Genomic DNA, 230686 nt, shown 5'->3' on the forward strand with positions numbered 1-230686 from the left:
AAACTTTACAAAAAAATTAGCGACCTAACAAACCGACAGCTTCAACGATTTTGATTAAGCCTTCTGCTGCTACATCGTTGATAATTTTGCCTTGTTTATTGAAGTAATAAAAATTCATTATGCGTGTTGCGAATTTATTCCCCGTAGGGGCTTTACCCATAAAATCACCCAAGTGAGTGCCTGTGCATAGCCATTGCACCACAACGATATTGCCTTCTTCGACCATTGCTTCGGCTTGCCATTGAACATCAGGGAAGCTTTGGAGGAACAAATGAACAATCGCCAGATAACCTTTTCCGCCAACCATTGGTTCAGGAGACATTGGTGTATAAAATGGGGCATCGTCAGCTACTAACTCACACATTAATGCTTCATCAGCAGTGTTAATGGCAGTTTGAAAACGTTGCATTTGCTCTTTTTGAAAACTCATAATTTCTCCTATGAAATAGTGTCTTTTGAGTTGTGAGAAATTATATCTTATGTAAGATAAATTTATAATAATCTATTTTCTTTAAACACTTTGAAGAAAAACTTATAAATTAAAGCAGGTTATAAGTTATAGAAGTTTTACATTCCCTGTTACTTAAGGAAAAAAATATGATCACGTTACACTATCTAAAACAATCTTGTTCACACCGTATTGTATGGCTACTTGAAGCCTTAGGCGTGGATTACGAACTAAAAATTTATGACCGCTTAGAAGGAACCGGCTTCGCACCGGCAGAACTGAAAGCACAACATCCGCTTGGCAAAGCTCCTGTATTGCAAGACGGCGATTTAGTGTTAGCGGAAGGTAATGCGATTATCCAACACTTACTTGATCGTTATGATACTGAAAACCGTTTCACCCCAGCACACAAAACCGATGCTTATTCTAATTACGTTTACTGGTTAGCGATTTCAGCCTCAATGTTCTCCGCGAATTTGTTAGCGTTAGTCTCAAAGAAAGGTGATTTAGGCGATTTCGCCCAATACACTAATGCGCAAGTTGGTTTATATTTCAATCACGTAGAAAAATCGTTAGAAGGCAAAACTTGGATCGTGGGCGAACAACTCACCGGTGCAGATTTTGCATTAAGCTTCCCTCTACAATGGGGCTTAAACTATATGAACAAAGCGGATTACCCAAATATCACTCGTTACCTCGAACAAATCGAAACCCACCCAGCTTATCTCAAAGCGAATGAGAAAACAGATGGTGGCTTGGATTTGAGTCGATTCTAAAATACAAGCGGTCGTAAATTGTTGGGAGTTTACGGCCTTTTAGGAATTAAAATGGAGAACGTAATGATTCAATGATTTGTCTATCCATTAAACTAACATAATAATGACCATGGCTATCCTGCTCGCTATGGCAAATTTTACATAGTGCAATTAAATTATCTTTTCGGTTGTCTTGCTTTACACCATTTTTATGATGTACATCTAATAGATGCTTATGAGATGTTAAATTTACTCCACATTGCTCACAACAATACTGGTGGCTTTCACGATATTGTCGAGAAATATTTTCCCAGTCTTGATGATAGCCAGCTTTATCCTGATTAATTGCTTTGGGTAAATTGCGAAAATGGGAGTCATATTTTTCAAAAAAACCAACTAAATTAAATGTGTTGTATGGATAATATCCTAATTGGCGTAAGCAATTCTTACAAGCATGCAACGCAACTTCAGCTTCTCGCCCATAAGCATCAAAAATAGTAAATATTCCTTCAGTATTATTCGTTGCGTGGTAGCGTTGGAATCGCCCTCTTTGTCGCATATTTTCCAAAGTACTACAATCTGTTAAATGATATTTATTTCCTTGGCTTGAATCTTCTATTGTTCTATCAAAAGTAGAGCCATAGCTATGGTCAGGTATAAATAGCAGAACGTGCCAGCCGTTATAAGTAAATACACCAAATTTTACCTCAACATCTTCAATATTTGATACTTCAAAACCAGATCGAGAATTGATTTGAACTTCAAAATCTGTTTTTATCGCTTGGTTGGTTGGTAATAAGGAAATAGGTGTGATTTTCTCCACCCCCATTTTCTTTACTGCTGTAAATAAGGCTCTAAAATCTACTGACAATTTCATTATTTTACCTCAGAAAGTTTTCTTAATTGTTCTTCAGCGTTAGTGATAATTCTAAAAGTTACTCGCTTAGAAGCCTCTTTATCTTCGATACCTTGGGTATTTTTAATGGTTTTAGATGATGATAATCCTACGGCAGATAAATTGCTTTTTATCCAATCGCGGTATTGAGCAATGTTTTCTAGTTGATATAAATAAATTAACACTGAGCGAGTTCTATCTTGGGAAAGTTGCATATTTAAGAAATAAGCCATATCATCACTTGATTTATGATCCCATTCAGTGCTGGTATGCCCTTCAATCCGAATTTCGCTAATTGATGTTTTATAATTATCAACCACTTTCATATACCGAGGGAAAAAATCATCTAAAATTTTCTTAAATGGTGCATTGAGATCAGAACGCCCTGTTTCAAATAGAACTTCTGGATCAGTAAAAATAAAAGTTAGTGTATCTTTATCAATTTTTGCCTTCCAGTCTTTCAGTTTAGGAGAGAATTCTGTTTGCAATGCCTGATAGATTTTTTCTTGATTATCTTGGTAATTATCGGCAACACGCTTGGCGTTTAAGATAAAACTCACCGCAATAAAGAGAAATAAAATCATTAAACCAGACATTAAATCGGAAACAGGTAACCATTGAGAATCTTCAGATTCTTGTTGCTGTAATTTCAATTTAGAAAAATCAATCTGCATTAGAATCTACCTCGATTATTTTGCTGAACTACTTTTGCCATTTGTTCTGTTAAACGGACATAGTCATCAGTAAACTTATTAGCAATTGCGGCAAGGGCTCCTCCCATTTCTTTCATTACTCGATTTATTTCTTCTTGCATTGACTTATCAATTAAATCTAATTGTTTCTGTACACTTTCAGCAGTAGATTTCAAGGCATTTTCACTTTCTTTTTCGAGTGAAAGCATTAGCTTACGGTTTTCTGAAACTTGCGACTTAATCATTTCTTCAACAGAATGGTTAAATGCTTCATGAATACGCTTTACATTATTGTTGAATTCATGATTCCAACGACTCGCAAATTGCGTAATTTGCTCAAATAATTGTTTTTGATATGCTGTTAATTCTTTATTTTGTGTTGAAATTAAATTAGCTGTTTCGCCTAGTTTCTGCGAAGTTTCTGTTATTGATTGTCCTAATTTATCCGACGTATTTGCAATATGTTGTTGTAATTTTTCCCCACTCTCTTTTAAACCTTGAGTTAAATCTGAATTTGCTTTGTTTACATTCTCCAACATTGCTGAAATTTGTTTCTGAACTTCTGGAATTGCTTCGACAGCTTTGTCACGCAACTGTGCAAAGCTCTTTAAATGCCCATCGAGCTGATCAATTTGTTGTTGATTAGAACGAATTATCATATCTAATTTTTCCATCGTAGTTGGAATAGACTGAGTTGAATTTTCAATATTTGAAATTGCAGTTTCTGTGGTTGTTAAAGATTGTATTCCTGAATTATACAAAGAGATCATTTCATTTAATTGATTTTTGTAATTCTCTTGCCATTCAACCAAATTAATAACAGCTAAATTTAATTGTTTAAAATTCTCACCAAATTGTTCAGTTAAATTATTATTGAAGTCTTGGATTACTTTTTTTAGAGCATCAATAACTGCTTCCGTAGCAGATTTAGACATCATATCCGCAAAGTCTTGTAATTTAATCCATAACTTATTTTCAAAATTTGAGAATATTTGTTTTTGATCGTTAAATGAATTTAGAATTTTTTCTAAATTTTCTGCCATTGGAGTAAACGTTTTTTGCAATGCTTTTTGTTGATCGGATAAGTCACTTCTTAACAATTTGAGTTGCCCAAGTAAGCTACCGTCTGACTCACTACCTAACATTTTTACCATTGCTTGCAAATTATCGGCTAATACATCTGATTTTTCTGTTTGCAATTTTAAGTATTCTGTTTGCTTGAATAGCGTATTAACAATACTCTCAATATCCATTGAATTATTTTCATCACTTTTCTTATTCTTTTTCTTAAATAGAGTAAAGATTACTTTGAGGGAAATAGAGAGCGTAACCCCGATTACACTAGTTAAAAAAGCTGTTTTCATTCCTGATAGTAATTCAGTAATACTGTTATCAATATTCTCAATATCAAAATTTAGTAACCCTGACACAATCCCTGTGAAGGTTCCTAATATCCCCAATGAAGTTAAAAGTGTTGGGGCGTAATCAAGAATTCTAGAACGGAAACTTTCTCTAATATTAGGTAATGCAAAGAATAAAAAAAGATTAAAAGTAGTAATACCAAGCATTAGATAGAAAAAGTAGTTAGTAATACTTTCTGCAGGAAGGCTTTTTAAATAATTTTCAATAAAGGTGATCATAATATGCTCCTAAGGTAAGGTTCGTATTATAACTTAAACTTTATAATTATTAGGAAAGTTTTATTTATAAATTACAATAATCTCCCAAAAGTTTCCCATCACAACTTTCAAATCAAATAACAGCTCATTTGCCAATCCTGTTGCGGAAAATACCATTTGTGGCACGGCAAAATGAAATAAGCTGAAATGTGGGTAAAGGATAAGGGCGACAGTTTTCACGGTGTTTTCATCTCTTTTTCAAAGCGAAACATTTCATCAAGCTGTGAATTTTGTGCGTTTTTTTGCAAATTTGGCGAATGTGGATCAGGATTTTTCTCGTGATAAAATTCCATAATTTTGAAACCGCATTTATTCACATAAAAATGAATATTGCGTTTTTCAAAATACGGTGTGTGCGTTTCCCATATTTTGGTTTGTGGATAATGTCGTTCAATCGCTTGCCATGCAGCTAGCCCGAAGCCTTTGCTAGGCTCATTGGCGGTAACGAAAAACAGATCTAAACAATTACGTTGAGTCTGTTCATCAATTCTCACCACCGCACCGGCTACTGGTTGTCCTTGATATTCAATCTGTAAACTCTGTGCATTATCGGCTTTCATTGTAGCTTCAATTTCTTCTCGACTAATAATTTCTTCATTTTCCGCAAGTTCATCTAACATGGCTTGCTTAAAAGCCCATTGTAATGAGCTGATAAACCATTCTCTCTTTTCTTCTGCTAACGGTTTCAGTTCTAACATTTTCGATCCTAGTTTTAAGATAGATTGCATTCTATTTTACAATAAAAAAACGGTCGCAAAACTTTCTCGTTTTTCGACCGCTTGTAAATTGAAATTTGCGTTAGAACATTGAACGACCGCTTGCCGTTTTTTCTGGTACGGCTTGGATTACGTCCCAGTGTTCTACGATTTTGCCGTTTTCGTCGAAGCGGAAAATATCCACCACCGCTTCGCCTTTATCCTGCGGATTTAACGTGCTATGAACGTGCAACATCACTAAGTCACCTTCTGCCACCACACGTTTGATTTCAGCACGTGATTGCGGATGTTCTTTTAAGAACGGCGCGAATGCGTCCACAAACGCTTTGCCACCGTCCGCTACGGTCAGGTTGTGCTGTAAATATTCTTTGCCGATGTATTTGTCTGTACCTTCTTGTACTTTGTGTTGGTTGAACACTAACTCGTAAAACTCAAGAGCATTTTTCTTATTTTGCTCCGGTGTGGTGTGTGCCATTGCCGCTGTTGTGGCTAAAAGTGCGGTTGAAATTACTGCAGTTTTAAGTAATTTTTTCATATTGATTTTCCTTTGCTTGAAGAGTTTCAAATAATCTGTTGCCATTATATTGAAATAAAAAATGGGAAAAAGGCTGGTTTCTGATATAATTGTTTTAAAAATTGAAACAATAAGGGTGAAAAGTGGATAGAATTACTGCAATTCAAGTGTTTTTAATGGTGGCGGAAACCGGCAGTTTTACTGCAACGGCAGAACGATTGGATCTTTCACGCCCGAAAGTTACCCGTGCAGTCGCCCTTATGGAAGAATGGTTTAATGCCCGACTTTTGCAACGCACCACTCGCCACGTTTCACTGACCGATGCAGGCGAACAAGCGGTCGAATATTGCAAAAAAATGACGGAATTAACCTCGGCTATCGAGCAGGATTTTTTAACTAAGCAAGGGGAATTACGAGGCTCGTTGAAAATTGCCTCGAACGCAGCATTTGGTAGCACCCATTTGCTCAATGCGATTCGCACTTTTTTAGCCAAACATCCGAAGCTGAATATTCAGCTGATTTTGGCGGATAACACGGTAAATTTAGTTGAAGAGGGAATCGATCTTGCCGTCCGTTTTACGAACAATCCCGATCCAAATGCTGTGGCTCGCCCATTATTCACTTGCCATTCTTTATTAGTGGCAACGCCTGCTTATTTGACTCAGCACGGCACAATTCACTCACCGCAAGAATTAGCCAATCATCGTTATTTAGCACACGCAAATGTAAACCGAAAAGAGTGGACATTTATCAAAGGCGGGCAAGAAACCGTGTTGGAACTGACCAGCCAACTCACCATCAACGACACAGGGGCATTACTTAATTTCACCTTAGCAGACGGTGGCATCGCAATGTTGCCGAAGTATTTTATTGAACAACAGCTCAAAAATAATCAACTACAAATTGTGCTACCCGACTGGCAAATGCCGACTTATCAAGTGTACGCCGTCTATCCCTCCCGCCGCCAACTCCCCCAAACCGTCCGCAGCTTTGTGGATTTTTTAGTGGAAGAGTTTGAGGGGAAGGGGAATTGGTAGGGAAAGGAAGAATACTTTATAAAGTTTTATAGTAGAAGATGGACAGGGTTAGTTATAGTTCAAAAAGTTTCAATTATACTTTAAACTTTTTAGATAATTGCCAAAAGTTTCATTTATAAATTAAATGGGTAAGTGTGTTGAGTTGTAAGTGATAGAAAATAAACAAGCGGTTAAAATTCGCCAACTTTTTCGGTATTATGTAGCAGTTGCACAAAATCCAAAACGCAATCTTAACCGCAATAAAATTTACGATGCTCTTAACGCCAAAAACAGGGTTAAGAGCATTTCTTTGACCTAATTCTAGTCGATTTTCTCACTGATTACACAACATTTCCTTATTACAAGCGTAGCCAACCCGCTCAACCTTGCTTCAGGTAAGCTTTTCAAATGCATTTTGTTCTATTTAATGAAAATGCCCGTGATGAATTACGCAGCAAGTAAACGTTCTTCGTAAGCCATACGTTCGTTTAATGCTTTAAAATAGCTTTGAGAAATTTCTTCAGGGCTAAATGCGGTCATGCCAATAAGCTCTTGTGTGCGATGATTTCCTTGCCAATAACCCACCCATTCCCTTAATGGTAATACCCATAAGCAACGTTTGAGAATATCACTAAACAGTTCGCCATTAGACTTTTGGTTACCAAAATACCATCTTCTAGCCAATCAGCCCCTGTTTTAACTTCTGTTCCCCTATGTAACACAAACATCTCATTTGTTTTTTTATTCTTAACAATAGTTCCTGAATAGCCATTAGATGTGTTTGGTTTATGGGCGATTATGTCATAAATATCAGTAAATTTTTTTGCTTGTTCTGTTGAAAGTTCAATATCTGTTAGATTTCTCTGAATGATATTACTATTACTAATATCCGTAATTTTTGCGTATGCTACTGTAGCTAATAATGCTAAATTGTCATTAGACATAATCTAACCTCACTAATTATTTAAATAATCATTCATTAAATCTGAACCTTCCGAAATATCATTTTCATTACACTCAAACCTTTCAGGCACTCCTGAAATAGGAGTCATGAAATATCCTGCAATTAAATGATACTTCACTATAACCTGTTTAAGGTTATGATCGTATAGTACAAAGGTATTATGACCAAATATCTTTTTTGGGGTTATATATACATATATATTTAAGTAAGGGTATTTACTATTCACCTCACTTAAAAAATGTTTATTCCTATCAAAATACATTATTGGCTGATATAACCCTTTATTTTTTATAAAAAAAGGCTCCTCCTCTGGCTCACCTTCAACAGTTGGATAATACACCCATTCAATACCTTTTAGCGACTCATTAACACCCGATAGATTTCTCCATTCTTCTGGTGTTAAAAATACCTCTACTTCTTTACCCTCCCACATTTTACAACGAATAGGGGTAGCTATGAGTGCTATTATCATTTGATGAAATGCAAATAAGAATAACCCTAGAGAGATATAACAGAATCTATGTTTTAAAAAATGCTGTTTTAGCTTACTCATCACAAAACCTTACCATCATTTTTATTCTAAACCCTAAATATAGGGTAATAAAAAGTGTCATTATTGTATTTATAACACACGAAATGCGCTTAATAAATAGCCAATTATTAAATTTGTGATCTGCTACATAATACCGAACTTTTTGCAAAATTTAACCGCTTGTAAATGTTACTCTCTCGCTAAAATCTTTTGGATTTCCGCCATAATTTCTTGGTCTTGTTCGAGAGCGATACGATACATTTCTTCGTTTTTGAAACGCTCGATTTTCGGGTCGTACACTTCTGACATAAGTTTCACGCTATGGCGATCTTTGCCGAAGTACATATTGCCGATTTCATGTACTTTGTCTGCATCTAAGCCGAGTTCTCGTAATGCTTGTTTACCGGTACGTAATGCACCGTCAAAGGTTTCTCGCACTTCAATATCCGCTCCGGATTGTACCAAGTCGTAAACGTGATAACGGTCATAAGCACGAGAGATAATTTTAATATGTGGGTTCACGCTGCGTGCGTATTTCACAATTTCTAACGCTTGTTGCGGATTATCAATCGCCACAATCAGCATTTGTGCGGTTTGAATGCCTGCCGCTTTAAGTAAATCAGGGTGAGCACCATTGCCGTAATAACTTTTTACGCCACGTTTTTTCATTGCAGCGATAAGTTTTGGATTCAGTTCAATAATAGTCGGGTGGTAACCTGTCATTTGCAATAAATGATTGACCACTTGTCCGAAACGACCTAAGCCAACTAAGATAATCGGATTCTGTTCTTCAATATGATCATGCGGTTTAATTTCATCAATTTTTTGCAAACGAGGTGCAATAAATTTCTGACTTACAATAATCATTAACGGTGTGAAGACCATCGATAGCACCACAATTGCTGTCATATTGGCGTGTACTGTGTCATCAATCACTTTTTGGGCGTGTGCTGCCGCAAACAACACAAATGCAAATTCACCGCCTTGTGCCATTACGATTGCACGGTCGTGAGCATCTAAATTATTACTGCCGGAAAGGCGAGCCACTAAGAAAATCACACCGCCTTTAATTAGCATCATCAAGGCTACTCCGGAGAGAATCAGCCCTAAGTTATCCCACACTACATTTAAGTCGAGCGACATTCCGACCGCAAGGAAAAATAAGCCGAGTAATAAGCCTTTAAATGGGTCGATATCCACTTCTAATTGGTGGCGGAAGCTGGAAGTGGAAAGCAATACGCCGGCAGCAAATGCCCCCATTGCCGCAGAAAGTCCACTCACTTCCATTAAAAGTGCCGAACCCAGTACCACGAAAAGTGCTACGGCGGTCATCATTTCTCGGATTTTGGTACGTGCCAACATTTTAAAGAATGGATTTAGCACCTTGGTTCCGATAATAAATAAGAAAACCATCGCAAACACGGCAATCGCAATTTTTTGCCAAATTGGCGTACTGGTCGTTTCTGAATGAATTGGTGATAAAAAGGTAACGACAGCAAGTAGTGGCACAATCAACATATCTTCAAATAACAGAATAGAAACCATTTTGCGGCCTCGCTCGGAAGTCATTTCCCCTCGTTCGCTTAATACTTGCATCACAATCGCTGTGGAAGTCAACACGAAACCTGCCGCACTAATAAATGCCACTTGCCACGAATAGCCGAATGCCATCACTAAACCTGTAAGTGCAATCGCTGCACCCACTACCTGAAAGCTGCCTAAGCCGAAAATATATTTGCGTAAGCCCCATAAATGTGCCGGTTGCATTTCCAATCCGACTAAAAACAGAAACATGACTACGCCGAGTTCGGCAACATGCAAAATGGTATGCGGATCGCTAAATAAGCCGAAGCCGAAAGGTCCAATAACTAAACCGCCGGCTAAATAACCTAATACTGAACCTAAACCGATACGTTTAAAAATCGGTACGGCAATAATTGCCGCACCAAGCAAAGCCACTACGCTCGTTAGCTGGCTTGCCCCTTCTGCTGCCATATAACCTCCAAAATTTAGTGTGAAAAACAGTTATAAAAATAACATAAAATATATAAAGGTTTGATAAGAATTGAAAAGTTAGAAAAAGATCAGCTTATCAGCTGGTCTTTGAGAAAAGCTAAAAGCACTTTGGATGAATTATATAATTATTTGTTTAACATCAAATAAAAAAGATCTTAACTTACTTTTTTCTTCTATACTCATGCTTATCTTCTTTATTTAAGGACATAAACTATGAAAACTATTAATGTTGCAATTGCCGGAAGCGGTTATTCCAGCCGTTTGTTTCATGTTCCTTTTCTCAAAAATGATGAACGTTTTTGTATTCAAAAGGTGTATGAAAGAACAACCGAACGTGCAAAGGAATGGTTGCCAAATGTGGATATTGTGCATGAATATCAAGAATTACTTACGCCGAACATTGATTTGATTGTGATTACTACGCCAAATCAGACACATTATGAAATGGTAAAAAGTGCCTTATTAGCCGGTAAACACGTACTGGTTGAAAAACCGTTAGTGGCAAGTTCTATGGAAGCATTAGAACTTGAAATGTTAGCTAGACAGCAAAATGTGATGCTGTATGTCTATCAAAATCGCCGTTGGGACAGTCATATTGCTACGGCAAAAGACATTTTAGATAAAAATTTAGTCGGCGAAGTCGTAGATTGCGAGATTCGTTTAGATCGTTATGCAAAAGGTAAAAATCCAAAGGTTTGGAAAGAGGTCGGTGATCGTGGAACAGGATTAGTCTATGACTTAGGCGTACATTTAATTGATCAATCGGTTTATTTATTTGGCAAACCACAAGCGGTATTTGCTGATATTCGTTATCAGCATGACGAAGCCTTAGTAGATGATAACTTTGATATACATCTCTATTACGAAAACGGTTTAAAGGTTGCACTGCAAGCCTCTAAATATGCACGCGAACCAAACCCTGCTCTAGTTTTACACGGTAAAAACGGTTCTTATGTAAAAAAAGGGGTAGATATTCAAGAATCTCTTTTAGATAAAGGTGTACAACCAGTTGGAAATTGGAATGAGGAATCGGAAGCAGAATGGGGCATATTACATACGGAAATTGACGGTGAAGTAATCCGTAAGCCTTATCCGAATATTCAAATGAGCTATCAAAACCTGTTTGATGATTTATACCATGTGATTACTACAGGCGATGATCCAATCGTAAAATTAGCGGAAGTGACTTTAGTTTTACAGATTATCGAAGCGGCATTTGAAAGTGCGAGCAAAGGACAAAAAATTAACTTATAAGTCGATATGAGTTTAACAAGCGGTTGGATTTGCAGAAAATTTTGCAGATTCGACCGCTTTTTTGTAAGGTTTAATTATATATTGCGACTTATAAAAACCTTTTTTAATTTTGATTAGATTTTAGGATATTTTATGGAGCATATTACAGTAGAAAACTTAGTGATTGGTTTTGGTAAAGCGGGTAAAACCTTAGCGGCAGATTTAGCTAAAGCGGGGCAATCGGTAATTTTGGTGGAACAGAGTGAAGTAATGTATGGCGGCACTTGTATCAATATCGGTTGTATTCCTTCTAAAAATTTATTGGTAGAGGGGCAGAAAGGGCAAAATGTGTCTGATAAAGTCGCCGTGTTTAATCAATCAATGGAAGCAAAAAACGGCTTAATCGGTAAATTACGAGCAGCAAACTTTGCGAAATTAGATAGCCTTGAAAACGTGCGTATTATTACCGCTAAAGCGAGTTTTAAAGACGAACATAGCGTGTTATTAAACGGTCGTGACGGTGAGTTTGAAGTACGTGCCGATAAAATTTTTATCAATACCGGTGCAAGTTCAAATCGTTTAGCGATTGAAGGAGCGGATGGTACGAGAATTTATGACAGTACCGGTATTCTTTCTCTAACTGAGCGTTCGGATCGTCTGGTGATTGTCGGCGGCGGTTATATTTCATTAGAATTTGCCTTTATGTATCAAGCATTTGGTAGCCAAGTTACTATTTTAGAGAACGGTGATACTTTCTTGGCTCGTGAAGATCGTGATATGGCGGAAGCGATGCTGGATGTACTGAATCGTAAAGGTATCCAAGTGTATTTAGGTGTACAAACGGAACGTTTTGTGGAAAATGCGGATTCGACTACCGTAGTTACCAATCAAGGAGAATTTGTTGCCGATGCAGTATTAGTTGCGATCGGTCGCCGTGCCAATACGCAAGGTTTAGCACTTGAAAATGCCGGTATTAAGCTAAATGAGCGAGGTGCAATCATTACCGATGAACATTTACGTGTTGCAGGTAAATCACATATTTGGGCGATGGGTGATGTTGCCGGTTCTGCCCAGTTTACCTATATTTCATTAGACGATTACCGCATTGTGCGTGACCAGTTATTTGCAGAAGGCAAGCGTAGCCGTGATGATCGTGCGGTATTCCCGACTGCTGTATTTACCGAGCCGCCGTTTGCACATATCGGTTTAACCGAAAGTGCGGCACAAAAATCGGGACGCAATATCATTGTGAAGAAAATGAAAGCCGAAATGATTCCAAAAGCGAAAGTATTGGGTCAAACAGACGGTTTGTTGAAAGCCATTATTGATGCGGATACGGATGAAATTTTGGGTGTAACGTTATTCTGTGCGGAAGCGCATGAAATTATCAATCTGTTTAAAATGGCGATGGACTACAAAATTCCGGCAAGCTATGTCAAAAATCAGATCTTTACCCACCCGACCATTATTGAAGGCTTAAACGATTTGTTTGCTTAGTTGGTGAAGAAAGTAAGCCCTCATTTGTAACATAATTTATATGTTGTTATAAAAAATCTGTACTTTATAATTCGTTTGCTTATTAAGCTTAACCATTAAAGTGCAGTTTGTTTTTTATTCAGTTGCGGTAAAAAACTCAATCACCGCTTTAATTCGTCCTACTTTTTGGCTATGCTGCATAAAGTAAAGATATAACGCTCCGAAACTTTGCCAATGTTTTTCTAATACGGGTAAAAATTCCGTTTTATCAGGCTGAATTTCCATTAATGGTTCAAAAAAACGTCCGATTCCCACCCCTTGCAAAATAGCAGATTTCGCAACCACCAAGCTATTAACGAGCATCGGCATTGGCATTTCTATACGAATATTTTCCCCTTTATCTTGCAATGTTAATGGCATAACACGGTTACTGGTTGCAAAGCGAAAACCAATCAGTTTATGTTGTTGTAATGCATTGAGTGTTTTAGGTAATCCATATTTCTGCTGATACGTTTTTGAAGCGTAAATGCCTAAACGAAACGGCTCGGTCAGCTTTTTGGCAACCATTTGCTCTTCAACCTGATTACCAAAACGAAATCCCAAATCAAAGCCTTGTTTTAGAATATCCACTGTGCCGTCATTGATTGAAATTTCTAGCTGAATATCAGGAAATTGCTCGGCAAATTCTCCTAATCTCGGTTCGATCAACAGCCAATAAGCGATATGTGGCACGGTCATACGAACCAACCCTTTTGGTTTCTCACTCAAATCTTGCACGGTTTCCACCGCAGTTGAAAGTGATTGCAACGCATTTTGAGTGCTGTCAATTAAACGGTGTCCTGCTTCGGTTAATTCCATTTTTCGAGTTGTGCGATTAAGTAAAGGCAAACCAATATGGTTTTCAAGCAATTTCATAGACTGACTTACTGAAGGGGAGGTCATTTGCAATCTCCGTGCTGCTCCTGCGATAGATCCTTCAGCAATAATAGTATGGAAAATAGTAAGTGCGTTATAGATTGAGCTATTCATTGTGTGGTTTTATCTAAGAATGAATTAAGTATTCATCATCTTATCATTAAAAATCATTAAGTTAAAATAGCCACACTTTTAACGAATAAAGGACAACAAAATGTATATCATCAACATTGCTGTAAATAATAATGTAACCGCAGAACAACAAGAAAAACTTTTTGCTGAGCACGTAGAATGGTTTAAAAAATACTTCCAAACAGGCAAATTTTTAATGCTTGGGCCATTCAAAGATCAAGCCAATGCTGGGGTAATTTTCGCTAGCACTGACAGCCGTGCAGAGTTGGATCAAATGTTAGCGGAAGATTGTTACTACCCAAACTTAGCCAGCTATGAAATTCGTGAATTTGAGCCAAAATTGATTGCCGCAAATATCACCGAATTTGTAGAAAAATAAGGAGAAAGTAATGAAAAATATATTGATCGTGTCGGGGCATCCTGATTTAAAAACATCTATCGCCAACCAAATAATTTTAGACGAAACGGCAAAATTATTGCCGAATGCGGAAATCCGAAAATTAGATCAACTCTTTAAAAATGGTACGTTTGATATTGCTGCTGAGCAAGCCGCAGTACTCAATGCCGATATTATCGTGTTCCAATTCCCATTCTCGTGGTTTAGTTTTTCTGGCGTAATGAAATTATGGCTAGATGAGGTGTTTGAACACGGTTTCGCTCACGGTTCAACCGCCAAATTGGCGGGCAAAAAATTGATTATCTCCACCACCACAGGGGCGCCATCAACACTTTATCAAAAAGACGGCTTTTTTGAGCATACCGTGGAAGATTTTGCCCTTCAGTTTGAAATGATGGCAAAACTCTGCAACCTTGATTATGCAGGTTTTATCTACACTAACGGCATTGGCTACACCAGCCGTGAAAACCAAGAAAAAATTGATGCCCAAAAACAAGAAGCAAAAAAACACGCAGAGCGTTTAGTTACGTTGATTAAGCGGTTATAACAAGCGGTCAAATTTGAATCAAAATAAAAATCTGACCATTTTCCTTGCCAACGACAATCCTTGCCGCTGACATTCAATCTGCTATTGAAAAAACACAAGGAGTAATACAAATGACACTTTCCGCTCGCCAATTCAGTTTGGCACAAATCGGCGCACTCACAGCCAAGGGTGATCTTGAAAACTTAAAAATTGCTGTGAATACGGCTTTAGATAACGGTTTAACCGTTAATGAAATTCAAGATGCAATGGTGCAACTTTATGCTTATACAGGTTTTCCTCGTAGCTTAAATGCGTTGGGTGTTTTATCACAAACGGTAAAAGCCCGTCAGGAAAAAGGGATAAAGACAGAGCGAGGTAAAACAGCAACATTATTACCTACGAATACGGATATGCTAGCTTTGGGAACAGAAACTCAGACAGCATTAGTAGGGCAAAAGGTGGATCTTTCTGCCCTTTCGCCTGACATTGATCGCTACCTGAAAACCCATTTGTTCGGCGATATTTTTGCTAGTGATTTGCTTACTTGGCAAGAACGAGAAATCGTCACTGTGGCAGCATTTAACCAACTTTCAGGCGTGGAAAGCCAGCTCAACGCTCATATTGGCATTAGTAAGAAAAATGGCGTGACTGATGAGCAAATTGCCACAATCCAAAATGTGCTTGTCCCAATGCTCAGCCAATTCCCGATCGGGCAATCCAATGATGCTTACGCCCAATACTTCTCAGGCAAAAGCTATCTCGCCCCAATTTCCACCGAGCAAGTGAAAATCTATAACGTCACCTTTGAGCCTACGGTTCGCAACAACTGGCATATTCACCACGCCACCAAAGATGGTGGGCAAATGCTGATTGTTACTGCAGGACGAGGCTATTACCAAGAATGGGGCAAACCGGCTCGAGAACTCAAAGCTGGAGATGTGGTAAATATTCCTGCCAACGTCAAACATTGGCACGGAGCAGCAAAAGATTCTTGGTTCCAACATTTAGCCGTAGAAGTGGACGGCGAAAACACCAGCAATGAATGGCTAGAACCTGTTTCTGATAAAGATTACGGTAAATTGAAATAGTCAATTTTCCACAACAAGCGATTGAATTTTGCAAATTTTTTGCAGAATTTGACCGCTGCCTTATTGTTCTAATTAAGTATCGTATAACGGCTTAAAAATGATTTAGCATCAAGGCATAAATACAAGGAGAAAAAATGAAACGAATTTTAACCGCACTTTTATTGGGAGTAGCAACGATGGCACAAGCTGGATACCGAATGAGCCTATTTGAACTCACGGTCAAACCAGAACAACAGCAAGCGATTGATGCGGTGGGCAAGCACAATCTTGGCACGTCAATTCAAACCGAAACTGGCATGTTGGCAATGTTCCATACCGTGAAAAAAGATGAGCCAAGCAAAAATGTGATTTTGGAAATTTACCAAGATGAAGCTGCTTATCAAACACATATCAATGCGCCACATTTTAAACAGTTTGTTGAAGTTGCTAAAACTGCAGTAACTGATCGTAAAGTCGAGCCACTAAATTCGCAAATTTTATTGGAAAAACAACCGCTTGCAACATTTGAAAACGGTGATTATCTCATTAACTTAGCTGAAGTGAGCGTGAACTCCGCACAAAATGAAGACTTTAAAGCGATTGTTTTAGATGAGATGAAACAATCAATGGCAAAAGAAAACGGCGTGATTTTAATGTACGCAGCTACACTCAAAGACCAACCGAATGAGTGGCGCTTTTTTGAAATCTATGCGAATGAAACCGCTTACCAACAGCACCGTAACACACCGCACTTTCAAGCCTATTTAAACCGCACTCAGCTAATGTTGGAACGTAAAAATGTTAAGACTTTAGTCGGTAAAACATTAGTTAGTAAAGGTCTGTTTAAGTAAAAATTGACAATTTTTGTTTTCCGAAAATAGTCGTTAAAGTGCTTGATCTCCGTACCCAACTCGCCTACATTTATAAATCTTTGTATATAAATAGTACAAATGGTAAAAAAATGGGGAAATTTAACCGCTTGCAATAAATAATTATTGAATAATTTTGCATATTTATGCAAAATATCCCTATTCAGATGTACAGGACATCTTTTAAGAAGATTAAAGAAGCGAAAAGGAACACAATATGGCACTTTGGGGTGGACGTTTTAAACAAGAAGCTGATGCAAAATTCAAATTTTTTAATGACTCATTACGTTTTGACTATCGTTTAGCATTACAAGACATTGATGGCTCAATCGGTTGGGCGAAAGCAATTACTTCGGTTGGCATTTTAACCGAGCAGGAACACCAACAATTAGTGGTGGCGTTAAAAGAATTACGTGCGGAAATTGAGCCGAATATTGCAATTATTTTACGTGATGATGCGGAAGATATTCATAGCTGGGTTGAATCAAAACTGATCGAAAAAGTCGGTGATTTAGGTAAAAAACTCCACACCGGTCGTAGCCGTAATGACCAAGTGGCGGTGGATATGAAAATGTGGTGTAAAGTACAAGCGGTCGTCTTACAAGAGCGTATCCGCAATTTACAACACAAATTGGTCGAAACCGCCGAAGCCAATCAAAATGCGGTCATGCCGGGCTACACCCATTTACAACGTGCACAGCCGATTACTTTTGCTCATTGGTGTATGGCGTATTATGAAATGTTAGAACGTGATTTCAGCCGTTTAACCGATGCTTATAAACGGATGCACACTTGCCCGTTAGGTTCAGGCGCATTAGCCGGCACGGCGTATTCAATCGATCGTGATGCACTGGCGCAGGATCTCGGTTTTGCGATTGGCACACGTAATAGCTTGGATTCGGTTTCGGATCGTGATCATGTATTAGAACTGCTTTCAACAGCTTCGATCAGTATGGTGCATTTATCACGTTTTGCGGAAGATCTCATTTTCTTCAATAGTGGTGAATCGGCGTTCTTGGAATTATCGGATCGTGTTACTTCAGGTTCTTCATTAATGCCGCAAAAGAAAAATCCGGATGCGTGTGAGCTAATTCGTGGTAAATCAGGTCGTGTTTTCGGTGCATTATCAGGCTTGCTCACCACCTTAAAAGGCTTACCGCTTGCATATAATAAAGATATGCAAGAAGACAAAGAAGGCATTTTTGATGCGATGGAAACTTGGCAGGCTTGCTTAGAGATCGGGGCATTAGTGCTGGAAGATATTAATGTGAATGTGGAACGTACCCGTGAAGCGGCACAACAAGGTTATTCAAATGCAACTGAACTTGCGGACTACTTAGTGGCGAAAGGTATTCCGTTCCGTGAAGCACATCATATCGTGGGTGAAGCGGTAGTTTATGCGATCAGCAAACGTGAACCGTTAGAAGCATTAAGCGTGGCGGAATTTAAACAGTTCCACCCAGTAATTGATGAAGATGTTTACCCGATTCTTTCGTTAGAATCCTGTTTAGAAAAACGTAGTGCGAAAGGCGGGGTAAATCCGGAACGTGTACGTGAAGCGATTGAAGCGGCTAAAGTAAATTTAGGTGCTTAATTGAATTGATATTTGGATAAGAACAAGCGGTCTGATTTGGTAAAATTCTTGCAAAATCAGACCGCTTGTTTATTTGTAGCCCACGCACGGCAATTCTCTTTTATTCTGTGTATTCAGTGTTTTCCGTGGTTCAGAATAATATCTAAATTCGGCTACCGTGTTCCACTTTAACGTGGCTGGCGTGGTCGATTTCTTGGTTATTGTAATCGGATTTAAAGCCTTTTAAATAAACACGAATATGATTTTCTCGGGCGGTAATATTGGCGAAATCTTCAATTAATTCCAATACGTCCGAAGCGATATAAGAGGTGCGAGAGGCATCAATAATCACTTTGGAATTCGGGCGAATATTTTTTAAGGTCTTTTTAATTGCCGCTTTATTTAAGAAAGAAACCTCTTCGGAAAGTTGCATTTTGATGTAGCTTGCGTCTTCTAATTCTTCACGGCTTAAGTAGTAAGCTCGTTTCATATTACCTTGTAATAAAAAGATAATACTAATTACCAAACCCAATCCGACACCTTTGAGTAAATCAAATGCCACTACAGCTGCAGCCGTTGCGACAAATGGGATAAATTGATAAATCCCTTTATGCCAAAAGTGTTTAAAAATCGTTGGACGAGCTAATTTGTAGCCGACCAAAATTAATACTGCAGATAAAGTGGCTAATGGAATTCGATTTAAAATTGTTGGAATTGCTAAAACACACACCAACAGTAAAATACCGTGAATAATACTCGAGAGCTTATGAGTTGCACCGGCATTAGCATTGGCGGATGAACGTACAATTACTGCCGTAATCGGTAAGCCGCCTAATACGGAAGAAACGATATTGCCGACTCCTTGGGCACGTAATTCCTGATTGGTGTCAGTAATACGGCGTTTGCTGTCTAAACGGTCAGCGGCTTCAATTGATAATAAGGTTTCAATTGAGGCTACAATCGCCATTGTCGCTCCAGTTACCCATACGATAGATGAACTAAAACCGGCAAAATTCGGAAAACGGATCAGATCACGCATTTCAGCCCAAGATTGCGGAATAGGTAATTGCACTAACTGTGAGCGAGGAATTGCTAGCGAGCTATCCATACTAATAAATATTTGATTAAGGCAAATACTGATAATAACGGCGATCAATGCTGAAGGAAGCAGTTTAATTTTTTTTAGCATGGGAGAAGAATCCCAGCCTAACATTAGTAATAGTGAAAGTAAGGCAATGCTGAATGAGCCTAAATGTATGTTAACAAATGACTGACCGATTTCTTGGAAAAATTGCTTATTTCCCAAGGCATACGGCAGTTGCGAGAAAATAATTAAAATACCGATACCGGCTAACATCCCTTCAATGACTGCTACCGGAATATAGTTAGTAATACTGCCGGCTCTGACAAAACCGAGGATAAGCTGAAAAATACCGGCAATCATACCGGCACATAAAAATAGTTCAAACGAACCTAATTGAGTTACCGCAGCGAGTACGATAGCAACTAAACCTGCAGCTGGTCCGGCAACACTAATATGAGAGGTACTTAATGCACCGATAACAATGCCGCCAATGATGCCTGATACAATACCGGAAAGCGGAGGTGCGCCGGAAGCAAGAGCAATACCTAGACATAGTGGTAACGCAACGAGAAAAACAACAAGGCCTGAGGCAAAATTTTGTTTAAGTAAATGTATTTTATTTTTTTCGGAAGTCATCTTGAGTACCAATTTTTAGTATGTCATGTTATCGGCTAAATATTGTGCCAATAAGTAAATATTCTACGCTTTTTATTCTGATAATCTTTGGCTTATATCAGAGATTTGAAGAATTATTTTACGCTTTATCCTAAATTCTTGAAAAAAAGACCGCTTGTATAAAAATTTTTGTCAAAATGGCGAGTTAAGATTGCAAAACAGGCATTACATCTTTAAACTTCCGAGTAATTTTTTGTAATTTTTTAATCAAGAGCATCGTTATGACCGAATCAACAACGCCTAAGCAAGAAAATCAAGACATTCACTCGTTAGGACAAAAGCTAAGAGCTGCACGTGAGTCTTTACATTTAAGCATTGAGGATGTGGCGAAAAAAACCAATCTGAAAAAGTCCCATATTGAATCTTTAGAGAACGATATTTTTATTCTGCAGAATGTTGCCCCAACTTTTGTGCGTGGTTATGTGCGTAATTACTTACGTTTCTTGCATTTACCAGAAGAATTGGTATCAAGTGTCAATTATGGTGAAGTGATCATTCCTAAAGAGGCAGTAAAAACATCTTCAGCAAAAGTCGTACAAAAATCACAAACACAATGGGTTAAATATTTAACGATTCTTGTATTACTCGGTGCGATAGGTATGACATTACTATGGTGGTGGCAGGATTATCAAAAAGAGCAAGAAACTAGAGAGCATATCGTTAGCACTACTGCAATGCCGTTAGAAAACAATACGACAACAGTACAAACTCCTCCAGCTACTGAACCAGTCGTAAATAATAGTGTTCAACCGGTTACAACAGCTGTACAGCCTGTAGAAGCACCAAAAACTGAGACTACTCCAGTGGTTCCGACAACTGAAAATACAGCAGCGGTAACAACAGAACAGCCAATAGCCACAGCTACAGAAACGCAAGCTGAGAATGTCAATGTATTACAACAGTCTTCAGCAGAAAATGCAACAGAAGCCCAACCGGCAGCAGTAAGCAATGACGAGTTAAGAATTGAAATTACCGGTAAAGAAAGCTGGATTACGGTAAAAGGTGCAAAAAACAAGAAAAGCCTAGCGGAGAAATTATATGCTAATGGCGAAGTGCTTACTTTTAATGGTAATGAACAATACCGTTTAACCATTGGTGCGCCGGCAAATGTGAAACTTTACTATAAAGGTCAAGAAGTACCATTAAAAATTGATGGTCGTGTTGCCCGTATTAAATTACCTTTAGCACAATAAGGATTGGAAATGTCAGCTCATCAATCTCCAATTAAACGTCGTGAATCGAAAAAGATTTGGGTCGGTAATGTTGCAGTCGGCGGTGATGCACCGATTTCCGTGCAATCGATGACAAATACTCGTACAACAGACGTAGAAGCAACGGTGGCTCAAATTCAAGCACTTGAACGTGTTGGTGCCGATATCGTCCGTGTTTCGGTACCGACAATGGATGCGGCGGAAGCCTTTAAAGTCATTAAACAACAGGTAAATGTCCCACTTGTAGCAGATATTCATTTTGATTATCGTATTGCATTAAAAGTGGCGGAATATGGTGTCGATTGTTTACGTATCAACCCGGGTAATATTGGTAATGAAGAGCGTATCCGTGCTGTGGTTGACTGTGCGAAAGATAAAAATATTCCAATTAGAATCGGTGTAAATGCCGGCTCACTTGAGCGTGATTTACAAGAGAAATACGGTGAGCCGACTCCACAAGCGTTATTAGAATCGGCATTACGTCACGTAGATATTTTAGATCGTTTTAACTTTGAGAATTTCAAGGTAAGTGTAAAAGCCTCCGATGTGTTTCTAGCGGTTGAATCTTACCGTCTTTTAGCAAAACAAATTGTCCAGCCATTGCATTTAGGTATTACTGAAGCAGGTGGTGCAAGAGCCGGTTCGGTTAAATCTGCAATTGGTTTAGGATTACTGCTTTCAGAGGGTATCGGCGATACATTACGTATTTCACTTGCCGCGGATCCAGTGGAAGAAGTTAAAGTCGGTTTCGATATTTTAAAATCGTTACGTATTCGTTCTCGCGGTATCAACTTTATCGCTTGCCCGACTTGCTCACGCCAGGAAATTGATGTGATTGCAACGGTAAATGCGTTAGAACAACGTTTGGAAGATATCTTAACACCGATGGATGTATCGATTATCGGCTGTGTGGTAAATGGCCCGGGTGAAGCACTTGTATCAGATCTCGGTGTGACCGGTTCTAATAAAATGAGTGGCTTCTATCTTGATGGCGTTCGCCAAAAAGAGCGTTTTGATAATGAAAAACTCATTGACCAATTAGAAGCAAAAATTCGAGCAAGAGTTGCCGAGCAACATAATCGAATTCAAATCGAACAAATTTAAGTTTAGTCACCACGGGTTATATGAATTTTACGGAAATTGTAGAAAATAAGCGGTCAATTTTCTGCAAAAATTTACTTGCCGTATTTATTTGTATTGTCCGTGGTTTTAGCGTAATAAAAGGAAAATAAAGTGGCTAAAAATATTCAAGCAATCCGTGGGATGAACGATTGCTCCCCAACAGAATCACCATTATGGCAGTGGATTGAAAATAAAGTACGTAATGTATTAGCCGGTTATGGCTATTCTGAAGTGCGTATGCCAATTGTAGAAAGTACACCGCTTTTCGCACGTGCGATTGGCGAAGTAACGGATGTGGTTTCAAAAGAAATGTACACCTTCTGGGATAATGACGAACAATTAACACTTCGTCCGGAAGGAACGGCTGGTTGTGTGCGTGCAGCGATTGAACGTGGCTGGATCTACAATAATGAACAACGTTTATGGTATATGGGACCAATGTTCCGTCACGAGCGTCCACAAAAAGGTCGTTATCGCCAATTTCACCAAGCAGGTGTAGAAATTTTCGGTATTCCAAATCCGGAAATTGATGCGGAATTAATTATTCTTACGGCACGTTTATGGAAAGAATTAGGTATCGATCAACACGTTTCTTTACAACTAAACTCAATCGGTTCGCTTGAAGCTCGTGCGAATTATCGTTCGGCATTGGTAAAATTCTTGGAAAATTATACCGCTTTAATGAATGATGAAGAAAAGGAACGTTTAGTAAAAAACCCGTTACGTATTCTTGATACTAAAAATCAAGCGTTACAAGAAGTCCTCAATGATGCACCGAGATTATTAGATTACTTAGATGATGACAGCCGTGAACATTTCACACAACTTTGTAGTTTATTAGATGCAATGGGCATTGCTTATGAAGTAAATCCAAAGCTGGTACGTGGTTTAGATTACTACAATAAAACTGTATTTGAATGGGTAACTTCAGCATTAGGTTCGCAAGGTACGGTCTGTGGTGGCGGTCGCTATGACGGCTTAGTTGAACAGCTTGGTGGTCATGCAACGCAAGGCGTTGGCTTTGCAATGGGTTTAGAGCGTTTAGTGCTACTTGTTCAAGAAGTGAATAAAGAGATTAGCTTACCGAAAGCCGTTGATGTGTATGTAGTTTATTCAGGCGAAGGTGCTACTTTAAATGCGTTCCAAATTGCTGAGCAAATCCGTAGCGAATTACCGCAATTACGCGTGATGACACATTGTTCCGGCGGTAACTTTAAAAAACAATTTAAACGTGCGGATAAAGTAGAAGCACAAATTGCGTTAGTTATCGGTGAAAGCGAAGTGGCTGAGCAAAAAGTGGTGGTAAAAGATCTGCAAAGCGGTGCAGAACAGGTTACTATTGCACAAGCGGATTTAATTTCAGAACTGACAAAACGTTTTTAAATTAGGAAAAATGAATGAGTAACGAATATTTAAATAAAACGGAAGAACAGCAGTTTGAAGAAGCAAAAAGCTGGTTTAAAGAAAACGGCACACCAATTGTTGTAGCGGTTTTTATTGCTTGTGCAGCAACTTTCGGTTGGAATTTTTGGAAAAATCATCAGTTAGAAACAGCACAACAAACTTCAGTAGCTTACCAAAATGTTATGGAAAGTTATTTGCAAGATCCGACTAAAAATGCACCGCTTGTAGAAAAGTTTATTAGTGAAAATAAAGACTCAAGCTATGCGGTATTTAGTCAATTAGAATCCGCTAAACAAGCGGTTGAAAAAGCTGATTTTGCGACGGCAAAAGTGATTTTACAAAATACGATGACTTCAACCTCTGATGCCACTTTACAGACATTGATTCGTTTCCGTTTGGCTATGATTGATTATCAGCTAAAAGGTTATGATGATGCACTTGCAACATTAGGTCAAATAACAGATCCGGTATGGGAACAACGCAAGCTAATGTTAACCGGCGATATTTTGGTGGCTAAAGGCGATAAGACATCTGCAAAAGGTGTTTATGAAAAAGCGAAAAGTATAGCATCAAGTCAAGATAAATTACTGATTGATGTGCGTTTAAATAATCTATAACGAATAGGGCTGTAAAACAGCCCTATTTTTTTATATAAACACTGATGTTGTAATTTATATTTTACATAAATGCTTATTTTAACTTAGAATAAAGCAGTTTTTATTATATATGGAGGATGTATGATGAATACACAAACCGTTTCAAATTTTTTTAAACAAGAGCTTTCCGGCTGGAAACCTTTTGAAGTGATTTGGCTTGTTGTTTTTATTGCTGCCCAAGTTTGGGCTTATGTACAAGCACCAGATTCTATTTTGGCAATGATTTCAGGGATTGCCGGCATTATCTGTGTTGTATTGGTCAGTAAGGGAAAAGTGAGTAACTATTTATTTGGTTTAATTTTTGCTTACACCTACTTTTATGTCGCGTGGGGAAATAATTTTATCGGTGAAATGAATAGCGTGCTTTATGTATATTTGCCGGCACAATTTATCGGTTACTTCGTATGGCAAGCGAATATGCAAAAAGATAGTCAAGGTGGCGGTGCAGTTATTGCGAAATCTTTAACTGTCAAAGGGTGGATTGTATTATTGGCAACAATTGGTATTGGTACTTTTCTCTTTATTCAAGCACTTAAAGCGGCAGGCGGTAGTTCAACCGGTTTAGATGGTGTGACCACTATCACCACCGTAGCAGCACAGTTACTGATGATTTTACGTTATCGTGAACAATGGCTGTTGTGGATTGTGCTTAATATGTTATCTATCGCTTTATGGGCGGAAACACCAGCGATGTATTTAATGTACGCTGCATATTTGCTTAACTCGCTTTATGGCTTTTATAACTGGACGCAATTAGAGAAAAATGCTCATCGCTAATATTCTTAGCTAGCTAATAACAAGCGGTCTAATTTGCAAAATATTTTACAAATTAGACCGCTTTATTTTTACTATGAGCCTAAAAGCAAATTATGATTTTTCTCTTGCTACGGCACGGTAGCCAATATCTCGGCGATAGAAACGACCTTGCCATTGAATTTGTTCGGCAAGTTTTAATGCTTTTTGCTGGGCTTCAAATACTGAGTTACCTAATGCTGTTGCACATAAAACACGGCCACCATTTGTCACTAATTTGCCATCTTTTTGCTCAACACCGGCAAGAAAGACTTTCTGTGATTGTTGTGCTTGAGTAGGAATACCGCTGATTTCATCGCCTTTACGATAATCGCCCGGGTAGCCTTCAGCAGCTAATACGATACCTAATGCAGCTTGTTCACACCATTTCGATTTAACCGTATCAAGTTTTTCGTCACAAGCCGCTAAACAAAGTTGTACAAGATCTGATTCTAAACGCATCATAATTGGTTGTGTTTCCGGATCACCGAAACGACAGTTAAACTCAATCACTTTCGGTTGTCCGTTCGGCATAATCATTAAGCCGGCATAAAGGAAACCGGTATACGGATTCCCTTCCGCTGCCATACCTTGCACGGTTGGGTAGATCACTTCTTGCATCACACGATTGTGAATTTCCTGTGTGACAACAGGTGCCGGTGAATAAGCACCCATACCACCGGTATTTAAGCCTTGATCACCTTCACCGACACGCTTGTGATCTTGACTAGTTGCCATTGGCTCAACGTTTTTACCGTCTACCATCACGATAAAACTGGCTTCTTCACCGTCTAAAAATTCTTCGATAACTACACGGCTACCGGCTTCGCCGAATGCGTTGCCCGATAGCATATCTTTGACCGCTTCTTCTGCTTCTTCAAGCGTCATCGCAACAATTACACCTTTACCAGCAGCCAAACCGTCCGCTTTGATCACAATTGGTGCACCTTTTTGTTTTAAATAAGCAAGTGCTGGCTCAACCTCGGTAAAATTTTGATATTCAGCAGTTGGAATTTGATGACGAGCTAAGAAATCCTTAGTAAATGCTTTCGAGCCTTCTAACTGTGCTGCAGCTTGAGTTGGACCAAAGATTTTTAACCCATTTGCACGAAATGTATCAACAACCCCAATAACGAGAGGAGCTTCAGGACCAACAATGGTTAGTCCAATTGCATTTTCTTTAGCAAATTGCACTAAGGCGGTCAAATCTGTGGCAGAAATTTCAACATTCTCAATCCCTTCTTCAAGCGCGGTGCCTGCATTACCTGGTGCGACAAACACCTTTTTGACTAAAGGCGATTGACGTACTTTCCAAGCTAAAGCGTGTTCACGACCACCGTTACCGATAATTAATACATTCATTTGGATTCCTTATAAATTAACAAAAGCAAACGTTTGCGTATTGTACTAGAATATTGAAAAATACTGAACTATATATTCGTCTTTTTATCAGGTAAAACCTATTTTTGTATTAATGTGATTAATCACATTCTTACATTGGCTTGATTAACGATAAATTCTGCTTGCAAAAACAACAAATTTACGTATAATTGCGATGCTCAGTCACATCTGTTTTTAATCCTTGCTTCCACAAGCTGGTGACTGGCTAAAGTTGGAGGCTGCTAACCCGTAAGGATAGTCAATGCGTCACTACGAAATCGTTTTTATGGTTCACCCGGACCAAAGCGAACAAGTACCAGCAATGATTGAGCGTTACACAGCATCTGTAAAAGAAGCTGGCGGTCAAGTTCATCGCTTAGAAGATTGGGGTCGTCGTCAATTAGCATACCCAATCAACAAACTTCACAAAGCACACTACGTGTTAATGAATGTAGAAGCACCTCAAAGTGTAATCGACGAGTTAGAAACTAACTTCCGTTATAACGATGCAGTTCTTCGTAACTTAATCGTTCACACTAAAGCGGCAGTAACTGAAGCGTCACCAATGGTGAAAGCGAAAGAAAGCAAAGTTGCTGAAGCGGTAGCTGAAGTTGAATCAGAGGAAGTTGGCGAGTAATTCGCCGATTGATAATTGTTTAATTTTAAGTGGCTCTGTTGCTTCAATAATTAAACAAAGCCGAAATCCATTAGGGGTTCCGAGTTATCGTTTTTGGCTTGAGCATCGTTCAACCCAAATCGAAGCAAATTTAGAACGTCAAGCGTGGTGTAAAATCCAAGTGATTTTAAACGGCAATCAATTTAGTTTAATAACCCAACAAATAAAGCTCGGCGATAAAATTAGAGTTCATGGATTTATCCATACTCACAAAGACTATAATGGTTTAAACCAATTAGTCCTTCATGCCGAACATATTGAATTTATAGATCAGGAGAAGCCAAATGGCACGTTATTTCCGTCGTCGTAAGTTCTGCCGTTTCACAGCGGAAAATGTTGTTGAGATCGATTACAAAGATATCGCTACATTAAAGAACTACATTTCTGAAAACGGCAAGATTGTTCCTAGCCGTATCACTGGTACTCGTGCGAAGTATCAACGTCAATTAGCTCGCGCAATCAAACGCGCTCGTTACTTAGCGTTACTTCCATACACTGACAATCATCAGTAATAGAGAGGTCGAGTACAATGCAAGTTATTTTATTAGATAAAGTTGCTCACTTAGGTTCTGTGGGCGATCAAGTAACTGTTAAATCAGGTTTTGCACGTAACTTCTTAATCCCACAAGGTAAAGCAGTTATGGCAACAGCAGCAAATATCGCTCACTTCGAAGCACGTCGTGCTGAATTAGAAGCTAAAGCGGCAGCAGCATTATCAGCAGCACAAGCTCGTGCAGCTAAAATTGCTGAAATCGCAGCAGTATCTGTATCTGCAACAGCAGGTGACGATGGCCGTTTATTCGGTTCTATCTCAGCAAAAGATATCGCTGATGCATTAACAGCAGCAGGCATTGAAGTAGCTAAATCTGAAGTTCGTTTAGGCGAAGGTCCACTTCGTACAACTGGCGAACACGAAGTTAAAGTTCACTTACACCCTGAAGTAAATGCAGTAGTTACAGTAAACGTAGTTGCTGAATAATTTATAAAAGTAATTCTTAAATACCCAGCCAATCGCTGGGTATTTTTTTATCTCGTATTAAACTTTATCTTCAAAAGGGTCTATTAATTCTTATTAAATAGAATTCCTATTTAATATACTTATTTATTTCTCGTATATTAGACGTTTGATAACGTATTCTAATTATACTCAATCAAAACTTATAGATAATGTATTTATTGTCACGGGAACATCCGAAATTATGTAGCAAATGCACAAAGAGGTTAATCTGTTTCAATAATGTAGGGGCAAATTGCATTCACCCGAAAAAATTTATGATGAATATCATAAGGACGAACACAGTTCAGCCCTACAAATAAATTTTTGTGCAACTGCTATATAATGCTGGGAATATCAAATTTTACTGATTAAAAGAATAAAATCTCTAATTATTTATGGGCTTTTAGGAGAAGAATTTAAGTATGAAAAAAGGCTTTAATTTATAATTAAAGCCTTTTGTTAGATTGAACTAAAGTGAGTTAAAGAAAATCACTAAAATAATAATCGGAATCACAAATTTCACGTAATTAAACCAAATTGTGGTAAAGGTTTTCCCTGCACCTAATTCAGCTTTAGCTTCGTCTTTCAGGATAAATCCTACAAAAATTGCACTACCTAATGCGGTGAGAATAAATAATATATTACCGCTGATATAGTCAAATGCATCAAAAATACTTTTATCTATGATTCGGATATTCTGCCAAATATTATCTCCTAAAACTGACGGAATATTTCCGATCAGAAAAATGGTTGCTAATGTTACCGCAATCGCTTTTTTACGGCTCATATTTGTTTTTTCTTGTAAAGCGGTAATAATTACTTCATAAATAGTTAATGAGGTTGTAAGTGCTGCTACAACTAATAAGCTAAAGAAGATAATTGCGAAAACAGTTCCGCCCCACATATTAGAAAATACGATTGGTAGGCTTTGGAATACTAATGTTGGTCCTGAATTTGGTGCAACACCAAAACTAAATAAGGATGGGAAAATCATAAAACCGGCAAGTACAGCTATGAGTGTATTCATAATACCGGTAATCGTTGCTGTTTTAACTAGATTTTCATTCTTATCGAGATAACTTGATAGCGTGATAAGCACGCCAAAGCCTAAACTTAATGCAAAGAATACTTGCCCTAATACAAAAACAAAGAGTTTTGGCGTGATTTTTGAAAAATCAGGCATTAAATAAAAAGAGATACCTTCAGCTGCTCCAGGTAGTGTGACATTACGGATTACCATAACAAGTAAGAAGACAAAAAGTAAGGGCATAAGGTATTTCACGGAACGTTCAATACCATCTACAATGCCTTTAACTAAAATAAAATAGTTAACTAATACAAAAATTGAAGTATAGCCAATAATAGCTAAAGGACTATTTTGGATACTTTCTTTGTAATATGAAGCAGTAGTTTCAACGCTGATCGGACTAGATAGATCTAAAGAACCGCTTACTAAGCTACCGATATAATTGAGTACCCAGCCACCTAATACCATATAGTATGCCAAAATGCCAAAAGCACCGAGCAGCCCCATATAACCTAAGATTTTCCAACCGGAATGAATCGCTTTACCATTTGCAGTCCCTCCAAAGGCATCAATCGCATTTACTTTAATACGACGTCCGATAACATTTTCAACTAATATCATTGGGATACCAATTACGATCATCGCTACACAGAAAAGAAAGACATAAGCACCGCCGCCGTTTTCTCCAACAAGGTAAGGAAAACGCCAAGTCGCTCCAAAACCGACAGTTGCACCGGCAACGGTCATTACATAAGCCAATCTGTTTGACCAAGATTGGCGTTCTACAGGTTTATTTGCCATTATTACTCCTAAGTCAGGCTGTTATCCGCTGATATGTAAGCGGTTAAATTTTTAGAAATGTTTGTAAATTAAGAGAAAAGTGCGAATAGTTCGTTAACTTTGATACGAGAGTTAGCATTTTGTCCGATAGAACGTTGAACTTTAATTTTTTTTATTTTCGCACCTTGGTATATTTTCCGAGTGAAAACCGTATCATGGTTTGAAATGAGTACAGGTATATTATTTTGTTGAGCCTGTTTGGCTAATTGTGCCAATTTCTCTTGTTGAGAAAGGGTAAATCCACCTCCAGCATAGTGTGTAAAATTACTCTCTTGTTGGAGAGGTGCATAAGGTGGATCACAATATACAATATAATTGTCTGGATTCTGATTTAAGTAAGCAAAAACTTGTTCAAAATCAGCACAAATAAATTCGGCTTTCTGTGCTTTTTCCGCAAAAAAGCGTAATTCATTTTCGGGGAAATAATGGGTTTTATAAGCACCGAAAGGTACGTTATATTCGTGTTTTTGGTTATAGCGACAAAGTCCATTAAAACCAAAGCGGTTCAAGTAAAGAAATAGCACAGATCGTTTGAAGGGATCCGATGAAACATTAAATTCCTGACGACGAGCGTAATAGAAATGATCTGTATTGGCTTCTGGGGATAAAAAAAGTGAATGAACCGCTTCAATATAATGCTCCACATTATATTTAACGGTATTAAACAAGTTAACTAAATCAGGATTGATATCCGCAAGTAAATAGCGTTCATAATCTGTATTGAGAAATACGGATCCCGCTCCCACAAAAGGCTCAACGAAACAAGCCCCCTGAATAGGCTTAGGGGGCAAATGTTTACGAATTTCAGCAGCTAGGCGATATTTTCCCCCTGCCCACTTTAAAAAAGCTCTTTTATTATTCATTAAATTAACGCTGAGTAAATCGTTCAATTGCTGCTAGAACTTGTTGCTCCGATGCTTGAGATGTGACATAAGCATTACCTAATGATTTAAGTAGAATCAAGCGTAATTGCCCGTTTAATACTTTTTTATCTCGCCACATATACGGAAGGTATTCTTTAGGTTCCATTGTATCTGGAGATATTGTCGGTAACACCGCTTGTGCAAGTAATTTCTCTAAACGGGCAACATCCTGTTCAGATAAATGACCTAAAATACGAGATAATTCAGCCGCTTCTAACATACCGACAGCAACAGCTTCGCCATGTAACCAATTACCATATCCCATATGAGCTTCAATAGCGTGACCAAACGTATGTCCTAAATTAAGTAAAGCACGATCACCTTTTTCTGTTTCATCGCGTGCCACAACATCTGCTTTAAGTTGGCAACAGCGTTGGATACAAAATTCTAAAGCATCTTTTTGTAAGGATACTAGATTATGAATGTGTTGTTCTAACCATTCAAAGAATTGAATATCAAAAATTGCACCGTATTTGATTACTTCAGCAAGACCAGCACTTACTTCACGCTTAGGCAATGTCTGTAACGTATCCGTATCAATAATCACTGTTGCTGGTTGGTAAAATGCACCAATCATATTTTTACCGAGAGGATGGTTAACAGCCGTTTTACCTCCTACAGAAGAATCTACTTGAGCTAACAAAGTTGTGGGTATTTGAATAAAACGGATGCCTCGTTGATATGAAGCAGCAGCGTAACCGGCAACATCACCGATAACGCCGCCACCTAATGCGATAAGTGTCGTATCCCTATTATGATTTTTTTCTAATAAAGCGGTGAAAATCATATTCAGGGAGTCTAAAGTTTTATATTTTTCTCCATCGGGAATAAGCACGTAGTCAACGTGGCAACCAAGTTTTTCCAGCGTATCCTGAACAGCGGCAAGATAATGTTCGGCAATTGTTGGATTTGATACGATCATTACTTTATCACCCGATTTTAATGGGGCATAACTTTTCGGCTCACTTAATAAACTTGAACCGATAATAATCGGATAACGACGTTCTTTTAATTCAACATTTACTTGTAACATTTCTTACCCCTTGTGATTACTGTAAATTATCAATTAACTCAATAATATGAGTTGCAACAACTTTTGCACTTTGTTCATCGGTTTGTAGTGTAATGTCTGCGATTTCTTCATACAAAGGATTACGAATTTGTGCTAATTCTTCCAATGTTTGACGCGGATTGTCTGTTTGGAGTAACGGACGTTTTTTATCTCTTTGTGTTCTTTCAAATTGTTTATCAACAGTAGTTTCTAAGTAGATAACAATACCTCTAGCTGATAATACATTGCGATTTCCCTTTGATAGAATAGAACCGCCACCAGTGGAAAGCACAATACCTTGATTTTGCGTTAATTCATTGATAATGCGTTCTTCACGCTTACGGAATCCTGCTTCGCCTTCAACATCAAAGATCCAATCAATATCAGCTCCGGCACGTTCTTCTATGACGTTATCAGAATCAATGAACTCCATACCTAGCATTTGTGCAAGCTGACGGCCAATGGTACTTTTACCGGCTCCCATAGGCCCTACAAGGAAAATATTACGTTTTTCTGCCATTTTTATTTCTTCTTAATATTCTAAATTTATACAACTATCAATTTGTGGAAAGAAAACGACCGCTGATGCTTAATTGCTTTATTTTTAGCAATAGCAAGCGGTCTGCTTTACGAAAAATGTTGCAAGCGTGCTTTTTCGGTTGAGTTAAATCGTATTAAATACCACAAATTGCCCAAAGATAATTAGGCAAGATTATCGCAAGAAATCATACCTAATTTCAACCTTATAGGGAAAGAAACCCTAAAATTTTATAAATTATTTTAGAATAATTCAAAGCTCCCTGGAGAATTTAGTAACTCTTTTGGCGGTAATCCTAATCGTTGCTCTAAATGTGGTTTAGAACCAGGTTTTATGTCTGAGCTTGTCTTAGGCTTCGTTGATTGAGGTACTTTATAGGCTTTTTCCACGATATATTTTTTAGTCGGTTCGGTGCCTTTAATAAAGTACTCAGTTAAATTGTTACCAAGAAAACCACTATTGGCGTCAATTTTTACTTCAATAATATTAGGTGGAGTGGCAATAACACGATCCTTTTTATCTGCAAGAGCGACCTTCATATATTTAGTCCAAGCTGGCATTGCCGTTTTTGCACCAGCCTCGCGTCTACCTAAATTTCGTTTATTATCATCAAAACCGACATAAACAGTAGTGACGATATTTGCCCCAAAACCCGCATACCAAGTGACTTTAGCATTATTCGTTGTACCGGTTTTGCCGCCAATATCCTTACGGCTTTTAAATTCATTGGCTAACGCTTTACTGGTTCCGTTCCAGCTCTGTCCTGGCTCACCATAAATCGCACTATTTAACATACTACGCATTAAGAATGCTAATTCACCACTAATGACTCTCGGTGCATATCGTACTTCGGTACTATTCTGAACGGCTTCAGTCATTAAACTTGGCACATTGGCTTTGACAGAAGATTTGATTTCAGGCTCACCTTCACTTTCTGCCGGATTATCATCACTTTCGTTGTTATCTTCAGTATCTTGAGCAGAAATGGCTTGAATTTGTGCTTCATCGTGAATTTTTACGCCATCGAAATAATCCGGCTCAGGATATTTCACGGGTAAATTACATTCTAAACAGGCTATTGCAGGGTTCGCTTTAAATAATTCATTGCCTTGATTATCTAAAATACGCTCTATGATATAAGGTTCAATTAAATATCCGCCATTATCAAAAACGGCATAGCCCCTTGCCATCTCTAATGGCGTGAATGATGCAGCACCTAATGCCAGCGCTTCGGTTGCAACAAATTGATCTCTATTAAATCCGAAACGTTCTAGATATTCAGCAACATAATCTACCCCAGCCATTTGCAATGCTCGGATCGCGACCATATTTTTAGATTTACCTAATGCGACGCGTAAACGTAATGGACCTTCATAGCGGTTATCCGCATTTTTAGGTGTCCATGGTTTTTGTCCTCGTTTAGTGATAGTAATAGGAGAGTCACTTAATGTTGTAGAAAGACTTAAACCTTTATTCATTGCAGCAGCGTAAATAAACGGTTTAATTGACGAACCTACTTGTACGAGAGATTGAGTTGCACGGTTAAAGCGGCTTTGTTCAAAGCTAAAGCCACCGACAATTGCTTCAATTGCACCATTATCGCTATTTAACGAAACTAATGCTGAATTTACTTCCGGAATTTGACCGAGAATCCATTCTTTTCCATTTTTAGCTTTACGAATCCAAATTTGCTCGCCTACGTTAAGTTTAATTTGTCGTCCGAAAACCGCATTAGATTTAGGTAATTCATCTTTATCACCGTTCGGTAATAAAAGGGTATAACTATTTTTGTCGATACCAACAATTACAGCTCCGGTAAAGGGATCCGAATTAGGTAATTTACTGAGATGCTCAATAATTTTTTCATCATCCCAAGCATTTTTACCCTTCCAAAGTTTATCAGCACCACGCCAACCATGACGCATATCATAATTAATTAGGTTTTCTTTTAACGCATCTTGTGCTGCTTTTTGGTCGGTAGAGAGGACAGTCGCATACACTTTAAAACCGTTATTATATGCTGCATCTTCACCATAACGTTTTACCATTTCTTGACGAATCATCTCGGTAACATAATCAGCTCTAAATTCTAAAGCCGTACCGTAGAATGTTGCTTTAACTTCCTCTGCTTTTGCTTGTTCATATTGTTGTTGCGTAATTTTCTTGACTTCCAACATTCGACCTAAGACGACATTACGGCGGTTTTCAGCACGTTTTACCGAATAAAGAGGGTTCATTGTTGAAGGTGCTTTTGGTAAACCGGCTATAATTGCTATCTCTCCCAAGGTTAATTGGTCAAGATTTTTACCAAAATAAGTTTTTGCTGCGGCAGCAACACCATGAGAACGATAACCTAAATAAATTTTATTTAGGTAAAGTTCAAGAATTTCATCTTTGCTCAGCACTTTTTCGATTTCTAGAGCAAGAATAGCTTCTTTTAATTTACGTTCAAGATTACGCTCAGGTGTTAAGAAAAAGTTACGAGCTAATTGCTGAGTTATTGTACTTGCACCCTGAGTATCCCCTTGACTGGAACGCCAAATCGCACGTGCTATTCCTTTGGGATCGATGCCTTTATGTTCATAAAAACGGACATCTTCGGTTGCAATGATTGCATCGATCAATGTTTGAGGAATATCAGCCAATTTAACAGGAATACGACGTTGTTCGCCTACTTCACCAATCAACTTGCCGTCAGCAGTAAAGATTTGCATAGGTTGCTGCAATTCCACCGTTTTTAAACTGGATACATCGGGTAAACTTTCTTTGATATGAATATAAGTAATACCTGCTGCTACACCACCTAGAATCAGCAGTGAAAGTAAAGCACTAAGTATTATTTTTGCGATCTTCATCGAAAAATTCTCTTTTGGTAAATGACGAAATTGAAACTTATCGCCAAGATATAAACACAATTAAAAAGTAAGTATAAGACAAAAATCGTAAAAAAACCGCTTAAAAATTGCATAAAGTCTATTTAAAGGAACAAAATTGTGAAAAATTTCACCAAAATGATGAAAAAAGCAACGGAAAATTGTTTGGTTGGGGTTAGTGAGAATCGGGTTTATCGTTGTTTCTGTTTTGATAATGGTTATAAAAAAACGTGCTATTGGCAAAATAGGGAGGAGAATGAGGTGTTTTTATTACCGAAAGTTCTTGAATTTACATCTAATTCTGCTTTTGTTCGTTCCGTTCCTTTTCAATATATTTGGCGAAAATATCTTTTTTTACCGATAAGTGATGATAAAACGCTAATTTATCGCCAACTTTTACAAGTGCTACAACAAGAATTACCACTTTCGCTTGAAGAGGTTTATTTTGATTACCAGCTTTTTCCTCTTAAAAAGGAGGGATTGATTAAAGTGATTGTTTATGCGTTACGTAAGAGTTATGCCCATACATTGATGATTCGGGCTGATACCATTTTGGATTGTGAGCTTTATTGTTTTGTTCGAGGTTTTAATGCTCTTTCCTCATCCGATTTGGATCAAGAAAATCGAATTTATGCTTTAACGGATAGAACTTTTAGACTTACCGGTAAAGAAATTGAATTTAATACGGATCTTACCTTAGCAAATTGTCGTTTGGAGCAGCTGGAATTAGAAGACTCAATAAAAGATCCTTTTTTATATGTGACTGCATTCGGGGCAAGTTTATGGAATGGAAAGGGATAAATTTAACAGATTATCGAGCAAAGCAATGGAAGCAAAACGTCTATAAACAGGGGCTTTATCTATTTCTGATAGTTATCATTGCAGTCACTTTAGCTATTTACTTGCAGTTAACTGTTTTGCAAATAAATCAGCAAAATAGACCGCTTGTCAATCAAACTAAATATCTTAAGCAAGAATTAGAACATTTAAATGGAAAATTGGTGAGTTCTCGATCTTCTCCTCCTATAAATATAGGACGAACATTTACGGAGGAGCATATTGCTAAATATTTGACGCTTTTACAAGATTTGCCATTGTCGCAAGGTGGTATAGAAGAAGTCATTTTTGAATATAACGAGATACCAATTATGAAAATAGTCGGTATTTTTAGCCACTCGGATCAATTCGAAAGGCTGGAAAAATATCTTTCCGAGCAAAAAGTATTTGGTTTTGAATTAGTTAACTTTCAGATAAATGAGCAACACCAACTTGAATTTAGTTTTAATATTACCTTAAGGGAGTAAATTATGTTTTCACTTAATAGGCTTTATTTATTACCAAATAGTTATACTTTTCGTTTTTTATCTTTGCTGCAAACCTATTTTAGAACGGTTTGTTTAAGTGTATTTATATTAATAGTAAGTTATCCCTCTTATCAATATATTTCCCAATCTTCATATCAGAAAGAATTATTAGCTACAGTACAACAATTATCTCAAGAAACTTCACAAAAGCAGCGACTCTATCAAAGCCTTAGTCAACATCAGAATTATTTGAAAGAGAAAGAACAATACGTGAGCCAACTTAACCAGCAATTGCAAAGCATATTTAATGTTTATCAAGTAAAGCTGGAACAAATGCAATGGAATTTAGAACAGGGAAAGTCCATTTACTTTTCGTTAAATCATCAAGTATCGATTATCTTTAAGCTTATCAAAAAGCTATCGAAATTGAAGCCATTAAAATTTAGAGAAATTCATTTAATCAAATTGGAACAGGAGAAGCAGTTGCAACTACAGGCGAGAGTTATTGTTACGGAGGATAAAGGTGAATAAGTATCTTTTAAGTTTCTTATTTTTCTCATCTGTGAGTAGTGCTGATCCGTTTTACGGTGAACAATTAGGAGATAAAAATTCGGTATTTTCAGCAGAGAAGAGAATTGCAGTTTCTTCCGACAATTTAACCGCTTGTCCAGCACCTTCGCCAAGAAATAATCGCTATTTACCCTCCAAATTAACCCAATTGAAATTTATCGGCGTACTCAAAAAACAAGATAAATATAAAGCGATTTTGATGGATTCGCAAAAGCAGCTGTTTGATCTGCAAGTTAATGATTGGTTAGTCGATGAACATATTCAGATTGTATATATTGATTTAAAATCAATAAGTTATATAGATTGGCAAACAGAGAAAAATTGCCAATCTCCGACTTCTATTACCTTAAAGTTATAGGAGGAAAATATGAAAAGAATGATTTTGTTACTCTTTTTTATGTTTTCATCGGCTTGCGTATATGCTTTTTCTATCTCATTGAGGAATGCACCGACTTCAGAAATCCTGAGTTATTTGGCGGAAGAATACAGCAAAAATATTGTGTTAAGCGACAATATTGAAACGAATACCACGTTAAGAATTGAAAATAGTGATTTTGATAGTGTGTTAAAAAGTATTACTCGAGTAAATAAGCTGACGAGTACGTATGAAAACCAAATCTATTTTATTGGTCATAAAAAAGACGATAAGGATCCTAACAGGGGATTAAATCCGGAATTATTAAAACCTAAATTGATTACTAAGACAATAAAATTAGATTATGCCAAAGCAGCGGAAGTGATTGAATCTTTAACTAAAGGTAGCGGTAATTTTTTATCGGAAAACGGCTATTTACATTTTGATGATCGCAGTAATAGCTTAATTATTAAAGATAGCCCAGAATCGATGAAAAATATTGTGAAATTAATCAAAAATTTAGACAAACCGACCGAACAAATTGCGATTGAAGCAAGGATAGTCACAATAAGTAGTGAAAATTTGCAAGAGCTTGGGGTACGTTGGGGAATGTTTTCTCCGGCAAATGGACATCATAAAGTCGCTGGTTCGCTTGAAGTGAATGGATTACCGGATACTAACCATTTAAATGTCAATTTTCCGGTAAATAACGCTGCTTCTATTGCGTTACAGGTGGCTAAAATTAATGGACGTGTACTTGATTTGGAATTAACCGCTTTAGAACAAGAAAACGATGTAGAAATTATTGCCAGCCCACGTTTACTGACTACCAATAAAAAACCGGCAAGTATTAAACAGGGGACTGAAATTCCATATGTGCTTTATAACCGTAAAGATGAAGTGAAAAATATCGAATTTAAAGAAGCCGTTTTAGGGCTACAAGTCACGCCGCATATTTCAAATGATAAGCAAATTTTGCTTGATTTGGTAGTTACACAAAATTCACCGAATTCAACCAGTTCAACCGTGCATGGTTTAGTTACGATTGATAAACAGGAATTAAATACGCAAGTATTCGCTCAACATGGTGAAACCATTGTACTTGGCGGTATTTTTCAGCATTTAACCGCAAAAGGTGAGGATAGAGTGCCAATTTTAGGCTCAATTCCGGTCATTAAAAAATTATTTAGCCATTCCAGTGATAGGATAAGTAAGCGTGAGTTAGTCATTTTCGTTACACCTTATATTGTTAAAAGTGGAAAACAGAAAATTTCCTCGCATTCTTCACAGAAATTACCGCCAAAATAGGATAAATTGTGTTAAAATCTCTCGCTTAAATCGCAATAAGTTATAGCTTGATTGCGTACGAATTTTTGTGTGGCGGTTTATTTAGATAGATGCCGCCATTTTGCTCTTTATGATAAATGCAGAGGTTTTATGAAAGTTTCTCCACGTCGCCGTGCCAGAGAGTGTGCGGTTCAGGCTCTTTATTCTTGGTATGTTTCGCAAAATAGTGTAGAAGAAGTTGAATTATCATTTGTAACTGATCAAGATATGAATGGTGTTGATTTACCTTATTTCCGTAAATTATTACGTGGTACGGTTTTATATGTAGAAGCGATTGATAGCGAGCTTCGTCCGTTTCTAGATCGTGCGGAAGATGAGGTTGATCCGATTGAACGTACTATCTTACGCCTTTCGGCATACGAATTAAAATATGAACTTGATGTACCTTATAAAGTAGTGATTAATGAAGGTATTGAAGTGGCAAAAGTATTTGGTTCGGACGATAGCCATAAATATATTAACGGTATTTTAGATAAATTAGCACCGGCTTTAGGTCGTAAATAATTGAAGGATAAAAAGAAGGTGAGCGTAAGGTTCGCCTTCTTTTTTGTTATATAACGGAGGGAAAATGACGGAATTTGAAGTCATTGCACAATATTTTAAACGTAACAATATACGTTCGGATGTGGATTTATCCGTAGGCGATGACTGTGCGGTTACCATGTTAAAGCCGGATGAACGTTTAGCAATTACTACCGATACACTTGTATCTGGAACCCATTTTCTTCCGTCTATTTCCGCAGCCGATCTAGCCTATAAAACATTGGCGGTTAATTTAAGTGATTTAGCTGCAATGGGAGCTACGCCTGCATGGGTTTCTTTAGCGTTAACATTACCAAAAGTTGATCTTCAATGGCTTGCTGAGTTTAGCCAAAGTTTATTTTCCGTGTTAGATCGTTATCATATCGATTTGATTGGTGGTGATACTACCAGTGGACCGCTTTCGCTAACACTTACCGCACAAGGGATTTTACCGAAAGATCAAGGATTGTTTCGACATCAAGCCAAAGTCGGTGATTGGATTTTTGTTTCCGGCAGTTTAGGGGATAGTGCAGCCGGTTTATCGCTGTTGTTGAATCATTGCAAAATTTCGGACGAATCCGACCGCTATTTGGTACAACGCCATTTACGACCTACGCCAAGAGTGGAATTAGGATTGGCACTACGAGCCTTTTCCCGTTGTGCGATCGACATTTCGGACGGCTTATTAGCGGATTTAGGTCATATTTTAGAACGTAGTCAAGTTGGTGCTGAGATTGAATTGGAGAACATACCGTTTTCTACACATTTAACTGCTAAATATAGTGAGCAAAAAGCACTCCATTTTGCTTTAACCGGTGGAGAAGATTACGAGTTATGTTTTACCGTATCGGATAACAAGCGGTCGGAAATGGAACAAATTTTACGTTCTCAAGGGATTAAGGTTAGCTGTATCGGTAAAATTACCTCGGCAACAAGCGGTCTGATTTTACGCCAAAATGGCAAACAGGTGCCGTTACCATCTCAAGTCGGTTTTGATCATTTCAAATCATAATAAAAAATAACAATGAAAAATTTTAACTTAAAAAATCCTATTCATTTATTCGCTTGCGGTTTTGGCTCCGGTTTATTAAAGCCAGCACCAGGGACATGGGGTTCACTTGCTGGTGTTTTGATTGCCATTTTATTGTGGAATTTGACTGAGAGTGCTTTATTCTTTATTGGGTTAACTGTTGTGAGCTTTATTGCCGGTTGCCATATTTGCGAAAGAACCAGTCGTGATCTAAACGTGCATGATGACGGTCGTATCGTGTGGGATGAAATCGTGGCAATTTTTCTGATGTTTGCATTTTTACCTGAATATAATTGGCTGGCTTATATACTGACATTTATTTGTTTTCGTTTCTTTGATGTATTAAAACCTTATCCGATTCGTTATTTTGATGAAAAATTAGAAACTGGTTTAGGCATTATGTTTGACGATATTCTTGCTGCAATTTATGCCTTAATTACTTTGCATATTATTTATTGGTTTATTTAGGAGAGTATATGTTAACTATTTTATTGGTTCATCTAGCAGGCTTAGCCAGCCCTGGTCCGGATTTTTTTATGTAGTACGCCAATCCGCAAGTCATTCAACTAAAGCGGGCATTTTAGCGGCAATCGGGATTTCATTAGGAATTATTTTTTGGGCGAGTTTTGCTATTTTCGGTTTGGCTTGGCTGAGTAATACGATTGGTACAGTGTTCCAATTTTTAATTATGGTAATTGGCGGCATATATTTATCTTATATCGGTTCACTTATGGTGAGGGTTACAAAAAATGCAACCTTTACGAATCAGCCAACGAATCTTAGAGAGTTAGATAATTTTACTGAAATTAAAAAAGGTTTATTAATCAATATCTTTAATGCTAAGGCAGGTGTTTATTTTACGAGTGTTGTTTCAGCATTTCTTACTCAATTTACTCAAACTTCTGATCTATTTCTTTTATTATTTTTGTTCGTATTTTCAACGCTAATTTATTTTATATTAGTAGCATTGCTGTTTTCTCGCCGACCGGTACAAGAATTTTATACAAAATATAGCCGCTATATTGATAACGTTGCCGGTGTGATCTTTATTGTATTTGGCGTGATTTTAATTTTTGATGGAATAAAAGGGCTAATAAGCTAACAAAGCTCCAAAGTAAAACAGGCTTACGTTTTTACGTAAGCCTGTTTTTTTCTGATATTAAATGATATGTGTTTGATACCATTGATTTAACACGATACCAGCACTTACCGCTACATTTAGGCCGCTGTTTAACGGATTTTCAAAGGAAAGTTGAACGGTGGTATCTTCTGGATATTCAATATCTTGTGCTGGAATTTCACTTAATACGAATACTGTTTTTGCAGCTAATTTGGTTTTTGCCAGTGATGCCGTTTGTTTATTGCGAGTTAAATGGACGATTTGATAGCCTGCGTTACGTAATTGTGTTAGTGCGATTTGTTTATGTTTGGTTTCGAGTGGACGAACAAATTCTAAACCGCCTTCGGCAACACGAGCCGCAGCACTTGAATTAAGGGTTTCGGCACTTTCGACAATCACTCCGCTTATCCCATAGAACGCACAAGTACGAATAATACCGCCTACGTTTTGTGCATTGTTTACTGCATCCAGCAAGACTAAACAGTCACGTTTACGTGGCACTTGTAAATAGCCTTCTAATGAGAACGGCATCGCTTTTTTCACTAATAAACAGACATCACCGTGATGTTCTGTGCCGGTGACACGTTCCATTTCGGCACGATCCACCACATGATAAGCTTTTTTGTGTTCGGCTAAGTAGCTAAGCATATCGCCTAACTTTTTCGCGCCTTCTACGGTTGCCCATAAACGCACGATCGCATCCGGTCTTTGTTTGAATAGCGTAAGGCAAGCGTTTTCGCCATACACTTTCATTTCTTCCGCACGGTTTTTCTTAATTTTTTCCGGAGCACGAGGAGAAAGTGGGCCGGTTTTTTTCTCTTTAATTGTGCTATTGCTACCTTTTACGCTAATTTGTACATTGCCTTCGCCGCCGGCTTTTTTAGCACTTGTCGGGTAAACCACGTGATGAACTTCTTGGCGATCTTTTCGCTCGAAGCGATTTTTCTCACTACCGAATTTCGGTTTATCAAAACGAGGTTTATCTTCAAAACGGTTTGAAGAACGTTCGTTACGTTGTTCTCGACGGTTTGAATTAGAGTCATCGCTAAAGCGGTTTGATTTAGTTTGGAATTTGTGATCACGACGCTCATCAATGGTTTGAAAGCGAGGTTTGTTTTCATTAAATTTTGGTTTCATTTGATTGTTCCTTAGGGAAAATTTCGGGCTATTATAGTTTATTCACTTAGTAAAATACCGCTTTTTTGCAAAAAATTTTGAGAATCAGACCGCTTGTTATTTCTTTATTTATCGAGTTTATTTATAATCAGTCGTCTTTTTATGTTCTTTAAAATCTGGTGGAATTATGAACCCAATGTTAAACATTGCTATTCGTGCTGCACGAAAAGCAGGCAATATTATTGCTAAAGGCTATGAGCAAGCCGCGAGTGAAATCGAAGTGGCTCAAAAAGGTACAAATGATTACGTAACGGCAATTGATAAAGCGGCGGAAGCGGCGATTATCGAAGTGATCCGTAAATCTTATCCTGATCACGCTATTGTTGGCGAAGAATCAGGTATTTTGGCAGGCGAAAATGAAAATGTGCAATGGGTGATTGATCCATTAGATGGCACAACTAACTTCGTGAAACGCTTACCTCATTTTGCAGTTTCGATTGCGGTACGTGAAAATGGCCGTACCACGGTAGGGGTTGTTTACGATCCAATCCGTAATGAGCTTTTCACTGCTGTACGTGGTGAAGGTGCAAAACTCAATGAATTTCGTTTACGTGTAGAAACAGATCGCCGTGATTTAAACGGTACTGTACTTGCAACCGGTTTCCCTTTCAAAGCGGCCAAACATCGTCCAGCACATCTAAATATGCTCGAAGGCTTAATGAATAACGGCGTGGCGGATTTCCGTCGTACCGGTTCTGCAGCGCTTGATTTAGCTTATGTGGCGGCAAATCGTGTTGACGGTTACTTTGAAATCGGTTTAAAACCGTGGGATTGTGCAGCAGGCGATTTAATTGCGCGTGAAGCGGGTGCAATCGTTACGAATTTCGTTGGTGGAACAGATTACTTAAAATCAGGTAATGTTGTTGCAGGTCAGGCTCGTGTGGTAAAAGAGATCTTAAATACGATTCAGCCGGCATTAACCGAAGATCTTAAAAATTAATTCAAAATTTAAACCAGAGATGATACAGGTAAAGCAAAATAAGCGGTGAAATTCTCCAATTATTTTGTAATATCCGTGTTAATTCTTTCCTTTGTGGTTAAATTAAATAAGAAAACATTATGCAAAACAAATATCCTCTGTTAAGTCAAATCAACTCTCCTGAAGATTTGCGTTTGCTTGCAAAAGAGCAATTACAGCCTGTGGCAGATGAGCTTCGTGCTTATTTACTGGAATCGGTTAGCCAAACAAGCGGTCATTTAGCCTCCGGTTTAGGGGTTGTAGAGCTTACGGTGGCTTTGCATTATGTTTATCAAACACCTTTTGACCAGCTCATTTGGGACGTTGGTCATCAGGCATATCCACATAAAATTCTGACCGGTCGTCGTGACCAAATGCATACCATTCGTCAAAAGAACGGTATCCATCCTTTCCCTTGGCGTGAAGAAAGTCTCTATGATGTGTTAAGTGTTGGTCATTCCTCTACTTCAATTAGTGCTGGTGTCGGTATTGCCGTCGCGGCAGAAAAAGAAAATGCCGGACGAAAAACTGTTTGTGTGATCGGTGATGGGGCTATTACTGCTGGTATGGCATTTGAAGCGATGAATCATGCAGGTGCATTGCATACGGATATGTTAGTCATTTTAAATGACAATGAAATGTCGATTTCCGAGAATGTCGGCGCATTAAATAATCACTTAGCACGAATTTTCTCCGGGTCAATCTATACGACCGTGCGTGACGGCAGTAAAAAAGTCTTGGATAAAGTCCCGACCATTAAAAACTTCATGAAGAAAAGTGAAGAGCATATGAAAGGGGTGATCTCGCCAGAAAGTACCCTGTTTGAAGAGCTTGGTTTTAACTATATTGGTCCGATTGATGGGCATAATATTGATGAATTAGTTAAAACATTAAGCAATATGCGAGATCTAAAAGGTCCGCAGTTCTTACATATTCGTACCAAAAAAGGTAAAGGCTATGAGCCGGCGGAAAATGATCCGATTGGTTATCACGGCGTGCCTAAATTTGACCCGACTTGTGGACAATTGCCGAAATCAAAAACGATTCCGACTTATTCGGATATTTTTGGTAATTGGTTATGCGAAATGGCGGAAAAAGACAGCAAATTAATCGGGATTACACCGGCAATGCGTGAAGGTTCGGGAATGGTTGAATTTTCAAGACGTTTCCCTGAACAATACTTTGATGTTGCAATTGCTGAACAGCATGCGGTGACTTTCGGCGCAGGCTTGGCGATTGCCGGTTATAAACCGGTAGTGGCAATCTATTCAAGCTTCTTGCAACGTGCTTATGACCAATTGATTCACGATGTGGCGATTCAAAATTTACCGGTGATCTTTGCGATTGACCGAGCGGGGATTGTCGGTGCGGACGGGCAAACTCACCAAGGTGCATTTGATGTGAGTTTTATGCGCTGTATCCCGAATATGACGATTATGTGTCCGTCAGACGAGAATGAAATGCGTCAAATGCTTTATACGGCTTATCGTATGAATACACCGGTGGCAGTACGTTACCCAAGAGGTAATGCGAAAGGTGTGGCGTTAGAACCGATGCAAGTACTTGAAGTCGGCAAAGGCAAGCTGATTCAGCAAGGGCAAAAAGTGGCGATTTTAAACTTTGGACCATTGCTAAATGAAGCGCGTATCGTTGCAGAAAAGCATAATTACACGCTGGTAGATATGCGTTTTGTGAAACCGATTGATGAACAATTGTTAGCGGAGTTAGCGGATTCTCATGAGTTATTAGTGACTTTGGAAGAAAATGCGATTCAGGGCGGCGCTGGTAGTGCAGTCAATGAATATTTGCAAAAAATCGGTAAAATTCGACCGCTTATAATGCTTGGTATTCCTGATTTCTTCGTGCCGCAAGCAACTCAGGCGGAAAGCTATGCGGATTTAGGCTTAGATGCAGCAGGCATTGAACAAAAAATTCAAGTAATAGTAAATCAATAAAGAAAAAGCTCATCTTATCAGATGAGCTTTTTTTACTATTTACGGTTATCATTTGCTTGTTGCAATAATATTCTACTTTCTTTTAAGAATTGCTCTGAATAATCGCCAAACCAATGATGAACTTCTTCAAATGCTTGAATAAAACCAGTTCTATCATTGTTTTTAAAGAACTCTAAGCTGGTTGCAAAAGAGTCTTTAAGTGATTCAATTACCGTAAGATTTTCCGGTTTATCCGAAATAATATCTGCATATAAGCCACCGTCTTGAGCGAATAAACGTCCGATCATGGCTAATTCTAAGCGATAAATCGGTGAAGAAAGAGCTAACAGCTGCGAGAGTTTTACCGATTGACGAGATAAATGCAGACCGAAAGTAAAAGTCGAGAAGTGACGCAAAGCTTGAATATAAGTCATCGCATGATCATGCTCGTGTGCATCAATCACTTCAATTTTTGCCCCCCAGATTTTGACTTGCTCAATTAACCATTCATATTTTTCGGAAAAACGCCCGTGACAACAGGCAACCAGTTGTTTTGCCATTGAAGCAATATCCGGTCCAAACATCGGGTGTAAGCCGACAACCGGACCGCTGTGAATTTCTAACATTTTTTCAAGTGGTTGAGCTTTTACTGAGGTCAAATCCGCTAGAATCATATTTTCAGTTAGGAACGGTTGTAAACGCTCAATCGTTTCTAAAGTTTTGTTAATCGGTACACAGACAATCACTAAATCACTACCGCTAAGGATCTGCTCCGCATTGTCCCAATCTTGGCTGCCTAATGTTTCGACTTGATAACCGGATAGTCTAAGAAAACGAGCAAATAATCCGCCTAATTTTCCTTTACCTCCGATAATTACGATTTTATTGATATTAGGATTGGTCGTTTTAAAGCCGTGTTTATTCTCATTTGCATAAGATTCACGCATAATACGTCTTAATACGTCTTCAATCAAATCAGCAGGTACGCCTTGCTTTTCTGCTTCCTCTCGGCGAGCAGCTATCATTGCGGTTTCACGTTCCGGTGCGTATACAGGAATACCGTGTTCCGATTTTACTTTTCCTACTTCGGCGACTAATTTTAAACGTTCGGCAAACAGTTGAATTAGTTGCTGGTCAACTTGGTCGATTTTTTCTCGTAAAGGATTTAATGGGCTCATTGATTGTTCCTTCATTCTGTCAGGAGATCTCTTAAACAAGCGGTCAAATTTGCACAAAATTTTGCAAAATTGACCGCTTATTTAATTTATGTGAATCTTACCAAATTATTTACGGTCGTTATTTCTGTCTTAATTTTTCGGCAAAGTTAGTTAATACTTCTTCTGTTGTTTGCCAGTCGATACAAGCATCGGTAATCGATACGCCGTATTTCATTTCACTAAACGGCTGATCTGATGATTGGTTACCGGCATTTAAGTGGCTTTCGATCATTAAACCGATAATTGAACTGTTACCATTTAATAATTGTTCTAAGGCATTTTCCGCTACTAATGGTTGACGACGATAATCTTTATTAGAATTACCGTGGCTACAGTCAATCATAATCGCTTCCGGCAATCCTGCTTTACGTAATGCTAATTCACATTCTTCCACATATTGCTTTTCAAAGTTTGGCGTTTTACCGCCTCGTAAAATTACATGACCATCTAGGTTACCTTTGGTATGTAATAAGTTTACTTGACCTTTTTGGTTGATACCAATAAAACTATGGCTTTGGGCAGCAGATTGTAACGCATTGATTGCCACCGCTAAACCGCCGTCCGTACCGTTTTTAAAGCCGACTGCCATTGATAAGCCAGAAGCGAGTTCACGATGTGTTTGTGATTCGGTTGTACGAGCACCAATTGCAGACCAACTAAAGAGATCCGCTAAATATTGTGGCGTCATTGGATCCAGAGCTTCAGTTGCAAGTGGTAAACCTAATTCAGCGAGTTCTAAACAAAGTTTGCGTCCGACACGTAAACCGGTTTCAACATCAAAAGTCCCGTCAATTTTCGGATCATTGATTAAGCCTTTCCAACCTACGGTTGTACGTGGTTTTTCAAAATAAACACGCATCACGATATAAAGCTTATCTGAAACGGTGTCGGCTAATACTTTTAGTTTTTTTCCATATTCGATAGCTGCAACCGGATCGTGAATAGAGCAAGGGCCGATAACAATCAGTTTGCGTGGGTCACGTTTATGAATAATATTTGAGATTTCACGACGTGATGTTTCAATTTGTTTACGCAGATGTTCCGGTAATGGAAATTCTGCTTTAAGTTCAGCCGGTGTGAGTAATACTTTTTCGTCAGTAATATTTACATTATGTAAGCTATCTTGGTTAACTACGCTGTTCATTTTTGTTTCCTACGTGCGTAAAAAAAATAATACAGTGCTACTTTACAATTTTACAGCCAGAGTTTCAACTATTTTTTTCTTCACTTCGTCAACAGTAATGCGTTCCATTAATTTTTCGCCTGATTTACTTTTCGCTTTAGTTGCCCAGGGTAACTGATTCCATGGCTTCCCATAATAATCTAAGACAGCTTGATCATAAGCAGAAACAACATTGTGTTGATCATTATAGGGAGCTGTCCGACGAGGGTTATGAATCGCATATAAGCCGATAACTGGTGTACCTTGTGTCGTTGCAATATGTGCCGCACCGGTATCCGCTGAGATAACTAAATCAACTTGTTTAATTAAGGCAGCAAGTTGTTTTAGACTTGTCTTTCCGGCAATATTGATGCAATTCGGTGCAAGTTGTTGAATTTTATTGGCTGTTTCCATTTCATATGCAGAAGGGGAACCGGCAATAATCACATTAATATTCTGAGCAGTAAGCCATTTTGCAATTTCTGCATTAGGTTCTGTACCCCAATCTTTTTCTTTTTTACTGGAACAAGGCGAAATTAAAACATTCTTCTTAGTTTTATCAATAAAAGCGGCACTATAGTCCAGATCAGATTGGCTTAAAGGCAACGACCAGCGAGGAGTTAAATCCGTTACACCAATTGCTTTGGCAAACATCATCTGTCCATCCAATACGTGTGGAGAAGATGTAATTTCCACTTTTTCATCGGTAAAAAGCCATTGCATTTCACGTGCACGATCACGATTAAAACCGATTTTCTTAGCCGCTTTAATGCCTAATGAGATCATAGAAGCACGAAAAGCGGTTTGCATATTTAACAAGAAATCGAACCGCTTGTTAGCCAGCGTTTTCCAAAGTGTAAATATTCCTTTCCAACCAGTTTTTTTATCATAAGGAATCAGTTCAACATTTTCCAAACCTTGCATCAACATTGCTTCGGTTTTGCCGATTATCCAGCTGATTTTTGCATCGGGATATTGACGTTGAATCGCTTGCACGACTGCAAGAGTGTGGCATACGTCACCAATAGCGGAGAGGCGTAAAATACAGATATTAAGCGGTTGTTTTTTCATTAAAATTTACGTATTGAAATAGTAAGTAGGATTAATATAACAAAAAACCCACGCATTAGCGTGGGCTTTTTAAATTGAATTGAGTGATTATTCAACTGTTAAGATACGGCAAGTATTTGTACCGCCTTCTTTTAATTCATCACCATGTGTTAATAACACAACATCGCCGGACATTAAATAACCTTTCTCTTTTAATAATGCAAGTGCTTTTTTCGCTCCGTCAATTGTACGACTTTCTTCATCGTAGAATACCGGTGTAACACCACGGTAAAGTGCAGAAAGATTTAATGCTTTTTGATTACGAGATAATGCATAAATCGGTAAACCTGAGCTGATACGACTCATTAATTTAGCGGTTTCACCTGAGTGAGTTAATGCAATAATTGCAGAAACGCCTTCTAAGTGGTTTGCTGTGTACATTGCTGACATTGCAACTGCTTCATCAATACTTGCAAATTTACCTTCCATACGGTGACGAGAAATATTGATGCTAGGCATTGTTTCAGCACCTAAACATACTTCAGCCATTGATTTAACCGTTTCGATAGGATAATCACCGTTTGCAGTTTCGCCTGAAAGCATTACCGCATCAGTACCATCTAATACTGCGTTTGCAACGTCCATAACTTCAGCACGAGTCGGCATTGGTTTTTTGATCATTGATTCCATCATTTGCGTTGCAGTAATTACTACGCGGTTTAATTTGCGTGCACGACGGATTAAACGTTTTTGTACGCCAACTAATGCTGCATCACCGATTTCAACACCTAAGTCACCACGTGCAACCATTACAACATCAGAACCTAAAATAATATCTTCCATTGCTTCTTCAGTTGCAACGGTTTCAGCACGTTCTACTTTTGCAACAATTTTCGCATTTAAGCCCGCTTCTTGTGCTAATTGACGTGCGTAGTGTAAATCTGCACTTGATTGTGGGAATGATACTGCAAGATAGTCAACACCGATTTTCGCAGCTAATTTGATATCTTCTTTATCTTTGTCGGTTAATGCAGGTGCAGATAAACCACCGCCTAATTTGTTGATACCTTTATTGTTTGATAACGGACCGCCAACAGTAACTTCAGTATGAACTTTTACGCCTTCAACAGAAAGCACTTTTAATTGAACGTTACCGTCATCTAATAAAAGAATATCGCCTGGCACTACATCGTTTGGTAGGTTTTTGTAGTCTAAACCTACTGCATCTTGATGACCTTCACCACGAGGTAAATCTGCATCTAATGTAAATTTATCACCGATATTTAAGAAAATTTTACCGTCTTTAAACGTAGAAACACGAATTTTAGGGCCTTGTAAATCACCTAAGATAGCAACAGTTTTACCTAATCTTGCTGCAATTTCACGTACTTTATTCGCACGTTCAATATGATCTTCCGGAACACCGTGAGAGAAGTTCATACGAACCATATTCGCACCAGCAGCAATAATTTTTTCTAAGTTATTGCCACGGTCTGTAGCAGGTCCCATAGTACAAACAATTTTAGTTCTTCTGAGTTTTCTTGACATTGATAGACTCCGTAATGGTAGATTTATTTGAAAATTAAAAATTCTTTTGTAGACGCTATTGTAACGCCTAAAACGTTGAGTATTATACGCTTAAATCGTGTTAGTTTAAATACAGTAATGAGGTTTTACAGTGAATATTTGGGTTATGCGACATGGCGAAGCCAGTTTTAATGTGTTAACGGATAGTGAACGCCCTTTAACTGAAAATGGGAGGGAAATGGCTCTAGAGCAAGGTATTTGGCTTGCTGAACGGTTAATGGGAACTGATCGAAAATTAGATAAGGTTATAGTAAGTCCATTTATTCGTGCGAAACAAACCTTTGAATATTTGTTACGAGGTGCCGCTAAGGTTGATGTAAATCAAGAGATGTACATAAAACGGCATTTAGAAATTTGGGATGGCATTACCCCTGAGGGTAATCTAGAAAATGTATTGAATTATTTAGATTTTTTACGTGCAGAAGGTGCATCAAATACCTTAATTATTTCCCATTTACCACTTGTATATGATTTAGTTTCAAATTTAACGATGAATCAAGGTTCGGTACATTTTTATCCAGCAGTCATCGCAGAGTTAGAGTGGACGACAAACTTAGGGAAAATTACTTTGGTCAAGAAGCCGTAAGTCTGTTCATTTTGGCAAAAATCTTTAAGAATTTTAAATTTTTTAAAAATTGTCGAATAAATAGACTTCCATATTTAGGAAAAAGTGCGTATCATACGCACCTCAAAATCAGCTTAGGCTGACAAAGATTGATAAAAGAGTACGGTTTTTTAGCCGTACTTTTTATTTGGATTTTCGTCTTGTTAAATGTGTTTTAAATTTAATCACTTATAGGGAAAAGTAATGCGTATTGGACAATATGAATTTAAAAACCGTATTTTCCTTGCGCCTATGGCAGGTATTACCGATCAACCTTTTCGCCGTTTGTGTAGTAAACTTGGAGCTGGTTTAACTTTTTCAGAGATGATGTCCACAAATCCTGATGTATGGCATACCGAAAAATCTCGATTGAGACTTGCTCATCATGAAGAGATTGGCGTGAATGCAGTACAAATCGCAGGATCTGATCCGACTGAAATGGCGATGGCGGCAAAAGTAAATGTCGAGTATGGTGCTCAAATTATTGATATTAATATGGGATGCCCAGCAAAAAAGGTAAACAAAAAAATGGCAGGCTCTGCTTTATTACGTGAACCGGATTTAGTTGCTCGTATTTTAGATGCTGTTGTTAGCGCTGTTGATGTTCCCGTAACATTAAAAATTAGAACGGGTTGGGATCAAGAGAATAGAAATTGCTTAGCGATTGCACAAATTGCGGAAAAAGCTGGTATCTCAGCATTAACTATACATGGTCGTACTCGAGCTTGCTTATTTGAAGGGCAGGCCGAATATGACAGTATTAAAGCAGTAAAGCAAGTAGTGTCTATTCCGGTTATTGCTAATGGCGATATAACTTCTGCAGAAAAAGCAAAATATGTCTTAGATTATACTCATGCTGACGCAGTAATGATTGGTCGAGGCAGTTTTGGTCGCCCTTGGTTGTTTAAGGAAGTTGAACAATTTTTAGAGAATAAGCAACAAGTTGATTTACCACTTATGGAGAAGTGTCAGCTAATGTTTAAGCATATCGAAGAACTTCATCAGTTTTATGGCGAAGAAAAAGGTTATCGGATTGCGAGAAAACACGTTGGTTGGTATGTGGATCAATTAGTGCCGGACTCAAATTTTAGACGTACTTTCAATACATTAGATTCAGCGAAAGAACAATTAATTGTATTGGAAGATTTTATAGAATCGATTCGTTAGAATCTTTATTTTAGTTGGATAGAGGACAATGTTAGAACAACAACCTGTACAAAACCCATTAACGGTATCAATGTTAAATGCTCAAGCTCAACAAGTGAATAAACCACTTCGTGACAATGTGAAAGCAGCATTAAAAAATTATTTATCTCAATTAAACGGTGAAGATCCAACGGAATTATATGAATTAGTATTATCTGAGATTGAACACCCAATGTTGGATATGGTAATGCAATATACTCGTGGTAACCAAACCCGAGCAGCAACAATGTTAGGTATTAACCGTGGTACATTACGTAAAAAATTAAAAAAATACGGTATGGGCTAATCTTTAGGGATTCTTGATAAAAAAACCTCACTAAATAGTGAGGTTTTTTTATTTTCTAATAACAGCGGTTAATTTGCAATATATGGATTTAACCGCTTGATTATTGTTATTGTACTTTAAGTTTTTTACCTACAGTAATTTTATTGTTTTTGATATCGTTTAATTTACTCAATTTTTCCGGTGTCGTGTTATAAACTCGAGCAATAGAGTAGAGCGTTTCATCTTGTTGAACAATATGATATCCGTTTGTAGATTTTTTTGGCTCGGAACGTTTTGAATTTTCATCATCTGTCTGTTTAGATTTATTTCCCTTCTCCTTCGTTCTTTCCTGAGCTGATTTATCTTTAGCAGGTTTTTCTGACTTCTTATCAGGTAATTGCTCTTTCGATTTCTCTTTTTCTTGTTTATCGGATGATTTTACAGTGCTGATTGTATCAGATTTTTGAATTTTATCTTCTTCCTTCACTTCTTGATAAACTATTGTTTTATTACTTCCGCTATGTCTTGAACGGTAATTAACTAGCCCATTATAAATTGCTCGAGCAATTTTACGACGATAAGCTGGATTAGCCAGTTGTTGCTCTTCCGTTGTATTCGATAAAAAGCCGGTTTCCACTAAGATAGAGGTAATATCAGGAGAGCGTAATACACTTAAGCTCGCATGTTGAGGAGCATTTTTCGCCAAGGCAGTAACATTCCCCAAACGGGAAAGGACGCTTTTACCTAACTCATAGCCTGAACGCTGAGAGTGTGAAAACTGGAGATCGAGAACGGTTTGATTGAGATAACGCTCATTATTATTCGATAATACCGAGCCGGCTCCGCCTAATAATTCGGATTGTTTTTCATGATCTTCCAGCCATTTGCCCATTTCATCACTTGCTCTACGATTCGAAAGCACCCAAACTGAAGCCCCCTTTTGGCTAGCTGAATTAGGGGAAGAATCTGCATGGATTGAGATTAAATAATTAGCACGATTCTTTCTCGCAATTTCAGTGCGTTCAGGAAGTTGAATAAAATAATCGCTTTTACGTGTCATGACTGCTTTAAAATTAGGATCGGCATCTAATAATGCCTTTAATTCTTTTGAGATACCTAATGTCACTTCTTTTTCTTTAATGCCTAAAGTTTTACCAATTGCACCAGGGTCTTTACCACCATGTCCGGCATCAATCACAACAACGGTTTTTGCATAACTTGTTAGGCTAATCGTTAAGCCAAATAAACTCATAGTGAGATAATTTACTAACTTTTTCATCTTCTTCCTTTTTATTAAGCGGTCTAATTTTCCTGATATTTTGCTAAAATTTGTTTTCCTGTTTCATTTTGAGGGATAAGAGTAAGATTTCGACCTCTATCAGCATAATCGATTTGAATCAGAACATCCGCATCCGGAATCATCCCTTTTCCCTTACTTGCCCATTCCAGTAAACAGAGCGTTTGTGGGCGGAAATAATCACGAATCCCCATAAATTCTAATTCTTCCGGATCACTTAATCGATATAAATCAAAGTGATAAAGTGAGAATGGTGGTAAATGATATTCTTCTACTAGCGTATAAGTCGGGCTTTTTACATTCCCCTGATGCCCAAAGGTATGCACAATACTACGTGTTAAGGTCGTTTTCCCTGCACCTAATTTCCCATTTAGATAAATAACTAGTGAATGTTCAGCATTTTGTTGTAGGTAGGATTTTATTGTTTGAGCAAATTGTTGTCCAAACGTTAGTATCTGTTCTTCTGTGGGAAAATGAAATGTTACTTCTGACATCTGATTCATTATTTCTCTAAATTGATGAAATGTGTACGATAAAATTTAAGTTCTTCAATAGATTCTCGAATATCATCTAAAGCTAAGTGAGTATTTTTTTTGGTAAATTGTTCAAGTATTTGCGGCTTCCAGCGGCGTGCAAGCTCTTTTAACGTACTCACGTCAAGGTGACGATAGTGGAAGTAATCAGCAAGATCCGGCATATATTTATATAAGAAACGTTTATCTTGCGGTACGCTATTGCCACAAATCGGTGATGCACCTTTTGGCACCCATTGTTTTAAAAAATCTAGCGTTTGTAATTCAACTGCACGTTCGGTTAATTTACTCTGTTTAACACGTTCAATTAAGCCGTTTTCTGTATGCGTTTTAATACACCAATCACTCATTTTATTCAATAATTCATCAGATTGATGTACGGTCAGTACTGGACCTTCGGCAAGAATATTCAGATCTTTATCGGTTACGATAGTTGCCACTTCAATAATTCGTTCTTTTTCCGGATCTAAACCGGTCATTTCCAAATCAATCCAAATTAAATTTTGGCTATCTAATTTACTCATCTTTATTCCTTTTCTTTTAATGCGTTTAAAACCGAGTATGGGACAAATTGTGCGATATTTCCTTGATGTCGATAAATTTCTCTGACCATAGTAGAGGACAAATAACGCCATTGCACGGCAGGTGGAAGAAAAATCGTTTCTAAACCCTCTGCCAATTTTTCGTTAAGTTGTGCTAATTGAATTTCATATTCAATATCATCGCTTCCCCGTATGCCTCGAATTAATGTTTTTGCTTGATATTGTACGGCAAAATCTGCAAGCAATCCGCTAAATCCGACCGCTTGCACGTTACTCAGATGACTACAACTTTGCTGAACTAATTCGGTACGTTCTTCAAGTGAGAAAAGCGGTTGCTTACTTGGATTTTTGGCCACAGCGACAATTACCTTGCCAAATAATTGTGCGGCACGTTCAATAATATTCAAATGTCCATTAGTAATTGGGTCGAAAGTACCAGCATAGATAACGGTATAACTCATTTTCTGTCCTATATTATGTGTCTAAATAAGGCGAAAGTAGATTGATATGGCGTTTTAAAGCACCTTGATTTTCTTTTAACACATCAAAACCTGCTTGGCTAATCTTCTTCCCAACTTCAGTATTACTCATTAAAAAGTTTACAGCTTGTGCTAAATCTTGTTCATTACTTTTGACTTCTACAACGCCATTTACATAATGTAATTTAGCGAAAATTTCTGGAAAATTAAAAGTATGTACACCAGAAATAACAGGAAGTTCAAAAGCAATAGGCTCTAATGGATTATGTCCGCCGTGTTTGACTAAACTTCCACCAACAAAAGCAATTTTAGCCAGTCCATAGAAAAGCATCATTTCTCCCATAGTATCACCTAACAGGACTTGGGTTTTCGGTTTTAGTGGTAAATTACTCGTACGCTTGACATAAATTAGCTCAGATTTATTGAGTAATTCTTGTACTTGTTGGAAGCGTTCAGGATGTCTAGGTACTAAAATAAGTACTAAATCAGGCCATATTTCAAGTAACTTTTTATGTGCTTCTAAAATGATTTTTTCTTCACCCTCATGAGTACTTCCTGCAACCCAAACAGGGCGATTAGCTAGTTTTAATACGTTTCTCACTTTATCTACTTTGCTTCGTAAATCAGGCGTTACTTCTAAATCAAATTTAAGATTACCTGTATTGATTAAATGTTCAGCCGAGAAACCTAAGTTAAGATAACGTTCCGCACTGACTGCATCTTGAGCCATAATAGAAGAAATTTTGGTTAACATATCTTTTAATCCGGCTTTTATCCAACCATAACGTTTTGCAGAACGAGGAGATAGTCTAGCATTAGCAATCACAAATGGAATTTTTTTCAAGTATGATTGATGGATAAGATTTGGCCATAGTTCTGTCTCGATCACAATAATTAATTTAGGATCAATAAATTTAAGAAAGCGATTAACGGCATCAGGCAAATCATAGGGTAAATAGAAATGGGATACGCTACTGCCAAAAGCTGCACGTACACGAGCAGAGCCTGTTGGAGTCACAGTGGTGACAGTAATAGGTAGCTTAGGATATTTGAGCTGAATCGCTTTGATTAATTGTGTAGCAGCAATTACCTCTCCGACAGATGCAGCATGTATAATGATACCTCGAGCTTTTGGTTTAGTATTTATATTATAATACCCATAACGTTCCCAGAGTCTACGGCGGTAAGCTGGTTGTTTATAGCCTCGTTTCCACATCATTAATAAAATAAATGGTTGAATAATGTAACTTAAAATAGTATAGATAATCCGTAACATTATTTAATTCCTGTAAGCGATTGATTTTTCGCTATTTTTTGTAATCCTAAGAAAATGATTGTTGTCACAAAATAAAACATAATTCCAGAATTATGTGAGATAAATGCTTGAGTTAAGAAGTAACTCATCGTGAGTAAAATATGTGAAATGCCTACTACTCCCCATAAGTAAGTTAAGGAACCCGCTGTTGATTGTCGTAAATTGTGCCAAAAGATAATAAGAGGAACGAATAATATCGCCAGTAGTGCTATCAATCCTAATAACCCCCTAGTAGAGGTATCATGAAGGTATTGATTATGTGAATGTCCAAAACTTGCGGCGTATTGAGAGATCTTTCCTTCTTGAAAATGCTGGTTACGCATTGTCTTTACTCCTTCAAGACCCCAGCCAAAAATAGGTTTTTCTTGAATACCAATAATAGCACTTTTCCACATATCAAAACGGGCACCAACTGAGGTACTGGTATTAGAATGATTCAGATAAGCAGAAATATCATCTTGGGCGGACTGATAACGTTGATAAATTGTTTTACTTGCAAATATTCCGCCTGACAGCGTGATAAGTAACACGCCTATCACTAACCATTTCGATAGATTCCTACGATTTAACCAAAAAATAACCATAAGCACTACAGGTACACCAATCCAAGCACCGCGAGCTGTCGTAAGAAAACTTGCAATTATACCTAGTAGACCGGCAATTAAGCCAAGAAATACTAAGCGATATTGTTTATTTGCATAAAAATAAAATACTGTACAGAAGCAAAACACCGCAAGTGACATAGCGATATCACCGGCTTGAATGTGCATCATTTTAGGGAATGCTTTTTCAAGATGTAATCCGACTACCTGAATAATCGCAATCAGTCCAGCTACGCTAGCAGCACTTAAAATTGCATAGATAATCCATAGTTGTTTGACTTGTATTTTGGCGAGTAAAACAAGAATCGGTAGTGATAACAATGCACGGCTAGGTAAATCTAATTCTTTTCCTTTTCCATGATAAATACATAAAGAAATGATAAATAATAGAAAGTAAAACGTAAATGTACCGATTATCCATTTATCCTGTGCCGTAAATTGCCAGTTTTTCTGTTTAATATGAGGAATAGAAAAAATGATTCCGCTAAGTGCTAATAAAATGGGAATAAGCGTATAACTTACTTTAACGTGTAAGATTAAAAGGAAGAATAAACCGATAAGTACAGAGTAAATATGGCTTTGGTAAGACTTAAAACGGATTAACATAGATATTCCCACAAGAAATAATAAGAAAACTGGGTATTATACTGAAAAATGAAGAATATGAGGAAGGGAAAGCTGGATCTTTTATATAAATTAACAAATTATATCTATGTAGACATAAAAAAACCCCTCATCCGGAGGGGGTAAAACTTATTATGGAGTCATACTTCTTTGAGTATTGAACTAAATTATATGTATCCAAGACTCAAGTTCAATAACAAGTATATAACATTTACATACTTCTTATTAATTTTGTGAAGTTGATCACGCTTTATGCGGATTTCTTGTATTAGAGTCTATAAGGTTACGCATTAAAAGTGCATAATCCAAATCGATATCCGCCAGGACGTCTAAAAAGACAAAATGCCCGTCACCAAGCCCTGCGTCCACTGATTCATTTTTACGGTTTAGCATACGCTCAATTTTGAATACGATATTACCTTTCGGTGTCATCATTTCAACCGAATCCCCCACAAGGAATTTATTTTTTACCGCCACTTCTGCCATACCTTCAGCGTTACGTTTACCGGTAAACTCACCGACAAATTGTTGGCGTTCTGAAATTGAGTAGCCATATTCATAGTTTTGGTATTCATCATGCGTATGACGACGTAAGAAACCTTCGGTATAACCACGGTGTGCAAGTGACTCTAGAGTATCCATTAATGACTCATCAAACGGTTTACCTGCCGCTGCATCATCAATTGCCTTACGATAAACTTGAGCGGTACGTGCACAGTAGTAGAATGATTTAGTACGTCCTTCAATTTTAAGTGAATGAACGCCCATTTGGGTTAATCTTTCTACGTGTTGTACAGCACGTAGGTCTTTTGAGTTCATAAAGTAAGTGCCGTGTTCATCTTCAAATGCAGTCATTTGCTCGTCTGGACGGTTTGGCTCGGTGTATAGGAATACTTTATCCGTATGTGAACCTTCACCTAATGTTGGTGCGATATTTTTCACTTCGATTTCCGGCTCATAACGTTGAACAGCAGATTGTGGCACGATATTACCGACTTCATCGGTTGTGCCTTCTTCCATTTTGTATTCCCAACGGCAAGCGTTGGTACAAGTACCTTGGTTTGGGTCACGTTTATTGATATAACCGGACAATAGGCAACGACCTGAATATGCCATACAAAGTGCACCGTGTACGAAAATTTCAAGCTCAATATCCGGTACTTGTTGGCGGATTTCTTCGATTTCTTCCAATGATAATTCACGTGAAAGAATTACTCGAATAAGTCCCATTTGTTTCCAGAATTTTACCGTTGCCCAGTTTACTGCATTCGCTTGTACCGAAAGGTGAATATCGATTTCCGGGAAGTTTTCACGCACTAACATAATTAAACCGGGATCGGACATAATCAGTGCATCTGGTTTCATATCCACCACAACTTTTAAATCTTTGATAAAGGTTTTTAGCTTTGAGTTGTGTGGTGCAATATTTACTACCACATAGAATTTCTTGCCTAAGCTATGTGCTTCATCAATCGCGATTTGTAAGTTAGCGTGGTTAAATTCATTGTTACGGACGCGTAAACTATAGCGAGGTTGACCGGCATAAACGGCATCTGCACCATAAGCAAAAGCGTAACGCATATTTTTTAGGGTACCGGCAGGCGAAAGTAATTCGGGTTTAGGGTATTTTAATTCGGACATAGGTTTATTCTCTTCTGATAACAAGTCAGGACCTCCCACAAGTGGAAGGCATAAAAGTATATATTCTCCAAGAAATATCGCTTTCTAGCAAGCAATAGATAGATTAGAATGTAACTTTTGTTTTAATTTATTTCGTTGAAATGTGGGAAATTTATGAAGAAATTTAAATGGTTAGTTATTGCAACATTTTTGGCATTTTCGAGTATCGCTTTTTCAAAAGGCGTTATGATGGAAATGTTCCAAATGAAAAAACAGTTAAATGTATTGCAAGATGTGGAAACAGTGGAGCAATTCCAAACTTCTATAGCGACATTTTTACAGCAAGCTGAAAAAGCGAAAGAGAAGATGCCGGCTAGTCTGGATGGTGATCAAGAACGTTTTGTCGGTTATCAAGCCGCAATGCAACAAGTAATTGATGTTGCAAAGCAAGCAGATAAGCAAGCTCAGCAAGGGAATTTAGCACAAGCAAAACAGATGCTAGAAGCACTTAATGATATGAAGCAAAAGTATCATTCAGAATATAAGTAAAAATAGGAAGCGGTTGGGTTTTAGTGTTTATAGAAAAATATTAAAATTTGACCGCTTGTTTTTTTATTCTAGCTCATTTTTTGGGAAATTATGGAACATACTTCATCATTGACTAAAGTCTTAGTCGCTACGGCTTCAATCATTGTCATTCTTGCCGGTGTGAAAATGGCGGGAGAAATTATCATTCCGTTTTTACTCTCGCTGTTCATTGCGATTATCTGTTCACCGATTATCAAATTTATGACGAATCGTCATATACCATTAGGCATTGCAATTAGCCTATTATTAGGACTAATTATTTTAGTTTTCTTTTTTATTGCGGGTATGGTGAACGGTGCAATTCAGGAATTTACCGCTTCCATTCCACAATACAAAGTATTACTTACTGAGCGTTTAAATACGGTGTTCGCTTTGATTAAAGCCTATAATTTACCAGTTAGTGTGACTCAAGAAGAGATAATTAGTAAATTTGACCCTAGCGTGGTAATGAATTTTGTCAGTCATTTGTTACTGAGTTTCTCAGGTGTGGTATCGAATATTTTTGTATTGTTTCTCGTCGTTATCTTTATGCTGTTTGAATCGCCAATGGCGAAATATAAATTAGCATTAGCACTAAGCCCTGATGATGATTTATCAAATGAAGAATATTATCTTAATCAAGTTCTAGACGGCGTAATCGGCTATTTAGGGGTGAAAACCGTAGTGAGTGCATTGACCGGCATTTCAATCTGGATTTTACTGGTTATGCTTGATGTTCAATATGCAGTGCTTTGGGCAACACTTGCATTTCTACTTAATTATATTCCTAATATCGGTTCATTCTTGGCAGGGATTCCGATTGTATTACAAGCCCTTTTATTAAATGGTTTCTCGATAGGTATCGGCGTATTGGTTGGTGTAGTCGGTATAAATATGCTGTTTGGTAATGTATTAGAGCCGAGAATGATGGGAAAGCGTTTGGGATTATCAACATTGGTTGTATTTCTTTCCTTATTATTCTGGGGATGGTTGCTCGGTACGGTTGGTATGTTATTATCTGTTCCACTTACAATGGCATTAAAAATTGCTTTGGAGTCCAGTCAATCGACTCGCCGTTATGCAATATTACTGGGAGATGTCTCAGAAATTTCTTTGCCTAACAAGGGTAATGATTAACTAAAGAAGCGACCGTTATTAATAGCGGTCGTTTTTTCATTATATTGTGTAATCTATAATCAAAAAGCAAACGTTTGCGTTAAAATGTATTTTTGAACTATTGACGGCAGTTAAAGAATATGTAGAATCATACATATTCTTTTTTAGAAAAGATATGTTCGGATGAAGGTAGCTGGAGAAGAGTGGTAAGCTCTACCGACGAGGTAAAATCTTTCAGGTGCTAGCAATAGCGAGGACAGTTACTGGACGAACCCTTGGAGAGATCCAATCCAAATTAATGGAAAATGGACGCCGAAGGCGCAAGTACGTAAGTATGAAACGCTCAGGCAAAAGGACAGGGGAGAAAAGTAACACCTATTTTTCTATAGGTGGTTTTTTGTAATTTTTTGGCAAAATTTAACCGCTTATAGTCTGCTTTTCTTTCCTTGTAATTAAATTTTACGAGGAACCAACAATGTCATTTGACGCAATTCTTAATCAAATCAACAGCCTTATTTGGGGTGCTCCGCTTTTAATTTTACTTTCCGGTGTCGGTTTATATTTAACTCTTGTACTCAAAGGTATTCAATTTTCTCAATTAGGTCGTGCTTTTGTCTATATGTTTAAACCTGAAAAGGGGCAGGGACAATCTGGCGATATTTCAGCTTTTGCTGCATTATCTACTGCCTTAGCGGCAACTATCGGTACCGGTAATATTGTCGGTGTGGCAACGGCTATTCACTCAGGCGGACCAGGTGCATTATTCTGGATGTGGCTGATTGCGTTATTCGGTATGGCGACCAAATATGCGGAAGGGTTATTAGCAATTAAATTCCGCGGCCGTGATAAAGACGGTTTTGTTGCCGGGGGCCCAATGTATTATATCGAAATGGGGATGGGTAAAAAGTGGAAATGGTTGGCAAAAGCCTTCGCTTTCTTCGGTGTATTGGTTGCATTATTAGGGATCGGTACATTCCCACAAGTCAATGGTATTACTCACTCATTAGAATCGACCTTTGATGTACCAGTCGTATTCAGTTCAATTATTTTAACCTTGGTTGTGACATCGATCGTATTAGGTGGAGTTAAACGTATCTCTAAAATTGCAACGATTGTCGTACCGTTTATGGCTATTGCTTATGTGATTGCTTCAGTAAGCGTTTTAATTATGAATGCAGAAAAAGTACCGGATGCAATCGTATTAATTGTGCATGCAGCATTTGATCCGGAAGCAGCATTAGGCGGTGCATTCGGTTTCACGGTGATGCAAGCGATTCAATTAGGGGTTGCACGTGGTATTTTCTCGAATGAATCAGGTTTAGGTTCTGCACCGATTGCCGCCGCAGCAGCACAAACTAAAGAGCCGGTGCGTCAAGGTTTAATTTCAATGACGGGTACTTTCTTAGATACAATTATTGTATGTACTATGACCGGTTTAGTTATTGTGTTAACTGGAACTTGGACCGGTGAGGCTAAAGGTGCGGAATTAACCAATTTAGCATTTAACCAGGGGTTGGAAAGTTCGTTCGGTGCAGTGGTTGTGACGATCGGTTTAATTTTCTTCGCATTTACGACGATTTTAGGTTGGTGTTATTACGGTGAGCGTTGCTTCGTTTATTTAACGAATGGTAAAACGCAAGGCATTAAATTCTATCGTTTACTATTTATTTTATTGATTGCATCTGCACCGTTCTTACAATTAAATACAATTTGGACAATTGCGGATATCGTGAATGGCTTAATGGCATTTCCAAATCTGATTGCATTGATCGCATTACGTAAAGTGATTATTGAAGAAACTAAAAATTATTTCTTCCGTTTAAAAAACGGCGAACTTGAATAAGGCTTACGCCGAGTGATTGAAAATCTGTTAAAGTGTAGGGTAAAACCTACACTTTTTTATTTTTATATGAAATTTAGCTATTTTTTAATTTTTTTATCTTTTAATTTATTGTTTACATCGGGTGTTTATGCTGATTCAAATGAACGAATAAGTTGTAAAGTGGTTGGTATTACCGATGGCGATACTTTGACGTGTTTGCATAAACGTACACAGCTTAAAGTTCGTTTATTATATATAGATGCACCGGAATCAGCCCAACCTTACGGCAAGAAAGCGAAACAAGCTTTGGCAAATTTAGTGTTTAAGCAACAAGTGATATTACATAGTAGCGGTTATGATCGCTATCAGCGTGTTTTAGCAGTCGTTTATGACGAACAGAATCGTAATATCAATTTGTTATTAGTCAAAAAAGGTATGGCGTGGGCGTATCGTGAAACGCAACCAATTTATGAGCAGGCGATGCTGAAAGCAAAACAAGCGGAGATAGGTTTATGGCAAGATAAATCTCCTATTGATCCGGCAGAATGGCGAAAGGTACATAGTCATGACAAGCGGTCTGATTGGGGCTGGAATTGGCAAGATATTTGGAAAAAACGACCGCTTGCTAAAGCTGAGGCGATTGATTGTAGTCAGACCTTATATTGTAGCGATTTTAGTGATTACCAAAATGCGAAACGTTATTTTGACCAATGTGGCTCCAAAACAATGGACGGTAATCATGACGGTATTCCTTGTAATAAATTGTATCGAGAGGCGAAGCATTAATGAATATGCAACAAACGGAAGCATTTAGAGCTCAGTTTCCTTTTTTTAAGCAACAAGTCGGATGGACCTATCTAGATTCAGCAGCAACTGCTTTAAAACCTCAAGTATTGATTGATAGCACCACAGAATTTTATGCCTCGGCTGGTTCGGTGCATCGCAGCCAATATGATCTTGCTCAAAGCCAAGCCTATGAACGAGCAAGAGATTTAGTTGCCGCTCGTTTTAATGTAGAATCTCGTAATGCGGTTATTTGGACAAACGGTACAACTCATGCGATTAACTTAGTGGCGTATGGTTTAGAGTATTTAATGCAAGCTGATGATGAGATCATCATATCGGTTGCTGAACATCATGCAAATTTTATTCCGTGGCAACAGTTAGCACTACGTAAGCACGCAAAATTGGTTGTTTTGCCGTTGGATGAAAATTTTCAGATAAATCCGACCACTTTACAGCATGCTATTTCTAAAAGGACTAAAATTGTTGCTTTGAATTTAGTTTCAAATGTTACTGGTGTACGCCAGCCTATTGAGCAACTCATTCCAATTATTCGCCAACATTCAAATGCAAAGATTTTATTAGATTGTGCCCAAGCGGTATGTTGCGAAAAGGTTGATGTGCAACAACTGGGTGCGGATTTTTATACTTTTTCCGCACATAAAATGTATGGTCCGACTGGAGTTGGCGTATTAACTGGAAAATTGCAAAGTTTAGAGCAAATTCAACCGCTATTTTTCGGCGGTAAAATGCTGAATGATGTATCTGAATCCTCGCTTTCCGTTGCTGATTTACCTTATCGCTTAGAAGCTGGGACCCCAAATATTGCTGGGATTATTGGCTTTGGTTCAGTTTTAGCATGGTTGAAACAATGGGATTTTGATGCTTTAAATCAGTCAGTAAGTAACTTGGCAGAAACGGCTTACAAGCGGTTAAAAAATTATAAGAATATTCAAATTTTTTCACAACAAGGCTGTTCTACAATCAGCTTTACTTTCGTGGGGATTCATCATGCCGATATTGCGTCAGTCATGGCAGAGAGTAAGATTGCTTTACGGGCAGGAGAACATTGTGCTAAACCCTATTTAACTTATTTAAAACAAAGCGGTACATTGAGAATTTCCTTAGCTCATTATAATAATAGTGTAGATTTGGAACGATTGTTTAATTCCTTGGATTTAGCCCTAGATATTTTAGTGGATTAGATCAAAAAAAATTTAAATTTTGCTAGAACGAATACCCTAAATAAGGTAATCTTCACGCCAATTTCGATTTATTTTACAATTTTAAATTTATAACAAAAGGTGTCTAAAATGACTAAACAAATCAAAAAAATTGCCGTGCTAACGAGTGGTGGTGATGCACCGGGTATGAACGCTGCGATTCGTGGTGTGGTGCGTGCTGCATTAAACGAAGGCTTAGAAGTATACGGCGTACAAGACGGTTATTACGGTTTATATAATGATAAAGTAATCAAACTTGATCGTCGTTCCGTATCTGAAACGATTAACCGTGGCGGTACATTTTTAGGCTCGGCACGTTTCCCTCAATTTAAAGATCCAGAAGTGCGTAAACAATCGGTAGAAACACTAAAAAAATATGAAATTGATGCGTTAGTGGTTATCGGCGGTGACGGTTCTTATATGGGAGCGAAACTGTTAACTGAAGAATTCGGTTATCCGTGTATCGGTATTCCAGGTACTATTGATAATGATATTGTGGGTACGGATTACACAATTGGTTATCAAACTGCATTAGAAACGGCAGTAGAAGCGATTGACCGTTTACGTGATACATCTACTTCACATCAACGTATTTCTATCGTAGAAATTATGGGTCGTCATTGTGGTGATTTAACTATTAGTGCGGCATTAGCAAGTGGTTGTGAATACATTATCGTGCCAGAAAAAGGTTTAGATAAAGAATCATTAATGCGTAATATTGAAGACGGTTTTAGTAAAGGTAAACGTCACGCAATTATTGCGATTACCGAATTAATGACGGATGTTCAAGCATTAGCCAAAGAAATCGAAGCACGCTTCGGCCATGAAACCCGTGCAACGGTATTGGGTCATATCCAACGTGGTGGTGCACCTTGTCCGTTCGACCGTATTTTAGCATCTCGTATGGGCGTATATGCGGTAGACTTATTATTACAAGGTTTCGGTGGTCGTTGTGTCGGTATTAAAAATGAGAATTTAGTACACCACGATATTATTGATGCAATTAATAATATGCGTCGTCCGTTTAAAGAAGAGCTCTTTGAAGCAGCTAGAAAATTATTCTAATTTTTTCTAGTATACAAAGGCGACTATTTTAGTCGCCTTTTGTTTTAAGTAAGGTATTTTATGCTGAAAGATAAACCGGTTATATCCAATCAACACGGAGCGTTAGTCATGGCATTTGTGCCGTTCTTATATGCCGGCTTTAAAAGCGGTTTTAGTTACCAGCATATTTGGTTTGCTCTTTCTTGGTTATTTCTTTACCTATTCTCTTATCCCTATCTTGCATTATTTAGTAAAAAACCGACTGCTCGTAATAAAAAATGGGCAATGATTTATTTTGTTCTAAGCCTTGGTTTCGCCTTACCGGTGATTATGGATAAGCCGAATATTTTGCAATTTTTACTGATTATTTTACCGCTTGGATTAGTACAGACTTATTATGCAAAGCAAAAAGACGAACGTCATCTTAATAACGATCTTGCTGGTATATTGACCTTTGGTGTGATTGGTATGGCAAGCGGGTATTTAATGAGTATGGAATATGACTGGGCAATCTTGATTCATCCGACTTTATTCTTTGTTGCCACAACCTTTTATGTAAAAAGTATGGTCAGAGAGAGGAAGAATCCGCTATTTATGGAATTGAGCTTAGGCTTGCATTTATTATTAGCAATGATTTATTGGTGGTTGGGGTATCACTGGTTGTATTTTGCCTATTTAATTGGATTTATGCGAGCTGCACTTGTGCCAAGTTTCGGCTTAAACGTCAAACAGATAGGAATGTTAGAATTTATAACTGTATTTATATTCTTTATCTGCTTGATTTACTCGCCATAAACAAAAAGTCTGTAACCATTCAAGGCTACAGACTTTTCATTAATAGTCTAAATCATCTTTATAAAGCTGATAATCCGCTTTTAAGGCTTCGATTAATTCAACAAAATCGTCCGGCAACGGAGCGTGCCATTCCATTAATTCGCCGGTAATCGGATGTTCTAAACGTAGCATAGTTGCGTGTAATGCTTGGCGTTGAAAGCCTCGTAGTACAGCCAAAAATTCTTCGCTAGCGCCTTTGGGCGGACGAGGACGACCGCCATAGAGTTGGTCACCTAATAATGGGTGAGCGATATGTGCCATATGCACACGAATTTGGTGTGTTCGTCCGGTTTCCAAACGCAAACGTAAGCGAGTATAGTTGCGGAAACGTTCCATAATACGATAATGGGTTACCGCCGGTTTACCCATAGGGTGTACTGCCATTGCGGTACGTTTGGTTGGATGGCGAGCCATAGGCTCATCCACTTTACCGCCTTGTGTCATCACACCACTTGCTACCGCTTCATATTCACGCGTAATGCGGCGTTTTTGTAATGCAGTTACCAAATGTGTTTGTGCCGGAATATTTTTTGCCACAACCATTAAACCGGTTGTGTCTTTATCCAAACGATGCACAATACCTGCACGTGGTACTTCAGCAATTGGCGGATAGTAATGTAGTAAGGCATTAAGTACCGTACCGTCCGGATTACCTGCACCCGGGTGAACGACCAAATCTTTCGGTTTGTTAATTACGATAATATCATCATCTTCATATACAATATTTAGCGGAATATCTTGTGGTTCGAAACGAATTTCTTCTTCTATCTCCGCTTGGATTTCTACACTTTCGCCACCGAACACTTTTTCTCGTGCTTTGTTGATGATAATTCCGTTTACTTTTACTAAATCACTCTCAATCCAAACTTTAATACGAGAACGAGAATAGTCAGGAAAGAGTTGAGCAAGAGCTTGGTCAAGACGACAGCCTAATAAATCGGCAGTCACTTCTGCCGTTAATGTCATTTGTTGAGTCATTAAATATAAATTCCAATATTTGTTTGTTGCTTATTTAGCGATGTTCTATAAAATAAGGCTATTTGTATGAACTTAGCAAAATGCCATTGGTCAAACATAACCATTGTACATTAACTTTTCATTGCACACACTTTTTATAGGTAAAATAATATGCGTAAATTTACTTCTCTTGCCTCTTTAGTCTTAGCTGGGCTTTTAGTCGTAGGTTGTTCTAGTGCGAATAAAGAATTAGAAGAATCATCCGCACAGGATCTCTATACTAAAGGGCAAACCTATTTACAAGACGGTGATTATAATTCAGCAATCCGTTACTTAGATGCTGTTGGGACCAAAGGTGGCCAACAAAGTTCATTCGGCGAACAAACGCAATTAAGTTTAATTTATGCAAATTATAAAATCGGTGAATATTACAAAGCATTAGATGCAGCGGAACGTTTTGTACGTGCTTATCCGAACAGTTCAAGTATGGATTATGTTTATTATTTAGCAGGTTTAAGTAATGCACGTTTAGGTGATAACTTTATTCAAGATTTCTTTGGGGTAAATCGTGCCTCTCGTGCATTAGATAGCGTACGTAATGCGTATGGTAGTTTCCAGACAATTGTTCAACATTATCCACAAAGCCAATATGCTCGTGATGCTCAGAATTGGATGGGATATTTGATTAATCGTATGGCAGAACACGAATTAGCAATCGTGAAGTTCTATGATGAGCGAGATGCTTATGTCGCAGTAGTAAATCGCGTAGAAGAAATGATGCGTTTTTATCCGGAAAGTAAGCCAACCTATGAGGCTTTAGCTTATATGCAAAAAGCCTATGATCAAATGGGCGTCAAAGATTCAGCAGAGAAAGTGGCTGGATTAATTGAAGCAAATAAAGATAAAACTTTCCCTGAAATTAATAAGCCTGAATACAGTGAACAATTCTAATTGCTTGATTTTATTGAAAGTTTAGCAAGTTTAGGGGCGTTATTTTTGAATAATGCCCCTTTCCCATTTCATAAGTAAGACGAAAATATGCGAATTTTAGGTATTGAAACTTCCTGTGACGAAACGGGAGTAGCAATTTATGATGAACATAAAGGTTTAATCGCAAACCAACTTTATAGCCAAATCGAAATGCACGCGGATTACGGCGGTGTTGTGCCGGAGCTGGCTTCACGAGATCATATCCGTAAAACATTACCATTGATTCAAGAAGCATTAAAAGAAGCAAATTTAACCGCAGATGATATTGATGGCGTTGCTTATACCGCCGGTCCGGGATTGGTTGGTGCATTATTAGTCGGTTCAACGATCGCTCGTTCACTCGCCTATGCTTGGAACGTGCCGGCGCTTGGTGTACATCATATGGAAGGTCATTTGATGGCGCCGATGTTGGAAGAAAATCCACCGGAATTTCCGTTTGTTGCGTTATTAATTTCTGGTGGACATACGCAACTAGTCAAAGTATATGGCGTTGGACAGTACGAAATTCTTGGCGAGTCAATTGATGATGCGGCAGGCGAAGCCTTCGATAAAACCGGTAAATTACTTGGCTTAGATTATCCGGCTGGTGTGGCGGTATCACAATTAGCTGAGAAAGGTACACCGAATCGTTTTGTTTTCCCTCGTCCAATGACGGACAGACCAGGGCTTGATTTCAGCTTTTCGGGCCTAAAAACCTTTGCCGCAAATACGATTAATGCCCATTTAAATGAGAACGGACAGTTGGACGAACAAACTCGCTGTGATATTGCGCATGCTTTCCAACAAGCAGTGGTGGATACGATTATCATCAAATGCAAACGAGCTTTACAGCAAACCGGTTATAAACGTCTTGTGATGGCTGGCGGTGTGAGTGCGAATAAACAATTACGTGCCGATTTAGCTGAAATGATGAAAAATTTAAAAGGAGAGGTATACTATCCTCGTCCGCAATTTTGTACTGATAATGGTGCAATGATTGCTTACACCGGTTTTCTACGTTTAAAAAACGGCGAAACTACCGATTTGAGTGTGAGTGTTAAACCTCGCTGGCCAATGACTGAATTACCAAAAATCGGGTAAGGTTATGTTAGAAAAAATTGAGCGTTTAATTGTTGAAATAAATAAGCTGCATTTAGCTTTTTCGGAAGATTATTTTGAAACGGGTAAAGTTGCCAAAGTAAACTTAAAACATGCGCTTGCTAAAGTGCCAACAGAGCATATTTTATCTTACCGTTTAAATTTACACGAATCGATCAATGATTATTTATTCCTGCGGATTTATACGATATTCCTTATTTTTATCGAGTAAAAGCCTCGGAATCTATTTTAGATAAAATCAAACGTTTTGAGTCTCGTAGTGAAGGTTATCCAGTTAATAGCATTATGAATGACATTTTTGGTGCGAGGATAATCGTTTCTAGTGAATAAATCGCAGAGATTATGGAACGTTTAGATGAGTGGAAAGATAAATATGGCTTAAAAAATTGGTATTTGAGAGATAAAGAAGAATATCTAGGCATTCATATTTACTTTAAAAATGCCAGTAACTTTTATTATCCTTGGAAACTACAAGTTTGGGATAAAAAAGATTCAGAGAAAAATATCCAAAGCCATATTAAATATAAACGTAATTTTGTAAATAATATTTAGTAACATATTGAGATTAAACGAGGAAAAAAATGAACGTAGCAGAATTTCATCAAAAAGTTGAACAAGTATGGCAACAAATCGAAGAAAAAATTGATGACGAAGGTTTAAGTGTCGATACTGAAATTCAAGGTGCAGTTTGCACTCTTACCTTTGATGATGAATCGCAAATTATCATCAATAAACAAGAAGCAATGTTAGAGCTATGGCTTGCGAGCAAATTAGGTGGTTTCCATTTTGCTTTCCATGATGGCGAATGGGTTACTGCAGAAGGACGATCTTTCTGGACGCACCTTGAAGAAGCCTTTGCTCGTCATGGAGAACAAGTTAGTTTCTAATCAATAAATGAATAGCGGTCGTGTTTGTAAAAATTTTTGCAAATTTGACCGCTTGTCTATTTCTTTTTAGCTTATCTTATTGGAATCACAATGCAATTATCTCAACCTGCCGCCAAAGATGTGTTAAATAATGTCTTCGGTTATCAATCTTTTCGTCATGGACAGCAAGAAGTGATTGATTCGGTATTAGCAGGAAAAGATTGTCTTGTGATTATGACTACCGGTGGTGGTAAGTCGCTTTGTTATCAAGTGCCGGCACTTTGCTTAGATGGCATTACGCTAGTGATTTCTCCACTCATTTCTTTGATGAAAGATCAGGTCGATCAGCTACTAACTAATGGTATCGAAGCCGGCTTTTTAAATTCCAGCCAAACGTTCGAAGAACAGCAACAAGTTGAACAGAAAGCGCTTTCCGGTCAGCTGAAATTACTTTATCTCTCACCGGAAAAGGTGATGACTCAAGGATTTTTTCACTTTATTTCGCTATGCAAAATTAGTTTGATTGCGGTGGATGAAGCCCATTGTGTTTCGCAGTGGGGACATGATTTTCGTCCGGAATATACTTTATTAGGCAATTTGCGTGATACCTTTCCGAATGTGCCGTTGATGGCATTAACGGCAACTGCAGATCCAACGACTCGTCACGATATTCTACAGCACCTCCGCTTAAAAGCACCGCATACTTATTTAGGCAGTTTTGATCGCCCGAATATTCGCTATACAGTGCAAGAAAAATTTAAGCCGATGGAGCAATTAGCAAAATTTATCAGTAAGCAACAGGGCAAGAGCGGTATCGTTTATTGCAACAGCCGTAAAAAAGTTGAAGAAATTACTGAAAAACTGGCAGCGCGTAAGATTTCAGTAATGGGCTATCACGCCGGAATGTCGGTTCAGCAGCGAGAAACGGTTCAGAATGCGTTTCAGCGAGATAATATTCAGGTCGTAGTGGCAACGATTGCTTTTGGAATGGGGATTAATAAATCGAACGTGCGTTTTGTCGTGCATTTCGATTTGCCGCGCAGTATCGAATCTTACTATCAAGAAACCGGGCGTGCAGGACGTGATGATTTACCCTCCGAAGCGGTGTTATTTTATGATCCTGCCGATTATGCGTGGCTACAAAAGGTGTTACTGGAAGAACCGGAAAGTGAACAGCGAGATATAAAACAACATAAATTACAGGCGATTGGCGCTTTTGCCGAATCACAAACTTGTCGCCGTTTAGTATTGCTGAATTACTTTGGTGAATCACGCCAAGAGCCGTGTAAAAATTGTGATATTTGTTTAGATCCACCCCGTAAATATGATGGGACATTGGATGCGCAAAAAGTAATGTCGGTGATTTATCGTACCGGTCAAACTTTTGGTGCACATCATGTGATTGGTGTATTGCGTGGTTTGAATAATCAGAAAATTCGTCAGTTTAATCATGATCAGCTTTCGGTGTACGGCATCGGCAAAGAGCAGAGCCAAGATTATTGGCTAAGTATTATTCGTCAACTGATTCATCTTGGTCTAATTCGTCAAAATATTGTTAATCATTCAGCTCTACAGTTAACTGAAGAAGCTCGTCCGGTATTGCGTTCGGAGAAAAAGCTCGAATTAGCAATGCCTCGTTTAACGTTTTCAGCAACGGCTTATGTACAGAAACAAACTTCGGTTCGTTATGATAAAGACTTATTTGCTCGTTTGCGTTTTCTACGTAAGCAAATTGCCGATAAAGAGAATATCCCACCTTATGTGGTATTCAATGATGCGACTTTGCAAGAAATGGCGGAATTTTTACCGCTTAGCGAGGTGGAAATGTTGGATATTAACGGAGTGGGGGAGCGTAAATTAGAACGTTTCGGTGGTGCATTTTTAAGTTTGATTCGAGAACATTGTAACAATCGCCAATAAGTAGACAAGCGGTAAGAATTTCGCAAAATTTAACCGCTTGTTCAGCTATTAGCCCAGCCACTTTTCTACTAATTCAGCATTAGTTTCTTTGTGCACCCACATACTGTCTAATTCCGGTTGAGGGAATTTTGTGTGGTTATAGCCGACAAATTGGCTAAAATCAAAAGCCGCGTGCGGATAGCCGTTTAGTAATAAAAACGCTTGATAGCCGTTTTCCGACCAACAAATTTCTAAACGACGTGGTTCTGATAAGGTTTTTTCGTCAATATCCGCTTTGCTATAGACAAATAAGCTGTCTACCACAGGATTTTCTGTCTGGTGTAAATCCATCGCATAAAAATAGCCGGTTTCGCCATCATCTTCAAACATCACGACGAGATGTTCGTGTTGTGTAGAATGGGCACCGTTACGGTAGCCTTGACCAATAAGTAATTGGTCAGTTAAAACAGAATATAACATTATCTTTCCCTATTTAATCAAATTGGGTCTGCCAAGTTGTACTTTGGTAAGCTTCAAAACATAAAGCAATTTGTTCTTTGCTATTTTTTTCTTGAGCAAGTACAGGAAGATTTTTCAGAGAGAAATATTGAGAATCAATAGTTTCACTATTCTCTACAAATTCTCCTCCGAGTAATTCACACATAACAAAGGTTTTTAACACACTATAAGGGTAATTCGGGTCATTACGACGATGCTGATTGTGAATTGCAATAATAAATTGCGTTTTTACCGTTAAACCGGCTTCTTCTTTTACTTCTTTTATGGTATTGGAGTTGATAGTTTCAAATACATCAATCCATCCTCCGGGTAATGCCCAACGACCGTCATTTTCTTGTACGAGTAAAATTTGTCCATTTTTAAAAATAGCGGCTCTCGTATCAATTTTAGGTGTTTGATAGCCGGATTCATTACAGAACAGTAATTTCACTTTATCAATAGGAATAGCCGTTTTGTAACTTAACATTTCAGCTGAAATTTCTCGTAAACGCTCATAACGTTCACGATCATAAACGCCTGTTGTATAAGTAATCCCATTTTGTGCGATACTTTGGATTTCTATTGCCCACTTTAGCCATGGCTCGGAAAGTAGAACTTCTTGCATATTTAATTCTCGATGAAGGTATATACAAAAATGCCACAGAAATTTCTGTGGCATTTATTACTAATCAAATAAGATTATGCTTGACCTTTAACTTCTTTTAAACCGTTAAATGGTGCAGGTGTACCTGCTGCCGCTAATGCTTCTTCGATACGGATTAATTGGTTGTATTTAGCAACACGGTCTGAACGGCTCATAGAACCAGTTTTGATTTGACCTGCAGCTGTACCAACCGCTAAATCAGCGATAGTTGCATCTTCAGTTTCACCAGAACGGTGTGAGATAACTGCTGTATAACCAGCATCTTTAGCCATTTTGATTGCAGCTAAAGTTTCAGTTAAAGAACCGATTTGGTTAAATTTGATTAAGATTGAGTTTGCGATACCTTTTTCGATACCTTCTTTTAAGATTTTGGTGTTAGTTACGAATAAGTCGTCACCAACTAATTGGATTTTACCACCTAAAACTTTAGTTTGGTATGCAAAACCTTCCCAGTCAGATTCGTCTTGACCGTCTTCAATTGATTTGATTGGGTATTCGTTACATAAACCTTCTAAGTAGTGAGTAAATTCTTGAGAAGTGAAAGATTTACCTTCACCTTTCATTTCGTATAAACCGTTTTCTTTGTTATAGAACTCAGAAGATGCACAGTCCATTGCTAAAGTTACGTCTTTACCTAAAACATAACCTGCTTTTTCAACTGCTTCTTTGATACATGCTAATGCATCTGCATTTGATGCTAAGTTTGGTGCGAAACCACCTTCATCACCTACTGCAGTATTTAAACCTTTAGCTTTTAATACTTTCGCTAAGTTATGGAATACTTCAGCACCGATACGAAGTGCTTCTTTTAATGTTGATGCACCAACTGGTTGAATCATAAATTCTTGGATATCAACGTTGTTATCAGCGTGTTCACCACCGTTGATGATGTTCATCATTGGTAATGGCATTGAGTATACGCCCGGAGTACCGTTTAATTCAGCGATGTAAGCATATAATGGTAAACCTTTAGATGCTGCTGCAGCTTTAGCTGTTGCTAAAGAAACCGCTAAGATTGCGTTTGCGCCGAATTTAGATTTGTTATCTGTACCGTCTAAATCGATCATGATTTGGTCGATTTCAGCTTGAGCAGAACCGTCTTTACCTAAGATAGCTTGTGCAATTTCGTTGTTTACTGCAGAAACAGCTTTTAATACACCTTTACCTAAGAAACGTGATTTGTCACCGTCACGTAATTCTAATGCTTCACGAGAACCTGTTGACGCACCAGATGGAGCAGCCGCTAAACCAACGAAGCCACCTTCTAAGTGAACTTCCGCTTCAACTGTTGGGTTACCACGTGAGTCGATGATTTCACGACCAATTACTTTAACGATTTTAGCCATTGTTAATATCCTCTAATTGAGAGTTAATGAAAAAAAGAATAATGATATAGTAAAGATATTTTACGCTTTTGTCTTGTAAAAAAATGAGTTAGCTCACAAAATCTCATAGTTCTTTGATCGAATACGGATAAATGAAACTAAAGTAGTTTAATTATACCTGGATTTTGTAAAAAAGATAAATGCCTACCAAGTTTAGGGTAGGGGAAATAATTATTTTTTCACTAAAAATGTCAGCACTTCATAATGTGATGTATGTGGAAACATATCGAATAATTGCACCTTTTGGAGTGAATAATTGCTTAATACTTCAAAATCTTTAGCCATCGTTTGGGCATTACAGCTTGAATAAATGAGATAGGATGAACCTAATTGATTTAAAAATTCTGCAAGCGGTTTACCGATACCACGGCGAGGTGGATTCACAATCACAAGATCCGGTGTTACGCCTTTCTCGTTTAGTGCAAATTGTGCCGAGTCAAGCGAAGCGAATGTCACATTTTTAAGTCGTAATTGCTCGGCGGATTTTGTTGCGCTAGCGATCGCTGAAGCAGAAATTTCAATACCGGTTAAGTGTACATTCTCATTCTTCTCTTGTAACACTTTCGCACAATGTAAACCAAAACCCCCTACACCACAGAAAAGATCCCAAAATTGTTGGATCGGTAAATCTTTTATCCAGTTTTGTGCAGTTGCATAAAGCTGGCTAGCGACATTCGGATTAGTTTGGAAAAAGCCTTGCGGACGAATAAATAATGGAATGCCGTTAAAATTTTCTTCAATCGTGGTTTTTTCGGTGAGGAAAATTTCGGTTTCACCTTCTAAAATTGCAGCGTGTTGCGGCTGGATATTTAAACTGACCACAGAATCTTTCGGCAGCTTAGCTAATAAATTTGGCAATTCACGTTCAACAAGCGGCCGTTTTTGCTCACTTCTTAGCACAAAACGCAACATAACGGATTGGTTATATTGGCTTTGAGTCAGCAGGATATATTTCAACTCGCCTTTCTTTTTTGAGATGTTATAAGGTACAAGCCCGGCTCGGGCAATAAAATCTTTAAGAATCGGGAAAAGTGCTTCAAATTCAGTCGGATAGAGTGGACAATCACACAGATCGATACCACTTTGCGGATCGGTTTGATCTTTTAAAATGCCTAAAACGGGGCGCTCGACACTACCGGAAACCACCATTTTTGCTTTATTGCGAAACTGTTTTTGTGAAGATTGAACAGGCGGTAAGATTTCTGTGAATTTTTGCAAAATAAAAGACGAAATTAACCGCATAAGATCTGCTTCTTTATCGATAAGCTGCATAGAATACGGTTTTTCTAACCATTGGCATGAAACACAATGTTGCTGTTGAAAATGGGGGCAGTTTAGTATCATTTGTACAAAGAATAACGGAAAGTGATATAGGTTTGTTAGGGCATATCATGTTATGCCCTAAGTTGATGCTGACTAACAGTGTTGTGCTTTATATTCCAGCCATTCGTTTTGTAATGCGATTAAGCGTTGTTGTACTTGCTGATAACGAGGACTAGATTCAAGTTCTCTCCAACTTACCGTTTTACGTTTCATTAAGGAAATATGGCGTTCAGTTTGCATTTTAGTCGGTTGATATTGTAAACCGTCTAATACTTGAATCACACCTTCCGGCTCATTACAGAGTAGTAATAAATCACAACCTGCGTGAATTGCTTTCTCCGATCTTTCGACAAAATTGCCCATAAAACCGGCACCTTTCATACCTAAATCATCAGAAAATATCACACCATTAAAATTAAGCTGACTACGTAATACTTGTTTTAACCAATATTCCGAACCGCTTGCCGGTTGGCTATCACATTGCGTATAAATCACGTGAGCGGGCATAATCGCAGACAATTTGCCTTTTGAAATAAGTTGCTTAAACGGCAAAATATCGTGGTTAAAAATTAATTCTTTCGGACGATCATCAAACGGTGTTTCCAGATGCGAATCAGCTAATACGTGTCCGTGACCAGGGAAATGTTTACCGGTCGTCGCCATTCCCATTTCTCTCATGCCATCAATAAAGGCTTCGGCGATCGGCAAAATCATATCCGGATTTTCGCCGAATGAACGATCGCCAATGGCTTTACATTGATGGCCTAAATCCAAGACTGGTGCAAAACTTAAATCAATATCTAAGGCGAACATTTCTGCCGCCATTAACCAACCGGTCTGCTGAGCTAAAGCGGTCGATTCTTGCGGATTTTTTGCAAGTGTATGAAACGCTTGCATTGCCGGCAATTTAGTAAAGCCTTCACGGAAACGTTGCACTCGGCCACCTTCTTGATCAACAGTAATCAATAACGGTTTTTTTACCCGTTGGCGAATCGATTTTACTAAGGCTTCTAACTGAGCTTTATCGTGAAAATTACGGCTAAATAAAATTAAACCGGAGATAAGCGGATGTTCAAGAATTTCCACTTCTTCTTGGCTTAATTCCTTATCTTTAATATCAACAAGTAACATATATGATCCTAATAAAACGCCCTCAAATGAGGGCGTGTAAACTATTGTTGGTGTTTCGCTTGGTTTTTACGCATTTTAATATTAAGCAACTCAACGACAACCGAGAAGCCCATCGCAGTATAAACCGCTGATTTTGGAATATGAATATTAAAGCCTTCACCAACTAATACCACACCGATTAAAATTAAGAATGCTAATGCGAGATTTTTGATCGTCGGATTATTATCCACAAAGTCACCAATCGCTTTAGCTGCTAGCATCATAACGCCAACTGCAATAATAATAGCAATAACCATTACTGGAATATCATCAGCCATTGCAACCGCAGTAATTACAGAGTCTAGTGAGAAGACCACATCAAAAATCGCAATTTGTACTAAGATCATCAAAAAGCTAGCTTTTTTGACTGAATCTTCTTTTTCTTCATGTGATTCGGCAGCGATAGATTCTTTTAATTCCATTGCACTTTTCACAATAAGAAAGATACCACCGAGTAATAGAATTAAATCACGACCAGAAATTGGTATTCCTGCAATTGAGAAAAGCGGATCAACTAATTTCATCATCCAAGCAAGCGAAAGTAATAACAGGATACGAGTTCCCATAGCTAATGCTAAGCCGATAATACGAGCTGATTGGCGTTGATGAATAGGTAAACGTGAAACTAAAATACTGATTACAATAATGTTATCGATACCTAATACGATTTCAAGCCCGGTAAGGGTTAAGAGGGCAACCCACGCTTCGGGGCTAGCAATCCAATCAAACATAAGATGTCCTTCAAAATGAGAGAAAAATTATAAGCTCTTGCCTATATTTAAAAGGTGCTAATCATAGCGATACTTGTCTCAAAATTAAAGGGGAGAGCGTAAAAAATTCTGTAAAATTTCGGCAGTAAATTGTTTACGTAAATAGAAACCTAGCGGTAAAGATTTAACTCGTTCTCCATGCTGATTTATTGCGGTAGTCAATGAACGGCTATTTCTTCCTTTCGGGCGTAATTGCATTACTTCGCCAAGTGTGGCATTAATCTCATTTAAGCACCCGAAGATAATGTATTCCATTAATTCTTCCCAATCATTTTTAAGCTGTTGTTCCTGCTCAAATGAGGGAGTCCATAAAATTGGTTGTCCAATATGACGTTCTGCAACTGGGATTTGTCTTTCTCCCTGTACTGGGATCCATAACACTTTTTGTAATTTATGACGAACGTGTGAAGTTTGCCAAGTAATACCAGTATTTTGCGTCAGCGGTGCTAAACTGACGAAAGTGGTTTCAAGCGGAAAGCCTTTATGATTGATAGGAATGGTTTTTAGTTCTATTCCTAAGTGAGCAAAATCTTGTTCTGGTTTACTGCCGGCTTTTGCACCTAAAGCCGTTTCGATTAATTGTCCAGCCCAGCCTTTATCTCTACGAAGATCAGACGGAACATTAACATTTAATTGTTGTGCGATTTCACCGAGTGTAAAACCTGCAAGCCAGTTAGCTTTTTCGAGCAATTCGGATTCGGAATGTGAGAAAGTAGACAATTGCATAAGGCGATAAAAGAGATTTAGGAGAATAATGTATATCTATTCTCCTAATATAATTGAGATTTACATCCAAGCGTTATTACGAATTACACCAACAGCAATGCCTTCAATTTCGATATATTCAATACGAGGGTCAACAATAATAGGTTCTAATTCATCATTTTCAGGATGAAGATAAATGAGATCGCCTTTTTTCTCTAAACGTTTTACCGTAACTTCATCATCAACACGAGCAACAACAACCTGACCGTTACGAGCAAAATTTGTTTTATGTACTGCAAGTAAATCACCGTCTAAAATACCGATTTTTTCCATCGAATTACCATTTACTTTTAGTAGGTAGTCGGCATTTGGATTAAACATTGCACCGTTTACTGGATAATGGCTTTCAACGTGTTCAATCGCCATAATTGGTGTGCCAGCTGCTACTTTACCAATTAAAGGTAATCCATCATCATTTGCTGCTTCTTCTTCATTGTCAATTAAAATACGAATGCCTCGAGAAGTACCAGAAAGCATTTCAATATAACCTTTACGTGCTAGTGCTTTTAAATGTTCTTCTGCAGCATTAGGCGATTTAAAGCCGATTTCACGTGCAATTTCAACTCGTGTAGGAGGCATTCCGGTTGTTTCGATATGATGTTTGACGAAATCAAAAATTTCTTGCTGACGAGCAGTTAAGTGTTTACGTGACATTTTTTCCTCGCTGTCTTTATATACAGATTTTTTGTTATTATATACAGTAATTTGAAATTTGTAACTAGATAAATTCATAAATATTCCTTAAATTTATGCTAAACTATAAATTGAGTACACTTAGGTGGCGTAAACCATAACAATTCTAAGGATATAAAAATGTCTAGCCTCTTAAATCTTTATCGTAAAGTGTTAAATATCCCACTTTCTTTATTAGTGAAATCTCGTTCTATTCCAACTGATCCTATTAAAGAACTCGGTTTAAATTTAGAGCAACCGATTCTTTATGTATTACCCTACACTTCCCAAACAGATTTATTAATTCTTCAAAAAAACTGTTTAGCCCTTAACTTACCTGATCCATTACAAAATAATGAAGTGAGCGGTCAATTATTGCCTCGTTACGTCTTTTTAGATGAGGGACGACGTTTCTTTAAATCGAAAGGAGCCAAAAGCGAAACAGAATCCATTTTTTATCGTTATTTAGATTTACATCGTACTCTTCAAGATTTAGATGTGCAATTAGTGCCAGCATCTGTGCTTTGGGGAAGATCTCCCGGTAAAGAATCGGAACCTCATTTACGTTTAATGAGTAATTTCCAACGTATTATTTCGATGATTTGGTTTGGACGGGATAACTTTGTACGTTTTTCTCAAGCACTATCATTACGCTATATGGTAGAAGAACACGGTGCTGATGAGGGGATCGCTCAAAAACTTGCTCGTGTTGCTAAAATGCACTTTGCAAAACAACGCTATTCTGCAATGGGGCCTCGTTTGCCTGATCGTCAGGCAATGTTTAATAAAATTATTCAATCGCCTGCTATTGTGTTGGCAATTGAGGAAGAAGCCAAATCTAAAAAGATTTCGCTTGAAAAAGCTCGTCAAGAAGCGGAAAAAATTGTGAATGAAATTGCAGCCGATGTGAGTCATGAAAGTCTACGTGTGGCAGATAGAGTGCTAAGTTGGTTATGGAATAAGCTCTATCAAGGAATCAATGTACAAAACGGTGATAGAGTGCGTAAATTGGCATTAGAAGGGCATGAAATTGTTTATGTTCCGTGTCACCGCAGCCATATGGACTATCTGTTGCTATCTTATTTACTTTATCATCAAGGTTTAGTTCCGCCACATATTGCTGCCGGGATTAATTTAAATTTCTTTCCAGCAGGCCCGATTTTCCGCAGTTGGGGAGCATTTTTTATTCGCCGGACATTCAAAGGAAACCGTCTATATTCAACGATTTTCCGTGAATATTTAGCGGAGCTTTTTTACCGAGGATATTCGGTTGAATATTTTATTGAAGGTGGTCGTTCTCGTACAGGTCGTTTGCTTGAGCCGAAAACTGGTATGATGTCTATGACTTTACAGGCATTGCAACGAGGATTAGCTCGCCCAATTAGTATTGTGCCGGTTTATATTGGTTATGAACACGTATTGGAAGTGGATACTTATGCGAAAGAGTTACGTGGTGCGGAAAAAGAAAAAGAAAATGCTGGTTTAGTATTACGTGTTATTAAAAAATTGAAAAATTTAGGGCAATGTTATGTGAATTTTGCAGAGCCGATTCAAGTGAATAACTATTTAAATCAGCACTTCCCGGAATGGAAAGATGTACATATGGAAGATAGTCGTCCGAAATGGTTAAATGATGCAGTTGATGCGGTAGCTCATCAAGTCATGATTAATATTAATAAAGCTGCTGCAATTAATGCGAAAAATCTGATTGGTTCGGTATTGCTTGCTTCCCGACAACGTGCTTTAGCTCGGGAACAACTCATTGAACAAGTGGAGAGCTATTTACAGTTATTTAAAAATGTTGCCTATTCGTCCGATGTGATTATTCCGACAGAAAGTGCTAATGAAATGCTTGAACACGTACTGACCTTGCCTCGTTCGGGTGTTATTAGTGAGAAAGATAGCTTTGGCGAAATCATTCGCTTGGATCGAGAATCTGCGGTGCTGATGACTTATTATCGTAATAATATTCAACATTTGTTTGTATTACCGTCATTGGTGGCAAGCATTATTTTACATCACGAATCAGTTTCTAAAGATCTGATTATCAAAACGGTAAATCACATTTATCCGTTCTTAAAAGCGGAATTATTCCTACATTTTGGGGAAAATGAAATTCGTGGACAAGTTGAAGCTATTCTTAATGAATTTGCTTCGCAACGTATTGTGAAATATGAAAGTGATGTGTTACAAATCAACCGTCCGCGTGTTAGAACATTACAGCTACACGCAGCCGGAATACGTGAGATTTTGCAACGTTATTACATCAGTTTAAGTATTTTACTGGAGCGCCCAGAAATTAACCGTATTGCTTTAGAGAAAGAAAGTCGTTTGATCGCACAGCGTTTATCTATTTTACATGGTATCAATGCACCAGAATTTTTCGATAAAGCATTATTTTCAACGTTTAGCAGTTGTTTGAAAGAACAAGGTTATTTTGATGCAGATGGAAACTGTATTCTTGAGAAGGCTAAAGAAGCGGAAGACATTTTAAGAGCATTAATTTCCGTTGAAATTCAGCTAACGATTCAAGGTGCAATGGAAAAAGTCGAAGACATTGATACAGCAGAAATAAAAGCGGTAGAAACAGAAAAAACGGAATAGATTTTCTGTGCTTAGATATATAAGCGGTAAGATTTTACAAAATTTTCACAAAATCTTACCGCTTTTATTATATAATTCACGCAAACGTTTGCTTTAACTTTTAGAGGAAGAAAAAATGACCGTAATTGGTACGCCATTAAGACCGAATGCGACAAAAGTAATGATGCTTGGCTCAGGTGAGTTAGGTAAAGAAGTTGTAATTGAACTACAACGTCTAGGCGTAGAAGTGATTGCAGTGGATCGCTATGAAAACGCACCAGCACAACAGGTAGCTCATCGAGCTTATACAATTTCAATGTTGGATGGTAAGGCGTTACGTGCATTAGTGGAACAAGAAAAGCCAGATTTTATAGTGCCAGAAGTTGAAGCGATTGCAACGGAGACACTCGTTGAGTTAGAGCAAGAAGGTTACAATGTTGTACCAACAGCAAAAGCAACGCAGTTAACGATGAACCGTGAAGGTATTCGCCGTTTAGCAGCAGAAGAACTTGGCTTAAAAACCTCGCCTTATCGTTTTGTCGATAATCTGGAAGATTTTAAACAAGCGATTGTCGAGATTGGTATTCCGTGTGTGGTTAAACCGATTATGTCATCGTCCGGTCACGGACAATCAGTGATTAAATCCGAAGATCAGATTCAGCAAGCATGGGATTATTCACAAGAAGGTGGACGTGCTGGTGGCGGACGAGTGATTGTGGAAGGTTTTATCAAATTTGATTATGAAATCACGCAATTGACCGTGCGTCATGTAAACGGCACATCTTTCTTAGCACCAATTGGGCATCGTCAAGAAGATGGTGATTATCGTGAATCTTGGCAGCCGCAAGCGATGTCTGAACTTGCATTAAAACGTGCACAAGAAACCGCAGAGCGAATTACAACCTCATTAGGCGGACGAGGTATTTTCGGTGTGGAATTGTTTGTGTGTGGAGATGAAATTATCTTTAATGAAGTTTCTCCTCGTCCACATGATACAGGAATGGTCACAATGGCGTCACAAGAACTTTCACAGTTCGCTTTACACGCTCGTGCGATTTTAGGTTTACCGATTCCGGAAATTTATCAAATTAGCCCAGCGGCTTCCAAAGCGATTGTCGTAGAAGGTAAATCAAACAATGTAAGCTTCGGCAATATTGATAAAGTGTTAGAAGAAATTGGCACCAATATCCGTTTATTCGGTAAAGGCGAAGTAAACGGCCACCGCCGTTTAGGTGTCATCTTAGCCCGTGATGAGAATACCGAAAAAGCCTTAGCGAAAGCCGAACGTGCTTATGCAAAATTAGCGGTACAGCTTTAATCCCTTCTGTTGAAAATGTCAGTAATGGAATTACTGGTATTTTACTTAATTCCTTTGTAAAGAGAGATATCAAATTTATCTCTCTTTTTTTGTATATTCTACTTAATTATATTTACTTAATATTTTTTGATTTTAAATGACCCCTTGTAATACATTAAATTGAATAAAATCCAGAAATATATTTTGATTTTTTCGACTTATATCGCAAAAATTCTTTCTAAGAGCATTGTGAAATTTTGAACGTGTTATAGTTTACGTAGTGGTAGATTAAAATTTACCACTACGTAAATATTGAATGATTTTACAAGGAGAATTTTATGAAAGCACTTAATAAAATAGAAATTGTTAATGTAAGTGGTGGTCACTGGACTGGTACTATTGCGAGTTTTTTGGGAGGTTATATAGGTTCGAAATATCTAGATAAAGTTACCGAAAAAGTAGAAAAAAATTTAAATGATTTTGGTCATAAACAAGCAGATTCTTTTAGAAAAGAACCATCTATTATTACCGAAAGATTCTCATTTAATGGTGATCTATAATAAACAATAGGCCACTTTTATAGGTGGCCTATATAAAAGAGGTATATATGAAATTCATAGTTGCATTTGTTTTTTTTGTATTTTGTTCAAAGATAATTTACCCAATCGTTCCTTTTTATATTAATGAATATGTGTTTGATGTTTTATGTTTTTTAGTGTTATTGCTTGTAGATTTTTATTTTGGAAAAAAGAATTAAATTAGAGATAAATGTTATAGACTTTCCTCATATCACTGGAGGTAATTTTGCTAAATCTATAGGAAGTTTTATCCTAGGTAATATATCTTCGGAAATTTTTTTGCACCATTTAAAGATAAAGTAATAGATAGTTATAAGCAACAAAATTCTGATATGGTAGAAAAATTTAAGGAGAATCATGACTCATTAAACAAACGTTTTTCATTTAATGGAGATTTATAGCTAATCTTTCAACATCATAAATGAATTTTTAAAAGTTTATAAGTTAAGAATTAAGAATGTATTACTATGACTTTAATATTTTATATTTAAGTAGGGGAATGTATATAAATGTTATTTAAAATGTTTTTTATAGGTATTTTTACCTTTCTTTTCCTAAAGTGGTTTATATATCCATATATACCAGTTGATGTAAATAGAACTATTTTAGATATATTGTTTGGATGTGTTGTATATATAATATTTTATCTTAAGGATAAAAAAGAATAATAAATAGATACATAAAACATGTTCCGACAAGAAGCAATAAATTTTCATAATAAAAAATGGAAAAGTACAGCTGTAATTATTTGTTTATTATCTAATTATTCAGAAAATTATACGTTTTTTAGGTGGGTTTTTATTAATTTATTTTAAGAGATATTATTCTTATCTCTATTTTTCTTTATTCAGCATTTTTATTGAAATATATACTTTCTATTTTTTCGATATAGATCGCAAAAATTTACTTTAAGCATGGTCTTAGATTTTTATAGTGCTATAGTCTTCTTAGTGATAGGTCTGAAATAGACATCACTATATTAATTAATATTTAAAAAGGAGATTTTATGAAAACACTAAGTGTATCAGAAGTAGTTCAGGTATTCGGTGGAAAACAGAGCTTTGTTGGTGGAGGGGGAAAAGGTCGTTGGGGAAGTTATGGCCGTATTACAGGTAAATATACATTTAACCTTACTAAAAATATATCAATATCACCATCAATTACAGTGACTAAATTGCCAATGAAGAAACCTAAAGTAACAGGAGGTGGTATTGGTATCAATATTCGTTATTAATATATTTTATATATTTTTGGTTGTTGGATGCAGTTTTAATAATAATAGAAAAAATATTTCTTATTTATCCATTCAGGATATAGATTATAATAAATGCTATTATAAATCCACATCTGAAAATTATAGAAAAATATCTACTAATGTAGAAAGAGTAATACGTTATAATCGTTGTAAGAGAGAATTGATGTAAATGATGTATTATTCTTATAAGGTTTTTATATTTTTATAGATATAGATGTAAACTTGATTTATATTTATATATTATAAATATTTTATCTACTATATTGTTTTATATGTTCCGTCAAGAAGCAATAAACTTTCATAACAAGAAATGGAAAAGCACAGCTGTAATTATTTCTTCAGTACCGAGTTGGTTAGTTTTTTCTATTTCTTTTGTTCTTACTTTATCATTTGTCTTTTTTATTACTTTTACAGATTATACTCGTCGAACAAATATATTTGGTGAAATTGTTATGCAATCTCATCCAATTATACTTTCAGCTAATAAATCAGGTTATATTTCTGAGAAATATATAGAACCACATCAGAATGTCACAAAGGGACAGCCTCTATTTAAGATTACTTTAGATCGGATTTCTAAAAGTGGCGATACAAGTTTAAACTCTATTCAGTCTTTACAGAAACAAATTCAATCTATCGATACTTCTATTGCTTTATTACAAAAAAATGAGGCAGAAACACTATTCAGTCTTAGAAAGCAAATAGATAATCATCAAAAGATTCATAAAGAAAAAAGTCAATATCTTATTGAAGTAGAGAGAACTTTAAATAAATATATGGATTTAGTAAAAAAATATGAGAAATTATTCAAACAAGGTTATTCGAGTAATGATGAAGTAAATAGTCAACGAGAAAGATATTTTTCTCAAAAGTCACTTTCTGATGAGATAAAAATGGAGTTGATTCAGCAAGAGTCTGCTATTTTACATTTAGAAAATGAAATTGAAACGCAAAAAACGAATTTTAGAAATAATATTATTCGTTATGAATTGCAACAGAATGACTTGCGCATACGTTTATTAGAATTTGAATCTATTTCCGAATTAATCATTAATGCTCCTATGGATGGAGTCGTTGAATCTATTAATGCAACTATCGGACAGGTTATTAAAGAAGGAGATCCCTTATCACAAATTTCACCTTTGAATAAAGGTGAATATCAACTGGTTATGTGGGTACCAAATAGTGCTATCTCGTTTATTAAGTTAAATGATGAAATCAATATACGCTATGAAGCTTTTCCATTTGAGAAATTCGGGCAATTTAAAGGATATATTCGTTCTATTTCCCATTTACCGGCTTCTCTACAAGAACTTAGTTTTTATAAAAACCTACCATTAGAAACAAGCGAGAATATTCCTTTATATAAAATAACAGCAGAATTGCCTGATCAATTAATTACTTATAATGATAAGGATTTACATTTTATGAGTGGAATGAAAGCGGAAGCTACTTTGTTTTTAGAAAAACGTAAATTATATGAATGGATGCTTTTCCCTTTATATCAACTAACTAAAACAATGGAAGAATAATGGAACAGTTGAATTTTAATTTTTTCAGAAAAGTACCTATAACGTTACAGACAGAAACTGCTGAATGCGGATTAGCGTGTTTATCTATGATTCTAGGTTATTATAATCGTAGTAATACTCATTTATTTAATTTGCGTCGTCAGTATGGGGTTTCTTCTCGAGGTGTAAATTTACAAAATCTTATTGATATTTCTCGTCACTTAGGGTTTATAACCCGTCCTTTATCACTTGAATTAGAGGAGGTTAATCAACTACGTTTACCCTGTATTTTACATTGGGACTTTAATCATTTTGTCGTGTTAACTAAAGTGACTGATAAAAGTTTCATTATCCATGATCCGGCGTTTGGCAGAAAAAAATTAAGTAAAGAGCAATTTTCTAATCATTTTACAGGTATTGCTTTAGAGATTTGGACAGAAGTTAAATTTGATAGGCAAAAAAATACGAATGAAATTAGCTTCTACGAAACATTAAAGCATATTGTAGGGATAAAAGGAGCATTAATTAAGATTTTCTCACTTTCAGCGTTGATTGAGTTAATAGGCTTACTTATGCCGATTGGTACTCAGCTAGTTATGGACCATGTTATTCAAGCGAAGGATCAATCCTTACTATTAGTCATTTGTATCGGGTTATGCTTATTTACATTTTTTAGTAGTGCCGTCAGTATGTTTAGGGCTTGGATTTCATTGAAAATGAGCTATTTAATTAACTTTCAATGGACATCAAGTTTCTTTTCTCATTTATTGAAATTACCTTTAGTCTTTTTTGAAAAAAGGCAAGTAGGAGATATTCACTCTCGTTTTGATTCACTTTCTATAATTCAAAAAACACTAACATCAAGTATTGTTGCTACAATTATTGATTCAATAATGGCAATTTGTTTAGTTGTCATGATGATCTTGTATGGTGGTTGGCTATTTGGGGTCGTATTAGGCTTTTCTGTCGTATATTTGACTTTAAGAATGATTACGTATTGGACATATCGTCAGATCTCAGAAGAAAAAATTATTAAAGCTGCAAAATCACATTCACATTTTATGGAAACTTTATATGGCATTACTACGTTAAAGTCGCTTGATTTATTGCAAAAACGGGAAGAGCAGTGGATGTCTTTAAATGCAGACTCATTTAATACAGGAATTAGAATTACAAAGTTAGATATGCTATTTGGGGGAATTCATACTTTTATTTCAACTTTAGAACAGATCTCTATTTTATGGATTGGTGCGAATTTAGTTATTGAAAATATAATGACATTAGGTATGTTTGTCGCATTCAATGCTTATAGAGGTTCATTTTCAGCTAGAATAGCGAATCTTATCAATATTTTCTTTAGTCTAAAAATCTTATCTTTACATCGTGAACGAGTAGCGGATATCGCATTAAATGAGGTTGAAGAAGAAAGTAAAAAGCCTTTTGATATTACTGCGAATGATGCATCTATTTCGGTTAAGGATCTTTGTTTTCAGTATGATCAATTTTCCCAGCCAATATTAACAGATATACAGCTTGATATTAAATCAGGAGAGAGTGTCGCTATTAGTGCGGCATCCGGATTTGGAAAAACGACTTTATTAAAGTTAATGACCGGTTTATTAAAACCAAGTTCGGGAACGATTTATTTTAATAATGTAGATATTTATCAATTTGGTTTAAGTAATTATCGTAAACAAATTGCTTGTGTTCTACAAGATGATAAATTTTTTTCAGGATCTATTTTAGACAATATTGTGAGTTTTGAGGAAAACTATGATCGAGAGTTTGCGATTGAGTGTGCAAAGTTAGCAAATATTCATCAGGAAATTATGGCTATGCCAATGAATTATGAAACCCTCTTGGGCAAATTTGGACAAAATTTATCCGGAGGACAAAAACAACGCTTATTTATTGCCAGAGCTTTATATAAAAGACCTAAAATTTTATTTATGGACGAAGCTACTAGTCATTTGGATGAGGAAAATGAGAAAGTGATTAATCAAGCTATTTCAAATCTTAATATTACTCGAGTAATTATTGCTCATAGAAAATCAACGCTCGAAAGTACGAATAGAATAATCTATCTATAATATTCATTATATAAAGAAAAAGGAGGTGTTTATTAGTAAAGATGATAAACAAGTTTTAAAACTTATGGTAGGAATAGTATCTCTGATACTATGTATTATTTTTAGAGATACTTTTCGACCATTTTTAATTATGTTGATATGTTTTAGCATGGTTAAAATTTGGGATTATATTGATAAATTTAAAAAAGGAGATTCTAAATGAAAACCTTAGATAATCAGTCTATTCAATTTGTTAGCGGTGGTATGGGCTTTGGTTTTATTAAAGCTATTGATTGGCTCGGAAGATATTTTGCTGTTGAAGAGAGTTTTAAAAAACTCCACGATCATATCGAACCATCCAAAGTTATTAGACCATCAGGAATACCAATAGACAGTAAAACAGGTAAGTATGTAACACATTAATTAGCGACAAGGGTACTAGTTAGCACCCTTTGCAGTGAACCACAAAAACTGCGAAACAAAACCATAAAAAGTACGAAAGATTTTAGATATAAAAAAATGCTTTATTCCATCGTTGGATAAAGCATTTTTTATTGTAATGTGAAGAAACTTTCTTTCAATCAGTAGCAATTTTCAATGCAAAAAATTGAAAGGTAAAAGCTATTATTTAATACAATTTTGAATCAAATAACCTGCTGATTTTCCTACAAGGAAAGGGGTATTGATATCCGTGCAACGAATGATTTTAACTTTACCGCCTTTTTCTTGGTAAGTATCAACAAACAGCCCATCTTTACGGCGTACCGTGTAACCGTAAGACGGTTCAAAAACATTTCCTTTTTTACTGTTTTCTTTTTTATCCTTATTGCTTGGGACGTAAGCCAAAACAATACAATTTGACCAAACTTTTTCTAAATTGCCGTCTTTCTCTTGCGATGCTGCACCGATTTTAACAATATCAACGCCAATCAGTTCAGCAAAAATTTCAGGGGTTAAAATACCTGTGCGAGTGTATTTGATACGTTCTAAAAGGTTCGTATTTTCTTTTAATACTTTCCAAACATCAGACGCAATTACGCAAACATTCGGTAAACGCCCAATAGTGGCGGAAATAGCTTCTAAACCTTCATTAATAAATTTCAAAGGGTCTGATTTTGCGTTAGTAAAACGTTGCGTATCGGTAAGTTTAACTACATTTTCAGGGGCGTAGTTATCCGCATTTTGAGCTATTTCAGCAACAGCAACTTCACGCCCTAAAGCGATTACATTTTGCACCACTGAAAGAGCGTATTTCTTGAGTGGATAACTTGCATCATTATCTTCACGATAATCAATAGGGTATTCTACATCGTGTTCTTTCAGTTCAACGTGTAAACTTGTAATATCTTCAGGCATTAAGCGATTTGAATCACCGTGTATTTCTCGAACAGTTGAACCCACTCGAAAAGCTAAACGCCCAAACTGTGGGATTTTGCCCGCTTCTTTTTCAATTTCTACAACAGGCATCAGCACTTCTGAAACTAGCTCATTATTGTGATAACCTTGAGCTAATTCAGTTAAAATAGGGTCTTGAATACGTTTATTTGTTAAACTCATTTTTTATTCTCCTTTTTGATTATGAACAACATCAAATGCTTCTGAATAGCTCAATTTATGAACACTTGCATAAGTGCGGATTTCTTGATCTAACTCAATCATTTCAGGCGGTGTATTTTCAGCATATTTAACAAAATTTTCATTTTGCTTTTCACTTGCTCTTTCTTTCGTTGCAATTTCGCCAAAATAGATGATTTGCGGTTGAGCATTGAAAAAATCTTGCATTTTTTGCAATAGGCTTTCATTTTCGCCAAATTCGATAAAGTCGCCTTGATCATAGCGTTCTGCAAAATTTAGAAGCTCTACAGCGTTCTCTTTTGCTACAGGGGCTAATTTTCCCTTTCTGATAAGTGATTCGGCAAAATGTAGAATTTTTCCTTTTTCATTAATAGCAAGTTGATTTTTTAAGCGTGCATTTTCTGCTTTTAATTTTTCCAGCTCTGAAAGTTCATTATCAGCATAATCAGAAAAATCAACTACGCCTTGTTCATTTTCTGCAAAAATAGGATTTTTCAAGCCTTTCACGGCTGGAGCCATTGCTCCTAAAAAGCCCACGTGTCGTAAATATAACGCCCCTTTTTTTGGGTTATTTTCACTATCTGGCAAATAGAAAGACGCAGAAATTTTTTTATAACGCCCATTTTTTACCATTTCTGAAAAAGCAGGATCGACTTGGTGCAATTCAGCTTTTAATACATCGCTTTCTAAGTGCAAGCCCTTAACCCACGCATAAGCAGGATGATTGTATTCCGGGTGTCCTATCACAACAGGGGCTTCAAATGTATTCACATCATAGGCTTCAACAACTTTCTGTAAGTCTTTTACGGTAATGTTTACTTCTGTGCCATGTGTGTCTTTACGTTTCCCCGCTTTAAAAATTTCAATTAACTGCATTTTTATGACCTTCTTTTGATTTTTTAACAATATGGTAAACCCACTGCACTGAAATCCCGTGTTTTTTAGCTAAATAAGCGTGATTTTTGCCATTGAATTCTTTAGCAATTAAGCGGGCTCTAGCACTTGCTTTATTTGAGCTACCTTTAGGGATATAAATACTACTACCGCCACAATGATGGGAAATTCTTTCCATTAAAAAGGAATACAATTCATCACTATTTTTTATTGCAAAACGTTCAGCCGCTTCTTGTACTGCACCACCTACCCCATAAATAAATTCTCCCCACACAAATTCAGAATTATCTTGCATAGTTCCTCCTTGCAATATACGAACACTCTAAATCAGTTTAAAGCAAACTTCTTTTAAAGTGCTTTAAAGAAAAATAAAACGCTCCACAAAGCATTACATATAAATTAGAAAAAAGAATAGCGTTTAAATACCGTTTAAATGATCGCTAAAACGTTTAAATAAATCTAATCAATAAAACCTACCGCTTTTGATTAAATAGTGCTTAAAATCGCTTTCTGTGCATTTTGTGAAATTGGGGAAAGTGGTAAAGATTTTTCTATTATGTATGTTTTTTCATTTTCTTCTTCGATAAAAAGAAAAAAGCACTAACTTTTTACAGTTAGTGCCTTCTAAAATGATTAAATTTTTCTTATAGCTTAATCTCAAATTATAAACAACGTTCTACTTTTTCTAATCCATCTATTGCCAAATTTAGGATATCAACGTTATTTTTTAATGATAAGGCAAATTTTATAAGCATTTCCGCTTTTATTTCCTTACATTCACTATCATTAGAAATTCCAATATCTAACATAGTTTTTGAAATTCCTTCGATAGCTTGCAAAGAATCTAATCTTGCACTATCAAACATTGTGTAATAATCTTTCATTAGTTGCGGATTGTTTTCTTTTTGGCTTTCTAGAAAATGGCCTAATGCGGTATTGAGTACAAAATAGATGCTACTACTCATTTGCAACCTCCATTTTAGCCCCCATCAGCTTTTCTAATTCATTTAGTTTTTTGGTTTGCATCATTAAATAAACGGATGAAATTTCACTAAATGCATAAATATATTGTGATAAATCGCCCTTATTTAGATTTTCCTTTGATTCCACCCCACAAACAATCATTTCTAATAGTTCGGGAATTAAAGCTACATTAGCATTTAATAAACTCAACTCTTTTAAAGCATCATTAAACATAAATCCCCCTATTGAATATGACAAGCGGTTGAAATTCGCCCGTAATTGACCAAAAGACAAAATTTAGGCAAAAGCAGTCGTTTAGCTTGTTCTAAACTTTTGCATTCAATACGAATTTTTTGACGTGGGAATGTATGGATATTTAGGCTTGTATCGCCTAAATCTTGGCGTGATACGCCTTGAAATAGATAAATCATTTTCGGTATTTCCGTTGAAAATTTTAAAGAAATTACCGCTTGAAGTTTCGAGGCTTGTGGGCGGTAACGTGTAACGGGCTCGAAAACTGCGATCAACGGAACACAGCAAAGGGCGAAACCTTTCCCGCTACACGCCACCATAGAATGACACTCTCGGCTTTCTAGAAGCTCTCGGTGTTCTTGAAATGTGCGTGAGCAACAAACAAAAAACACGCTTTAGGCGTGTTACTGTTCGCCGTTGATAAATCTTCGAGTTTCGAGGCTCGGCAGTCGATTTTGCGACTGCAAGAAAATGATAGCAAAGTTGAAAAAAAGAAAATCAAGTAATTTTTTCGTTTTTTATTTTAGGCATTCGCTCTTCAAACTAGCTACAAGACAACGCCCTGACCTATGAAAGCAGTTTCTGATAAACGTTCGCCCAAAATCTATCGCTAAGCAAGCAGGATAAGGGCAGAAACCGCTTTATCTGATTGAGAAACACAGTTTCTGAAAAAGTTGATTTTAAGAAACTAGTGAGATGAAAACTAAATCAAGCAAAAAACATTATAACGCGTGAAAAATAAGGAATTTACAGCTTTTAATCTGAAGATTAAAACTAGCAGGTTTGAAATGATCTAAGTTTATTTTAGCAAGGCTGGATATAAACTGCTATTGATAGCTTTTAGCTATTAAAAAATCAACTATTATCTTTGCATTCTTAAAAGAAAGTCGCTTTCTTTTAAGTCATCTTAAACGAAAGAGGTTCAAGCTATTCTATCGGCTTTAAGTTCTTTTCAAATGATTTGATAAATTTTTGGTGAATTCATGTAACCCATTGATAAATAAGAGCTTTATTGTGAATTCTTTCTGAATTCAAATGATAAGAACTGAATTCCTTTTCAAATCATTTAGAAAGGAACTTTTTTTAAAGTTTTTACACTCTTTTCATCCTAATAACACCACAAAAAACACCATAACCTATTGATTTTATTATAGTTTAAAAAGTGTAAAAACGAACCCCTTCTTTTTTACACTTAACGCAAGCAACTATAAAAAAGCCCCAAAACCAAAATTCAGCCATTTTTATGGTTAAAAACAGCCAAAAAACGTAAAAGTTAATTTGCTATAAACTCTCTAATGAGTGCTATTTTTTTCTTTATTATTCAAAGACTTATGCTAACTTTTACGGGTAAAACTTCACAGCGTCAAAACGTAATACTTAAAAGGTTGAACTATTACGTTTTGAGCGGTAAAAACCAAATTATTCAGTGAAATCCTTAAACACTCACTGGCGAACGTTTAAAGATTTGTTATTTCCGAGTTTAACTTGGAAATTCCTTTTAAATCAATATGTTACAAGGGAAACGATTTTCCAAGTTAAAGTAATAACTCGGAAACAACCCACGCAAGAAACCGCCTTTAAATGCTTACTTAAACGGTAAATTCCATATTTGTTTAAATTTCGCAGTTTTAGCGGTTATTTTTGGCAAATTCCTAAAGTTTTTCGTTTTTCTTAGTTTTTCTTTTGCCCTTAAAATCACCTTCAAAAAACGCCAAAAAATCCTTATTTTTCAATATGTTGAACAACCTAATTTCACTTAATTCAACCTAATCCCTATTTTCGTAGTTTTTATGGTCTTTTACACCCTTACTTGTAGGCCTCTTTTCAAAAAATCTGTAAAGTCCGACCGCTTGTTTTTCTTACTCAAATTCCAGTTCTACGGCATTTTCGCCAAGTAAGGTTTTGAGTTGGTCGAGCATTTCATCTTTCGGGGTAATTCGCCATTCCACACCGCTTCGCAATAAGGCTCTGCCTTTAGGACTTTGGTAGTAGAAATGTAGCGGTAACGTCCCTTCCTTATTCGGTTCAATGATTTCTCGTAATTCTTTTATAAATTGTGGAGTAAGCTGCTCTTGGCTAACTGCTAAAGCAAGGCTTTTCGCATAGCGGCTACGAGCTTCGTCTAAAGTAGCGATTTCTCGCACCGACATTTTTAGCCCACCACTAAAATCATCGAATTGCACCGAACCGGTAGCGATCACAATACGATCTTTCTCTAAAAGATGACCGTAAGTTTCGAGTGCTTCTGAGAATAGTGTCACATCTAATTTACCGGAACGATCTTCAATGGTTGCAATCCCAAGACGGCTGCCTCGTTTGGTTACGGCGATACGTGAACCCATAATAATACCAGCAACGGTGACGACTTGCCCACGGCGTGTTGGTTGTAGTTCATTTAGACGTATCGGAGCATAGTGAGATAACTCTTTTAAGAATCGCCCGATTGGATGACCGCTTAAATATAAACCGAGTGTGGTGCGTTCGCCTTCTAAAATGGTTTGTTCCGACCATTTCGGCGTATTCGCATAAGCGTTTTGCACTTCTTCCGGCGTTTCAGTTAGCACTCCGAACATATCACTTTGTCCGAGCGCTTCCATTTTGCTATGTTGGTCAGAAGCTTTTAGTGCGTCTTCTAAATTTTTCATCAATGCAGCACGATGCGGGCCTAATTTATCGAAAGCACCCGACATAATTAAGCCTTCAAAGGTACGGCGATTGATTTTTTTCAGATCGACACGTGCGGTCAAATCAAATAAATCTTTGAAGATACCGTCTTTTTCACGTGCTTCTAAAATCGCTTCAACCGGGCCTTCTCCCACACCTTTAATTGCGCCTAAACCGTACACGATCTCGCCTTTTTCATTAACCGAAAAACGGTGTTTACCGCTGTTTACATCAGGCGGAACAACGGTTAAGCCCATATTGATACATTCGTCATAGAAGCCAACGATTTTGTCGGTATTATCCATCTCAGAGGTCATTACCGCCGCCATAAATTCGGCTGGGTAGTGTGCTTTCAACCACAGTGTTTGGTAAGAAACCAACGCATAAGCGGCAGAGTGAGATTTGTTAAAACCATAACCGGCAAATTTTTCCACCAAGTCAAAGATTTTCATCGCAAGATCGCCATCAACACCTTGTTTGATCGCTCCTTTTTCGAAAATTTCACGCTGTGCAGCCATTTCCTCCGGTTTTTTCTTACCCATAGCACGGCGTAATAAGTCTGCACCACCTAAGGTATAGCCGGCAAGTACCTGTGCGATTTGCATTACCTGTTCTTGGTAAACAATAACACCATATGTCGGTTCTAAAATCGGTTTAAGCGATTCGTGCTGATATTGTGCATCAGGGTAAGAAACTTCTTCATGACCATGTTTACGGTCGATAAAGTTTTGTACCATGCCGGATTCAAGCGGGCCAGGACGGAATAATGCTACTAACGCGATAATATCTTCAAAACAGTCGGGCTTCAGTCGTGAAATCAGATCTTTCATTCCTCGTGACTCTAGCTGGAATACCGCCGTTGTTTTCGAAGCGAGTAACAGATCAAACGATTTCTTATCATCCAACGGAATACTTTCGATACGCACCGGCTCTTTGCCTTCTCGGGCTAAGCGTTGATTGATCATCTCCAATGCCCATTTAATAATGGTGAGCGTCCGTAAGCCTAAAAAGTCAAATTTTACTAAACCGGCATATTCCACATCGTTTTTATCGAAGTGAGTCACCGGATGCAGCCCTTCCGAATCGCAATAAAGCGGTGAGAAATCGGTAATAGCGGTTGGGGCGATTACCACACCACCGGCGTGTTTACCGGCATTTCGGGTTACGCCTTCTAATTTACGTGCCATATCAATCAAGTCTTTCACTTCTTCATCGGCTTCGTAAAGTTCCGGCAATTTCGGCTCGGCATCAAACGCTTTAGCCAAGGTCATACCCGGATCGGGTGGAATCAGTTTAGAAATACGATCGACAAAATTATACGGGTGACCTAGTACACGGCCTACGTCTCGAATTACCGCTTTTGCCGCCATCGTACCGAAGGTAATGATCTGCGAAACCGCTTGACGACCGTAAGTATCGGCAACATGTTCAATCACACGATCTCGCCCATCCATACAGAAATCGACATCGAAATCAGGCATTGAAACACGTTCCGGATTTAAGAAACGCTCAAAGAGTAAGTCGAAGGCAAGCGGGTCTAAATCGGTAATTTTTAACGCATACGCTACTAAAGAACCCGCACCGGAACCACGCCCTGGACCAACCGGAATATCGTTATCTTTCGACCACTGAATAAATTCCATTACGATCAGGAAGTAGCCAGGAAGCCCATTTGGTTAATTACGTCCAGCTCGACTTGCAAACGTTCATCATAAATCGACCGCTTGTTTTTACGTTCTTCCGGATCCGGGAACAGAAATTCCAAACGTTCTTCCAAACCTTCACGTGATTTTTTCACTAAAAAATCTTCGGTGGAAAGATCGCCGGTTGGGAAATTCGGTAAGAAATATTCGCCTAAACGTACGGTTACATTGCATCGCATTGCAATTTGTAGCGTATTTTCGACCGCTTGCGGTAAATCGGCAAACAAGGCACACATTTCTTGTTCGCTACGGAAATATTGTTGCGGTGAATATTTTTTCGGGCGTTTCGGATCATCCAGTGTGTAGCTGTCGTGGATTGCCACACGAATTTCGTGTGCATCAAAATCGTCTTCTTTCAAAAACACTACGTCATTTACCGCCACTAACGGTAATTGGTGTTTTTGTGAAAAAGGTACTGCTTGCTGAATATAGCGTTCTTCATCCACACGGCCGGTACGACAGAGCGCGAGGTAGTAATGATTCGGGAAATATTGCTGATAAAAGCCGACTAATTCGTCTGCTTCCGCTTCATTTTCTTTGAGTAATGCTTTCCCAACATCGCTGTTGCGTCCGCCGGAAAGTACAATAATGCCTTCATTTAACTCGGCAAGCCACGCTTTTTCGACTAGCGGAAATTCAACGTAGCCCTGTTGATAAGCTTTTGAAAGTAAAAGAGTAATATTGTGATAACCGGTGTTGTTTTTTGCTAACAAAGTTAATTCAAAGAAGTCTTCACTATCCGGTTCGGGACGCACGAAAATATCCGCACCGATAATCGGTTTTAAACCGGAACCTAACGCTTCGCCATAAAATTTAACCAATCCGCAAAAGTTGCTGAAATCGGTTAATGCCATTGCCACCATATTGTTGGCAACGGCTGTTTTGACTAACGGTTTTACTTTAGCCAAACCGTTAATCATAGAGAAATCACTATGGACTTTAAGATGAACGAAACGTTGTTGAGTCATTACGATATTACGATTGAGATAGAAATAGAAACTTAACCTATGTTAGGTTACACAGCTCAGCTTTTTGAAACTGAAAGATATACGTAGAGAGAGCCACAGAGTGGCTCAGCTGGCTCGAAGAACCTCATAACCACGTACGGCTCGTGCGTGGTAAAAACGGTTAATTTTTTGCAAAATTTTGCAGAAATTTAACCGCTTGTTTTATTTATTAATCACGTTTTTTGGTTAGTAGCCACCAAACGATACTTAAGCAAATTAAGCTTGGTATTAATGCACCGATAGCAACCGGTATCCACGAGAAGACAAGCGTCATATTGCCAAAAACAATGTTGGATACGTAGAACACAAAGCCTGCAATGATACCGATAAATAATTTAGTTCCCATTGCACTACTACGGAGCGGTCCAAAAACAAACGAGATAGCTAGCAACATCATTACCGCCATTGAAATCGGCTGATATACTTTACGCCAAAACGCAATTTGGAAGCGTTTGGAGTCTTGTCCGGTTTCTTTTAAAAAGCCGACATAATCGGATAAACCTGAAATAGATAGTGATTCTGGTTTGAGCGATACAATGCCTAATTTACTTGGCGTGATCGTTGTTTGCCATTCTTTTTTATCTTGTCGCGACTGCTGAACACTATTTTCTGCTAATGTTGAGGTTCGTACTTGTTGTAATGCCCAATTTCCATTATCAAAAGTCGCATCATTCGCCTGAGTTATTGATTTTAATATTTTGTTTTCAAAGTGATAAATCGAAATATTATTGAGCTTACGTTCGTTTTCAATATGACGAATATAAATAAAATCATTACCGTCTTTCGCCCAAAAACCTCCTTTCGTTGCAAGCATTGAGCCACCGCTTTGTGCGATAGAACGCATATTTCGAGCATATTGTTCGGTTTGTGGAATTCCCCATTCGCTAACAAACATCGTTAGGATAATGAGTGGAATCGCGGTTTTCATTACGGCTAATCCGATGCGAAAGCGAGAAAAGCCGGAAGATTGCATTACCACCAATTCACTACGGCTAGCAAGATTGCCTAAGCCTAATAAACCACCGATTAGGACGACAACCGGAATAAATTCTTTAATATCGCTCGGTAACATTAAAAGTGAATAGTAAGTGGCAGTTAAAGCATCATAGGAACCTTTACCGACATCTTTAAATTCTTCTACTAACTTAATGATAAATACTAAACCACTCGACATTAACAACACGGCAAACATCATCACAATAATAGTTTTACCAATATAACGTTCAAGAATATTCATACCAAGTAAATTCATTTACGCCACCGCCTTATGACGACCGAAAGAATAACGAATAGCCGACATCCATTTTGTATCCCAAAAATTCATCACTAATGCCAATGCTAAAAACGCAATAGAAACTAACGGCATTAATAACGTCGCATCTAACTTACCGGAAGCACCGGAAGATTTAAGTGAGCTTTGTAATAAGAAATAAATCAGATACAACAATACCGCCGGAATCACTTTTGCAAAACGACCTTGACGAGGGTTTACACTACTCATTGGTACGGCTAATAATGCCATGAGAGGTACGGCAAAAATGAGTGCAAAACGCCATTGTAATTCGGCTTTTGCTTCATTGGATTTATCTGTCATCAACTTATGAAAATCTGCTCGTTGCACTAATTTTTCATTTGAGTCTACATCTTGATAGCCAAGGTAGGCTTGGTAATTTTCAAAGTGAGATACTCTAAAATCAGCAACATCCGCAGTCCCTTCATAACGGGTGCTATTTTCAAGAGTAAGAATTTGATCGCCGTTTGGTAAACCTTGTAATTGACCGGATTCCGCAACTACTACGGAAGGGCGATTTTTCTTTTGTTGATCCGGTTGGAATACATAAATATCGTTTAATTTATTTTGATCGTTATTAATATTTTCGATAAATAGCACGTAACCACCGGCACTCATAAATTGTCCGGCAGATAAAGCGGAAAAACGAGGATTGGACTTCGCCTCTGCTAACATTTCGCTTTGTTTATTAATCGCCCAAGGGGTAAGCCAAAACACGTTATAAACTGCCAATGCGGTAGTAAAAATTGATAGGAATAGTGCTACCTTGGTTAATAATCCTTGACCAATACCGCATGCACGCATTACGGTAATTTCACTTTCAGCATAAAAGCGTCCAAGGGTGAGTAATAAAGCAACAAATAGGGAAAGTGGCAACATGAATTGCGAAAGTGCCGGCATTCCCAATCCTAATAAACTTAGCACTAAATCAGTCGGCACTTTTCCGCTGACCGCAGAATTGAGAACGCTAATTAGCTGTTGGCTAAAAAACATCAGTAGCAAAATAAATAAAATGGCTAACTGACTTTTAAAAATTTCTTTAGTTAGGTATCGACTTAATATCACAATCTTTCTCACATTTTTGTTGAGCAATATCGCTCAAAAAATTCGTTATAGCGGTCTAATTTGATACAAACTTTGCAAAATAGTTGCAAAAAATAACCGCTGATAAAGTGGTTTATAATACCGTTTTTCAAGGAAAAAATCACGGGACTTGAGGAGAATTTAGCGAATAAAGCTGAACTTTATAAATTGACGTTTTTATCGTATCAGCGAAATAATCGTAATTTTGTATATTACAGAACGATAAACTAATGAATTTGGAGGAATATTTATCTAAAAAGGTAAATTTTTTTAGGTTTGGCTTTATTTCTTGATAAAGTTTGTATTTTTACTATTTTCTACTTGTAATTTTAGGATTAAATCGGTAGTTTTATTTCATTATGATTAAGTCGGAGTCGGCTTAGATTTAACCTCGAAGCACAGGAGCTAATAATGGAATTTAGTGTTAAAAACGGTAGTGTTGAAAAACAGCGTACAGCGTGTTTAGTTGTCGGTGTCTATGAGCCTCGACGTTTATCGGGGGCGGCGGAGCAACTGGATAAATTAAGTGAAGGCTATATTAGTGCTTTATTACGCCGTGGTGATTTAGACGGTAAAGCAGGGCAAACCTTGTTATTGCATAATGTACCAAATGTGCCTGCCGATAGAGTTTTATTAGTCGGTTGCGGAAAAGAAAGAGAATTGACTGAACGTCAATATAAGCAAATTATTCAAAAAATGGTGCAAACCATTAATGAAACCGGCTCAATGGAAGCGGTCTGTTTTTTAACCGAATTACATGTTAAAGCTCGTTCAAGTTATTGGAACGTCCGTTTTGCGATTGAAGCGATTCAAGAGAGTTTATATGCCTATAATGATTTCAAGAGCATTAAACCGGAAGTACGTCGCGAGTTACGCCGTGTGATTTTCAATGTTGCTAATCGTAAAGATTTATTAGAGGCAGAAAGAGCGTTGGAACACGGAAAAGCAATCGCAACTGGTGTCGCGTTTGCAAAAAATGTCGCAAATTGTCCACCTAATGTATGTAATCCGGCTTATCTTGCTGAATTAGCGAAAGGTTTAGCGAGCGAGTATGAAACGATTAAAACCACTGTGATCGATGAAGCGGAAATGGAAAAATTAGGTATGGGCGCTTATTTAGCCGTATCTCGAGGCTCTCATAATCCGGCATATTTATCTGTTATTGAATATCGTAATCATCCGAATCCGGATGCGAAACCAATCGTTTTAGTAGGTAAGGGACTGACATTTGACTCCGGCGGTATTTCAATTAAGCCGTCCGAAGCGATGGATGAAATGAAATACGATATGGGCGGAGCCGCTTCGGTTTACGGTACGATGAAAGCGTTGGCGGAAATGAAATTACCTCTAAATGTCATCGGTGTGTTAGCCGGTTGTGAAAATATGCCGGACGGTAATGCCTATCGACCGGGCGATATTCTGACAACGATGAACGGTTTAACCGTTGAAGTATTGAATACCGATGCGGAAGGCCGATTAGTTTTATGTGATACATTAACTTATGTAGAACGTTTTGAACCGGAATTAGTGATTGATGTGGCGACTTTAACCGGCGCTTGTATGATTGCACTTGGTGCTCACAATAGCGGATTAATGTCGACCAGTAATATGCTGGCAAACGATTTATTAAATGCAGCGGAACAAGCGGATGATAAAGCATGGCGTTTACCGTTAGGCGAAGAATATCAAGAACAGCTTAAATCAAATTTTGCGGATCTCGCTAATATTGGCGGACGTTTAGGCGGAGCGATTACCGCGGGTCAATTCTTATCTAACTTCACCAAAAAATATACTTGGGCACATTTAGATATTGCTGGTACAGCTTGGAAATCCGGTGCGGCAAAAGGCGCAACCGGCAGACCTGTTTCATTATTTAGTCAATTTTTAATTAATAAAGCGAGTAATTAGGTTAAGCGGTTAATTTTACTCAAAAATTTACAAGCCCTCAGGTAGTGATGCCTGAGGGCTTTATTATAAACAAACTTATTCAATACCGACCAATTTGTGAGTTTGTAAACTCAATTGCCATTTGGGTTTATTGGCTCGTTGATTCAAAATACCAAGTTGGGTGATGGTTTCCAATAAATTCATTTTGCCGTCCACTTCGCAAGGAGAAAGGTAGTAATGTTCAGCGGTAATTTGTGTCTCGATTTGTTCACAAAAACCTTGTACATCGCCTTTATCCATCACGATACGAACTTCGTTGGCAAATGGAATACATTCTCTCAAATATTTCTCTTGATACATCAGTTTCGGGCTAGTAGCGATATAATCAATCTGTTTCGGCACGGCTTTTAAGCCGTTTGTTTCAATTGTTAGCCAATAACCTTCTGCTTTAAACACATCGAGCAATACGCTTAAATTGGCATACATAGTAGGCTCACCACCGGTAATGATAATATTCTTAGCGGAATAAGATTTTACTCGTTCAAGAATTTTCGCCATGCTCCATTTTTCGTATTCGTTATAGTTGGTATCGCACCACGGGCAAGCCAGATTACATTTGCCTAAACGCACGAAAATACAGGGTAAGCCAGTATTAAAGCCTTCACCTTGCAGGCTTTCAAAAATTTCGACAATCGGGAAAGCTGTTGTCGTCAAAATAGTATTTGTCATAATTTTTACAAATCTCTCCTAACCCCTCTTTACTAAAGAGGGGAATATCGGGGTTAAGATTTATGCTCTATATTTATTTAGATGGGAATGTTTAACGAGAATATTCACAATATGAGGTTGGTGTTTCCCAAAGACGAATTAAACTGACCGGTAAACCGACTTTTTCCAGCTTTTCAAACATATATTTCGCCATTTCTTCCGCTGTCGTACGGCTTGGAATACCGTAAACTTTAGAGTTTAAATCGATTAACAGTTTGGCAACTTGACTTTCTCTGTCGCTATTTAAATCGTAGATATAGGCATGATCCATCGGGTCTAAGATTTCACGTTTTACCACCGATTTTAAATCGGAATAATCCATCACCATACCTCGTTTCGCTCCCTCGGCAACTAAGTTACCGCTCACTTCCACCTGAAGTTTATAAGTATGTCCGTGTAAGTTTTGGCATTTGCCGTCGTGCCCATCGAGCATATGTGCCATATCGAAACTAAATTCTTTTGCAATTTTAAACATTTTTTGACCGCTTGTTTTAGGTTATGACCTAGCACGAAACCTCGTACTAGGTTAAAGATAAGTCAGCCACGTTGTGGCTAGAATAAGATAATGTTTACTGATTATTTTTTTCAGCAAGGTACTCGTTAAGCCCTTTTTCACGTAATACGCAGCTTGGACAAGTGTGACAACCGCCTTCCACACCTAAATAGCAAGTATGGGTATGCTGTCTGATATAGTCGAACGCACCGAGTTTATCGGCTAATTCCCATGTCTGTTTTTTAGTCAGGTACATCAGTGGCGTACGAATGTTGAAGTTATAATCCATTGCCAGATTTAAGGTGACATTCATTGATTTCACGAACACATCTCGGCAGTCCGGATAGCCGCTAAAGTCGGTTTCACATACACCGGTAAAAATAGTTTGGATACCTTGTCCTTTGGCATAAATAGCGGTGTAGAGTAAAAACAGTGCATTACGACCGTCAACAAAGGTATTCGGCGTATTGCCTTCTTGCTTAATTTCACGTTCTTCCATCATTGCGTTGGATGTGATAGCTTTGATCACGGAAGTATCAATCAGCGTTTGTTTAACGCCGAGATCTTTGGCGATCCAAGCTGCTTTTTCCAGCTCGATTGCGTGGCGTTGTCCATATTGAAAGGTAACCACTTCAACATTTTCCACATCAAATTCTTGAATGGCTTGGAAAAGGCAAGTGGTGGAGTCTTGCCCGCCGGAAAAAATCACGACGGCTTTTGGAGTTGAATTCATTTTGTATCCTTAGTTTTGGTTTCAAAGATAGTCTTTGGCGTGGGAGGTTTTCGAACCACGAGAAAGAATAAGCGGTCTGAATTTGCAAGTTTTTTGCAAAAATAGACCGCCTTTAAGACGATATTATAATGATTTTTGTTGGAATCGCTATTTTCTTTGCAATTCTTTCTAATTTCTTAATATTTGATTCTTCCGCAAACGTTTGCTTGTGCTATAATCCACCTGTTTTTTGTTATCACTCAGTTTGTCGAGGTTAAATTGTGAGCAATACACAACTCAGTTATAAAGATGCCGGCGTTGATATTCACGCAGGTAATGAATTAGTCGAACGTATTAAAGGCGATGTAAAACGTACTCGCCGTCCTGAAGTTATGGGCGGTTTAGGTGGTTTCGGTGCATTATGTGCATTGCCAACTAAATATAAAGAGCCGATTTTAGTGTCAGGTACAGATGGTGTTGGTACTAAATTACGTTTAGCGATTGACCTCAACAAACACGACACCATCGGTCAAGATTTAGTCGCAATGTGTGTAAATGATTTAGTGGTACAAGGTGCAGAACCTTTGTTCTTCTTAGATTATTATGCAACCGGTAAATTAGAAGTTGATGTTGCGGCAGACGTAATTAAAGGTATCGCAGACGGCTGTGAAATCTCAGGTTGTGCTTTAGTTGGCGGTGAAACGGCAGAAATGCCGGGTATGTACCACGAGGGTGACTATGATTTAGCCGGTTTCTGTGTCGGCGTGGTAGAAAAATCTGAGATTATTGACGGTTCTGCTGTAAAAGCCGGAGATACATTAATCGCATTAGGCTCAAGCGGCCCACACTCAAACGGTTATTCATTAATCCGTAAAGTGATTGAAGTTAGCGGTGCAAATCCGGCCACAGATACTTTAGATGGTAAATTATTAAGCGAGCATTTACTCGCACCAACAAAAATCTATGTGAAATCCGTACTTCAATTAATTAAACAGGCCGATGTTCACGCAATCGCTCATTTAACCGGTGGCGGTTTCTGGGAAAATATTCCACGTGTGCTTCCTGCAACCACAAAAGCAGTCATTGATGAAAAATCATGGGAATGGCCGGCGGCATTTAAATGGTTACAAGAAAAAGGCAATATCAGCCGTTATGAAATGTATCGTACTTTCAACTGTGGTGTTGGTATGGTCATCGCTTTACCGGAAAAAGATGTTGAAACTGCATTAGCCGTATTAAAACAAGCAGGCGAAAATGCTTGGGTAATCGGTAAAATTGAAAACTTAGGTGATGGTTCAGAGCAAGTTGAAATTATCTAGTTTACAAAAAAATTAAAAAATCAAACCGCTTGTGGCTTAGGCTGTAAGCGGTTTTTTGCAATCATTTTATCTAGTACATTTATTCTCTAGCTTTTATGATTTAACTTATAAGTGTGTAACCAATCAATAAATTCTTTATCGGTTCGGGTTACATTTAAGCGTAAGTAGGTAGAAAAATCAGAATGTTGAGAGAATAAATATCCCGGAGCTAATAAAAAAACTTCCTTACTTGCTTCTAGTGCCATCTTCGTTGTATCTAGATATGTATTAATCCATAAAAATATCCCAATATTGCTTTCTTTTGGGTATTCAATTCCAATCTCTTCTAATTCTTTTTTTAGATACTCATGTTTTTTAGTTAATTTAATTTTCATTTCCTCAATATGTTTTTTATATTGAGGATGAAGCCAAATTTTATGGATCGCTCTTTCGGTTAATTCTGTACTTGTCATATTAGATAGCATTTTTTGTTTGAGTATGGGCTGCAGAAAATTTTGAGGAACGCATAAAAAACCGACTCTCCAATTTGCTCCAAGTATTTTAGATACTCCTGTAACATAAAAAACGCGTTCTAATTGATCTAAAGAGGCATAGCGTAATGTTTTTCTGGAATCCTCTAAATGGCTGTAAACATCATCCTCTAATAAGTAGGCATTATATTTATGTAGTAAACTTAATACTTTGTACATTATGGATGGTGAAATATTATAAGATGTGGGATTATTTAGAATACTATTTGTAATATATAATTTAGGCTTATACTTTTGAAAGAAACTTTCTAATTGTTCTATATTTGGTCCATTGCTATCTCTCTCTACACTTACCACTTTAATATTTAATTGATGTAGACAGCCTAATAACCAAAACCAACTAGGATCATCAACAATAACATAATCGCCTTCTCTCACGACTTCTCTTAATACTGTCTGTATAGCCGAAGAAACGCCTGGCATTGTAATGACCGTATTTGGGTTTATATTTATACCTATATTATCTAATTGTGTGGAAAATAATTCTCGTAAGGGTTGGTAACCTTGAATATGCCCATATGAATAAATAAAATTATGAGCTTCTTTAGCTGATTTTCTGATTGCATTTGAAATAATCTCTGCATCAATGAGCCACTCATCCGGCAATAATCCACTTCCTGAGGCTTTATTTTTGGGAAGTTCGCTAAATAGATGGCTCATTAGCCAGCCGGTATCATTAACATTATTAATCAAAGTAGGGGCTAAATTTATCTCAGGCAAAGCACATTGCTTTTCACAAACAAAAAATCCTGAGCCGCTTACCGATTTGATATATCCCATTGATACTAATAAATCATATCCTTGAGCTACGGAAAATGTAGATATATCTAATTTTTGAGCTAATTGGCGAATCGAAGGAATTTTTTGCCTAGGTAAATAAATATTTCGTTCAATTTTATCTATTACCCATTCACAAACCTCTTGAACTCTTGTTTTTTTCTTCATGCGTTAATCCATTTGAAATTGTATAGAAAAATCTCCTATACAGTTATTTTTTATATGTACTGATTGTATAGGTCATAAGTTGATTTTATTCAGTATAGTAAACAAGTATCAACAACATCTTAAAGCAATATAGGAACACACTGTATTACTTAAATCAGAAAATCAAATTATAAGAGGATAAAATGAATCGTTATATATTATTTGTATTATTATCAATTTGTTGTTTAGCGTTAGGTGGTATTTTTGTTAAGTTAAGCCAATTCCCGCCAATAACAACAGGAATGTACAGAGTGTTATTTTCTCTACCTATATTTTTTATGCTATCTAAATATAGTAGTAATGAGTATAAAATGTGCTTGTCAGAAAATATTATTGCTATTTTTGCAGGAGCTTTTTTAGCACTAGACCTCATTTTATGGAATATTTCTTTTTCATATACAACGGTAGCAAATGCAAACTTGTTAGCAAATTTAGTTCCATTTACAGTTGTGCCTATTTTATATTTTATTTATAAAGAGAAAGTATCAAAAGATTTTTTAATAGGTGGTGGAGTTATTTTGGTCGGTATTTTTGTATTGATGAGTGGAAAAATTAATCCGATGCCTGAAAATTTCAAGGGTGATGGACTAGCAATATTAACATCTATATTTTATGGGTTGTTTATTGTTACTGTATATAAACTTAGAAGTAAAATTTCTACAATTCACTTAATGAGTTATGCCAGTATAGGATGTCTAATTGTACTCTTGCCTGCATCTTTATTATTAGAAGGAATTTATATTCCCTATACATTTAGTGATTTTTACCCCTTAATTGGTTTAGCATTATTATCCCAAATTTTAGGGCAGGGGGGGCTGAGCTATTGTTTAGGAAAGATTAAGGCGAGTTACGCATCGCTGTTAGTATTAACTCAGCCGATTATTTCTGCGATATATGCTTATTTCATTTTTGATGAAAACCTTTCATTAAAAGAGATTGTTGGTATTTTGGTAGTTCTTATTGGCTTATATATAGCAAATAAGAAAAAGTGATTTGTAAAAAACTAAAGAAATCAAACCGCTTGTGGCTTAGGCTATAAGCGGTTTTTTGTGAAAAATGTGAAGTTCGTCACAAATTTTTATTGATTATATTAAATATAGGAAAAAGTCCTAGATTTTATAGAATTTGTTCTCAGGCTTTTTATACTAAGAAAGCATAGGATTGCACGCATTAATAATTTATGAGTAATGAGGTTCCTATGCTTGATTTTTTAAAAGAGGTGAGAAAACCGACCCTAGACTTACCGGTTGAAGAACGCAGAAAAATGTGGTTTAAGCCGTTTATGCAATCATATCTGGTTGTGTTTGTTGGGTATATGGCAATGTATTTGATTCGTAAGAATTTTAATGTTGCGCAAAATGACTTAATTGAAACATACGGCTTAACTAAAACCCAATTAGGTATGATTGGATTAGGTTTTTCTATTACGTATGGTATCGGTAAAACGGTGGTTTCTTATTATGCGGATGGCAAAAATACTAAACAATTTGTGCCGTTTATGCTGATTCTTTCCGCTATTTGTATGCTTGGCTTTAGTATGAGCTTAGGTGGCGGTAGTGTTGCATTATTCTTAATGATTTCATTTTATGCCTTAAGCGGTTTCTTCCAAAGTACCGGCGGTTCATCAAGTTATTCTACAATTACAAAATGGACCCCAAGTAAAAAACGCGGTACTTACTTAGGCTTTTGGAATTTATCGCATAATGTAGGCGGTGCAGCTGCAGCCGGTGTTGCATTATTCGGTGCGAATGTGTTATTTGACGGACACGTTATCGGTATGTTCGTATTCCCTTCCATTATTGCATTAATTGTCGGTTTTGTCGGTTTACGTTATGGTAATGACTCTCCAGAAGCCTATGGTTTAGGTAAAGCTGAAGAATTATTCGATGAGCCAGAAAGTGAGGAAGATTTAGCAGCAGAAAAAAATAATCTGACAAAATGGCAGATTTTTGTGCAGTTTATTTTGAAAAATAAAGTGATTTGGTTACTTTGCTTTGCGAATATTTTCCTTTACATTGTGCGAATTGGTATCGATCAATGGTCACCGGTATACGCATATCAAGAATTAGGTTTTACCAAAGAAGCGGCAACATCCGGTTTTGTGTTGTTTGAAGTTGGAGCGTTAGTCGGCACATTCTTATGGGGATACTTGTCGGATCTTGCGAATGGTCGTCGTGGTTTAACAGCGATTGTTGCCTTAGTGCTGATTGTATTTATGCTAGAGTTTTATCAATTTGCCACAAACGAATATATGTATCTTTTAGCATTATTTGTGTTAGGCTTCTTAGTGTTTGGTCCTCAGCTTCTTATCGGTGTGGCAGCTGTCGGATTTGTACCGAAAAAAGCCATTGCTGTGGCGGACGGTGTAAAAGGTACATTTGCTTATCTTATCGGTGATAGCTTTGCTAAATTAGGTTTAGGTATGATTGCGGACGGTACGCCAATCTTTGGCTTAACTGGTTGGTCAGGTACATTTGCTGCACTAGATATTTCAGTTATGATCTGTATCGGTTTACTTGCTTTTGTTGCACTTGCGGAAGAACGTAAAATCCGTAGAAATAAAGCAAAAGCGTAAGATATATAAGTCATGAAGGCTATCTGAAAAGATAGCCTTTTTTGTTTTATAATATGCTTAAAATAAGGAGAAAATATGATTAAAGTTGTTTTGATTGATGATCACGTTATCGTCCGTTCCGGATTTTCACAATTATTATCATTAGAACAAGATATTCAAGTCGTGGGGGAATTTTCCTCTTCTCAAGAAGCTCGTCTAAAATTACCCGGTATTAAACCGGATGTATGTATTTTGGATATTTCAATGCCGGATGAAAATGGTATGGAACTCTTAAAAGATATTCCTTCAGCGATTCACTGTATTATGTTAAGTGTGAATGATTCCGCCGTTATTGTCCGTAAAGCATTAGAGTTGGGAGCAAAAGGCTATCTCAGTAAGCGGTGTAATCCTTCTGAGCTTATACAAGCAGTGAGAACAGTTTATGCCGGTGGCGTATATTTAATGCCGGAATTAACTTCTAAGTTAGTGTCAAATAAATTCAGTCTAACTGGGAATTTGACTAAGCGAGAATATGAAATTTGTGAGTTATTGATCTTGGGATTGGATACAAAAGAAATTGCAGAAAAATTATCTTTGAGTGTAAAAACGATTTATGTTCATAGAGATAATGCAATGAGTAAATTAAATGTGAAGAATAATGTAGAACTGGCTAAGTTATTTTATCAGCAAGGGTAAGCAGATGATCGCTGTTTTTAGTGGGATTTTCATATTTTTTAGTTATTTATGTTTATGGGTGATTTCCGATTATTTATTAATAGATCCCATTTTAGCACTGTTATTCTTGCCATTTGCTTTTAGAGTCGGACTGACTTTACACACAAATATACGTTATTGGTGGGTCGGTTATCTTTCCGAATGGATATTTTTATACTTTATTTTTAAATCTTACTCAAATATAAGTATTTTTATCCTTTATATTTTAAGCGTGATTTCTATCCCTATCGTTTGGAGTTGTCAGAAAATTTATGTCGGAAAACAATGGCAGAAGTTTATCGTTCAGGCTTGTTTAACCTTGGTGATTAGCTCATGTAATTTAATTCTTATTGTATTTACACCTTTTCAATTTTCTTCCGTTTTTTTAGTCAGTTTGGTTGGTTGCGTCCTTATGTTACCGGCTTGCACGCTTATTTATGATTATGTCTTTAATAAGTCTTGGATTCCGCTGACCGCGAATCATATTAAAAAACCGATAAGGCTTCGTATGGGATATATCTTTATATATTCTATGCTGTTTATTTTAAATATCATTATTCAATCTTTGATGCCCGGCGAATTTACTCGTTTTGCGATTTTTTGCTTGGCGATTCCAATCGTTTTACTTGCCTTTCACTATGGGTGGCAAGGGGCTTTACTCGGTACGCTATTAAATAGTGTTGCTTTAATTGCAACGACACATAGCTTTTCTTATGTGGAAATTACTGATTTATTATTATTGATACTGATGCAAACCGTTACGGGGATTTTTCTCGGCTTATCAGTACAATATCAGAAAGAGCTAAATAGTTATCTATCCATCGAGTTAGAGAGAAATAAATTATTAACAAAAAAACTTATCAATACGGAAGAAGAAATCCGTAAAGATATCTCTAGGGAATTGCATGATGAAATCGGACAAAATATAACCGCGATTAGAATGCAATCAAGTATCCTAAAAAAATTAGAGTCGTCACCAAATTCACAAAGATGTGCAGATATGATCGAGCATTTATCTTTAAATATTTATGACACGACAAAAAGTATTCTAAATCGTATACGACCTAAATTATTAGATGATCTGGATCTTTATCAGGCGATACAAAATCTGTTTATCGAATTAGATATGGATAAACAAAATATAAGCACGTATTTAGTTTTTGAAAATAAGTTAAAGCACAAGTTAGATCATGTGTTAGAAATTACCATATATAGATTATGCCAAGAAGGTTTGAATAATGCGATGAAGTATTCGCAGGCATCAGAAGTGAGAATCATTATTTTGATTGATAAAGAGATTAAATTATCTATTCATGATAACGGAATAGGATTTGATCCGACAAGTGTTGTTCACGGATTCGGATTAAAAGGTATGAAAGAGAGAGCCGAAATTTTAGACGGAAGTTTTAAAGTTGTATCTAAATCAATAACGGAAAATGAAAGTCAATCAGGTACATCTATTTTTATCACTTTGCCTTTAATCTCATAGGAAAAAGAATGAAAAGCTTAAAAGATATAGATAATTCGTACCGCTATTGGCGTATTCAGTTAATGATAGCGATGTATATTGGTTATGCCGGATTTTATTTAACGCGTAAAACATTTAATTATGTAACTCCCTCTTTAATTAATGATTTACAGATAGATAAAAATGATATTGGATTGATTTCAACCTTATTTTATTTAACCTACGGTATCTCTAAATTTGTATTTGGAATTGTGTCGGATCGGGCTAATCCTCGCTATTTTATGTCGATCGGCTTAATTATCACCGGGATAACAAATATTTTATTTGGATTTAGCAGTTCATTAATTATCCTCACATTATTAGTCATTATAAATGCTTGCTTTCAAGGATGGGGCTGGCCACCGTGTGCTAAGCTATTAATGATGTGGTATTCTCGTAAAGAAAGAGGCGTTTGGTGGTCTATTTGGAATACCGCGCATAATTTCGGGGGGGCATTAGTTCCGCTTATTGTCGGGTTCTTAGCTTTACACTATAGCTGGCGAATCGGCTTTTTTACGGTGGGAGCTTTAGGTGTTTTTATCGGTCTTTTTCTGTTTATTCGTTTAAGAAATACGCCGGAATCAATGGGTTTACCCTCAATCGGCAAGTGGAGAAATGATCAGTTAGAATTAATTCATGAAGAGGAAGAAAAGGCTCTTTCATGGAAATTGATTTTAGGCCGTTATGTTTTTTGTAATAAATATATTTGGCTTTTAGCATTAAGTTATACATTAGTCTATGTTGTTCGTACCGCCATTAATGACTGGGGGAATATCTATCTCACAGAAAAATATCATTATGATTTAATGTCAGCGAACAGCTCAATAACATTATTTGAGATTGGTGGCTTTGTTGGTTCTCTAGCCGCTGGTTGGGGTTCTGATAAACTGTTTTTAAGTAATCGAAGTCCTATGGCATTAATTTTTTCTGTGGGTATCTTTTTCTCAATTACCGCATTATGGCTAATGCCAAAAGAAAATTATTTGCTACAGTCAATATTATTCTTTGCAATCGGTTTCTTTGTCTTTGGACCTCAAATGTTGATTGGCATGGCTGCTGCTGAATGTTCTCATAAACTTTCTCCCGGGGCAGCAACCGGCTTTGTGGGTTTATTTGCTTATTTAGGTGCGGCATTAGCCGGTTATCCTTTGGCACTAGTCTTAGAGAATTTCCAATGGAGTGGCTTTTTTACCGTCGTGGTATGCTGTAGTTTAGGCATCTCTTTACTCTTACTTCCGTTTTTAGTGATAAAACGTGATATTCTTGATTAATTATTAAACATTTATTTATGCGTATTTTTATTCTCATCTATTTTCTTGTGATTAACGCCATTAGCTTCTATCTGATGTATGCTGATAAACAAAAATCTGTTAATAAAGCGTGGCGGATTCCTGAGTCAAATTTATTTTTCCTCTGTTTTGCTGGTGGATTTATCGGAACGTTTCTCGCAATGAAGTATATTCGTCATAAAACTAAACATTGGCAATTTCACGCTGCCGTGATTGTTTCCAGTTTATTTTGGGTAATCGGTTTACCGGCGTGTTACTACTTCCTCATTTTTAATCATTAGAATTTCTAATCCGAAACCTTAATTTATATCCTAGGAGCGATTAGATGAAATGTGATTTAGATCACATTTCTTTTTAGATTAAATCGCTATGATCTCTCTCGGATTTTAATTTTATTATTTTTTATTTTTTGAGGTGAGTATATGAGTAACGTACGTGTTGAAGTGGATTTATTAGGCGAAAGAGAAGTGCCTGCTGATGCTTATTGGGGAATCCACACATTAAGAGCAGTTGAGAATTTTAATATTTCAAACAACACTATTTCCGATGTACCGGAATTTGTTCGTGGTATGGTGATGGTTAAAAAAGCGACTGCCTTAGCAAACGGCGAATTAGGTGCAATTCCGAAAAAAATTGCAAAAGCCATTGTAGAGGCTTGTGACGAAATTTTAGTTAAAGGTCGCTGTATGGATCAGTTCCCATCAGATGTCTATCAAGGTGGGGCGGGTACATCAGTAAATATGAATACCAATGAAGTAGTAGCGAATTTAGCGTTAGAATTGCTTGGATATAAAAAAGGCGAATATAACGTGATTAATCCAATGGATCATGTGAATGCAAGCCAATCAACCAATGATGCGTATCCAACCGGTTTCCGTATTGCGGTCTATAACAGTATTTTACATTTAATTAAAAAAGTACATTACTTACAACAAGGTTTTGAAGCTAAAGCGGAAGAATTTAAAGGCATTTTAAAAATGGGTCGTACCCAATTACAAGATGCCGTACCAATGACAGTTGGTCAAGAATTTAAGGCTTTTGCGGTACTATTGGAAGAAGAAGTGCGTAATCTAAAACGTACTGCTGAATTATTATTAGAAGTCAACTTAGGTGCAACGGCAATCGGTACTGGTTTAAATACCCCAGAAGGCTATTCTCAATTAGTAGTTAAACACTTAGCAGAAGTAACTGGTTTACCATGCGTATTATCAGAGAACTTAATTGAAGCGACTTCAGACTGTGGTGCTTATGTAATGGTTCACGGTGCGTTAAAACGTACAGCGGTTAAACTTTCAAAAGTATGTAACGACTTACGTTTATTGTCATCAGGCCCACGTGCCGGTTTAAATGAAATCAATTTACCAGAATTACAAGCAGGCTCTTCAATTATGCCGGCGAAAGTAAACCCAGTAGTGCCAGAAGTCGTGAACCAAGTTTGCTTTAAAGTAATTGGTAACGATACGACAGTTACCTTTGCAGCAGAAGCGGGTCAATTACAATTAAACGTAATGGAACCGGTAATCGGTCAAGCAATGTTTGAATCTATTGATATTCTTGCTAACGCTTGTGTAAATTTACGTGATAAATGTATTGACGGTATTACTGTTAATAAAGAAATCTGTGAAAACTTCGTGTTTAACTCAATCGGTATCGTGACTTATCTTAATCCGTTTATCGGTCACCATAACGGTGATATCGTGGGTAAAATCTGTGCAACAACCGGCAGAGGCGTGCGTGAAGTGGTATTAGAACGCGGTTTACTCACAGAAGCGCAATTAGATGATATTCTTTCAGTTGAAAACTTAATGAACCCGACTTATAAAGCGGAGAAATTTACTGAAGAAGAGTAATTAAATAAATAGACAAGCGGTTGAATTTGCGAGATTTTCTGTAAATTCAACCGCTTGTTTTTATCTAAATATTTCAATAATTATTGAAATATAAACATAGAATGTTATAATTTTTACTATGAATATCGAACACGCAAGTCAAGTATTTGGTACGCTCAATTCACCGATTAGATTGCAAATTTTTCAGATGCTTGCTGCTCAAGGCAGTAAAGGAATGATTGCTGGAGAATTGGCTAAACAATTGAGTATCGCACCGAATAACCTTTCTTTTCATCTAAAAACATTGGCTACCGCCGGCTTAATTCATAGCCGGCAAGCGGGTAGATTTGTGCATTATTATGCAAATTTAGCACTTATGATGGAGCTGGTGGCTTTTTTAACCACGAATTGTTGTAAAGAAAGCAATGATCCGAATTGCAAATTTTGTGGGTAAAATACCTACAAAATTTTTTACCTTAACATTTCAATAGGTATTGAAATATTGGAGAAAATATGGAAAAAGTGACAATTTATCATAATCCCAAATGTGGTACATCTCGTAATACATTAGCGTTAATCCGCCACTTAGGCATTGAACCAACGATTATTCACTACCTCGAAACACCTCCCGATGAGGTTACACTACGAAACTTAATTTCAGCAATGGGGATTTGTGTGCGAGATCTGATTCGGACGAATGTACCTCCTTATGAAGCATTAAATTTAAGCCGTATGGAATTGAGCGATGACGAACTAATTGCTGCGATGCTTGCTGAACCGATTTTAATAAATCGTCCGATTGTTATCACAAGCAAAGGTGTTCGACTTTGTCGTCCGTCTGAAAAATTCTTGGAAATATCACCGGTTTCATTGGATAAACCTTTTGTTAAAGAAGATGGTGAAATAATTAATAATTTAGAAACAACTTAGAGGTAAGAATTTTTTATGCAACAAACCTTAAAACAACAATGGTTTTCTAATATTCGAGCTGATTCCCTTTCCGGGCTAGTCGTTGCACTAGCTTTAATTCCTGAAGCGATTGCTTTTTCCATTATTGCAGGTGTAGATCCGAAAGTCGGTTTATATGCATCATTTTGTATTGCTGTGGTAATCAGCTTTGCCGGTGGACGACCGGCTATGATCTCGGCAGCTACCGGTGCAATGGCGTTAGTTATGGCATCACTAGTGAAAAGTCACGGTTTAGAATATTTATTGGCTGCCACTATTTTAACTGGGGTGATTCAAATTATTGCTGGGTTATTAAAATTAGGTTCATTAATGCGTTTTGTTGCACGAGCAGTAGTAGTTGGCTTTGTAAACGCACTAGCGATTTTAATTTTTCTTGCCCAATTACCTGAGTTAACCAATGTTACTTGGCATACTTACGTACTGGTTGCGGCGGCATTGGGAATTATCTATCTTTTCCCTTATTTGCCTAAAATCGGCAAAATATTGCCATCACCTCTCGTTGCGATTGTTGTACTGACTATCGTTAGCTATTTTATGGGGCTAGATGTACGTACTATAGGAGATATGGGGGAATTACCGGACAGCCTGCCGGTTTTTTTATTACCGAATATTCCGCTTAATTTAGAAACGTTATTAATCATTTTGCCTTATTCGTTAAGTTTGGCTGCAGTCGGTTTGCTTGAGTCATTAATGACGGCAACCATTGTTGATGAAATGACCGAAACAGAAAGCGATAAAAATAGAGAATGTAAAGGGCAAGGTATTGCCAATATTGCTTGTGGTTTTATGGGCGGTATGGCAGGTTGTGCCATGATTGGTCAATCGGTTATCAATGTAAAATCCGGCGGAAGAACACGACTTTCTACCTTTTTAGCCGGTATTTATTTATTAATTATGGTTGTGTTTTTGGCGGATATTCTAAAAATTATCCCAATGCCAGTATTGGTTGCGGTAATGATTATGGTATCAATCGGTACATTTAACTGGCAATCAATTAGAGATTTAAAAACGCATCCGATAGGCTTTAATGCAGTAATGTTGGTTACGGTATCCGTAGTAGTTTATACCCATAATTTAGCATTAGGCGTTTTTGCCGGCGTATTACTTGCAGCATTGTTCTTTGCCAATAAAATCGGACGTTATATGCTGATTAAACCATTACCGACAGAGAATGATTCTGTGCTTGCATACGGAGTTATCGGACAAGTATTTTTTGCCTCGTCTGATGATTTTATTAATAGTTTTACTTATGACAATCCGGCAGTTAAGCAAGTGAGTATCGATCTCACCCACGCACATTTTTGGGATGTTACGGGAATCGCAGCTTTGGATAAAGTGGTACTTAAATATCGTAAAGTTGGTGTAGAAGTTGAAGTATTCGGTTTAAATGAAGCAAGCCAAACGCTTGTTGATAAATTTGGCGTACATGATAAATCCGAAGATGTCGATATTGTATTTAATCATTAATAAGGGAATAAAATGGGGATCTTTGAGCGTTTTTTAACAATTTGGGTTGCCTTAGCTATTACAGCTGGAGTCGCATTAGGTGTATCATTTCCGCAAGCGGTCGAAAAAGTAGCATTATTGGAAATCGCGCATATTAATTTGCCGGTAGCGGTATTAATTTGGCTGATGATTTACCCGATGATGATTCAAATTGACTGGTCTGCAATCAAAGATGTGGGTAAAAAGCCGAAAGGTTTAGCGATGACAATCGTAGTAAATTGGTTAATTAAGCCGTTTACAATGGCATTAGTCGGCTGGCTATTTTTCCGCTTTTTGTTTGCTTCATGGGTTGAGGCACAAACGGCTCAGGAATATATAGCCGGTATGATTTTACTTGGTGTTGCACCTTGTACCGCAATGGTTTTCGTTTGGTCTCAATTAGTAAAAGGAGACCCGAACTATACTTTGGTGCAAGTATCGGTGAATGACATTATTATGATTTTCGCTTTTGCACCGATCGCAGGTTTTCTATTAGGGGTGAGTGATATTACGATTCCTTGGGAAACATTGTTATATAGCACGTTACTTTATGTGGTACTGCCGTTAATAGCAGGTAGTGTCACTCGCAAAATTTTGCTGAAATCCAACCGCTCTATTTCCCAATTTGGTAACAAATTAAAGCCATTTTCGATGATGGGATTGATCTTAACCGTAGTGTTATTATTTGCATTCCAAGCAGAAACAATCTTAGCCAATCCGCTGATTATTGTTCTGATTGCAATTCCATTATTAGTTCAGACATATGGTATTTTCTTTCTTAGCCATTTACTCTCGAAATGGTTAAATTTACCGAAAGAAATTTCTGCGCCGGCTTGTTTAATCGGTACCAGTAACTTCTTTGAATTAGCGGTGGCTGTTGCGATTTCATTGTTTGGTTTACATTCCGGCGCAGCTTTAGCAACGGTCGTTGGTGTGTTGGTTGAAGTGCCGGTTATGCTGTCGTTAGTCTGGTGGATTAATCGTCATAACGCCTAAAAGAAAAGCGGTCGAGTTTGCAAAATTTCTGCAAATTCGACCGCTTGTTTATGGAAGATTAGCTATTGCTAATGCTTAATTGGTCATTTTGATAGTCCACCACAACAGGGCTATTCGGTAATAATTTGCCGCTTAAGATCTGTTGTGCAAGTGGATTTTCAAGCTCTTGCTGAATTGCACGTTTAAGCGGTCTTGCACCGAATAATGGGTCAAAGCCGGCGTTGCCGATATGGTCTAATGCCGCATCGGTAACTGTTACTACGTAACTGCGTTCCGCAAGGCGAGCGATTAAACGTTGTAACTGAATACGAGCAATCGCACGGATATGTGCTTGACCAAGTGGGTGGAACACCACAGTTTCATCAATACGGTTGATAAATTCAGGACGGAAATGTTGTCCTACCACTGACATTACCACTTCTTTCATTCCAGCATAATCTAATTCCGGATTTTCTTGGATTAAATGTGAACCTAAGTTTGAGGTCATAATCACTACCGTATTGCGGAAATCGACAGTTCTGCCTTGACCATCAGTTAAACGACCGTCATCCAACACTTGAAGTAAGATATTAAACACGTCCGGATGAGCTTTTTCTACCTCATCAAGTAACACAACAGAATATGGACGGCGGCGGACAGCTTCAGTTAAGTAACCGCCTTCTTCGTAACCGACATAGCCCGGAGGTGCGCCGACTAAACGAGAAACGCTATGTTTTTCCATAAATTCCGACATATCGATACGTACCATCGCATCAGGATCATCGAAGAGGAAATTCGCCAAAGTTTTGCAAAGTTCGGTTTTACCAACCCCGGTCGGACCAAGGAATAAGAACGAACCAATCGGACGATTCGGATCTGATAATCCGGCACGGCTACGGCGAATTGCATTTGCCACCGCTTCCACCGCTTCATTTTGCCCGATGACACGACTGTGTAATACTTCTTCCATACGCAACAGTTTTTCTTTCTCGCCTTCCATCATTTTTGAAACCGGAATACCGGTCGCTTTTGAAAGTACTTCTGCAATTTCTTCATCGGTGACTTTGGTACGAAGTAGCTGATTTTCACCACCTTCTTCCTCACATTTAACCGCCTCAGCTAACTGTTTTTCTAATGCCGGAATTTTACCGTATTGTAATTCGGACATTTTCTCGAAGTTACTTTCACGGCGAGCCTGATCCATTTCAATACGGGCATTTTCTAACTCAGTTTTGATATGTTGCGTACCAAGTAGAGCAGATTTTTCCGCTTTCCAAACTTCTTCCAATTCAGAATATTCACGCTCACGAGCGGTCAGTTCTTCATCTAATTTTGCAAGACGTTGGCGACTTGCTTCATCTTCCTCTTTTTGTAACGCTTGGCGTTCCAATTTAAGTTGAATAATACGGCGTTCAAGTTTATCTAACGGCTCAGGTTTAGAATCGATTTCCATACGTAAACTGGATGCCGCTTCATCAATTAAATCAATCGCTTTATCCGGTAATTGGCGATCACTAATATAACGATGTGAAAGTGTTGCTGCCGCTACAATCGCAGGGTCAGTAATTTGTACGTGGTGGTGGATTTCATAACGTTCTTTCAAGCCACGTAAAATTGCAATGGTATCTTCTACAGTTGGTTCATCCACTAATACTTTTTGGAAACGACGTTCAAGTGCCGCATCTTTTTCGATATATTGGCGATACTCATCTAGCGTAGTTGCCCCAACGCAATGTAATTCACCACGAGCAAGAGAAGGTTTGAGTAAGTTACCGGCATCCATTGCACCGTCTGTTTTACCCGCACCTACCATAGTGTGAATTTCATCAATAAATAAGATAACCTGACCTTCTTCTTTGGCTAATTCATTGAGTACCGCTTTTAAACGTTCTTCAAATTCACCACGATATTTTGCACCGGCAATTAATGCACCCATATCGAGGGAAAGTACACGTTTATTTTTTAATCCTTCCGGCACTTCACCGTTGACAATACGTTGTGCTAAACCTTCTACAATAGCGGTTTTACCAACACCCGGTTCACCGATTAATACTGGGTTGTTTTTTGTACGGCGTTGTAAAACTTGTACCGCACGGCGGATTTCTTCATCACGACCGATTACCGGATCTAACTTGCCAGCTTTGGCTCGCTCGGTAAGATCAATCGTATATTTTTGTAATGCTTGTCTGGTTTCTTCTGCGTTTTGATTATTCACGGTTTCTCCTCCTCGAATTTGGCTGATTGCGTTGTTTACTTTCTCTTTAGTTAAGCCAAATTGTTTTAATAATTTGCCTAAATCGCCGTTATCGTCCAGTGCGGCAAGCACGAATAACTCCGATGAAATAAAGCTATCGCCGAATTGTTGTGCCAATTTATCAGATTGATTTAACAGGCGAATTAATTGTTGTGACGGTTGGGTTGTACTGCCGGATACGGTCGGTAAGCGGTTTAAAATTGTCTCTAATTCACTCAAAATACGTTGCGGTTGCACATTGAGTGCGGTAAATAGTGGGGCGATAGAACCGTCTTGTTGTTTAACTAATGCATACAGTAAATGTGCCGGTTCAATGTAGTTATTATCTTTTCCGATAGCTAACGATTGTGCTTCTGCGAGGGCTTCCTGCAGTTTGGTCGTAAATTTTTCGAAATTCATATTTTTACTCCTAAATTTCATTAATCTGTATCGAGCAAGATTTATACTTGCTTCAACATTGTAATAAATGGAGCTAGTCAAGATTATTTCAAGTAAAAATGTGAAAAAGATCACAAAAAATAAATTAGTACCTCGTTGTAGGTATTAAAATGGCGTATATTTGATTCTTGTCAATAAAAGTTAGATAGATTGTTTTTAGAATGTTATTAACGTAACGAATTAGTTACTTTTGTATTTTAAGAAAAGCAACAAGAGGTCAAAAATGAAAAAAACAGTATTAGCAGCAGTATTAGGTAGTGTGTTATTAGCCGGTTCAGCAATGGCGCATCAAGCGGGCGATGTGATTTTCCGTGCCGGTGCGATTACAGTAGATGCTAACTCTAGCTCAACGACAAAAACCGCAGTAGATGTAGATTTAAAAGTAAAAAATAATACTCAATTAGGTTTAACCGGTACTTATATGTTTACGGATAATATCGGTGTAGAACTATTAGCAGCAACACCATTCTCACATAAAATCCATGCAAATGTACCTGCACTTGGTTTAGGTTTAGGTCGTGTAGCTATTGTTAAACAACTTCCGCCAAGTTTATATGCTCAATATTACTTTGGTGATGCAAATTCAACATTCCGCCCGTATGTTGGTGCAGGTCTAAACTACACTCGTTTTTATCACGCTAAATCAACACATTCGGCAGTAACCGATCTTAAAGTGAAAAAACACTCTTTTGGTCCAGTAGCGAATGTGGGTGTAGACGTGAAATTAACTGATAATATTTATTTTAATGCGGCAGCATGGTATACACGCATTAAAACAACAGCGAATTTCAAAGCGTTAAATTTAGATCACGAAGTGAAATTAAAATTAGATCCAGTTGTTTATTTTGCTGGTTTCGGGGTTAGATTCTAGTAGAACGATAATTGGAAACAGAAGGGAGCTTTTAAAGCTCCCTTTTTCGTGGTAAGAAATGATTCAAAAATAACCGCTTGTTAAGCACAAAAATGTAGGATCATTTTGGTGAGTAATTCTCGGGTCGGCTCAATAAATTTCGTTTCTAAAAATTCATCTGGTTGATGAGCTTGCTCAATGGAGCCAGGACCTAAAACGAGAGTCGGGCAGAGTTGCTGAATAAAAGGTGCTTCGGTGCAATAGTTTACCGCATCGCATTTTTCGCCTAACAGCTTTTCAACCACTTGTACCACTTGTGCGGAATGTTCACACTCATAACCAGGAATACCGTCGTGCAGGTGATGAATCTCAATCAGATCACCGTATTGTTCCAACATCGGTCTTAGATTCTCATTGACCATCGCATATAAATCTTCAACCGGCAGATTTGGCAATGGACGCATATCGAATTGCAATTCACAACAGGCACAGATACGGTTAATTGCATCACCGCCGTGGATATTGCCGAAGTTCATTGTTGGATATGGCACTTTAAACAGATCATTATGATATTTTTCACGTAGCTGATTACGCATATTCATTAGATAACCAGTCGCTTGGTGCATTAATTCAATTGCATTAATGCCACGATCCGGATCGCTAGAGTGACCACTTTTTCCGGTAATTCTCACCGCTTCGCCAACATGTCCTTTATGCGCTCGAATCGGTTTTAAGGAAGTCGGTTCACCAATAATCGCACAATCGGGGCGAATATGTGTATTTTGAGCGAAGGTTCTGGCACCAAGCATCGTGGTTTCTTCATCGGCAGTAGCTAAGATACGCAACGGTTTAGTTAATTTACTTAAATCAAGTTGGCTAAGCACATCGACAATAAAAGCAAAAAAGCCTTTCATATCCGCTGTACCTAAACCGTAGAATTTACCGTCTTGTTCGGTTAACGCAAATGGATTAAATGTCCATTTCCCTTCGTCAAATGGCACGGTATCGGTATGACCGGCTAATAATAGACCGCCTTCACCTTCGCCGTAAGTAGCTAATAAATTATATTTATCACGGCTACCTTCCACTCGAATAATCTCTGTTTTAAAACCGAAATCGGCAAGCCAAGTTGCTAGTAATTCGATAAGTTGTTTATTAGATTGATCTTCCGCCGCTTCCAAACTGGAGATAGTTGGAATTGCAATTAAATTGCGGTAACGTTCGATAAATTTTGTGTTTGCCATAATATTTTCTCTTTTTATTTACGTTTTAACATTGCTAGACCGGCGAGGATTTCCCAAATCATAATGGCATAAATGGCAACACGTTCCAGTATTGGCGTTAACATATTCGGCAAAAAGATGGTAATCAAGACGCAAAATATACCAATCAGACCGGCTTGGATACTGAAACGGCGTAGCCAAATAAGTTTCGGTTTTACAATATCAATACCAGCCATCAGAATAGCAAGATTACCAAATAAATAGGTTAAACTTGCTCCTAAATTTTGCAGACCGCCGGCAGTCATTTTGCCTTGTGATGAAGGTATTAAACTCATACCAATCGTAAAGAAAACCGCAAAAATCAGTGCTAATAACCAATATTTACGGCGAGATAGTTGTAGCAGTACAGCAAGATATGCAATGGCAAAACCTAGCCCTTGAAGACTGAATACCGCATTCATCACTTGATATAACGGTGAGAACGTATTGGTTTTGCCATCAATTACTGCCCCAAACGGAAGTAATAATTCCAACACCGTATGGCGAGGGTAAGTAATTAATGATGACTCACTAAATAATGCGGATACAAATTCTGCAAAAATATAGAATACGCCCATAAATGAAAGCAGAGCAGAGAGTAAAATTACGGTAGAACGTGTGCTACCTCGAATAATCGGGTGCATTAAAAATGGATAAAAGGCAACGCCGAATGACCCGTTACTGAAAAATTTTTGTAGTTGATGAGATACGTCAACAATTTTATTTGCAAAAAATTTTAGAAAAGCGACCGCTTGCTTAACCAATGTTGTTTTCATACGAATGCCTAAAATTAATTTGTAAGAAGAGAATAAATTGCACCGATAAAGAGCAGGCTAATAAGTAACAATAAACCTTTTTCTAAAGGATTTAAGTTAAGTTTTTCGCCGTTTTGTTTACGTGAATAGAAAAAGAGCAAAATGCCCGGCACATATAATACCACTGATAACAATAAGTAATCTAACCCTGCGGCATACACAATCCATAAACCATAAATTGATGCCATTGCACCGGTTAATTTAATATACCAAGCTTCATTTTGTTTTATCGCTACTTTGAGTAAATAAGCCCCGACTAAGAAGTAAGGCACTAAAATCATTGTAGTTGATAGCTGAATCAACATACTATAACCTTTGCCGGTAAACAGCACTAAAAGTAAGCTAATTTGAATAGTAATGTTAGTTAACCATAAGCCAGCTATCGGAGTGCCATTGATATTTGTGCGGTTTAATAATTTCGGGAATACTTTGGTTTTTGCCGCTTGGTAAGGGATTTCCGATGAAAACATTGTCCAGCTCATATAAGAAGCCAGTACGGAAATAATTAAGCAAAGTGTAATAATAATCTTACCGCTTGCCCCAATCATATGTTCCATTAAACCTGCCATAGATGGATTCGGCATTTGTGCGATCACTTCACGAGGCAAAATACCGAGTGAAAGCACAGTAATCGCAACATATAACACTAATGTAATCAAAATCCCTAAAATGGTTGCTAAGCCGACATCACTTTTCTTTTTTGCGTGTGCTGAAAGCACCGAAGCCCCTTCAACACCGACAAAGACCCAAAGGGTAATCAACATAGTATTTTTGACTTGCGTTAACGTATTTTTTTCTAGTGTTGCTCCGCTGAAATCTTGTACAAATTGTTCAGGGGAGAAGAACCAAATGGCCAAGCCGATAAACAAGAAGAGCGGTAAAGTTTTAACAATTGTCGCAACTAAATTCACAAAGGCGGCTTCTCGGATACCTCGGGCAATCAGATGATGAATTAACCAAACAATTACCGATGCACCTAAAATCGAAGCAACGGTATTACCTTGTCCAAAAATGGTATAGTTTTCGCTATCAATGAAAGTCCCCACACCTTCAAAAGCCACGACCAAATAGCCAACGCTGCCGATTGCCGTACAAAGCCAATACCCCCAAGCAGCTAATCCACCGACTAAATCCCCAAAACCTTCTCGAGCGTAAGTATATACGCCACCCTCCAATTCCGGTTTAATACGAGATAGAAAAAAGAAAGATAAGCCTAAAAAAATGATACCAATACCGGTAATTAACCAACCGATTAATAATGCTTTCGCACCGGCTACCTCCGCCATATTTTGCGGAAGGCTAAAAATGCCTGAGCCGATCATCGAGCTAAGCACCAAAGCAGTTAATGAAAAAAGACCGATTTTGCCTTTTGACATAAAATGTCCTTCTTATAATTGTTATTCACACAAATTGCATAATTTAGCATAAAAATAAAAAATCCCCTAATGTATAAAACACAAGGGGATGATGAATGTTAGCTCCAATCAACGTTAGTAAAACTATTATAAACCGCCCAAATAAATAAGAGTCCGATTAAGAGTAATAAGATTTTTTCAAATGTTGTTAAATTTAAGGTTTTGCCTTGATGTTGATAGCGTGAGTAAAGGAATAAAGCAATGCCCGGTACATAGAGGAGTACCGATAATAATAAGTAATCTAACCCTGCCGCATAAACAATCCATAAACCGTAAATCGATGCGATAAAACCTGTTAGTTTGATATACCACGCTGAATTTCGTTGGAATGACAGTTTCAATAAATATGCACCGATTAGGAAATAAGGCACAAGGATCATTGAGGTCGAAATCAGCAATAATGCGTTGTAACTTTTACCGGTTAAAAGCACTAAAAATAAACAGAATTGCACCACAAAACCGGTAAGCCAAAGTGAATTAATCGGCACTTCATTCGCATTGAGCTTATCTAAAATTTTCGGGAACGCGCCATTTTTAGCACCACGATAAGGTACTTCCGCTGAATACATTGTCCAGCTGACATAAGAGGCTAATACCGACACAATTAAGCAAAACGTAATTAAAATCTTACCGCTTGAGCCGATCATCGTTTCTAATAAACCTGCCATTGATGGGTTTGACATCTCAGCAATGGTTTCACGTGGTAAAATACCGAGAGAAAGCACGGTAATTGCAATATATAAAACCAATGCGATAAGAATCCCAAGTACGGTAGCTAAACCTACATCACTTTTCTTTTTAGCGTGAGCGGATAACACAGACGCACCTTCCACACCAGTAAATACCCAAAGGGTAATTAACATCGTGTTTTTTACTTGTTCCGACACGCTGTTATTTAATGCCATACCTTGTAAGTCTTGGCTAAAAGTTTCGCCTTTAAAATACCAAATTGCCAAACCGATAAATAATACGAGCGGGAACACTTTTACAAACGTTGCAATCAAGTTTACCGTTGCTGCTTCTTTAACACCGCTAGCCACCAAAGCGTGAACTAACCACACGATAATTGAAGCACCGATAAAAGAAGCCAGCGTATTACCTTGCCCGAAAATAATATTCGATTCAGTATCGGTAAATGAGCCGATTCCCTCAAACGCTACCACTAAATAGCCAACAATCCCGATGGTTGCACACAGCCAATAACCCCAAGCGGAGAGAAAGCCGACTAAATCGCCAAAGCCTTCACGTGCATAAGTATAAATACCACCGTCTAAATCTGGACGCAAACGAGAAATAAAGAAGAAAGAAAGTCCGAGAAAAATAATCCCAATGCCGGTAATGATCCAGCCGAGAATTAACGCTTCACCGCCGGCGACCGCCGCCATATTTTGCGGCAGACTGAAAATTCCAGAACCGATCATCGAACTGAGTACCAGAGCGGTTAAGGAAAGTAACCCAATTTTTTTGTTTGACATAATTGCCCTTATTTTGATGTTGTGCTTGATACAAGCGGTTAAATTTTGCAGGTTTTTTGCAAAAAAATTGCCAATTTTGACCGCTTATTCGGTTATTTTAAATTTTTAGCCAGAGTGTTGATATATTCGATTCCGATACCGCAACAGCCGCCGACAATGGTTGCGCCTTGTGCCGTCCATTTTTTTGCCCACGCAAGATAGGCTTCAGGGTCTAAATCTTTACGCACGTCGTCTAAACCGTCATTAGCGGTTGCATCTTTCGGTTGAGGAGCAAACGCATTTGCATATGCACCGGTTTGGATATGTGTCGCATTTTTGGCTGTTAGAATAGATTGGGTTATTGCTAGTGCTTGTTCAATCACTTCCGGCTAGCAGCAGTTAAATAAAATCGCATCAACGCCTAATTCCACCATTTTTTCAATCGCAAGGGCTACTGGTTCACCAGAGCGTAATTGTGGCTCGGGCGTTGGCTCATCATCAGTTAAAGTAAACGAAACCCAAAGCGGACGGTTATCTTTTGGTAATAACGGCTTAATCGAAGTCGGTTCGATAATCGCACTTTGTGTTTCACATAACCAAATATCAACATAAGGTGCAAGCCCGTCAATAATCGGTTGAGCAATTTCGGCAAAACGATCTGCTTGAATCAAATCAGCACGGTAAGATCCGAACATTGGCGGTAATGAACCGGCAATTTTTGCAGATTTTCCGCTATTTTTAACCGCTTGTTTGGCAAGACGACCGGCAAGATCTGCAAGCATTTTACCGTCCGCACTAAAACGTTGCTCACCGATATGAAACGGTACAACTGCATAGCTGTTGGTTGTAATCACTTCTGCGCCGTTTGCGATAAAATCTTCATGTACTTGTTGCACCGCTGACGGTTTTTCATAAAGCGATAAAGCCGACCATTCCGGCTGTTTAAAAGGTGCGTTTAAACGCATTAACTCACGGCTCATACCGCCGTCTAGGATTGTGATAGACATAATGATGATTCCTGAAAGGTAAAAAGATAATAATGATAAGCGAAATATTTAAGAGGGAAAATCTCTTTTTGAATTAGAAGATAATTCTTGGTTATGAAGGAATATGTTTAGTAGGGGAGAGGTTATAAAAAAAGCGATCAGAAAGTCAATCTGATCGCTTTTGATTATTTAGTATTTAACGTGGATTACCATTCATAACCGATACCAGCACCGACATTGAATGTACCCTGTGTATTGGCACTACCGGATGCTTTGAAAATAACTTTACCATTTTCAGACATACGGCTTACACCCACAGCAACCGAACTTTGTCCATCATAAGAACCGACAGCAGCAGATGTCATCACTTTACCCGGACGAGTGACTTGAGGTAAGTTTGCTATTGCTGTTACACCCGCAACGCCAGCACGTAATTTTTTATTCTCTTTTCTTACGTGGCTTTCTAAACGATCTACACGTTTATTGGTTTCTACAATACTCGCTCTATTCGCTGCGATATTTGCTCTATTGGTTGCAATGTTAGCACTATTGGTTTCAATATTTGCTCTATTGGTCGCAATATTAGCTTTATTTGCAGCAATATTAGCTTTATTGGTTGCAATATTAGCTTTGTTGCTTGCAATCTTCGCTCTATTGTTCTCAATGTTTGCTTTGTTTTTCGCAATGTTCGCTTTATTTTTTGCGATATTCGCTTTATTTGTACCAACATTGGCTTTCACCGCATCAACGTCAGCTTGGTTTGCTTTAGTTGCGACATCTGCTTTTACAGCATCAACGTCAGTTTGGTTTGCTTTCTTAGCAATTTCAGCATTTTGAGCTTTGTTTGCTGCATCAACATCAGTTTGGTTTGCTTTAGTTGCGACATCTGCTTTTACTGCATCAACGTCAGCTTGGTTTGCTTTCTTAGCAATTTCTGCATTTTGAGCATTGTTTGCTGCATCAACATCAGCTTGGTTTGCTTTAGTTGCGACATCTGCTTTTACTGCATCAACGTCAGCTTGGTTTGCTTTCTTAGCAATTTCTGCATTTTGAGCATTGTTTGCTGCATCAACATCAGCTTGGTTTGCTTTAGTTGCGACATCTGCTTTTACTGCATCAACGTCAGCTTGGTTTGCTTTCTTAGCAATTTCTGCATTTTGAGCATTGTTTGCTGCATCAACATCAGCTTGATTTGCTTTAGTTGCTACATCCGCTTTAACAGCATCAACGTCAGCTTGGTTTGCTTTAGTTGCTACATCGGCTTTAACTGCGTCAACGTCAGCTTGGTTGGCTTTGGTTGCTACATCAGCTTTAACTGCGTCAACATCTGCTTGATTTGCTTTCTTAGCAATTTCAGCATCTTGAACTTTGTTTACAGCGTCAACGTCAGCTTTATTAGCTTTGCTATTTAAGTCGGCTTTATCCGCTTTAGCATCTAAGTCAGTTTTATCTGCTTTAGCATCTAAGTCAGTTTTATCTGCTTTAGCATCTAAGTCAGTTTTATCTGCTTTCGCATCTAATGCAGTTTTATCCGCTTTAGTATCTAATTTAGTTGCTACGTCTGCTTTTACAGCATCAACGTCAGCTTGGCTTGCTTTAGTTGCTACGTCTGCTTTTACAGCATCAACATCAGCTTGATTTGCTTTAGTTGCTACATCTGCTTTTACGGCATCAACATCAGCTTGGTTTGCTTTAGTTGCTACATCAGCTTTTACTGCATCAACGTCAGCTTGGTCTGCTTTCTTAGCAATTTCTACATTTTGAGCATGGTTTGCTGCATCAACATCAGCTTGGTTTGCTTTAGTTGCTACATCAGCTTTTACTGCATCAACGTCAGCTTGGCTTGCTTTAGTTGCTACATCTGCTTTTACAGCATCAACATCAGCTTGATTTGCTTTAGTTGCTACATCTGCTTTTACGGCATCAACATCAGCTTGGTTTGCTTTAGTTGCTACATCAGCTTTTACAGCATCAACATCAGCTTGATTTGCTTTAGTTGCTACATCTGCTTTTACAGCATCAACATCAGCCTGATTTGCTTTAGTTGCTACGTCTGCTTTTACGGCATCAACATCAGCTTGGTTTGCTTTAGTTGCCACATCAGCTTTTACAGCATCCACATCAGTCTGATTTGCTTTAGCATCTACAGCTGTAGTTAACGCATTTACTGTTGAGTTTAGTGTATCTACAATTGCTTTATCTGCTTTTGTATCAACCTTATTGGCTAGAGTATCAACAACTGTTTTATCTGCTTTATTATCTAAAGCAGTTTTATCGGCTTTAAGAGCAAGAGCATCGTCAGTTGCTTTTTTGTTTGCTTCAACAGTTGTTTTATCCGCTTTATTAGCTAAATCAGATTTTGATGCTTTAGAGTCAATAACAGCATCTTGAGCATCGTTGTAAGCATCAACATCAGCAAGGTTTTCAGCTAACTCATCAACAGCGGTTTTATCTGCTTTGCCATCAACGGTTTTCGCTAAGGTATCAACAGCGGTTTTATCTGCTTTTTGAGCGATAGCTTCGTCTTGTTTTTCATTATCTTTCGCTAAACCATCTAAACCGGTATTCACTAAAGTAAGTTGAGTATCGACAAAAGATTTATCTGCTTTATTAGTTAACTCAGTTTTATCTGCTTTGTTATCTAAAGCAGTTTTATCGGCTTTAAGAGCAAGAGCATCGTCAGTTGCTTTTTTGTTTGCTTCAACAGTTGCTTTGTCTGCTTTAGCTGTTTTTAATGCGTCAACTTCAGATTGATCAGCTTTTGCTTCAATCATTGCATCTTGAGCATCATTATAAGCATCCACGTCAGCAAGGTTTTCAGCTAATTCATCAACAGCAGTTTTATCCGCTTTGCCATCAACGGTTTTCGTTAAAGTATCTACAGCAGTTTTATCTGCTTTTTGAGCGATAGCTTCGTCTTGTTTTTCATTAGCTTTTGTTAAACCTTCTAAACCGGTATTCACTAAAGTAAGTTGAGTATCAACAAAAGATTTATCTGCTTTATTAGCTAACTCAGTTTTATCTGCTTTGTTATCTAAAGCAGTTTTATCGGCTTTAAGAGCAAGAGCATCGTCAGTTGCTTTTTTGTTTGCTTCAACAGTTGCTTTGTCTGCTTTAAGAGCAAGAGCTGCATCAGTCGCTTTTTTATTTGCATCAACAGTTGCTTTGTCTGCTTTAGCTGTTTTTAATGCGTCAACTTCAGATTGATCAGCTTTTGCTTCAATTATTGCATCTTGAGCATCATTATAAGCATCCACGTCAGCAAGGTTTTCAGCTAACTCATCAACAGCGGTTTTATCCGCTTTGCCATCAACAGTTTTCGCTAAAGTATCTACAGCAGTTTTGTCTGCTTTTTGGTCGATAGCTTCATTTTGTTCTTCATTAGCTTTCGTTAAGCCATCTAGACCAGTAGAAACTAAACCTAATTGCGTGTCCACATAGGTTTTATCCGCTTTGCTATCTAAAGCAGTTTTATCAGCTTTGAGAGCAAGGGCATCTTCAGTCGCTTTTTTGTTTGCTTCAACAGTTGCTTTGTCTGCTTTAGCTGTTTTTAATGCGTCAACTTCAGATTGATCAGCTTTTGCCTCAATCATTGCATCTTGAGCATCGTTGTAATCGGCTACATCAGCAAGATTTTCAGCTAGTTCATCGACTTGAGCTTTATCTGCTTTATTAGATTGTAATGCAGTAACGTTAGCGTTAGTTGCATCTAATGCTGTTTGGTCGGCTTTAGTTGCTAATTTAGTTGCTAGAGCTTTATCTTGTTCAGCATTTTTTCTATTTGTATAACTTTCAGCAGATTGAGCGACTTGTGTTAAAGCATCACTCACTTCTTGTTTATCGGCTTTATCAGATTGCAATGCAGTCACAGCGGCATTAGTTGTATCTAATGAGGTTTGGTCAGCTTTATTGGCTAATGCGGTATCTACGGTAGATTTATCTGCTTTATCAGTTTGTAATGCAGTAACATTAGCGTTAGTTGTATCTAAAGCGGTTTGGTCAGCTTTATTGGCTAATGCGGTATCTACGGCAGATTTATCTGCTTTACTAGTTTGTAATGCAGTAACGTTAGCGTTAGTTGTATCTAATGCAGATTGGTCAGCTTTATTTGCTAATGCAGTATCTACGGCAGATTGATCTGCTTTACCAGTTTGTAATGCGGTGACATTAGCGTTAGTTGTATCTAATGCAGATTGATCAGCTTTATTGGCAAGTGACAAATTATATTTACTAAGTTTGTTAGATTAGCTGATTGAGCAGCTAAGGCTGCAATAGTATTTGAGAGTGAAACTTGCTCTCTTAATTTAGGAGCTACTGTTTTATCTGCTCTTGCTGAGAAATTATTGGCATAAGTAGTTGCATATGATTGAATAAGATTATTCACATCTGTGAAGTCTTGGTTTGTTACAGCGAAAGAAGAAGATGCTCCAGATAAAAGTAAAATGGTTGATAATACTTTTGCTTTAGAGGCAATCGTTTGCTTTGATTTCACTTCTGAATTTGTAGATGATTTTACAACCCCACGAGCTAATTCTGATACTGCTACCCAGCTTTGTGTTGAATGGTTCCAAATCACTTTAAAAATATTATTCATAGGATATTCCTTTAGATGGAGAAAAAATATGGATATTTATATGGCTTTATAAATTATGCTCAATAAATGAAGGCATTATAAGAAGGGGGAATTAATTGTCAATTAATGTGGTTTAGGGGGGGTGGTTAAATTTTAGCCAAAGTTTACAATTTTCTTACATTATTATCTTGGAAATGTGATGAAGATCAAATTATATGATTCGTTGAAGTATAAAAAAGATACAAAAGAAGATTTATGTATATGAATTTTTACATTTTATTTTAATAACTGTTAATTATATATAAGAAGTTATTTGTAATAATTTTGAATTATATCAAATATTAGGATTGATGTTTTTTTGAATAAATGGTTTGACAGGAAAGTAAAAAAGTCTATTATAGCCGTCTAGACGGAAAAACGGCTAACTAGAATCCAGTACAGGCGGTTTAAATTTGTAAGATTTTTGCAATATTTGACCGCTTGTCTAATATATAACGTTATAAATCAATGAGTTAAAAGGTAATTAGAATGGCGATTAATTTATTTACTTCAGAATCAGTATCAGAAGGACATCCGGATAAAATTGCAGACCAAATCTCGGATGCGGTGTTAGATGAAATTTTAAAACAAGACCCGAAAGCACGTGTGGCGTGTGAAACGTATGTAAAAACCGGTATGGCGTTAGTCGGCGGTGAAATCACCACTTCTGCATGGGTGGATATCGAAAACTTAACTCGTCAAGTGATTTGCGACATTGGCTATACTCATTCTGATATGGGCTTTGATGCGCATTCTTGTGCAGTATTAAATGCGATTGGTAAACAATCACCGGATATTAACCAAGGTGTTGACCGTGCCGATCCGTTAGAGCAAGGCGCAGGCGACCAAGGTATTATGTTCGGTTATGCAACCAATGAAACCGATGTATTAATGCCGGCACCGATTACATACGCTCATCGTTTAATGGAACAACAAGCGAAAGTACGTAAATCTGGCAAATTAGATTGGCTGCGTCCGGATGCGAAAAGCCAATTAACTTTTGCTTACGAAAATAATAAAATCGTCGGGATTGATGCGGTGGTACTTTCAACTCAACACGCTGAACACGTTTCACAAAAAGATTTAGTGGAAGGTGTGATGGAAGAAATCATCAAGCCGGTATTACCAAGCGAATGGTTAAGCCAAAACACCAAATACTTTATTAACCCGACTGGTCGTTTCGTGATTGGCGGCCCAATGGGTGACTGTGGTTTAACCGGCCGTAAAATTATCGTAGATACTTACGGTGGTGCGGCTCGTCACGGTGGCGGAGCATTCTCTGGTAAAGACCCATCAAAAGTTGACCGTTCGGCAGCATACGCAGCACGTTATGTAGCAAAAAATATCGTGGCGGCAGGTTTAGCGGATCGTTGTGAAATCCAACTTTCTTATGCAATCGGCGTAGCGGATCCGACATCAATTATGGTGGAAACTTTTGGCACGGGTAAAGTTTCAAATGAAACATTAGTGAAATTAATCTACCAAAACTTTGATTTACGTCCATACGGCTTAATCAAAATGTTAGATTTAATCCGTCCGATTTACCGTGAAACAGCAGCTTACGGTCACTTCGGTCGTGAACACTTCCCATGGGAACAAACAGATAAAGCGGAAGCATTACGTGCTGGTGCAGGTTTATAATTAAGTTAAAATAACTTAGCCATATAGAGCGGTTGAATTTACAGAGAAATTTGTCAATTCAACCGCTTGTTTTTTAATTAGCTATTATTACGCAAACGTTTGCCTAAAAGGACGTAAAAGCGTATAATTCGCCCCAATTTTTTAGTTTGAGGCATTTATGCAAAATTTACGTTATCCTGTTGATTCTAAACCGCCTTTTGGTTTAACCCTTTTACTTGCAGCACAACATCTTTTAGCTGCACTTGGTGGAATTATTGCCGTGCCGCTTGTTATCGGAAATGTATTAAAACTTCCAACACCGGATACCATTGTACTGGTTAATGCGGCGTTATTGGTTTCAGGGATTGTCACGATTATTCAATGCAGAGGGATTGGTCCTATCGGTTTGCGTTTACCGAGCGTAATGGGAACCAGTTTTACTTTTGTGGCGGCGGCGCTTGCAATCGGTTTTAGTGAACATGGTGTTGCCGGTATTATGGGGGCATCGTTAGTCGGTTCATTAGTGATGATTATCGGCAGCTTCTTTATGCCGTATGTACGTAAATTATTCCCACCAGTCGTGACTGGTGTAGTGGTAATGATGATCGGTCTGAGTTTAATTCCTGTCGCAGTAGACTGGTTCGCAGGCGGTCAAAAAGGTGATCCGCATTATGCAGATCCGGCAAATCTTGCGATGGCGACTTTTGTACTTGTATTGGTGGTGATCTTGGTACAATGGGGAAAAGGAATTTTCTCTGCAGCAGCGATTGTAATCGGTATGATGGTTGGTTATGTCGTGGCGTTAGCTCTTGGCTGGATTAATTTTGATGCGGTTAAAAATGCTGAAACTTTTGCCATTCCACAGCCGTTACATTTCGGATTAGCTTTTCCAATTTCAGGTATTATCGGGATGTCGATTGCTTATTTAGTGACGATTGTTGAATCAAGCGGTAACTTTTTAGCATTAGGTAATGCAACACAAACTGAAATTACCGGTAAACATTTACGTGGTGGCGTACTGTGTGACGGTTTAGGTTCTGCGTTTGCAGCAATTATGTCAACGACACCGTTCTCATCATTTGCACAAAATATAGGCGTTATTTCGTTGACCGGTGTGGCAAGCCGTTATGTGGTGACTGTGATGGGGGTACTGCTAGTTTTAGCCGGTGTATTCCCTTGGTTCGGAGCCTTAATTGTGTCAATTCCGAGTCCGGTATTAGGCGGTGCGGGTTTAATGATGTTTGCAATGATTATTGCTGCTGGTATCCAAATGTTGGATAAAGTAGAACGTTCAAAACGTAACGGCTTAATTATTGCGATTTCAATCGGTTGTGGTTTAGCCGTGACGACGCGTCCTGAATTATTAGATAAATTACCAAGCTTCTTTAAAGAAGTATTTGGTTCGGGGATTACGGTCGGTTCCATTTTAGCGTTAGTTTTAAATCTTATTTTACCGGAAGATAAGGAATAAATAATTAGTGCGATTGGCAAAATTTACTTGAAATTGAGTAGATGAAGCCTTATCTTACGAAAAAACTTAACGCCACAGTCTCAAGTGGCGTTTTATTTTAGATTCTCAACAAGGAAACAATTATGACTTTACAAGTTACCGATGCAACTTTTGAACAAGAAGTTTTAAAATCAGATGTACCTGTATTATTAGACTTTTGGGCACCATGGTGTGGTCCTTGCCGTATGGTCGCACCAATTTTAGACGAATTATCAGAAGAGTTTGTAGGTCGTGCGAAAATCGCTAAAGTAAATGTGGATGAGAACCAACAAATCCCAGCACAATTCGGTATTCGTTCAATCCCAACTTTAATCCTTTTCAAAAATGGTGAAGTGGTTGCAACACAAGTTGGTGCATTACCAAAATCACAATTAAGTGCATTTGTTGAACAAGCACTTTAATCTTTAATTTTCTAAATCGGGCGAGTTAATTCTCGCCCTTTTTATTTGCAAAAAAATTGTTAAAAAAGACCGCTATTTGCTATATAAAGCCTAGCAAAATCAAGTACAAATAGGTACAATCGACAAGCTACGTTATTTTTAATAGACGTACAGAAATTTTTTATTTTGGAGAAATTTATGTCGTGGAATGAATCAGGCAACCAGCAAGATCCGTGGGGTAAACCGGGTCAAAAAAAGCCTGAGCAACAAGGGCAAGGTTCGCAACAAGAACCGAATCAACAGAATAATCGCCAAGAGCCGCCGGATTTAGAGGAGGCTTTTAGCTCGTTACTAAAAAAAATGGGTGGTGGTAAAAAAGGAAATCAATCGGGAAATTCGCAAAATTTCGGTAAACTCCTACCGCTTACTGCCATTTTAGCCGCTATTGTTTGGGGTGCATCCGGATTTTATACCGTTCAAGAGGCGGAAAGAGGGGTTGTAACCCGTTTCGGTAAATTACACCAAATCGTAATGCCGGGTTTAAACTGGAAGCCGACTTTTATTGATGAAGTCATTCCGGTGAATATTGAGCGTGTGTCAGAATTAAAAACTGGCGGTTCAATGCTGACGCAAGATGAAAATATGGTTCAGGTTGAAATGACGGTTCAATACCGTGTTGAAGATCCGGCTAAATATAAATTTAGCGTACGTGATGCGGACGATAGCTTAAAACAAGCGACAGACAGTGCATTACGTTATGTGATCGGTCATATGTCAATGGATGATATTTTAACTACCGGTCGTGCAACGGTACGTGAGAAAACTTGGCAAACTCTCCGTGATATTATTAAAACCTATGATATGGGGTTATTAGTTACGGATGTAAACTTCCAATCCGCTCGTCCGCCGGAAGAAGTAAAAGACGCATTTGATGATGCGATCAAAGCACAAGAAGACGAACAGCGTTTAATCCGTGAAGCGGAGGCTTATGCACGTGGTCGTGAACCGATTGCTCGTGGTCAGGCACAACGTATCGTTGAACAAGCAACAGCTTATAAAGATCAAATCGTGTTAGAAGCAAAAGGTGAAGTAGAACGTTTTTCTAAATTGTTACCGGAATATAAAGCCGCACCGAAAGTTATGCGTGAGCGTTTATATATCGAAACCATGGAAAAAGTGATGAAAAACACGCCAAAAGTGATTATGGACGGTAACGGTAATAATTTAAACGTATTGCCAATGGATAAACTGTTGGCTAAACCGGCTGTATCTGAACCGGCGAAACAAGCTACGCCGATTGTTATTCAGCAACCGCAAGTGATGCAACAGCCTGTTCAAACTTCTGTGCCGAATACACAACAAAATGAAGAGCCGGTACGTAAGGGGAGATTTTAAAAATGCGTAAATTCTTATTACCTATTTTATCTCTCATTGCTTTTGCGGTGATTTCTTGTATTACGATAGTACCAGAAGGTTATCGTGGCATTATGTTACGCTTCAACAAAGTACATCGTGATTCAGACCAAAAAGTAGTGGTTTATGCACCAGGCTTACACTTTAAAGCACCATTTATTGATAGCTTAAAAGTATTGGATGCACGTATTCAAATTTTAGATGGTCAAGAAGATCGCTTTGTGACGGTTGAGAAAAAAGACTTATTGGTTGATTCTTACGTGAAATGGCGTATCAGTGATTTCGGGAAGTTTTATACTGCAACTGGTGGCGATACACAACGTGCTTCAGATCTTTTAAAACGTAAAGTTGGCGACCGTTTACGTTCTGAAATCGGTTCTCGAACGATTAAAGATATCGTGTCTGGTTCTCGTGGTGAATTGATGGCAGGTGCACAAAAAGCCGTAAATGACGGCGATGATGGTGCAGAGAAACTTGGTATCGAAGTGGTCGATGTACGTGTAAAACAGATCAACCTACCGAATGAGGTTTCATCTTCAATTTATCAACGTATGCGTGCGGAACGTGCTGCGGTAGCAAGCGAACACCGTTCGCAAGGTGAAGAAAAAGCAGAAATTATTCGTGCTGAAGTTGACAAGAAAGTGGTACTTATTGAAGCTCAAGCGAAGAAAACAGCCGAAACTTTACGCGGTGAAGGCGATGCACAAGCTGCAAAAATTTATGCAGACGCATTTAGTCAAGAGCCAGAGTTTTATAGCTTTGTACGTAGCTTAAAGGCATACGAAAACAGCTTTGCAAAAGATCAAAGCAATATGATGCTACTTAAATCGGACAGTGAGTTTTTCCGCTTTATGAAAGCTCCGACAAAATAATTGTATCTATAAGACCCGATCTATATCGGGTCTTTAACTTTTTTATTTCGCTCTGAAAATAGACTAGTACAAGCGGTAGAATTTAGCTATTTTTTGGTAAATTTCTTAGAATATTTAATCGCTTGTTATTGGTGTGTTTGGAGTGAAGATACCAATTCAATTCAAAACTAACTAAAGAGGCAATTCCTATGGGTAAAAGTGTTGCTATTCTCGGCGCTCAGTGGGGCGATGAAGGGAAAGGTAAAATCGTAGATTTATTAACAGACCGTGTAAAATATGTGGTTCGTTATCAAGGTGGTCACAATGCAGGCCATACCTTAATTATCAATGGTGAAAAAACTGTTCTTCGTCTTATTCCGAGCGGTATTTTACGTGATAATGTCACATGCTTAATTGGTAACGGTGTGGTACTTTCTCCGGATGCGTTAATGAAAGAAATGGGCGAATTAGAAGCACGTGGAATTAACGTTCGTGAGCGTTTAAAAATTTCAGAAGCTTGCCCATTAATTCTTCCTTACCATGTTGCAATGGATCACGCACGTGAAGCAGCATTAGGTAAAAATAAAATCGGTACAACCGGTCGTGGTATCGGTCCGGCATACGAAGATAAAGTGGCTCGCCGTGGTTTGCGTGTCAGCGATTTATTTGACAAAGAAGCGTTTGCTGAAAAATTAAAAGATATTTTGGATTACTACAACTTCCAATTAGTTAATTACTATAAAGTTGAACCGGTAGATTTCCAAAAAACTTTAGACGATGTATTTGCGATTGCTGATGTGATTAAAGGTATGGTGGCGGATGTAACCACTTTACTCCACCAAGCACGCAAAGACGGTGTGAATATCTTATTTGAAGGTGCGCAAGGCACAATGTTAGATATCGACCACGGTACATATCCGTTTGTAACCAGTTCAAATACTACGGCAGGTGGTGTTGCAACCGGTTCAGGTTTTGGTCCTCGTAATCTTGACTATGTATTAGGTATCATCAAAGCATACTGTACTCGTGTGGGTAGCGGCCCGTTCACCACGGAATTATTTGATGAGGTGGGGGCGGAAATTGCGCGTAAAGGTAATGAATTCGGTGCGGTAACCGGTCGTCCTCGTCGTTGCGGTTGGTTTGATGCGGTAGCTGTACGCCGTGCAGTACAAATTAACTCGATTTCAGGCTTCTGTATGACAAAATTAGACGTATTAGACGGCTTTGAAGAGTTAAAAATCTGTACCGCATACAAAATGCCAAACGGTGAGATCGTAGAATATGCACCGATGGCAGCGAAAGATTGGGAAGGTGTTGAGCCGATTTACGAAACAATGCCGGGCTGGTCTGAAAACACCTTCCGTGTAACTAAACGTGAAGAGTTACCACAAGCGGCATTAGATTACATCAAACGTATTGAAGAGCTTGTTGGTGTGCCGGTTGATATTCTGTCAACAGGTCCGGATCGTGTTGAAACAATGATCTTACGTGACCCATTTGCTGCGTAATCTCGTTTAAATTTTTAGTTGTTTTCTTACCACGGAAAACACGGAGTTCACGGAATTTTCTGTGTATTCTGTGCTTTCCGTGGTAATTGTTTTTTGATACTTGTCTGAAAAGCAGTTAAATTTGCAAATTCTTAGCGAAATTTAACCGCTTGTTTGGGCAACTTTTTTCTGTAGTGAAACCGAAAAATGAAATTTATTATTAAACTTTTCCCTGAAATTATGATTAAAAGCGATTCGGTTCGTAAACGCTTTATCAAAATTCTGACTTCAAATATCCGTAATGTGTTATTGCGTGAAACTGAAAATGTGGCAGTGATTCGTAACTGGGACTTTATTGAAGTGCGAGCCAAAGTGGCGGAAGAAGCGCCGATGGTATTGGAATTACTGAAACGTACACCGGGTATTCACCACATTTTAGAAGTGGAAGAAATGCCGTTTACTACGATGCACGATATTTTTGAAAATACATTGGCAAAAGTACGTGATGAATTGGAAGGTAAAACATTCTGTGTACGTGTACGCCGTAAAGGTAAACACGAATTCCGTTCGTTAGATGTCGAAAAATATGTGGGTGGCGGTTTAAATCAACATATTGAATCGGCGCGGGTGAAATTAACCAAGCCGGATGTAACCGTTCGTATTGATATTGACGGCGATAAAATGTTGCTGATCAATGCTCGTCACGAAGGTTTAGGCGGTTATCCGATCGGTACGCAAGAAGATGTGTTATCGCTTATTTCCGGTGGTTTTGATTCGGGCGTATCAAGTTATATGCTGATTCGCCGTGGTTCACGTGTACATTACTGCTTCTTTAATTTAGGCGGTGCGGCACATGAAATTGGTGTAAAACAAATGGCATACCATATTTGGAGCCGTTACAGCACCTCACACAAAGTGCGCTTTGTGGCGATTAATTTTGAAAATGTAGTCGGCGAAATTTTAGAGAAAGTCGATAACGGTCAAATGGGTGTGGTGTTAAAACGTATGATGGTGCGTGCTGCAAGTAAAATTGCCGAGCGTTTCGATATTCAAGCGATCGTGACCGGCGAAGCGCTAGGTCAGGTTTCAAGCCAAACTTTAACCAATTTACGTTTAATCGATAAAGCGTCTGATACATTGGTATTACGTCCGTTAATCACGCACGATAAAGAGCAAATTATCGCCATGGCAAAAGAAATCGGCACCGATGATATTGCGAAATCTATGCCGGAATTTTGTGGTGTAATCTCGAAAAATCCGACCGTGAAAGCGATTGAAAGCAAAATTGTGGAAGAAGAAGGACATTTCAATTTTGAAGTGTTGGAACAAGCGGTCGCAAACGCACAATTCCTTGATATTCGTGAGATTGCTCAACAAACGGAACAAGAGGTTGTGTCGGTTGAAACCACTTCTGAATTAACCGAAAACGATATTATTTTAGATATTCGTAGCCCGGAAGAAACAGATGAAGCTCCGTTTAGTTTAGATGGTGTAGAAGTGAAATTAATGCCGTTCTATAAACTTTCAAGCCTGTTCGCTTCGTTGGATCAATCGAAAAACTACTTACTTTATTGCCAACGTGGAGTAATGAGCAAATTACAAGCGCTTTATCTCAAAGAAAATGGCTTTAGTAATGTAAAAGTGTTCCGATACTAATTATTTTAGCAACTTTAAAAGCGGTCATTTTTTGCAAAAAATTTGTAAAATTTGACCGCTTTTTTTATTAGCTATATTTTCCAATTTGGCAAAACTCATTTAATTTCTCGTTGCTTTTTCATCAAAAATAAATCCATAAAATAGTTCTCAACAAAGCAATCACATATGGAGAACTAAAATGAATCCTAAATACAACCCATTATTTACCCCTTATACGCTCAACAACGGCGTAGAAATCAAAAACCGCCTGACGGTTGCCCCTTTAACCATTTACGATTCTGGCGAAGACGGCGAGATGACGGAAGCAGGTCGCCGTTTTTGGCAAAATCGTTTTGAAGGTTTTGGCTTGTACATTATGCCGTTTACCAACGTTCACCCAAGTGGCATTGGCTTTGAAAGCCCAAATGCTTTTGATGAACGCCACTTACCTACTTTGCGTGAATATGCGGAAATCGCCCACGCACAAGGGACAAAAGCGGTGGTACAGATTGCCCATTCTGGCAGTCGTGCTGAACGTTCGATGACCCAAGGATACGACGTGCTAGCCCCAACTGGCGATCTGTACGGGCGATTCCGTACGATGACAGAACAGGAAGTGTGGGAAATGGTGGATAGTTTCGCTTATGCCGCAGAATTAGTGATGAAAGCAGGCTTTGACGGTGTGGAAATCCACGGTGCAAATGGCTGGCTAATTCAACAATTTATGTCGGCAGCAACTAATCTACGTACGGATTACTGGGGTGGCAGTTTAGAAAAACGAATGCGTTTTCCGCTCGCGATTGTGGATAAAATTGATGAAATGCGTAAAAAATATAACCGCCCTGATTTCATCATTGGCTACCGTTTCTCGCCTGAAGAACCTGGTGAAGACGGCATTACGATGAAAGAAACGCTCGCATTAGTGGACGCATTGTTGGAAAAACCGTTGCAATATCTGCACATTTCATTGTGGGATTTCTACAAAAAAGTTCGCCGTGGGGCGGATACCAACCTTACCCGAGTGCAAGTGGTACACGACCGTATCAACGGACGAATGCCGTTCTTTGCCTCGGGCAATCTCTACACCGCAGATGATATGCTTAACGCCTACCAAACAGGCTGGGTGGAAAGTGTTTCAATCGGTAAAAGCATTATGCTCAGCCCGAATCTCGTGGAGCTGATCCAAACTGGACGAGAAGTAGAAATTGAAAGCACCTTCGACTGGGAAAAAGCAGATTACTACCGCTACACCCCAGCAATGCTACAAGGCACAATGGCTGGCACGGATTTCTTCCCTCCGTCAAAACAAAATGGTGTGAGATATAGAACTAATCATTTTTAACTAAAACGACAAGCGGTCATTTTTGCAAAAATTTTGCAGAATTTGACCGCTTTTTTATTCTCTTATAGTGAATGAAAATAAAAATGAGGCAAGGCGAGGCAACACCGTATCATTGAAATTTTAATTCACTACATATTTTCTAAACTAGCAAAACTGTTTTATTTTTCTTTGGCTTTTTCAGAAAAAATAAACTACTAAAATAACTACAAATTAACCCGTTATGTAAGGAATTAACAATGAAAAATCGTATTTGTAACATTTTAGGTATTGAAAAACCGATTATCCAAGGACCAATGTCTTGGCTGACGGACGCACGTCTTGTGGCAGCGGTGAGTAATGCTGGTGGCTTGGGGTATTAGGACCAAATGCCGGCTTGCATCAAGCAGAATCAACCCCAGAAGGTGCAGCAGAAAAATTGCGTGAAGAGATCCGTAAAACAAAAGCTTTAACGGATAAACCTTTCGGCGTAAACGTGATTATTGACGGTGCATTAAGTGTGTGGACACCGCCACAAGTAGAAGTGATTAAACAAGAAAAAGTGGCTATCGTGGTTTATACTGGCTATGGCGAAGGCGGAATCATTCCTGAATTATTTGCAGATTTAAAAGCAGCTGGCGTGAAAATTGTTTATCGAGATATTAACCCAACGCCTGAAAATACTCGCCGAGCAGAAGCCGCTGGTGCGGATGTTATCGTTGCGACAGGTTTTGACGAAGGCGGTACATTACATGGGCAAGTAATGGGCACATTTTCTATCGTGCCATTGATTGCAGATGCTACTCAAAACGTACCCGTTATGGCAGCAGGTGGCATTGCCGACCACCGTACAGCTAAAGCGGCGTTTGCCTTAGGTGCAGAAGGCTTATTTGTTGGTTCAGCATTTTTAACCACCACCGAAAGCCGTATGCACGATGCAGCTAAAGAAAAAGTCGTTGCGGCAACAGGGCAAGATTTATTGCTATTCCGCACCGTGCCAGATTATTACCGTTCGCTTTCAACCCCACTCGCAGACAAACTCGCCGAAATGGATAAAGCAGGGGCAAGCAAAGAAGAGATTAATGCCTTAATGGGTGGTTTGCGTGGAATGAAATTCGGTATGCTAGACGGCAATTTTGATGAAGGTTATATTTCTGTCGGCAACGGTATCGGCAGCATTCACGCCGTGAAATCTGTAGCAGAAGTTGTTGAAGAATTAATTGGTTGGTTTGAATAATCTATACCGTCTGAAATTTGGGTTTCAGACGGTATTTTTTCCCTCCATATATTTTCCAAATCAGCAAAACTAATTTAACTCCTCATTGCTTTTTCATCAAAAATAAATCCCTATAATTGACCGTACTTAAATTATTTTAGGACAAGAAAATGAAAGAACTTAATATCGCCACTCAATCAGGTACGGTATTGCACGGTGTGCTGTTCCCTGCTGAAACCCAAGTGAAAACGGTGGTTATTGCGATTACAGGTATTCACGGTAACTTTTATTCCAATCCGTTTTATTACAACATTGGCGAAACCTTGAGCAAGGCAGGGGTGGATTTTCTTTATGCACAAACTCGCAATGCGTTCGGCAAAATGCAAGAAGTGAACGCCTTAACCAACGAACCTGAAATTATCGGGTCGTTCAATGAAGATTTTGCAAAAACCATTGAAGATTTGACCGCTTACCTTGATTTTGCCGAACAGCAAGGCTATGAAAATATCGTGTTGGCAGGACATTCGCTTGGGGCGAACAAAGTTATCTATTATTTGAGTGAAACGCAAGATCCACGAGTGAGCAAATTTCTGTTACTCAGCCCAGCTAATGTTACCCATTTAACCAATTTTGTCGGTGAGCCTGAGCGTGCCTACATTCGCCAAATGGTCGAAAAGGGTCAAGGGCAAAAATTACTCCCTTTTGAGCTATTTGGTTGGTTACCCGCCACGGCGGATACCGCCTATCAATGGCTGTATAGCCCGTTGCTGAATAATGTCCACGTGGAAACAGATGGCGATTTTTCTCAAGTGGAAAACATTTCCCATTCGGGAGCTTTGTTAATCGGTACGCTTGACCGTTTTACTTACGGTGATCCAAGTGGTTTTTTACGCAATATCAACGCTCACTTCACAAATAGCCAAGCAAACGAGCTTATTTTTATCGAAAATACAGGGCATACTTATCAGCAAAAAGAACAAGAACTGGCGGATAAAATCCGTGATCTGCTGACAACTTGGGGGATTTAATGCCATTTCTATTTTTAAAGACGAATGTAACGATTTCGCCAGAACAAGAAGTTAAGCTAAAAACCGCTTTCGGCAAGGCGATTGCGTTAGTGCCAAATAAATCGGAGGCGGTGTTGATGATGGAATTGCAAGACAACGCCCGAATGTGGCTTCGTGGCGGTCAGCCACCAATGGCGTTTATCAAGTTGAGCTTGTTCGCCAACCCACAACATTTGGGCTACCCTGAATTGACGGCAATGCTCACGCAACAAGTGGCAGAAATTTTGCCGATTCCGCCAGAAAATGTGTATATCCAATTTGACGACATTCAAGCGTGGGGCGTGAATGGGTTTTATCTTGAGTAACAAAATATGCTGAAAATAACTGTCTTTACCGATCCGATGATGGGGCTTTCCTACGAAAGTGAGCCGTTCTTACGCCAGTTGGAAACCCATTTTCCCAATCAACTTCAATTTGCCTATGTAATGGGCGGTTTGGTGAGAAATGTCGCTGACTGGCTGCTGCCGAATGAAACCCTAGCCGAATATAACGCCCGCCTTGCTCGCATTTACGAGGCAGAACAGGCGATTTCAGGCTTGCCGATTTCAATGCCGAATCTCAATTTGTTTACCGCTGAACGCCCCTCGTCCCTGCCGTTAAATTTGGCATACAAAGCGGCACAGTTGGCGGAGAGTTGCAAAGCGGACGCTTTTTTATACCGCTTGCGATACGCCACCATTGTGGAAGTTCGCCCAACCAATGATTTAAACGAGGTTTTAGAGGTTGTGCGAGCGGTTGGCATTGATGAGTCGCTGTTTTTACGCCATTTTCAAGACGGTTCAGCCCAAGCACAATTAGAGCAGGATTTTGCGTTGAAAGATCGCTTGGACGTGCGTGGTTTGCCTGCCTATCCATTTGAATTTGAAGGGAAAAAGATCTTGGTAAATGGCGTGCTGAATTTTGCTCAATTTACACAAATTATCCGCCAAATTTCAGAGGGCAAATTGCAACCCCAAGCCCCAAAACTCACCCAAGAAACGCTCTCGGCACTACTCGCTAAGCACCCTGTGATTTCGCTCATTGAGTTGCAATATGCTTTCAATGCAAGTGAAGCCGAAGTGCGGTTAATGTTGGCAGATTTTTTGGCAAAGGACGAAGTGAAATGGATGAACAACCCGGCCTTCATTTGCACAAATTTAACCGTTTAACATTGCAACAATAAGCGGTAAAATTCTTGTCAAATTTTGCAAAAGAGAACTTAAAATGGACAGAATCCAAACCTTGCAAGTCTTTACCCACGTGGTAGAAACGGGCAGTTTTTCCAAAGCAGCTGATCAGCTAAATCTGCACGTTTCCGCAGTTTCCAAAGCGGTGAAGTATTTGGAAAATCAGCTTGGTTTACGCCTACTTAACCGCACCACTCGTAGCCTAAAATTAACCGCAGAAGGCGAAGCCTTTTATGAAAAAGCGCAATTTTTATTAGCCGAGTTGGAAGAAACATTTCAGGATTTATCAGGCGTGAGCCAGCAGGCAAAAGGCAAATTACGCATTGAAATGCCGACTGTTGTCGCCCCTTTTGTGATTGCTAAATTGCCCGATTTTCAACGCCTGTATCCAGAAATCCAGCTGGTGATCACTGTAAGCGATCAGTTGAGTAACTTAGTTAATGACGGTTTAGATTGCACCCTTCGCTTAGGCGAGCTGGCTGATGCCAGCTATATCGCCCGCCGTTTAGCCAATGTAGCAATGCAAACTTGTGCATCGCCAAGTTATCTTGCCCAACACGGCACGCCTGAAACTTTGGCAGATTTAGCACAACATCACGTTGTACATTATGTTTCAGGTCAGCAAGGGAAAATTATGCCGTGGAAATTTCTTGAACAGTCAGAGGAAGTAGAACAATTCAAAAATACCCACGCTACACAAGTAAATGACTCAAACGCCCTATTATTTACCGCACTTTCAGGGCTTGGCATTGTACAAATGCCCGATCTGATACTTCGTCCTTATTTAGAACGTGGCGAGCTTGTGCCGATTTTAACAGAGTTACAAACCCCAACCCGTCCGCTTTGGATTATTTATCCCCAACGCCAATTTATTCCAAAACGCCTGGCAGTGTTTATTGAATGGTTAGTGGCATTAGCGTGGAATGTTAAATAAGTAACTAAGACCGTCCGCTTTTGGTACTACTTTTATGAGGCTTATTTTCTTTTTTACATAAAATTTTGCAATAAAAGTGATTATTTTGATTTCTTAAGATTTAATTAAGATTTTCTTGATTTAATGTGTGTCATCGAAAGGGCATTGTGCTTTTCGAACCAAACATAACATTTAACAAGGATCTTAATCTATGAAAAAATTATTTACATTTACCGCTGTTTTGACAGCATCTTTACCGGCAATCGCAGGTTTCCAAGATAATACTCAGGCTATTAATTCTAATCAGGTTACTGTTATTAAAAGTGTGGCTAAAGCGAAAACAGCAAATGAAGATATGCCTGTGCAGCTAACTGGTTATATTACTCGCCAAGTGGATAACGATGAATTTTATTTTAAAGATGCTAGTGGCGAAATTAAAATTGATGTTGAGGATCATGCTTGGAATGGTCAGAATGTGACACCTAAACATAAAATTACTATTGAAGGTAAGGTCGATAGAAATGATGCAGGCAGAGCAGACATTGATGTTTATCGTATCAAAAAACACTAATATCTAAAGAGGATTTTTATATGAAGAAAATAATGACTTTAACAGCAATTTTAACTGCAACGGTATTAACGGCGTGTTCTAAAAATGTTCCGCAAAATCAAGTATTTGGTGAAGCGACAAATACGGTTGCTACGGTGCAACAACTTTCATCTTTAGCAGACGATAGTCGTGTAACTTTAGAAGGAACTTTATTAAGTCGTATTGATGACGATGAATATAAATTCCAAGATAGTACCGGCACCATTAAAGTGGAAATCGACAATCACGTTTGGAATGGCTTAAATGTCACACCTAATGATAAAATTCGTATTCAAGGTAAATTTGATAAAGAAACCTTTGATTCAAGTATCGATGTATATAGCGTTGAAAAAGTACAGTAATTCTATTTAAGCATCTCAAGCGGTCTGTTTTGGCAAGAATTTTGCTAAAATAGACCGCTTTTTGTTTATACAAGGGAAGTGCTATGCGAATTTTATTGATTGAAGACGATAAATTAATCGGTGAAGGTTTAAAATTGGGACTCACTAAGCAAAATTTTGTCGTAGACTGGCTTCAAGACGGTAAATTAGGCTTTGATGCCCTGTTTTCCGCGGAATATGATGCGGTGGTATTAGATCTTTCTTTACCAAAAATGGACGGATTAGCGATTTTAAAAAGCTGGCGGAAAGAGAACCAAGATATTCCTGTTCTGATTTTAACCGCTAGAGATACGCTCGATGAACGAATTTTAGGTTTTAATGCCGGTGCAGATGATTATTTATGTAAGCCTTTTGCTTTAATGGAAGTCGTGGTGAGATTACAGGCGTTAGTTCGTCGCCGTTATCAGCAAAGTTCAGCTGAAATTATTGTTGGAAATTTGCGTCTAGATATGAATACTCATAGTGTTACATTGGGTGAAAATCCTATCATGTTAACCGCTAAAGAATTTCAATTGTTACAACTGTTTGTGAGTAATAAGGATAGAGTGCTAGCTCGTTCAATGATTGAAGAAAAGTTATATAGCTGGGATAGTGATGTAGGAAGTAATACCTTAGAAGTTTATATCCATAATTTGCGTAAAAAATTAGGTAAAAATTGGATTAAAACCGTTCACGGAATTGGTTATCGTTTAGGCTCTGATGAAAATGACTAAGATCTTGAAAACACATAGTTTACGCTATAGGCTGATTGTAACTTTATCTGGCATATCATTTCTGATTTGGGTCATTTCAGCAATGATAGAATGGCGAACTTTACATAAAGAAATCAATGCGTTATTTGATTCCCAACAGGTATTTTTTGCCGAACGTTTGGCTTCGTCTAATATTGCCGAAGGTTTTCATTCTATCCAACAAAAAGCAGATTTCTATCAAGCAGATGTGGATGATGATGCGTTAGCTTTCGCCATTTTTACGGAAAAAGGTGAACAAATCATTAACGACGGTAGGGATGGACAATTTTTTACGTTTCAACCCGTTGATGGTTTTCAAACAATACATTTAGTGGAAGAAGATGATGAATTAACCGGTGAATCCGATGTTGATTTATGGCGAATTTATTGGCTTAAAGATAAGGATATTTATGTCGCTGTCGGTCAAGAAGTTGATTATCGAAATGAGCTAATCAATAAAACGATCCTTTCACAGTCGTGGAGTTGGCTATTTGGTTTTCCGATGACGATTTTAGCTATTTTATGGATTATTCATCGAGAATTTGCTTCGTTGAAACGTTTAGAGCGTGAAATTGCTTTGCGAAAACCAGACGAATTAAAAGTGATTAGTACGGAGAATTTACCCAGTGAAATTATTCCACTTATCAATAATCTCAATCATTATTTTGAGCGGACGCAGACGATGTTTAATCGTGAGCGACGTTTTACTTCAGATGCAGCACATGAATTGCGTAGTCCATTAGCCGGTTTAAGGGTTCAAACCGAAATTGCTCAAATGACAATAGATGATCCGATTGAACATCAAAAGGCATTATCTAATATCACGAATAGTACCGATCGTATTGCTCAATTAATAGAGCAATTATTAACCCTTTCTCGTTTAGAAAATTTAGAGCAGCTCGATAAACTGGAACGGATTCATTGGCGATCTTTAATTGAAAATAGTGTGGTTCAACTTTATTCGCAAGCAGAAGAGAAGCGGTCGGAAATTATTGTGAATTTGCAAAGTGAACCTCAAAACCAGCTGGGAAAACCATTGTTATTAAATCTTATTCTACGTAATTTATTGGATAATGCGATCAGCTATACACAAGTAGGTAGCCATATTTATTTGACGTTAACTACTGAGAATTTAATTGTGGAAGATGATGGGCAAGGCGTCAGTGATGAAGATCTTGTTAAACTAGGGCAACCTTTTTATCGACCGGTTGATCGTCCAGTTCAATCGGATAAAGATGAAAAAGGGAGCGGTTTAGGCATTTCTATTATTAAACGAATTGTTGAATTACATGGTTTTTCAATGCGACTGACACGAAGTAAAATGGGTGGTTTGAAAGTGGAAATCCTGTTTTAGTTTAGATAGAAGCAAAAGACGAAGTGATTAACTTCGTCTTTTTAACATTTATTGAGCAATTAGCGTTTTGATTAAGTCAATGGCTTGTTGAATCTGTGCCGAAGATAATTTTCCTTCTGCAACAAACTGAACCTTTCCATTTTTATCTAGCACGACCACAAAACTGTCTTTTGCTTTAAGCCCCCAAGCATTTTTTACGCTACTGCTTTGATCTAGTACCACTTGGCTATGTGGATTTTCTCGCTTACCGTCTTCCGCACTGCTTTTAACAAATGAACCAGTGGCAACAATAGCATCATCCGCATTAATAATAGATGTTGTTTGATATTTGCTTCGGTCAAAATTTGCCGCTTTAATTGCATTAATTAATGCTTCGTTTTTTTCTTTTGCTGAACTTCTACCTGCGAAATGATGTACAACTCGTACTTTTCCAGCAAGACTATTACTTGACCATGGCTTATAAGAAACCTCTTTACCTTTATTGAGGATTTCCCCATCTTTAGCTACGCTTACTGACGGTAATGCTACATTAAGTTGAACATTATGTGCAAAAGCTGTATTAGCCAAAAATAACCCAGAAATAACTGCTAATTGAGTGATTATTTTCATTCTTTTTTCCTTTAATGAATTGAATTATGAAAAATAGCTACAATATTGCAATACTACTGTAAAAGTAAGCATATCGCATTAAAATTTTCTTCTCGTGAAATGTGTGATTTTATGCTATTTTAACTACTAATTTTCCCATTGATTGGGAATTTTATCTTTTAAATACTAACTTATTGATTTTAAGGAGCTTTTATGCAACAAGGTGGCGGATTAGAAATGATCGTAATTTTAGCGGTTTTCGGTCTTATTTTTTACTTTATGATTTATCGTCCACAAGCGAAACGCCAAAAACAGCAACGTGATTTACTTTCTAACCTTGCAAAAGGCGATGAAGTATTAACAAATGGTGGTTTAATCGGTCGTATTACCAAAGTAAGTGCAGAAAACGGAAATATCGTTATCGCCTTAAACGATACAACTGAAGTTGTTATTTCTCGTAACTATGTTGTTGCGGTATTACCTAAAGGTCAAATGAAAGCCCTTTCTTAATTTTCCTATAATATTAGGGGACTAATTGTGTTAAATCGTTTCCCATTATGGAAGAATCTGATGATTGTCTGTGTGATTCTCATCGGTGGCTTATACGCTCTTCCTAATCTATATGGCGAAGACCCTTCAGTACAAATTTCTGGTACGAGAGGTCAAGCTGCTACGAGCGATACGCTCGCTCAAGTTCAGGGAACTTTGTCATCAATGAATATCACCCCAAAATCAGCCGTTCTTGAGAACGGCTCGATTTTAGTGCGTTTACAAAATGATGATGAACAACTTCCTGCCAAAGAAAAAATTTCCGAAGTATTAGGCGATAAATTTTCTGTTGCATTAAACCTTGCACCGGCAACGCCGAGCTGGTTAACCGATATCGGCGGCAGCCCGATGAAGCGAGGTCTAGACTTACGTGGTGGTGTCCGTTTCTTAATGGAAGTGGATATGAATACGGCGTTGGCTAAACAGCAAGAAAACTTGCAAGATAGTTTACGTTCAGAGTTTCGTAAAGAAAAACTTCAATATAAAGCGGTTAAAAAAGGTGAGAATTTTGCCACTATCGTTGAATTTGCCGATAGCGATACGGCAGATAAAGCATCTCGTTACGTACGCCGTGTACATACGACATTAGAAGCGAATTTCCTAACACCGACAGAAGTTTCATTTAGCCCATCAGAAGCAGGATTAGCGACATCTCGTGATACAGCTATCGAACAAAACTTGTCTATTTTACGCAAACGTGTTGAAGAATTAGGTGTATCAGAACCGACTATTCAACGCCAAGGTGCGGATCGTATCGTGGTTGAATTACCGGGTGTGCAAGATACTGCACGTGCTAAAGAACTTTTAGGGGCAACAGCGACTTTAGAGTTCCGCTTAGTTAATGCGGAAGCGAGTCCTGAATCTGCCGCTCGAGGTATTGTACCTGCCGATTCAGAATTAAAATTCAGCCGTGATGGCGGAGCTGTAGTATTACGCCGTAAACCGTCTTTAGGTGGTGAACATATTATTGATGCGACATCAGGTAAAGATGAACGTGGTTTACCGCAAGTAAGCATTAATCTTGATGCGGAAGGCGGTAATATGATGTCTGAAATCACGAAGAGTGCGGTCGGTAAACCGATGGCGACACTTTATAGCGAGTTTAAAGACTCCGGTCGTAAAGATGCAAATGGTAAAGTGATTTTAGAAAAACACGAAGAAGTGATTAATGTGGCAACCATTAACTCACGTCTTGGTAGCCAATTCCAAATTACTGGTATCAATTCACCGGCTGAAGCACAAAACCTAGCGGTGCTTTTACGTTCAGGTGCATTAATTGCACCAATTGTCATCGTAGAAGAACGTACTATTGGTGCTTCATTAGGTGCGGATAATGTTGCTAAAGGTATGGAAGCCGGGATGTATGGCTTGGTGTTAACCATTTTATTCTGTTTAATTTACTATAAAGTGTTTGGGCTATTTGCTGCGGCAGCATTAACAGTAAATATGGTGTTAACTATCGGTTTGATGTCATTAATTGGTGCAACACTTACTATGCCAGGGATCGCTGGTATTGTACTTGCAGTCGGTATGTCAGTTGATGCGAACGTATTAATTTATGAGCGTATCAAAGAAGAATTACGTAATGGTCGCTCGGTACAACAAGCCATTCACGAAGGTTATAACGGTGCATTTACTTCAATCTTCGACTCAAACTTGACGACGGTATTAACCTCTTTAGTGTTATATGCGGTGGGGACAGGTCCGGTAAAAGGCTTTGCGATTACCCTTGCTTTAGGGGTAATTATCTCAATGTTTACCGCAATTACCGGTACACGTATGCTTGTTAACTGGGTATATGGTGGTAATAAACGTGTGAAAAAACTTTGGATTTAAGGTGGAATAAATGGCAATTATGCAAAAAGAAAAAGATGCGTCAGAAATCAAACTGCCGTATAAGCTCATTCCATTTATGAAATATCGTTATGTCGGTTTCGTATTTTCATTAATCGTTACTGCATTATGTATTTTCTCTATCGTTACCAAAGGCTTTAACTGGGGCTTAGATTTTACCGGTGGTACGGTAATTGAAACGTCATTCTCACAACCTGCCGATTTAGGTAAAGTTCGTGGTTTATTGGAACAAAACGGTTATGGTAATGCGTTAGTACAAACAACCGGTAGCCAAAAAGAGCTAATGATCCGTTTACCAGCCTCTGCCGGTGATATGTCATTAGGTAACAAGATTATGGCTTTGGTACACAAAGATCTTGATGCTGGTGCAACGATTAAAAGCGTGGAATTTGTAGGTCCTAACGTAGGGGAAGAGCTAACTCAAGGTGCAATTTGGGCAACGCTTGCGACACTTGGTATGTTATTGCTTTATGTCGGTACACGTTTTGAAATTCGTTTAGCGATTGGCGGTGTACTCGCGTTATTCCACGATGTGTTAGTGACTATCGGTATTTTCTCATTCTTACAGATTGAGATTGACCTGACTTTCGTCGCGGCAATTCTTTCCGTAGTAGGTTATTCATTGAATGACTCTATCGTTGTATTTGACCGTGTACGTGAGAATTTTAGTAAAATTCGTCGTGTAAGTTCACAAGAAGTGATTGATATTTCATTAAGCCAAACCTTATCTAGAACCTTAATGACCTCTGTGACAACTTTGTTTGTTGTTGCGGCGTTATTTTGGTTCGGCGGTCCGACAATTCACAGCTTCTCACTTGCATTATTAATTGGTATCGGTTTCGGTACATATTCATCAATTTATATTGCGATTGGTGTGGCACTACAACTTGGTTTAAACCGTGAACATATGGTAAAACCAGTAGTAGAAAAAGAAGGTGCGGATCAAGCATTTATTGATCGCTAGTAGATAAATATGAAAAGGGCAGAATTAATAATCTGTCCTTTCTTATATTTGGAGATAAGCCTAAAAATAGGCTAGCAAATTTTGCAACTTGCAACCACAGCATACACGGGCTTCACAGAATTTTTGTGAAGTCCGTTTTTTTAAAGAGATTTGTAAATTTTTAAGAAAATCATACTGCTTATTTATTTGGATTTATGCAAACGTTTGCTTATTAGACCTGAGTTCGGTAAAATTCGCCCCTTAAAATTTTTATTTCGTTATTTGAGGTTTTCATTTTATGTCTTTGTTTAAGTTTGAAGAACGTGGCACTAATGCTCGCCAAGAAATTATTGCGGGTTTAACCACATTCTTAGCGATGGTGTATTCGGTTATTGTTGTGCCGGGTATGTTAAGCCAGGCAGGTTTTCCGGCTGAATCAGTATTTATCGCGACCTGTTTAGTGTCGGGTTTAGGTTCAATTTTAATCGGTCTATGGGCAAATGCACCGATGGCGATAGGCTGTGCAATTTCTTTAACCGCATTTACCGCATTCAGTTTAGTGCTTGGTCAAGGTATCTCGATTCCGGTGGCACTCGGTGCAATTTTCTTAATGGGGATATTATTTACTCTTATTTCGGTAACTGGGATCCGAGCGTGGATTTTACGTAACTTGCCGGCAAGCATTGCACACGGTGCAGGTATCGGTATCGGCTTATTTTTACTATTAATCGCAGCAAACGGCGTGGGCTTAGTGGTTGGTAATCAAGCGGGTTTACCGGTAAAAATGGGTGATTTCACCTCATTCCCAGTCATTATGGCTTTACTTGGCTTAGCCGCAATTATCGGTTTAGAGCGTTTAAAAGTTAAAGGCAGCATTTTATGGGTAATCATTGCGATCACAATCATCGGTTTAGTGTTCGATCCAAACGTAAAATATGCAGGCTTCTTCAAAATGCCGAGCTTTGGTGAAAATTCCCAATTCTTAAATCTTGATGTAATGGGGGCGTTAAATACTGCAATTTTACCCGTGGTATTTGCGTTAGTAATGACGGCAATTTTTGATGCAACCGGTACAATTCGTGCAGTAGCTGGTCAGGCAAATTTATTAGATAAAGACGGTCAAATTATTAACGGCGATAAAGCCTTAACTTCAGACTCACTTGGTTCGGTTTTCTCCGGATTATTCGGTACAGCACCGGCAGCGGTTTATATTGAATCAGCAGCAGGTACGGCGGTAGGTGGTAAAACCGGTTTAACCGCAGTCGTTGTCGGTATCGGTTTCTTATTAATGTTATTTTTCCAACCACTTGCGTTCTTAGTACCGGGTTATGCAACCGCTCCGGCATTAATGTATGTCGGCTTATTAATGTTAAGTAATGTATCAAAACTAGACTTCGATGATTTTGTCGGTGCAATGTCAGGCTTGGTGTGTGCGGTATTTATCGTATTAACTGCTAATATCGTCACCGGTATTATGCTTGGATTTGCGGCGTTAGTGATCGGTCGTATTATTTCGGGCGAATTTAAAAAACTCAACGTAGGTACGGTAATCATTGCGATTGCGTTAGTGGCTTTCTACGCATTTGAATTAGCAATTTAATCCACAAAAAAGATCGCTTGTAAGCCTGTAACAAGGCAAACAAGCGGTCTAATTCTTTTAAAAAATTTGCAAATCAAATTGCTTTAATAATTCTGCGGTTTCAAATACTGGTAATCCCATCACTCCAGTAAAACTGCCTGATAATCGCTCAACAAACACTCCTCCAAATTGTTGAATACCATAAGCACCAGCTTTATCCATCGGCTCACCGGTTGCAATATAAGCATAAATTTCAGCATCACTTAATCTTCTAAAACTCACTTCACTAGTATGCAGACATTCCACTTGCTTGCCTTGATAACTAATGCAAACAGCGGTAAATACTTGGTGTGTTTTGCCCGATAACATTTTTAGCATTGCAAAAGCATCTTGTTCATCTTTCGGTTTACCGAGAATTTTGCCGTCAATTGAAACCGTCGTATCCGCCGTCAGAATTGGGTATTCTGCAAGATTTCTCGCAATTCTAACCGCTTGTGCAGCTTGGTTCTTCTGTTTCGCAATCCGTAAGCAGTATTCATCTGCTTTTTCTCCAATTTGCGGCGATTCATCAATTTCACTCGATAACCGCAGCAAATCCAAGCCTAAATTTTGTAACAATTCCCAGCGACGTGGGCTATTGGAAACAAGATAAATCTGTTTATTTTTCATTAGCGTCTGTCCTTTTCTAAATTTCTTACATAACATTTTATTATATAAAATAGGTATTTATATGCATAAAATGTTAAAAAATCTTTGCATTTAATAGGAGTTAACCATTATTATCCTCAAAAATAGACTACTCTCTATAAGGAACTTATATATGTCAAAATTTCAAATTCATACGATTGAAACTGCACCGGAAGCGGCACAAGAAGCATTAAAAGCGGTAAAACAAGCTAACGGTTTTATTCCAAACTTAATCGGCGTATTAGCCAATGCACCGACGGCACTAGAAACTTATCGTACGGTAGGCGGTATTAATGGTCGTAATAGCTTAACACCTCTTGAGCGTGAAGTTGTACAAATCACAGCAGCGGTGGTGAATGGGTGCGGATTCTGTGTTGCCGGTCATACTAAAATTTCTTTAAAAGCATTAAACGCACCAAAAGAAATTGTTGATCAAATTCGTGCAACCGCACGTATTTCAGATCCTAAATTAGATACCTTGGCACGTTTTACGCTTGCGGTAATGCTACAGAAAGCAAAATTAACGGAAGCACAATTAAATGCGTTTTTTGATGCCGGCTATAACCAACAAAATGCGATTGATGTGATTTTAGGTGTGAGCTTAGCAACATTATGTAACTATGTGAACAATATCGCCGAAACACCAATCAACCCTGAATTACAAGATTTTGCTTAATATATTCATTTTCTTATTTTAGAAAAGCGGTTTGTTTTTGTATAAAAATTCAAAAGCAGACCGCTTTTTTTATTCTTTATATTGCCTTGAAGCAAGCTATTTTTGGGGTGAGTGATAATGTTGAGTGTCTTTATGTGTAATCATAGGCATTTACTTGATGATTAACGCTATTTTTGCATATCTTCAAACCTTAAAAAAGGATAGAATCCTATCGTTCTTATTTTATGAGTAAAGCGTATGAAATCAGAAAAACGATTTTTTAAATGTATTGCGATTGTCGGTAAGCCTCGCCATGATATTGCATTAGAAACGCATTTGGCGGTATATAATTGGCTAAAGGATCGTCGTTATGAGGTGTTAGTCGAAAAAAACATTGCCCATCAACTTAGTTTACCTGACGGAAAGAGTTTAGATGAGATTGGCAAGCAAGCTAATTTGGTTATTGTGATTGGTGGTGACGGCAATATGCTTGGTATGGCACGTCAATTGGCAAAATATAAAGTGCCGTTAATAGGTATTAATCGGGGAAATCTTGGCTTTTTGACAGATATTGCTCCTCATTCTACTTTTGAACAGCTTTATAATTGTATTGAGCGAGGTGAATTTGTGATTGAAGAACGTTTCTTGTTAGAGGCTCGTATTGAACGAAACGGTAAGATTATTGCTTCGAATAATGCCCTCAATGAAGTGGTTGTTCACCCCACTCAAGTGGCTCGTATTATTGAATTTGAAGTTTACATTGACGGAAAATTCGCATTCTCACAACGTTCGGACGGATTAATTATTAGTACACCGACCGGCTCAACCGCCTACTCACTGTCTGCTGGCGGACCGATTTTAACGCCGAATATGAATGCAATTGCACTTGTTCCAATGCACCCTCATACGCTTTCTTCCCGCCCGTTAGTGATTGATGGCGATAGCCAGATTTCATTACGCTTTGCCCAATATAACCAACCAAGCTTAGAGGTGAGTTGTGATGGACAATATGATCTGCCGTTTACACCAGAAGATCGTATTATTGTGACGAAAAGTCCGGATACTTTACATTTATTACATTTAAGTGATTACAACTATTTTACGGTATTAGGTTCAAAATTAGGTTGGTCGAGCAAATTATTTTAGTCTAAAAAAAGACTATCCGAATAGGTAATAAGTGTGTAAAATGCGACTAAATTTTTAAAGCAAACGTTTGCGTAGGCAAAAGTATCGCATTTCTAACTAAACTAAAGAGAGGAAAGCACCAATGTTTAGCACAAATATGAATATCAAAAGTTATGACGCTGAGTTATGGGCGGCGATTGAAGGCGAAAATCGTCGTCAGGAAGAGCATATTGAATTGATTGCATCTGAAAACTATGCGAGTCCGAGAGTAATGGAAGCACAAGGCTCACAATTTACTAATAAATATGCAGAAGGCTATCCGGGTAAGCGTTATTACGGTGGTTGTGAATATGCAGACATTGTTGAGCAATTAGCGATTGATCGTGCAAAACAATTATTCGGTGCGGATTATGTAAACGTACAGCCTCACTCTGGCTCACAAGCTAATGCAGCGGTATATATGGCATTATTACAGCCACACGATACGATTTTAGGTATGAGCCTTGCACATGGCGGACACTTAACACATGGCGCATCAGTAAGTTTCTCCGGTAAAATTTATAATGCGGTACAATACGGGATTACAGATGAAGGTTTAATTGATTATGAAGATGTCCGTCAAAAAGCATTAGAATGTAAACCGAAAATGATCGTTGCAGGTTTTTCGGCTTATTCTCAAGTAATCGATTGGGCTAAAATGCGTGAGATCGCCGATGAAGTGGGGGCTTATTTATTTGTAGATATGGCCCACGTAGCAGGTTTAATTGCTGCTGGCGTTTATCCGAATCCACTTCCACATGCTCACGTTGTGACAACTACCACACATAAAACCTTAGGCGGTCCTCGTGGCGGATTAATTCTTTCTGCTTGTGGAGATGAAGACATTTATAAAAAACTGCAATCAGCGGTATTCCCAGCAGGACAAGGCGGTCCATTAGTACATATTATTGCGGCGAAAGCGGTTTGTTTTAAAGAAGCTCTTGAACCGGAATATAAAATCTATCAGCAAAATGTTGTGAAAAATGCAAAAGCGATGGTGGAAGTATTCAAACAACGCGGTTATGAAGTAATTTCAAATGGTACGGAAAACCATCTTTTCCTGGTGAGCTTTGTTAAACAAGGTTTAACCGGTAAAGCAGCGGATGCAGCATTGGGTCAGGCAAATATCACAGTGAATAAAAACTCGGTGCCAAATGATCCACAAAAGCCGTTTGTTACTTCAGGGATTCGTGTCGGTACGCCTTCAGTGACTCGTCGTGGTTTTAATGAAAATGATGTGCGTGAACTTGCTGGTTGGATGTGTGACGTTTTAGACAGCATCGGCAAAGATAATCATGAACAAGTGATTGCGGAAACGAAAACAAAAGTATTATCAATTTGCCAACGTTTACCGGTATATCCAAAATAAGAATATCATAATCATTTAAAGATCAAGCGGTTAGATTTTTGCAAAATTTTGTAGGAATCTGACCGCTTATTTGCATTTTGTGATAGAATCTAACCGTTTTACTACCCACCCATGGTTAGGGTGATGTAAAACAAATTATCAAAAAGATTCAAATCAGGCCGCTTGTCAGCGGTTTTTATTTTTTAACTAACAAGTCACCTCTCGTATGGGTGACCACTGTAACAAGGATATAAAAATGCCTATTATCACTTTACCAGACGGCTCACAACGCCAATTCGATAATCCCGTTTCTGTAATGGAAGTTGCACAATCAATCGGTGCAGGCTTAGCGAAAGCCACGATTGCCGGTCGTGTAAACGGCGAACGCCGTGACGCGTGTGACATCATTTCTGAAGATAGCTCACTTGAAATTATTACCGCAAAAGATGAAGACGGTTTAGAGATCATTCGTCACTCATGTGCACACTTATTAGGCCATGCGATCAAGCAATTATTCCCGGATGTAAAAATGGCGATTGGCCCAACCATCGACAACGGTTTCTATTATGATGTGGATTTAGATCGCTCGCTCACACAAGAAGATTTAGATGCGATTGAAAAGCGTATGCTTGAGCTGGCTAAAACCAACTATGACGTGGTGAAAAAACGTGTGAGCTGGCAAGAAGCGCGTGATACGTTTGAAAAACGTGGCGAACCGTACAAAATGGCGATTTTAGATGAAAATATCGAACGCACTGCAACGCCAGCGTTATATCACCACGAAGAATATATTGATATGTGCCGTGGTCCACACGTACCAAATATGCGTTTCTGCCACCACTTCAAATTACAAAAAGTTGCAGGTGCATATTGGCGTGGCGACAGTAAAAACAAAATGTTGCAACGTATTTACGGCACAGCTTGGGCAGATAAAAAACAATTAGCGGAATACTTAACCCGTTTAGAAGAAGCTGCAAAACGTGACCACCGCCGTATCGGTAAAGCGTTAGATTTATACCATATGCAAGAAGAAGCACCGGGTATGGTGTTCTGGCACAATGACGGTTGGACGATTTTCCGTGAGCTGGAAACTTTCGTACGTACCAAATTAAAAGAGTACGATTACCAAGAAGTGAAAGGTCCGTTTATGATGGACAGAGTGCTTTGGGAGCGTACTGGCCACTGGCAAAATTATGCGGATTTAATGTTCACTACGCAATCTGAAAATCGTGAATATGCAATTAAACCGATGAACTGCCCGGGTCACGTTCAAATCTTCAATCAAGGTTTAAAATCATACCGTGACTTACCGATCCGTATGGCGGAATTTGGTTCATGTCACCGTAATGAGCCGTCTGGTTCATTGCACGGCTTAATGCGTGTACGTGGTTTTACTCAAGACGATGCACATATTTTCTGTACCGAAGATCAAATTGAAAGCGAAGTAACCAGCTGTATCCGTATGGTTTACGACATTTACAGCACATTCGGTTTTAGCAACATTCAAGTTAAACTTTCAACCCGTCCTGAAAACCGTATCGGTGATGATGCGATGTGGGATCGTGCGGAAGATGGCCTAGCGAAAGCGTTAGTCGCAAACGGTTTAAGCTATGAAATCCAAGAAGGTGAAGGTGCATTCTACGGTCCGAAAATTGAGTTTGCATTACGTGACTGTTTAGATCGTGAGTGGCAATGCGGTACGATCCAATTAGACTTCGCATTACCGGGTCGCTTAGATGCGTCTTATGTGGCGGAAGATAACGGTCGCCGTACACCGGTTATGATTCACCGTGCGATTTTAGGTTCTATCGAACGCTTTATCGGTATCATCACCGAAGAGTATGCAGGCTTCTTCCCAACGTGGCTAGCACCGACTCAAGCGGTGGTCATGAACATTACCGATAGCCAAGCGGACTATGTACAGAAAGTAACGAAAGCGTTATCTGATGCGGGTATCCGTGCGAAATCAGACTTACGTAACGAAAAAGTCGGTTTTAAAGTACGTGAACACACCTTACGTAGAGTACCTTATATGCTTGTGTGCGGCGATAAAGAAATCGAAGCGGGCAAAGTATCGGTGCGTACCCGTAAAGGTGCGGATTTAGGCACATTCACTATTGAAGAATTTGTTGAAATCCTTAAAAACCAAGTGAAAGCTCGTGAACTTAAATTATTAGGCGAAGAGTAATTTCATTATTTGTAAAAGGGCGGTCAAATTTGACCGCTTTTTTTGTGTCTGTTACAAAGATAAAACCCTATTCAAACTATCTTTGTATATGCAGTATTTTCTTTTAGTGTATTATTTTGTTATTTATTGTAAATTTAAGTTTTGTATTTTTAAATAAAATTATTATAATTAAGAATCATTCTTATTAAAAAGGAGATTCAAATATGAAACAAATAAATCAACAAATCTTATTATTCGGCTCAATAACGCTCTTATTTCACACGGGATCTTATGCTTCTGCACCGGAACAATTAGATACGATAGAAGTTATTGGGGTATCAGAAACGAATATTCGAGAGAAAAAAGTCGGGGAAACTAAGATCTCGGAAAAACGTCTTAAAAAGCAACAGGTGGCGGACAGTAAAGATTTAGTTCGTTATGAAACAGGTGTCACCGTCGTCGAAAATGGGCGTTTCGGAAATAGCGGTTTTGCGATTCGTGGTGTGGATGAAAATCGAGTGGGGATAATGATTGACGGTTTACGTCAGGCAGAAACGTTATCTTCGCAAGGATTTAAAGAATTATTTGAAGGATACGGCAATTTTAATAATACGAGAAACGGTATCGAAATAGAAAATACGAAAATGGCAACTATCACCAAAGGAGCGGATTCAATAAAATCGGGGAGCGGTGCATTAGGCGGCTCGGTATTATTTGAAACCAAAGATGCAAGAGATTATTTAATTGATAAAGATTATTATTTGAGCTTGAAAAAAGGCTATCAAAGTATGAATAATCAAGATATGTACTCGATGACGGCGGCAGGCAGATATAAGGGGATTGATGCTTTGGTTGTTCACACTAAGCGTAATGGACACGAAACGGAGAATTTTACTTATAAAAATGAAGATAGTCAGCTTGTAGGGAAAACGAGAGAGAAAACCGATCCTTATCATATTAAGCGTGAAAGTACGCTGGTCAAATTAGCCTATCAACCGAATGAAAATCATCGTATTGGTGTAGTTTATGATTCCTCTAAGCTAGCTTCAAAAGGACAAGATCTATCTTATACATTAAGACCTACACAATATTCCAAAGACGAACGTTATGGCGAACGTTTAACGAATGATAAATCCAACCGAAAAAATATTCAGTTTACTTATGAAAACTTTGTACCGACATCGTTATGGGATTATGCCAAAATCTCATTTTCATCACAAAAAATTACGAATAATGCTCGCACGGATGAATATTGTTTTTCTGCAAAATGTAAGCAAATAGCGAACCCTAAACAGCTCCATTTTGAGAATAAAGATGGTGTTAATATGATTGTTGACGGTAATGGACAAGCAATTAGTGGGAAAGGCGAAGCTAAAGGTTGGTCGACCGAGAGTGTGTATTATGATGCGTCGGGAGATGAACTCAGTTCGCTTGACGATTATAAAGAATATAGAGTTAATAATATTTATATTGATTGCAGTAAGCGAGATTGCTCGAAACCTTACCGTGTATTTTTGAAAAAAGATAAAGAATATGAGGAGAAATATACTTTCGTCGATAGAACGCTCAAAATTGATACGATTAATGGTAAAAAATATGGTTCTGTGGTTCCTCAAACTGGAATGAAATACGGTTGGTTGGCAACAGAGGAAGAACTCTTTTTTGTTTTACCGCATTCTGCAGGATATAGTCGCAATGATTATAACGATAGAGATTTAAATACGGATACACGGCAAATTAATTTAGATTTTGACAAAGCATTTTCTTTATGGGGCTTTGAACATAGTGTTAAATATGGCGGAATTTATAGCCAAGCCAAGAAAAATATGTTGAATAAAGACGGTTATATCGGCGGCAATATACAATGGTGGGCGAATGATTTCTTTTGTGGCGAATCAAATAACGATTATCCGGTCACTTATACGCCTCGTCCGGATCAGTGGGCGACTACCGGTAATTGTACGGGAGAATACCGTAACAAAATAAACGGTCGTTATAGCTATTTACTACCGGTAAAGACTAAAAATCAGGCCTTTTATTTGGGTGATAATATTAAGGTAACGGATTGGCTCGGATTTGATCTGAATTATCGTTATGACAGAGAAAAACAGAAACCGGAGTATGACGATAAAATCCCAGTACCAAAAGGTATGATTGCCGGTATTTTTGTACCATTGCCGGGAAATGCTTATGGTCCTAATGCTGATTGTGGTTATAACACGGAATGTATGTCCCAGAATTTACAACAAAATTTATCTCATCTTTTACAGAATAAGTCTTATAAACATCATTCTTATAGCTTAGGGGTAAATTTAGATCCGACAGATTGGTTACGTTTACAATTTAAATATTCAAATGGATTTAGAGCACCGACGTCAGATGAAATTTATATGACCTTCAAGCATCCGAGTTTTTCGATTAGTCCGAATACACGTTTAAATAAAGAAGTTGCGAAAACGAAAGAAGTTGCTGTGACGTGGTATAAAGATCAAAGTTTTTTAACATTTAATTTATTCCGAACAGATTATAAAGATTTTATTGATTTAGTCTTTATGGGTGAAAAATTCGTTGATGTCGGCAGTGCAATAAAATACCCATTTTACCAAAATCAGAATTTAGATTATGCCCGTGTCCAAGGTTTTGAAATTAATTCCCGTTTTTCATTAGGCGATTTTTATCAAGCATTACAAGGTTTTCATTTAGGATATAAATTGACGCATCAAAAAGGTCGTATAAACGGCCATCGCCCAATGAATGTTATTCAGCCGACAACATCGGTATATTCGTTTGGCTATGCCGGATTAGATGATAAATACGGCGTTGACTTTTTTCTTACGGATGTTGCAGCTAAGAAAGCGACAGATACCTACAATATGTATTGGGAAAATCAGAGTAAAGATTCCGATGTTCTGGTTAAAGGTGAGCGTGTAAAAGACAGTTATATTCCTTGGCGTAATAAACATTACACGGTATTAGATATGATTGCTTATAGTAAGCCTTTGAAAAATCTCACGATCACATTTGGTGTCTATAATATGCTAAATCAGCGGTATATTACTTGGGATTCGGCACGTTCGATTCGCCCATTAGGTACGATTAATAGAATTGATCATAATACCGGTGCCGGTTTTAGAAGATTTTATGCACCAGGTCGAAATTTTCGTTTTACGACAGAGCTAACTTTCTAACGGATAATTTCTGTGATTATTATGCTTAATATTGATTATTTTTTCGTTCGCTATTGCATAACTTGGCAATATCTTTTAGAATCCGGACGTTTGTCCTTTAATTAATTTCAATTGAAGGACTTGAGAGATTTTAATCTTCTGCTTAAGCGGTCGATTTTATAGTAAAACTTACAAGAAGGAATAGTACTATTAAACCTGTAAAACGTGTTCAGTCAAATCGCGCACATCGTCTTAATGATGAAATTCGTGGCGTGAAGGAAGTTCGCCTAACTGATGAAAATGGCGAACAAGTTGGTATCGTATCAATTCAAGATGCTTTGGCGAGAGCGGAAGAAGCTGAATTAGATTTAGTTGAAATCAGCCCTAATGCAGAACCGCCGGTTTGTCGTATTATGAACTACGGTAAGTTCATCTACGAAAAAGAAAAAGCTGCGAAAGAGCAAAAGAAAAAGCAGAAAGTCGTACAAATTAAGGAAATTAAATTCCGTCCAGGTACAGACGATGGCGATTATCAAATTAAGTTACGTAGCATTTTACGTTTCTTAGAAGACGGCGATAAAGTTAAAATTACCGTACGTTTCCGTGGTCGTGAAATGGCTCACCAAGATATCGGTTTAGATGTTTTAGATCGTGTTAAAACAGATACGGCTGAAGTGGCAGTAGTTGAATCTGCACCAGGTAAGCTTGAAGGTCGCCAAGCGGTAATGGTTATTGCACCGAAGAAAAAATAATTTATTCTTGCATAAAACGGGTGGATCCTATAGAATTCGTCCGCTTTCTCTTTTTGTAAAAAGAGAAACAAAAGCGATCTACAGGCACATTTCGCAGCCTGATTCGCTTTTTTAAGCTGAAAAGCTTATGAGCGGTAACGCTCTTTCGAGATAATTAGTGCTTTCCAAGTAAAAATGCGATTAGCGATAATCATATTTTTCGCCTGATTATTGTGTATTATGTAAAACAATGCGGAGTTTATAAAACAATGCCTAAAATTAAAACAGTACGTGGTGCTGCTAAGCGTTTCAAGAAAACAGCTTCAGGCGGTTTCAAACGTAAACAATCTCACTTACGTCATATTTTGACTAAGAAAACCACTAAACGTAAACGTCACTTACGCCACAAATCAATGGTAGCGAAAGCAGACCAAGTATTAGTAGTAGCGTGCTTACCATACGCATAAGCGTTGAGTCAAGTTAAAACGTACTTTAGTGAATTTTAGTTAATTATATACATTAGGAGATTTAATAATGGCTCGTGTAAAACGTGGTGTTATTGCAAGAGCACGCCATAAGAAAGTTCTTAAGGCTGCTAAAGGTTATTATGGTGCACGTTCACGTGTTTATCGCGTTGCGTTCCAAGCTGTAATTAAAGCAGGTCAATATGCTTACCGTGACCGTCGTCAACGTAAACGTCAATTCCGTCAATTATGGATTGCTCGTATCAACGCTGCAGCACGTCAAAACGGTTTATCTTACAGCAAATTCATCAATGGTTTGAAAAAAGCTTCTGTTGAAATCGACCGTAAGATTTTAGCTGACATTGCTGTATTCGACAAAGTTGCATTCGCAGCTTTAGTTGAAAAAGCAAAATCTGCTCTTTAATTCTAAAGAATAGAGATTAGGACGCCTTTGGCGTCCTTTTTTATATGATGCGAAAATTAATCATTATTCGAGGACATTCCGGTTCGGGAAAATCAACATTTGCTAAGCAAAAAATAGTGGAATTTAAGCAGCATTTCCCGAGCGGTAAAGTTTTTCATATTGAAAACGATCAATTTTTATATGAAAACGGCGAATATATTTGGACAAAAGAAAGATTTCAGTCCGCAAAAATGTTAGCTGAACAGAAATTAGCATTAGCTTGGGAATTTGCAAAAAGTCATCCGAAACTTCCCGTATTCATTGTGATCAGTAATGTGAATCTCAGCTTACAAGCGGTCGAAAAGTATCAGCAAATTGCAACTCGATTACATTTGCAAATTGAAAAGTATCGTTTAATGAATTTCTTTAAGAATCAACATTATGTTGATGTTTATACGGTATTGAGTATGTATTTGGCGTTAGAGCAGCAGCCGTTAGTAGACGAAGTTATTGTCAGACCGATTAATAAAATGCCTTATTTTATGCATAGAATTTTAGAAAAAATGCGTAAAAATAGGGATAAAAAATACGAATAAGAGGTCTAATTTGTGCTTATTTTTACAAGAAGGAAGTCGTAATGAAAAAATTAGTGTTACTTATATTACCTTTGCTCGTGACCGCCTGTTCTACTCCGGTACAACAGAGTACAGTGCCGATGGATATGCAAGCAGTTGCGGAATATCAGCAACGTGTAGCAAGTGGAAATACCGTTTCGGAAAAACAAAAGCAACGTGTTGCTCAACAGATTGAACCGGACGAACCGCTTAATCAAAGCGATAAAAGACGTTCTAATACAAAAGTTATTCATCACTATCCGAGAGTGTATCCTTCGGTTGGATATCATTGGGGACATCGTCATCGCCATTCTGGTATTGGTGTTGGCTTAGGTTCAGGCTACTATGACTAAAAAATTGGGCGGAATATATTCCGCTTTATTTTTATCTCCATTCAATAATAGGAAGGTTTTCTTTCTCTTGTTTAGATACTCTAAATTGTTCAGGAAGTATACATTCTTGCTGATTTGGGAAACAGATAAAATTAAAATCAAAACCTGATAATGTTTCTGGTGCATTGAAGTAATTATTTGTTTGATAGCGGTTAGAAATAAACCAATAACAATCGTAATCGATAGCAGTTAAGTAGTCATATAGTACCTCAAAACTATGCAAATGGGCTTCAATAAAGATAATTGGTCTATGCTTTTCAATGGTTTGTTTCGCACCATTTAAGACATTGAGTTCAAATCCTTCGGCATCTATTTTTAGCAGTCTTAGATGATCTAACTGTTGAATTTCATTGTGTTGGTCAATAGGAATAATTGAAATCGTTTCTTGAGAAATATTTCCCGTAAAATCGCCTTCAGTGCTAAAACCTTTATCAATAGAAAAACTACCGTAATTCCACGCAGTATTATAATTTGAACTCTGAATTTGAGTTTGATATGCGTAATGACTTATACCCATCGGATAACAATAGACATTAGTCAAACTATTCAAATTTATATTGCAGCATAAGGTTTGAAAAATAATTCGTTGAGGTTCAAAGCAGAATAACTTTCCGTTTGGTATCATTTTGGCAATAGGTATTGCGTGCATTCCAATATTTGCACCAACTTCAATGACATTATGCTGGGGAGAATTTAGAATTTTTTGGAACAGAATAACTTCTGCTTCTGACCATTCTCCATAGCTCTTAGCATATTGGCTGATAAAATCGCCTTCGATAAGGTTAAATAGTCCGTGTTTTAATTGATGGAGTGAAGTTCTCATTTGTTGTTTTAATCAGAAAAAGTTAATATATTATAATCTATGAGAAGATGTCTCTTCTTACTAAAGATCTTTGCGGAAAGACACCATTAATTGGTCGATTTTAAAATTCTCGGTATCAATAATTTCGAATTTATATTGATCATAAAGAACAAAATCGGTTTTCTTCGGGATTTTACGTAACATATACATCATAAAACCGCCGATAGTTTCATAGTTTTCCGCATTCGGGAAACTTTCGATTTCTAACGCTTTCATCACGTCTTCGAGCGGTGTTGCACCGTCAATTAACCACGAATCTTCATCTCGGCGGACAATTTGTTCTTCTTCAGTTGAAACTAATTCGCCCATAACAATACTCATTACATCATTGAGGGTTAAAATCCCCACAACTAATGCGTATTCATTCACAATAACAGCAAAATCTTCACCGGCAGATTTAAATAGCTCCAAGACTTCGTAAAGTGATAGTGTATCCGGAATGAAAAGCGATTTTTTCAGTAGTTTCGCATCCGTTAATGATACGTTATCGTTTTTTAGATACTGGGTCAGGAGATCGTGCGTTTCGATATAGCCTAAAATTTTATCCAATCCATCATCGCAGATCAGCACTTTGGAATAGGGATCTTCGCCTAATGTTTCCAATACTTTTTCTCGATTGTCGGTACGGTTTAAAAACACAATATTTTCACGGGTGGTCATTGTTGATGTTACACGGCGTTCCTGCATTTCAAATACATTTTCAATGAGATAATGTTCTTGTGCTTTTAAAATACCGGCTTTCGCTCCTGCATCAACTACCGCCACAATATCTTCAGAAGTCATATTGTCTTGGCGTACAGTAGAAACGTGAAATAATTTAAATAATGAGTTGGCAATCCAATCGAAAAACAGTACAAGCGGTTTAAATAAGGCAATACAAAACATCATAATGCCGATAGTTCGTACCGCTACTTTTTCCGGATAGGTCATTGCAATACGTTTCGGCATTAAGTCTGCGAAGAGGACAAATGCCGAGGTAACAATGATAAAGGCAATCCAAGATGCTGCACTATCCACCCATTCCGCTTGTGTATATTTGGCAAGTAATTCACTAAAATAAGGATTGATCGCACTTTCGCCGACCACACCGCCAAGAATTGCGACCATATTTAAGCCGATTTGCACTACGGTAATAAAGCGTCCTGGTTGTTCTTGAAGTTTTAAGACTTTTTCGGCACGAAGATCACCTTCATTGATCATTGCCTGTAGCTTTAGTTTTCTTGCTCCGGCAAGTGAAATTTCAGCTGAAGAAATAATTGCACTGGCAATAATTAATAATAGAACAATTAAACTGGCTTCAAATAAGCTCATAATTTCCTCTGTGTAAAGGTTTAATGTACAAAATTATATCATTAAATATGTCTGTTATTTTCTATGTCGAAAATTTTTGCCCAAAATTGACCGCTTGTTGGTAAGCTTTGGATACAAAAAGATTCGCCTTGATAATCAAATTTTAGTTGATAAGCATGTAAATAAACCCGATCAGATTCTGTGCCGGCATAGAGTTGATCGCCTAAAATCGGGCTACCTAAACTTTTCATTGCCACTCTTAATTGATGGGTTTTTCCGGTTTTCGGTTGCAAAATAAAATGGCGTAAATTTGGCTTAAGCGAGTATGAAACAAATTGGGTCACGGCTGGATTCTGTTTGCTATGGCACAGTTTCCACGCACCGTTACGGCTTTTTTGCATATCACCGCTAATTTTACCTTGCTTCTTTTTCGGTTTTTGATCGCTTAATGCCCAATAGGTTTTTTCGATCTTATGTTGTTCAAACAGGTGGTAAAAGTACACGGCAGCTTGTTTGTTCAAAGCGAAAATTAATAAACCGGATGTGACTTTATCTAAACGATGCACTAGCCATACTTGTTCCACTTGTAATTGTTTGGCAAGTTTTTCGGTTAATCCGACCGCTTCTTCGTCTTTGTGTACACTCACGCCGACCGGTTTATCAATCACAACAAAGTCGTGATGTTGAAAGCAAATAGTCAATTTTCCAGTCATTTTTTGCTATACTCCGATAAATTTTGGCTATTTTAACAGGGAATTGAATATGGCACTCAATATTTATTTAGTCCGCCACGGTAAAACCGTTTGGAATTTAGAAGGACGTTTGCAAGGTTCTGGTGATTCGCCTTTGGTTGAAGAAGGTATTGAAGGGGCAAAAAAAGCGGGGAGAGTGTTAAAAACGGTTAAATTTGCTGCTGCTTATTCCAGTATGCAAAAACGCGCACAAGATACCGCAAATTATATTTTAGCGGAAAATAATGATAAGAATATTCCACACTTTCACCATTTTGGCTTAAATGAGTTTGATTTTGGGCTTTGGGAAGGTATGAAATCAGTAGATTTACACTCAAATGATGAATATTGGACGATGAAAAAAACACCGGCGGAATATCGTGCGGAAACCAATGGCGGTGAAACTTATGAAGATCTTTATAATCGAGTGATTAAAGTGTTTAATCAAATTGCTCAGTTGCACCAAGATAATGAAAACGTATTAATTGTTGCACACGGTATGACATTAACTGTTCTCACAGCGGTATTACGAGGCTTACATTGGTCGGAATGTCGTGACGAAACCAAACACAGTTTTGTGATTAACACCGCTATTAACAGGGCGGTTGTTGAGAATGGTAAGGCTGAATTAGTTGAGTTTAACCGTGTAGAACATTTGGGCTAGACTTGCAAGGAAATTCAAAATTTAGACCGCTTATTTGCGTTGTTGAAATTAGCGGTCTTACTATTTTTATTGGGTTTCAAACCAACTTTCTAAAATTAAGCAGGCGGAAATCGAATCTACTTTATCTTTTTTTAAGGCTTTGTAGCCACCTCGTTCAAAGATTTCCGCTTTCGCTGATACTGTTGTGAGGCGTTCGTCTTGTAACTCAACCGGCAAATTAAAGCGTCCGTTTAAACGATTCGCAAATTTTTTCGCTCTTTGGGTCAGTGGCTGCTCGCTGCCGTCCATATTTAGCGGTAAACCGACGACTAAGCGTTCCGGTTGCCATTCTTTGATCACTTTTTCAATTTGATCCCAGTTAGGAATTCCATCTTGTGCTTTAAAAGAGGGAAGTCCCTGTGCTGTGCCGGTAATATCTTGTCCGACTGCACAACCGATGCTATAAGTACCGAAATCAAATGCGAGAATTGTTCTTGCCATATTATCCTTTTGTAAAAAATTATCTATTTTTGACCGCTACTTAAGCCGTCATTAGGCTCTACCAGCACGGGCTAACACACCGGAAATACCGAGCATTTCATTGGCTTCTACCCAACGTTCTAAATAACCGGTTTCGAATAAGGTTTTGTCGTTCGCTTCAGAAATCAACCAGTAATTACGTGCGATTTCTTGTTCGAGTTGTTCCGGTTTCCACGTAGCGCAACCTAAACAGACAATAAATTTTTCCGGTGCTTCCGGTTTACCGAGGCTGTCTAGTACATCGCCGGAAGTTGTGAGCAAAATATCATCAGTCACTCGGTAACTATGCAAAAATTCCTGTTCGGTTTTGGTATGAACAATAAAGCCACGATCTTGGCTAACCGGTCCGCCGCTTAAGACCATCTGATCTTTATGATAATTACGTTGATTCGCCATCTGGAAATCCATACGGGTAATTAATTCCAACACGGATAAATCTGTCGGGGTATTAATCACTAAGCCCATCGCACCGTTACTGTTATGTTCGCAGATATAAATCACGGTGCGATCAAAGTAATCATCATCAATTTCCGGCGTTGCAATCAAAAATTTGCCTTGTAAATTTTCTAACATATATCCTCTAAAGAAGAAGCGATCAGAAATGTAAAAATTTATCAAATCTGACCGCTTATATGGTTATTTCCAGTAGTTATTTAATGCTATTTGGCTTTAGATCCTTTGTTAAGTAGCCAATGATTAAAATAAAACAAAGAACCATTAGAATACCTATAGTCAGTCCCATATTTCCCTCTAATCTTCGAAACTATTGCGAATATTGATCGAAATAACAGTAGAACAATATACACAGATGCAAAGCAATATCAAGTTAAAAAATTTGATTGATAATTCAACATTACTATATGCAGTAACAGGCATTGCTAAAATAGCGATTTTAGTAAAATCATCTAATATTTTAGCCCAAACTTCTAACATAGATTTTTTTATTGGAGATTTAAACGGATTAAAGATCATAAAAGCCTATTTGATTAAATTACCGATACCCGATTGTAAAATAGGCTGTTTATTGTACAAGTGACTTAATGTAATTCTGCGATCTGGATCGAAAATTAAATATCTCCAAAACAAACTTGTAGGGCGGTAATTGCCGCAAGTGAGGCGGTTTCCGTACGCAGGACGCGTTTACCGAGTAATACTTCGGTGAAGCCTTCTGTTTCGGTCATTGCGATTTCTTCTGCAGATAATCCGCCTTCTGAGCCGATTAATAAACGTACACCAGCTTCAGGCACATTTGGTAACTGGCGAATGGTGTATTTCGCACGAGGATGAAGGTTTAATTTCAGCATATCGTCTTGTTCTTTACACCAGTCGGTTAACTTCATAATCGGACGAACTTCAGGAATTTCATTACGTCCACATTGTTCGCAAGCGGCAATCGCAATTTTTTGCCATTGCTGTAATTTTTTGTCTTGGCGTTCATCATTCAGTTTCACTCCGCAACGTTCAGACCAAAGCGGAGTAATGGTTTTTACGCCTAGCTCAACCGATTTTTGAATGGTAAATTCCATCCGATCACCGCGAGAAATCACTTGCCCTAAATGGATCGGTAAATTGGATTCACGATTATCTAATTCACTACCATCAATTTTTGCAATAATTTGCTTTTTTCCGACCGCTTGTAATGTGGCGTGGAAAATATGGTTTGAGCCGTCAAATAAAATAATTTGATCGCCTTCTGTCATACGTAACACTCGGCCGACGTGATTGGCTGCATCTTCACTTAAAATACAACTGGTTTGATTCGCTAATAATTCGGGATGGTAAATTCTTGGGATGCGCATACGTTATCATTTAATGGATAAAGCGATCTAATTTCGGTGCGATTTACAAATAATCTAGGCAATCAGACCGCTTTATATTGTTAAACTATTTAAATTGATGAATTGCAGTGGCTACTTCATTATCATTATAGATAGCTTTAACGACATCATCATAGGCTTGAGCTAATACTTTCTTAATATCATCGTTATCTGTTGTGACAGATGCACCTTCGTAGCCTCGAGTTGCGTTAAAGTTTTTACTAAAATTGCCTTTAGGACCTTTAACTGCAACTTCGACACCGACTTCAGCATTAACTTTATAGAGTAAATTACCTTGTTCTACGGTAGCGAAGAATTTACGAACGCTTACGATAACATTTGCATTTGCCGCACCTTGTACAATTTGGAAACCCTTCGCATTTAAATCTTGTTGAACCGCTTGTTGGAACATTAAACCGACTTCCGGACTTGAGGTTAAACGAGTAATTTGACCACTTTTAGTATAAGCGGCAACTTCACGAGAAGTACGTAGATCTTGAGTCATTACACTTACCGCAGCGGTTTGGTTATTTGTATTAAATGTAGCAGTCGGACTTGGTGTAGTGAATGTTAATACATTAGATTGCGACTGGCAGCCGGTTAATACTGCCGTTGCAAGTGTTGTTGCAACAAGTAAGGCTTTTTTTGAGAATTTCATAAGATATCCTTTTAATTGATAAGAAATAATGGATAATGCGTATCTGAATGGTAACGCGAGTAAATCGTTATTAATTATTACTTATCAACTCTGAATTAGCAATTCATAAGGAATAAAAATGTCGGTAGAAAATACAATTAGAGAGAAATTAACGGCACAATTTCAGCCTCACGTTCTCAACATTGAAAATGAAAGCCATATGCATAGTTCAGGTCGTGGATCTGAATCACATTTCAAAGTGACGTTAGTGACTTCTCATTTTGAGAATATGAGAACAGTCGCTCGTCATAGAGCAATTTATAGTTGTCTTGCTTATGAATTGGAACATGGTGTGCATGCTCTTGCTTTACATACTTATACACTTTCGGAATGGGATGAAATAAATGGTGTTGTACCAAAATCGCCAAATTGTACAGGTGTGGGACAGTAAAATATTTTAGTGTGATAATTAATTTAATTTGCAAATAAAATACTTGATTAGAGTAAGAAAAATCGGTATAGTTCCCACATCTTTCAAATATACTTTAATGTATATTGTTAATAGTTCGGTGAGATGTCCGAGTGGTTGAAGGAGCACGCCTGGAAAGCGTGTATATGCGAAAGTGTATCGGGGGTTCGAATCCCCCCTCTCACCGCCATTATTAATCAGAAAGATTCCTTACTGTTTTCATAGATATTTCCTTGGTTAAGTTAAAGTAATTAATTACTTTTTTCCTTATTGGTTTAGTCCCCGAAAGTTTTTTCGGGGATTTTTTTATATCTTCCGTTTGGTTGTGAGAGTTTGAAGGATAGCAAGCGGTAGAAATTAAATAATTGTTTGCATAACGTTAAGATTTATATTCCATTTCTTAAAGATTCAAAAAAAGGGGCTAACAGTAGTTAGCCCTTTGTTCATTTCATCAATCATCTATAAGGATTTGAACGGTTTATTTTCCGTAATACGCCTTAGTCATAAGTTCTTCCATATCAGCAACCATTGCAAGACGTGGATTTGCTGGTGTACATTGGTCTTCAAAAGCATTGAGTGCAAGTTCACGACGAGCGGCTAAGAACTCTTGTTCATCAATACCTTGCTCACGTAAAGACATTTTCACGCCACAACGTACTGCGAGGTCGTGTACTGCTTTTGCATAAGATTCCACCGCCTCTTCTGGCGTTACCGCCGGTAAACCTAAAATACGTGCGATGTCTTGGAAACGTTTATCCGCAACATAGTTAGTGTATTTCGGCCAAGTTGCCACTTTAGTAGGGCGAGTACCGTTATAACGAATCACGTGTGGTAATAAAATTGCATTAGTACGGCCGTGAATCGTATGGAATTTACCACCGATTTTATGTGCCATTGAGTGACAAATGCCTAAGAACGCATTCGCAAATGCCATACCAGCCATGGTTGATGCGTTGTGCATTTTCTCACGCGCAACTTCATCAAATTCTTTTACTGATTTTTCTAAGTTTTCGAATACCAATTTAATTGCTTGTAACGCTAAACCGTCAGTATAGTCGTTGGCAAGAATTGAAGTATAAGCTTCTGTTGCGTGAGTTAATACGTCTAAACCTGTATCTGCCGCAACGTGAGCCGGTACTGACATTACTAACGCTGGGTCAACAATCGCAATGGTTGGGGTTAATGAGTAGTCTGCTAACGGATATTTAATATCGCCATCAGTAATTACTGCAAATGGAGTTACTTCAGAACCTGTGCCTGATGTAGTTGGAATACCAACAAATTTCGCTTTACGACCTAATTGTGGGAATTTGAACGCACGTTTACGAATATCCATAAATTTTTGAACTAAATCACGGAAATCCACTTCCGGCTGTTCATAGAATAACCACATTACTTTTGCCGCATCCATTGGTGAACCGCCACCTAATGCAATAATCGTATCCGGTTGGAAGCTACGCATAAGTTCTGTACCGCGTTGTACGGTTTGTAAACTTGGATTTGGTTCAACATCGGTAAATAATTGAATCATAACGTGATTACGACGTTGGCGTAATTGATCGGTAATTCTATCTACAAAGCCGAGTTCTACCATTGAACGATCGGTAACAATCATCACTTTTTCTGCATCTTTCATTGATTTAAGATATTGGATTGAATCACGCTCAAAATAGATTTTTGATGGCACTTTAAACCATTGCATATTATTTCTCCGTCTGCCCACACGTTTAATATTAATTAAGTTCACTGCACTTACGTTGTTGCCTACGGAGTTTTTACCATAAGAACCACAACCTAATGTGAGGGACGGTAGGAATGAGTTATATACGTCACCGATACCACCGAATGTTGACGGAGAGTTCCAAATCACACGAATCGCTTTAACACGTTCACCGAATGTTTTGGCTAATTCGGCATTTTGGGTGTGAATTGCCGCAGAGTGACCTAAACCGTGGAAATTTACCATGGCTTCAGCAAGTTCTAAACCGTGTTCGGTTGAATTTGATTTTAATAATGCTAAAACTGGTGAAAGTTTTTCACGAGTTAGTGGTTCACCTTCGCCAACAAATGCACATTCCGCTAATAAAATATTAGTTTTTTCCGGCACGCTAAAACCGGCTTGTTTAGCAATCCAAGCTGCTGGTTTACCTACAACAGCCGCATTTAGTTTTGCACCAGCACAGTTTTCGTCTTTCGCTTTATCTACACCGAAAATGAATTTTTCTAAAAGTGCTTTCTCTTTTTTATTCACGAGATAAACACCATAAGATTGCATTTCTTTAACGAAATCTGCATAAATTTCTTTATCAACAATCGCAGCTTGCTCAGACGCACAAATCATACCGTTGTCAAATGATTTTGACATCACGATGTCATAAACGGCTTGCTCTAATTTTGCAGTTTTTTCTACATAAGCTGGTACGTTACCTGCACCTACGCCTAATGCCGGTTTACCACAAGAATATGCCGCTTCAACCATTGCATTACCACCGGTCGCTAGAATGGTTGCGATCCCCGGATGTTTCATTAATGCTGAAGTACCTTCCATTGATGGTGTTTTAATCCATTGCACGCAGTTTTTTGGAGCACCGGCGGCAACAGCTGCATCATAAACAACTTGTGCAGCATGAGCTGATGATTGTTGAGCGGAAGGGTGGAAAGCAAAAACGATGGGGTTACGAGTTTTGAGAGCGATTAACGCTTTGAAGATGGTGGTTGAGGTTGGGTTAGTTGTTGGAGTGATACCGCATACGACACCAACTGGGTCTGCGATTTCAGTAATACCGGTGACATCATCCTCACTTATTACGCCAGCTGTTTTTAAGTGACGCATATTATTGACTACGTATTCGCAAGCGAATAAGTTTTTAGTTGCTTTGTCCTCAAATACACCTCGACCGGTCTCTTCATAAGCGTGCATTGCCAGAATACCGTGCTTATCAAGTGCTGCAACAGAGGCTTTCGCCACGATGTAATCGACTTGCTCTTGATTCAGCTGACGAAATTCTTCGAGAGCTTTTAAACCATTTTCAACAAGCTCGTTTACTTCAGTTTGAGCATCATATGGTTGTGCATTTTTTGCATTGTTAGCCATAGTTTGGTTCCTCTAAAAATTAAAAATCTAAAATTTTTTAACTGATGAAATTATTACTCTAAAAGGAGTAAATTGCATATAAATTTATAACTCTTTAGAGGTTTTTTTGATCTGTGTCAAATTTTATTTTTTGTAATAATTATCAGAAATAACAACATAAACCTTTGATTAACAATATACTAACTTTACACAGAAATTTTGGCAGTTGACTCTAATTAATGGTAGGATAACAGCATTTATATAACGACAACTGAATTAATGAAATTTCCTATGAAAGACGTATTACGTATTGCAACACGCCAAAGTCCATTAGCATTATGGCAAGCAAATTTTGTAAAAAGCGAATTAGAAAAACGATTTCCGGAACTTACGGTCGAATTAGTAACAATGGTCACTAAAGGTGATGTGATTTTGGATACGCCGTTAGCTAAAATTGGTGGTAAAGGTTTATTTGTCAAAGAATTAGAATTAGCACTGTTAGAAAATCGTGCGGATCTTGCCGTTCACTCAATGAAAGATGTGCCGATGATGTTTCCGGAAGGTTTAGGATTAGCGGTGATTTGTGAGCGAGAAGATCCTCGTGATGCTTTTGTATCGAATACATATCAAAATTTGGATGAGTTACCTGCTGGAGCGGTTGTAGGGACATCAAGTTTACGTCGTCAATGTCAATTAATGGCAAAATATCCGCATTTGGAAGTAAAATCTTTGCGTGGTAATGTTGGAACGCGTTTATCTAAATTGGATAATGGCGAATATGATGCGATTATTCTTGCGTCCGCCGGTTTAATTCGTTTGGAAATGGCGGAACGTATTCGTAGTTTTATTGCTGTTGAACAATCATTACCTGCTGCCGGTCAAGGTGCAGTTGGAATTGAAACGCGAGTGAATGATGAGCGAGTGTTAAATTATCTTGCAAGTTTAAACCATAATCCGACCGCTTGCTGTGTAATGGCAGAGCGAGCGATGAATACACGTTTACAAGGTGGATGCCAAGTTCCTATCGGTGGTTTTGCAACATTAAATGGCAATGAGATTACCTTAAATGCTTTAGTGGGATCTCTTGATGGCTCAACGATTATTCGTGCTACTGGTATTGCTACAATTGAACAGGCTGAACAGCTTGGAATTAACGTGGCGGAGCAATTACTTGCTCAAGGTGCGGATAAAATTCTCGAAGAAGTATATAAAGACGCATAAAAATGAATGTGTTAATTACTCGTCCGGATCACCAGGGACAAGAATTGCTGGAAATGTTGACGCAGCATCAAATTTTTGCGATTCATCAACCGCTGTTTATGCTAGAAGCAGGGGCAGAATTGCCTTTGCTTCCATCAGTAATGGCTCGACTGAATCGTGGCGATTATGTGTTTGCTGTATCAAAACAAGCAATTGATTTTGCTTCAGACACATTAGAACAAACCGGTTTTCATTATCGTAGTGATTTAAAATATTTTGCCGTTGGCAAACAATCGGCTCAATATTTTTCATCTCGTAGTGAACAACCTGTGCATTACCCGATTATTTCTGAAAATAGCGAGGGATTACTCTTATTAGATGAAATGCAAGATTTAAGCGGTAAAAATCTATTAATCTTGCGCGCTGAAACAGGACGTGATTTGTTGGCGGAAACAGCGATTTCTCGAGGTGCTGACGTTCAGTGTTTAGAATGTTACCGTCGCAAATATGTAGAAGAAAATCTTGCAGAAAAAATGAGTTTATGTAAGAGAGCCGGTGTTGATACGATAGTGGTAACAAGCGGTGAAATTTTAAAAACTTTATACGAGCAAACCGCAGAAGATGATCGTGCTTGGTTAGTTGAGTGTAATTTGATTGTAGTGAGTACACGTATTGCAAGTATGGCGTATCAATTAGGCTGGCATCAAAATAAGGTTCTGCTTTCAGAGAGAGCGGATAATAATAGTTTATTAGAAAGCATATTAAAATTTATCGGCAAATTTAACTAAGGTGGGAAGTATGTCAAAGAATAAGCAGATTATTGAACAAACTGAAGAGGTAGTTGAAACGGCTATATCTGAGGTGGAACAAGAAGCGACACCAACCGAAAAAGAGGATGTTGTAAAAAATCCTGAAAAAGAAACCGCTTCTCAATCGAGTAAAGAGGATGTAAAAGTGGAACAGAAAACGGATGATAAAACCGTCATTGTGCAAAAATCCGGTGGTAAAGCTATTGCAGTATTAGCATTATTAGTTGCAATGGCTGTGGGTGGAGCCGGTCATTATATGGCAAATAAAAAATTTGCTGAGGTAGAACAGCAAATGGCTAAAATTGCCGGACAATCTGTTTCAGCAGCTCCAACAGAGATACCTAATTTTGAATCAGAAAAAGCACAACTGGCGGAATTGGCGACATCATATCAAAAAGCCTTAGAGCGTATTAGTCAGTTAGAGCAGGAACAAGCAACTTATACCAACCAAATTAATGGACTAAAAACGCAGTTACAGAAAGTAAGTGGTATGCCTCAATCTGAATCGGTAGTTTGGAAATTATCGGATGCGGATTTCTTATTAAATAATGCATTGCGTAAATTAGTATTGGATAACGATATTGATACAGCAAAAAATCTGTTATTAGAGGCTGATGCAGTATTGGCACAAGTTTCTAATACAGAAGTAGCCAATGTTCGTAGTGCTATCAAAAGCGATTTAGCTCAGATTGCTAATGTGAATAAAGTTGATCAAAATAACTTAATGCAACGTCTAACAACACTTGCTAATCGTTTAGATGATTTACCAATGATTGCGAATGAAGCAATCGAAGAAAATGAAATAGCAAGCGGTGAAGTAAGTGATTCAATTCAAGACTGGCAAAAAAATATTGAGAAAAGTGCGAGTTCTTTCTTAGATCATTTTATTCGTGTGAGCGATCGTAATAAAGCGGATGAAAAAGCATTTGTGGCTCCGAATCAAGAAGTTTATTTACGAGAGAATATTCGTTTACGCTTACAAATCGCAATTTTAGCGATTCCTCGTCAGCAAAACGAACTATATAGACAATCGTTAGATGCAGTAAGTACTTGGATTAGAAGCTATTTTGAAACTCAAAATGATAATGTTAAAAATTTCCTTAAAGAGTTAGATGATTTGAGTGAACAATCTGTTTATATTGATGCACCTAATCGTCTGAAAAGTATTGAATTACTGGATCATCTCTTAAATAAAGCTCCGCAAACAGTTGAAAAGATCGAAATTAAAGCAGAAAAAGAGTTAGCCCAGCCGATAGTTACTCCGGAAGTAAAAAATGAGCCGGTAGAATCAGCTCCGCAACAGCCAGCCCAGCCTCAAACTGAACAGGCGACTCCAGTTGCACCGCAGGGAGAATAAGATATGTTTAGAATTCTTTTTTTAATGCTTCTATTACTGGTAAGCTTAGTTGTCGGTCCTTATATTGCCGGTAGTCAGGGCTATGTACGTATTGAAACGGATACGAAAGTAGTTGAAATGAGCCTTGTGATGTTAGTGGTTTTCTTTATCATCGCAATGTCAGTCGTTTATTCCGTTGAAGTATTGATTAGCCGTTTTTGTCGTTTAAGTAAAGGATCATATAATTGGTTCTTTAATCGTAAACATAAAAAAGCTCAGCAAGAAACCTTAGAAGGGTTAATGAAAATGAGTGAAGGCGATTATTCTAAGGCTGAAAAATTATTTAGTAAAAATGCTAAACACGCAGATGAGCCTGTTCTCAATTTAATTAAAGCTGCGGAAGCTGCTCAGCAAGGTGGTGATGAGTTTGCTGCTAATAAATATTTAATTGAAGCCAGCGAGTTAGCAGGGCCAAATAATGTTGCGGTAGAATTGGCTCGTACTCGTATTTTAGTGCAGCAGAATAAATTACCGGCAGCTCGCAGTGCAATTGATAGCTTAATCGAGTTAGCACCACATAATATGGAAGTTCTTCGTTTAGCGATTAATATTTATAAAGACTCTAAAGCCTATAATGCGTTAGACAGTGTATTGGAAAATATTGGTCAACGTAGCTTCTTGTCTACAGAGGAATATGATGAGTTAACGCATTTTGTTGATGACGGTTTACTTGATGAAAAAATGAATGAGGAAGGTCAAGACGGATTATTAACGTGGTGGGAAAATCAACCGAGTCGTCGCCGTAAATCAATTTATGTCCGTACTGGTTTAATCAAACGATTAATTGATACCGATGATCATGATTCTGCACAAGAAATTGCACTTGAAACTGTGAAAAAATATGAAGATGATGTACTTGTACCACTTCTTGAGCAGTTAACTCGTTTACAAGTTTCAGAGAACAGTAAATTAGTCAAAGTGCTAGCAAAAAGATCGGATAAAGCTGATATTCATTATTCTGATGATTATGCGAGAGCATTGGGGTATATCTATACAAGAGAAGGCTTATTTGATAAAGCTAAAGCGTATTTTGTGCAATTACTCGAACATCAAGAATGTGTGGCAAATGACCGTATTATGGCATTACACGTTGCAGAGCAGACACAAGATACCGCATTAATTGAGCGTATTCGTGCGATTAATCTGAAAGAAGTCAATATGGATAAGAAAGAAGAAGTTCAGGCTGTGGGTGAAGTAATACCAACCGTTTAATTTCTCTAAAATATAAATAAAAGCCGTTTATCAAGGATTAAATAAACGGCTTTTTTTATGAATATGATTAGTGTTTTTTACTAAATACTTTCATTAACGGCAAAATAATTAGACAACAAATTGAACCAATAATAATACCTACTACAAAATCAACTACGCTGGAGAATTGTGCCGGAATACCTAAGTGTTCGACAAAATGATGAATTTCGGCAATATTGTGCGAGAAAATACCTCCACCGACCAAGAACATCGCAATTGTCCCGATAACCGAAAGTGATTTCATAAACCACGGCATAATAACGAGCAGGGCTTTACCGATAGATTGAGATAATCCATTTTTCTTTTGCATTAGCCATAAACCAATATCATCCAGTTTTACAATTAATCCAACTAAGCCGTAAACGAAGACCGTGATACCTATGCCGATACTGGAGAGAGAAAGGATTTTAATCATCGTTGACGATTCTTGTAATACCCCTAATGCGATAATAATAATTTCTGCTGATAAGATAAAATCGGTACGGATGGCACCTTTGATTTTGTCTTGTTCTGAGACTTGCTCTTCTGTGCCGGAGTGTTGATCATTTTTGTGTAGGAATTTATGTAATAATTTTTCCACACCCTCAAAACATAGATAAGCACCGCCGATCATCAATAAAGGCAGAATAGCTTGCGGTAAATAAATTGATAGCAGTAGGGCAAGCGGAATTAAGATCACTTTATTGATAAACGAGCCTTTAGCTACGCCCCAAACAATAGGTAATTCACGTTCCGGGCTAATATTTTTTCCGCTAACTTGATTTGCATTCAGTGCCAAGTCGTCTCCGATAACGCCGGCAGTTTTCTTGGCGGCAACTTTAGTCATAACAGATACGTCATCCAGAACTGCCGCAATATCATCTAATAGTGTAAATAATGAGCTAAATGCCATTGAGATACTTTCCTTAAAAATAAAAGTTATATAAAAAAACCGAGCTAAATAGCTCGGCTTTTCTGATTTCAATTCGAAATTAGCGACGTAAACCTAAACGTGCGATAGTTTCTGAATATTTAGCAAGATCAGTACGTTTTAAGTAGTCTAATAATTTACGACGACGTGAAACCATACGTAATAAACCGCGACGACCGTGGTGATCTTTTTTATGCTCAGCAAAGTGTGCTTGTAAGTGGTTGATTTGAGCTGTTAATAATGCGATTTGAACTTCTGATGAACCAGTATCTTTTGCATCACGACCAAATTCAGCAACGATTTTTGCTTTTGCTTCTACGCTTAGAGACATTTTAATATCCTTTTTCGTTAAGGGTTGATAATACATCCATAGCCGATCTCTAACTCAGCTAGGACAGGAAACACAAATTTTAAAGATAAAGCGGTTAAATTTCAACTAAAATTTGCAAAATTAATGCAAGGAATGACCGCTTGGTTTTAAATATTCTTCTCTGTTTGGATCAACCGTTTTAGATTTTCTAATCATAGGTTCAATGGTTGAGCCTTGTACTAAAATAGAGAACATAACGACAGCATAAGTCATGACTAAAATAAGATCTTTGACATCAATATCGCCGGCGAATGCGACTTTACTTGGAATAGACAATGCCATTGCTAATGCCAATCCGCCACGTAATCCGCCCCAACTCATAATTTTAAGTGTATAAGGGTTATAGGTACGGAATTGCTGCATTAGTTTAAATGGAATCCACAAACTTAAATAGCGAGAAGCCAGACATACTGGGATAGCAACAATCATTAAGATGACACCATAAATATCAAAATCGACCAATAATAAGGCGAAACCGATGAGGAAAAACAGTAAAGAATTGAGGAAGTGATCAATCATTTCCCAGAAATGGTCTAAATAACGTTGGCTTTGTTCCGAGAAGCCTGAATGACGAGTCCAGTTTCCCATCATAATGCCGGCTACCACCATTGCTAATGCACCGGATACGTGTAATACGTTGCTGGCAAACATAAAACCGGCGGTCGGAATGGTTAAGGTAATCAAAATCTCCATTGAACCGTCATCGGTAGATGAAATTAAGATATGAGCGATAAAACCCAGTACGAAACCGAATAAAATGCCTCCGATAGCTTCGTGCATAAACAGCCCCATGACGCTAGAAAAGCTAGCTTCTTGGCCGCCAAATGCTACAGCAAAGACAGTCACAAAAATCACTAAACCGACCCCGTCATTAAATAACGATTCGCCTTCTACTTGCATTGATAAGCGTTTTGGTGCACGCAAGTTTTTAATAATCGCTAAAACGGCAATTGGGTCGGTAGGTGAAATTAAAGCACCGAATACGACACAGTAAATAAAATCAATTGGCAAGCCAATCAGGTGACTGATGGCATAGATTAAACCGGCGATAAAAAAGGTAGAGGCGAGCGTTGAAAAGAGAGCGAAAGTGGTAATTTCCCATTTTTGATCTTTAAGAATCGGCAGTTTTACGCCTAATGAGCCGGCAAATAATAAGAAACCTAAAATCCCATTTAATAAAAAGCTTTTAAAATCAATTTGTTCCATTACTTCTTTAGCAATCGTATCAATATTAAATAAGCCTAAAGAACCTAAAATCCAAACTAAAAGTGAACAGACCATCGCAGCTGCGGTAATGGCAATAGTTGATTGTACTTTGGCACTAATTTTACTTGTAATAAACCCGAGTAAAATTGACAGAGCCGAGAGGAAACAAAGATATGCATAAATTCCCATTGGGTAATCCTGTCGAAAAGAAAATAAAATAAAAGAGAAACTTGCGATAAAGCAAGTACAGGAGGGCGGAAATTAAAACAAGTTTCCTGATTAATGTAAAGAGGTAGATGAGAATCTATCAAGTCTAACTTACTTGGTAAGCGGTGCTTTTTTACTGGATTTTTGCTTGTAATTATTAAAATTACACATTTGAGAATTAACCGATTTACAGTATAATCGGCATAATTTTTTCAATAAACTTCATTAGGAATTTATCAATGATTGAAAATATGCACGAACGGACAAAAGGTCCTGTGTTTAAAATTATTTTTGCCCTAATTTCTGTATCCTTTGTGATTACTGGTATCGGTACAGGATTAGTCGGCGGAGATACATCGGCAGTAAAAGTGAATGGTACGGAAATTAGCCAACAGGCTTTCAATACTGCAAAAAATCGTCAACAAAGTGTGTTAAATGCACAAATGGGCGAGCGTTTTTGGGATTTACTGGATACACCTGAATATGCAAAGCAGTTTAACCAATCCGTACTAAACGGTTTGATTGATGATGAATTATTACGTCAATATGCAAAAGAATTAAAATTAGGTATTAGTGCTGATCAAATTAAAAGTGAAATTGTACATAGCCAAGCATTTCAACAAGACGGTAAATTCAGTAATGATTTATACCAACACACATTGAGAAGTAACGGACTGACGGCAGACGGTTATGCAGCGATTGTTAATGAAGCGATGCTATTCTCACAAATCCAAGAGGGAATTATTGGGAGTAATTTTACTGTTCCGGCACAAAACGAATTATTAGCGAAATTGTTATTACAAAAACGTGAAGTGCGTTTAGCTAACTATTCCGTTGCAAAAGAAGCGGAAAATCAGACCGCTTCAAGTGATGAATTACAGAAATATTATGAAGTCCATAAAGCAGAATTAATCGAACCGGAAAAATTGACGGTTGAATATGTTGCTTTAACGCCGGCTGACGTAGCAAAGAATGTGCAAGTGAATGATGAGCAAATTACGACTTATTATGAAAAAAATAAGGCGGACTATGCAACAAAAGGTGAAGCTCGTGTTGCTCATATTCAATTAGCCAATGAAACTGAGGCAAAAGCTGTAGCGGAAGCGCTTCAAAAAGGAGAGGATTTTGCTACATTAGCAAAAAGTAAATCAACCGATAAATTATCTGCGACACAAGGCGGTGATTTAGGTTGGGCGAAAGCCGGTACCTTCCCTAAAGCGTTTGAAGACGCGGCTGCAACGTTACAAGCCGGTCAGGTTAGTGCGGTTGTGAATGTGGATGGTGCATATCACATCATTAAAGTATTAGAGCGTAAAGGCGAAAAAGTGATTCCGCTTGAGCAAGTGAAAGATCAGATTGCAAAAACCATTCGCCAAGAATTATTGTTAACTGAATATTCTAATATTGCTCGTGAAATGGCGAACAAATCGTTTGAAAATAACGGCAGTTTAGAAGCGGTGGCTCAAGCCGGCGGCGTAAAAGTGCAAAAAACAGCACAATTTACTCAGCAAAATTTACCGGCGGAGCTTAATCATGAAAAAGTGGTCAAAGCCTTATTTAGCGGTGAGTTACGTCAAAACGGTCAAAATTCTGATGCGTTGGATATTGGTACAGAACACGAACCAAAAACGATATTTGTACGTGTAAGTGATTACCAAGCTGAACGAGTTAAAAGTTTTGACGAAGCGAAAAGTGAGCTAGACCTTGCAGTAAAACAGCAGAAAGCAGAACAAGTGCTTCGTACTAAAGCGGAACAACAAGTTAAAGCATTAAATGAAGGTAAATCTGTTGATGTGACTTTTGGTAATCCGCAAACATTAGTTTTTGTACAAGCTGAAAACGATAACCCAGCATTAGCTCAAACCGTTTTTACAATGCCGAAGCCGACTGATAAAGCAGTTTACCAAGTGGCTCAAAATCAGCAAGGTGATGTGATTATTGTTGCATTGGATAAAGTTACAGATGGTAATGTTGATGAGTTTAAGTCATTAGCAAGCCAGTTTAATCAAGCGGAACAGCTTTTATTACGTAATGATTTATTAAAAGACTTACGTGCAAAAGCGAAGATTGAGATTAATGATGATTTTATGGGACAAGCAGAATCATCAAGCCATTAATTTCAATGAATGATAAAATAAGAGAAACGCCTAAAGCCTAAGTTTTAGGCGTTTTTATTTTGTCTTATTTATCTTACTCTATATAATGGCAGATAATTTTATTTATAAAGGTTGGCGTTAGTGGAACTCAATATTAATTTTGCGATTTATTTGCAATTTTTCATTGGATTATTTGCGATAGTAAATCCATTCGGTTCATTGCCGATTTTCTTTAGTATGACTACGCACCAATATGAAGCAGAAAGAAATCATACCAGTTTAGTTACCTCGGTTTCGATTGGTATTATTTTGTTAGTCAGCCTGTTTTTTGGAAAATTGATTTTAGATGCGTTTAGTATCTCGTTAGATTCTTTCCGTGTGGCAGGCGGTTTCCTGATTGTAAGTATTGCAATGACGATGATTAGCGGAAAATTAGGTGAGCATAAACAAAATAAAGAAGAAAAAAATGCTGACGTGAGCGAATACGAGAATATTGGCGTTGTGCCTTTAGCAATGCCGATTATGGCAGGGCCGGGAGCTATTGGTTCTACGATTGTTTGGGGAACGCGCTATAACCATATTACAGATTATATCGGTTTTAGTATTGCAATTATTGCCTTTGCGATAGTGTGTTATACCTTATTCCGTTTTTCCGCACCATTAGTTAAAAAATTAGGTAAAACGGGTTCAAATGTAGTTACTCGTATTATGGGATTAATTCTGATGGCTCTCGGTATTGAAATTATTGTGGCAGGATTGGGTAATTTATTTCCGGTCTTACTTCAATTCACTAGCAGGAGGAATAATGCCATCTTGTAAACAAGCGGTTAAATTCTTGAGAAATCTTACCAGCGTACTCATCGGTTTTATGCTGTTAAGTTGTGACCAAAATTTGCCAGTGAAACAAGCCTCTGTGCCAAAAGTCGAAATATTACCTGAAATTGATCGTACCATTTTAAAACGTGCAATTTATACTAATAGATTTCAGTTAGATCCACATTTTGCCTATTCCTCTGCAGATAGTGCGCCTCTCAGGGATATGCTTGTCGGATTAGTGGCATATAATGAAAAAGGTATTGTGCAACCGGCAGTAGCGAAGACTTGGTTTACTGATAATCATAAAGATTGGTTGTTTATTTTAGATGAAAATGCCAAATGGTCGAACGGGGCTGCTGTAACGGCACAAGATTTTGTATTAAGTTGGCAACGCTTGGCAGACCCTAAAAACGGTTCGCCGTTAGCACCTTATTTAGCTTATATGCAACTGAATAATGCTAAAGCAATATTAGCCGGTGAAAAATCTGTGGTCGAATTGGGTATTAAAGCACTGAATAATTCCACATTACAAATTCAATTAAACAAACCGAATCCGATGTTGCCGAAAATGTTGGCTCATATTGCATTATTACCGACGTTTCAAGGTAAAGCGCCGGATGGGAAACAATTAGTCACAAACGGTGATTATTATTTAACGGCAAATACAGATAAAATGTTGGCTTTGCAAGCGGTCAAAAATAATATGGACTTTGTAAAAGTGGAATATCATCGTATTTCGGTATTACAATCAATTAAACCCTTTGATGTCATTGAAAATCCGCTAGAAGGGCAACAGCATAATATTTGGGAATTTCCACGCTTATGTAACTATTATTATGATTTTAATTTAGCCGATCCACAACTAAGTCGTAAGGAAGTTCGCCAAGCAATTAAAACGATGATTTTATCTACTCGTATTGCTCAACAATATGGTTTAGCCAATCTTTCGGTATTACCCCAAAATATGCTGAAACCAACCCAGCGTCAATGGCATCCATTAGTGATAGAACCCCTGCTGAAACAGGCCGGAATTAGCTCGACTAATCCGTTAAAACTGACGTTAACTTACGATGAACAACATAAACATGCGGAGATTGCGAATCAAATCATTCGTACATTGGGAGAGTCAGATCTTATTAAGATTCAGCCTCAAGCGGTAAATTGGCAACAATTATTAACCTTGAGAGATAAAAAACAGTATCAAATAAGTCGAGCCGGTTGGTGTGCGGATTATTCTGATCCGTTACCATTTTTATTACATTTCCACTCAAAAAGTGCGGATAACAAAAGTAATTATCATAATCCGCAAGTGGATCAACAGTTAGAACAATTACAAAATCAGAATTTAAGCGAGCAAGCAAAAACAGAGCTTATTCAAAGTATCGTAAAACAAATTGATGATGATGTTGCGGTACTTTCGATGTTTCAGTATTATCGCAGAGTGGCATTAGATCCCACCGTTTTAGGTATTGATCTAAATAATGATAGTGAAGTAATTTATAGTAAACACTTATATCGAATGAAACCTAAGGATTAATCGATGAATCAACTTAACGAACAGCAATTAAGTGAAATTAAATTTGTTTTACAAAATTTCACTCATCCAACACTGCAAAAAGATTTAATCGCACTGAATGCGTTTAAGAAAGCGGAATTAGGTGCAGGTATTTTACGCTTAGAATTGACGATGCCGTTTGCTTGGAACAGCGGTTTTGAGGCATTAAAAGCGGAAACGGAAGCGAAGTTTAAACAAATTAGCGGTGCAAATGAGGTAAAATGGATTTTAAATTACCAGATTGCAACCTTAAAACGTGCGAATAATCATCCGGCAGTAAACGGTGTCAAAAATATTATTGCAGTGACTTCAGGCAAAGGCGGTGTAGGTAAATCAACTACCTCAGTAAATCTTGCCTTAGCATTAAAAGCACAGGGGGCAAAAGTAGGTATTTTAGATGCAGATATTTACGGTCCGTCAATTCCACATATGTTAGGTGCTCAGGATCAACGTCCGACTTCTCCGGATAACAAACATATTACACCGGTTGAAGTTTATGGGATTCAATCGAACTCAATCGGCTATTTAATGGCGGAAGATAATGCAACTATTTGGCGTGGACCAATGGCAAGTTCAGCGTTAAGCCAATTATTGAATGAAACGTGGTGGACAGAACTGGATTATCTTGTGATTGACATGCCACCGGGTACGGGCGATATTCAGCTTACCCTTTCACAACAAATTCCAGTAACCGGTGCGGTAGTGGTTACGACGCCACAGGATATTGCATTATTAGATGCAGTAAAAGGGATTTCAATGTTCCAAAAAGTTTCTGTACCGGTATTGGGTGTGATTGAAAATATGAGCGTACATATCTGCCAAAATTGCGGTCACCACGAAGATATTTTCGGCACTGGCGGTGCGGATAAAGTGGCGAAGAAATACGGTACGCAAGTATTAGGACAAATGCCGTTGCATATTCGTTTACGTCAGGATTTAGATGCTGGCACGCCAACAGTTGTGGCAGCACCGGAACACGAAACTAGCCAAGCATACATTGAATTAGCGGCAAAAGTTGCTTCGGAATTATATTGGCAAGGCTCAGTTATTCCGTCTGAAATTATGATCCGTGAAGTGAAATAACACCGAAATATAGAAATACGGGAAAGTAAATAAACAGCCGGTAGGATTTGCAGAAAAATTTGCAATTCCTACCGGTTGTTTGTTAAGTGAGCAATACTTCAAGTTGCTCTTGGTAGTCAAGCCATTCCATTTCAATTTCTTCAACGTTTTTTTTCGCTTCGATTTGCTTCGCAAGTGTTTCGGTTAGTTGAGCTTTATTTTCCGCTTCATAGATTTCGCTTGAAGCTAGTAGTGTTTCGAGCTGATTTAGTTTTTCACTCGCTTTTTCAAGATCTTTTTCTAACTGTGCGATCTTTTTGCGTAATGGTGCGGTTTGTTGGCGTAACTCCGCTTCTAAACGCTTCTGTTCCTTGCGATTTACCGCACTATTATCCGCTTTTTCTTCCGTACAAGCGGTTGAATTTCCTGAATTTTTTGCCGCTTCCAGCGTATTTTGTTCATTTAACCATTTTTGGTAATCATCCAGATCGCCTTTAAATTCTTCGACTTTTTTATTATGTACTAGATAAAATTCATTTACCGTACTACGCAATAAATGACGATCGTGCGAAACTACTACCAGTGAGCCTTCATAATAAGTGAGTGCATCGGTTAGTGCTTGACGCATTTCTAGATCTAAATGGTTGGTCGGTTCGTCCAACAACAGTAAGTTTGGGCGTTGCCATACGATTAACGCTAACACTAAACGAGCTTTTTCTCCACCGGAAAACGAGCCGACATTTTGTTTTACTTTGTCGCCTTTAAAATCAAAACCACCCAAATAATTACGTACTTCTTGTTCGGTCAATTCCGGTGCAATTTTCTGTAAATGCCATAACGGACTTTCATCAAAGCGTAACGTATCCACTTGATGTTGAGCGAAATAACCTAATTGCACACCTTTGGCTAATTGAATATGTCCGGTTTGTGGTGCTAATTCGCTGGCGAGTAATTTAATCAGCGTAGATTTACCTGCACCGTTTCGACCAAGTAAGCCGATACGTGAGCCAGGGACTAAATTCAACTTTACCGATTCTAAAATAGTTTTGTCACCGTAACCTGCGCTGGCTTTTTCCATCATTAATAATGGGCTTGGCAAAGCGAGTGGCGGACGGAATTCAAATTCAAACGGGCTATCCGCATAAGCAGGTGCAATCAGTTCCATTTTTTCCAAGGCTTTGATACGGCTTTGTGCTTGTTTCGCTTTGGTTGCTTTAGCCTTAAAGCGATCGATAAAGCTCTGTAAATGCGCAACTTTACGTTGCTGTTGTGCATAAGCGGCATTTTGTTGTGAGATTTTGGTGGCACGCTGAATTTCAAATGAAGTGTAGTTACCGGTGTAATCATTTAGTTGTTGATTTTCGATATGAATCACGCGATCAATAATCGGATCGAGAAAATCTCGGTCATGGGAAATAAGTAATAGTGTGCCACGATAGTTAGTTAGCCATTTTTCCAGCCAAATCACCGCATCTAAATCCAAGTGGTTAGTTGGTTCATCAAGTAGCAGCAAATCAGAACGGCAGATAAGTGCTTGTGCTAAATTTAAACGCATACGCCAGCCACCCGAGAACGATTTCACCGGTAAGGAAAGTTGTTCGTTAGTGAAGCCTAAACCGTTTAACAAGGTTGCCGCACGAGCTTGAATCGTCCATGCGTCAATCGTATCCAGCTGGGTGTGAATCATGGCAATTTGATTACCGTTATTTTCTTGATTGGCTTTCTCTAATTGGCTCATTAAACCGGTATATTCGCGATCGCCTTGGATCACATAATCCAATGCGGAAATTTCAAGAGCAGGTGTTTCTTGATTTACCCAAGAGATCGCCCAGTTTTTTGGTAGAGAAATATCGCCGCCTTCCGGTTGTAATTCACCTTTCACTAAAGCGAAAAGTGAAGATTTGCCGCAGCCGTTTTTACCAACCAGCCCAACTTTTTGACCGGTATGAATGGTGGCGGAGGTATTTTCTAAAAGGACGGATTGTCCACGTTTTAAGATAAGATCAGTGAAAAAAATCATTATAAGCGGTCTATTTTGATGATAGGTTTACAAAATTAAGCTATTTTACCTTATTTTATGTCATTTGTGAGTTTTGCGATTTTGATCGCAAAATAGCACTCAAACACTGGTGTTTTATTCATCTTCTTTTTACATTTATCACGATGAAAAAAGGAGAAATTATGTGGAATTTATTTTGTTTTCCAACTAAAAAAGAAACGGTAGAAGCTTGGGCGAAAATGTTGGAGGACTTTGCTAAAGTTTCAATTATTGCTTTGCCGGTGGTATTCTTCGGCAAAGAAAGTTTGATCTTTAAGGCTTTTGGTATTGGAGGCTTGATTTTGATTGCTTATTGTAGTCTAATCATTGCAAAATATACTCGAGAGAAAATGAGTGAACTAATCTTTAAGGAGGAAAATGTATGAATGTAGAAATGATTATTTTTTTATATTTAATGGCATTTGCTCTGATTGCTTTTGGTTATAAATTGAAAAAAACAGTAGAGAAAATTGAAAAGCAACAATCTAATCAGCATTAATCAAATAAAGGGCGTATTTACGCCCTTTATCGTTTTATACATTACATTTTAAGGTATTAAAAAAGAGTTATGGCATTACTCCCTTTATCCGAAGCGTTAGCCAATATGTTGGAGCGCTTACCTTCCCCCACTAAAATCGAAAATTTACCGCTTAATCAATGTGCTAACCGTATTTTAGCAGAAGACATATTTTCCCCGATTAACGTACCGAGCTTTGATAATTCAGCAATGGACGGCTATGCGTGTCGTTTAGCGGATCTTGCTCAATTTGAACGTTTAACCGTAGCCGGTAAATCTTTTGCCGGTAATCTGTTTAACGGCGAAGTAAAAGCTGGCGAATGTGTTCGCATTATGACCGGTGCAATGGTACCGGCGGACTGCGATGTAGTGGTGATGCAAGAAGATACGGAAGTAGAAACACTTACAAGCGGTCAAATTTTAGTGAAATTTTGCAAAACGCCGAAGCTCGGGCAAAACATTCGCCGAATTGGTGAAGACGTAAAACAAGGCGCATTGGTGTTAGCGAAAGGCAGTTTATTAAATGTGACCACTTTGCCGTTATTAGCTTCGTTAGGTATTGCACAAGTGCCGGTATTTAGCCGTTTAAAAGTTGCAATTCTTTCCACCGGCGATGAACTAACTTCGGTTGGTCAGCCGCTTGAGCAAGGCAAAATTTATGATACCAACCGTTTTGCGGTGCGTTTAATGTTAGAAAAACTCAATTGTGAGATTTTAGATTTTGGTATTTTACCGGATGATCCGGCAGTATTTGAACAAACATTTAATCAAGCACAACAGCAAGCAGATGTATTAATTACCAGCGGCGGCGTGTCGGTCGGCGAAGCGGATTTTACCAAAGACGTGTTAGAAAAACTGGGTGAAATTGGTTTTTGGAAAATTGCGATGAAACCGGGTAAACCGTTTGCTTTCGGTAAATTGCAACACGCTTGGTTCTTCGGTTTACCGGGTAATCCGGTTTCGGCTTTAGTCACTTTTTACCAATTAGTGCAACCGGCGTTAGCTAAATTAGCTGGTGTGAATGTGGAGCGTATTGCAAATCTTACTCAAAATTTAACCGCTATTGCCGATACAAATTTGAAAAAAACGGTGGGACGACAAGATTTCCAACGTGGCTTCTATTATGTTAATCAACAGGGAGAAGTGGCGGTACGTCCGGTCGGTTCGCAAGGTTCGCATATTTTTAGTGCTTTTTATGAAAGCAACTGTTTTATTGTATTAGAAGCGGAACGAGGCAATGTAAATACCGGTGAAAAAGTGACGATTCAGCCGTTTAACAGTTTATTGAGATAGTGAGTGAATATGGAACTTAGCGATCAGGAAATGTTACGCTATAACCGTCAAATTATTTTAAAAAGTGTTGATTTTGACGGACAAGAAAAGTTAAAAGCAAGTAGCGTATTAATTGTTGGTTTAGGTGGTTTGGGGTGTAGTGCAGCACAATATCTCGCTTCCGCTGGTGTTGGGCATTTGATTTTGGTGGATTTTGATGAAGTATCATTATCCAATTTACAACGCCAAATTTTGCATACGGATGTGAATATCGGTCAACCGAAAGTGGAATCAGCAAAAGCACGTTTAAGCCTAATCAATCCGCATATTCAGCTTGAAGCGATTAATAAACAATGTAGTGATGCCGAATTTGCCGAGCTGATTGAGCGAGTGGATTTAGTGGTGGACTGTACCGATAATGTTGCGGTGAGAAATCAGCTGAATTTGCAATGTTTTGTGCAAAAACGACCGCTTGTTTCCGGTTCAGCGATTCGTTTTGAAGGACAAATTTCAGTCTTTACCTATGCGGAAAATGAGCCTTGTTATAACTGTTTGAGTCAATTATTCGGTGACGGCACTTTAAGTTGTGTGGAAGCTGGTGTGATTGCACCAATCGTTGGTGTGGTGGGGAGCTTACAAGCGTTGGAAGCAATTAAATTATTGCTGAATATCGGTAAAAGTTTATCCGGAAAATTATTGATGGTTGACGGATTACATTTTTCAGTAAGAGAAATGACCTTGCCAAAACTTAAAGATTGTGAAATTTGTTGTCAATAAATTGCTAACATTCAAGATGTGCAAAGAATTGACAAGTTAGGTTATAGTGTTTGACGCTAAAACGGTTTAGCGATACCATGGCTCTCGTTTTGTTCCTCCTTAGTTCAGTCGGTAGAACGGTGGACTGTTAATCCATATGTCGCAGGTTCGAGTCCCGCAGGAGGAGCCAACTAATTTCCTTTAGTTTTGCTTTTGTTCTTGTTTTATTTGTCTCCTTTTATAAAACAGTGATTCATACCTCCAGAATTAGAACAAAAGAATTTGCCCCGTAGGTTTTCTACGGGGTTTCTTTTTTTCTATATCCTTTCAAAATCTTTCCAATATTTTCAAATTTTTCCACCACAGAACGCTTACCAATTAATTTTTGTTTAAGTTATCCTGTGGCGAAGAATTAATTATTTTGTAAATAATGAAATCGATTCCAAATGTCCGGTATGTGGGAACATATCGATCATGGCCGCTTTTTGTAGTTTATAGCCGGCTTGAATCAGTTTCTCCGCATCTCGGACTAATGTGGCAGGGTTGCAGGAAACATAAACGATCGTTTCGGGATTCAATGTAGCTAAGTGATCCAAACAGAAAAATGCACCGTTACGTGCCGGATCTAATAATACTTTGTTGAATGGCTCACTTGCCCACGGTTTATCGGCAAAAGGCTCATCTAGGTTGGTTTGGTAAAATGCTAGGTTTTTTAGACCGCTTGTAGCTTGATTCTGCTTGGCTTGTGCAACCATCGGCTGAACGCCTTCTACACCCACAACAAAGCCGGCTTGTTTAGCGATGGGTAAGGTAAAATTGCCCATACCGCAGAATAAATCCAATACGCGATCTTGTGCGGAAAGATTGAGCCATTCCAGTGCTTTATCCACCATTTTTTCATTTAATTTGCCATTCACTTGAATGAAATCACGAATCGAAAAGCCCAGTTTAACGCCGTGAATTTGGTAGTAGGGCGCTTCGCCACTTAATTGAACGATGTCGTTTTCAGCGGTCATCACAAACAATGAAAGTGAATATTGTTCAGCAAACTGTTGCAAATTTTGGCTATCTTGCGGATGGAGTTGTCCTACGTTACGCACCAACATCGCAATAGTATTATCCGCTTGAACCAGTTCAATATGTCCAAGCGTCTTTTTGTTCTGCCACGTGTTAAATAGGCTTTGCAACGGCTTGATAAGCTGAGAAAGTAGTTCTACCAACACTTCACAATGTTCAAGCGGTATGATTTGGTTTGAATTTTGCATTCTAAAACCAATTGCTAACTGATTATTTTGTAACGCAATACTCAATTTGGCTCGGCGGCGATAGCTTTTATCATTGCCGACAATCATTGGCTGAAAATCAATCGGCTGTGATTGCAGTTTCTGTAAGCGTTGAAAAAGTGCCTGCTGTTTGGTTTCACGCTGTAAATCTAGCGGAATATGTTGCATTTGGCAGCCGCCGCATTTGCCGTAGAGTGTGCAGCTCGGCTGTTGGCGTTCGGCGGATGGTTTTAAAATTTTAACCGCTTTTGCCCGTCCGTATTGGCGTTTTTCTTCCAATACACGGATTTCAACTTGTTCGTTAGGTAAGGCATTTTCGATAAACCACGTTTTTCCGTCAATTTTCGCCACACCTAAGCCTTGGTAGTCCAAAGATTGAATAGTAACCGGTGGACAAGCGGTCGTTTTTGCCGATTTTTTTGTTTGTTGCTTTGCAGCTTTTTCAGAGTAGAACAGAGCCATTTTTAGTGTAAAATCAAATTCGTAAAGTCAGTTATTATATATGAAAAAGGGGGGAAGATGATTTCTAATGTTTGGGCCGAACGTTTTTTGGCGGATAAAAAACGGGAGCAAGACCACCGTTCACCATTTCAGCGAGATCGTGCGAGAATTTTACATTCCGAAGCCTTTCGTTGCCTGCAAGCTAAAACGCAGATTCACGCAGTCGGTGAAGATGATTTTTACCGTACTCGCTTGACCCATTCACTTGAAGTGGCACAGATTGGTAGTAGTATTCGTGCGAAATTATTGCGAGAGAAACAAGCTTTTCAAGCGGTTGTTTCTGAGCCCAAATTTGCAAATTTAGCCGAAAATCTGACCGCTCTATTACCGTCTCGTAGTTTGATTGAATCACTTTGTTTTGCTCACGACATCGGACACCCTCCATTCGGACACGGCGGCGAGATGGCACTCAATTATAAAATGCGTGCGTATGGCGGTTTTGAAGGTAACGCCCAGTCATTTAGGATCGTTACCCAACTTGAACCTTATACACCGCAACACGGTATGAATCTCACACGCAGAACCTTGTTAGGCATCATTAAATATCCGGCACTGCTTGAAGAAACCGAACCGCAAACACGTCCGCAATTTGCCGAGTCGCCCTATATTAATTTGCACCAATTTAAAACCTGTAAGGGCATATTTAGCGATGATCTAACCTTTTTCGATTGGGTATTAGCGCCGTTAAGCGATCAAGATCGTAAGTTACTACGTACGATAAGTTTCAGTAAAGATCCGCTTGAACCGCATAAAACGCAATATAAATCGTTGGATTGCAGCATTATGGAACTTGCCGATGATATTGCCTACGGCGTACACGATTTGGAAGATGCGATTGCTGGTGGTATGGTCACGCCACAATCATGGCAACAGGCAGAGCAACAATTAGCACAATGTTCTTCTAGTTGGATTCAAACGATTTTACCGACCCTTAGCCAGAAATTATTTGCACAACATCGTTATGAACGTAAAGATGTAATCGGGGCGTTAGTCAATTATTTTGTGACCAATGTCCAATGGCGTGAGCAACCGGGTTTTGATGAGCCGTTATTACGTTTTAATGCGTATTTACCGGATGATGTGAAATGTGTGCTGGAAATTTTAAAACGCTTTGTGTATCAATATGTGATTTGTGATGTAAAAACCCAAAGGGTAGAATACAAAGGTCAGCGTATTTTAATGGCATTGTTCGATATGTTAAGCACTGATCCGGAGCGTTTATTGCCACAAAATATTGCGTTACGTTGGCAACAAGCGGAACAGGCAAAACGCCCTCGGGTAATTTGCGATTATCTAGCCAGTATGTCAGATGGACAAGCGTTTAAACTTTATCAAAGTTTATAATCGCTCGCCTGTTTTATCAGATAAAATTTAGATTGTTTATTCATTAGCCGCTTTATTTATAAAGCGGTTTTTTTCATAGAAAATTTGCAAATTTTCCGAATAATCCGACCGCTTAAAGTCTGAAATTTGCTAGAATAGACGTTAATTTATAAGTAGGAGAAATGATTAAAAAATGTTCGTAATAGGGCAACGCTGGATCAGCGAATCAGAAAATAATTTAGGTTTAGGGATTGTAACGGCAAGTGATAATCGTACCGTTACCATTCAATTCCTGGCGGCAGAGGAAGAGCGTATTTATGCACTTTCGGTTGCACCTTTAACACGTGTGCAATTTCAAAAAGGCGATCGCATTAATAGTGTGGAAGGTTGGCAGTTAGATGTCGAAGAGGTTGTTGAGAACCAAGGGTTTATAATCTATTTAGGTAAACGAACGGATTCCGGTGAAGAAACTGTATTACCTGAAATGCAGTTAGACCATAAAGTGAGCTTCAGCAAGCCGCAAGACCGTTTATTTTCAGCACAAATTGATCGTTCTGATCGTTTTGCCTTACGTTATCGAGCATTACAGCACCAACAAGCCCAATTCCAATCGCCGTTACGTGGTATGCGAGGTATTCGTGCGAGCTTAATTCCGCACCAATTACATATCGCTAAAGAAGTCGGACAGCGTGTTGCACCTCGTGTGTTATTAGCGGATGAAGTTGGTTTAGGTAAAACCATTGAAGCCGGTATGATTTTACAGCAACAGCTTTTCTCAGGTAGAGTTGAGCGTGTATTAGTGCTTGTGCCGGAAAGTTTGCAGCATCAATGGTTAGTTGAAATGTTACGCCGTTTCAACTTGAAATTCTCATTATTTGATGAAGAACGTTGTGGCGATTTTGATAAAGCGGATGAAGACGGTAATGATGTCAGCGAAAATCCGTTTGATAGCGAAGCGTTAGTGATCGCTTCAATCGACTGGTTAGAAACTTCGCCGAACCGTGCGAAACAAGTCTTGGCAAGTAATTGGGATATGCTGATCGTGGATGAAGCACATCACTTAGCATGGTCGGACAACGAACCGAGTGTTGGCTATCAATTTGTTGAGCAGTTATCAAAACAGACACCGGCTGTATTGCTATTAACAGCAACGCCTGAGCAATTAGGGCAAGAAAGCCATTTTGCCCGTTTAGCATTATTGGATTCAGATCGTTTCTATGATTACCACAGTTTCGTTGCCGAACAAAAAGATTACAAACCGGTAGCGGATGCAGTAGCGACTTTATTGAATGATAAACCGTTAAGTCATGACGAACAAAATAGTATTGCCGAATTACTGAGCGAGAAAGATACCGAACCGATGTTTAAGGTGATTAATAGCGAAAAATCGAAAGAAAATGACCGCTTACAAGTGCGTCAAGAATTAATTCATGAGCTGATTGATCGCCATGGCACCAGCCGTGTGTTATTCCGTAATACACGTCAGGGTGTGAAAGGTTTTCCACACCGTATGTATCATCAAATTACCTTGGAAATGCCGAGTCAATATACCAATGCGTTAAAAGTGATGGGGATGATGGGCGGTGTAACCAAAGATGATCAGCTTTATCCGGAACGTTTATTCCAACGTATGAATCCGGCGGTAAAATGGGCGGATTTTGATCCTCGTATCGAATGGTTGATTACCTTCTTAAAAAATCACCGTGATGAGAAAATCTTAGTTATTTGTAAGCAAGCGGATACAGCGATTGCGTTAGAACAAATTTTACGTGAACGTGAAGCGATTCGTTCGGCAGTGTTCCACGAAAAAATGTCGATTGTAGAACGTGACAGAGCTTCCGCTTACTTTGCCCAAATGGAAGAGGGCGCACAGGTATTGATTAGTTCAAGTATCGGATCGGAAGGGCGTAACTTCCAATTTGCGAGTAATTTAGTTCTGTTCAATTTACCGGATAATCCGGACTTATTAGAACAAAGTATCGGACGTTTAGATCGTATTGGTCAGAAAAATGACATTCAGATTCATGTACCGTGTTTTGAAAATTCAATGCAGATGATATTAGCGACTTGGTATCATCAAGGTTTAAATGCGTTTGAAGAAACCTGTCCGATGGGCGCTGCGTTATTCCGTGAATTCGGCGAAGAGTTGGAAATCTTCCTGAAGAACCCGCAAGCGGTCGGATTTGACGAATTTCTTGCAAAAACCTTTAAGCGCCAACAACAGTTGAAAGCGGAATTAGAGCAAGGACGAGATCGTTTGCTTGAGCTAAATTCAAATGGCGGCGAAGCTGCACAGGAACTTGCTGAAGCGATTGCGAAAGAAGATAATAGCCCGCATTTAGTCAATTTTGCTTTGAGTTTATTTGATGTTATCGGCTTAGAACAGGAAGATTTAGGTGAGCAGTCTATCGTAATTAGCCCGACCGGTCATATGCTTGTACCTGACTTCCCGGGAATTGCAGAAGACGGTACGACAGTGACCTTTGATCGTCAGCTTGCCTTAATGCGAGAAGATGTCGAGTTTTTAACTTGGGATCACCCAATGATTCGCAACGGTATTGATTTGATTACTTCCGGCGACATCGGTAAATCGGCAATTTCGTTACTGATTAATAAACACTTACCGGCAGGTACTTTATTGCTTGAAGCGATTTATATGGTCGAGACACAAGCACCGAAAGGTTTGAATCTGACCCGTTTCTTACCGCCGACACCGGTACGTATCCTATTAGATAATAAAGGTAACGATATAGCGGCTCAAGTGTCGTTTGCAGGGCTTGAGAAGCAGTTAAAACCAGTGAATAAACAAATGGCAAATAAAATTGCGAAAATGGCACAAGCGGATATTAAAAAATTAATTAGTATCAGCGAGCAAAAAATCGCAGCCAAATTACCGGAATTAATCGAAAAAGCTAGCCAAGATGCAGATAGTACCTTAAGTGCGGAATTACAGCGTTTGACCTCGTTACAAGCGGTGAATAAAAATATTCGTGCTGATGAAATTGATGCTCTGGAAAAGCAACGCGTTGAATCGCTGAATCAAATTGCATTAGCAAATTGGCGTTTAGATAGCTTACGTGTCATTGTAAGTAATAAAGAATAGGGTATTTATCACGGAATAGACCGAAACCACGACAAGCGGGAATTTGCAGAAAAAGCTCAAAATTCACCGCTTGTTTCTTGTATTCGTCCATTCCGTGTTTTTTATGGTAAGAAAAATGGCATTAATTGAATATCATCCCCCACTTGAACCGTTTTTAACGGAAGTTTATCGTGATAATCATATTTTAGTGATTAATAAACCGAGTGGTTTGCTTTCCGTACCGGGCAATCGTCCGGAATATTATGATAGTGCAATGACTCGTGTACAGCAGAAATACGGCTTTACCGAACCTGCACACCGCTTGGATATGGCGACTAGCGGTATTCTGTTATTCGCACTCAGTAAAGCGGCGGAAAAAGAGTTAAAGCGTCAATTTCGTGAACGAGAGCCGAAAAAGCATTATATTGCTTTGCTTTGGGGAAAATTAGGTGAAAAGGTCGGTGATACCGGCGAAATGAATTTTCCACTGATTTGTGACTGGGAAAATCGCCCTCGTCAGAAAATTTGTTATGAACGAGGCAAAAAGGCGATTACGCATTACGAAGTATTGGCTCATTTACCAAATAATACCACTCGAGTGAAGCTTACCCCGATTACCGGTCGTTCACATCAGCTAAGAGTGCATTCGCTTGCGCTAGGACATCCGATTCTCGGTGATAAATTTTATGCTAATCCGTTAGCCAAAAGTTTATCGCCTCGTTTATGTCTACATGCAGAAAGCTTAACCATTACACACCCTGTTACAGGCAATGAAATGACCTTTACTGCACAAGCTGAATTTTGATGAATTTAAATTATTTTATAAAACCACTTTACATATATTGAATTTTTATTTACAATGTTTGCGTTTTATAACGAATAACTTTGTTATAGAGCAAGTCATCATCCAAATGACTTAGAAAATTTTATTCATTCCTAATATTGGCTAGGTTTAATACCTAGCCTTTTTTATATTCTAAAATTGTTTAAAATAGATGCGATTTAATATCATAAAAAATATATATTAGAATATATTCCTATTTAAACTTTGATATAAAATAATCTTATGAAAGATAACTGTTATTTTATAAAAAAATACCTTGTGATTATTTAAAATTAGATTAGACTTAGTCATAGTTAATTCGGCAATGTTATATCTGTTGTGAGATAAAGATCGTCAAATAACTAAGAAAATTTTATTCATTATATTATATTTGGGCTAGCTAATTTATCTAGCCCATTTTTTTTATGTTTAATTATAACTTTAGTTGATAGAGTTTAAATAAAGTTGAATATTTATTAATATATTTTAAGAAATAAGTTTTTTGTAGTAAGTCCAGTCGAAATATTGACCGGGATCGATTTTACGTGCTGGTGCAATATCACAATGTCCAGCTATTCGTTGTAAAGTAATGTCAGGATATTTTCCCATTAATGCTTTAGTTAATTGTGCTAATGATTGATATTGTGCCTCGGTAAACGGTTGATTATTACTGCCTTCCAATTCAATCCCTATCGAATATTCATTACATTTATCTCGTCCGTTAAATTCGGATAATCCTGCATGCCATGCCATATCGTTGAAGTTTACGTATTGGGTAATTTTGCCCTCTCGATTGATTAAGCAATGTGCTGAAACACGTAAATCTTTGATTTCTTCAAAATAAGGATGAATGGTTGGATCTAACTTTCCTTGAAAAAAATCGTCGATAAAATTCCCACCGAATTGTTCCGGTGGCAAGCTGATATAGTGAATCACTAATAGTGAGATATCATTAGGTATCGGGCGAATATTGAAATGAGGAGAGGGAACTTGTTTTTGATGTATAAGTTTGCCGTTTTTAATCGTAAGATCCATATATATCCTTTCTATTATTACTTGAATAAGTGAGTGACAGCTTGTGTGATTTCTCTGTGTTTTCTGTACTATTCCGTGTTAAAATCAACGAATTAACTTATTGAAAAAAGAGAAAATTATGCTTAGTTATCGCCATAGCTTCCATGCAGGCAACCACGCCGATGTTGTGAAACATATTGTTCAGCTTTTGATTTTACAATCATTAAAACAGAAAGATAAGGGCTTTCTTTATCTTGATACCCATTCCGGTGTTGGTCGTTATAGCTTATTGAGTGCGGAATCAGAGAAAACTAGTGAATATTTGGAAGGTGTCGCTCGTTTATGGGAACGTACGGATTTACCGGAAGAAGTAGCGCTATACATTAATGAACTGAAAAAAATTAATAAAGGCGATAAGTTACGTTATTACGCAGGTTCTCCTTTGTTGGCGGTTAATCAGTTACGCCCACAAGATCGTGCAATTTTAACCGAGCTACATCCGAATGATTTTCCATTATTACGCCAAGAATTTGCCAAGAAAGCGAATGTGGTGACTAAACGTGAAAACGGTTTTCAGCAATTAAAATCCGCATTACCGCCGAAAGAGCGTCGTGGGTTTGTGTTAATCGATCCGCCGTATGAATTAAAAGAAGATTATGAGTTGGTGGTGAAAGCGATTGAAGAAGGTTATAAACGTTTTGCGACAGGCATTTATGCGATTTGGTATCCAGTCGTGTTACGTCAGCATACGAAACGTATTGTGCGTGGTTTAGTTGATTCAGGAATCCGTAAGATTTTACAAATTGAATTGGCGGTACGACCGGATTCAGACCAACGAGGTATGACCGCAAGCGGTATGATAGTGATTAACCCGCCTTGGCAATTAGAAAGTCAGATGAAAAAAGTGCTGCCGTATCTTGCAGAAGTTTTAGTTCCTGAAGGGACTGCTTCGTGGACAGTGAGTTGGATCACACCGGAATAATTTGAGTAGCCACAGATAACACAAATAAACGGAAGTTTCCGTGAAAAGCCGTGTTATCTGTGGTTTTTTATATAAGGAAACAACATGGAACAATATAAACACGATTTTATTGAATTTGCATTAAGCCGTAATGTTTTAAAATTTGGTGAATTTACCCTAAAATCGGGTAGAAAAAGCCCGTATTTTTTTAATGCAGGCTTATTTAACACTGGTAGAGATCTTGCCAAACTCGGTGAGTTTTATGCACAAGCGATCCAAGCAAGTGGTCTAAATTTTGATGTTCTTTTCGGGCCGGCTTATAAAGGTATCCCGATCGCGACTACGGTTGCCGTTGCGTTAGTAAACCAATTTGATGTGGACAAACCTTGCTGTTTTAACCGTAAAGAAGCGAAAGATCACGGAGAGGGCGGTAATCTTATCGGTTCACCGTTAAAAGGCAGAATCTTATTGGTTGATGATGTGATTACTGCCGGCACAGCAATTCGTGAGTCAATGGAAATTATTAATGCAAACCAAGCGGAATTAGCCGGTGTATTGATTGCGTTAAACCGTAAAGAAAAAGGCAAAGGTGAACTTTCTGCGATTCAAGAAGTTGAACGTGATTACTGCTGTCAAGTTTTCTCAATTGTTGATTTTGATGACTTATTACAATTTATTGAAAAATCCGAACAATATGCACCGTATTTAACAGCAATGAAAGCATACCGTGAACAATACGGCGTGTAATTATTATGAATTTTATTCATCATAAATGTAGATAATTTTCATCCGAAAAAAGCCTGGACTGGGCTTGTTCTAAATTAAAATTTCCCTTAAATTAATCTCAGTGATAACAAATAAGAATATACGGAGTAAAAAATGGCAAATCAAACATTACCTTTTCACGCTGATACAGTAGGTTCGTATTTAAGAACAGATACGTGGAAAAAAGCGCACGCAGATTACAAAGCAGGCAAAATCTCACTTGAGCAACGTGATGAAATTGTTGAAGAAGAAGTAAAAAAATTAGTACAAGCACAATTAGATGCGGGTATTCAAGTGGTAACAGACGGTGAGTTCCATCGTTCTTGGTGGCATATCGATTTCTTAGAAAACTTGAACGGAATCGAAGGTTATGTACCTGAAAAAGCCTATGCATTCAAAGGTGTAGAAGTACGTCCGTATAACACGCGTTGCTGCGGTAAAGTATCTTGGAATCCAAACCATCCATTCCTTGAACATTTTAAAAAATTCAATGCGATTGTTGCAGGCCGAGCGGTAGCAAAATTCACCATTCCAAGCCCGAACCAATTAATGTATCCGGCACAATGGGATCACGGTGTTTACGCAACTCGTGAAGAATTTGCTAAAGATGTGCAGCAGGCTTATAAAGATGCAATTAAAGCATTTTATGATGCAGGTTGCCGTTATTTGCAAATTGATGATGTGTATTGGGGATCGCTCTGTAATAATTATCAACAGCCGACTTTTGAAGCGGATAAAGCGCAAGCGGTTGCGAATATTCAAGCGATTTTAGCAGACAAACCGGCAGATTTAACCGTTACGACTCACGTTTGCCGTGGTAACTATAAATCGTCTTATTTATTAGAAGGTGCTTACGATCCAATCGCTGACGGTTTATTCGGTCAAACTAATTATGACGGTTACTTCTTAGAATATGATGATGAGCGTTCTGGAGGTTTTGAGCCGTTAAAACACTTTGCGAATAATAAAGGTCGTGTGGTGTTAGGTTTAGTGAGTTCAAAATTCCCGGAATTGGAAGACAAAGAAGTGATCAAAGCACGTATTGCGGAAGCAGCGAAATATGTACCGCTTGAGCAACTTTGCTTAAGTCCGCAATGTGGTTTCGCTTCAACTGAAGAAGGTAATGTGATGACTGAAGCACAACAATGGGCGAAAGTACGTCACGTAGAAGAAATTGCGAAAGAAGTATGGGGCGAAGATTAATTCTTCATTTGCAGCTTTTTAAGTAACAATGACCGCTTGTCAGTAATTACAAGCGGTCATTTTTTTATCTATTTTGCATAGCTTTTAAATCCAATTTAATTGATGCAAAAGTAGTAAACCTAAACTGGCGGTAAACATTGAGCCAATAGTTGTTATGCCGATTAAGTTTGCCGATCCTGTTCCGCTTCCGCCATAAGCTCTTACCATAGCATAAGTTGCTGCCGCAGTCGGTGTGCTGGCTGTAATGAATAAAATACCTAATTGCATCGGATTAAGAGCAAAGAACCATTTTCCTAGGATAAATAAGAAAATAGGCGTTAAGATTAAACGTGAAAATGAAGCATATATAACAACTCTATTTAATTCATTTTCTTCTGCACTTTGGCGACGAAATTGACTTAAGGCTTTAAAATCTAACGTTGCACCAATACAAATTAACGCCATTGGTAAAGTGATATTTGAAAGCGATTGTGCGGTTTGCATTAACGGCTTAGGAATTGGAATTTGCAGATAATTTACGATAATCCCAAGGACAATGGCTTGAATCAGCGGATTCTTGGTTACTGCCAAGGCTAATTTAAAGGCATTAGGTTTTTGATCACTTAATGAGTTTAAAATAGTAATAACACTCAGGACATTAAATAAAATCACGAGTGATGCGGTATAAATAGAAGCACTAGCAAGCCCTGTTTCGCCATAGGCATTAATAGTTAATGCCAAGCCTAAAATTGCTGCATTAGAACGAAAAACACCTTGCGTGAAAATGCAGCGATAGCCTCGTTCTCGAATGTATTTGGCTGCCCACCATTCTGCAATAAAATAGAGTATTAATGTTCCGCTCAAGCCAGCAAAAATTAAGTTAAGATCTTTGGAATAATCTAACGGACTTTTTACGACATTTAAAAACAGCATAGTAGGGAGGGCAAAATTGAACATCACTTTTGAGGCGGTATTACAAAAGGCATCATCAACAAATTTACGACGACGTAAAAAAATACCCAATAGCATCAATAGAATGGTCGGTAGCATTACCCCTATACTAAATTGCAAAGATTCAAAAAACATAACCTAGCTCCCGAGTAAAAAATAAGCGGTCAAATTTGCAAAATTTTTTACAAATTTAACCGCTTGTAATTAAAGCCCTGCTTTAAGGCTGGCTTCAATAAATTTGTCTAAATCACCGTCAAGCACTGCTTGGGTATTACGGTTTTCAACACCGGTACGCAAATCTTTGATACGAGAGTCGTCTAATACGTATGAACGAATTTGGCTGCCCCAACCAATATCCGATTTACTTTCTTCCATCGCTTGTTTTTCCGCATTCTTTTTCATCATTTCCATCTCGTATAATTTTGCTTTAAGCTGCTTCATACATTGATCTTTATTTTGGTGTTGTGATCGACCGTTCTGACATTGCACCACAATACCGGATGGAATATGAGTAATACGTACCGCCGATTCGGTTTTATTAACGTGCTGACCGCCCGCACCGGACGCACGGTACACATCGATACGTAAATCCGCCGGATTGATTTCAATATCAATATCATCATCAATTTCCGGATAAACAAATGCAGCAGCGAACGAAGTATGGCGGCGGTTATTCGAATCAAATGGCGATTTACGCACTAAACGGTGAATACCGGTTTCAGTACGCAACCAGCCAAACGCATATTCGCCGGTAATTTTAACAGTTGCCGATTTTAAACCGGCAACATCACCGTCCGACACCTCGATTAACTCGGTTTTAAAGCCTTTGCTTTCCGCCCAACGTAAATACATACGCAGTAACATTTCCGTCCAGTCTTGTGCTTCCGTACCGCCTGAGCCGGCTTGTAAATCGACATAACAATCTGCCGCATCATGCTGACCGCTAAACATACGTTGGAATTCAAGTTTCGCTAATTTTTCTTCTAATTCGTTGGCTTCAGCTTGTGCTTCGTTAAACGTATCTTCGTCTTCTGCTTCTACAGCTAATTCGATTAAGCCTTCAACATCTTCCACACCTTGATCCAACGCTCGAATCGTATTGATCACCATTTCTAACGCAGAGCGTTCTTTTCCTAACGCTTGGGCTTTTTCCGGCGTATTCCAAATTTCCGGCTGCTCTAATTCGGCATTAACTTCTTCTAAGCGTTCGACTTTGGCATCAAAGTCAAAGATACCCCCGAAGTACGTTGGTACGCTCGGTTAAATCGGCTAATTGAGTTTTAATTGGATTCAGTTCAAACATTATTTTTCCCTCTTTTAAAATTGACCAAGAATTATAGCTCAAGCGGTCGTTTTTTGGGGAGATTTTGCAAAAAAATGCTCAAATTTAACCGCCTGCCATTGCTATAATAAATAAAAAAACAAAGGAATAAATTATGCCTAAACGCCCCCAAAATATTCATAATACCCTTTTCCAATTGGAAATCTTACGTCGTATTCCAAAGGGAAAAGGGCGTTACATTACTGCAAAGCAATTACATTCCCAATTAGAAGAACTCGGTTTCGATAAAGATATTCGTACCGTACAAAGAACATTAAATATTTTATGTGAACATTTTGATATTGAAAAAGATGAGCGTGATATTCAGCATGCTTATCGTTGGAAAGAACAAGCGAAAGGACTGGCAATTTCTACGTTAACCGCTCACGAATCTTTATTATTAATGTTGGCGGAGGAACATTTAAAGAATCTGTTGCCGGCGAATTTAATGAAATCACTCAAACCGTTTTTTGATGAAGCACGTTATCAAAAACAATTTGGTAAAGAAACGCTTGAATATAAATGGTTGGATAAAGTCAGCAGCGTACCGACCAGCCAGCCGTTACTTCCTGCGAAAGTTTCTCCTGATATTTTTGAAGCGGTCAGTTCGGCATTATTTGAAAATAAATTACTGAATGTCGAATATCAAAATCAGCACGGTAAGAAAAATAAAGCACAAGTGATGCCACTTGCTTTGGTTCAACAAGGGGGGGCAATGTATTTGGTTGTGCAATATGAGGGGTTTGAAAATTATCGTCATCTTGCTTTACATCGTATTAAAAAAGCAACAGTTTCGACTTTTAGTTTTGAATATCCGAAAGATTTTAATCTTAAACACTATCAAGAACAGGGAAATTTCGGTTTCGGTGATGGCAGTATGGTTAAATTGACTTTCTCTATCTCTCATTCTGCAGGTTTTCATTTAACGGAAACACCGCTTTCAAAAGATCAGCAAATTTTAGAAGAAACAGAAGCGTTTTACCGAATCCAAGCTACTGTTCCTGATAATGAAATGCTAACTTGGTGGATTCGTAAATTTGGAACGGATATTTGGGATATTGAGAGAAACGTAATTTCTGGATGATTTAAAAAGCAAGCGGTAAGATTTACAATAAATCTTGCGAATCTTACCGCTTAACTTTATCCTTTCAACATATGCATAATCAATCTAATTAAAGTTTCTTTCTGTTTCGGATCGGATTCAGCAACTAATAATGTGAGTGCCGCAAGCCCAGTATCGTTAATAATCGGGATATTGTTTTGATTAAATAAGCGTTGATTTCTATGTAGAAAATCGACAAATAAGAAAGTACCACTTCGTTTATTTCCATCAGCAAACGGGTGATTTTTGACGACGAAGTAGAGTAAATGTGCTGCTTTTGCCTCAATACTTGGATAAGCCGGTTCACCAAATACGGTCTGTTCAAGATTACCTAAAATAGCGGAAAGTTCGTTATCTCTCTCAAGCCCGAATAACTCGGAGGCTTCTCCTCGAACTATTAATAGTTGCTTTAATTCGTGTAATGCTTGTTTAGCCTGTTCAATGATGGGTAATTTTCCTCCAACTTGAACTTTAGGTTCGATTAGCAATCCTTCATCATATTGTTGCAACCATAAAAACGTATGAGTATAGCGACTGACAATATCGACCAACCCTCTCCCGCTTTCAATCGTCAATTCCGAAGAGTTTGCCGTTTTTTGAATTAAAGCTAAGGCTCGTTCCAATTCATAGGCATTTTGTTGAAAACGTTTTTGATTAATAGCATAGCCTTTCGTTAAATAATCTTTTAAACGAGTGGTCGCCCAAATACGAAATTGAGTAGCGGATTTAGATTTTACACGATAGCCAACAGAAATAATGGCATCAAGATTATAGTGTTTGACTTATCTGGTAACTTTACGATTACCTTCTACTCGAACTACCGAGAAATCCTTGGTAGTTCGAATTTCTTCTAGTTCTTTCTCATTAAAAATATTCTTTAAATGTAAACTGATATTATCCGTTGAGGTTTCAAAAATCTTCGCCATTTGAGCTTGTGAAAACCAAACGGTTTCATTTTCAACGCGAACTTCAACTTGAGTTGAGCCGTCTTCAGCTTGATAGATTTCGATTGGGTTTGTCATATTTTTCTCCTTTTATTGACATCATTACCTTAGTGGAATATGCGGAAATATATTTGAGTAGTTTTGCGATATAGATCGAAGATTTACAAAAATTCAGTGATATTGCGACATAATATGTCACAGAGTTGTAAGGGTATTTTAAGTGTTATGCGACATATATTGTCGTAGTGTCCTTTATTATTACTGATGTGAAATCAGCAAAAGGAGCCGTTTTATGAGTAGCGAATATAATTTAAATCCACCAACTGTATCCCTTTTTTCTGAAAAACTTTTACTTAAGATTTTGTGTGAACATAATGGCTTTAATCACTTTTTTCGTTCCCATGGTTGGAGTGATGATACGTTAGCTTATGCATTAGGGTTGAATAATGAATGGGATAATCAAGAAAGTATTTCGAGTGTGAAATTACTGCTGCAAAAACGTTATCAAGAAATTAAAAAATGCCCTTTCTCCGTGCCGAGTGAGTTAGAAATTGCTTATCAAAATATTAATAAATTAACGCAATATATTGAGTTGAATGAGGTTGAAAAAGCGATTTTTACATTAGTTTTTCACTTAAAGCATGAAGAGATCATTGAAAATGGATTTAATTTTTTAGGTTCGGTAAATATTACTTCTGCAATTGGCTGGATCAGTAAATTATGTTCACTAGATAAATCAGCCGTTAAATTAGCTCTTGCAAAAAATCAAAAATTAAAAACCTATGGGCTAATTGAGCAATCTCGTCATAATACTGATCTTGAAGGTTATTTAGAATGGGGAGAGACATTAGATTTTGATGAATTTCTTAATGAACCATTAACGGAAAAAAGTCTATTAGCTCGTTGCTTAATTCCGGCGGCAGAGCCACATTTGACATTAGCTGATTTTGAACATATTCAATCCATGCAACAAATTATGCTGAATTATCTCCGACAAGCGGTTGATACGCATAAAAAAGGTGTAAATATTTTACTTCACGGCTTACCTGGAACGGGTAAAACCGAATTTGCAACTTTATTAGGTAAGCTACTTCAAATTGATACTTATATGCTACATTTCTCAGATAGTGATGGTGAAACGCTAAATGCAAAGACACGTCTGAACAGCTGTGTATTAGCACAAAAATTATTAACGGATCGCAGTGGTATTATCATTTTTGATGAGATTGAAGATGTATTTTCAGCCGGCTTATTTGAACGTTCTGTTGCACAATCGAATAAAGCGTGGGTAAACCATTTTTTAGAAAATAATCCTGTCCCTATGATTTGGATTTCAAATGATATCCATAGTATGGACAACGCCTATTTACGTCGTTTTGATATTATTTTTGAAATGCCTGATTTACCTTATAAGCAGAAAGAACATTTAATTCGTAACTTAGCCGGAGAACAGTTATCTGAACGTTATATTCAGCATTTTGCGAAAATTCCAGCCTTATCTCCGGCAATATTAGAACGAACATTAAAAGTCGTTACCAGCCTTAAACTTAACAGTCAAGTAGCCTTTGCCGAACAGAGCAGAACGCTATTCAATCAAACATTGCAGGCACAAGGTTTTAAGAAAATCGAACCGCTTACTGACAGCCTACAAGCAGACTATTCTTTGGATTTCGTTTCGTGCAAAGTGGATATTTATAAAATCAGTAAAGGATTAAAACAAACAAAATGCGGACGAATTTGCTGTTATGGTGTACCAGGAACAGGTAAGACGGCATGGGCAAAATGGTTGGCACAAGAGCTTGAAATGCAGCCACTTGTATTAAAAGGATCTGATTTATTGGATATGTATGTAGGAGGAACGGAGCAAAAAATTGCAGCTGCTTTTGAACGAGCAAGAAATGAGAATATGTTACTGATTTTAGATGAAGTGGATAGTTTTCTGTTTACTCGACAAAGCGGACAACGTAGTTGGGAGCATAGCCAAGTCAATGAAATGCTCACACAAATTGAAAAATTTGAAGGTTTAATGGTGGTTTCAACCAATTTGCTTGATGAACTTGATCCGGCAGCACTTCGCCGTTTCGATTTAAAATTACAGTTTGATTACCTCAAACCGCAGCAAAGTGTTGCATTAGCCAAAGTTCAAGCGGCTAAATTTGAATTGAATTTTACAGAAAATGTTCAGCAAAAAATTGAACGACTTCCTATGTTAACACAAGGTGATTTTGCTGCTGTGGCTCGCCGTCACCGTTTTGCTCCTTTTGAAAATGAGAATGAATGGATTGATGCATTGGAAGATGAATGTCGCCTTAAACAGGGAAAAGTACCTAGAAGAATTGGTTTTTAAGTTCGTTTATTGCGATTTTTAACAGTTTATTTTTGTTAAGCGACATAATTTATCGATGGCTTATAAAAAATGGAAATAAAACAGGAGTAAAAATGAAAAACGATCTTGATTATGCGATTTCTTTGTTAGCCAAAGCAGATGGAATCTTAATTACGGCGGGTGCAGGAATGAGCACAGATTCAGGGTTACCTGATTTCCGTAGTTCAGGCGGATTATGGAATGCTTATCCGCCCTTAGAAAAATTTCATCTCTCTTTTATGCAAATCGCAACGCCAAAAGCATATATTGAACGACCCGATTTATCTTATTGGTTTTGGGGGCATCGTTTGAATCAATATCGCCAAACACCACCACACGAGGGATATGCGATTTTAAGATCTTGGGCAGAAAAAATGCCGAATGGCTATTTTGTTTATACCAGCAATGTTGATGGTGCTTTTCAAAAGGCAGGCTTTTCAGATGAACGAGTGTATGAAATTCACGGCACAATTTTTCGTACGCAATGCTTTTATAACTGTAATGATGAAAGTTGGGTAACGGATTTTCAACCAATCACAGATGATCAGCAATGCCGAGTATTAAATAAAACACCAATTTGTCCCCATTGTGGGGAAATGGCTCGTCAAAACGTATTAATGTTTGATGATTATTTCTTTTGTGAACAACATTATGCACCAAAAGAAATCGCATTACAGAATTGGGTAAAGCAAGTAAAAAATTTAGTAGTTATTGAGCTTGGTGCAGGGAAAACGATTCCTACTGTCCGTAGATTTTCAGAAAGCACCGCTAAAGCTAAAAAAGCAGGTCTTATTAGGGTTAATAAGTTAGATTCGGGAGTCCCTAAAATGCATTTTTTAAGTTTAGAAATGAATATTCTCGAAGCATTAAAAACGCTTAATGCAATGTGGGAAGTAAGGCGATAGATAAGCGGTGAAATTTTGCAGAAAATTTGTAAAATTTCACCGCTTATTTTTTATGACACAAATTGTCGTTGTTTAGTTTATTGTATTCTTTGATAAGCATAAAAGGAGCAAAAAATGCAAAAACCAATTTTATATATTGATATGGATAATGTACTGGTCGATTTTAAATCAGGTATTGAACAATTATCTGATGAAATTCGACAACAATATGCAGGTCGATTAGATGACGTGCCTAATATTTTTTCACTCATGAAGCCAATGAATGGTGCAATAGAAGCCGTAGAACACTTAAAAGAACACTACGACATTTACGTATTATCTACTGCTCCGTGGGAAAACCCTAGCGCGTGGTCAGATAAATTAAATTGGATTAAAACTTATTTTGGTGATGTATTTTATAAGCGTTTAATTCTAAGCCATCATAAAAACTTAAATGCAGGTGAGTATTTGATTGATGATAGAACGGCAAACGGCGCTGGTTATTTTAAAGGAACGCTTTTACAGTTTGGTAAAGAATATGCAAATTGGCAAGCTATCACAGATTATTTATTATCAGAAGCTAAATTATATAAAAATATCGAGGTTAAGTTAGCTAAAAATTTGGCATTAATGAATCAAATTTGGTCACTACATTCAAAAGACGAAAAAGTTTTTATTTACCCAAATGGGGAACGTAATTTATCTACGGAACAAAGTAAACGTCCTGAACATTCCTCATTCAATTTATCTACATTTTTACAAGAGAAAATGGCTTGTTTACGTTATGAAATTCATACTCAAGAGGGAGTGGTTTATTGTTTAATTAATCATAAACGTTATAAAACATTTAAACAGATTGTAAATAAGTGGCAAAAAATGTATTCACGAGAATTTATTGAATATGCTAAAGATAATACGTCATTTTTAAATTCATTAAGTTTATTTGCTGATTTTAAAAAATGTTCCTTTATTCAACTAGAAAAAGTAGAAAAATGTTTTGTGAGTTACCCTACTACTGGGAGAGGACTTGAGTATAAGCGTAAAATAGATGAGGCTATTCAAGGTAATCTTAAAAATTTGAAGGAGTAAATAATGAATAAAAATTTACCAAAAGTGGTGGTTTTAACCGGGGCGGGGATTTCTGCGGAATCAGGAATTGAAACATTCCGAGTTAGTACCGGATTATGGGAAAATCATAAAGTCGATGATGTTGCAACCCCTGAAGGATTTATGCGTAATCCTGAATTAGTGCAACGTTTTTATAATGCACGCCGGGCAAGGTTATTTGATGCAGATGTGCAACCTAATGCAGCACATTTAGCCTTAGCAGAATTAGAAGAAAAGCTAGGCGATAATTTCTTATTGGTAACACAAAATGTAGATAATTTACACGAACGTGCGGGCAGTAAACGTATTGTACATATGCACGGAGAACTGCTTAAAGTACGTTGTGTAAGAAAGGGAACGGTATATGACTGGCAAGAAGATATTACGGATGAGAGCCTGTGCCAATGCTGCCAGCCTCCTCAAAAATTACGCCCACATATCGTTTGGTTTGGGGAAATGCCTCTACAAATGAATCGTATTGAAGATGCTTTATGGGAATGTGATTACTTTATCTCGATTGGTACTTCCGGTAATGTTTATCCGGCAGCAGGCTTTGTGAATATTGCGGATCGAGCCGGTGCTGTGACGGTGGAGCTGAATTTAGAACCGAGTGAAAAACATTCCTCATTTCATTATAGCCATCAGGGAAAAGCAACTGAAATTGTGCCAAAGTTTGTGAGAGAATTATTGGATAAATATGTTTAATATTTATTTTACCCAACAATCGGCTAAACATAAAAGAGTAAACCAAGATGCATTATTTAATGGCATTGAGGTTTACCAATATATTTTGAAGTTAGCAGAAAAGGTCACGTTGCAGAAAGAATCCGTAATTATCGGTATTGCTGATGGGGTTTCTCATAGCCCAAACTCCCAGTTAGCAAGCCGATTTTTTATGAATCAATTAAAAACTTGCGAAAGTCTTTCCGCTTCTTGGTTACGTTATCAACATCAATTATTTTGCGAAACTTATTCAGAGAAATATTTAGGTAGTGCGACTACATTCGTAGCTTGCCAAATAGATAATGATGGATTAGTTAATTTAATTAATGTTGGCAATAGTCGAGCATATAAAATCTCAGCGAATGGAAAATGGCAACAGATAAGCCAAGATCATACTTTAATTTCAAGATTAAAAGCAGATGGAATCGCAATAGAGGATATAGAGTATTCAGGTCTATATAATGGTTTGGAATCTTGCTTAATTGCGGATTTTGAAGAAAGTGATTTTCAGATTTTTACTCAAACATTTTATCTTAAGCCAGATGAAATACTTTTGCTTTGTTCTGACGGTTTGCCTGATTTTGTCCCTGAGAATATTAGAGAACAGATTTGGCAACAGTATGAAAATATTGAAGAAAAAATTACTGCTTATAGAAAGTATGTAAAACGACAAAGATTTAATGATGATTTCTCAGTGATTGTGTGTAGAAGATAGCCCTCTTTTGAGGGCTTTGTTTTGCAAAAAATTTAGTATTTTTAACCGCTTGTTTTACTAGCAAAAACAAGAAAAAATCCCCATAACAGTAAGAGTTTCCGAGTCTGATTCGGATATTGATGTACCAAAAATTATCGTACCGGCTTCATTGCTTATCGAATGAATTCCATCCAGAATTAGATTAATTTCGTCAAGTTCAAGATTTAAGCCTGATTGTATATCGATAAGTACAGCATCAACTTGACTGGCACATCTAAATTTAGCCTGTTCGATAAATTTATTTATAATTAATTCTACTCTATTTTTTCCGGACGCAGATTCGATTATGAAAAATGCGTTATCCGCTCCCGAAAGGATTGAGCAAACATCTTGAATATCAATATTAATTAACCCTGGGCAGGACATTATATTCGGTAGGTGTGAAAATTGAATTAATCTTTGTTCAAGATGACTTTTCGCTTCTTGCTCAGCTAATTGATAAATTTCACATTCTTTCTGTAAGTCAAAATGTACTATGCAACTGTGATCAGTATGGAGTTTTTTTGTACGTGCAATAATTTGAGCATTTTCTTGTAAATATTGGGCAGCAATCACTACAAGCGTGTTATTGCTTGTTTGAATCAATGCTTGAGCAATATTAAAGTCTTCTTCATTATCAATATCAACATAGATCAGTAAGAAATCGACACCTTTGAGTAATTCTATCGCTTTTTGTTGCTGTTCTACTGAGGTTACAAGTAATTTATGATGCGCCATCACTTTACTTAAACGCTGTTCATTGTGATCAATGGCAATATAAAACACATTTTCAGCTGGCTTTTTTATCATTTTCTGAATAAGTTTGCCGCCTGATTCGCCAATACCGATAAGGCGAATAATTAGATTATTTGGTTCTTGTATTGGAACAAACATATTTTCTCCAAGGGGACTTATTGTTTATAGATACTGATGTGAAATGGGCGTTTAGCAGTAAGTCCTAGATAATGCTTAATACGTTGAATAATGAGAGCATTTTGTGTTTGAATTGCACTTTCCATTGTGATTGTATCTGCCAGCCTTAATAAATCATTGTTATTAAACAGCTCACAAATATCACAAGCGGTTGCTAATTTTTGTTTGGCGAAATAGACCAATCGGCTACGTTTATTACCCTCAAAATAAAAAGGTGTGACGATAAATGCCAAAACTTGACAGCCCTGTGCTTTGGCCAAACGAGCTATTTCCGGAGCAATACCCGTACCATTTCCTCCGCCTAAACCACAAAATAAAACGATAATATCTTGTCCGGTGACTGCTTCAATAAGTTGCGGTTCACTTATTTTCACCGCTTCTTGAGCAAGTAGCGGATCGGGGCCGCAACCCACAGGAGAATTGCCTATATGTAGCGTATTAAACGATGATTTACGTAGAGAAATCAGATTGGTATTGATTAATAGATAATCCTGTTCAGGTAAAACATTTGCTACTTCCATTAAGATATTTTGCCTGGCACTGCCAATACCGATAAAGCGAATCTTACTTTCAGGCGTAACGGTAATACGATTATTTCTCGGTGTAATTAAGGAGGGTTTTAGGGTGATGATCGGATAACGTTTTCTATATTTTTTAGGCAATATTGTAACTTTGGGCGATTGACTAGATTGCGGTTGTGAAACGGTTTTAGTTTGTGAGTTTTTTTGCTGAAAACTTTTAAAGAAAGAACAAATTTTACGAAACATATTCAGTGACCTATATAACCAAAATGTAATTTATCAGCCGTTATCGTAAAAGATTAATGCGACATTTCGTGTCGTTTTGAATCACGGCGATTATTTTTATAAAAAATCACTCAAATCTGACCGCTTGTTGGCGTACAATAACAAAATTCAGAAATAGATTACGAGGTATAAAATGGCGGAAGAACCGATTCGTTTGACGCAATACAGTCACGGTGCCGGTTGAGGCTGTAAAATTTCTCCTAAGGTGTTAGGGACAATTTTACAAAGTCAGCTTGAAAAATTTGTTGATCCGAATTTATTAGTGGGTAATGAAACCGCTGATGATGCCGCCGTGTATGATATCGGTAATGGTGTTGGCATTATCAGCACGACGGACTTTTTTATGCCAATTGTGGATGATCCATTTGATTTCGGGCGTATTGCGGCAGCAAATGCGTTAAGTGATGTATTTGCAATGGGCGGTAAGCCGATTATGGCGATTGCAATTTTAGGCTTTCCGGTAAACAAGTTGCCGGCGGAAGTGGCGCAAAAAATTGTGGAGGGTGGGCGTTTTGCTTGTCAGCAAGCCGGTATTGCTTTAGCCGGCGGCCATTCGATTGATTCGCCTGAGCCGATTTTTGGTCTAGCGGTAACCGGTATGGTCAGTACCGAACAGGTGAAAAGGAATGCTTCGGCACAAGCCGGTTGCGAACTGTTTTTAACTAAACCACTCGGTATCGGTGTGCTGACAACTGCTGAGAAAAAAGGTTTATTAAAAGCGGAACATCAGAATCTTGCACGTGATGTGATGTGTCAGATTAATTTGATTGGCGCACAATTTTCACAATTAGCAGAGGTGACGGCAATGACGGATGTAACCGGTTTTGGTTTGTTAGGGCATTTGAGCGAAATTTGCCAAGGCTCTAATCTGCGTGCCGAAGTGAATTTTGCTGAAGTACATACGCTAGACGGTGTAAAAGACTATATCGCTCAAGGTGCAGTACCGGGCGGAACAAATCGTAACTTTGATAGTTATGGGCATCTGATTTCAGCCATGACCGATGAGCAAAAGGCGATTTTGTGTGATCCGCAAACATCAGGCGGTTTGTTGATTGCGGTACGTCCGCAAGCGGTTGAAAAGGTACAACAAATTGCCAAACAAGCCAATGTGTCTTTATTTAGGGTAGGGCGTTTACTTGAAGCGAACGATGCGAAGCCGTTAATTGAGGTCATTTAAGCGGAAAAGTGAGGAATGAATATGCATAAACCGAATATCACGTTAGCCTGTGTAGTGCATTGCAAAGGTAAATTTTTATTTGTGGAAGAAATCGAATACGGTAAGCGAACTTTAAACCAACCGGCAGGGCATTTGGAAGCAAATGAAACGTTGTTAGAAGGGGCGAGTAGAGAGTTATTTGAGGAAACAGGGATTCGTGCTGAAGCCCAACGTTTAATTAAGATTTATCAATGGCATGCACCTCGTTCACAGACCGATTATTTACGTTTTGTATTTGCGGTTGAGCTAGACGACTTTGCACCAATTTCACCGCAAGATAGTGATATTACCCAAGGTTTTTGGCTAAGTTTGGAAGAGTTTAAGCACTTTATTCAGCAAGAGGGACAATGCGAACGTAATCCATTAGTTAGTCAGTCAATCGAAGATTACTTGAGCGGAGAAAGCTATCCGCTTGATGTGTTGCGTGTGTTTGAATAAGAGGTGGAAATGGGCGAACAATTTGATGTGGTTATTGTCGGTGGGGCAGTGACTGGTTCTGTGTTGGCATTGGCGTTAAGCAGCTTATCACAACATAAGATGCGGATTGCAATCGTTGAAAAACAGTTGCCTAATTACACGCAACAGGGTGGCTTTGATGCTCGTAGTATCGCTTTAGCACAAGGCAGTTTGCAAAAATTTGCTCAAATTCGACCGCTTGTCGGCAACTCACTTGCCGAACAAATTCAGCAAATTGCGACACCGATTCAGCAGATTCAAGTATCGGATCTCGGACATTTCGGTAAAACGACATTAAAAGCGAGTGAACTAAATGTAGCACAATTAGGCGTTGTGGTTGAACTTGCGAAATTAGGCAAAATTTTAACCGCTTGTATTGAGCGACAACCAAATATTCATTGCTTTTGCCCGAATCAAATTACTCATTTTGAACGGTCACAAACGGAGGTTTTGATTAGACTGCAAAGTGGTGAACAAATTCGTACACAATTAATGGTGGCAGCAGACGGGGTTCAATCCCAGATTGCTCTACAATGTGGCGTTGATACCGAGTTATTGAAGGATTATCAACAATCAGCTTTGATTGCCAATGTAGAAATTAGTGAACCGCATCAAGGACAGGCTTTTGAACGTTTTACGACGCAAGGGCCGTTAGCCTTATTGCCGTTAAGTGATAATCGAATGTCATTAGTTTGGTGTGTGAAACAAGCAGAAGATTTGCTGAGCCTTGCCGATGAAGATTTTCTTTCACAATTACAGCAGCAATTTGGTTGGAAATTAGGGCGGTTCAAGCAAGTCAGCAAGCGGTTTGTTTATCCGCTCACTTCGCAAAAAGCACAATCGCATATTCATCATCGTTTGGCGATAGTCGGTAATGCTGCACAATTATTGCATCCGGTTGCGGGGCAAGGCTTTAATCTTGGAATGCGAGATCTGTTTACCCTTGCACAACTGTTGGCAAAAGCCTCTGCAGAAGGCAAAGACTTAGGCGAATTTGCATTGTTAAATCAATTTGAACAATCAAGAAAGTTAGATCAGACACAAATTATCAGATTAACAAGCGGTCTGGTTTCATTATTTTCTTGCGATTTTTTACCGTTGCAAGCGGTCAGGAATTTAGGATTATTGGCGATTTCGCATAGCAAGTTATTGCGAGAAAATATCGCAAATAAAGCGCTAGGTTGGCAATAAAAAAGAAAAGGACGCATTTAGCGTCCTTTGGTTTATAGTTGATATTTTTTTATTAATTTTAATTTTTCATGTGAGATTTCATTACCTAATTGGGTAATCATTTTCCCTTTATCTTGAACTGATTGAGCCAAGGCTTCATTAGGTTGAGATTCTAATTTAATCATATCTCTGAAGGTTTCTTGGCTTAATTGCAAAGCCCTTAATCCAATATTTTTAATGGGAAGAATTTCATTATTTTGGATATCCAAATAGTCTAAAGAAGCCTGAATGGTATCGACTTCTTCTAAATAATGCTGCATTGCCTCAATTCGGGCATGAGAATTTTTGGCAGTTTCTAACCCATACATTGCAAATGCGGTCGCTTGAATATAATCATTACCGTAAACTTCATCCCAATGATGAAAGCGTTGAAAATCAGCTTGTGGAGAGTGGTTTTTTTGTATTGAGGTACAGGCAGTAAGACTTAAAAAAATAACAAAAGAAAGTATCGTTTTTATTATGTTGTACATTTTGGGCGGTATTAATTTAATGTAAAAAGGCTAGGCAGAAGCCTAGCCGGTAAATATTATTTTTGTGGAGCTGGAGCTGGAGCTGGAGCTGGAGCTGGAGCTGGAGCTGGAGCTGGAGCTGGAGCTGGAGCTGGAGCTGGAGCTGGAGCTGGAGCTGGAGCTGGAGCTGGAGCTGGAGCTGGAGCTGGAGCTGGAGCTGGAGCTGGAGCTGGAGCTGGAGCTGGGCCATATTTCGCAGTTAGTTCAGCCTCAATTTTTTGACCTTCCGTTGCAATCTTATCTAATTGAGCTTGTAATTCACTAAATGCTTTATGTGCTTCAGGTGTTGGATTTTTTGCAAGTTTATCATTTTCAGCAATCATTTTAGCACCTAATGCCATAGCTTCAAGTGCTTTATCTTTCAGTGCATTTACTTGTGCATCTTTGATATCTAAAGTCGCGGCACTTTTTTGGATATTTTCAATTTGAGCAAGCACAGCTTTATTCATTGTATCTTGAATAAGTGCAGCATCTTTTGCTTTTTCACCTAATTTTTCGATTTCTGCATTAATTGCATCACCGATAGATTTCTCTTGCACTTGTTGCCATTCTTGGAATTTTTTGTAATCTTCCGCACCGGTATCCGCAGCTTTTTCAACTGGTTTTGTCGCTTCCGGTTGTGTTTGAGTTGCTGGGGCTTGTGTCGCTGGTTCAGTAGTTTTATTAGCCGGCTTATCACAAGCAGTTAAAAACAAAGCAAATAATGCTGTGGCACTAATTTTTGTGAATTTTGTCATTTTATTACCTATTTATGTGGAAAAAGGCTAGTACCTTTTCGGCACTAACCTTGATTTATTTTAGCTTAGATTCGCAAAATTATTTTTCAAATTTTGCTTTTAAATCAGCTTGTAATTTTTGAAGTTCTTGAGCTGTTTGAGTTAACTGTTGAGTTTTAGCTTGAATTGCCTGTTGAGCAGCTTGATCAGCTGTTGGTGCTGCCATCAGTTTTACTTGTTCGGTTAAGACTTCGTTTGATAAACCTAAAACTGCTTTAGTTTTATCTTTTAATGCTTTAATTTCTTCGCTTTTTACATCAATAGTATCTAAACTTTTTAATGTTTCTTGTACTTTACCTGCGAAACTGTTTAATAACGTTTCTAACGCTTTAGGATCTTTTTGTTGTTGACCCATTACTTCAGTTAATTGTTTTTGGAACTCAGCTTGAGCAGTCGCTTGAGTTTTCTCTTGCATTTGGTACCACTCTTGGAATTTTTTATAATCTGCAGCAGGATCTGCTTTGTTACATGCTGTTACGCTGAATGCTAAAAGTGCTACTGCACCAAGTGTTGCTAATTTTTTCATTAGTATTCCTTAAAAATAAGATTAAAATTCCCTTAAAGGGAAGCTGTTGATTGTACCCGATAATAGACCAGTACTGAAAAGAGTAGTTCAGTAAAAACTTGTATACCTTAGTTGTTTGGTTAAAAAGTAAGCAATTAGGTTAAATACCAACAGCTTGAGCTAAGAAAAATTTTTTCAACGGTGGTAATTGATCAGTTACTGATAACCCGACACCCCTAATAAATTTTTTGAGCGGATGATTGCCGTTAAACAGTTGCTTTAATCCTTCCATTGCCGTTAATAATTTAATAGCTTCGGCTTTACGGATTCGTTCAAAGCGGCGTAAATGACGGTATTCACCAATATCATTACCTACTACTGAGTGTTGTTTGATTTCTTCTGCTAATGTGATGGCATCTGCAAATCCTAAATTCACACCTAGTCCGGCAAGCGGATGAATAGTATGAGCAGCATCACCAATTAATGCAATTCGAGATTGAGCAAAATCACGGGCGTAACGAGCAACAAGTGGGTAAATGGATCTTTCACTTTGTACTTCAACCAAACCCAAACGGTTGTCAAAAGCGATGGTTAACGCCCGATTGAATTGTTGCTCATCACACGCTTGTAATTGTTGAGCTTTATCTGGTAGCAAAGACCATACGATAGAACAGAGGTGTTGATCCGGTAACGGTAAAAACGCCAAAATACTCTCAGGAGAGAAAATCTGTTGTGCCGTATATTGATGCGATTCTACTGTTTTAACATTACATACTAACGCAGTTTGCTCATAATCCTTGCTCGTTAGCGGAATATGAATTTGTTTTCGTAACCAAGAATGCGCACCGTCTGCTCCCACCACTAATTTAGCACTAATCATTTCACCGTTCTCTAAGGTTAGAAAAGCACCATTTTCACTAATCCCAATCGTTTGAGGGGCGCTTAAAATGATTTCGACATTATTTTGTTGGCTAACTTTTTGCCATAGTGCCGTTTGGATTTGATTATTTTCAATAATAAATCCAAGCTGATGGAGTGCTAATTGCTGAATAGCAGGATCATTATTATCAAATTCAATGCGGGCAAAACTATCCTGTTCCCATACCGACATTTTTTGGTAAGGCGATAAACGTTCTGGCGGAATAAGTTGAAATGCACCGATCTGTTTAAGCATTTTCTCGCTAGTGGCATTAATCGCACTAACACGATTAGAGAATGTTTGGTCGGTTTTCGGAATGTACCGCTCAATAATTTTAATTTGAAGATCGGTATCGGCTAGTAATGCAGCGAGAGCAAGCCCGACCATTCCCCCGCCAATAATGACAATATCTGCTGATTTCATATAAGTATCGTATAAATGAGAAGCGGTCATATTTAGACATAAATCAGCAAAAATTTATGTCGACTTGACCGCATGTTAATTAGCTTGTTTTCTTATGATGCTTTTCCAAACTACGATGACGAATTTGTACATCTTTATCTCTGCTTTGGAAATATTTTGCCAGTTGTTCTGCGATAAATACAGAACGGTGTTTACCACCAGTACAGCCGATAGCAATCGTAAGGTAGCTACGATTGTTTTTTTCTAACATTGGCAGCCACATTTCCAAATAACTACGAGTTTGGTAGATAAAATTATGTACTTCGGTTTGGCGTTCTAAGAAATCAATGACAGGTTGCTCCAAACCGGTCATTGGACGTAATTCTGGATTCCAATGTGGGTTAGGTAAGAAACGTACATCAAATACATAATCCGCATCAGCTGGCAACCCATATTTAAAACCGAAGGATTCAAATACGATTTTAAGGGCTTTATCACTGGATCCTCTTAAAATACCGCGTAAATTTTCAGCTAACTCGTGCGAAGAAATATTTGTGGTATCAATAATGTAATTGGCGTGTTGAAAAAGAGGCTCTAATAACGTGCTTTCTAAATCAATCGCACTTTCCAATGAAAGATCTTTCGTTGAGAGAGGATGTAAACGACGAGTGTCACTATAACGACGAATAAGTGTGTTACGATCACAATCAAGAAAAATAATTTTAGTGTTAATCGTGAGTTTTGATAATGTAGCGAGTAATTCCTCTAATCTTTGCGGATTTTCCGGTAAATTCCTTATATCTAAACTAACAACGGCTGAACGCTCTGAACTGGAAAGAAACTCAGCTAATTGAGGAATAAGCGGTAGAGGGAGATTATCTACGCAGTGATAACCGACATCTTCTAAAGCTCTTAATGCAACGGACTTTCCCGAACCGGATCGTCCGCTAATAATAACTAATTCCATAGCTTTCCTCTAAAATAAAATACATCAAGATTATGATACTTGACTTTCAATATGAGTATCGGCATAAACCAATAATTGCCAAATATCTTCAATATTATCTGCTGAACGTAATTGTTTAGCTAATGTTTTATCGCTTAATTTATATGCAATTTCTTGCAGGCCGTTTTTGTATTGTTCGCAACAATTTTCCGGGATCATAATGGCATAAATAAGATCGACTTCTTTATTATCGCTCGCTTCGTAATCAATCGGTGTTTCAAGCTGGATAAAAGCAGCTATTGGCTTTTCGATCTCGGATGTAGAATAAGGAAATTTAGCGTGAGGAAGAGCAATACCGTTATTGATACTGGTAGAACCTAATTTCTCACGTTTAAATAAATTACTGAAACATTCAATTGGACAGACACACTCTTCTTCAGAACTAGGGTTTGTTTTATTTAATGATTCCGCAATAATTTTACCGGCTAATTCAAGTACTCTTTTTTTACTTGAAACAAGTACGCCCTGACGGATTCTATCAGGTGTTAGAAATTCAGTTAATTTCATATGACTATTATTTGGATAAGTAAAAATTTACTTATCCATATAGATTAAAAGTTAAAGTTTAAACTGATCGCCTAAGTAAACACGTTTTACATCAGGATTATTTAATACTTCTGTCGGTGTTCCGCTTGCGATCATTTGACCGCTACCAACAATATAGGCACGTTCACAAACATCAAGCGTTTCACGTACATTATGGTCAGTAATTAATACGCCTAAGCCTCGTTCTTTTAAATTAACGATGATTTTTTTGATATCAATCACAGAAATGGGGTCAACCCCAGCAAAAGGCTCATCCAACAGAATAAATTGTGGGTTTGCTGCTAATGCTCGGGCGATTTCAACACGGCGACGTTCACCGCCTGAAAGTGATTGACCGAGGCTATTACGAATATGCTCGATATGAAATTCACTAATTAATTCATCGGCACGTGCTTTGCGTTGTTGGTTATTCAAATCCTTACGCACTTGCAAAACAGCCATAAGGTTATCATAAACACTTAAACGGCGGAAAATGGAGGCTTCTTGAGGAAGATAACCAATTCCTTGTTTTGCTCTGTCGTGCATCGGTAAGGTACTCATATCTTGCTCATCAATACGAATTTTACCTTGATCGTGACGAACTAAACCAACCACCATATAGAAGGTGGTCGTTTTGCCTGCTCCGTTCGGGCCAAGTAAGCCGACAATTTCCCCTGCTTTCACATTTAAACTGACATCTTTTACTACTTGGCGATTTTTATAGCTTTTTGCTAAATGTTCTGCATAAAGCGTTGGCATTGACTTACCTATTTTTTTCTTATTGTTTAATTCATTTGGAATTAACACGGTTCTTACACGTGATTTATTTCCGCTCGTTGCTTTTAATTGCTGTTTTTTGACATCATAAGTAATTTTACTTGCTTTAATAAAACTACCTTGCTGTTTTAATTCTGCATTGCCGATTAGGGTTAAGAACTCAGAATTTAAATCATAATGAACATTGTTGCCTTTGCCGTTAACCGGTTTTCCATTATCAAGTGTTTGCTTGAAAGTCACGGGAGAACCATTTGCATCAATCGTTTCTTTTTTACCCTCTTGACGCGTGATTGTTACTTTACTTGCTGTAACTCGAATCGAACCCTGAGTAATGACAACATTATCGCTAAATACAACAACATTACTATTCATATCTAGAGATTGGCTTCCGGAATCAATATTAATCGGTTGATCTGTATCGCCTTTGAGTGCATGAGCAGAAATACTTGCTCCGAGTAAAGTCGTGAGAACGACTGTTTTCATTAAAAATTTCATTATATGTCCTTAGGAGATCGAAATCTCTAATCTTTATTTTCGTTAGATTGTCGAATAATTGTCGGTTCAAGATAGGTTTTTACATCTTTAGTAATTGTTGCAACCTGTTGTTTCAAATTACCTTTTAAACCTGTCCCGCTGGTAGTAAAGCCTAAGCCGACAGATTTCACAACACTATCGGTAAATACATCTTGTGTATTTAAATCAACTGATAATTTATCTGTTTCAATTTTCTGTAAACGAGAGGTCGGCTCAAGTGCTTGTAATTTTACATTACCTGTTAGATTTAATATCTTTTCTTTAGTAATTTCTGCGTGATCGGCACTAACTTTCCATTGTTTTAGTGCTGTTTTGCTATCAAATAAGTCTACAAACGGCTTTAAAAATTCCGTTCTCTCGGTTGATTCATAACGCTTTATTTCATCAGCTTGAGCGAAATACTGCGGATTCCCTTTTATATCATATACCGATGTACTCATTTTATTGCCGGTATAGTCAGGGTTTCCTTCTTTTTTAATTAATTGATCTAAGCCATCATTCTCCGGCTTCTGCTGGCTGAAATACCAACCGCTCAGAGCTGCGACAATTACTAATAGAATGATATTTAGTCGAATATTCATAAACGTTTAAATAGAGTAAACACAATTTGTGATTTTAACATAATTTTTAAAAGGGATATAGCGACCGAAAGCGAGAAATCTCGTAAGAATGCGTAAACTTTTCTATAAAAAAGACCGCTTACTATAGTAGATAAGCGGTCTGTTTTACTGATTTTTTAGCAATGCTAGCCTGTATTACGCATACCTGCGGCAATACCGGTAATCGTGATCATTAGAGCTTGTTCTAAAGCGGGATCTTGGGTTTCTCCTTGACTACGTAAACGTTGTAATAACTCGACTTGTAATAAGTTTAGCGGATCGGTATATACATTACGTAATGCAATCGATTCTGCAATCCAAGGCAAATCTGCCATTAATTGGCCATCATGAGAAAGCGAGAGAACAGTTTGAATATCCGCCGCTAATTGCGTGCGAAGTTCTTTACCCAAACGGTGTAATTCTTTTGCGACCAAACGTTGGTCATAATGTTCGGCAAGCCATAAATCCGCTTTTGAGAAGACCATTTCCAGCATACCGATACGGGTAGAGAAGAACGGCCATTCTTTACACATTTCTTTAAGGGTGGCTTCATCGCCCTGTTCAATCATTTGACGAAGTGCTGCACCGGCACCGAGCCAAGCCGGTAACATCAGGCGGTTTTGCATCCAAGCGAAAATCCATGGAATTGCACGTAAGCTTTCTACACCACCGTTCGGATTACGTTTTGCCGGACGAGAACCTAGCGGCAGTTTGGATAATTCTTGTTCCGGTGTCGCACTGCGGAAATATGGGACAAAATCCGGTTCACCACGCACAACGCCGCGATAAATTTCGCATGAAATATCAGCACCTTTGTTCATAATATCTCGCCACGCTTGTTTTGGTTCAGGCGGTGGTAATAAATTAGCTTCTAAAATGGCACTTGCATAGAGATTTAAGGTTTCTACCGCAACGGCTGGTAAACCGAGTTTGAAACGAATCATTTCGCCTTGTTCGGTGACACGTAAACCAGATTTTAATGAGCGAGGCGGTTGTGATAATAATGCAGCGTGTGCCGGTGCACCACCACGACCGACTGTGCCGCCACGACCGTGGAATAAGGCTAATTCGATATGATATTTTTCCGCTAAATTGACTAACGCTTCTTGTGAACGATATTGCGCCCAACTTGCCGCTAACATACCGGCATCTTTCGCTGAGTCTGAATAGCCGATCATCACCATTTGGTAATTATTGATTACGCCACGATACCAGCCGATATTAAATAAATCGGTCATCACTTTTTCACTATGGTCTAAATCGTCTAATGTTTCGAACAGCGGTGCAACCGGTACGGTATATTTACAGCCGGCTTCTTTTAATAATAAATGTACTGCTAACACATCAGAAGCTTCACGTGCCATAGAAATCACATAAGCGGAAATTGTACCTTCAGGTTGTTGTGCAACCACTTTACAAGTATCTAAAATTTCTTGTGTTTCAGGACTTGGTGTCCAGTTAGTCGGTACTAAAGGACGGCGAGAGCTTAATTCACGTACTAAGAATGCTTGTTTGTCGTCTTCGGTCCATTGTGCGTAATCGCCTAAACCGATATAGCGAGTAATTTCAGCAATTGCCATTTCATGACGGGTACTTTCTTGGCGAATATCTAAACGAGATAAGCCTAAGCCGAAGCAACGAATACGGCGTAAGCAGTCTAATAAACCACCATTTGCAATAATACGCATACCGCAAGCGTGTAATGACCGGTAGCAGTCATAAAGCGGTTCCCATAATTCATTGTCACAAGTGATAATTTCGTTTGGATCAATAGTAGTTACTTTGCCTTCAATAAGCTCGCCAAAGTAAGTGAGAGTTTTCTGTAATTTTGCACGTAATCCTTTAACCACAACACGATACGGTTCAACATGATCACCATATTTTGCACGGAATTCAGGCGTACACTGTACAATGGAAAGCTCTTCGGCTAAATCACTGATATCATTTAAAAATAACTCTGCTGCTTTCCAACGGTTCATGTGTAACACTTTGCGTGTCACTTCCGAGGTAACAAACGGGTTACCGTCGCGGTCACCGCCCATCCAAGAAGAGAAACGTACCGGAGCAAGCGCTACGTCATGTTGTACACCAAAATGTTTTTCTAATTGGAAATTCAGTTCACGGCAGAAATCAGGTACGGCTTTCCATAAGCTGTTTTCAATAATTGCCATGCCCCATTTAGCTTCATCAACTGGTGTTGGACGTGCCGCACGGATCTCATTGGTATGCCATGCAAGCGCAATCAATTGCATTAAACGGCGTTTAAGTTTGGTTTGTTCCGCATCGGTTAAATCATCATGTTCTAATTGGCCCAAGCATTTATTGATTTCAACATGTTTATGTACTAATGAACGGCGGGTAACTTCGGTTGGGTGTGCGGTTAACACCAATTCAACCAATAATTTCTCAACGGTTTTGATGACGGTTTCAACCGGTGTATTTTGTGCTTTTAAACGAGCAAATAAAGCACCTAATGAACGGTTACCTAATGATGCGTCTTGATGATGACGTGAGATAGTCTGATATTGTTCGGCAATATTGGTGAGGTTTAAGAATTGGCTAAATGCACGTGCAACAGGTAATACGTCTTCAGTC

209 protein-coding genes, 2 tRNA genes, 7 pseudogenes and 1 riboswitch (1 of these 219 only partly in view) are annotated in these 230686 nt (G+C 38.0%); of the genes and pseudogenes, 127 read left to right on the forward strand and 91 right to left on the reverse strand.

Translation table 11 applies throughout. The annotated features are described in order from the left end of the window. Positions 1-16: 16 nt before the first annotated feature. Positions 17-430 carry an ester cyclase gene (locus tag NYR60_RS00825; protein ID WP_279467177.1) on the reverse strand — a complete coding sequence of 138 codons (414 nt, stop codon included), beginning with the start codon at positions 428-430 and terminating at the stop codon, positions 17-19. Positions 431-597: 167 nt separating this feature from the next. Between NYR60_RS00825 and NYR60_RS00830 the strand changes: the two genes are divergently transcribed. Next, positions 598-1224 (forward strand): glutathione S-transferase family protein, encoded by a 627-nt coding sequence (locus NYR60_RS00830; protein WP_279467179.1) that lies wholly within the window; start codon positions 598-600, stop codon positions 1222-1224. 46 nt (positions 1225-1270) lie between these two features. On the opposite strand, the gene NYR60_RS00835 is transcribed toward NYR60_RS00830, so the two are convergent. The 5 genes from NYR60_RS00835 to NYR60_RS00855 form a co-directional block, all read right to left on the reverse strand. After that, positions 1271-2080 (reverse strand): HNH endonuclease, encoded by an 810-nt coding sequence (locus NYR60_RS00835; RefSeq protein WP_279467180.1) that lies wholly within the window; start codon positions 2078-2080, stop codon positions 1271-1273. Beyond that, positions 2080-2772 carry an OmpA family protein gene (locus NYR60_RS00840; RefSeq protein ID WP_279467182.1) on the reverse strand — a complete coding sequence of 231 codons (693 nt, stop codon included), beginning with the start codon at positions 2770-2772 and terminating at the stop codon, positions 2080-2082. The genes NYR60_RS00835 and NYR60_RS00840 overlap by 1 nt, the downstream gene beginning before the upstream one ends. Further along, complete coding sequence (locus NYR60_RS00845) at positions 2772-4430, reverse strand: MotA/TolQ/ExbB proton channel family protein (RefSeq protein WP_279467184.1); 1659 nt, start codon at positions 4428-4430, stop codon at positions 2772-2774. Before NYR60_RS00845 ends, NYR60_RS00840 begins: the two co-directional genes overlap by 1 nt. A 215-nt stretch (positions 4431-4645) precedes the next feature. Beyond that, positions 4646-5167: a GNAT family N-acetyltransferase gene (locus NYR60_RS00850; protein ID WP_279467185.1), complete on the reverse strand. Its 522-nt coding sequence runs from the start codon at positions 5165-5167 to the stop codon at positions 4646-4648. A 100-nt stretch (positions 5168-5267) separates the two neighbouring features. Continuing rightward, on the reverse strand, positions 5268-5720 hold the full coding sequence (locus NYR60_RS00855) for a nuclear transport factor 2 family protein (protein ID WP_279467186.1): 453 nt from the start codon (positions 5718-5720) through the stop codon (positions 5268-5270). Between the two features lie 122 nt (positions 5721-5842). Between NYR60_RS00855 and NYR60_RS00860 the strand changes: the two genes are divergently transcribed. Further along, complete coding sequence (locus NYR60_RS00860; protein ID WP_279467189.1) at positions 5843-6736, forward strand: LysR family transcriptional regulator; 894 nt, start codon at positions 5843-5845, stop codon at positions 6734-6736. A gap of 426 nt (positions 6737-7162) precedes the next feature. Here the strand turns inward: NYR60_RS00860 and NYR60_RS00865 are convergent. The 4 genes and pseudogenes from NYR60_RS00865 to NYR60_RS00880 all read right to left on the reverse strand — a co-directional run. Beyond that, a pseudogene (locus NYR60_RS00865) lies at positions 7163-7372 on the reverse strand (IS1595 family transposase); the annotation flags it as partial. Beyond that, positions 7309-7659 carry a hypothetical protein gene (locus NYR60_RS00870; protein ID WP_279467991.1) on the reverse strand — a complete coding sequence of 117 codons (351 nt, stop codon included), beginning with the start codon at positions 7657-7659 and terminating at the stop codon, positions 7309-7311. The pseudogene NYR60_RS00865 and the gene NYR60_RS00870, both read right to left, overlap by 64 nt. Positions 7660-7671: 12 nt before the next feature. Beyond that, entirely contained in the window at positions 7672-8232 is a 561-nt protein-coding gene (locus NYR60_RS00875; protein WP_279467191.1) for a hypothetical protein, read from the reverse strand. Between the two features lie 168 nt (positions 8233-8400). After that, on the reverse strand, positions 8401-10206 hold the full coding sequence (locus tag NYR60_RS00880) for a monovalent cation:proton antiporter-2 (CPA2) family protein (RefSeq protein ID WP_279467193.1): 1806 nt from the start codon (positions 10204-10206) through the stop codon (positions 8401-8403). Positions 10207-10440: 234 nt separating this feature from the next. Between NYR60_RS00880 and NYR60_RS00885 the strand changes: the two genes are divergently transcribed. Together NYR60_RS00885 and NYR60_RS00890 are read left to right on the forward strand one after the other, a co-directional pair. Further along, the gene (locus NYR60_RS00885; RefSeq protein WP_279467194.1) at positions 10441-11481 is read left to right on the forward strand and encodes a Gfo/Idh/MocA family oxidoreductase; all 1041 of its coding nucleotides are present in this window, start codon (positions 10441-10443) and stop codon (positions 11479-11481) included. A gap of 132 nt (positions 11482-11613) precedes the next feature. Next, positions 11614-12957, forward strand: coding sequence for an FAD-dependent oxidoreductase (locus NYR60_RS00890; RefSeq protein WP_279467196.1), 1344 nt, complete (start codon positions 11614-11616; stop codon positions 12955-12957). A 114-nt stretch (positions 12958-13071) separates the two neighbouring features. Here the strand turns inward: NYR60_RS00890 and NYR60_RS00895 are convergent, their stop codons facing one another. Beyond that, on the reverse strand, positions 13072-13965 hold the full coding sequence (locus NYR60_RS00895; RefSeq protein WP_279467197.1) for a LysR family transcriptional regulator: 894 nt from the start codon (positions 13963-13965) through the stop codon (positions 13072-13074). 100 nt (positions 13966-14065) lie between these two features. On the opposite strand from NYR60_RS00895, the gene NYR60_RS00900 reads away from it, so the two are divergent. The 5 genes from NYR60_RS00900 (at position 14066) to argH (ending at position 18436) form a co-directional block, all read left to right on the forward strand. Continuing rightward, positions 14066-14362, forward strand: coding sequence for a YciI family protein (locus NYR60_RS00900; RefSeq protein WP_279467198.1), 297 nt, complete (start codon positions 14066-14068; stop codon positions 14360-14362). A gap of 10 nt (positions 14363-14372) precedes the next feature. Beyond that, positions 14373-14927, forward strand: coding sequence for an NAD(P)H-dependent oxidoreductase (locus NYR60_RS00905; RefSeq protein WP_279467199.1), 555 nt, complete (start codon positions 14373-14375; stop codon positions 14925-14927). A gap of 110 nt (positions 14928-15037) precedes the next feature. Continuing rightward, a complete protein-coding gene (locus tag NYR60_RS00910) occupies positions 15038-15994 on the forward strand; it encodes a carboxymuconolactone decarboxylase family protein (RefSeq protein ID WP_279467200.1) in 957 nt (318 codons plus the stop codon). Positions 15995-16128: 134 nt separating this feature from the next. Further along, entirely contained in the window at positions 16129-16824 is a 696-nt protein-coding gene (locus tag NYR60_RS00915) for a putative quinol monooxygenase (protein ID WP_279467201.1), read from the forward strand. Between the two features lie 235 nt (positions 16825-17059). After that, entirely contained in the window at positions 17060-18436 is a 1377-nt protein-coding gene (argH, locus tag NYR60_RS00920; protein WP_005612607.1) for an argininosuccinate lyase, read from the forward strand. 142 nt (positions 18437-18578) lie between these two features. Here argH and NYR60_RS00925 read toward each other — a convergent pair whose 3' ends face one another. Continuing rightward, a complete protein-coding gene (locus NYR60_RS00925; RefSeq protein WP_279467202.1) occupies positions 18579-20135 on the reverse strand; it encodes a SulP family inorganic anion transporter in 1557 nt (518 codons plus the stop codon). A 260-nt stretch (positions 20136-20395) separates the two neighbouring features. Between NYR60_RS00925 and NYR60_RS00930 the strand changes: the two genes are divergently transcribed. From NYR60_RS00930 to pnuC, 5 genes are all read left to right on the forward strand, one after another. After that, on the forward strand, positions 20396-21367 hold the full coding sequence (locus tag NYR60_RS00930) for a RodZ domain-containing protein (protein WP_279467203.1): 972 nt from the start codon (positions 20396-20398) through the stop codon (positions 21365-21367). A 9-nt stretch (positions 21368-21376) separates the two neighbouring features. Continuing rightward, on the forward strand, positions 21377-22489 hold the full coding sequence (ispG, locus tag NYR60_RS00935; RefSeq protein ID WP_279467206.1) for a flavodoxin-dependent (E)-4-hydroxy-3-methylbut-2-enyl-diphosphate synthase: 1113 nt from the start codon (positions 21377-21379) through the stop codon (positions 22487-22489). 129 nt (positions 22490-22618) lie between these two features. Continuing rightward, on the forward strand, positions 22619-23890 hold the full coding sequence (gene hisS, locus NYR60_RS00940) for a histidine--tRNA ligase (RefSeq protein WP_279467208.1): 1272 nt from the start codon (positions 22619-22621) through the stop codon (positions 23888-23890). A gap of 14 nt (positions 23891-23904) precedes the next feature. Beyond that, complete coding sequence (locus NYR60_RS00945) at positions 23905-24528, forward strand: YfgM family protein (protein WP_279467210.1); 624 nt, start codon at positions 23905-23907, stop codon at positions 24526-24528. Positions 24529-24651: 123 nt separating this feature from the next. Beyond that, the gene (pnuC, locus tag NYR60_RS00950) at positions 24652-25344 is read left to right on the forward strand and encodes a nicotinamide riboside transporter PnuC (protein ID WP_279467989.1); all 693 of its coding nucleotides are present in this window, start codon (positions 24652-24654) and stop codon (positions 25342-25344) included. A gap of 90 nt (positions 25345-25434) precedes the next feature. On the opposite strand, the gene purD is transcribed toward pnuC, so the two are convergent. Continuing rightward, positions 25435-26721: a phosphoribosylamine--glycine ligase gene (gene purD, locus NYR60_RS00955; protein WP_279467212.1), complete on the reverse strand. Its 1287-nt coding sequence runs from the start codon at positions 26719-26721 to the stop codon at positions 25435-25437. A 280-nt stretch (positions 26722-27001) separates the two neighbouring features. Here purD and rpsF point away from each other — a divergent pair, with 280 nt between their 5' ends. From rpsF to rplI, 4 genes are read left to right on the forward strand one after another with little or no spacing between them, the layout of a single operon-like run. Beyond that, the gene (gene rpsF / locus NYR60_RS00960; RefSeq protein WP_279467214.1) at positions 27002-27376 is read left to right on the forward strand and encodes a 30S ribosomal protein S6; all 375 of its coding nucleotides are present in this window, start codon (positions 27002-27004) and stop codon (positions 27374-27376) included. Continuing rightward, positions 27351-27725 (forward strand): primosomal replication protein N, encoded by a 375-nt coding sequence (priB, locus tag NYR60_RS00965; RefSeq protein WP_279467217.1) that lies wholly within the window; start codon positions 27351-27353, stop codon positions 27723-27725. Before rpsF ends, priB begins: the two co-directional genes overlap by 26 nt. After that, positions 27700-27927 carry a 30S ribosomal protein S18 gene (rpsR, locus tag NYR60_RS00970; protein ID WP_005705387.1) on the forward strand — a complete coding sequence of 76 codons (228 nt, stop codon included), beginning with the start codon at positions 27700-27702 and terminating at the stop codon, positions 27925-27927. Before priB ends, rpsR begins: the two co-directional genes overlap by 26 nt. Before the next feature lie 17 nt (positions 27928-27944). After that, entirely contained in the window at positions 27945-28394 is a 450-nt protein-coding gene (gene rplI, locus NYR60_RS00975; RefSeq protein ID WP_279467218.1) for a 50S ribosomal protein L9, read from the forward strand. A 487-nt stretch (positions 28395-28881) separates the two neighbouring features. Here the strand turns inward: rplI and NYR60_RS00980 are convergent, their stop codons facing one another. From NYR60_RS00980 to NYR60_RS01000, 5 genes are all read right to left on the reverse strand, one after another. Beyond that, positions 28882-30240: a sodium-dependent transporter gene (locus NYR60_RS00980; RefSeq protein WP_279467219.1), complete on the reverse strand. Its 1359-nt coding sequence runs from the start codon at positions 30238-30240 to the stop codon at positions 28882-28884. Positions 30241-30308: 68 nt separating this feature from the next. Next, positions 30309-31142 (reverse strand): Dam family site-specific DNA-(adenine-N6)-methyltransferase, encoded by an 834-nt coding sequence (locus tag NYR60_RS00985; RefSeq protein WP_279467990.1) that lies wholly within the window; start codon positions 31140-31142, stop codon positions 30309-30311. A gap of 4 nt (positions 31143-31146) precedes the next feature. Further along, a complete protein-coding gene (gene aroB, locus NYR60_RS00990) occupies positions 31147-32235 on the reverse strand; it encodes a 3-dehydroquinate synthase (RefSeq protein ID WP_279467220.1) in 1089 nt (362 codons plus the stop codon). 16 nt (positions 32236-32251) lie between these two features. Continuing rightward, positions 32252-32773, reverse strand: coding sequence for a shikimate kinase AroK (gene aroK, locus NYR60_RS00995; RefSeq protein ID WP_279467221.1), 522 nt, complete (start codon positions 32771-32773; stop codon positions 32252-32254). A gap of 260 nt (positions 32774-33033) precedes the next feature. Further along, positions 33034-35646, reverse strand: a complete 2613-nt coding sequence (locus tag NYR60_RS01000) for a penicillin-binding protein 1A (RefSeq protein WP_279467222.1) — start codon at positions 35644-35646, stop codon at positions 33034-33036. A 138-nt stretch (positions 35647-35784) separates the two neighbouring features. Between NYR60_RS01000 and NYR60_RS01005 the strand changes: the two genes are divergently transcribed. The 9 genes and pseudogenes from NYR60_RS01005 to NYR60_RS01045 all read left to right on the forward strand — a co-directional run bounded on the left by NYR60_RS01005 (position 35785) and on the right by NYR60_RS01045 (position 41894). Then, positions 35785-36465: a pilus assembly protein PilM gene (locus NYR60_RS01005; RefSeq protein WP_279467224.1), complete on the forward strand. Its 681-nt coding sequence runs from the start codon at positions 35785-35787 to the stop codon at positions 36463-36465. Next, positions 36447-36968 (forward strand): hypothetical protein, encoded by a 522-nt coding sequence (locus NYR60_RS01010; RefSeq protein ID WP_279467226.1) that lies wholly within the window; start codon positions 36447-36449, stop codon positions 36966-36968. The genes NYR60_RS01005 and NYR60_RS01010 overlap by 19 nt, the downstream gene beginning before the upstream one ends. Positions 36969-36971: 3 nt before the next feature. Further along, a complete protein-coding gene (locus tag NYR60_RS01015; protein ID WP_279467227.1) occupies positions 36972-37499 on the forward strand; it encodes a chromosome segregation protein in 528 nt (175 codons plus the stop codon). Then, complete coding sequence (locus NYR60_RS01020) at positions 37492-37896, forward strand: hypothetical protein (RefSeq protein WP_279467228.1); 405 nt, start codon at positions 37492-37494, stop codon at positions 37894-37896. Before NYR60_RS01015 ends, NYR60_RS01020 begins: the two co-directional genes overlap by 8 nt. 9 nt (positions 37897-37905) lie before the next feature. Beyond that, positions 37906-39201, forward strand: a complete 1296-nt coding sequence (pilQ, locus tag NYR60_RS01025; protein ID WP_279467230.1) for a type IV pilus secretin PilQ — start codon at positions 37906-37908, stop codon at positions 39199-39201. Positions 39202-39330: 129 nt separating this feature from the next. Continuing rightward, entirely contained in the window at positions 39331-39744 is a 414-nt protein-coding gene (nusB, locus tag NYR60_RS01030) for a transcription antitermination factor NusB (protein ID WP_279467232.1), read from the forward strand. Between the two features lie 64 nt (positions 39745-39808). Beyond that, positions 39809-40774, forward strand: a complete 966-nt coding sequence (gene thiL / locus NYR60_RS01035) for a thiamine-phosphate kinase (RefSeq protein WP_279467233.1) — start codon at positions 39809-39811, stop codon at positions 40772-40774. A 12-nt stretch (positions 40775-40786) separates the two neighbouring features. After that, positions 40787-41260, forward strand: a complete 474-nt coding sequence (locus NYR60_RS01040; protein ID WP_279467235.1) for a phosphatidylglycerophosphatase A family protein — start codon at positions 40787-40789, stop codon at positions 41258-41260. An 8-nt stretch (positions 41261-41268) separates the two neighbouring features. Continuing rightward, positions 41269-41894: pseudogene (locus tag NYR60_RS01045) on the forward strand (LysE family transporter). A 57-nt stretch (positions 41895-41951) separates the two neighbouring features. Here NYR60_RS01045 and NYR60_RS01050 read toward each other — a convergent pair. Beyond that, positions 41952-43049: a TrmH family RNA methyltransferase gene (locus NYR60_RS01050; protein ID WP_279467237.1), complete on the reverse strand. Its 1098-nt coding sequence runs from the start codon at positions 43047-43049 to the stop codon at positions 41952-41954. 166 nt (positions 43050-43215) lie between these two features. Here NYR60_RS01050 and suhB point away from each other — a divergent pair, with 166 nt between their 5' ends. Both suhB and dxs read left to right on the forward strand, forming a co-directional pair. After that, the gene (gene suhB, locus NYR60_RS01055) at positions 43216-44028 is read left to right on the forward strand and encodes an inositol-1-monophosphatase (RefSeq protein ID WP_279436613.1); all 813 of its coding nucleotides are present in this window, start codon (positions 43216-43218) and stop codon (positions 44026-44028) included. A 119-nt stretch (positions 44029-44147) separates the two neighbouring features. Beyond that, a complete protein-coding gene (dxs, locus tag NYR60_RS01060; protein ID WP_279467238.1) occupies positions 44148-46001 on the forward strand; it encodes a 1-deoxy-D-xylulose-5-phosphate synthase in 1854 nt (617 codons plus the stop codon). A 35-nt stretch (positions 46002-46036) separates the two neighbouring features. Here the strand turns inward: dxs and tyrA are convergent, their stop codons facing one another. From tyrA to pyk, 4 genes are all read right to left on the reverse strand, one after another. Continuing rightward, complete coding sequence (gene tyrA / locus NYR60_RS01065; protein ID WP_279467239.1) at positions 46037-47158, reverse strand: bifunctional chorismate mutase/prephenate dehydrogenase; 1122 nt, start codon at positions 47156-47158, stop codon at positions 46037-46039. 118 nt (positions 47159-47276) lie between these two features. After that, entirely contained in the window at positions 47277-48341 is a 1065-nt protein-coding gene (locus NYR60_RS01070; protein ID WP_279467240.1) for a 3-deoxy-7-phosphoheptulonate synthase, read from the reverse strand. Between the two features lie 42 nt (positions 48342-48383). Further along, positions 48384-49430 (reverse strand): glycosyltransferase family 9 protein, encoded by a 1047-nt coding sequence (locus tag NYR60_RS01075; protein ID WP_279467243.1) that lies wholly within the window; start codon positions 49428-49430, stop codon positions 48384-48386. Between the two features lie 87 nt (positions 49431-49517). Further along, positions 49518-50957 (reverse strand): pyruvate kinase, encoded by a 1440-nt coding sequence (pyk, locus tag NYR60_RS01080; RefSeq protein WP_279467244.1) that lies wholly within the window; start codon positions 50955-50957, stop codon positions 49518-49520. 130 nt (positions 50958-51087) lie between these two features. On the opposite strand from pyk, the gene sixA reads away from it, so the two are divergent. The 3 genes from sixA (at position 51088) to fis (ending at position 53092) form a co-directional block, all read left to right on the forward strand. Next, positions 51088-51582, forward strand: a complete 495-nt coding sequence (sixA, locus tag NYR60_RS01085) for a phosphohistidine phosphatase SixA (RefSeq protein WP_279467246.1) — start codon at positions 51088-51090, stop codon at positions 51580-51582. A gap of 222 nt (positions 51583-51804) precedes the next feature. Next, positions 51805-52767 carry a tRNA dihydrouridine synthase DusB gene (gene dusB / locus NYR60_RS01090; RefSeq protein WP_279467247.1) on the forward strand — a complete coding sequence of 321 codons (963 nt, stop codon included), beginning with the start codon at positions 51805-51807 and terminating at the stop codon, positions 52765-52767. Positions 52768-52795: 28 nt separating this feature from the next. Next, the gene (gene fis / locus NYR60_RS01095; RefSeq protein WP_005595953.1) at positions 52796-53092 is read left to right on the forward strand and encodes a DNA-binding transcriptional regulator Fis; all 297 of its coding nucleotides are present in this window, start codon (positions 52796-52798) and stop codon (positions 53090-53092) included. A gap of 106 nt (positions 53093-53198) precedes the next feature. On the opposite strand, the gene NYR60_RS01100 is transcribed toward fis, so the two are convergent. From NYR60_RS01100 to yegQ, 7 genes are all read right to left on the reverse strand, one after another. After that, on the reverse strand, positions 53199-54350 hold the full coding sequence (locus NYR60_RS01100; protein ID WP_279467249.1) for an N-acetylmuramoyl-L-alanine amidase: 1152 nt from the start codon (positions 54348-54350) through the stop codon (positions 53199-53201). A gap of 23 nt (positions 54351-54373) precedes the next feature. Further along, complete coding sequence (gene tsaE / locus NYR60_RS01105; protein WP_279467252.1) at positions 54374-54862, reverse strand: tRNA (adenosine(37)-N6)-threonylcarbamoyltransferase complex ATPase subunit type 1 TsaE; 489 nt, start codon at positions 54860-54862, stop codon at positions 54374-54376. Positions 54863-54870: 8 nt separating this feature from the next. After that, positions 54871-55425 (reverse strand): oligoribonuclease, encoded by a 555-nt coding sequence (gene orn, locus NYR60_RS01110; RefSeq protein WP_279467254.1) that lies wholly within the window; start codon positions 55423-55425, stop codon positions 54871-54873. 2 nt (positions 55426-55427) lie between these two features. Continuing rightward, a complete protein-coding gene (gene coaD, locus NYR60_RS01115; protein WP_279467256.1) occupies positions 55428-55904 on the reverse strand; it encodes a pantetheine-phosphate adenylyltransferase in 477 nt (158 codons plus the stop codon). A 13-nt stretch (positions 55905-55917) separates the two neighbouring features. Next, positions 55918-57198 (reverse strand): lipid IV(A) 3-deoxy-D-manno-octulosonic acid transferase, encoded by a 1281-nt coding sequence (gene waaA / locus NYR60_RS01120; protein ID WP_279467258.1) that lies wholly within the window; start codon positions 57196-57198, stop codon positions 55918-55920. Further along, a complete protein-coding gene (locus tag NYR60_RS01125) occupies positions 57198-58445 on the reverse strand; it encodes an O-antigen ligase family protein (RefSeq protein ID WP_279467259.1) in 1248 nt (415 codons plus the stop codon). Before NYR60_RS01125 ends, waaA begins: the two co-directional genes overlap by 1 nt. Positions 58446-58706: 261 nt before the next feature. After that, positions 58707-60104, reverse strand: coding sequence for a tRNA 5-hydroxyuridine modification protein YegQ (gene yegQ, locus NYR60_RS01130; protein WP_279467261.1), 1398 nt, complete (start codon positions 60102-60104; stop codon positions 58707-58709). A 153-nt stretch (positions 60105-60257) separates the two neighbouring features. Here yegQ and NYR60_RS01135 point away from each other — a divergent pair, with 153 nt between their 5' ends. The 7 genes from NYR60_RS01135 (at position 60258) to NYR60_RS01165 (ending at position 67433) form a co-directional block, all read left to right on the forward strand. After that, on the forward strand, positions 60258-60632 hold the full coding sequence (locus NYR60_RS01135; protein ID WP_279467263.1) for a cytochrome b562: 375 nt from the start codon (positions 60258-60260) through the stop codon (positions 60630-60632). A 90-nt stretch (positions 60633-60722) separates the two neighbouring features. Further along, positions 60723-61787, forward strand: coding sequence for an AI-2E family transporter (locus NYR60_RS01140; protein ID WP_279467265.1), 1065 nt, complete (start codon positions 60723-60725; stop codon positions 61785-61787). Positions 61788-62031: 244 nt separating this feature from the next. Then, positions 62032-62135, forward strand: a riboswitch (glycine riboswitch). A gap of 106 nt (positions 62136-62241) precedes the next feature. Beyond that, entirely contained in the window at positions 62242-63609 is a 1368-nt protein-coding gene (locus NYR60_RS01145; protein WP_279467267.1) for an alanine/glycine:cation symporter family protein, read from the forward strand. 66 nt (positions 63610-63675) lie between these two features. Further along, positions 63676-64374, forward strand: coding sequence for a thermonuclease family protein (locus tag NYR60_RS01150; RefSeq protein ID WP_279467269.1), 699 nt, complete (start codon positions 63676-63678; stop codon positions 64372-64374). Continuing rightward, positions 64374-65576, forward strand: a complete 1203-nt coding sequence (locus tag NYR60_RS01155; protein WP_279467270.1) for an aminotransferase class V-fold PLP-dependent enzyme — start codon at positions 64374-64376, stop codon at positions 65574-65576. The genes NYR60_RS01150 and NYR60_RS01155 overlap by 1 nt, the downstream gene beginning before the upstream one ends. Positions 65577-65684: 108 nt before the next feature. Beyond that, positions 65685-66659, forward strand: a complete 975-nt coding sequence (gene pfkA, locus NYR60_RS01160) for a 6-phosphofructokinase (protein ID WP_279467272.1) — start codon at positions 65685-65687, stop codon at positions 66657-66659. Between the two features lie 60 nt (positions 66660-66719). Continuing rightward, positions 66720-67433 (forward strand): YwiC-like family protein, encoded by a 714-nt coding sequence (locus tag NYR60_RS01165; protein WP_279467275.1) that lies wholly within the window; start codon positions 66720-66722, stop codon positions 67431-67433. A gap of 39 nt (positions 67434-67472) precedes the next feature. Here the strand turns inward: NYR60_RS01165 and rluD are convergent, their stop codons facing one another. Next, positions 67473-68450: a 23S rRNA pseudouridine(1911/1915/1917) synthase RluD gene (gene rluD / locus NYR60_RS01170; RefSeq protein ID WP_279467278.1), complete on the reverse strand. Its 978-nt coding sequence runs from the start codon at positions 68448-68450 to the stop codon at positions 67473-67475. Between the two features lie 150 nt (positions 68451-68600). Between rluD and NYR60_RS01175 the strand changes: the two genes are divergently transcribed. The 6 genes from NYR60_RS01175 to recQ all read left to right on the forward strand — a co-directional run bounded on the left by NYR60_RS01175 (position 68601) and on the right by recQ (position 73303). Further along, positions 68601-69380 (forward strand): outer membrane protein assembly factor BamD, encoded by a 780-nt coding sequence (locus NYR60_RS01175; protein WP_279467280.1) that lies wholly within the window; start codon positions 68601-68603, stop codon positions 69378-69380. A gap of 87 nt (positions 69381-69467) precedes the next feature. Beyond that, positions 69468-70499 carry a tRNA (adenosine(37)-N6)-threonylcarbamoyltransferase complex transferase subunit TsaD gene (tsaD, locus tag NYR60_RS01180; protein WP_279467282.1) on the forward strand — a complete coding sequence of 344 codons (1032 nt, stop codon included), beginning with the start codon at positions 69468-69470 and terminating at the stop codon, positions 70497-70499. A 4-nt stretch (positions 70500-70503) separates the two neighbouring features. Further along, complete coding sequence (locus NYR60_RS01185) at positions 70504-70728, forward strand: hypothetical protein (protein ID WP_279467284.1); 225 nt, start codon at positions 70504-70506, stop codon at positions 70726-70728. 131 nt (positions 70729-70859) lie between these two features. Then, positions 70860-71069: a hypothetical protein gene (locus NYR60_RS01190; protein WP_279467285.1), complete on the forward strand. Its 210-nt coding sequence runs from the start codon at positions 70860-70862 to the stop codon at positions 71067-71069. A gap of 29 nt (positions 71070-71098) precedes the next feature. Beyond that, positions 71099-71404, forward strand: a complete 306-nt coding sequence (gene cyaY, locus NYR60_RS01195; protein ID WP_279467286.1) for an iron donor protein CyaY — start codon at positions 71099-71101, stop codon at positions 71402-71404. Between the two features lie 90 nt (positions 71405-71494). Beyond that, complete coding sequence (recQ, locus tag NYR60_RS01200) at positions 71495-73303, forward strand: ATP-dependent DNA helicase RecQ (RefSeq protein WP_279467287.1); 1809 nt, start codon at positions 71495-71497, stop codon at positions 73301-73303. 48 nt (positions 73304-73351) lie between these two features. Here recQ and NYR60_RS01205 read toward each other — a convergent pair whose 3' ends face one another. From NYR60_RS01205 to lexA, 8 genes are all read right to left on the reverse strand, one after another. After that, complete coding sequence (locus tag NYR60_RS01205) at positions 73352-73762, reverse strand: DUF2251 domain-containing protein (RefSeq protein WP_279467288.1); 411 nt, start codon at positions 73760-73762, stop codon at positions 73352-73354. Between the two features lie 13 nt (positions 73763-73775). Further along, the gene (locus NYR60_RS01210) at positions 73776-74405 is read right to left on the reverse strand and encodes an NUDIX hydrolase (RefSeq protein WP_279467289.1); all 630 of its coding nucleotides are present in this window, start codon (positions 74403-74405) and stop codon (positions 73776-73778) included. A 74-nt stretch (positions 74406-74479) separates the two neighbouring features. Then, positions 74480-75790: a phosphopyruvate hydratase gene (gene eno / locus NYR60_RS01215; protein ID WP_279467290.1), complete on the reverse strand. Its 1311-nt coding sequence runs from the start codon at positions 75788-75790 to the stop codon at positions 74480-74482. 210 nt (positions 75791-76000) lie between these two features. Next, positions 76001-77173: a 23S rRNA (uracil(747)-C(5))-methyltransferase RlmC gene (gene rlmC, locus NYR60_RS01220; RefSeq protein ID WP_279467291.1), complete on the reverse strand. Its 1173-nt coding sequence runs from the start codon at positions 77171-77173 to the stop codon at positions 76001-76003. A 72-nt stretch (positions 77174-77245) separates the two neighbouring features. Beyond that, positions 77246-78283 carry a beta-N-acetylhexosaminidase gene (gene nagZ / locus NYR60_RS01225; RefSeq protein WP_279467292.1) on the reverse strand — a complete coding sequence of 346 codons (1038 nt, stop codon included), beginning with the start codon at positions 78281-78283 and terminating at the stop codon, positions 77246-77248. 41 nt (positions 78284-78324) lie between these two features. Continuing rightward, positions 78325-79053, reverse strand: a complete 729-nt coding sequence (locus NYR60_RS01230; RefSeq protein ID WP_279467294.1) for a TerC family protein — start codon at positions 79051-79053, stop codon at positions 78325-78327. Positions 79054-79137: 84 nt separating this feature from the next. Then, positions 79138-79818: a DNA mismatch repair endonuclease MutH gene (mutH, locus tag NYR60_RS01235; protein ID WP_279467296.1), complete on the reverse strand. Its 681-nt coding sequence runs from the start codon at positions 79816-79818 to the stop codon at positions 79138-79140. Positions 79819-79878: 60 nt separating this feature from the next. Then, entirely contained in the window at positions 79879-80511 is a 633-nt protein-coding gene (gene lexA, locus NYR60_RS01240) for a transcriptional repressor LexA (RefSeq protein WP_279467297.1), read from the reverse strand. Between the two features lie 159 nt (positions 80512-80670). On the opposite strand from lexA, the gene plsB reads away from it, so the two are divergent. From plsB to NYR60_RS01275, 7 genes are all read left to right on the forward strand, one after another. Beyond that, on the forward strand, positions 80671-83133 hold the full coding sequence (plsB, locus tag NYR60_RS01245; RefSeq protein ID WP_279467298.1) for a glycerol-3-phosphate 1-O-acyltransferase PlsB: 2463 nt from the start codon (positions 80671-80673) through the stop codon (positions 83131-83133). A gap of 115 nt (positions 83134-83248) precedes the next feature. Further along, positions 83249-84430, forward strand: coding sequence for a formate-dependent phosphoribosylglycinamide formyltransferase (purT, locus tag NYR60_RS01250; protein ID WP_279467299.1), 1182 nt, complete (start codon positions 83249-83251; stop codon positions 84428-84430). Between the two features lie 317 nt (positions 84431-84747). After that, on the forward strand, positions 84748-84969 hold the full coding sequence (locus tag NYR60_RS01255; RefSeq protein WP_279467301.1) for a hypothetical protein: 222 nt from the start codon (positions 84748-84750) through the stop codon (positions 84967-84969). A 1024-nt stretch (positions 84970-85993) separates the two neighbouring features. Continuing rightward, complete coding sequence (locus NYR60_RS01260; RefSeq protein WP_279467303.1) at positions 85994-86221, forward strand: hypothetical protein; 228 nt, start codon at positions 85994-85996, stop codon at positions 86219-86221. 293 nt (positions 86222-86514) lie between these two features. Next, the gene (locus tag NYR60_RS01265; RefSeq protein ID WP_279467305.1) at positions 86515-87774 is read left to right on the forward strand and encodes an HlyD family secretion protein; all 1260 of its coding nucleotides are present in this window, start codon (positions 86515-86517) and stop codon (positions 87772-87774) included. Beyond that, a complete protein-coding gene (locus NYR60_RS01270; RefSeq protein ID WP_279467307.1) occupies positions 87774-89843 on the forward strand; it encodes a peptidase domain-containing ABC transporter in 2070 nt (689 codons plus the stop codon). Before NYR60_RS01265 ends, NYR60_RS01270 begins: the two co-directional genes overlap by 1 nt. Positions 89844-90041: 198 nt before the next feature. After that, positions 90042-90245: a hypothetical protein gene (locus NYR60_RS01275; protein ID WP_279467309.1), complete on the forward strand. Its 204-nt coding sequence runs from the start codon at positions 90042-90044 to the stop codon at positions 90243-90245. A 201-nt stretch (positions 90246-90446) separates the two neighbouring features. On the opposite strand, the gene NYR60_RS01280 is transcribed toward NYR60_RS01275, so the two are convergent. The 9 genes and pseudogenes from NYR60_RS01280 to lptF all read right to left on the reverse strand — a co-directional run bounded on the left by NYR60_RS01280 (position 90447) and on the right by lptF (position 101236). Further along, the gene (locus tag NYR60_RS01280) at positions 90447-91379 is read right to left on the reverse strand and encodes an inorganic pyrophosphatase (RefSeq protein ID WP_279467310.1); all 933 of its coding nucleotides are present in this window, start codon (positions 91377-91379) and stop codon (positions 90447-90449) included. Between the two features lie 3 nt (positions 91380-91382). Then, positions 91383-92273: a peptidase gene (locus NYR60_RS01285; protein ID WP_279467312.1), complete on the reverse strand. Its 891-nt coding sequence runs from the start codon at positions 92271-92273 to the stop codon at positions 91383-91385. Beyond that, positions 92260-92586 (reverse strand): Mor transcription activator family protein, encoded by a 327-nt coding sequence (locus NYR60_RS01290; protein ID WP_279467313.1) that lies wholly within the window; start codon positions 92584-92586, stop codon positions 92260-92262. Before NYR60_RS01290 ends, NYR60_RS01285 begins: the two co-directional genes overlap by 14 nt. A 367-nt stretch (positions 92587-92953) precedes the next feature. Further along, positions 92954-93256, reverse strand: coding sequence for a hypothetical protein (locus tag NYR60_RS01295; protein WP_279467314.1), 303 nt, complete (start codon positions 93254-93256; stop codon positions 92954-92956). Beyond that, positions 93249-93488 carry a hypothetical protein gene (locus tag NYR60_RS01300; RefSeq protein ID WP_279467315.1) on the reverse strand — a complete coding sequence of 80 codons (240 nt, stop codon included), beginning with the start codon at positions 93486-93488 and terminating at the stop codon, positions 93249-93251. Before NYR60_RS01300 ends, NYR60_RS01295 begins: the two co-directional genes overlap by 8 nt. 8 nt (positions 93489-93496) lie before the next feature. Continuing rightward, positions 93497-93685 (reverse strand): hypothetical protein, encoded by a 189-nt coding sequence (locus NYR60_RS01305; RefSeq protein ID WP_279467317.1) that lies wholly within the window; start codon positions 93683-93685, stop codon positions 93497-93499. Between the two features lie 1680 nt (positions 93686-95365). Further along, positions 95366-98841, reverse strand: a pseudogene (dnaE, locus tag NYR60_RS01310) (DNA polymerase III subunit alpha). A 208-nt stretch (positions 98842-99049) separates the two neighbouring features. Further along, positions 99050-100132 carry an LPS export ABC transporter permease LptG gene (gene lptG, locus NYR60_RS01315; RefSeq protein ID WP_279467318.1) on the reverse strand — a complete coding sequence of 361 codons (1083 nt, stop codon included), beginning with the start codon at positions 100130-100132 and terminating at the stop codon, positions 99050-99052. Next, entirely contained in the window at positions 100133-101236 is a 1104-nt protein-coding gene (gene lptF / locus NYR60_RS01320) for an LPS export ABC transporter permease LptF (protein ID WP_279467320.1), read from the reverse strand. A 429-nt stretch (positions 101237-101665) separates the two neighbouring features. Here lptF and pepA point away from each other — a divergent pair, with 429 nt between their 5' ends. Continuing rightward, a complete protein-coding gene (gene pepA, locus NYR60_RS01325; RefSeq protein WP_279467321.1) occupies positions 101666-103162 on the forward strand; it encodes a leucyl aminopeptidase in 1497 nt (498 codons plus the stop codon). A gap of 75 nt (positions 103163-103237) precedes the next feature. Here the strand turns inward: pepA and NYR60_RS01330 are convergent, their stop codons facing one another. From NYR60_RS01330 to queC, 3 genes are all read right to left on the reverse strand, one after another. Next, the gene (locus NYR60_RS01330) at positions 103238-103870 is read right to left on the reverse strand and encodes a 7-carboxy-7-deazaguanine synthase QueE (protein ID WP_279467322.1); all 633 of its coding nucleotides are present in this window, start codon (positions 103868-103870) and stop codon (positions 103238-103240) included. A gap of 91 nt (positions 103871-103961) precedes the next feature. Beyond that, the gene (gene queD, locus NYR60_RS01335) at positions 103962-104384 is read right to left on the reverse strand and encodes a 6-carboxytetrahydropterin synthase QueD (protein WP_279467323.1); all 423 of its coding nucleotides are present in this window, start codon (positions 104382-104384) and stop codon (positions 103962-103964) included. A gap of 94 nt (positions 104385-104478) precedes the next feature. Further along, a complete protein-coding gene (queC, locus tag NYR60_RS01340) occupies positions 104479-105135 on the reverse strand; it encodes a 7-cyano-7-deazaguanine synthase QueC (protein ID WP_279467324.1) in 657 nt (218 codons plus the stop codon). Between the two features lie 260 nt (positions 105136-105395). On the opposite strand from queC, the gene purM reads away from it, so the two are divergent. Further along, positions 105396-106433, forward strand: a complete 1038-nt coding sequence (gene purM, locus NYR60_RS01345) for a phosphoribosylformylglycinamidine cyclo-ligase (protein WP_279467325.1) — start codon at positions 105396-105398, stop codon at positions 106431-106433. An 86-nt stretch (positions 106434-106519) separates the two neighbouring features. Here the strand turns inward: purM and NYR60_RS01350 are convergent, their stop codons facing one another. Continuing rightward, positions 106520-107908 carry a PLP-dependent aminotransferase family protein gene (locus tag NYR60_RS01350; RefSeq protein ID WP_279467326.1) on the reverse strand — a complete coding sequence of 463 codons (1389 nt, stop codon included), beginning with the start codon at positions 107906-107908 and terminating at the stop codon, positions 106520-106522. A gap of 182 nt (positions 107909-108090) precedes the next feature. Between NYR60_RS01350 and NYR60_RS01355 the strand changes: the two genes are divergently transcribed. The 11 genes from NYR60_RS01355 (at position 108091) to arsB (ending at position 119290) form a co-directional block, all read left to right on the forward strand. Then, positions 108091-108939, forward strand: coding sequence for a DMT family transporter (locus tag NYR60_RS01355; protein WP_279467328.1), 849 nt, complete (start codon positions 108091-108093; stop codon positions 108937-108939). Positions 108940-109145: 206 nt separating this feature from the next. Continuing rightward, positions 109146-110522: a hexose-6-phosphate:phosphate antiporter gene (uhpT, locus tag NYR60_RS01360; protein ID WP_279467330.1), complete on the forward strand. Its 1377-nt coding sequence runs from the start codon at positions 109146-109148 to the stop codon at positions 110520-110522. 75 nt (positions 110523-110597) lie between these two features. Continuing rightward, positions 110598-111197: a response regulator gene (locus NYR60_RS01365; protein WP_279467332.1), complete on the forward strand. Its 600-nt coding sequence runs from the start codon at positions 110598-110600 to the stop codon at positions 111195-111197. A 4-nt stretch (positions 111198-111201) separates the two neighbouring features. After that, positions 111202-112704 carry a signal transduction histidine-protein kinase/phosphatase UhpB gene (gene uhpB / locus NYR60_RS01370; RefSeq protein ID WP_279467334.1) on the forward strand — a complete coding sequence of 501 codons (1503 nt, stop codon included), beginning with the start codon at positions 111202-111204 and terminating at the stop codon, positions 112702-112704. Between the two features lie 8 nt (positions 112705-112712). Continuing rightward, the gene (uhpC, locus tag NYR60_RS01375) at positions 112713-113993 is read left to right on the forward strand and encodes an MFS transporter family glucose-6-phosphate receptor UhpC (RefSeq protein WP_279467335.1); all 1281 of its coding nucleotides are present in this window, start codon (positions 112713-112715) and stop codon (positions 113991-113993) included. Between the two features lie 17 nt (positions 113994-114010). After that, a complete protein-coding gene (locus NYR60_RS01380) occupies positions 114011-114292 on the forward strand; it encodes a DUF1294 domain-containing protein (RefSeq protein WP_279467337.1) in 282 nt (93 codons plus the stop codon). Positions 114293-114433: 141 nt separating this feature from the next. Continuing rightward, positions 114434-115861, forward strand: coding sequence for an aspartate ammonia-lyase (aspA, locus tag NYR60_RS01385; RefSeq protein WP_279467339.1), 1428 nt, complete (start codon positions 114434-114436; stop codon positions 115859-115861). Between the two features lie 118 nt (positions 115862-115979). Further along, positions 115980-116294 carry an ArsR/SmtB family transcription factor gene (locus NYR60_RS01390; RefSeq protein ID WP_279467341.1) on the forward strand — a complete coding sequence of 105 codons (315 nt, stop codon included), beginning with the start codon at positions 115980-115982 and terminating at the stop codon, positions 116292-116294. Between the two features lie 59 nt (positions 116295-116353). Next, on the forward strand, positions 116354-116770 hold the full coding sequence (gene arsC, locus NYR60_RS01395; RefSeq protein ID WP_279467343.1) for an arsenate reductase (glutaredoxin): 417 nt from the start codon (positions 116354-116356) through the stop codon (positions 116768-116770). A gap of 15 nt (positions 116771-116785) precedes the next feature. Then, positions 116786-118276 carry a SulP family inorganic anion transporter gene (locus NYR60_RS01400; protein ID WP_279467344.1) on the forward strand — a complete coding sequence of 497 codons (1491 nt, stop codon included), beginning with the start codon at positions 116786-116788 and terminating at the stop codon, positions 118274-118276. Positions 118277-118288: 12 nt separating this feature from the next. After that, entirely contained in the window at positions 118289-119290 is a 1002-nt protein-coding gene (gene arsB / locus NYR60_RS01405; protein ID WP_279467345.1) for an ACR3 family arsenite efflux transporter, read from the forward strand. 58 nt (positions 119291-119348) lie between these two features. Here arsB and clpB read toward each other — a convergent pair whose 3' ends face one another. Next, positions 119349-121922 carry an ATP-dependent chaperone ClpB gene (clpB, locus tag NYR60_RS01410; RefSeq protein ID WP_279467346.1) on the reverse strand — a complete coding sequence of 858 codons (2574 nt, stop codon included), beginning with the start codon at positions 121920-121922 and terminating at the stop codon, positions 119349-119351. 262 nt (positions 121923-122184) lie between these two features. Here clpB and NYR60_RS01415 point away from each other — a divergent pair, with 262 nt between their 5' ends. Further along, a complete protein-coding gene (locus tag NYR60_RS01415) occupies positions 122185-122832 on the forward strand; it encodes an OmpW/AlkL family protein (RefSeq protein WP_279467347.1) in 648 nt (215 codons plus the stop codon). An 80-nt stretch (positions 122833-122912) separates the two neighbouring features. On the opposite strand, the gene argE is transcribed toward NYR60_RS01415, so the two are convergent. From argE to NYR60_RS01450, 7 genes and pseudogenes are all read right to left on the reverse strand, one after another. Then, positions 122913-124055 carry an acetylornithine deacetylase gene (argE, locus tag NYR60_RS01420; protein ID WP_279467348.1) on the reverse strand — a complete coding sequence of 381 codons (1143 nt, stop codon included), beginning with the start codon at positions 124053-124055 and terminating at the stop codon, positions 122913-122915. 14 nt (positions 124056-124069) lie between these two features. Next, positions 124070-124849, reverse strand: coding sequence for a permease (locus tag NYR60_RS01425; protein ID WP_279467350.1), 780 nt, complete (start codon positions 124847-124849; stop codon positions 124070-124072). A gap of 14 nt (positions 124850-124863) precedes the next feature. Next, positions 124864-126264 (reverse strand): basic amino acid/polyamine antiporter, encoded by a 1401-nt coding sequence (locus tag NYR60_RS01430; RefSeq protein WP_279467351.1) that lies wholly within the window; start codon positions 126262-126264, stop codon positions 124864-124866. A 98-nt stretch (positions 126265-126362) separates the two neighbouring features. Next, positions 126363-127778 (reverse strand): basic amino acid/polyamine antiporter, encoded by a 1416-nt coding sequence (locus NYR60_RS01435; RefSeq protein ID WP_279467352.1) that lies wholly within the window; start codon positions 127776-127778, stop codon positions 126363-126365. Positions 127779-127870: 92 nt separating this feature from the next. Further along, positions 127871-128764 (reverse strand): annotated as a pseudogene (locus NYR60_RS01440) (homocysteine S-methyltransferase family protein). Positions 128765-128949: 185 nt separating this feature from the next. Next, entirely contained in the window at positions 128950-132963 is a 4014-nt protein-coding gene (locus NYR60_RS01445) for a YadA-like family protein (RefSeq protein WP_279467353.1), read from the reverse strand. Further along, the gene (locus NYR60_RS01450) at positions 132927-133337 is read right to left on the reverse strand and encodes an ESPR domain-containing protein (protein WP_279467355.1); all 411 of its coding nucleotides are present in this window, start codon (positions 133335-133337) and stop codon (positions 132927-132929) included. Before NYR60_RS01450 ends, NYR60_RS01445 begins: the two co-directional genes overlap by 37 nt. Before the next feature lie 507 nt (positions 133338-133844). On the opposite strand from NYR60_RS01450, the gene metK reads away from it, so the two are divergent. The 17 genes and pseudogenes from metK (at position 133845) to NYR60_RS01540 (ending at position 151006) form a co-directional block, all read left to right on the forward strand. After that, positions 133845-134996, forward strand: a complete 1152-nt coding sequence (gene metK, locus NYR60_RS01455; RefSeq protein ID WP_014991856.1) for a methionine adenosyltransferase — start codon at positions 133845-133847, stop codon at positions 134994-134996. A 157-nt stretch (positions 134997-135153) separates the two neighbouring features. Further along, positions 135154-136446 (forward strand): nucleobase:cation symporter-2 family protein, encoded by a 1293-nt coding sequence (locus NYR60_RS01460; RefSeq protein ID WP_279467356.1) that lies wholly within the window; start codon positions 135154-135156, stop codon positions 136444-136446. A gap of 122 nt (positions 136447-136568) precedes the next feature. Further along, positions 136569-136886: a thioredoxin gene (gene trxA, locus NYR60_RS01465; RefSeq protein WP_279467357.1), complete on the forward strand. Its 318-nt coding sequence runs from the start codon at positions 136569-136571 to the stop codon at positions 136884-136886. Between the two features lie 177 nt (positions 136887-137063). After that, complete coding sequence (gene hflK / locus NYR60_RS01470; RefSeq protein WP_279467358.1) at positions 137064-138260, forward strand: FtsH protease activity modulator HflK; 1197 nt, start codon at positions 137064-137066, stop codon at positions 138258-138260. 2 nt (positions 138261-138262) lie between these two features. Then, positions 138263-139150 (forward strand): protease modulator HflC, encoded by an 888-nt coding sequence (gene hflC / locus NYR60_RS01475; protein WP_279467360.1) that lies wholly within the window; start codon positions 138263-138265, stop codon positions 139148-139150. A gap of 188 nt (positions 139151-139338) precedes the next feature. Then, the gene (gene purA, locus NYR60_RS01480) at positions 139339-140637 is read left to right on the forward strand and encodes an adenylosuccinate synthase (RefSeq protein ID WP_279467362.1); all 1299 of its coding nucleotides are present in this window, start codon (positions 139339-139341) and stop codon (positions 140635-140637) included. A 186-nt stretch (positions 140638-140823) separates the two neighbouring features. After that, on the forward strand, positions 140824-142272 hold the full coding sequence (gene thiI, locus NYR60_RS01485) for a tRNA uracil 4-sulfurtransferase ThiI (RefSeq protein WP_279467364.1): 1449 nt from the start codon (positions 140824-140826) through the stop codon (positions 142270-142272). 178 nt (positions 142273-142450) lie between these two features. Then, on the forward strand, positions 142451-143593 hold the full coding sequence (locus NYR60_RS01490; protein WP_279467365.1) for an NADH-dependent flavin oxidoreductase: 1143 nt from the start codon (positions 142451-142453) through the stop codon (positions 143591-143593). Between the two features lie 293 nt (positions 143594-143886). Then, a pseudogene (locus NYR60_RS01500) lies at positions 143887-144806 on the forward strand (NAD(P)H-dependent flavin oxidoreductase). A gap of 149 nt (positions 144807-144955) precedes the next feature. Further along, on the forward strand, positions 144956-145813 hold the full coding sequence (locus NYR60_RS01505; RefSeq protein ID WP_279467369.1) for an alpha/beta fold hydrolase: 858 nt from the start codon (positions 144956-144958) through the stop codon (positions 145811-145813). After that, the gene (locus NYR60_RS01510; protein ID WP_279467370.1) at positions 145813-146157 is read left to right on the forward strand and encodes a phenylpyruvate tautomerase MIF-related protein; all 345 of its coding nucleotides are present in this window, start codon (positions 145813-145815) and stop codon (positions 146155-146157) included. The genes NYR60_RS01505 and NYR60_RS01510 overlap by 1 nt, the downstream gene beginning before the upstream one ends. Positions 146158-146163: 6 nt before the next feature. Then, a complete protein-coding gene (locus tag NYR60_RS01515) occupies positions 146164-147000 on the forward strand; it encodes a DsbA family protein (RefSeq protein WP_279467371.1) in 837 nt (278 codons plus the stop codon). Between the two features lie 55 nt (positions 147001-147055). Further along, positions 147056-147952: a LysR family transcriptional regulator gene (locus tag NYR60_RS01520; protein ID WP_279467372.1), complete on the forward strand. Its 897-nt coding sequence runs from the start codon at positions 147056-147058 to the stop codon at positions 147950-147952. A 190-nt stretch (positions 147953-148142) separates the two neighbouring features. Further along, the gene (locus NYR60_RS01525) at positions 148143-148502 is read left to right on the forward strand and encodes a YgiW/YdeI family stress tolerance OB fold protein (RefSeq protein ID WP_279467373.1); all 360 of its coding nucleotides are present in this window, start codon (positions 148143-148145) and stop codon (positions 148500-148502) included. A 20-nt stretch (positions 148503-148522) separates the two neighbouring features. Further along, the gene (locus NYR60_RS01530) at positions 148523-148882 is read left to right on the forward strand and encodes a YgiW/YdeI family stress tolerance OB fold protein (RefSeq protein ID WP_279467375.1); all 360 of its coding nucleotides are present in this window, start codon (positions 148523-148525) and stop codon (positions 148880-148882) included. A gap of 83 nt (positions 148883-148965) precedes the next feature. Next, on the forward strand, positions 148966-149634 hold the full coding sequence (locus NYR60_RS01535) for a response regulator (protein ID WP_279467376.1): 669 nt from the start codon (positions 148966-148968) through the stop codon (positions 149632-149634). Beyond that, positions 149627-151006 carry an ATP-binding protein gene (locus NYR60_RS01540; RefSeq protein WP_279467377.1) on the forward strand — a complete coding sequence of 460 codons (1380 nt, stop codon included), beginning with the start codon at positions 149627-149629 and terminating at the stop codon, positions 151004-151006. Before NYR60_RS01535 ends, NYR60_RS01540 begins: the two co-directional genes overlap by 8 nt. Before the next feature lie 48 nt (positions 151007-151054). Here the strand turns inward: NYR60_RS01540 and NYR60_RS01545 are convergent, their stop codons facing one another. After that, positions 151055-151615 carry a YtfJ family protein gene (locus NYR60_RS01545; RefSeq protein WP_279467378.1) on the reverse strand — a complete coding sequence of 187 codons (561 nt, stop codon included), beginning with the start codon at positions 151613-151615 and terminating at the stop codon, positions 151055-151057. A gap of 192 nt (positions 151616-151807) precedes the next feature. On the opposite strand from NYR60_RS01545, the gene yajC reads away from it, so the two are divergent. The 4 genes from yajC (at position 151808) to NYR60_RS01565 (ending at position 156540) form a co-directional block, all read left to right on the forward strand. After that, a complete protein-coding gene (gene yajC, locus NYR60_RS01550) occupies positions 151808-152104 on the forward strand; it encodes a preprotein translocase subunit YajC (protein ID WP_279467379.1) in 297 nt (98 codons plus the stop codon). A 27-nt stretch (positions 152105-152131) separates the two neighbouring features. Then, positions 152132-153979: a protein translocase subunit SecD gene (gene secD / locus NYR60_RS01555; protein WP_279467381.1), complete on the forward strand. Its 1848-nt coding sequence runs from the start codon at positions 152132-152134 to the stop codon at positions 153977-153979. A gap of 10 nt (positions 153980-153989) precedes the next feature. Then, positions 153990-154961: a protein translocase subunit SecF gene (gene secF, locus NYR60_RS01560; RefSeq protein ID WP_279467382.1), complete on the forward strand. Its 972-nt coding sequence runs from the start codon at positions 153990-153992 to the stop codon at positions 154959-154961. A gap of 277 nt (positions 154962-155238) precedes the next feature. Then, entirely contained in the window at positions 155239-156540 is a 1302-nt protein-coding gene (locus NYR60_RS01565) for an NCS2 family permease (protein WP_279467383.1), read from the forward strand. Positions 156541-156597: 57 nt separating this feature from the next. On the opposite strand, the gene NYR60_RS01570 is transcribed toward NYR60_RS01565, so the two are convergent. Continuing rightward, entirely contained in the window at positions 156598-157188 is a 591-nt protein-coding gene (locus NYR60_RS01570) for a Maf family protein (RefSeq protein ID WP_279467384.1), read from the reverse strand. Between the two features lie 151 nt (positions 157189-157339). On the opposite strand from NYR60_RS01570, the gene NYR60_RS01575 reads away from it, so the two are divergent. The 10 genes from NYR60_RS01575 (at position 157340) to NYR60_RS01620 (ending at position 168272) form a co-directional block, all read left to right on the forward strand. After that, entirely contained in the window at positions 157340-157882 is a 543-nt protein-coding gene (locus tag NYR60_RS01575) for a carboxymuconolactone decarboxylase family protein (RefSeq protein WP_279467386.1), read from the forward strand. Between the two features lie 237 nt (positions 157883-158119). Beyond that, a complete protein-coding gene (locus NYR60_RS01580) occupies positions 158120-159007 on the forward strand; it encodes an NAD(+) kinase (RefSeq protein ID WP_279446105.1) in 888 nt (295 codons plus the stop codon). Between the two features lie 121 nt (positions 159008-159128). Next, positions 159129-160394, forward strand: a complete 1266-nt coding sequence (gene glyA, locus NYR60_RS01585) for a serine hydroxymethyltransferase (protein ID WP_279467388.1) — start codon at positions 159129-159131, stop codon at positions 160392-160394. A 235-nt stretch (positions 160395-160629) separates the two neighbouring features. After that, positions 160630-162561 (forward strand): threonine--tRNA ligase, encoded by a 1932-nt coding sequence (gene thrS / locus NYR60_RS01590; protein WP_279467391.1) that lies wholly within the window; start codon positions 160630-160632, stop codon positions 162559-162561. A gap of 203 nt (positions 162562-162764) precedes the next feature. Continuing rightward, a complete protein-coding gene (locus tag NYR60_RS01595; RefSeq protein ID WP_279467393.1) occupies positions 162765-165728 on the forward strand; it encodes a TonB-dependent receptor domain-containing protein in 2964 nt (987 codons plus the stop codon). 188 nt (positions 165729-165916) lie between these two features. Next, positions 165917-166459 (forward strand): translation initiation factor IF-3, encoded by a 543-nt coding sequence (gene infC, locus NYR60_RS01600; RefSeq protein WP_279467949.1) that lies wholly within the window; start codon positions 165917-165919, stop codon positions 166457-166459. 248 nt (positions 166460-166707) lie between these two features. Then, complete coding sequence (rpmI, locus tag NYR60_RS01605) at positions 166708-166905, forward strand: 50S ribosomal protein L35 (protein WP_005596065.1); 198 nt, start codon at positions 166708-166710, stop codon at positions 166903-166905. A 67-nt stretch (positions 166906-166972) separates the two neighbouring features. Beyond that, positions 166973-167326: a 50S ribosomal protein L20 gene (gene rplT, locus NYR60_RS01610; RefSeq protein ID WP_005596075.1), complete on the forward strand. Its 354-nt coding sequence runs from the start codon at positions 166973-166975 to the stop codon at positions 167324-167326. A gap of 47 nt (positions 167327-167373) precedes the next feature. After that, complete coding sequence (locus tag NYR60_RS01615) at positions 167374-167901, forward strand: recombinase RecA (RefSeq protein WP_279467950.1); 528 nt, start codon at positions 167374-167376, stop codon at positions 167899-167901. 41 nt (positions 167902-167942) lie between these two features. Then, positions 167943-168272, forward strand: a complete 330-nt coding sequence (locus NYR60_RS01620; protein ID WP_279467394.1) for a hypothetical protein — start codon at positions 167943-167945, stop codon at positions 168270-168272. A gap of 31 nt (positions 168273-168303) precedes the next feature. Here NYR60_RS01620 and NYR60_RS01625 read toward each other — a convergent pair whose 3' ends face one another. From NYR60_RS01625 to NYR60_RS01635, 3 genes are read right to left on the reverse strand one after another with little or no spacing between them, the layout of a single operon-like run. Further along, entirely contained in the window at positions 168304-169134 is an 831-nt protein-coding gene (locus tag NYR60_RS01625; RefSeq protein WP_279467396.1) for an FkbM family methyltransferase, read from the reverse strand. Positions 169135-169194: 60 nt separating this feature from the next. Next, entirely contained in the window at positions 169195-170484 is a 1290-nt protein-coding gene (locus NYR60_RS01630) for a hemolysin family protein (protein ID WP_279467397.1), read from the reverse strand. Positions 170485-170525: 41 nt separating this feature from the next. Next, complete coding sequence (locus NYR60_RS01635; protein ID WP_279467398.1) at positions 170526-171176, reverse strand: TIGR01621 family pseudouridine synthase; 651 nt, start codon at positions 171174-171176, stop codon at positions 170526-170528. 49 nt (positions 171177-171225) lie between these two features. Here NYR60_RS01635 and NYR60_RS01640 point away from each other — a divergent pair, with 49 nt between their 5' ends. Then, entirely contained in the window at positions 171226-171858 is a 633-nt protein-coding gene (locus NYR60_RS01640; RefSeq protein WP_279467402.1) for a histidine phosphatase family protein, read from the forward strand. 66 nt (positions 171859-171924) lie between these two features. Here the strand turns inward: NYR60_RS01640 and ruvX are convergent, their stop codons facing one another. The 4 genes from ruvX to NYR60_RS01660 all read right to left on the reverse strand — a co-directional run bounded on the left by ruvX (position 171925) and on the right by NYR60_RS01660 (position 174852). Further along, positions 171925-172338: a Holliday junction resolvase RuvX gene (ruvX, locus tag NYR60_RS01645; protein WP_279467403.1), complete on the reverse strand. Its 414-nt coding sequence runs from the start codon at positions 172336-172338 to the stop codon at positions 171925-171927. A 51-nt stretch (positions 172339-172389) separates the two neighbouring features. Then, the gene (locus NYR60_RS01650) at positions 172390-172950 is read right to left on the reverse strand and encodes a YqgE/AlgH family protein (protein ID WP_279467404.1); all 561 of its coding nucleotides are present in this window, start codon (positions 172948-172950) and stop codon (positions 172390-172392) included. Between the two features lie 494 nt (positions 172951-173444). Beyond that, positions 173445-174176, reverse strand: a complete 732-nt coding sequence (gene rsmE, locus NYR60_RS01655) for a 16S rRNA (uracil(1498)-N(3))-methyltransferase (protein WP_279467405.1) — start codon at positions 174174-174176, stop codon at positions 173445-173447. A gap of 85 nt (positions 174177-174261) precedes the next feature. Continuing rightward, entirely contained in the window at positions 174262-174852 is a 591-nt protein-coding gene (locus NYR60_RS01660; protein ID WP_279467406.1) for a YajG family lipoprotein, read from the reverse strand. 118 nt (positions 174853-174970) lie between these two features. Here NYR60_RS01660 and NYR60_RS01665 point away from each other — a divergent pair, with 118 nt between their 5' ends. After that, positions 174971-175282 (forward strand): BolA family protein, encoded by a 312-nt coding sequence (locus tag NYR60_RS01665; RefSeq protein WP_279467407.1) that lies wholly within the window; start codon positions 174971-174973, stop codon positions 175280-175282. A gap of 117 nt (positions 175283-175399) precedes the next feature. Next, positions 175400-175490 (forward strand) — tRNA-Ser (locus NYR60_RS01670). Between the two features lie 288 nt (positions 175491-175778). Here NYR60_RS01670 and adhE read toward each other — a convergent pair. Further along, positions 175779-178394 carry a bifunctional acetaldehyde-CoA/alcohol dehydrogenase gene (adhE, locus tag NYR60_RS01675; RefSeq protein WP_279467409.1) on the reverse strand — a complete coding sequence of 872 codons (2616 nt, stop codon included), beginning with the start codon at positions 178392-178394 and terminating at the stop codon, positions 175779-175781. A 270-nt stretch (positions 178395-178664) separates the two neighbouring features. On the opposite strand from adhE, the gene hemC reads away from it, so the two are divergent. Genes hemC through NYR60_RS01695 form a run of 4 tightly spaced genes read left to right on the forward strand, consistent with a single transcriptional unit; the run spans position 178665 to position 182990 of the window. Continuing rightward, positions 178665-179594: a hydroxymethylbilane synthase gene (gene hemC, locus NYR60_RS01680; RefSeq protein ID WP_279467410.1), complete on the forward strand. Its 930-nt coding sequence runs from the start codon at positions 178665-178667 to the stop codon at positions 179592-179594. Positions 179595-179596: 2 nt separating this feature from the next. After that, positions 179597-180361, forward strand: coding sequence for a uroporphyrinogen-III synthase (locus NYR60_RS01685; RefSeq protein ID WP_279467412.1), 765 nt, complete (start codon positions 179597-179599; stop codon positions 180359-180361). Positions 180362-180371: 10 nt separating this feature from the next. After that, positions 180372-181739: a uroporphyrinogen-III C-methyltransferase gene (locus NYR60_RS01690; RefSeq protein WP_279467413.1), complete on the forward strand. Its 1368-nt coding sequence runs from the start codon at positions 180372-180374 to the stop codon at positions 181737-181739. 3 nt (positions 181740-181742) lie between these two features. Further along, complete coding sequence (locus NYR60_RS01695; RefSeq protein WP_279467414.1) at positions 181743-182990, forward strand: heme biosynthesis protein HemY; 1248 nt, start codon at positions 181743-181745, stop codon at positions 182988-182990. Between the two features lie 67 nt (positions 182991-183057). Here NYR60_RS01695 and NYR60_RS01700 read toward each other — a convergent pair whose 3' ends face one another. The 3 genes from NYR60_RS01700 to NYR60_RS01710 all read right to left on the reverse strand — a co-directional run bounded on the left by NYR60_RS01700 (position 183058) and on the right by NYR60_RS01710 (position 185704). Continuing rightward, a complete protein-coding gene (locus tag NYR60_RS01700; RefSeq protein ID WP_279467415.1) occupies positions 183058-183921 on the reverse strand; it encodes a DUF808 domain-containing protein in 864 nt (287 codons plus the stop codon). 79 nt (positions 183922-184000) lie between these two features. Further along, positions 184001-184270: a 30S ribosomal protein S15 gene (rpsO, locus tag NYR60_RS01705; protein WP_005597777.1), complete on the reverse strand. Its 270-nt coding sequence runs from the start codon at positions 184268-184270 to the stop codon at positions 184001-184003. Positions 184271-184390: 120 nt separating this feature from the next. Further along, the gene (locus NYR60_RS01710) at positions 184391-185704 is read right to left on the reverse strand and encodes a cation:proton antiporter (protein WP_279467416.1); all 1314 of its coding nucleotides are present in this window, start codon (positions 185702-185704) and stop codon (positions 184391-184393) included. Between the two features lie 257 nt (positions 185705-185961). On the opposite strand from NYR60_RS01710, the gene ppiD reads away from it, so the two are divergent. The 4 genes from ppiD to apbC all read left to right on the forward strand — a co-directional run bounded on the left by ppiD (position 185962) and on the right by apbC (position 191272). Beyond that, positions 185962-187839, forward strand: a complete 1878-nt coding sequence (gene ppiD / locus NYR60_RS01715) for a peptidylprolyl isomerase (protein ID WP_279467419.1) — start codon at positions 185962-185964, stop codon at positions 187837-187839. Positions 187840-187959: 120 nt separating this feature from the next. Continuing rightward, a complete protein-coding gene (locus tag NYR60_RS01720; RefSeq protein WP_279467420.1) occupies positions 187960-188637 on the forward strand; it encodes a YchE family NAAT transporter in 678 nt (225 codons plus the stop codon). Then, entirely contained in the window at positions 188624-190171 is a 1548-nt protein-coding gene (locus NYR60_RS01725; RefSeq protein WP_279467422.1) for a peptide ABC transporter substrate-binding protein, read from the forward strand. The genes NYR60_RS01720 and NYR60_RS01725 overlap by 14 nt, the downstream gene beginning before the upstream one ends. 3 nt (positions 190172-190174) lie before the next feature. Beyond that, positions 190175-191272: an iron-sulfur cluster carrier protein ApbC gene (gene apbC / locus NYR60_RS01730; protein WP_279467423.1), complete on the forward strand. Its 1098-nt coding sequence runs from the start codon at positions 190175-190177 to the stop codon at positions 191270-191272. An 82-nt stretch (positions 191273-191354) separates the two neighbouring features. On the opposite strand, the gene NYR60_RS01735 is transcribed toward apbC, so the two are convergent. After that, positions 191355-193271: an ABC transporter ATP-binding protein gene (locus NYR60_RS01735; RefSeq protein WP_279467424.1), complete on the reverse strand. Its 1917-nt coding sequence runs from the start codon at positions 193269-193271 to the stop codon at positions 191355-191357. Between the two features lie 161 nt (positions 193272-193432). Between NYR60_RS01735 and NYR60_RS01740 the strand changes: the two genes are divergently transcribed. The 4 genes from NYR60_RS01740 (at position 193433) to NYR60_RS01755 (ending at position 196024) form a co-directional block, all read left to right on the forward strand. Beyond that, positions 193433-193675, forward strand: a complete 243-nt coding sequence (locus NYR60_RS01740; protein ID WP_279467425.1) for a hypothetical protein — start codon at positions 193433-193435, stop codon at positions 193673-193675. 182 nt (positions 193676-193857) lie between these two features. Further along, positions 193858-195099: a molybdopterin molybdotransferase MoeA gene (gene moeA / locus NYR60_RS01745; protein ID WP_279467427.1), complete on the forward strand. Its 1242-nt coding sequence runs from the start codon at positions 193858-193860 to the stop codon at positions 195097-195099. Positions 195100-195108: 9 nt separating this feature from the next. Then, the gene (gene moeB / locus NYR60_RS01750) at positions 195109-195855 is read left to right on the forward strand and encodes a molybdopterin-synthase adenylyltransferase MoeB (RefSeq protein WP_279467428.1); all 747 of its coding nucleotides are present in this window, start codon (positions 195109-195111) and stop codon (positions 195853-195855) included. A 93-nt stretch (positions 195856-195948) separates the two neighbouring features. Continuing rightward, positions 195949-196024: transfer RNA gene (locus NYR60_RS01755), tRNA-Asn, on the forward strand. Positions 196025-196250: 226 nt separating this feature from the next. Here the strand turns inward: NYR60_RS01755 and rlmD are convergent. Beyond that, positions 196251-197579: a 23S rRNA (uracil(1939)-C(5))-methyltransferase RlmD gene (rlmD, locus tag NYR60_RS01760; protein WP_279467430.1), complete on the reverse strand. Its 1329-nt coding sequence runs from the start codon at positions 197577-197579 to the stop codon at positions 196251-196253. A 57-nt stretch (positions 197580-197636) separates the two neighbouring features. Here rlmD and NYR60_RS01765 point away from each other — a divergent pair, with 57 nt between their 5' ends. The 3 genes from NYR60_RS01765 to rluA all read left to right on the forward strand — a co-directional run bounded on the left by NYR60_RS01765 (position 197637) and on the right by rluA (position 202828). After that, complete coding sequence (locus NYR60_RS01765; RefSeq protein WP_279467431.1) at positions 197637-198962, forward strand: anti-phage deoxyguanosine triphosphatase; 1326 nt, start codon at positions 197637-197639, stop codon at positions 198960-198962. 172 nt (positions 198963-199134) lie between these two features. Continuing rightward, positions 199135-202044: an RNA polymerase-associated protein RapA gene (gene rapA, locus NYR60_RS01770; RefSeq protein ID WP_279467433.1), complete on the forward strand. Its 2910-nt coding sequence runs from the start codon at positions 199135-199137 to the stop codon at positions 202042-202044. Between the two features lie 115 nt (positions 202045-202159). After that, complete coding sequence (rluA, locus tag NYR60_RS01775; RefSeq protein WP_279467434.1) at positions 202160-202828, forward strand: bifunctional tRNA pseudouridine(32) synthase/23S rRNA pseudouridine(746) synthase RluA; 669 nt, start codon at positions 202160-202162, stop codon at positions 202826-202828. 504 nt (positions 202829-203332) lie between these two features. Here the strand turns inward: rluA and ampD are convergent. After that, the gene (gene ampD, locus NYR60_RS01780; protein ID WP_279467435.1) at positions 203333-203881 is read right to left on the reverse strand and encodes a 1,6-anhydro-N-acetylmuramyl-L-alanine amidase AmpD; all 549 of its coding nucleotides are present in this window, start codon (positions 203879-203881) and stop codon (positions 203333-203335) included. 118 nt (positions 203882-203999) lie between these two features. On the opposite strand from ampD, the gene NYR60_RS01785 reads away from it, so the two are divergent. From NYR60_RS01785 to NYR60_RS01795, 3 genes are all read left to right on the forward strand, one after another. Next, positions 204000-204842 carry a 23S rRNA (adenine(2030)-N(6))-methyltransferase RlmJ gene (locus NYR60_RS01785; protein WP_279467436.1) on the forward strand — a complete coding sequence of 281 codons (843 nt, stop codon included), beginning with the start codon at positions 204000-204002 and terminating at the stop codon, positions 204840-204842. Between the two features lie 84 nt (positions 204843-204926). Further along, entirely contained in the window at positions 204927-205568 is a 642-nt protein-coding gene (gene pyrE, locus NYR60_RS01790; RefSeq protein WP_279467437.1) for an orotate phosphoribosyltransferase, read from the forward strand. A 132-nt stretch (positions 205569-205700) separates the two neighbouring features. Beyond that, entirely contained in the window at positions 205701-206789 is a 1089-nt protein-coding gene (locus NYR60_RS01795) for a 5-methyltetrahydropteroyltriglutamate--homocysteine S-methyltransferase (protein WP_279467438.1), read from the forward strand. A gap of 84 nt (positions 206790-206873) precedes the next feature. Here the strand turns inward: NYR60_RS01795 and NYR60_RS01800 are convergent, their stop codons facing one another. Then, on the reverse strand, positions 206874-207854 hold the full coding sequence (locus NYR60_RS01800; RefSeq protein WP_279467439.1) for an AEC family transporter: 981 nt from the start codon (positions 207852-207854) through the stop codon (positions 206874-206876). Positions 207855-207923: 69 nt separating this feature from the next. Further along, positions 207924-209022, reverse strand: a protein-coding gene (gene prfB, locus NYR60_RS01805; protein ID WP_279467440.1) for a peptide chain release factor 2 whose coding sequence is annotated in 2 segments (ribosomal slippage) — positions 207924-208946 and positions 208948-209022 — 1098 coding nt in all. Because the reading frame shifts where the segments join, the coding sequence is not laid out codon by codon here. A gap of 133 nt (positions 209023-209155) precedes the next feature. Here prfB and NYR60_RS01810 point away from each other — a divergent pair. Continuing rightward, positions 209156-210124 carry a helix-turn-helix transcriptional regulator gene (locus tag NYR60_RS01810; RefSeq protein WP_279467442.1) on the forward strand — a complete coding sequence of 323 codons (969 nt, stop codon included), beginning with the start codon at positions 209156-209158 and terminating at the stop codon, positions 210122-210124. A gap of 56 nt (positions 210125-210180) precedes the next feature. On the opposite strand, the pseudogene rhuM reads toward NYR60_RS01810, so the two are convergent. Beyond that, positions 210181-211164: pseudogene (gene rhuM, locus NYR60_RS01815) on the reverse strand (RhuM family protein). Positions 211165-211378: 214 nt separating this feature from the next. On the opposite strand from rhuM, the gene NYR60_RS01820 reads away from it, so the two are divergent. The 5 genes from NYR60_RS01820 (at position 211379) to NYR60_RS01840 (ending at position 216880) form a co-directional block, all read left to right on the forward strand. Next, a complete protein-coding gene (locus tag NYR60_RS01820; RefSeq protein ID WP_279467444.1) occupies positions 211379-213433 on the forward strand; it encodes an AAA family ATPase in 2055 nt (684 codons plus the stop codon). A gap of 92 nt (positions 213434-213525) precedes the next feature. After that, positions 213526-214356, forward strand: a complete 831-nt coding sequence (locus NYR60_RS01825; RefSeq protein ID WP_279467446.1) for an SIR2 family NAD-dependent protein deacylase — start codon at positions 213526-213528, stop codon at positions 214354-214356. 114 nt (positions 214357-214470) lie between these two features. Then, positions 214471-215424 carry a 5' nucleotidase, NT5C type gene (locus NYR60_RS01830; protein ID WP_279467447.1) on the forward strand — a complete coding sequence of 318 codons (954 nt, stop codon included), beginning with the start codon at positions 214471-214473 and terminating at the stop codon, positions 215422-215424. 3 nt (positions 215425-215427) lie between these two features. Beyond that, the gene (gene cobB, locus NYR60_RS01835; RefSeq protein WP_279467448.1) at positions 215428-216147 is read left to right on the forward strand and encodes a Sir2 family NAD+-dependent deacetylase; all 720 of its coding nucleotides are present in this window, start codon (positions 215428-215430) and stop codon (positions 216145-216147) included. Further along, entirely contained in the window at positions 216140-216880 is a 741-nt protein-coding gene (locus NYR60_RS01840) for a PP2C family protein-serine/threonine phosphatase (protein ID WP_279467449.1), read from the forward strand. The genes cobB and NYR60_RS01840 overlap by 8 nt, the downstream gene beginning before the upstream one ends. 57 nt (positions 216881-216937) lie before the next feature. Here NYR60_RS01840 and NYR60_RS01845 read toward each other — a convergent pair whose 3' ends face one another. Together NYR60_RS01845 and NYR60_RS01850 are read right to left on the reverse strand one after the other, a co-directional pair. After that, entirely contained in the window at positions 216938-217792 is an 855-nt protein-coding gene (locus NYR60_RS01845) for a cell division protein FtsZ (protein ID WP_279467451.1), read from the reverse strand. Between the two features lie 17 nt (positions 217793-217809). Beyond that, on the reverse strand, positions 217810-218598 hold the full coding sequence (locus NYR60_RS01850; RefSeq protein WP_279467453.1) for a cell division protein: 789 nt from the start codon (positions 218596-218598) through the stop codon (positions 217810-217812). Between the two features lie 172 nt (positions 218599-218770). Here NYR60_RS01850 and selD point away from each other — a divergent pair, with 172 nt between their 5' ends. The 3 genes from selD to ubiH are packed head-to-tail and all read left to right on the forward strand — an operon-like array spanning position 218771 to position 221500. Then, positions 218771-219814, forward strand: a complete 1044-nt coding sequence (gene selD, locus NYR60_RS01855) for a selenide, water dikinase SelD (protein WP_279467454.1) — start codon at positions 218771-218773, stop codon at positions 219812-219814. 21 nt (positions 219815-219835) lie between these two features. Next, positions 219836-220291: an NUDIX hydrolase gene (locus NYR60_RS01860; RefSeq protein WP_279467951.1), complete on the forward strand. Its 456-nt coding sequence runs from the start codon at positions 219836-219838 to the stop codon at positions 220289-220291. Between the two features lie 9 nt (positions 220292-220300). Continuing rightward, positions 220301-221500 carry a 2-octaprenyl-6-methoxyphenyl hydroxylase gene (gene ubiH, locus NYR60_RS01865; RefSeq protein ID WP_279467456.1) on the forward strand — a complete coding sequence of 400 codons (1200 nt, stop codon included), beginning with the start codon at positions 220301-220303 and terminating at the stop codon, positions 221498-221500. 32 nt (positions 221501-221532) lie between these two features. Here ubiH and NYR60_RS01870 read toward each other — a convergent pair whose 3' ends face one another. The 10 genes and pseudogenes from NYR60_RS01870 to ppc form a co-directional block, all read right to left on the reverse strand. Further along, entirely contained in the window at positions 221533-222009 is a 477-nt protein-coding gene (locus tag NYR60_RS01870; RefSeq protein ID WP_279467458.1) for a DNA repair protein, read from the reverse strand. A gap of 56 nt (positions 222010-222065) precedes the next feature. After that, a complete protein-coding gene (locus NYR60_RS01875) occupies positions 222066-222785 on the reverse strand; it encodes a lipoprotein Hlp (protein WP_279467459.1) in 720 nt (239 codons plus the stop codon). A gap of 79 nt (positions 222786-222864) precedes the next feature. Beyond that, a complete protein-coding gene (locus NYR60_RS01880) occupies positions 222865-223350 on the reverse strand; it encodes a hypothetical protein (protein WP_279467460.1) in 486 nt (161 codons plus the stop codon). A 139-nt stretch (positions 223351-223489) separates the two neighbouring features. Then, positions 223490-224671, reverse strand: coding sequence for an FAD-dependent monooxygenase (locus NYR60_RS01885; RefSeq protein WP_279467462.1), 1182 nt, complete (start codon positions 224669-224671; stop codon positions 223490-223492). A 79-nt stretch (positions 224672-224750) separates the two neighbouring features. Beyond that, positions 224751-225617 carry an RNase adapter RapZ gene (rapZ, locus tag NYR60_RS01890; protein ID WP_279467464.1) on the reverse strand — a complete coding sequence of 289 codons (867 nt, stop codon included), beginning with the start codon at positions 225615-225617 and terminating at the stop codon, positions 224751-224753. Positions 225618-225647: 30 nt separating this feature from the next. Continuing rightward, on the reverse strand, positions 225648-226163 hold the full coding sequence (locus NYR60_RS01895) for a PTS sugar transporter subunit IIA (protein WP_279467466.1): 516 nt from the start codon (positions 226161-226163) through the stop codon (positions 225648-225650). Between the two features lie 51 nt (positions 226164-226214). Beyond that, the gene (gene lptB / locus NYR60_RS01900; protein WP_279467952.1) at positions 226215-226940 is read right to left on the reverse strand and encodes an LPS export ABC transporter ATP-binding protein; all 726 of its coding nucleotides are present in this window, start codon (positions 226938-226940) and stop codon (positions 226215-226217) included. 12 nt (positions 226941-226952) lie between these two features. Continuing rightward, positions 226953-227453 (reverse strand): annotated as a pseudogene (lptA, locus tag NYR60_RS01905) (lipopolysaccharide transport periplasmic protein LptA); the annotation flags it as partial. Positions 227454-227479: 26 nt separating this feature from the next. Then, entirely contained in the window at positions 227480-228073 is a 594-nt protein-coding gene (gene lptC / locus NYR60_RS01910) for an LPS export ABC transporter periplasmic protein LptC (protein ID WP_279467468.1), read from the reverse strand. A 164-nt stretch (positions 228074-228237) separates the two neighbouring features. Continuing rightward, positions 228238-230686, reverse strand: partial view of a phosphoenolpyruvate carboxylase gene (ppc, locus tag NYR60_RS01915; protein WP_279467470.1) — the 3' portion only. The gene runs 191 nt beyond the window's last position; the window shows 2449 of its 2640 coding nt (coding positions 192-2640); the start codon falls outside the window, past its right edge; it ends in the stop codon at positions 228238-228240.

The organism is Actinobacillus genomosp. 2 (assembly GCF_029773605.1).
Taxonomy (GTDB): domain Bacteria; phylum Pseudomonadota; class Gammaproteobacteria; order Enterobacterales; family Pasteurellaceae; genus Actinobacillus.

Excerpts from the sequence above, each read along its gene's own strand:
- NYR60_RS00825 (WP_279467177.1), bottom strand. The coding sequence starts at position 430 with ATGAGTTTTCAAAAAGAGCAAATGCAACGTTTTCAAACTGCCATTAAC.
- NYR60_RS00830 (WP_279467179.1), top strand. The coding sequence starts at position 598 with ATGATCACGTTACACTATCTAAAACAATCTTGTTCACACCGTATTGTA.
- NYR60_RS00835 (WP_279467180.1), bottom strand. The coding sequence starts at position 2,080 with ATGAAATTGTCAGTAGATTTTAGAGCCTTATTTACAGCAGTAAAGAAA.
- NYR60_RS00840 (WP_279467182.1), bottom strand. The coding sequence starts at position 2,772 with ATGCAGATTGATTTTTCTAAATTGAAATTACAGCAACAAGAATCTGAA.
- NYR60_RS00845 (WP_279467184.1), bottom strand. The coding sequence starts at position 4,430 with ATGATCACCTTTATTGAAAATTATTTAAAAAGCCTTCCTGCAGAAAGT.
- NYR60_RS00850 (WP_279467185.1), bottom strand. The coding sequence starts at position 5,167 with ATGTTAGAACTGAAACCGTTAGCAGAAGAAAAGAGAGAATGGTTTATC.
- NYR60_RS00855 (WP_279467186.1), bottom strand. The coding sequence starts at position 5,720 with ATGAAAAAATTACTTAAAACTGCAGTAATTTCAACCGCACTTTTAGCC.
- NYR60_RS00870 (WP_279467991.1), bottom strand. The coding sequence starts at position 7,659 with ATGTCTAATGACAATTTAGCATTATTAGCTACAGTAGCATACGCAAAA.
- NYR60_RS00875 (WP_279467191.1), bottom strand. The coding sequence starts at position 8,232 with ATGAGTAAGCTAAAACAGCATTTTTTAAAACATAGATTCTGTTATATC.
- NYR60_RS00880 (WP_279467193.1), bottom strand. The coding sequence starts at position 10,206 with ATGGCAGCAGAAGGGGCAAGCCAGCTAACGAGCGTAGTGGCTTTGCTT.
- NYR60_RS00885 (WP_279467194.1), top strand. The coding sequence starts at position 10,441 with ATGAAAACTATTAATGTTGCAATTGCCGGAAGCGGTTATTCCAGCCGT.
- NYR60_RS00890 (WP_279467196.1), top strand. The coding sequence starts at position 11,614 with ATGGAGCATATTACAGTAGAAAACTTAGTGATTGGTTTTGGTAAAGCG.
- NYR60_RS00895 (WP_279467197.1), bottom strand. The coding sequence starts at position 13,965 with ATGAATAGCTCAATCTATAACGCACTTACTATTTTCCATACTATTATT.
- NYR60_RS00900 (WP_279467198.1), top strand. The coding sequence starts at position 14,066 with ATGTATATCATCAACATTGCTGTAAATAATAATGTAACCGCAGAACAA.
- NYR60_RS00905 (WP_279467199.1), top strand. The coding sequence starts at position 14,373 with ATGAAAAATATATTGATCGTGTCGGGGCATCCTGATTTAAAAACATCT.
- NYR60_RS00910 (WP_279467200.1), top strand. The coding sequence starts at position 15,038 with ATGACACTTTCCGCTCGCCAATTCAGTTTGGCACAAATCGGCGCACTC.
- NYR60_RS00915 (WP_279467201.1), top strand. The coding sequence starts at position 16,129 with ATGAAACGAATTTTAACCGCACTTTTATTGGGAGTAGCAACGATGGCA.
- argH (WP_005612607.1), top strand. The coding sequence starts at position 17,060 with ATGGCACTTTGGGGTGGACGTTTTAAACAAGAAGCTGATGCAAAATTC.
- NYR60_RS00925 (WP_279467202.1), bottom strand. The coding sequence starts at position 20,135 with ATGACTTCCGAAAAAAATAAAATACATTTACTTAAACAAAATTTTGCC.
- NYR60_RS00930 (WP_279467203.1), top strand. The coding sequence starts at position 20,396 with ATGACCGAATCAACAACGCCTAAGCAAGAAAATCAAGACATTCACTCG.
- ispG (WP_279467206.1), top strand. The coding sequence starts at position 21,377 with ATGTCAGCTCATCAATCTCCAATTAAACGTCGTGAATCGAAAAAGATT.
- NYR60_RS00945 (WP_279467210.1), top strand. The coding sequence starts at position 23,905 with ATGAGTAACGAATATTTAAATAAAACGGAAGAACAGCAGTTTGAAGAA.
- pnuC (WP_279467989.1), top strand. The coding sequence starts at position 24,652 with ATGAATACACAAACCGTTTCAAATTTTTTTAAACAAGAGCTTTCCGGC.
- purD (WP_279467212.1), bottom strand. The coding sequence starts at position 26,721 with ATGAATGTATTAATTATCGGTAACGGTGGTCGTGAACACGCTTTAGCT.
- rpsF (WP_279467214.1), top strand. The coding sequence starts at position 27,002 with ATGCGTCACTACGAAATCGTTTTTATGGTTCACCCGGACCAAAGCGAA.
- rpsR (WP_005705387.1), top strand. The coding sequence starts at position 27,700 with ATGGCACGTTATTTCCGTCGTCGTAAGTTCTGCCGTTTCACAGCGGAA.
- rplI (WP_279467218.1), top strand. The coding sequence starts at position 27,945 with ATGCAAGTTATTTTATTAGATAAAGTTGCTCACTTAGGTTCTGTGGGC.
- NYR60_RS00980 (WP_279467219.1), bottom strand. The coding sequence starts at position 30,240 with ATGGCAAATAAACCTGTAGAACGCCAATCTTGGTCAAACAGATTGGCT.
- NYR60_RS00985 (WP_279467990.1), bottom strand. The coding sequence starts at position 31,142 with ATGAATAATAAAAGAGCTTTTTTAAAGTGGGCAGGGGGAAAATATCGC.
- aroB (WP_279467220.1), bottom strand. The coding sequence starts at position 32,235 with ATGTTACAAGTAAATGTTGAATTAAAAGAACGTCGTTATCCGATTATT.
- aroK (WP_279467221.1), bottom strand. The coding sequence starts at position 32,773 with ATGGCAGAAAAACGTAATATTTTCCTTGTAGGGCCTATGGGAGCCGGT.
- NYR60_RS01000 (WP_279467222.1), bottom strand. The coding sequence starts at position 35,646 with ATGAAGATCGCAAAAATAATACTTAGTGCTTTACTTTCACTGCTGATT.
- NYR60_RS01010 (WP_279467226.1), top strand. The coding sequence starts at position 36,447 with ATGGAATGGAAAGGGATAAATTTAACAGATTATCGAGCAAAGCAATGG.
- NYR60_RS01015 (WP_279467227.1), top strand. The coding sequence starts at position 36,972 with ATGTTTTCACTTAATAGGCTTTATTTATTACCAAATAGTTATACTTTT.
- pilQ (WP_279467230.1), top strand. The coding sequence starts at position 37,906 with ATGAAAAGAATGATTTTGTTACTCTTTTTTATGTTTTCATCGGCTTGC.
- nusB (WP_279467232.1), top strand. The coding sequence starts at position 39,331 with ATGAAAGTTTCTCCACGTCGCCGTGCCAGAGAGTGTGCGGTTCAGGCT.
- thiL (WP_279467233.1), top strand. The coding sequence starts at position 39,809 with ATGACGGAATTTGAAGTCATTGCACAATATTTTAAACGTAACAATATA.
- NYR60_RS01040 (WP_279467235.1), top strand. The coding sequence starts at position 40,787 with ATGAAAAATTTTAACTTAAAAAATCCTATTCATTTATTCGCTTGCGGT.
- NYR60_RS01050 (WP_279467237.1), bottom strand. The coding sequence starts at position 43,049 with ATGAAACCAAAATTTAATGAAAACAAACCTCGCTTTCAAACCATTGAT.
- suhB (WP_279436613.1), top strand. The coding sequence starts at position 43,216 with ATGAACCCAATGTTAAACATTGCTATTCGTGCTGCACGAAAAGCAGGC.
- dxs (WP_279467238.1), top strand. The coding sequence starts at position 44,148 with ATGCAAAACAAATATCCTCTGTTAAGTCAAATCAACTCTCCTGAAGAT.
- tyrA (WP_279467239.1), bottom strand. The coding sequence starts at position 47,158 with ATGAGCCCATTAAATCCTTTACGAGAAAAAATCGACCAAGTTGACCAG.
- NYR60_RS01070 (WP_279467240.1), bottom strand. The coding sequence starts at position 48,341 with ATGAACAGCGTAGTTAACCAAGATAGCTTACATAATGTAAATATTACT.
- NYR60_RS01075 (WP_279467243.1), bottom strand. The coding sequence starts at position 49,430 with ATGAAAAAACAACCGCTTAATATCTGTATTTTACGCCTCTCCGCTATT.
- pyk (WP_279467244.1), bottom strand. The coding sequence starts at position 50,957 with ATGTCAAGAAAACTCAGAAGAACTAAAATTGTTTGTACTATGGGACCT.
- dusB (WP_279467247.1), top strand. The coding sequence starts at position 51,805 with ATGCGTATTGGACAATATGAATTTAAAAACCGTATTTTCCTTGCGCCT.
- fis (WP_005595953.1), top strand. The coding sequence starts at position 52,796 with ATGTTAGAACAACAACCTGTACAAAACCCATTAACGGTATCAATGTTA.
- NYR60_RS01100 (WP_279467249.1), bottom strand. The coding sequence starts at position 54,350 with ATGAAAAAGTTAGTAAATTATCTCACTATGAGTTTATTTGGCTTAACG.
- tsaE (WP_279467252.1), bottom strand. The coding sequence starts at position 54,862 with ATGTCAGAAGTAACATTTCATTTTCCCACAGAAGAACAGATACTAACG.
- orn (WP_279467254.1), bottom strand. The coding sequence starts at position 55,425 with ATGAGTAAATTAGATAGCCAAAATTTAATTTGGATTGATTTGGAAATG.
- coaD (WP_279467256.1), bottom strand. The coding sequence starts at position 55,904 with ATGAGTTATACCGTTATCTATGCTGGTACTTTCGACCCAATTACTAAT.
- waaA (WP_279467258.1), bottom strand. The coding sequence starts at position 57,198 with ATGTTACGGATTATCTATACTATTTTAAGTTACATTATTCAACCATTT.
- NYR60_RS01125 (WP_279467259.1), bottom strand. The coding sequence starts at position 58,445 with ATGTTAATCCGTTTTAAGTCTTACCAAAGCCATATTTACTCTGTACTT.
- yegQ (WP_279467261.1), bottom strand. The coding sequence starts at position 60,104 with ATGTCCGAATTAAAATACCCTAAACCCGAATTACTTTCGCCTGCCGGT.
- NYR60_RS01135 (WP_279467263.1), top strand. The coding sequence starts at position 60,258 with ATGAAGAAATTTAAATGGTTAGTTATTGCAACATTTTTGGCATTTTCG.
- NYR60_RS01140 (WP_279467265.1), top strand. The coding sequence starts at position 60,723 with ATGGAACATACTTCATCATTGACTAAAGTCTTAGTCGCTACGGCTTCA.
- NYR60_RS01145 (WP_279467267.1), top strand. The coding sequence starts at position 62,242 with ATGTCATTTGACGCAATTCTTAATCAAATCAACAGCCTTATTTGGGGT.
- NYR60_RS01150 (WP_279467269.1), top strand. The coding sequence starts at position 63,676 with ATGAAATTTAGCTATTTTTTAATTTTTTTATCTTTTAATTTATTGTTT.
- NYR60_RS01155 (WP_279467270.1), top strand. The coding sequence starts at position 64,374 with ATGAATATGCAACAAACGGAAGCATTTAGAGCTCAGTTTCCTTTTTTT.
- pfkA (WP_279467272.1), top strand. The coding sequence starts at position 65,685 with ATGACTAAACAAATCAAAAAAATTGCCGTGCTAACGAGTGGTGGTGAT.
- NYR60_RS01165 (WP_279467275.1), top strand. The coding sequence starts at position 66,720 with ATGCTGAAAGATAAACCGGTTATATCCAATCAACACGGAGCGTTAGTC.
- rluD (WP_279467278.1), bottom strand. The coding sequence starts at position 68,450 with ATGACTCAACAAATGACATTAACGGCAGAAGTGACTGCCGATTTATTA.
- NYR60_RS01175 (WP_279467280.1), top strand. The coding sequence starts at position 68,601 with ATGCGTAAATTTACTTCTCTTGCCTCTTTAGTCTTAGCTGGGCTTTTA.
- tsaD (WP_279467282.1), top strand. The coding sequence starts at position 69,468 with ATGCGAATTTTAGGTATTGAAACTTCCTGTGACGAAACGGGAGTAGCA.
- NYR60_RS01185 (WP_279467284.1), top strand. The coding sequence starts at position 70,504 with ATGTTAGAAAAAATTGAGCGTTTAATTGTTGAAATAAATAAGCTGCAT.
- NYR60_RS01190 (WP_279467285.1), top strand. The coding sequence starts at position 70,860 with ATGGAACGTTTAGATGAGTGGAAAGATAAATATGGCTTAAAAAATTGG.
- cyaY (WP_279467286.1), top strand. The coding sequence starts at position 71,099 with ATGAACGTAGCAGAATTTCATCAAAAAGTTGAACAAGTATGGCAACAA.
- recQ (WP_279467287.1), top strand. The coding sequence starts at position 71,495 with ATGCAATTATCTCAACCTGCCGCCAAAGATGTGTTAAATAATGTCTTC.
- NYR60_RS01205 (WP_279467288.1), bottom strand. The coding sequence starts at position 73,762 with ATGTTATATTCTGTTTTAACTGACCAATTACTTATTGGTCAAGGCTAC.
- NYR60_RS01210 (WP_279467289.1), bottom strand. The coding sequence starts at position 74,405 with ATGCAAGAAGTTCTACTTTCCGAGCCATGGCTAAAGTGGGCAATAGAA.
- eno (WP_279467290.1), bottom strand. The coding sequence starts at position 75,790 with ATGGCTAAAATCGTTAAAGTAATTGGTCGTGAAATCATCGACTCACGT.
- rlmC (WP_279467291.1), bottom strand. The coding sequence starts at position 77,173 with ATGATACTAAACTGCCCCCATTTTCAACAGCAACATTGTGTTTCATGC.
- nagZ (WP_279467292.1), bottom strand. The coding sequence starts at position 78,283 with ATGTTACTTGTTGATATTAAAGATAAGGAATTAAGCCAAGAAGAAGTG.
- NYR60_RS01230 (WP_279467294.1), bottom strand. The coding sequence starts at position 79,053 with ATGTTTGATTGGATTGCTAGCCCCGAAGCGTGGGTTGCCCTCTTAACC.
- mutH (WP_279467296.1), bottom strand. The coding sequence starts at position 79,818 with ATGCAATTGTCTACTTTCTCACATTCCGAATCCGAATTGCTCGAAAAA.
- lexA (WP_279467297.1), bottom strand. The coding sequence starts at position 80,511 with ATGTCACGTAAACACTTAACTGCTCGTCAGCAAGAAATTTTTGATTTC.
- plsB (WP_279467298.1), top strand. The coding sequence starts at position 80,671 with ATGTCTAGCCTCTTAAATCTTTATCGTAAAGTGTTAAATATCCCACTT.
- purT (WP_279467299.1), top strand. The coding sequence starts at position 83,249 with ATGACCGTAATTGGTACGCCATTAAGACCGAATGCGACAAAAGTAATG.
- NYR60_RS01255 (WP_279467301.1), top strand. The coding sequence starts at position 84,748 with ATGAAAGCACTTAATAAAATAGAAATTGTTAATGTAAGTGGTGGTCAC.
- NYR60_RS01260 (WP_279467303.1), top strand. The coding sequence starts at position 85,994 with ATGAAAACACTAAGTGTATCAGAAGTAGTTCAGGTATTCGGTGGAAAA.
- NYR60_RS01265 (WP_279467305.1), top strand. The coding sequence starts at position 86,515 with ATGTTCCGTCAAGAAGCAATAAACTTTCATAACAAGAAATGGAAAAGC.
- NYR60_RS01270 (WP_279467307.1), top strand. The coding sequence starts at position 87,774 with ATGGAACAGTTGAATTTTAATTTTTTCAGAAAAGTACCTATAACGTTA.
- NYR60_RS01275 (WP_279467309.1), top strand. The coding sequence starts at position 90,042 with ATGAAAACCTTAGATAATCAGTCTATTCAATTTGTTAGCGGTGGTATG.
- NYR60_RS01280 (WP_279467310.1), bottom strand. The coding sequence starts at position 91,379 with ATGAGTTTAACAAATAAACGTATTCAAGACCCTATTTTAACTGAATTA.
- NYR60_RS01285 (WP_279467312.1), bottom strand. The coding sequence starts at position 92,273 with ATGCAGTTAATTGAAATTTTTAAAGCGGGGAAACGTAAAGACACACAT.
- NYR60_RS01290 (WP_279467313.1), bottom strand. The coding sequence starts at position 92,586 with ATGCAAGATAATTCTGAATTTGTGTGGGGAGAATTTATTTATGGGGTA.
- NYR60_RS01295 (WP_279467314.1), bottom strand. The coding sequence starts at position 93,256 with ATGAGTAGTAGCATCTATTTTGTACTCAATACCGCATTAGGCCATTTT.
- NYR60_RS01300 (WP_279467315.1), bottom strand. The coding sequence starts at position 93,488 with ATGTTTAATGATGCTTTAAAAGAGTTGAGTTTATTAAATGCTAATGTA.
- NYR60_RS01305 (WP_279467317.1), bottom strand. The coding sequence starts at position 93,685 with ATGATTTATCTATTTCAAGGCGTATCACGCCAAGATTTAGGCGATACA.
- lptG (WP_279467318.1), bottom strand. The coding sequence starts at position 100,132 with ATGAATTTACTTGGTATGAATATTCTTGAACGTTATATTGGTAAAACT.
- pepA (WP_279467321.1), top strand. The coding sequence starts at position 101,666 with ATGGAATTTAGTGTTAAAAACGGTAGTGTTGAAAAACAGCGTACAGCG.
- NYR60_RS01330 (WP_279467322.1), bottom strand. The coding sequence starts at position 103,870 with ATGACAAATACTATTTTGACGACAACAGCTTTCCCGATTGTCGAAATT.
- queD (WP_279467323.1), bottom strand. The coding sequence starts at position 104,384 with ATGTTTAAAATTGCAAAAGAATTTAGTTTCGATATGGCACATATGCTC.
- queC (WP_279467324.1), bottom strand. The coding sequence starts at position 105,135 with ATGAATTCAACTCCAAAAGCCGTCGTGATTTTTTCCGGCGGGCAAGAC.
- NYR60_RS01350 (WP_279467326.1), bottom strand. The coding sequence starts at position 107,908 with ATGAAGAAAAAAACAAGAGTTCAAGAGGTTTGTGAATGGGTAATAGAT.
- NYR60_RS01355 (WP_279467328.1), top strand. The coding sequence starts at position 108,091 with ATGAATCGTTATATATTATTTGTATTATTATCAATTTGTTGTTTAGCG.
- uhpT (WP_279467330.1), top strand. The coding sequence starts at position 109,146 with ATGCTTGATTTTTTAAAAGAGGTGAGAAAACCGACCCTAGACTTACCG.
- NYR60_RS01365 (WP_279467332.1), top strand. The coding sequence starts at position 110,598 with ATGATTAAAGTTGTTTTGATTGATGATCACGTTATCGTCCGTTCCGGA.
- uhpB (WP_279467334.1), top strand. The coding sequence starts at position 111,202 with ATGATCGCTGTTTTTAGTGGGATTTTCATATTTTTTAGTTATTTATGT.
- uhpC (WP_279467335.1), top strand. The coding sequence starts at position 112,713 with ATGAAAAGCTTAAAAGATATAGATAATTCGTACCGCTATTGGCGTATT.
- NYR60_RS01380 (WP_279467337.1), top strand. The coding sequence starts at position 114,011 with ATGCGTATTTTTATTCTCATCTATTTTCTTGTGATTAACGCCATTAGC.
- aspA (WP_279467339.1), top strand. The coding sequence starts at position 114,434 with ATGAGTAACGTACGTGTTGAAGTGGATTTATTAGGCGAAAGAGAAGTG.
- NYR60_RS01390 (WP_279467341.1), top strand. The coding sequence starts at position 115,980 with ATGAATATCGAACACGCAAGTCAAGTATTTGGTACGCTCAATTCACCG.
- arsC (WP_279467343.1), top strand. The coding sequence starts at position 116,354 with ATGGAAAAAGTGACAATTTATCATAATCCCAAATGTGGTACATCTCGT.
- NYR60_RS01400 (WP_279467344.1), top strand. The coding sequence starts at position 116,786 with ATGCAACAAACCTTAAAACAACAATGGTTTTCTAATATTCGAGCTGAT.
- arsB (WP_279467345.1), top strand. The coding sequence starts at position 118,289 with ATGGGGATCTTTGAGCGTTTTTTAACAATTTGGGTTGCCTTAGCTATT.
- clpB (WP_279467346.1), bottom strand. The coding sequence starts at position 121,922 with ATGAATTTCGAAAAATTTACGACCAAACTGCAGGAAGCCCTCGCAGAA.
- NYR60_RS01415 (WP_279467347.1), top strand. The coding sequence starts at position 122,185 with ATGAAAAAAACAGTATTAGCAGCAGTATTAGGTAGTGTGTTATTAGCC.
- argE (WP_279467348.1), bottom strand. The coding sequence starts at position 124,055 with ATGGCAAACACAAAATTTATCGAACGTTACCGCAATTTAATTGCAATT.
- NYR60_RS01425 (WP_279467350.1), bottom strand. The coding sequence starts at position 124,849 with ATGAAAACAACATTGGTTAAGCAAGCGGTCGCTTTTCTAAAATTTTTT.
- NYR60_RS01430 (WP_279467351.1), bottom strand. The coding sequence starts at position 126,264 with ATGTCAAAAGGCAAAATCGGTCTTTTTTCATTAACTGCTTTGGTGCTT.
- NYR60_RS01435 (WP_279467352.1), bottom strand. The coding sequence starts at position 127,778 with ATGTCAAACAAAAAAATTGGGTTACTTTCCTTAACCGCTCTGGTACTC.
- NYR60_RS01450 (WP_279467355.1), bottom strand. The coding sequence starts at position 133,337 with ATGAATAATATTTTTAAAGTGATTTGGAACCATTCAACACAAAGCTGG.
- metK (WP_014991856.1), top strand. The coding sequence starts at position 133,845 with ATGGCGATTAATTTATTTACTTCAGAATCAGTATCAGAAGGACATCCG.
- NYR60_RS01460 (WP_279467356.1), top strand. The coding sequence starts at position 135,154 with ATGCAAAATTTACGTTATCCTGTTGATTCTAAACCGCCTTTTGGTTTA.
- trxA (WP_279467357.1), top strand. The coding sequence starts at position 136,569 with ATGACTTTACAAGTTACCGATGCAACTTTTGAACAAGAAGTTTTAAAA.
- hflK (WP_279467358.1), top strand. The coding sequence starts at position 137,064 with ATGTCGTGGAATGAATCAGGCAACCAGCAAGATCCGTGGGGTAAACCG.
- hflC (WP_279467360.1), top strand. The coding sequence starts at position 138,263 with ATGCGTAAATTCTTATTACCTATTTTATCTCTCATTGCTTTTGCGGTG.
- purA (WP_279467362.1), top strand. The coding sequence starts at position 139,339 with ATGGGTAAAAGTGTTGCTATTCTCGGCGCTCAGTGGGGCGATGAAGGG.
- thiI (WP_279467364.1), top strand. The coding sequence starts at position 140,824 with ATGAAATTTATTATTAAACTTTTCCCTGAAATTATGATTAAAAGCGAT.
- NYR60_RS01490 (WP_279467365.1), top strand. The coding sequence starts at position 142,451 with ATGAATCCTAAATACAACCCATTATTTACCCCTTATACGCTCAACAAC.
- NYR60_RS01505 (WP_279467369.1), top strand. The coding sequence starts at position 144,956 with ATGAAAGAACTTAATATCGCCACTCAATCAGGTACGGTATTGCACGGT.
- NYR60_RS01510 (WP_279467370.1), top strand. The coding sequence starts at position 145,813 with ATGCCATTTCTATTTTTAAAGACGAATGTAACGATTTCGCCAGAACAA.
- NYR60_RS01515 (WP_279467371.1), top strand. The coding sequence starts at position 146,164 with ATGCTGAAAATAACTGTCTTTACCGATCCGATGATGGGGCTTTCCTAC.
- NYR60_RS01520 (WP_279467372.1), top strand. The coding sequence starts at position 147,056 with ATGGACAGAATCCAAACCTTGCAAGTCTTTACCCACGTGGTAGAAACG.
- NYR60_RS01525 (WP_279467373.1), top strand. The coding sequence starts at position 148,143 with ATGAAAAAATTATTTACATTTACCGCTGTTTTGACAGCATCTTTACCG.
- NYR60_RS01530 (WP_279467375.1), top strand. The coding sequence starts at position 148,523 with ATGAAGAAAATAATGACTTTAACAGCAATTTTAACTGCAACGGTATTA.
- NYR60_RS01535 (WP_279467376.1), top strand. The coding sequence starts at position 148,966 with ATGCGAATTTTATTGATTGAAGACGATAAATTAATCGGTGAAGGTTTA.
- NYR60_RS01540 (WP_279467377.1), top strand. The coding sequence starts at position 149,627 with ATGACTAAGATCTTGAAAACACATAGTTTACGCTATAGGCTGATTGTA.
- NYR60_RS01545 (WP_279467378.1), bottom strand. The coding sequence starts at position 151,615 with ATGAAAATAATCACTCAATTAGCAGTTATTTCTGGGTTATTTTTGGCT.
- yajC (WP_279467379.1), top strand. The coding sequence starts at position 151,808 with ATGCAACAAGGTGGCGGATTAGAAATGATCGTAATTTTAGCGGTTTTC.
- secF (WP_279467382.1), top strand. The coding sequence starts at position 153,990 with ATGGCAATTATGCAAAAAGAAAAAGATGCGTCAGAAATCAAACTGCCG.
- NYR60_RS01565 (WP_279467383.1), top strand. The coding sequence starts at position 155,239 with ATGTCTTTGTTTAAGTTTGAAGAACGTGGCACTAATGCTCGCCAAGAA.
- NYR60_RS01570 (WP_279467384.1), bottom strand. The coding sequence starts at position 157,188 with ATGAAAAATAAACAGATTTATCTTGTTTCCAATAGCCCACGTCGCTGG.
- NYR60_RS01575 (WP_279467386.1), top strand. The coding sequence starts at position 157,340 with ATGTCAAAATTTCAAATTCATACGATTGAAACTGCACCGGAAGCGGCA.
- NYR60_RS01580 (WP_279446105.1), top strand. The coding sequence starts at position 158,120 with ATGAAATCAGAAAAACGATTTTTTAAATGTATTGCGATTGTCGGTAAG.
- glyA (WP_279467388.1), top strand. The coding sequence starts at position 159,129 with ATGTTTAGCACAAATATGAATATCAAAAGTTATGACGCTGAGTTATGG.
- thrS (WP_279467391.1), top strand. The coding sequence starts at position 160,630 with ATGCCTATTATCACTTTACCAGACGGCTCACAACGCCAATTCGATAAT.
- NYR60_RS01595 (WP_279467393.1), top strand. The coding sequence starts at position 162,765 with ATGAAACAAATAAATCAACAAATCTTATTATTCGGCTCAATAACGCTC.
- rpmI (WP_005596065.1), top strand. The coding sequence starts at position 166,708 with ATGCCTAAAATTAAAACAGTACGTGGTGCTGCTAAGCGTTTCAAGAAA.
- rplT (WP_005596075.1), top strand. The coding sequence starts at position 166,973 with ATGGCTCGTGTAAAACGTGGTGTTATTGCAAGAGCACGCCATAAGAAA.
- NYR60_RS01615 (WP_279467950.1), top strand. The coding sequence starts at position 167,374 with ATGCGAAAATTAATCATTATTCGAGGACATTCCGGTTCGGGAAAATCA.
- NYR60_RS01620 (WP_279467394.1), top strand. The coding sequence starts at position 167,943 with ATGAAAAAATTAGTGTTACTTATATTACCTTTGCTCGTGACCGCCTGT.
- NYR60_RS01625 (WP_279467396.1), bottom strand. The coding sequence starts at position 169,134 with ATGAGAACTTCACTCCATCAATTAAAACACGGACTATTTAACCTTATC.
- NYR60_RS01630 (WP_279467397.1), bottom strand. The coding sequence starts at position 170,484 with ATGAGCTTATTTGAAGCCAGTTTAATTGTTCTATTATTAATTATTGCC.
- NYR60_RS01635 (WP_279467398.1), bottom strand. The coding sequence starts at position 171,176 with ATGACTGGAAAATTGACTATTTGCTTTCAACATCACGACTTTGTTGTG.
- NYR60_RS01640 (WP_279467402.1), top strand. The coding sequence starts at position 171,226 with ATGGCACTCAATATTTATTTAGTCCGCCACGGTAAAACCGTTTGGAAT.
- ruvX (WP_279467403.1), bottom strand. The coding sequence starts at position 172,338 with ATGGCAAGAACAATTCTCGCATTTGATTTCGGTACTTATAGCATCGGT.
- NYR60_RS01650 (WP_279467404.1), bottom strand. The coding sequence starts at position 172,950 with ATGTTAGAAAATTTACAAGGCAAATTTTTGATTGCAACGCCGGAAATT.
- rsmE (WP_279467405.1), bottom strand. The coding sequence starts at position 174,176 with ATGCGCATCCCAAGAATTTACCATCCCGAATTATTAGCGAATCAAACC.
- NYR60_RS01660 (WP_279467406.1), bottom strand. The coding sequence starts at position 174,852 with ATGAAATTCTCAAAAAAAGCCTTACTTGTTGCAACAACACTTGCAACG.
- NYR60_RS01665 (WP_279467407.1), top strand. The coding sequence starts at position 174,971 with ATGTCGGTAGAAAATACAATTAGAGAGAAATTAACGGCACAATTTCAG.
- adhE (WP_279467409.1), bottom strand. The coding sequence starts at position 178,394 with ATGGCTAACAATGCAAAAAATGCACAACCATATGATGCTCAAACTGAA.
- hemC (WP_279467410.1), top strand. The coding sequence starts at position 178,665 with ATGAAAGACGTATTACGTATTGCAACACGCCAAAGTCCATTAGCATTA.
- NYR60_RS01685 (WP_279467412.1), top strand. The coding sequence starts at position 179,597 with ATGAATGTGTTAATTACTCGTCCGGATCACCAGGGACAAGAATTGCTG.
- NYR60_RS01690 (WP_279467413.1), top strand. The coding sequence starts at position 180,372 with ATGTCAAAGAATAAGCAGATTATTGAACAAACTGAAGAGGTAGTTGAA.
- NYR60_RS01695 (WP_279467414.1), top strand. The coding sequence starts at position 181,743 with ATGTTTAGAATTCTTTTTTTAATGCTTCTATTACTGGTAAGCTTAGTT.
- NYR60_RS01700 (WP_279467415.1), bottom strand. The coding sequence starts at position 183,921 with ATGGCATTTAGCTCATTATTTACACTATTAGATGATATTGCGGCAGTT.
- rpsO (WP_005597777.1), bottom strand. The coding sequence starts at position 184,270 with ATGTCTCTAAGCGTAGAAGCAAAAGCAAAAATCGTTGCTGAATTTGGT.
- NYR60_RS01710 (WP_279467416.1), bottom strand. The coding sequence starts at position 185,704 with ATGGGAATTTATGCATATCTTTGTTTCCTCTCGGCTCTGTCAATTTTA.
- ppiD (WP_279467419.1), top strand. The coding sequence starts at position 185,962 with ATGATTGAAAATATGCACGAACGGACAAAAGGTCCTGTGTTTAAAATT.
- NYR60_RS01725 (WP_279467422.1), top strand. The coding sequence starts at position 188,624 with ATGCCATCTTGTAAACAAGCGGTTAAATTCTTGAGAAATCTTACCAGC.
- apbC (WP_279467423.1), top strand. The coding sequence starts at position 190,175 with ATGAATCAACTTAACGAACAGCAATTAAGTGAAATTAAATTTGTTTTA.
- NYR60_RS01735 (WP_279467424.1), bottom strand. The coding sequence starts at position 193,271 with ATGATTTTTTTCACTGATCTTATCTTAAAACGTGGACAATCCGTCCTT.
- NYR60_RS01740 (WP_279467425.1), top strand. The coding sequence starts at position 193,433 with ATGTGGAATTTATTTTGTTTTCCAACTAAAAAAGAAACGGTAGAAGCT.
- moeA (WP_279467427.1), top strand. The coding sequence starts at position 193,858 with ATGGCATTACTCCCTTTATCCGAAGCGTTAGCCAATATGTTGGAGCGC.
- moeB (WP_279467428.1), top strand. The coding sequence starts at position 195,109 with ATGGAACTTAGCGATCAGGAAATGTTACGCTATAACCGTCAAATTATT.
- rlmD (WP_279467430.1), bottom strand. The coding sequence starts at position 197,579 with ATGGCTCTGTTCTACTCTGAAAAAGCTGCAAAGCAACAAACAAAAAAA.
- NYR60_RS01765 (WP_279467431.1), top strand. The coding sequence starts at position 197,637 with ATGATTTCTAATGTTTGGGCCGAACGTTTTTTGGCGGATAAAAAACGG.
- rapA (WP_279467433.1), top strand. The coding sequence starts at position 199,135 with ATGTTCGTAATAGGGCAACGCTGGATCAGCGAATCAGAAAATAATTTA.
- rluA (WP_279467434.1), top strand. The coding sequence starts at position 202,160 with ATGGCATTAATTGAATATCATCCCCCACTTGAACCGTTTTTAACGGAA.
- ampD (WP_279467435.1), bottom strand. The coding sequence starts at position 203,881 with ATGGATCTTACGATTAAAAACGGCAAACTTATACATCAAAAACAAGTT.
- NYR60_RS01785 (WP_279467436.1), top strand. The coding sequence starts at position 204,000 with ATGCTTAGTTATCGCCATAGCTTCCATGCAGGCAACCACGCCGATGTT.
- pyrE (WP_279467437.1), top strand. The coding sequence starts at position 204,927 with ATGGAACAATATAAACACGATTTTATTGAATTTGCATTAAGCCGTAAT.
- NYR60_RS01795 (WP_279467438.1), top strand. The coding sequence starts at position 205,701 with ATGGCAAATCAAACATTACCTTTTCACGCTGATACAGTAGGTTCGTAT.
- NYR60_RS01800 (WP_279467439.1), bottom strand. The coding sequence starts at position 207,854 with ATGTTTTTTGAATCTTTGCAATTTAGTATAGGGGTAATGCTACCGACC.
- NYR60_RS01810 (WP_279467442.1), top strand. The coding sequence starts at position 209,156 with ATGCCTAAACGCCCCCAAAATATTCATAATACCCTTTTCCAATTGGAA.
- NYR60_RS01820 (WP_279467444.1), top strand. The coding sequence starts at position 211,379 with ATGAGTAGCGAATATAATTTAAATCCACCAACTGTATCCCTTTTTTCT.
- NYR60_RS01825 (WP_279467446.1), top strand. The coding sequence starts at position 213,526 with ATGAAAAACGATCTTGATTATGCGATTTCTTTGTTAGCCAAAGCAGAT.
- NYR60_RS01830 (WP_279467447.1), top strand. The coding sequence starts at position 214,471 with ATGCAAAAACCAATTTTATATATTGATATGGATAATGTACTGGTCGAT.
- cobB (WP_279467448.1), top strand. The coding sequence starts at position 215,428 with ATGAATAAAAATTTACCAAAAGTGGTGGTTTTAACCGGGGCGGGGATT.
- NYR60_RS01840 (WP_279467449.1), top strand. The coding sequence starts at position 216,140 with ATGTTTAATATTTATTTTACCCAACAATCGGCTAAACATAAAAGAGTA.
- NYR60_RS01845 (WP_279467451.1), bottom strand. The coding sequence starts at position 217,792 with ATGTTTGTTCCAATACAAGAACCAAATAATCTAATTATTCGCCTTATC.
- NYR60_RS01850 (WP_279467453.1), bottom strand. The coding sequence starts at position 218,598 with ATGTTTCGTAAAATTTGTTCTTTCTTTAAAAGTTTTCAGCAAAAAAAC.
- NYR60_RS01860 (WP_279467951.1), top strand. The coding sequence starts at position 219,836 with ATGCATAAACCGAATATCACGTTAGCCTGTGTAGTGCATTGCAAAGGT.
- ubiH (WP_279467456.1), top strand. The coding sequence starts at position 220,301 with ATGGGCGAACAATTTGATGTGGTTATTGTCGGTGGGGCAGTGACTGGT.
- NYR60_RS01870 (WP_279467458.1), bottom strand. The coding sequence starts at position 222,009 with ATGTACAACATAATAAAAACGATACTTTCTTTTGTTATTTTTTTAAGT.
- NYR60_RS01875 (WP_279467459.1), bottom strand. The coding sequence starts at position 222,785 with ATGACAAAATTCACAAAAATTAGTGCCACAGCATTATTTGCTTTGTTT.
- NYR60_RS01880 (WP_279467460.1), bottom strand. The coding sequence starts at position 223,350 with ATGAAAAAATTAGCAACACTTGGTGCAGTAGCACTTTTAGCATTCAGC.
- NYR60_RS01885 (WP_279467462.1), bottom strand. The coding sequence starts at position 224,671 with ATGAAATCAGCAGATATTGTCATTATTGGCGGGGGAATGGTCGGGCTT.
- rapZ (WP_279467464.1), bottom strand. The coding sequence starts at position 225,617 with ATGGAATTAGTTATTATTAGCGGACGATCCGGTTCGGGAAAGTCCGTT.
- NYR60_RS01895 (WP_279467466.1), bottom strand. The coding sequence starts at position 226,163 with ATGAAATTAACTGAATTTCTAACACCTGATAGAATCCGTCAGGGCGTA.
- lptB (WP_279467952.1), bottom strand. The coding sequence starts at position 226,940 with ATGCCAACGCTTTATGCAGAACATTTAGCAAAAAGCTATAAAAATCGC.
- lptC (WP_279467468.1), bottom strand. The coding sequence starts at position 228,073 with ATGAATATTCGACTAAATATCATTCTATTAGTAATTGTCGCAGCTCTG.